Annotated in this window: 200 protein-coding genes, 5 tRNA genes and 1 pseudogene (2 of these 206 cut by a window edge); 75 read left to right on the top strand and 131 right to left on the bottom strand. The window is 61.3% G+C overall.

Features of this window, described 5'->3' with window-relative positions:
* The 16 genes from CCOY_RS06080 to uvrA form a co-directional block, all read right to left on the bottom strand.
* On the bottom strand, nucleotides 1-1,001 hold the 5' portion of the coding sequence (locus CCOY_RS06080) for a hypothetical protein (protein WP_070569199.1). 187 nt of this gene lie to the left of the window's left edge; the window shows 1,001 of its 1,188 coding nt (coding positions 1-1,001); it begins with the start codon at nucleotides 999-1,001; the stop codon falls past the left edge of the window.
* Nucleotides 1,002-1,049: 48 nt separating this feature from the next.
* Nucleotides 1,050-2,486 carry an argininosuccinate lyase gene (argH, locus tag CCOY_RS06075; protein ID WP_070422905.1) on the bottom strand — a complete coding sequence of 479 codons (1,437 nt, stop codon included), beginning with the start codon at nucleotides 2,484-2,486 and terminating at the stop codon, nucleotides 1,050-1,052.
* Nucleotides 2,487-3,689: an argininosuccinate synthase gene (locus tag CCOY_RS06070; protein ID WP_070422906.1), complete on the bottom strand. Its 1,203-nt coding sequence runs from the start codon at nucleotides 3,687-3,689 to the stop codon at nucleotides 2,487-2,489.
* 65 nt (nucleotides 3,690-3,754) lie between these two features.
* Nucleotides 3,755-4,252, bottom strand: a complete 498-nt coding sequence (locus tag CCOY_RS06065) for an arginine repressor (RefSeq protein WP_070449951.1) — start codon at nucleotides 4,250-4,252, stop codon at nucleotides 3,755-3,757.
* Nucleotides 4,252-5,190: an ornithine carbamoyltransferase gene (gene argF / locus CCOY_RS06060; protein ID WP_070422908.1), complete on the bottom strand. Its 939-nt coding sequence runs from the start codon at nucleotides 5,188-5,190 to the stop codon at nucleotides 4,252-4,254. The genes CCOY_RS06065 and argF overlap by 1 nt, the downstream gene beginning before the upstream one ends.
* 4 nt (nucleotides 5,191-5,194) lie before the next feature.
* On the bottom strand, nucleotides 5,195-6,373 hold the full coding sequence (locus tag CCOY_RS06055) for an acetylornithine transaminase (RefSeq protein WP_092102470.1): 1,179 nt from the start codon (nucleotides 6,371-6,373) through the stop codon (nucleotides 5,195-5,197).
* Nucleotides 6,370-7,302: an acetylglutamate kinase gene (gene argB, locus CCOY_RS06050; RefSeq protein ID WP_371326033.1), complete on the bottom strand. Its 933-nt coding sequence runs from the start codon at nucleotides 7,300-7,302 to the stop codon at nucleotides 6,370-6,372. The genes CCOY_RS06055 and argB overlap by 4 nt, the downstream gene beginning before the upstream one ends.
* Nucleotides 7,303-7,317: 15 nt before the next feature.
* The gene (argJ, locus tag CCOY_RS06045; protein ID WP_092102467.1) at nucleotides 7,318-8,478 is read right to left on the bottom strand and encodes a bifunctional glutamate N-acetyltransferase/amino-acid acetyltransferase ArgJ; all 1,161 of its coding nucleotides are present in this window, start codon (nucleotides 8,476-8,478) and stop codon (nucleotides 7,318-7,320) included.
* Between the two features lie 52 nt (nucleotides 8,479-8,530).
* On the bottom strand, nucleotides 8,531-9,583 hold the full coding sequence (gene argC / locus CCOY_RS06040) for an N-acetyl-gamma-glutamyl-phosphate reductase (protein ID WP_092102464.1): 1,053 nt from the start codon (nucleotides 9,581-9,583) through the stop codon (nucleotides 8,531-8,533).
* A 54-nt stretch (nucleotides 9,584-9,637) separates the two neighbouring features.
* Nucleotides 9,638-12,160 (bottom strand): phenylalanine--tRNA ligase subunit beta, encoded by a 2,523-nt coding sequence (gene pheT, locus CCOY_RS06035; protein ID WP_092102461.1) that lies wholly within the window; start codon nucleotides 12,158-12,160, stop codon nucleotides 9,638-9,640.
* A 14-nt stretch (nucleotides 12,161-12,174) separates the two neighbouring features.
* Nucleotides 12,175-13,245 (bottom strand): phenylalanine--tRNA ligase subunit alpha, encoded by a 1,071-nt coding sequence (gene pheS, locus CCOY_RS06030; protein WP_244268721.1) that lies wholly within the window; start codon nucleotides 13,243-13,245, stop codon nucleotides 12,175-12,177.
* Between the two features lie 133 nt (nucleotides 13,246-13,378).
* Nucleotides 13,379-14,197, bottom strand: a complete 819-nt coding sequence (locus tag CCOY_RS06025; RefSeq protein ID WP_070422915.1) for a TrmH family RNA methyltransferase — start codon at nucleotides 14,195-14,197, stop codon at nucleotides 13,379-13,381.
* An 86-nt stretch (nucleotides 14,198-14,283) separates the two neighbouring features.
* Nucleotides 14,284-14,670: a 50S ribosomal protein L20 gene (rplT, locus tag CCOY_RS06020; RefSeq protein WP_070422916.1), complete on the bottom strand. Its 387-nt coding sequence runs from the start codon at nucleotides 14,668-14,670 to the stop codon at nucleotides 14,284-14,286.
* Nucleotides 14,671-14,722: 52 nt separating this feature from the next.
* Nucleotides 14,723-14,917: a 50S ribosomal protein L35 gene (rpmI, locus tag CCOY_RS06015; protein ID WP_070422917.1), complete on the bottom strand. Its 195-nt coding sequence runs from the start codon at nucleotides 14,915-14,917 to the stop codon at nucleotides 14,723-14,725.
* A 36-nt stretch (nucleotides 14,918-14,953) separates the two neighbouring features.
* On the bottom strand, nucleotides 14,954-15,475 hold the full coding sequence (gene infC, locus CCOY_RS06010; protein ID WP_083279489.1) for a translation initiation factor IF-3: 522 nt from the start codon (nucleotides 15,473-15,475) through the stop codon (nucleotides 14,954-14,956).
* Between the two features lie 281 nt (nucleotides 15,476-15,756).
* A complete protein-coding gene (gene uvrA, locus CCOY_RS06005) occupies nucleotides 15,757-18,615 on the bottom strand; it encodes an excinuclease ABC subunit UvrA (RefSeq protein WP_092103086.1) in 2,859 nt (952 codons plus the stop codon).
* Nucleotides 18,616-18,698: 83 nt separating this feature from the next.
* On the opposite strand from uvrA, the gene CCOY_RS06000 reads away from it, so the two are divergent.
* The 3 genes from CCOY_RS06000 (at nucleotide 18,699) to CCOY_RS05990 (ending at nucleotide 22,692) form a co-directional block, all read left to right on the top strand.
* Entirely contained in the window at nucleotides 18,699-19,301 is a 603-nt protein-coding gene (locus tag CCOY_RS06000; protein WP_070828610.1) for an MBL fold metallo-hydrolase, read from the top strand.
* A 97-nt stretch (nucleotides 19,302-19,398) separates the two neighbouring features.
* Nucleotides 19,399-20,427, top strand: coding sequence for a DoxX family protein (locus CCOY_RS05995; protein ID WP_070422920.1), 1,029 nt, complete (start codon nucleotides 19,399-19,401; stop codon nucleotides 20,425-20,427).
* Between the two features lie 75 nt (nucleotides 20,428-20,502).
* A complete protein-coding gene (locus CCOY_RS05990) occupies nucleotides 20,503-22,692 on the top strand; it encodes a HelD family protein (RefSeq protein WP_070422921.1) in 2,190 nt (729 codons plus the stop codon).
* A gap of 12 nt (nucleotides 22,693-22,704) precedes the next feature.
* Here the strand turns inward: CCOY_RS05990 and CCOY_RS05985 are convergent, their stop codons facing one another.
* The 3 genes from CCOY_RS05985 to uvrB are packed head-to-tail and all read right to left on the bottom strand — an operon-like array spanning nucleotide 22,705 to nucleotide 25,788.
* A complete protein-coding gene (locus CCOY_RS05985) occupies nucleotides 22,705-23,151 on the bottom strand; it encodes a universal stress protein (RefSeq protein ID WP_070422922.1) in 447 nt (148 codons plus the stop codon).
* A 60-nt stretch (nucleotides 23,152-23,211) separates the two neighbouring features.
* Nucleotides 23,212-23,670 carry a universal stress protein gene (locus CCOY_RS05980; RefSeq protein ID WP_070422923.1) on the bottom strand — a complete coding sequence of 153 codons (459 nt, stop codon included), beginning with the start codon at nucleotides 23,668-23,670 and terminating at the stop codon, nucleotides 23,212-23,214.
* A gap of 18 nt (nucleotides 23,671-23,688) precedes the next feature.
* Complete coding sequence (gene uvrB / locus CCOY_RS05975) at nucleotides 23,689-25,788, bottom strand: excinuclease ABC subunit UvrB (RefSeq protein ID WP_070422924.1); 2,100 nt, start codon at nucleotides 25,786-25,788, stop codon at nucleotides 23,689-23,691.
* A gap of 148 nt (nucleotides 25,789-25,936) precedes the next feature.
* On the opposite strand from uvrB, the gene CCOY_RS05970 reads away from it, so the two are divergent.
* From CCOY_RS05970 to CCOY_RS05950, 5 genes are read left to right on the top strand one after another with little or no spacing between them, the layout of a single operon-like run.
* Entirely contained in the window at nucleotides 25,937-27,481 is a 1,545-nt protein-coding gene (locus CCOY_RS05970; protein WP_244268720.1) for an ABC transporter substrate-binding protein, read from the top strand.
* A gap of 6 nt (nucleotides 27,482-27,487) precedes the next feature.
* On the top strand, nucleotides 27,488-28,435 hold the full coding sequence (locus CCOY_RS05965) for an ABC transporter permease (RefSeq protein WP_070422926.1): 948 nt from the start codon (nucleotides 27,488-27,490) through the stop codon (nucleotides 28,433-28,435).
* A complete protein-coding gene (locus CCOY_RS05960) occupies nucleotides 28,435-29,424 on the top strand; it encodes an ABC transporter permease (protein WP_092102455.1) in 990 nt (329 codons plus the stop codon). The genes CCOY_RS05965 and CCOY_RS05960 overlap by 1 nt, the downstream gene beginning before the upstream one ends.
* A gap of 19 nt (nucleotides 29,425-29,443) precedes the next feature.
* Nucleotides 29,444-31,093 carry an ABC transporter ATP-binding protein gene (locus CCOY_RS05955; RefSeq protein WP_070422928.1) on the top strand — a complete coding sequence of 550 codons (1,650 nt, stop codon included), beginning with the start codon at nucleotides 29,444-29,446 and terminating at the stop codon, nucleotides 31,091-31,093.
* 24 nt (nucleotides 31,094-31,117) lie between these two features.
* Complete coding sequence (locus CCOY_RS05950) at nucleotides 31,118-32,854, top strand: choline/carnitine O-acyltransferase (protein WP_092102452.1); 1,737 nt, start codon at nucleotides 31,118-31,120, stop codon at nucleotides 32,852-32,854.
* Nucleotides 32,855-32,860: 6 nt separating this feature from the next.
* Here CCOY_RS05950 and CCOY_RS05945 read toward each other — a convergent pair whose 3' ends face one another.
* The 3 genes from CCOY_RS05945 to rpsA form a co-directional block, all read right to left on the bottom strand.
* Nucleotides 32,861-33,214, bottom strand: coding sequence for a DUF4259 domain-containing protein (locus tag CCOY_RS05945; protein ID WP_070483611.1), 354 nt, complete (start codon nucleotides 33,212-33,214; stop codon nucleotides 32,861-32,863).
* Between the two features lie 77 nt (nucleotides 33,215-33,291).
* Nucleotides 33,292-33,885 (bottom strand): dephospho-CoA kinase, encoded by a 594-nt coding sequence (gene coaE, locus CCOY_RS05940; RefSeq protein WP_070771736.1) that lies wholly within the window; start codon nucleotides 33,883-33,885, stop codon nucleotides 33,292-33,294.
* Between the two features lie 100 nt (nucleotides 33,886-33,985).
* Nucleotides 33,986-35,449: a 30S ribosomal protein S1 gene (gene rpsA, locus CCOY_RS05935; protein WP_070422931.1), complete on the bottom strand. Its 1,464-nt coding sequence runs from the start codon at nucleotides 35,447-35,449 to the stop codon at nucleotides 33,986-33,988.
* A gap of 290 nt (nucleotides 35,450-35,739) precedes the next feature.
* On the opposite strand from rpsA, the gene CCOY_RS05930 reads away from it, so the two are divergent.
* Nucleotides 35,740-36,972, top strand: a complete 1,233-nt coding sequence (locus CCOY_RS05930; protein WP_070449996.1) for a YkvI family membrane protein — start codon at nucleotides 35,740-35,742, stop codon at nucleotides 36,970-36,972.
* Nucleotides 36,973-37,407: 435 nt separating this feature from the next.
* On the opposite strand, the gene polA is transcribed toward CCOY_RS05930, so the two are convergent.
* Complete coding sequence (gene polA / locus CCOY_RS05925; protein WP_244268774.1) at nucleotides 37,408-40,011, bottom strand: DNA polymerase I; 2,604 nt, start codon at nucleotides 40,009-40,011, stop codon at nucleotides 37,408-37,410.
* Between the two features lie 152 nt (nucleotides 40,012-40,163).
* Between polA and CCOY_RS05920 the strand changes: the two genes are divergently transcribed.
* Nucleotides 40,164-40,240 (top strand) — tRNA-Leu (locus CCOY_RS05920).
* A 559-nt stretch (nucleotides 40,241-40,799) separates the two neighbouring features.
* On the opposite strand, the gene CCOY_RS05915 is transcribed toward CCOY_RS05920, so the two are convergent.
* The gene (locus CCOY_RS05915) at nucleotides 40,800-41,231 is read right to left on the bottom strand and encodes a hypothetical protein (protein ID WP_092102449.1); all 432 of its coding nucleotides are present in this window, start codon (nucleotides 41,229-41,231) and stop codon (nucleotides 40,800-40,802) included.
* A 91-nt stretch (nucleotides 41,232-41,322) separates the two neighbouring features.
* Complete coding sequence (locus tag CCOY_RS05910) at nucleotides 41,323-42,945, bottom strand: SWIM zinc finger family protein (RefSeq protein ID WP_143028477.1); 1,623 nt, start codon at nucleotides 42,943-42,945, stop codon at nucleotides 41,323-41,325.
* A gap of 70 nt (nucleotides 42,946-43,015) precedes the next feature.
* Between CCOY_RS05910 and CCOY_RS05905 the strand changes: the two genes are divergently transcribed.
* The 4 genes from CCOY_RS05905 to CCOY_RS05890 all read left to right on the top strand — a co-directional run bounded on the left by CCOY_RS05905 (nucleotide 43,016) and on the right by CCOY_RS05890 (nucleotide 46,379).
* Nucleotides 43,016-43,639 carry a hypothetical protein gene (locus tag CCOY_RS05905; RefSeq protein ID WP_070422942.1) on the top strand — a complete coding sequence of 208 codons (624 nt, stop codon included), beginning with the start codon at nucleotides 43,016-43,018 and terminating at the stop codon, nucleotides 43,637-43,639.
* A gap of 90 nt (nucleotides 43,640-43,729) precedes the next feature.
* Entirely contained in the window at nucleotides 43,730-44,638 is a 909-nt protein-coding gene (locus CCOY_RS05900; protein WP_092102442.1) for an ABC transporter substrate-binding protein, read from the top strand.
* Between the two features lie 2 nt (nucleotides 44,639-44,640).
* Entirely contained in the window at nucleotides 44,641-45,606 is a 966-nt protein-coding gene (locus tag CCOY_RS05895) for an amino acid ABC transporter permease (RefSeq protein WP_070422944.1), read from the top strand.
* Between the two features lie 20 nt (nucleotides 45,607-45,626).
* A complete protein-coding gene (locus CCOY_RS05890) occupies nucleotides 45,627-46,379 on the top strand; it encodes an amino acid ABC transporter ATP-binding protein (RefSeq protein WP_092103080.1) in 753 nt (250 codons plus the stop codon).
* Nucleotides 46,380-46,429: 50 nt separating this feature from the next.
* Here the strand turns inward: CCOY_RS05890 and CCOY_RS05885 are convergent, their stop codons facing one another.
* The 7 genes from CCOY_RS05885 to CCOY_RS05855 are packed head-to-tail and all read right to left on the bottom strand — an operon-like array spanning nucleotide 46,430 to nucleotide 53,629.
* Nucleotides 46,430-47,173, bottom strand: a complete 744-nt coding sequence (locus CCOY_RS05885) for a sulfite exporter TauE/SafE family protein (RefSeq protein WP_321195424.1) — start codon at nucleotides 47,171-47,173, stop codon at nucleotides 46,430-46,432.
* A 2-nt stretch (nucleotides 47,174-47,175) separates the two neighbouring features.
* A complete protein-coding gene (gene coaD, locus CCOY_RS05880; protein WP_070484190.1) occupies nucleotides 47,176-47,655 on the bottom strand; it encodes a pantetheine-phosphate adenylyltransferase in 480 nt (159 codons plus the stop codon).
* 1 nt (nucleotide 47,656) lies between these two features.
* Nucleotides 47,657-48,238 (bottom strand): 16S rRNA (guanine(966)-N(2))-methyltransferase RsmD, encoded by a 582-nt coding sequence (gene rsmD, locus CCOY_RS05875; protein WP_180949979.1) that lies wholly within the window; start codon nucleotides 48,236-48,238, stop codon nucleotides 47,657-47,659.
* A gap of 18 nt (nucleotides 48,239-48,256) precedes the next feature.
* Nucleotides 48,257-50,359, bottom strand: a complete 2,103-nt coding sequence (locus CCOY_RS05870) for an ATP-dependent DNA helicase RecG (protein WP_070816772.1) — start codon at nucleotides 50,357-50,359, stop codon at nucleotides 48,257-48,259.
* Nucleotides 50,360-52,000 carry a DAK2 domain-containing protein gene (locus CCOY_RS05865; protein ID WP_092102439.1) on the bottom strand — a complete coding sequence of 547 codons (1,641 nt, stop codon included), beginning with the start codon at nucleotides 51,998-52,000 and terminating at the stop codon, nucleotides 50,360-50,362. It lies immediately after the preceding gene.
* Nucleotides 52,001-52,024: 24 nt separating this feature from the next.
* Complete coding sequence (locus CCOY_RS05860) at nucleotides 52,025-52,666, bottom strand: uracil-DNA glycosylase (RefSeq protein WP_092102436.1); 642 nt, start codon at nucleotides 52,664-52,666, stop codon at nucleotides 52,025-52,027.
* Nucleotides 52,667-53,629, bottom strand: a complete 963-nt coding sequence (locus CCOY_RS05855) for a thiamine-phosphate kinase (protein ID WP_092102433.1) — start codon at nucleotides 53,627-53,629, stop codon at nucleotides 52,667-52,669.
* A 34-nt stretch (nucleotides 53,630-53,663) separates the two neighbouring features.
* On the opposite strand from CCOY_RS05855, the gene CCOY_RS05850 reads away from it, so the two are divergent.
* Entirely contained in the window at nucleotides 53,664-54,590 is a 927-nt protein-coding gene (locus tag CCOY_RS05850) for a DUF3515 domain-containing protein (RefSeq protein ID WP_070829374.1), read from the top strand.
* Between the two features lie 61 nt (nucleotides 54,591-54,651).
* Here the strand turns inward: CCOY_RS05850 and CCOY_RS05845 are convergent, their stop codons facing one another.
* Both CCOY_RS05845 and CCOY_RS05840 read right to left on the bottom strand, forming a co-directional pair.
* Nucleotides 54,652-55,701: a D-alanine--D-alanine ligase family protein gene (locus CCOY_RS05845; RefSeq protein WP_167594520.1), complete on the bottom strand. Its 1,050-nt coding sequence runs from the start codon at nucleotides 55,699-55,701 to the stop codon at nucleotides 54,652-54,654.
* Between the two features lie 25 nt (nucleotides 55,702-55,726).
* Entirely contained in the window at nucleotides 55,727-56,725 is a 999-nt protein-coding gene (locus CCOY_RS05840; protein ID WP_070450038.1) for an NAD(P)H-dependent glycerol-3-phosphate dehydrogenase, read from the bottom strand.
* Nucleotides 56,726-56,829: 104 nt separating this feature from the next.
* Between CCOY_RS05840 and CCOY_RS05835 the strand changes: the two genes are divergently transcribed.
* The 3 genes from CCOY_RS05835 to CCOY_RS05825 are packed head-to-tail and all read left to right on the top strand — an operon-like array spanning nucleotide 56,830 to nucleotide 58,832.
* A complete protein-coding gene (locus tag CCOY_RS05835) occupies nucleotides 56,830-57,861 on the top strand; it encodes an NUDIX hydrolase (protein WP_092102430.1) in 1,032 nt (343 codons plus the stop codon).
* Nucleotides 57,862-57,887: 26 nt separating this feature from the next.
* Nucleotides 57,888-58,382, top strand: coding sequence for a YbjN domain-containing protein (locus CCOY_RS05830; protein WP_070450041.1), 495 nt, complete (start codon nucleotides 57,888-57,890; stop codon nucleotides 58,380-58,382).
* 3 nt (nucleotides 58,383-58,385) lie between these two features.
* Complete coding sequence (locus CCOY_RS05825) at nucleotides 58,386-58,832, top strand: hypothetical protein (RefSeq protein WP_070450044.1); 447 nt, start codon at nucleotides 58,386-58,388, stop codon at nucleotides 58,830-58,832.
* Between the two features lie 31 nt (nucleotides 58,833-58,863).
* Here CCOY_RS05825 and leuD read toward each other — a convergent pair whose 3' ends face one another.
* The gene (leuD, locus tag CCOY_RS05820; protein ID WP_070820901.1) at nucleotides 58,864-59,457 is read right to left on the bottom strand and encodes a 3-isopropylmalate dehydratase small subunit; all 594 of its coding nucleotides are present in this window, start codon (nucleotides 59,455-59,457) and stop codon (nucleotides 58,864-58,866) included.
* A gap of 12 nt (nucleotides 59,458-59,469) precedes the next feature.
* Nucleotides 59,470-60,891 carry a 3-isopropylmalate dehydratase large subunit gene (gene leuC, locus CCOY_RS05815; RefSeq protein WP_092102428.1) on the bottom strand — a complete coding sequence of 474 codons (1,422 nt, stop codon included), beginning with the start codon at nucleotides 60,889-60,891 and terminating at the stop codon, nucleotides 59,470-59,472.
* Nucleotides 60,892-60,951: 60 nt separating this feature from the next.
* Here leuC and CCOY_RS05810 point away from each other — a divergent pair, with 60 nt between their 5' ends.
* A complete protein-coding gene (locus CCOY_RS05810) occupies nucleotides 60,952-61,638 on the top strand; it encodes an IclR family transcriptional regulator (RefSeq protein ID WP_083279497.1) in 687 nt (228 codons plus the stop codon).
* Between the two features lie 85 nt (nucleotides 61,639-61,723).
* Here the strand turns inward: CCOY_RS05810 and CCOY_RS05805 are convergent.
* Nucleotides 61,724-62,080: pseudogene (locus CCOY_RS05805) on the bottom strand (hypothetical protein); the annotation flags it as partial.
* Between CCOY_RS05805 and CCOY_RS12200 the strand changes: the two are divergent.
* Genes CCOY_RS12200 through CCOY_RS05790 form a run of 3 tightly spaced genes read left to right on the top strand, consistent with a single transcriptional unit; the run spans nucleotide 62,049 to nucleotide 67,009 of the window.
* On the top strand, nucleotides 62,049-62,204 hold the full coding sequence (locus CCOY_RS12200; RefSeq protein WP_167594519.1) for a hypothetical protein: 156 nt from the start codon (nucleotides 62,049-62,051) through the stop codon (nucleotides 62,202-62,204). The pseudogene CCOY_RS05805 and the gene CCOY_RS12200 sit on opposite strands and share 32 nt — an antisense overlap.
* A 27-nt stretch (nucleotides 62,205-62,231) precedes the next feature.
* Complete coding sequence (locus tag CCOY_RS05795; protein WP_092102422.1) at nucleotides 62,232-64,823, top strand: YhgE/Pip domain-containing protein; 2,592 nt, start codon at nucleotides 62,232-62,234, stop codon at nucleotides 64,821-64,823.
* On the top strand, nucleotides 64,820-67,009 hold the full coding sequence (locus CCOY_RS05790; protein WP_092102419.1) for a YhgE/Pip domain-containing protein: 2,190 nt from the start codon (nucleotides 64,820-64,822) through the stop codon (nucleotides 67,007-67,009). Before CCOY_RS05795 ends, CCOY_RS05790 begins: the two co-directional genes overlap by 4 nt.
* Nucleotides 67,010-67,072: 63 nt before the next feature.
* On the opposite strand, the gene CCOY_RS05785 is transcribed toward CCOY_RS05790, so the two are convergent.
* Nucleotides 67,073-68,767: an alkaline phosphatase D family protein gene (locus tag CCOY_RS05785; RefSeq protein ID WP_070840687.1), complete on the bottom strand. Its 1,695-nt coding sequence runs from the start codon at nucleotides 68,765-68,767 to the stop codon at nucleotides 67,073-67,075.
* A gap of 136 nt (nucleotides 68,768-68,903) precedes the next feature.
* Between CCOY_RS05785 and CCOY_RS05780 the strand changes: the two genes are divergently transcribed.
* Nucleotides 68,904-70,682: a fibronectin type III domain-containing protein gene (locus tag CCOY_RS05780; protein ID WP_143028475.1), complete on the top strand. Its 1,779-nt coding sequence runs from the start codon at nucleotides 68,904-68,906 to the stop codon at nucleotides 70,680-70,682.
* 3 nt (nucleotides 70,683-70,685) lie between these two features.
* On the opposite strand, the gene CCOY_RS05775 is transcribed toward CCOY_RS05780, so the two are convergent.
* The 10 genes from CCOY_RS05775 to CCOY_RS05730 form a co-directional block, all read right to left on the bottom strand.
* Nucleotides 70,686-72,110: an FAD/NAD(P)-binding protein gene (locus tag CCOY_RS05775; protein ID WP_092102413.1), complete on the bottom strand. Its 1,425-nt coding sequence runs from the start codon at nucleotides 72,108-72,110 to the stop codon at nucleotides 70,686-70,688.
* A 120-nt stretch (nucleotides 72,111-72,230) separates the two neighbouring features.
* Nucleotides 72,231-72,809 carry an HD domain-containing protein gene (locus tag CCOY_RS05770; protein WP_070450069.1) on the bottom strand — a complete coding sequence of 193 codons (579 nt, stop codon included), beginning with the start codon at nucleotides 72,807-72,809 and terminating at the stop codon, nucleotides 72,231-72,233.
* Between the two features lie 81 nt (nucleotides 72,810-72,890).
* Complete coding sequence (locus tag CCOY_RS05765) at nucleotides 72,891-73,712, bottom strand: PhzF family phenazine biosynthesis protein (protein ID WP_070450072.1); 822 nt, start codon at nucleotides 73,710-73,712, stop codon at nucleotides 72,891-72,893.
* Nucleotides 73,713-73,775: 63 nt separating this feature from the next.
* Nucleotides 73,776-73,848: transfer RNA gene (locus CCOY_RS05760), tRNA-Glu, on the bottom strand.
* A 77-nt stretch (nucleotides 73,849-73,925) separates the two neighbouring features.
* Nucleotides 73,926-75,143, bottom strand: a complete 1,218-nt coding sequence (locus tag CCOY_RS05755; RefSeq protein ID WP_244268773.1) for an alpha/beta hydrolase — start codon at nucleotides 75,141-75,143, stop codon at nucleotides 73,926-73,928.
* Nucleotides 75,144-75,177: 34 nt separating this feature from the next.
* Nucleotides 75,178-76,377 carry an alpha/beta hydrolase gene (locus CCOY_RS05750; protein WP_244268719.1) on the bottom strand — a complete coding sequence of 400 codons (1,200 nt, stop codon included), beginning with the start codon at nucleotides 76,375-76,377 and terminating at the stop codon, nucleotides 75,178-75,180.
* Nucleotides 76,378-76,512: 135 nt separating this feature from the next.
* Nucleotides 76,513-76,585 (bottom strand) — tRNA-Glu (locus CCOY_RS05745).
* Between the two features lie 30 nt (nucleotides 76,586-76,615).
* A tRNA-Gln gene (locus CCOY_RS05740) sits at nucleotides 76,616-76,687 on the bottom strand.
* Between the two features lie 177 nt (nucleotides 76,688-76,864).
* Nucleotides 76,865-78,361 carry a glutamate--tRNA ligase gene (gltX, locus tag CCOY_RS05735; RefSeq protein WP_070484224.1) on the bottom strand — a complete coding sequence of 499 codons (1,497 nt, stop codon included), beginning with the start codon at nucleotides 78,359-78,361 and terminating at the stop codon, nucleotides 76,865-76,867.
* Between the two features lie 89 nt (nucleotides 78,362-78,450).
* Nucleotides 78,451-79,455, bottom strand: a complete 1,005-nt coding sequence (locus tag CCOY_RS05730; protein ID WP_167594518.1) for a CE1 family esterase — start codon at nucleotides 79,453-79,455, stop codon at nucleotides 78,451-78,453.
* A gap of 156 nt (nucleotides 79,456-79,611) precedes the next feature.
* Here CCOY_RS05730 and CCOY_RS05725 point away from each other — a divergent pair, with 156 nt between their 5' ends.
* A complete protein-coding gene (locus tag CCOY_RS05725) occupies nucleotides 79,612-80,751 on the top strand; it encodes an isochorismate synthase (protein WP_070484227.1) in 1,140 nt (379 codons plus the stop codon).
* 26 nt (nucleotides 80,752-80,777) lie between these two features.
* Here the strand turns inward: CCOY_RS05725 and CCOY_RS05720 are convergent, their stop codons facing one another.
* From CCOY_RS05720 to CCOY_RS05685, 8 genes are all read right to left on the bottom strand, one after another.
* Nucleotides 80,778-81,569: a fumarylacetoacetate hydrolase family protein gene (locus CCOY_RS05720; protein ID WP_083279509.1), complete on the bottom strand. Its 792-nt coding sequence runs from the start codon at nucleotides 81,567-81,569 to the stop codon at nucleotides 80,778-80,780.
* Nucleotides 81,570-81,624: 55 nt separating this feature from the next.
* Complete coding sequence (locus CCOY_RS05715; RefSeq protein WP_070820891.1) at nucleotides 81,625-82,188, bottom strand: exonuclease domain-containing protein; 564 nt, start codon at nucleotides 82,186-82,188, stop codon at nucleotides 81,625-81,627.
* 1 nt (nucleotide 82,189) lies between these two features.
* Nucleotides 82,190-84,052, bottom strand: a complete 1,863-nt coding sequence (locus CCOY_RS05710; RefSeq protein WP_092102404.1) for a DUF294 nucleotidyltransferase-like domain-containing protein — start codon at nucleotides 84,050-84,052, stop codon at nucleotides 82,190-82,192.
* Between the two features lie 50 nt (nucleotides 84,053-84,102).
* Nucleotides 84,103-85,596 (bottom strand): cell wall-binding repeat 2 family protein, encoded by a 1,494-nt coding sequence (locus tag CCOY_RS05705; RefSeq protein WP_092102401.1) that lies wholly within the window; start codon nucleotides 85,594-85,596, stop codon nucleotides 84,103-84,105.
* A gap of 10 nt (nucleotides 85,597-85,606) precedes the next feature.
* Nucleotides 85,607-86,623, bottom strand: coding sequence for a 3-isopropylmalate dehydrogenase (locus CCOY_RS05700; protein ID WP_092102398.1), 1,017 nt, complete (start codon nucleotides 86,621-86,623; stop codon nucleotides 85,607-85,609).
* 66 nt (nucleotides 86,624-86,689) lie between these two features.
* On the bottom strand, nucleotides 86,690-87,541 hold the full coding sequence (locus CCOY_RS05695) for a hypothetical protein (protein ID WP_070422972.1): 852 nt from the start codon (nucleotides 87,539-87,541) through the stop codon (nucleotides 86,690-86,692).
* A 34-nt stretch (nucleotides 87,542-87,575) separates the two neighbouring features.
* On the bottom strand, nucleotides 87,576-89,342 hold the full coding sequence (locus CCOY_RS05690; RefSeq protein ID WP_092102395.1) for a DUF262 domain-containing protein: 1,767 nt from the start codon (nucleotides 89,340-89,342) through the stop codon (nucleotides 87,576-87,578).
* A 21-nt stretch (nucleotides 89,343-89,363) separates the two neighbouring features.
* A complete protein-coding gene (locus tag CCOY_RS05685; protein WP_070423026.1) occupies nucleotides 89,364-90,275 on the bottom strand; it encodes a cation diffusion facilitator family transporter in 912 nt (303 codons plus the stop codon).
* 246 nt (nucleotides 90,276-90,521) lie between these two features.
* Here CCOY_RS05685 and CCOY_RS05680 point away from each other — a divergent pair, with 246 nt between their 5' ends.
* On the top strand, nucleotides 90,522-91,007 hold the full coding sequence (locus CCOY_RS05680) for a hypothetical protein (RefSeq protein ID WP_092102392.1): 486 nt from the start codon (nucleotides 90,522-90,524) through the stop codon (nucleotides 91,005-91,007).
* 134 nt (nucleotides 91,008-91,141) lie between these two features.
* Here the strand turns inward: CCOY_RS05680 and ilvC are convergent, their stop codons facing one another.
* The 3 genes from ilvC to CCOY_RS05665 are packed head-to-tail and all read right to left on the bottom strand — an operon-like array spanning nucleotide 91,142 to nucleotide 94,555.
* Entirely contained in the window at nucleotides 91,142-92,179 is a 1,038-nt protein-coding gene (gene ilvC / locus CCOY_RS05675) for a ketol-acid reductoisomerase (RefSeq protein WP_092102389.1), read from the bottom strand.
* Between the two features lie 55 nt (nucleotides 92,180-92,234).
* Nucleotides 92,235-92,753 carry an acetolactate synthase small subunit gene (gene ilvN / locus CCOY_RS05670; protein WP_070422976.1) on the bottom strand — a complete coding sequence of 173 codons (519 nt, stop codon included), beginning with the start codon at nucleotides 92,751-92,753 and terminating at the stop codon, nucleotides 92,235-92,237.
* Nucleotides 92,754-92,755: 2 nt separating this feature from the next.
* On the bottom strand, nucleotides 92,756-94,555 hold the full coding sequence (locus CCOY_RS05665) for an acetolactate synthase large subunit (RefSeq protein WP_070422977.1): 1,800 nt from the start codon (nucleotides 94,553-94,555) through the stop codon (nucleotides 92,756-92,758).
* A gap of 325 nt (nucleotides 94,556-94,880) precedes the next feature.
* Between CCOY_RS05665 and CCOY_RS05660 the strand changes: the two genes are divergently transcribed.
* Together CCOY_RS05660 and ilvD are read left to right on the top strand one after the other, a co-directional pair.
* Nucleotides 94,881-95,426: a PH domain-containing protein gene (locus CCOY_RS05660; RefSeq protein WP_092102386.1), complete on the top strand. Its 546-nt coding sequence runs from the start codon at nucleotides 94,881-94,883 to the stop codon at nucleotides 95,424-95,426.
* Nucleotides 95,427-95,429: 3 nt separating this feature from the next.
* Nucleotides 95,430-97,268, top strand: coding sequence for a dihydroxy-acid dehydratase (gene ilvD / locus CCOY_RS05655; protein ID WP_092102383.1), 1,839 nt, complete (start codon nucleotides 95,430-95,432; stop codon nucleotides 97,266-97,268).
* 18 nt (nucleotides 97,269-97,286) lie between these two features.
* Here ilvD and CCOY_RS05650 read toward each other — a convergent pair whose 3' ends face one another.
* Nucleotides 97,287-98,156, bottom strand: coding sequence for a DoxX family protein (locus CCOY_RS05650; protein ID WP_070452316.1), 870 nt, complete (start codon nucleotides 98,154-98,156; stop codon nucleotides 97,287-97,289).
* Between the two features lie 158 nt (nucleotides 98,157-98,314).
* Between CCOY_RS05650 and CCOY_RS05645 the strand changes: the two genes are divergently transcribed.
* Nucleotides 98,315-99,718 (top strand): YkvI family membrane protein, encoded by a 1,404-nt coding sequence (locus tag CCOY_RS05645; RefSeq protein WP_092102380.1) that lies wholly within the window; start codon nucleotides 98,315-98,317, stop codon nucleotides 99,716-99,718.
* A 68-nt stretch (nucleotides 99,719-99,786) separates the two neighbouring features.
* Here CCOY_RS05645 and CCOY_RS05640 read toward each other — a convergent pair whose 3' ends face one another.
* The 3 genes from CCOY_RS05640 to gatB all read right to left on the bottom strand — a co-directional run bounded on the left by CCOY_RS05640 (nucleotide 99,787) and on the right by gatB (nucleotide 102,074).
* Complete coding sequence (locus CCOY_RS05640) at nucleotides 99,787-100,206, bottom strand: type II toxin-antitoxin system VapC family toxin (RefSeq protein ID WP_092102377.1); 420 nt, start codon at nucleotides 100,204-100,206, stop codon at nucleotides 99,787-99,789.
* Complete coding sequence (locus CCOY_RS05635; RefSeq protein WP_070422983.1) at nucleotides 100,203-100,445, bottom strand: type II toxin-antitoxin system Phd/YefM family antitoxin; 243 nt, start codon at nucleotides 100,443-100,445, stop codon at nucleotides 100,203-100,205. Before CCOY_RS05635 ends, CCOY_RS05640 begins: the two co-directional genes overlap by 4 nt.
* 126 nt (nucleotides 100,446-100,571) lie before the next feature.
* The gene (gene gatB / locus CCOY_RS05630; protein WP_070484358.1) at nucleotides 100,572-102,074 is read right to left on the bottom strand and encodes an Asp-tRNA(Asn)/Glu-tRNA(Gln) amidotransferase subunit GatB; all 1,503 of its coding nucleotides are present in this window, start codon (nucleotides 102,072-102,074) and stop codon (nucleotides 100,572-100,574) included.
* Nucleotides 102,075-102,175: 101 nt separating this feature from the next.
* Between gatB and CCOY_RS05625 the strand changes: the two genes are divergently transcribed.
* Nucleotides 102,176-103,129: a GNAT family N-acetyltransferase gene (locus CCOY_RS05625; protein WP_092102374.1), complete on the top strand. Its 954-nt coding sequence runs from the start codon at nucleotides 102,176-102,178 to the stop codon at nucleotides 103,127-103,129.
* Nucleotides 103,130-103,138: 9 nt separating this feature from the next.
* Here CCOY_RS05625 and CCOY_RS05620 read toward each other — a convergent pair whose 3' ends face one another.
* The 5 genes from CCOY_RS05620 to gatC all read right to left on the bottom strand — a co-directional run bounded on the left by CCOY_RS05620 (nucleotide 103,139) and on the right by gatC (nucleotide 108,354).
* On the bottom strand, nucleotides 103,139-104,143 hold the full coding sequence (locus tag CCOY_RS05620) for a bile acid:sodium symporter family protein (protein ID WP_092102371.1): 1,005 nt from the start codon (nucleotides 104,141-104,143) through the stop codon (nucleotides 103,139-103,141).
* Between the two features lie 75 nt (nucleotides 104,144-104,218).
* Nucleotides 104,219-105,250: an ATP-dependent 6-phosphofructokinase gene (locus CCOY_RS05615; RefSeq protein ID WP_070484362.1), complete on the bottom strand. Its 1,032-nt coding sequence runs from the start codon at nucleotides 105,248-105,250 to the stop codon at nucleotides 104,219-104,221.
* Nucleotides 105,251-105,260: 10 nt separating this feature from the next.
* Nucleotides 105,261-106,547, bottom strand: a complete 1,287-nt coding sequence (locus CCOY_RS05610; protein WP_244268717.1) for an MFS transporter — start codon at nucleotides 106,545-106,547, stop codon at nucleotides 105,261-105,263.
* Between the two features lie 22 nt (nucleotides 106,548-106,569).
* Complete coding sequence (gatA, locus tag CCOY_RS05605) at nucleotides 106,570-108,051, bottom strand: Asp-tRNA(Asn)/Glu-tRNA(Gln) amidotransferase subunit GatA (protein WP_092102365.1); 1,482 nt, start codon at nucleotides 108,049-108,051, stop codon at nucleotides 106,570-106,572.
* A gap of 3 nt (nucleotides 108,052-108,054) precedes the next feature.
* On the bottom strand, nucleotides 108,055-108,354 hold the full coding sequence (gene gatC / locus CCOY_RS05600; protein ID WP_070422994.1) for an Asp-tRNA(Asn)/Glu-tRNA(Gln) amidotransferase subunit GatC: 300 nt from the start codon (nucleotides 108,352-108,354) through the stop codon (nucleotides 108,055-108,057).
* Nucleotides 108,355-108,455: 101 nt separating this feature from the next.
* Here gatC and CCOY_RS05595 point away from each other — a divergent pair, with 101 nt between their 5' ends.
* The 4 genes from CCOY_RS05595 to CCOY_RS05580 are packed head-to-tail and all read left to right on the top strand — an operon-like array spanning nucleotide 108,456 to nucleotide 110,925.
* Nucleotides 108,456-109,121 (top strand): ACT domain-containing protein, encoded by a 666-nt coding sequence (locus tag CCOY_RS05595; RefSeq protein WP_070452292.1) that lies wholly within the window; start codon nucleotides 108,456-108,458, stop codon nucleotides 109,119-109,121.
* Nucleotides 109,122-109,172: 51 nt separating this feature from the next.
* Nucleotides 109,173-109,637: an ArsR/SmtB family transcription factor gene (locus tag CCOY_RS05590; protein WP_092102362.1), complete on the top strand. Its 465-nt coding sequence runs from the start codon at nucleotides 109,173-109,175 to the stop codon at nucleotides 109,635-109,637.
* Nucleotides 109,637-110,650: a serine hydrolase domain-containing protein gene (locus tag CCOY_RS05585; RefSeq protein WP_070829344.1), complete on the top strand. Its 1,014-nt coding sequence runs from the start codon at nucleotides 109,637-109,639 to the stop codon at nucleotides 110,648-110,650. The genes CCOY_RS05590 and CCOY_RS05585 overlap by 1 nt, the downstream gene beginning before the upstream one ends.
* Nucleotides 110,647-110,925, top strand: coding sequence for a hypothetical protein (locus CCOY_RS05580; protein ID WP_070829343.1), 279 nt, complete (start codon nucleotides 110,647-110,649; stop codon nucleotides 110,923-110,925). The genes CCOY_RS05585 and CCOY_RS05580 overlap by 4 nt, the downstream gene beginning before the upstream one ends.
* Here CCOY_RS05580 and ligA read toward each other — a convergent pair.
* Nucleotides 110,870-112,897: an NAD-dependent DNA ligase LigA gene (gene ligA / locus CCOY_RS05575; RefSeq protein WP_092102358.1), complete on the bottom strand. Its 2,028-nt coding sequence runs from the start codon at nucleotides 112,895-112,897 to the stop codon at nucleotides 110,870-110,872. The genes CCOY_RS05580 and ligA overlap by 56 nt on opposite strands.
* Nucleotides 112,898-113,024: 127 nt before the next feature.
* Between ligA and CCOY_RS05570 the strand changes: the two genes are divergently transcribed.
* The 3 genes from CCOY_RS05570 to CCOY_RS05560 are packed head-to-tail and all read left to right on the top strand — an operon-like array spanning nucleotide 113,025 to nucleotide 114,520.
* Nucleotides 113,025-113,189 (top strand): hypothetical protein, encoded by a 165-nt coding sequence (locus CCOY_RS05570; RefSeq protein ID WP_167594517.1) that lies wholly within the window; start codon nucleotides 113,025-113,027, stop codon nucleotides 113,187-113,189.
* Nucleotides 113,180-113,800, top strand: coding sequence for a Fic family protein (locus tag CCOY_RS05565; protein ID WP_070422997.1), 621 nt, complete (start codon nucleotides 113,180-113,182; stop codon nucleotides 113,798-113,800). The genes CCOY_RS05570 and CCOY_RS05565 overlap by 10 nt, the downstream gene beginning before the upstream one ends.
* Nucleotides 113,801-113,845: 45 nt before the next feature.
* Nucleotides 113,846-114,520: a 3'-5' exonuclease gene (locus CCOY_RS05560; RefSeq protein ID WP_092103077.1), complete on the top strand. Its 675-nt coding sequence runs from the start codon at nucleotides 113,846-113,848 to the stop codon at nucleotides 114,518-114,520.
* A gap of 7 nt (nucleotides 114,521-114,527) precedes the next feature.
* Here CCOY_RS05560 and CCOY_RS05555 read toward each other — a convergent pair whose 3' ends face one another.
* Nucleotides 114,528-115,379 (bottom strand): uroporphyrinogen decarboxylase/cobalamine-independent methonine synthase family protein, encoded by an 852-nt coding sequence (locus CCOY_RS05555; RefSeq protein WP_092102355.1) that lies wholly within the window; start codon nucleotides 115,377-115,379, stop codon nucleotides 114,528-114,530.
* Complete coding sequence (gene mnmA / locus CCOY_RS05550) at nucleotides 115,376-116,461, bottom strand: tRNA 2-thiouridine(34) synthase MnmA (protein WP_092102352.1); 1,086 nt, start codon at nucleotides 116,459-116,461, stop codon at nucleotides 115,376-115,378. The genes CCOY_RS05555 and mnmA overlap by 4 nt, the downstream gene beginning before the upstream one ends.
* A gap of 174 nt (nucleotides 116,462-116,635) precedes the next feature.
* Between mnmA and CCOY_RS05545 the strand changes: the two genes are divergently transcribed.
* The 8 genes from CCOY_RS05545 (at nucleotide 116,636) to CCOY_RS05510 (ending at nucleotide 124,220) form a co-directional block, all read left to right on the top strand.
* Nucleotides 116,636-118,744 carry a heavy metal translocating P-type ATPase gene (locus CCOY_RS05545; RefSeq protein WP_092102349.1) on the top strand — a complete coding sequence of 703 codons (2,109 nt, stop codon included), beginning with the start codon at nucleotides 116,636-116,638 and terminating at the stop codon, nucleotides 118,742-118,744.
* 35 nt (nucleotides 118,745-118,779) lie between these two features.
* Nucleotides 118,780-119,064 carry a metal-sensitive transcriptional regulator gene (locus CCOY_RS05540; protein ID WP_070452265.1) on the top strand — a complete coding sequence of 95 codons (285 nt, stop codon included), beginning with the start codon at nucleotides 118,780-118,782 and terminating at the stop codon, nucleotides 119,062-119,064.
* Between the two features lie 55 nt (nucleotides 119,065-119,119).
* The gene (locus CCOY_RS05535; RefSeq protein WP_092102346.1) at nucleotides 119,120-120,232 is read left to right on the top strand and encodes a sensor histidine kinase; all 1,113 of its coding nucleotides are present in this window, start codon (nucleotides 119,120-119,122) and stop codon (nucleotides 120,230-120,232) included.
* The gene (locus CCOY_RS05530; protein WP_092102344.1) at nucleotides 120,229-120,909 is read left to right on the top strand and encodes a response regulator; all 681 of its coding nucleotides are present in this window, start codon (nucleotides 120,229-120,231) and stop codon (nucleotides 120,907-120,909) included. Before CCOY_RS05535 ends, CCOY_RS05530 begins: the two co-directional genes overlap by 4 nt.
* Nucleotides 120,910-120,992: 83 nt before the next feature.
* Entirely contained in the window at nucleotides 120,993-121,907 is a 915-nt protein-coding gene (locus CCOY_RS05525; RefSeq protein ID WP_092102341.1) for an ABC transporter ATP-binding protein, read from the top strand.
* Complete coding sequence (locus tag CCOY_RS05520; RefSeq protein ID WP_092102338.1) at nucleotides 121,904-122,650, top strand: ABC transporter permease; 747 nt, start codon at nucleotides 121,904-121,906, stop codon at nucleotides 122,648-122,650. Before CCOY_RS05525 ends, CCOY_RS05520 begins: the two co-directional genes overlap by 4 nt.
* Before the next feature lie 3 nt (nucleotides 122,651-122,653).
* Nucleotides 122,654-123,403, top strand: coding sequence for an ABC transporter permease (locus CCOY_RS05515; protein ID WP_092102335.1), 750 nt, complete (start codon nucleotides 122,654-122,656; stop codon nucleotides 123,401-123,403).
* A 22-nt stretch (nucleotides 123,404-123,425) separates the two neighbouring features.
* Nucleotides 123,426-124,220 carry a spermidine synthase gene (locus CCOY_RS05510; RefSeq protein WP_092102332.1) on the top strand — a complete coding sequence of 265 codons (795 nt, stop codon included), beginning with the start codon at nucleotides 123,426-123,428 and terminating at the stop codon, nucleotides 124,218-124,220.
* Here CCOY_RS05510 and CCOY_RS05505 read toward each other — a convergent pair.
* Nucleotides 124,162-126,546: a bifunctional lysylphosphatidylglycerol flippase/synthetase MprF gene (locus tag CCOY_RS05505; RefSeq protein WP_092102329.1), complete on the bottom strand. Its 2,385-nt coding sequence runs from the start codon at nucleotides 126,544-126,546 to the stop codon at nucleotides 124,162-124,164. The two genes, CCOY_RS05510 and CCOY_RS05505, sit on opposite strands and share 59 nt — an antisense overlap.
* Nucleotides 126,543-127,760, bottom strand: a complete 1,218-nt coding sequence (locus tag CCOY_RS05500) for an alpha/beta hydrolase (RefSeq protein ID WP_092102326.1) — start codon at nucleotides 127,758-127,760, stop codon at nucleotides 126,543-126,545. Before CCOY_RS05500 ends, CCOY_RS05505 begins: the two co-directional genes overlap by 4 nt.
* A 20-nt stretch (nucleotides 127,761-127,780) precedes the next feature.
* Here CCOY_RS05500 and CCOY_RS05495 point away from each other — a divergent pair, with 20 nt between their 5' ends.
* A complete protein-coding gene (locus CCOY_RS05495) occupies nucleotides 127,781-128,395 on the top strand; it encodes an esterase/lipase family protein (RefSeq protein WP_092102323.1) in 615 nt (204 codons plus the stop codon).
* Here CCOY_RS05495 and CCOY_RS05490 read toward each other — a convergent pair.
* From CCOY_RS05490 to CCOY_RS05470, 5 genes are read right to left on the bottom strand one after another with little or no spacing between them, the layout of a single operon-like run.
* The gene (locus CCOY_RS05490; protein ID WP_092102321.1) at nucleotides 128,392-129,438 is read right to left on the bottom strand and encodes a glycoside hydrolase family 25 protein; all 1,047 of its coding nucleotides are present in this window, start codon (nucleotides 129,436-129,438) and stop codon (nucleotides 128,392-128,394) included. The genes CCOY_RS05495 and CCOY_RS05490 overlap by 4 nt on opposite strands.
* Nucleotides 129,439-129,496: 58 nt before the next feature.
* Nucleotides 129,497-130,606: a cysteine desulfurase family protein gene (locus tag CCOY_RS05485; protein WP_092102318.1), complete on the bottom strand. Its 1,110-nt coding sequence runs from the start codon at nucleotides 130,604-130,606 to the stop codon at nucleotides 129,497-129,499.
* Nucleotides 130,607-130,616: 10 nt separating this feature from the next.
* Nucleotides 130,617-131,756 (bottom strand): THUMP-like domain-containing protein, encoded by a 1,140-nt coding sequence (locus CCOY_RS05480; RefSeq protein ID WP_092102316.1) that lies wholly within the window; start codon nucleotides 131,754-131,756, stop codon nucleotides 130,617-130,619.
* Nucleotides 131,746-132,621 (bottom strand): NUDIX hydrolase, encoded by an 876-nt coding sequence (locus CCOY_RS05475; RefSeq protein WP_092102313.1) that lies wholly within the window; start codon nucleotides 132,619-132,621, stop codon nucleotides 131,746-131,748. The genes CCOY_RS05480 and CCOY_RS05475 overlap by 11 nt, the downstream gene beginning before the upstream one ends.
* Nucleotides 132,622-132,639: 18 nt before the next feature.
* On the bottom strand, nucleotides 132,640-133,434 hold the full coding sequence (locus CCOY_RS05470) for an ABC transporter ATP-binding protein (RefSeq protein ID WP_371440414.1): 795 nt from the start codon (nucleotides 133,432-133,434) through the stop codon (nucleotides 132,640-132,642).
* A 139-nt stretch (nucleotides 133,435-133,573) separates the two neighbouring features.
* On the opposite strand from CCOY_RS05470, the gene CCOY_RS05465 reads away from it, so the two are divergent.
* Together CCOY_RS05465 and glgB are read left to right on the top strand one after the other, a co-directional pair.
* Nucleotides 133,574-135,595 (top strand): maltotransferase domain-containing protein, encoded by a 2,022-nt coding sequence (locus tag CCOY_RS05465; protein ID WP_092102310.1) that lies wholly within the window; start codon nucleotides 133,574-133,576, stop codon nucleotides 135,593-135,595.
* An 8-nt stretch (nucleotides 135,596-135,603) separates the two neighbouring features.
* Nucleotides 135,604-137,781 (top strand): 1,4-alpha-glucan branching protein GlgB, encoded by a 2,178-nt coding sequence (glgB, locus tag CCOY_RS05460; protein ID WP_208856593.1) that lies wholly within the window; start codon nucleotides 135,604-135,606, stop codon nucleotides 137,779-137,781.
* On the opposite strand, the gene CCOY_RS05455 is transcribed toward glgB, so the two are convergent.
* The 20 genes from CCOY_RS05455 to rho all read right to left on the bottom strand — a co-directional run bounded on the left by CCOY_RS05455 (nucleotide 137,778) and on the right by rho (nucleotide 155,347).
* Nucleotides 137,778-138,836, bottom strand: a complete 1,059-nt coding sequence (locus CCOY_RS05455) for an HNH endonuclease signature motif containing protein (protein ID WP_092102307.1) — start codon at nucleotides 138,834-138,836, stop codon at nucleotides 137,778-137,780. The two genes, glgB and CCOY_RS05455, sit on opposite strands and share 4 nt — an antisense overlap.
* Nucleotides 138,837-138,913: 77 nt before the next feature.
* Nucleotides 138,914-139,738: a tetratricopeptide repeat protein gene (locus CCOY_RS05450; RefSeq protein ID WP_092102305.1), complete on the bottom strand. Its 825-nt coding sequence runs from the start codon at nucleotides 139,736-139,738 to the stop codon at nucleotides 138,914-138,916.
* 1 nt (nucleotide 139,739) lies between these two features.
* Nucleotides 139,740-140,042: an MTH1187 family thiamine-binding protein gene (locus CCOY_RS05445; protein ID WP_092102302.1), complete on the bottom strand. Its 303-nt coding sequence runs from the start codon at nucleotides 140,040-140,042 to the stop codon at nucleotides 139,740-139,742.
* Nucleotides 140,043-140,063: 21 nt separating this feature from the next.
* Nucleotides 140,064-140,351 carry an Rv1322 family protein gene (locus CCOY_RS05440; RefSeq protein WP_092102299.1) on the bottom strand — a complete coding sequence of 96 codons (288 nt, stop codon included), beginning with the start codon at nucleotides 140,349-140,351 and terminating at the stop codon, nucleotides 140,064-140,066.
* Nucleotides 140,352-141,044, bottom strand: coding sequence for an endonuclease NucS (nucS, locus tag CCOY_RS05435; protein WP_092102297.1), 693 nt, complete (start codon nucleotides 141,042-141,044; stop codon nucleotides 140,352-140,354).
* A 31-nt stretch (nucleotides 141,045-141,075) separates the two neighbouring features.
* Complete coding sequence (locus CCOY_RS05430) at nucleotides 141,076-141,537, bottom strand: DUF2550 domain-containing protein (protein WP_070615298.1); 462 nt, start codon at nucleotides 141,535-141,537, stop codon at nucleotides 141,076-141,078.
* Nucleotides 141,538-141,701: 164 nt separating this feature from the next.
* Complete coding sequence (locus CCOY_RS05425) at nucleotides 141,702-142,070, bottom strand: F0F1 ATP synthase subunit epsilon (RefSeq protein ID WP_070569891.1); 369 nt, start codon at nucleotides 142,068-142,070, stop codon at nucleotides 141,702-141,704.
* 8 nt (nucleotides 142,071-142,078) lie between these two features.
* The gene (atpD, locus tag CCOY_RS05420; protein ID WP_224212800.1) at nucleotides 142,079-143,596 is read right to left on the bottom strand and encodes a F0F1 ATP synthase subunit beta; all 1,518 of its coding nucleotides are present in this window, start codon (nucleotides 143,594-143,596) and stop codon (nucleotides 142,079-142,081) included.
* A gap of 3 nt (nucleotides 143,597-143,599) precedes the next feature.
* Nucleotides 143,600-144,568, bottom strand: a complete 969-nt coding sequence (locus tag CCOY_RS05415) for a F0F1 ATP synthase subunit gamma (protein ID WP_070421847.1) — start codon at nucleotides 144,566-144,568, stop codon at nucleotides 143,600-143,602.
* A 47-nt stretch (nucleotides 144,569-144,615) separates the two neighbouring features.
* Entirely contained in the window at nucleotides 144,616-146,280 is a 1,665-nt protein-coding gene (gene atpA, locus CCOY_RS05410) for a F0F1 ATP synthase subunit alpha (protein WP_070421846.1), read from the bottom strand.
* 8 nt (nucleotides 146,281-146,288) lie between these two features.
* The gene (locus tag CCOY_RS05405) at nucleotides 146,289-147,122 is read right to left on the bottom strand and encodes a F0F1 ATP synthase subunit delta (RefSeq protein ID WP_070816815.1); all 834 of its coding nucleotides are present in this window, start codon (nucleotides 147,120-147,122) and stop codon (nucleotides 146,289-146,291) included.
* A 5-nt stretch (nucleotides 147,123-147,127) separates the two neighbouring features.
* Nucleotides 147,128-147,700, bottom strand: a complete 573-nt coding sequence (locus CCOY_RS05400) for a F0F1 ATP synthase subunit B (RefSeq protein ID WP_070816816.1) — start codon at nucleotides 147,698-147,700, stop codon at nucleotides 147,128-147,130.
* Nucleotides 147,701-147,746: 46 nt separating this feature from the next.
* A complete protein-coding gene (locus CCOY_RS05395; RefSeq protein WP_042406503.1) occupies nucleotides 147,747-147,992 on the bottom strand; it encodes an ATP synthase F0 subunit C in 246 nt (81 codons plus the stop codon).
* Between the two features lie 100 nt (nucleotides 147,993-148,092).
* A complete protein-coding gene (gene atpB / locus CCOY_RS05390) occupies nucleotides 148,093-148,887 on the bottom strand; it encodes a F0F1 ATP synthase subunit A (protein ID WP_070421843.1) in 795 nt (264 codons plus the stop codon).
* A 356-nt stretch (nucleotides 148,888-149,243) separates the two neighbouring features.
* On the bottom strand, nucleotides 149,244-149,675 hold the full coding sequence (locus CCOY_RS05385; protein WP_070820855.1) for a Cg1360 family ATP-synthase-associated protein: 432 nt from the start codon (nucleotides 149,673-149,675) through the stop codon (nucleotides 149,244-149,246).
* 6 nt (nucleotides 149,676-149,681) lie between these two features.
* Nucleotides 149,682-150,875 carry an MraY family glycosyltransferase gene (locus tag CCOY_RS05380; RefSeq protein ID WP_070615292.1) on the bottom strand — a complete coding sequence of 398 codons (1,194 nt, stop codon included), beginning with the start codon at nucleotides 150,873-150,875 and terminating at the stop codon, nucleotides 149,682-149,684.
* Nucleotides 150,876-150,893: 18 nt separating this feature from the next.
* Entirely contained in the window at nucleotides 150,894-151,550 is a 657-nt protein-coding gene (locus CCOY_RS05375) for an L-threonylcarbamoyladenylate synthase (protein ID WP_070421840.1), read from the bottom strand.
* 23 nt (nucleotides 151,551-151,573) lie between these two features.
* On the bottom strand, nucleotides 151,574-152,437 hold the full coding sequence (gene prmC, locus CCOY_RS05370; RefSeq protein ID WP_092102294.1) for a peptide chain release factor N(5)-glutamine methyltransferase: 864 nt from the start codon (nucleotides 152,435-152,437) through the stop codon (nucleotides 151,574-151,576).
* The gene (prfA, locus tag CCOY_RS05365) at nucleotides 152,424-153,503 is read right to left on the bottom strand and encodes a peptide chain release factor 1 (RefSeq protein WP_070569885.1); all 1,080 of its coding nucleotides are present in this window, start codon (nucleotides 153,501-153,503) and stop codon (nucleotides 152,424-152,426) included. The genes prmC and prfA overlap by 14 nt, the downstream gene beginning before the upstream one ends.
* A complete protein-coding gene (gene rho / locus CCOY_RS05360; protein WP_280137901.1) occupies nucleotides 153,503-155,347 on the bottom strand; it encodes a transcription termination factor Rho in 1,845 nt (614 codons plus the stop codon). The genes prfA and rho overlap by 1 nt, the downstream gene beginning before the upstream one ends.
* 284 nt (nucleotides 155,348-155,631) lie before the next feature.
* On the opposite strand from rho, the gene CCOY_RS05355 reads away from it, so the two are divergent.
* Entirely contained in the window at nucleotides 155,632-157,362 is a 1,731-nt protein-coding gene (locus CCOY_RS05355) for a long-chain fatty-acid--CoA ligase (protein ID WP_092103070.1), read from the top strand.
* 15 nt (nucleotides 157,363-157,377) lie between these two features.
* Here the strand turns inward: CCOY_RS05355 and CCOY_RS05350 are convergent, their stop codons facing one another.
* From CCOY_RS05350 to argS, 6 genes are all read right to left on the bottom strand, one after another.
* Nucleotides 157,378-158,460, bottom strand: coding sequence for a hypothetical protein (locus CCOY_RS05350; RefSeq protein WP_092102287.1), 1,083 nt, complete (start codon nucleotides 158,458-158,460; stop codon nucleotides 157,378-157,380).
* On the bottom strand, nucleotides 158,457-159,359 hold the full coding sequence (locus CCOY_RS05345; protein ID WP_092102284.1) for a vWA domain-containing protein: 903 nt from the start codon (nucleotides 159,357-159,359) through the stop codon (nucleotides 158,457-158,459). Before CCOY_RS05345 ends, CCOY_RS05350 begins: the two co-directional genes overlap by 4 nt.
* Nucleotides 159,360-159,562: 203 nt before the next feature.
* A complete protein-coding gene (thrB, locus tag CCOY_RS05340) occupies nucleotides 159,563-160,492 on the bottom strand; it encodes a homoserine kinase (RefSeq protein WP_092102281.1) in 930 nt (309 codons plus the stop codon).
* Nucleotides 160,493-160,506: 14 nt separating this feature from the next.
* Nucleotides 160,507-161,859 (bottom strand): homoserine dehydrogenase, encoded by a 1,353-nt coding sequence (locus tag CCOY_RS05335; protein ID WP_070482789.1) that lies wholly within the window; start codon nucleotides 161,857-161,859, stop codon nucleotides 160,507-160,509.
* An 83-nt stretch (nucleotides 161,860-161,942) separates the two neighbouring features.
* Complete coding sequence (lysA, locus tag CCOY_RS05330; RefSeq protein WP_092102278.1) at nucleotides 161,943-163,307, bottom strand: diaminopimelate decarboxylase; 1,365 nt, start codon at nucleotides 163,305-163,307, stop codon at nucleotides 161,943-161,945.
* A complete protein-coding gene (gene argS / locus CCOY_RS05325) occupies nucleotides 163,307-164,968 on the bottom strand; it encodes an arginine--tRNA ligase (RefSeq protein ID WP_092102275.1) in 1,662 nt (553 codons plus the stop codon). The genes lysA and argS overlap by 1 nt, the downstream gene beginning before the upstream one ends.
* Before the next feature lie 205 nt (nucleotides 164,969-165,173).
* Here argS and CCOY_RS05320 point away from each other — a divergent pair, with 205 nt between their 5' ends.
* From CCOY_RS05320 to CCOY_RS05300, 5 genes are all read left to right on the top strand, one after another.
* Nucleotides 165,174-166,856: an L-lactate permease gene (locus CCOY_RS05320; RefSeq protein ID WP_070615283.1), complete on the top strand. Its 1,683-nt coding sequence runs from the start codon at nucleotides 165,174-165,176 to the stop codon at nucleotides 166,854-166,856.
* An 88-nt stretch (nucleotides 166,857-166,944) separates the two neighbouring features.
* Nucleotides 166,945-167,730 carry a (Fe-S)-binding protein gene (locus CCOY_RS05315; protein ID WP_070771235.1) on the top strand — a complete coding sequence of 262 codons (786 nt, stop codon included), beginning with the start codon at nucleotides 166,945-166,947 and terminating at the stop codon, nucleotides 167,728-167,730.
* A gap of 23 nt (nucleotides 167,731-167,753) precedes the next feature.
* Nucleotides 167,754-169,277 carry a LutB/LldF family L-lactate oxidation iron-sulfur protein gene (locus tag CCOY_RS05310; protein ID WP_070421863.1) on the top strand — a complete coding sequence of 508 codons (1,524 nt, stop codon included), beginning with the start codon at nucleotides 167,754-167,756 and terminating at the stop codon, nucleotides 169,275-169,277.
* The gene (locus CCOY_RS05305; RefSeq protein ID WP_092102273.1) at nucleotides 169,278-169,958 is read left to right on the top strand and encodes a LutC/YkgG family protein; all 681 of its coding nucleotides are present in this window, start codon (nucleotides 169,278-169,280) and stop codon (nucleotides 169,956-169,958) included.
* A gap of 242 nt (nucleotides 169,959-170,200) precedes the next feature.
* Nucleotides 170,201-170,277: transfer RNA gene (locus CCOY_RS05300), tRNA-Arg, on the top strand.
* 249 nt (nucleotides 170,278-170,526) lie between these two features.
* On the opposite strand, the gene CCOY_RS05295 is transcribed toward CCOY_RS05300, so the two are convergent.
* From CCOY_RS05295 to CCOY_RS05285, 3 genes are all read right to left on the bottom strand, one after another.
* Nucleotides 170,527-172,383 carry a hypothetical protein gene (locus CCOY_RS05295; RefSeq protein ID WP_092102271.1) on the bottom strand — a complete coding sequence of 619 codons (1,857 nt, stop codon included), beginning with the start codon at nucleotides 172,381-172,383 and terminating at the stop codon, nucleotides 170,527-170,529.
* A gap of 102 nt (nucleotides 172,384-172,485) precedes the next feature.
* A complete protein-coding gene (locus CCOY_RS05290; RefSeq protein ID WP_092102268.1) occupies nucleotides 172,486-173,478 on the bottom strand; it encodes a tyrosine-type recombinase/integrase in 993 nt (330 codons plus the stop codon).
* 194 nt (nucleotides 173,479-173,672) lie between these two features.
* On the bottom strand, nucleotides 173,673-174,953 hold the full coding sequence (locus CCOY_RS05285) for a hypothetical protein (RefSeq protein ID WP_092102265.1): 1,281 nt from the start codon (nucleotides 174,951-174,953) through the stop codon (nucleotides 173,673-173,675).
* A gap of 158 nt (nucleotides 174,954-175,111) precedes the next feature.
* Between CCOY_RS05285 and CCOY_RS05280 the strand changes: the two genes are divergently transcribed.
* The 4 genes from CCOY_RS05280 to CCOY_RS05265 all read left to right on the top strand — a co-directional run bounded on the left by CCOY_RS05280 (nucleotide 175,112) and on the right by CCOY_RS05265 (nucleotide 178,639).
* Entirely contained in the window at nucleotides 175,112-175,453 is a 342-nt protein-coding gene (locus CCOY_RS05280; protein ID WP_092102262.1) for a helix-turn-helix domain-containing protein, read from the top strand.
* 225 nt (nucleotides 175,454-175,678) lie between these two features.
* Nucleotides 175,679-176,047 carry a transposase gene (locus CCOY_RS05275; protein ID WP_143028472.1) on the top strand — a complete coding sequence of 123 codons (369 nt, stop codon included), beginning with the start codon at nucleotides 175,679-175,681 and terminating at the stop codon, nucleotides 176,045-176,047.
* Between the two features lie 184 nt (nucleotides 176,048-176,231).
* Entirely contained in the window at nucleotides 176,232-177,866 is a 1,635-nt protein-coding gene (gene istA, locus CCOY_RS05270; protein WP_083308148.1) for an IS21 family transposase, read from the top strand.
* The gene (locus tag CCOY_RS05265) at nucleotides 177,863-178,639 is read left to right on the top strand and encodes an ATP-binding protein (RefSeq protein ID WP_070451844.1); all 777 of its coding nucleotides are present in this window, start codon (nucleotides 177,863-177,865) and stop codon (nucleotides 178,637-178,639) included. The genes istA and CCOY_RS05265 overlap by 4 nt, the downstream gene beginning before the upstream one ends.
* Nucleotides 178,640-178,886: 247 nt before the next feature.
* On the opposite strand, the gene CCOY_RS05260 is transcribed toward CCOY_RS05265, so the two are convergent.
* The 7 genes from CCOY_RS05260 to cmtR all read right to left on the bottom strand — a co-directional run bounded on the left by CCOY_RS05260 (nucleotide 178,887) and on the right by cmtR (nucleotide 183,779).
* Complete coding sequence (locus CCOY_RS05260) at nucleotides 178,887-179,204, bottom strand: hypothetical protein (RefSeq protein ID WP_143028471.1); 318 nt, start codon at nucleotides 179,202-179,204, stop codon at nucleotides 178,887-178,889.
* Between the two features lie 32 nt (nucleotides 179,205-179,236).
* On the bottom strand, nucleotides 179,237-179,800 hold the full coding sequence (locus CCOY_RS05255) for a hypothetical protein (protein ID WP_209273023.1): 564 nt from the start codon (nucleotides 179,798-179,800) through the stop codon (nucleotides 179,237-179,239).
* A 27-nt stretch (nucleotides 179,801-179,827) separates the two neighbouring features.
* On the bottom strand, nucleotides 179,828-180,049 hold the full coding sequence (locus CCOY_RS05250) for a hypothetical protein (RefSeq protein WP_092103064.1): 222 nt from the start codon (nucleotides 180,047-180,049) through the stop codon (nucleotides 179,828-179,830).
* Between the two features lie 11 nt (nucleotides 180,050-180,060).
* Complete coding sequence (locus CCOY_RS05245) at nucleotides 180,061-180,507, bottom strand: hypothetical protein (RefSeq protein ID WP_143028470.1); 447 nt, start codon at nucleotides 180,505-180,507, stop codon at nucleotides 180,061-180,063.
* A 565-nt stretch (nucleotides 180,508-181,072) separates the two neighbouring features.
* Nucleotides 181,073-182,302, bottom strand: coding sequence for an IS481 family transposase (locus tag CCOY_RS05240; RefSeq protein ID WP_070771103.1), 1,230 nt, complete (start codon nucleotides 182,300-182,302; stop codon nucleotides 181,073-181,075).
* Nucleotides 182,303-182,820: 518 nt separating this feature from the next.
* The gene (locus CCOY_RS05235) at nucleotides 182,821-183,423 is read right to left on the bottom strand and encodes a cadmium resistance transporter (RefSeq protein ID WP_092102253.1); all 603 of its coding nucleotides are present in this window, start codon (nucleotides 183,421-183,423) and stop codon (nucleotides 182,821-182,823) included.
* Entirely contained in the window at nucleotides 183,420-183,779 is a 360-nt protein-coding gene (gene cmtR, locus CCOY_RS05230) for a Cd(II)/Pb(II)-sensing metalloregulatory transcriptional regulator CmtR (protein ID WP_092102250.1), read from the bottom strand. The genes CCOY_RS05235 and cmtR overlap by 4 nt, the downstream gene beginning before the upstream one ends.
* A gap of 1,162 nt (nucleotides 183,780-184,941) precedes the next feature.
* Here cmtR and CCOY_RS05225 point away from each other — a divergent pair.
* From CCOY_RS05225 to CCOY_RS05210, 4 genes are all read left to right on the top strand, one after another.
* Nucleotides 184,942-185,862, top strand: a complete 921-nt coding sequence (locus tag CCOY_RS05225) for a CPBP family intramembrane glutamic endopeptidase (protein ID WP_143028469.1) — start codon at nucleotides 184,942-184,944, stop codon at nucleotides 185,860-185,862.
* A gap of 66 nt (nucleotides 185,863-185,928) precedes the next feature.
* On the top strand, nucleotides 185,929-186,462 hold the full coding sequence (locus CCOY_RS05220) for a YceI family protein (protein ID WP_070421828.1): 534 nt from the start codon (nucleotides 185,929-185,931) through the stop codon (nucleotides 186,460-186,462).
* Nucleotides 186,463-186,479: 17 nt separating this feature from the next.
* The gene (locus CCOY_RS05215; RefSeq protein ID WP_070450152.1) at nucleotides 186,480-186,938 is read left to right on the top strand and encodes a hypothetical protein; all 459 of its coding nucleotides are present in this window, start codon (nucleotides 186,480-186,482) and stop codon (nucleotides 186,936-186,938) included.
* Nucleotides 186,939-187,010: 72 nt separating this feature from the next.
* Entirely contained in the window at nucleotides 187,011-188,624 is a 1,614-nt protein-coding gene (locus CCOY_RS05210) for an alpha/beta fold hydrolase (protein ID WP_070421826.1), read from the top strand.
* Between the two features lie 84 nt (nucleotides 188,625-188,708).
* Here the strand turns inward: CCOY_RS05210 and CCOY_RS05205 are convergent, their stop codons facing one another.
* The 6 genes from CCOY_RS05205 to CCOY_RS05180 form a co-directional block, all read right to left on the bottom strand.
* Nucleotides 188,709-188,924 carry a PspC domain-containing protein gene (locus CCOY_RS05205; protein ID WP_070421825.1) on the bottom strand — a complete coding sequence of 72 codons (216 nt, stop codon included), beginning with the start codon at nucleotides 188,922-188,924 and terminating at the stop codon, nucleotides 188,709-188,711.
* Between the two features lie 71 nt (nucleotides 188,925-188,995).
* Nucleotides 188,996-189,469: a MarR family winged helix-turn-helix transcriptional regulator gene (locus CCOY_RS05200; protein WP_070569867.1), complete on the bottom strand. Its 474-nt coding sequence runs from the start codon at nucleotides 189,467-189,469 to the stop codon at nucleotides 188,996-188,998.
* An 11-nt stretch (nucleotides 189,470-189,480) separates the two neighbouring features.
* The gene (locus CCOY_RS05195; RefSeq protein WP_092102235.1) at nucleotides 189,481-192,150 is read right to left on the bottom strand and encodes an AAA family ATPase; all 2,670 of its coding nucleotides are present in this window, start codon (nucleotides 192,148-192,150) and stop codon (nucleotides 189,481-189,483) included.
* A 2-nt stretch (nucleotides 192,151-192,152) separates the two neighbouring features.
* Entirely contained in the window at nucleotides 192,153-193,301 is a 1,149-nt protein-coding gene (locus tag CCOY_RS05190) for a metallophosphoesterase family protein (RefSeq protein ID WP_070421822.1), read from the bottom strand.
* 58 nt (nucleotides 193,302-193,359) lie between these two features.
* Nucleotides 193,360-194,175 (bottom strand): SWIM zinc finger family protein, encoded by an 816-nt coding sequence (locus CCOY_RS05185; protein WP_092102232.1) that lies wholly within the window; start codon nucleotides 194,173-194,175, stop codon nucleotides 193,360-193,362.
* Complete coding sequence (locus CCOY_RS05180) at nucleotides 194,168-197,296, bottom strand: DEAD/DEAH box helicase (RefSeq protein ID WP_092102229.1); 3,129 nt, start codon at nucleotides 197,294-197,296, stop codon at nucleotides 194,168-194,170. The genes CCOY_RS05185 and CCOY_RS05180 overlap by 8 nt, the downstream gene beginning before the upstream one ends.
* A gap of 118 nt (nucleotides 197,297-197,414) precedes the next feature.
* On the opposite strand from CCOY_RS05180, the gene putP reads away from it, so the two are divergent.
* Genes putP through CCOY_RS05165 form a run of 3 tightly spaced genes read left to right on the top strand, consistent with a single transcriptional unit; the run spans nucleotide 197,415 to nucleotide 200,118 of the window.
* Entirely contained in the window at nucleotides 197,415-198,989 is a 1,575-nt protein-coding gene (gene putP, locus CCOY_RS05175) for a sodium/proline symporter PutP (RefSeq protein ID WP_092102226.1), read from the top strand.
* Nucleotides 198,990-198,995: 6 nt separating this feature from the next.
* On the top strand, nucleotides 198,996-199,616 hold the full coding sequence (locus tag CCOY_RS05170; protein WP_092102223.1) for an HNH endonuclease family protein: 621 nt from the start codon (nucleotides 198,996-198,998) through the stop codon (nucleotides 199,614-199,616).
* Between the two features lie 16 nt (nucleotides 199,617-199,632).
* Entirely contained in the window at nucleotides 199,633-200,118 is a 486-nt protein-coding gene (locus CCOY_RS05165) for a DUF2269 family protein (RefSeq protein ID WP_070450172.1), read from the top strand.
* 70 nt (nucleotides 200,119-200,188) lie between these two features.
* Here the strand turns inward: CCOY_RS05165 and CCOY_RS05160 are convergent, their stop codons facing one another.
* From CCOY_RS05160 to CCOY_RS05150, 3 genes are all read right to left on the bottom strand, one after another.
* The gene (locus tag CCOY_RS05160) at nucleotides 200,189-201,217 is read right to left on the bottom strand and encodes a chymotrypsin family serine protease (RefSeq protein ID WP_143028468.1); all 1,029 of its coding nucleotides are present in this window, start codon (nucleotides 201,215-201,217) and stop codon (nucleotides 200,189-200,191) included.
* A gap of 98 nt (nucleotides 201,218-201,315) precedes the next feature.
* Nucleotides 201,316-202,131: a chymotrypsin family serine protease gene (locus CCOY_RS05155; protein WP_092102216.1), complete on the bottom strand. Its 816-nt coding sequence runs from the start codon at nucleotides 202,129-202,131 to the stop codon at nucleotides 201,316-201,318.
* Between the two features lie 109 nt (nucleotides 202,132-202,240).
* Nucleotides 202,241-204,382, bottom strand: a complete 2,142-nt coding sequence (locus tag CCOY_RS05150; protein ID WP_092102213.1) for a DEAD/DEAH box helicase — start codon at nucleotides 204,380-204,382, stop codon at nucleotides 202,241-202,243.
* A 99-nt stretch (nucleotides 204,383-204,481) separates the two neighbouring features.
* Between CCOY_RS05150 and CCOY_RS05145 the strand changes: the two genes are divergently transcribed.
* The 3 genes from CCOY_RS05145 to CCOY_RS05135 all read left to right on the top strand — a co-directional run bounded on the left by CCOY_RS05145 (nucleotide 204,482) and on the right by CCOY_RS05135 (nucleotide 208,788).
* Nucleotides 204,482-205,831, top strand: coding sequence for a CitMHS family transporter (locus tag CCOY_RS05145; protein ID WP_092102210.1), 1,350 nt, complete (start codon nucleotides 204,482-204,484; stop codon nucleotides 205,829-205,831).
* Nucleotides 205,832-205,983: 152 nt separating this feature from the next.
* Nucleotides 205,984-206,979, top strand: a complete 996-nt coding sequence (locus CCOY_RS05140) for a hypothetical protein (RefSeq protein ID WP_092102207.1) — start codon at nucleotides 205,984-205,986, stop codon at nucleotides 206,977-206,979.
* Nucleotides 206,980-207,378: 399 nt separating this feature from the next.
* Entirely contained in the window at nucleotides 207,379-208,788 is a 1,410-nt protein-coding gene (locus tag CCOY_RS05135; RefSeq protein ID WP_373270935.1) for an amino acid permease, read from the top strand.
* 21 nt (nucleotides 208,789-208,809) lie between these two features.
* Here the strand turns inward: CCOY_RS05135 and hisD are convergent, their stop codons facing one another.
* Nucleotides 208,810-210,108, bottom strand: coding sequence for a histidinol dehydrogenase (hisD, locus tag CCOY_RS05130; RefSeq protein ID WP_092102204.1), 1,299 nt, complete (start codon nucleotides 210,106-210,108; stop codon nucleotides 208,810-208,812).
* A 134-nt stretch (nucleotides 210,109-210,242) separates the two neighbouring features.
* On the opposite strand from hisD, the gene CCOY_RS05125 reads away from it, so the two are divergent.
* From CCOY_RS05125 to CCOY_RS05110, 4 genes are read left to right on the top strand one after another with little or no spacing between them, the layout of a single operon-like run.
* Complete coding sequence (locus tag CCOY_RS05125; protein WP_092102201.1) at nucleotides 210,243-211,202, top strand: L-lactate dehydrogenase; 960 nt, start codon at nucleotides 210,243-210,245, stop codon at nucleotides 211,200-211,202.
* Between the two features lie 52 nt (nucleotides 211,203-211,254).
* On the top strand, nucleotides 211,255-211,650 hold the full coding sequence (locus tag CCOY_RS05120) for a (deoxy)nucleoside triphosphate pyrophosphohydrolase (protein WP_070820540.1): 396 nt from the start codon (nucleotides 211,255-211,257) through the stop codon (nucleotides 211,648-211,650).
* A 7-nt stretch (nucleotides 211,651-211,657) separates the two neighbouring features.
* Complete coding sequence (locus CCOY_RS05115) at nucleotides 211,658-214,786, top strand: DUF3427 domain-containing protein (protein ID WP_092102197.1); 3,129 nt, start codon at nucleotides 211,658-211,660, stop codon at nucleotides 214,784-214,786.
* A gap of 32 nt (nucleotides 214,787-214,818) precedes the next feature.
* Entirely contained in the window at nucleotides 214,819-215,721 is a 903-nt protein-coding gene (locus tag CCOY_RS05110; protein WP_092102194.1) for a hypothetical protein, read from the top strand.
* On the opposite strand, the gene CCOY_RS05105 is transcribed toward CCOY_RS05110, so the two are convergent.
* The 5 genes from CCOY_RS05105 to CCOY_RS05085 form a co-directional block, all read right to left on the bottom strand.
* Entirely contained in the window at nucleotides 215,699-216,862 is a 1,164-nt protein-coding gene (locus CCOY_RS05105) for an ATP-binding cassette domain-containing protein (protein WP_167594516.1), read from the bottom strand. The genes CCOY_RS05110 and CCOY_RS05105 overlap by 23 nt on opposite strands.
* Nucleotides 216,853-217,560, bottom strand: coding sequence for an energy-coupling factor transporter transmembrane component T family protein (locus CCOY_RS05100; protein ID WP_244268716.1), 708 nt, complete (start codon nucleotides 217,558-217,560; stop codon nucleotides 216,853-216,855). The genes CCOY_RS05105 and CCOY_RS05100 overlap by 10 nt, the downstream gene beginning before the upstream one ends.
* Before the next feature lie 9 nt (nucleotides 217,561-217,569).
* Nucleotides 217,570-218,376 carry a glycosyl transferase family 9 gene (locus CCOY_RS05095; protein ID WP_070421802.1) on the bottom strand — a complete coding sequence of 269 codons (807 nt, stop codon included), beginning with the start codon at nucleotides 218,374-218,376 and terminating at the stop codon, nucleotides 217,570-217,572.
* Between the two features lie 91 nt (nucleotides 218,377-218,467).
* Entirely contained in the window at nucleotides 218,468-219,463 is a 996-nt protein-coding gene (locus CCOY_RS05090; protein ID WP_092102188.1) for a nucleoside hydrolase, read from the bottom strand.
* Nucleotides 219,460-220,659, bottom strand: coding sequence for an MFS transporter (locus CCOY_RS05085; protein ID WP_092102185.1), 1,200 nt, complete (start codon nucleotides 220,657-220,659; stop codon nucleotides 219,460-219,462). Before CCOY_RS05085 ends, CCOY_RS05090 begins: the two co-directional genes overlap by 4 nt.
* 95 nt (nucleotides 220,660-220,754) lie before the next feature.
* On the opposite strand from CCOY_RS05085, the gene CCOY_RS05080 reads away from it, so the two are divergent.
* Nucleotides 220,755-221,282, top strand: coding sequence for a hypothetical protein (locus CCOY_RS05080; RefSeq protein WP_244268715.1), 528 nt, complete (start codon nucleotides 220,755-220,757; stop codon nucleotides 221,280-221,282).
* Here CCOY_RS05080 and CCOY_RS05075 read toward each other — a convergent pair.
* Together CCOY_RS05075 and CCOY_RS05070 are read right to left on the bottom strand one after the other, a co-directional pair.
* Nucleotides 221,279-222,097, bottom strand: coding sequence for a hypothetical protein (locus tag CCOY_RS05075; protein ID WP_070569825.1), 819 nt, complete (start codon nucleotides 222,095-222,097; stop codon nucleotides 221,279-221,281). The genes CCOY_RS05080 and CCOY_RS05075 overlap by 4 nt on opposite strands.
* A gap of 88 nt (nucleotides 222,098-222,185) precedes the next feature.
* Nucleotides 222,186-223,715, bottom strand: coding sequence for a carboxylesterase/lipase family protein (locus CCOY_RS05070; RefSeq protein WP_070421798.1), 1,530 nt, complete (start codon nucleotides 223,713-223,715; stop codon nucleotides 222,186-222,188).
* Nucleotides 223,716-223,815: 100 nt separating this feature from the next.
* On the opposite strand from CCOY_RS05070, the gene CCOY_RS05065 reads away from it, so the two are divergent.
* The 3 genes from CCOY_RS05065 to CCOY_RS05055 form a co-directional block, all read left to right on the top strand.
* Nucleotides 223,816-224,721 (top strand): hypothetical protein, encoded by a 906-nt coding sequence (locus tag CCOY_RS05065; RefSeq protein ID WP_070421797.1) that lies wholly within the window; start codon nucleotides 223,816-223,818, stop codon nucleotides 224,719-224,721.
* Entirely contained in the window at nucleotides 224,708-228,322 is a 3,615-nt protein-coding gene (locus tag CCOY_RS05060; RefSeq protein WP_092102182.1) for an ABC transporter ATP-binding protein, read from the top strand. The genes CCOY_RS05065 and CCOY_RS05060 overlap by 14 nt, the downstream gene beginning before the upstream one ends.
* A 123-nt stretch (nucleotides 228,323-228,445) precedes the next feature.
* A protein-coding gene (locus CCOY_RS05055) for a multifunctional oxoglutarate decarboxylase/oxoglutarate dehydrogenase thiamine pyrophosphate-binding subunit/dihydrolipoyllysine-residue succinyltransferase subunit (RefSeq protein WP_092102179.1) crosses the window boundary here: on the top strand, nucleotides 228,446-230,686 show its 5' portion. Its footprint extends 1,494 nt past the window's final position; only the first 2,241 of its 3,735 coding nucleotides appear in the window; its start codon is at nucleotides 228,446-228,448; its stop codon lies off the right edge, out of view.

Raw genomic sequence — 230,686 nt, 5'->3', positions numbered from 1 at the left:
GCGGCCAGCCTTTGTAGCTCGGGGTCGTTGGTGAGCAGACGACCGAGTTCTCTACCGCCCTCGCTCACCCCGACGATGCCGTGGTTAGCCAGCACTGTCGGACTGAGTTGCAGCAGCACCATATCGTCGCGGATTCGGGAATTATCTCGCATCTGCTCACCAATGAACTGTGCTTCGTACACCATCACCATCGGTACCGCTCCCATGCCTTGGCTGAGGTAGTCCGCAAAAGGGCCAGAGGATGAGGCTTCGCTGTATCCCTGAGCGGTGAAGAAGGGCGCGATCTCGTCGACAAGAAAACCAACGTCATTGGCGCGATCGGGTTCTCGCTGTGCTACCTCCCACGCCAACAGCGACAGATACATCGCGGCGGAGTTTGAGGTGCGGATATCTGTCGAGCGGACCTGTACATTGCGTGGCGACGGAAACGCGTCCCCGAGGTCGCGCCATCGTTTTCCGGAGCGGGCCAAGTCCATGTACTTGTTCACGTCCAGTGTGTAAGCGCCGTTCTGCTCAGCCACGACTCCCTCAGCTACCAGTAGATCCGCAATCGGCTTCCAGCTCGCTACCGCCATCGGGGAGAAAAACGGGAAATCCACCGAGTAGCCACTGCCCTGTTCGCGCACCTTTTGCGTGGCAGGCCCGGAAGACGGGAAAACGAAATCTTGTGCGGCAATATCCGTGGTGGTAGCTATCTGGCGGGACCCCGCTGTTGTCACGCTGACGCTGTAGCCCAACGCTGCAAGTCTGTCCTTGACCTGGGGGTCTTCAAAGAAAGCCCGCTTTTCAGAGCCGATCACTCCGTGGAGTTGCTGCACGTCTCCATGAGACTGGCGATTTGATTCAGCGCCACTGTCTTTTTCGTCGCCATCACTGCCAAAGGGAAGAAGCCCCCGGCCTAACGCAACTGCGGCGATGACCACTGCAATAAAAATGAGGCCAAGCACCACGGAGACTGACCGTCCCCGGGGCTTGGCTTCATAGGTATTTGGCGCATCCATATCCCAATGCTAAAGGGAAACTCTGAACTGCGCTCTGCGAACGTGTATTTACTTCTTCCGAACTGGCTGCTCTGCCCACTGACGCGCAGCCTTGTTCGCTTCGCGGACACGCTCCCGCTGCTCCACCACACGCGGTTTCGCAGTACCGCCGCGGGTATCGCGGGATGCGACCGCCCCATCGACAGTAAGTACCTCGCGCACTTCGGGGAGCAGACGCTTATCGACGCCCGCTAGCTCCTCATCCGTCAGATCCACGAGATCGACACCACGGGATTCTGCGATGCGAACGCAGGCTCCCGAAGCCTCGTGTGCTTCGCGGAATGGAACGCCCTGGCGCACCATCCATTCGGCAAGGTCGGTGGCCAATGTGAACCCTGCTGGAGCCAGTTCGCGCATGCGGTCTTCGTGGAACGTCAACGTGGAAACCAGTCCAGTGAACGCCGGCAGGAGGATGGAGAGCTGCGTGACCGAGTCGACCAACGGCTCCTTGTCTTCCTGAAGGTCACGGTTGTACGCCAGCGGCATAGCCTTCAGCGTGGCGAGCAAACCGGAAAGGTTACCGATCAAGCGACCAGCCTTGCCGCGGGCAAGTTCCGGAACGTCCGGGTTCTTCTTCTGCGGCATGATCGACGAGCCGGTCGACCACGCGTCATGCAGCGTGACGTAACCGAACTCTGGCGTGGACCACGCGATGATCTCTTCGGCGAAACGAGAGATATCAATCGCAATCTGTGCCAGGACGTACGCGGATTCTGCAGCAAAGTCGCGCGAGGAGGTGCCGTCGAGCGAGTTGTCGGTTGCCGAATCGAAACCAAGCTCCTCTGCGATCGCCTCTGGGTCGAGGTGCAGCGACGAACCAGCCAGCGCTCCGGAACCGTACGGCGAGACTGCCAGTCGCTTGTCGGCATCCTTGATCCGGTCCAGGTCTCGCAGCAGCGGCTGGGCATGCGCCAACAGCGAGTGCGCAAGCAGGATCGGCTGTGCTGCCTGGAAGTGGGTCTTGCCAGGCATGATCGCGTCTGGGTGGGCTTCCGCCTGTGCGACGATCGCGTCGATCAGATCGCTGACATCGAGTGCGACACCCCGCAGGGCATCGCGCAGCCACATCCGGAACATGGCCGCAACCTGGTCGTTGCGGGAACGTCCAGCACGCAGGCGACCACCGATCTCGGGCCCGACACGGTCGATGAGTCCACGCTCCATCGCACCATGGACATCCTCATCGGTCGGCAGCGGACCGAACGAGCCGTCGGCAACGTCGCGGCCGAGTTGGTCCAGGCCGTCGAGCATGACGGCAAGGTCGTCGTCGCTAAGCAAACCTGCCTTGTTCAGCACCTTCGCGTGTGCCTTGGATGCGAGCACATCGTATGGCGCAAGCACCCAGTCAAAATGGGTAGACACGGACAGGGCGAACATGGCTTCCGACGGGCCGCCGGAAAAACGACCGCCCCAGAGCGCACCTTCGTTTGTCTTGTGCTGCTCCATTTACTTGCCGGCCTCGCGGTCGCGCTTGTTCGCGATCTGGGAGGACAGACCGTGCAAACGCACGAAGCCCTTGGCCAGGGTCTGGTCGAAGGTATCGCCGGTGTCGTAGGTAGCCAGGTTGAAGTCGTACAGCGAGTGGTTGGAACGACGGCCGTTGACCGTGATCTGGCCAGCGTGCAGGACCATGCGGATATCGCCGGTGACGTGCTCCTGGGTGGACTCGATGAACGCATCCAGGGAGCGCTTCAGCGGGCCGAACCAGAGGCCGTCGTACACCTCCTCGGACCAGCGTGCATCGATAAGACGCTTGTAGCGAGCCAACTCGCGCTCAACGGTGACGTCCTCAAGAGCCTTGTGAGCGGTGATCAGCGCGACGGCGCCCGGCGCTTCGTAGACCTCGCGGGACTTGATGCCAACCAGACGGTCCTCAACCATGTCGAGACGGCCAACACCCTGGGCACCTGCGCGACGGTTCATCTCTTCGATTGCTTCGAGGACCGTGACCTTACGGCCGTCGATGGCCACCGGCTTGCCGGACTCGAAGGAGATGATGACCTCGTCCGGAGCGTTGCCGAGCGCCGGGTCCTCGGTGTAGGCGTAGAGGTCCTTTGTCGGCGGGTTCCACAGATCCTCAAGGAAGCCGGTCTCAACTGCGCGGCCCCACACGTTCTGGTCGATGGAGAACGGCGACGCGGCAGACTGCTCAATCGGCAAGTTCTTGCCCTCTGCGTACTCGATGGCCTTATCGCGGGTCCAGGCATAGTCACGAGCCGGAGCGATGATCTCCAGGTCCGGATCCTGGTTCAGGAATCCGACCTCGAAACGAACCTGGTCGTTGCCCTTGCCGGTGCAGCCGTGGGCGACGTGGGTGCCGCCGTACTTGTGACCAGCCTCAACGAGATGCTTGACAATCAGCGGGCGCGAAATCGCGGAAACCAGCGGGTACTCGCCCTGGTACATACCGTTTGCCTTGATGGTGGGCAGGCAATACTCCTCGGCGAACTCATCCTTGGCGTCCACAACAATGGACTCCACTGCACCGCAGTCCAATGCGCGCTGGCGCACTGATTCCATGTCCTCGCCGCCCTGTCCAAGGTCGAGGGAGACCGCGATCACTTCACCGCCGGTCATTTCAGCCAGGTACGGGATAGCAACGGACGTGTCCAAACCGCCTGAATATGCAAGAACAACGCGATTAGTCATGGTAGAACGATTCTCCTTCGAAAGATTTCATGAATAGTATGAGGTTACCTGCAGGGTAAAACTTTTTAGTCGCTGCCCCGGGCGTGTCCGCCGAAGAGTTCCACGGCAAGTTCTACGCCGGTGAGCGGTTCGCGTGCAAGAACAAAAATTGTGTCGTCGCCAGCAATGCAGCCGACAACCTGGTCGAGGCCTACGCGGTCAATGTAGCTGGCCAGGTACTGCGCCGCACCTGGGGGCGTGCGCAGCAGTGCAAGTTGACCCGAGCCATCCGCGGATACGACCAACTCGTCGATCATGCGGCGGAGCTTCTCACGGGGGCCAGTCTGCGCGTTTTCAAAACCATCGGCATCGCCGTTGATCGTGTAGTAGGCACGGCCGCCGCCAGATGGGCGGATCTTCTTCGCACCAAGTTCATCCAAGTCCCTCGACAGGGTCGCCTGCGTAATGTCGATGCCTTCTGCGAGCAGCAGCTCTGACAGCTGAATCTGCGAGGAAACACGAGTCTGCTCAAGCAACTCGAGGATCCGTGCTTGGCGTGCGGTACGGGATACAGGTTGGGACATTATTGGTGCTCCAGAAGCCAGGTCAGCAACGCTTTCTGCGCATGTAAACGGTTTTCAGCCTCGTCGAAGACGCGCGACTGCGGGCCATCAATGACCTCCGCGGCGACCTCGTTCCCGCGGTACGCGGGAAGGCAATGCAAGAATATTGCATCGTTTGCCGCGCGCGCCATCAGGTCCGCATCAACCTGGTAGGGCAAGAACGGTGTGCGACGATCCTTGCCATCTTCTTCCATGCCCATCGAGATCCAGGTGTCGGTGATCACGACGTTCGCGTCTTCAGCAGCTGCAACATCATCAGTCACGGTGACACGGGCGCCGGTTTCTGCGGCGCGCTTCTCGGCACGCTCGACAAACTCGGCACGCGGCTGGAATTCCTTGGGCGCGATAACAGTGATGTCCATCCCCGCTGTAGCGAAACCGATCAGGTACGAGTTAGCCATGTTGTTGTCACCGTCGCCGAGGTACACCGCTTTCAGCCCCTTCAGGCCAGCGGCGCCTTCCTCGGGGCAGAACTCCTCGATGATGGTTTGCAGGTCCGCCAGGATCTGGCATGGGTGCAGGTCATCGGTAAGTGCATTGACCACAGGAACGGTGGCTGCCTCAGCCATGTCCACGAGGTTCTGGTGATCGTAGGTGCGCCACACAATTGCCTGTACGTAGCGGGACAGTACGGCACCGGTGTCCTGGAAAGATTCGCCCTTACCCATCTGCGCGTGCCCAGTCTCAGTCACAATCGCCTGACCGCCAAGTTGCGCAATACCAGCGTCGAATGAGAACCGCGTACGTGTCGAGGTCTTGTCAAACAGTACTGCCACTGAAAGCGGCCCTTCCAACGGCCGGTGCGACAACGGTGCCTTTTTCAGCTCCGCTGCGAGTGCAAGGACTTCAGCCTGTTCTGCTGGGGTGAGATCGTCGTCTGCGAGAAAATGACGAGCCATTGATCTAGTTCCTTTCTGCGGCTTGTGCGATTGCGGCTGCGAGACGCTCAACCGCCTGCTGGATCTCGTTGTCGCTAATTACCAGGGGTGGGGTGAGTCGGATGACGGTGTCGGACGGCGCGTTCAGAATGACGCCGTGTTCGAGCCCATGCTTGACGACGAGCTTCGCAACCGGTTGCTCCAGCACAACGCCGAGCATCAGGCCCCGGCCGCGCACTTCCGCGACGCCGGGAACGTCCGTGGTTTCGTCGATAAGCACTGCTGCTTTGCGACGAACATTGGCCAGGAACCCATCGTCAATCGTGTCCAGCACCGCGTTGGCCGCAGCACATGCGACGGGGTTGCCACCGAAGGTTGTGCCGTGGCTGCCCGGAGTGAACAGTGTCGCGGCTTTACCGCGGGCTATCGTCGCGCCGATGGGCAGTCCCCCGCCGAGACCTTTGGCCATGGTGATGACATCCGGCACGACCTCTGCGTCTTCGAAGGCGAAGAAGGTGCCGGTGCGGCCGACTCCGGTTTGGACCTCGTCGGTGATGAAGAGAATGCCGTGCTCGTCGCAAAGCGAGCGCACCGCCTGCAAGAAGCCTTCGGGCGCCGGGATGACGCCGGTTTCGCCCTGAATCGGCTCCAAGATGATGGCGGCAGTATCGGTAGGGTTCTGCTCAACCAGAGCCGTCAGCGCATCAATGTCGCCATACGGGTAGAACTCCACGCCGGCGGGCAATGGCGCGAACGGGGCCTGCTTCTCTGGCTGTCCGGTCAGCGCGAGCGAGCCCATGGTGCGGCCGTGGAAACCATGCTCGGCTGCGAGGATGCGCCCCCGACCAGTGAGACGGGCAAGCTTAAACGCGGCCTCATTGGCCTCTGCGCCGGAGTTACTGAAAAACACACGGGCGGTCTCGTCGCCGACGCGTGCGCGCAGCTTCTCCGCTACTTCAACCACCGGATGGGAACCAAACAGGTTAGATACGTGACCGAGAGTGGCCACCTGCTGCGACACCGCCTGCACGATGGCTGGGTTGGCATGTCCCAACGCGTTCACGGCGATGCCTGCGAGCATGTCGATGTACGTTTTCCCGTCGGCATCGGTGACGGTAGCGCCATCGCCAGCGACGAGTTCAACCGGCGGGGCTGGGTACGTGTCTAGCAGTGACTCCGACCAGCGTGTAGCGAAGTTGCTCATGCCTCATCCTTCCTAAAGATTGTGCCGTCTGGGTAGTGGGTGCGGTCGTAATCGTCTGGAAGCACCATCGTGCCCACACCACCCATGGTCAGTAGTTCGAGAAGCACTGAGTGGGCCACACGACCATCAATAACGTGTGCCGCTTTCACCCCGCCCTGGACCGCGGTCAGGCAAGCTTCCATCTTCGGGATCATCCCGGTGTCTAGGCCCGGCAGCATCTTCTCAAGCTCGGCCGCCTCGATCTTGGACAAAAGCGAATCGCGGTTGGGCCAATCGGTGTAAAGGCCCTCCACGTTGGTGAGAACTACGAGGCGTTCCGCGCCGATCGCAGCTGCCAGCGCGCCTGCGGCTTCGTCAGCGTTGATGTTGTAGACCTCGCCGTTTTCGCCCGGAGCGATGCCAGAGACGACCGGGATACGGCCGGCGTCGATGATGTCCATCACCGCTGCCGGATTCACGTCGGTGATGGTGCCGACCAGCCCGATATCGACGAGCTCACCTTCCACTTCGACCTGGCGGCGCTTGGCCGTGAACAAGCCGGCATCCTCTCCTGAGGTGCCTACCGCGTACGGGCCGTGGGAATTGATCTTGCCCAGAAGATCTCGGCCCACCTGCCCGAACAGCACCATGCGCACGACATCCAGGATTTCCGGCGTGGTGACACGGAACCCGCCGACGAACTCGCCGCCGTCGAGGCCCAAACGCTTGAGCATCGCGCTGATCTGCGGCCCGCCGCCATGTACGACCACGGGCTTCGCGCCCACAGTGCGCAGAAACACCATGTCTGCGGCGAACGCCGCCTTGAGGTCTTCATCAATCATGGCGTTACCGCCGTACTTCACCACCACAATCTTGTCGCGGTAGTGCTGCAGCCACGGCAGGGCTTCAGCGAGGACGGTGGCGCGCTGTTCACTCGTTAGATTAGGCATCAACTCACCCACCTCCTAGCTCGAGTACGCGGAATTGATCTCGACGTAGGCGTGCGAGAGGTCGGTTGTGCGCACGGTTGCGCTGCCCGCTCCCCCGGTGCCCAGGTCCACAACAACGTCGATGTCGGCTCCGCTCAAGTCAACGTCGCGGGCGCCCGGTGCGCCGGTCGACTGTTCGCATACGGTCTGACCGTTGAAGGTCACGGAGATGTTCTCCGCATCCATCTCGGCATCGGCCATGCCTACGGCTGCCAGCACGCGGCCCCAGTTCGGATCGGAGCCGAACATCGCAGTCTTGACCAGGCTGTCACGGCCGATCGCGCGCGCTGCGTTGAGCGCTTGTGCATCGTCGAGCGCTCCTTGGACGGTGATCGCGACACGCTTGGTCACGCCTTCCGCATCCGACTGCATCATCGCCGCTAGCTTCGCGCACGCTTCGTGCACTGCGGCGTTGAGTTCTGCTTGCGTTGGGGTCACGCCACTGGCACCGCTTGCCATTGCGACGACCGTGTCGTTGGTGGAAGTCGAGCCATCAATATCCAACGTGTTAAACGTCATGGCACAGGCTTGCTCGAGCGCAGCCTGCAACGTGGCGCTGTCAGCCTTTGCGTCGGTGGTGATGCAGACAAGCATCGTCGCCAGCGACGGCGCCATCATGCCGGCACCCTTTCCCATCGCCCCCACAGTCCAGCCGTCGCCCTTGACGACGGCTTCTTTCGCCACCGTATCTGTCGTCCGAATCGCATCTGCAGCACCCGCTCCATCATCGCCGAGTTGCTTGACGACGACACCGATACCGGCTTCCACCTTGTCCATCGGAAGTGTGTCGCCGATCAGCCCCGTCGAGCAGACCGCAACGTGGGCTGGGTCGACCCCGATGCCTTCTGCGGTCAGGCGCTGCATGGCTTTTGCGTCTTCGTATCCTTGTGCGCCGGTACACGCGTTCGCGTTTCCCGAGTTCACAATCAGAGCCTTAATGGTGCCGCCAGCTGCAGTCTCACGGCTCACTTTCACTGGCGCTGCAAACACTTTGTTCCGAGTAAATACGGCTGCACCAGCAAACTCCGGGCCTTCGTTGACAACCAATGCGAGATCACGGTTGCCAGACGCCTTGATCCCGGCGCTGATACCTGCAGCGCTAAAGCCCTTCGGCGCGGTTACTCCGGTGGTGGTCATGAATTGTTCGTTTTCCTTTCAACAGGGGTGGAGAGTCGTTGTGAAGTGGCGGTTACGGAGCCACCGCAGCTCGCGATAGTCCTGCCCCTTCGTCCCACCCGAGTGCAAGGTTCATGCATTGCACAGCGGCACCACCAGTGCCCTTGGTCAGGTTGTCGATGGCACTCGTCGCCACCAACTTGCCGGCGTGCTCGTCCACTTCAACCTGCACGGCGCACATGTTCGTGCCCACGACATGCTGGGTTTGCGGCTGCGAGCCTGCCGGAAGCAGCCTGACAAACTGTTCTCCCTGGTACGCCTGTTCGTACGCGCTTTTTACCGCCTCTGCTGTAACGCCCTGCGCCAATGGTGCGGTCACTGTGGTGAGAATCCCGCGCGGCAGCGGTGCTAGTACCGGGGTAAAGCTCACGGCAACGCTGGTGCCAGCAACCGACTCAAGGCTTTGTTGGATCTCTGGTGTGTGCCGGTGCGTCCCGCCGACGCCATAGGCTTTCAAGGAGCCCATCGTTTCCGCGCCAAGCAGATCGACATTGGCCTTCTTGCCGGCACCGGATACACCGGTAATAGCAACGATGGTCAGATCAGGCTCCACGAGCCCCGCTTCGAGTGCCGGCCAGGCCGCAAGCGTTGCCCCAGTGGGGAAACACCCCGGGACAGCGACACGGTTTGCCCCCTGCAGGGCGGCCCGCTGACCCGGCAGTTCGGGAAGCCCGTAAGGCCAAGATCCTGCATGCTCAGAGCCGTAGAAACGCTTCCATTGCTCGGCATCGCGCAACCGAAAATCTGCAGCGCAGTCAATCACGACGACGTCCTCGCCGAGAGCCTGACCGATCTCGGCGGAGTGGCCGTGCGGCAAGCCGAGGAACACAACATCGTGGCCAGCAAGCACATCGATTGTTGTTGGCTCAATGACCCGATCTGCAAGTTCCGGCAGATGAGGCATTAGATTGCCGACCTGCTGGCCAGCGTTCGATGCTCCGGTAAGAGCACCGATCTGAAGCGAACCCGCAAGGTAGGCGGGGTGCCCGAGCAGCAGACGGAGAATCTCACCCCCTGCGTACCCGGTGGCTCCGGCGACCGCAACCTTGATCACACTTTCTGACATAGCGGACAGTGTATCAGTTATGCAGTGCGCCGTAAGTTATTCACGGATTAATATTTACCCGCGCATTTCTGCGCCGAAGCGCTCCTTAGCCAACTCGGCTGCCTTGAGGCGAGCCTCCGAGCCTTCCTCTTCCTTCAGCGTGCGATCGGGCGCACGGAAGGCCAGGCCGAATGCGAGAGACTTCTTGCCCTCGCCGAGGGATTCCGAACGGTAGACGTCGAAAAGCGTTACGTCCTCGACAAGCTCACCTGCGCCCTCAACGAGAGTGCGACGGACGTCTTCAGCCGGAACTTCCTCATCGACGACGAGCGCGATGTCCTGGTGCAACAGCGGGAACGACGACAGGCGCGGCGCCGGAAGACGCTCCTCCAGCGGGATCGCAGTCAGGTCGAGCTCCATCGCGCACGTGCGCGCTGGCAGGTTTAGCTTCTCCAGAATCTGCGGGTGCAGCTCGCCAGCATGGCCAACGACGATACGGTCGCCAGCAGCATCGCGGACAGAGAGTTCCGCACAGCGCCCCGGGTGCCACGGCAGAACCTCGGCAGCGACGATGTCGAGTTCAACACCGCATGCGCGGGCGACGATCTGCGCAGACTGGATCGCGTCCGACCACTCATAGGCGCGCCCATTGCCCCACGGCCCCTCGAGCTCGACGTTGCCGAGCGCCACCGTTGCGGCATGCAGATTCTGCTTTGGCAGCGACTGAATAAGTTCTGCGACAACGTCGTCTGCTGGACGCTGGGTAACGGCCGGCAACGGCGAAACATCCGCGCGCTTCTCAGAGGTCTGTGCAACCGAGTAGAGCGCAATATCGCCACGGCCGCGGGCAACATTGCGGCCTGCTGCCTCGAGCATCGACGGCAGAAGCGTCGTGCCCAAGATGCCGTAGTCAGCATCCAACGGGTTCTGCACCTTCACCGTGTTGCGGCGCGGATCGTCTGCGTCGAGCCCCCACACGTCGAACGTGTCGTTGGCAATAAACGGCGTCGGGATGATCTCCGCGTAGCCGGAGTACGCCAGCGCGTGCGTGACCGCGCGACGGCGACGCTGCAGCGGGCTCAAGCCGCGACCACCACGCGGTGTTGGCAGGATCGACGGGATATCGTCGAGTCCCTCAAGGCGCACGACCTCTTCGACAAGTTCCACCGGAACGGTGATATCGGTACGCCATGTCGGCGGCGTGACCTGAAGGTTCTCACCCTCGCCTGCGATAGTGCAGCCGACCTCCTCAAGACGGCGCACAACCGTATCGCGGGAGTAGTCCACACCGATGAGCTCAGACGGGCGCGAGGCACGCATGGCAATCGGCTCACGCGGTTTAACGTCACCGACAAGCGTACGGCCAGCCTCGATCGAGCCGCCAGCGATCTCGACGAGGAGCGCACAAGCGGCATCCAGAGCGACCTCGACGATGGCGGGGTCAACGCCGCGCTCAAATCGACGAGAGGCCTCCGAGCTCAGCTTCAGGCGACGTGCAGTACGAGCAACAGTCAGCGGATCCCAGGTTGCAGCCTCGAAGTGGACGTTCACGGTGTCGTCGGAAATCTCCGACGTCGTGCCACCCATAACGCCGGCGAGGGACTGGATGCCGTTGTCGTCGCTGATCACCACATCGTCTGCGGTCAGCGTCCGCTCAACGTGGTCGAGCGTTTCAAACTTCTGACCGACCTCAGCATTGTGCACCCGTAGGCCGCCGGAGATCTTGTCGGCGTCGAATGCGTGCATCGGCTGACCAAGCAACAGCATGACGTAGTTAGTCACGTCAGTCGCCGCGTTTACAGAGCGAACACCGCTGAGCATGAGTTCACGCTGCATCCAGAACGGCGCCTGTGCCTTCGGGTCGATGCCCTTCACAGTGCGCAGGCCGAAGCGCTGCGCCTTCGTCGAGGCCTCAACCTCGACGGGGATGCTCTCGCCTGCCGGCTCCGGAACAGCAGACATATTAACGCCTGCGATCGACGGATCCTGCGCGACATCCTTAAACGCCAGGTCGAAGGCGGATGCGATCTCACGGGTCAGGCCGCGTGCAGACAGCGCGTAGCCACGGTCCGGGGTGACGTTAACCTCGAACACGGTGTCGCCGGAGCCGAGGATCTCGCGAGCGTCATCGCCCGGGGTCGCTGCCCCCTCCTCCAGTGTGATGATGCCTTCGCTCTTTGTAGCCAGGCCAAGTTCTGCTGCGGACGCCATCATGCCGTTCGAAATGTGGTCGTAGGTTTTGCGCGCGGAGATAGCAAAGCCACCTGGCAATACCGCACCCGGAAGCGACACGATGACTAGGTCGCCTTCCTTGAAGTTTCGCGCGCCACAGATGATGCCCTGCAGTTCACCTGTGCCGTTGGCCTGTCCGACATCAACCTGGCAGTAGCGGATGGGCTTCTTAAACCCGGTCAGTTCCTCGATCTCGGCTACTCGGCCAATGACGAGCGGGCCGGTCACCTCAGGCAGCGGCTCGTAGCCCTCGGTCTCAAAACCGACGCGGACAAAACCGGCGTCCAATTCCTCGTCGGAGGGATTGAAGCCCTGGTTGCCTGCCTGATTAAGCAGGCGGGTGATCCAATTCTTGGAAATAAGCATTCTTGGTTCTCCTTTTACGCCTGCACGCCGAACGGAATAGTGAAACGGACATCGCCTTCGACCATGTCGCGCATATCCGACAGGCCATTGCGGAACTGCAGCGTGCGCTCAAGGCCCATGCCGAACGCAAAACCGGTGTACTCCTCCGGGTCGATGCCAACAGCACGCAGCACGTTCGGGTTGACCATGCCGCAGCCGCCCCACTCAATCCAGCCAGCGCCGCCCTTCTTGTTCGGGAACCAAACGTCCACCTCGGCAGACGGTTCGGTAAACGGGAAGTAGTTCGTACGCATACGGGTCTTGGTTTCCGGGCCGAACAGCACCTTAGCCAGGTGGTCGAGCGTGCCGCGCAGGTGCGCCATCGTCAGTCCCTTGTCCACAGCGAGACCCTCCACCTGGTGGAACACAGGGGTGTGGGTGGCATCGAGTTCGTCCGTACGGAACACACGGCCCGGGCACGCAATGTAGATCGGCACATCGCGCTCAAGCATCGTTCGCACCTGCACCGGCGAGGTGTGTGTACGCATGACCTGCTTGGAGCCTTCTTCGCCAGTGTAGAAGGTGTCCTGCAGTGTGCGGGCCGGATGGTCCGGAATGAAGTTCAGCGCGTCGAAGTTGAAGTACTCCGCTTCAACCTCGGGGCCTTCGGCCACTTCCCAACCCATGCCGATGAAGATGTCGGCGATGTGCTCCGACAGTGTGGTGATCGGGTGCATCGCGCCGGCGTGAGCGCGTGCGGTAGGCAACGTAACGTCAACCTTTTCCTCACGCAGCTGCTTCTCGCGGTGCTCTGCTTCGCGGACCTGGCGCAGCTGGGCATAGACCTTTTCGGCGCGGCCACGCGCCATGTTCACAAAGCGACCAGCGTTCTTACGCTGATCCTTCGGAATGGACCCCAGCGACTTACGCGCCTGCATGATCGGGGACTTCTCCCCCAGGTGCGCGCGATGCGCATCTTCAAGTGCCGCGAGGTCCGCAGCAGCCTCGAACGCAGCAATCGCATCGTCTGCTGCCTGGTTCAGGGCTTCCTCGGTCAGTTCAATATCCGGAAGTTGTGTTGCGTTGTCGGCCACGCTTACGCTCACCCGCGCCTTTCCACAAGTGCTCTGCAGCTCAGGGCGTCTGCAGCGATGTCGGTTCAAAAGCGTCCACCACTTTACCCGTGGAGCCGACACATGAATGCGCGAGGGGGACATGCGATAGGTGTCGGTATCGCGATTACCTTTCGTCTGCGTCGAGCGCCTTGGAGGATTCCCAGAGGCACATGGATGCAGCGGTAGCGAGATTCAGCGATTCCGCGCTGCCCTTAATCGGGATGGAGATCCGGTGATCAGCATTGGTGAGAAGCTCATCGCTAAGCCCGTGGGCCTCGTTGCCAAACAGCCACGCTGTTGGGCGTGCAAGCACCTCGTCCGCTTGCGCGAGGGATGTCTCCCCCGACGCCGAGGTTGCCACCGTAGCTAATCCTGCAGAATGCAGCTGCCCAATTACCCGGTGGACATCACGGTCACGTGCCACTGGTACGTGGAACAACGATCCTGCGGTGGAACGCACCACTTTCGGCGACTCTGGATCGACGGTGTCCCCAGCGAAGATGACTGCATCCGCACCCAGCGCATCTACTAGGCGGATGATCGTGCCTGCGTTGCCCGGGTCGTTGGTCTCCACACACACTGCGACTAGACGGGGCCGGCCCTTGAGGATCGACGGCACCGTCCACAGCACCGGCCTACACACCGCGAAAATACCCGTGTTGGTCACCGCGTCGGCGAGGTGCTGAGCAGCTTTGTCGTTGATGGCATGCGTGTAGACATCCATGTAGCCAGCGGCGCGAACGATTTCCTCGAAACGCTCAGCCGCTGCTTCGGTGACAAACAAGTCTGTTGCTGCACCCGTAGCCACCGCCGCTTCCACGGCGTTCTCCCCTTCCGCGAGAAAAGCTTTTGCTTTGCGACGACCCGCCGCGCGTTTCAGCTTCGCAGCGTTGACCACACGCGGGGTGCGCTCAGTAAACGGCTGCTCAAAATCCAATGCCATGGCCGATACCTTACCGCGAACAAAAACCGCCCCGTCCCACCTGGTGTGGTGGGACGGGGCGGTGTGTCGTCGAAAAGCGAAAGCGCTTATGCGGCGTTCTTCGGAGCGTTGACGTCCTCCGGCAGAGCGTTCTTTGCAACCTCGCACAGGGCGGAGAATGCAGCGAAGTCGCTGACAGCGAGCTCGGCGAGGATCTTGCGGTCGACCTCAACCTCAGCCAGCTTCAGGCCGTGGATGAGGCGGTTGTAGGTGATGCCGTTCATGCGTGCACCAGCATTGATGCGCTGGATCCACAGCTTGCGGAACTCACCCTTGCGCTTACGACGGTCGCGGTAAGCGTAGGTCTGGGAGTGCAGCCACTGTTCCTTAGCCTTGCGGTAGAGGCGGGAACGCTGGCCACGGTAGCCCTTCGCGGACTTGAGGATTGCGCGGCGCTTCTTCTTAGCATTGACTGAACGCTTCACACGTGCCATGAGTCAAACTTCCTTTTCTTATCTCGTAATCGGTTGATTGATCGGGCAGTGCTTAGGACATGCCGAGGAGGCGCTTTGCGCGCTTGACGTCAGCCTTAGCGACGTCGGTGGTGCCGGAGAGCTTGCGGCGACGCTTCGAGGAGAGCTTCTCGTTCAGGTGGCGCTTACCAGCCTGCTCGCGGCGCAGCTTGCCCTTGCCGTTGACCTTGATGCGCTTTGCGGTGCCCTTGTGGGTCTTCTGCTTCATGGTGAAAGCCCTTCAGAGTGTCGGTTATTTCAAAACTTACTTTTTGCCCTTGCGAGCCGGTCCGAAGACCATCGTCATGTTGCGGCCGTCCTGCTTCGGGCGGGACTCGACCACACCCAACTCGCCGATATCCTCAGCGAGACGCTCCAGCAGGCGGTAGCCCAGCTCAGGGCGGGACTGCTCGCGGCCGCGGAACATGATGGTGACCTTGACCTTGTTGCCCTTCTCCAGGAAGCGCTCAACATTGCCCTTCTTGGTCTGGTAGTCGTGCTCATCGATCTTGGGACGGAACTTCTGTTCCTTGACCACGGTCTGCTGCTGGTTCTTACGGGCCTCGCGGGCCTTCTGATCCTGCTCGTACTTGAACTTGCCGTAGTCCATGATCTTGGCCACAGGCGGCTTAGCGTTCGGCGCCACCTCAACCAAGTCGAGATCCGCTTCGTACGCCAGCTTGCGGGCATCATCCGTACGGACAATGCCGACCTGCTCGCCGGACGGGCCGACAAGGCGAACTTCGGGGACGCGGATTCGATCGTTAATCCGAGCTTCAGCGCTGATGAGAACTCCTAGAGACTTCGAGAAACAATGTCGTTGCCGCTCTGGGTCACATTCGGGGTGATCTCACGCGAAAAACCCGCTCACCGAAAAACGGTGGCGGGAGATCGTCCAGGCATGCCAACATCTGGCACACCGTTTGACCCGTATCCAACTCGGCTCAACGCCAGCGGCTTGGGGTGGGATTCACTCCTCTTGTGGCCCGCGCATCCGTGAAATGGACACGCTGGGCGGTGCGAAGTGAATAGTACACGCATTACACGCGTGCACCAAATCGAGCTCTCCTACCCTTTTATCAACACATCCTGGAGGAACTCGCCGGTGAAGGACCCTTCGACCTTGGCCACGTCCTCCGGGGTGCCCTGCGCAACCACGGTGCCGCCGCCTGAGCCACCTTCCGGACCCATGTCAATGATCCAGTCAGCGGACTTGATCACATCCAGGTTGTGCTCAATGACCAGCACGGTATTGCCCTTCTCCACCAGCCCGTTGAGCACCAGCATGAGTTTGCGGATGTCTTCGAAGTGCAGGCCGGTGGTCGGCTCGTCGAGAATGTAGATCGTGCGACCGTTAGAACGCTTCTGCAGCTCCGCGGCGAGCTTCACGCGCTGTGCCTCACCGCCGGACAGCGTGGTTGCGCTCTGCCCGAGTCGGACGTAGCCGAGACCGACATCTACCAGCGTTTGCAGGTAGCGGTGGATCGAGGTGATCGGCTCGAAGAACTCGGTTGCCTCGGAGATCGGCATGTCGAGCACCTCGGCGATGTTCTTGCCCTTGTAGCGCACTTCGAGCGTCTCGCGGTTGTAACGTGCACCCTGGCACACTTCGCACGGGACGTACACGTCCGGCAGGAAGTTCATCTCGATCTTGATCGTGCCGTCGCCACGACACGCCTCACAGCGGCCGCCCTTGACGTTGAAGGAGAATCGCCCGGCCTTGTAGCCGCGAACCTTCGCCTCCTGAGTCTCGGCGAACAGGTTACGAATTTTGTCAAACACGCCCGTGTATGTCGCGGGGTTCGACCGCGGCGTGCGCCCAATCGGGCTCTGGTCCACCTGCACGAGTCTGTCCAGGTGCTCCAGGCCTTCGACCTTCTTCACACGCCCGGGCACTTGGCGCGCACCGTTCAGTTGGTTTTGCAGGGTTTTCGCCAGAATCTGGTTCACCAGCGTCGACTTGCCCGAGCCCGATACACCCGTGACAGCCACAAGTACGCTCAGCGGGATACTCACATCGACGTTGTCTAGGTTGTTCTCGCGGGCACCAACAACCTTGAGCATGCGCTGCTTATCGACGACACGTCGCTGCTCCGGAACCTCAATCTTCTTACGTCCCGCCAGGTAATCACCAGTGAGCGAGTCCTTCGCCTTCAGGATGCCCGCCGGATCTCCCTGGTAGACCACCTCACCGCCATACTCGCCAGCCTTGGGTCCGATATCGACGAGCCAGTCGGCCTCACGGATCGTGTCCTCGTCGTGCTCGACTACAACGAGCGTGTTGCCGAGGTCGCGCAGCTTCTTCAGCGTTGCGATCAGGCGCTGGTTGTCACGCTGGTGCAGTCCAATGGACGGCTCGTCAAGCACGTACAGGACGCCGGCCAAACCGGAACCGATTTGCGTCGCCAAGCGAATGCGCTGTGCTTCACCACCGGACAGCGTGCCGGCAGAGCGCGCGAGCGTCAGATAGTTCAGGCCGACGTCGAGCAGGAAATGCAAGCGCGCCTGGATCTCTCGCAACACTGCACCAGCAATCATCTCCTCGCGGTAGCCCAGCACGAGGTTGTCCAGGTACTCGGAGGCGTCCTCGATGGAAAGCTCCGTCAGGCCCGCGATGGACTTCTCGCCGTGCGTCGTTGATGCGAGACGCACTGCGAGGATCTCAGGCTTCAGGCGGGCACCCTTACAGGTCGGGCACGGCACCTCGCGGGTGAATGCGAGAAGCCGTTCCTTCTGCGTATCCGATTCGGCCTGTTCAAGCTTGCGCTCGATGTAGCCCACAATGCCCTCGTAGGCGGCGGTGTAGGAACGTTGACGGCCGAAGCGGTTCTTGTACCGGACGTTGATCTTGGTCGACGAGCCGTGAATCAGGTGTTTTTGCTGCGTCTTGGTCAGCGAGCTCAGCGGTGCGTTCGCATCAAAACCTTCTTCCTTCGCCAGCGCTTCGATGAGTTTGGTGAAGTACTTCTTGTTCGGGCTCGAGTTCCACGGCTGGAACGCATCAACCGCAGGCGCATCCGGATCGGGAATAATCAGGTCAACGTCGATCTCCTTGCGCATACCGAGACCGTCGCAGGCCGGGCAAGCGCCGAAAGGCGAGTTGAACGAGAAGGCACGTGGCTCATACTCCTCCACGTTGAGCTTGTGCCCGTTCGGGCAGGCCATCTTCTCGGAGAAGATCTGCACGCGCTCCGGATCGTCGGCGTCAAGATCGACAAAGTCGAACCCTACAAGGCCGTCCGCCAGCTTCAGCGCTGTCTCCACGGAGTCAGTGAGACGCTGCTTTTGGCTCGCCTTGACCATCAAGCGGTCCACCACAACGTCGATGTTGTGCTTGATCTGCTTTTCCAACTTCGGCGGGTCGGTGAGTTGGTAGGTCTCCCCGTCCACGTTCACACGCGCATAACCCTGGGCGGCGAGGTCTGCAAACAGGTCCTGGAACTCACCCTTACGCTTGCGCACGATCGGCGCAAGCACCTGGAATTTCGTGCGCTCTTCGTACTCCAGGATCCGGTCAACGATCTGCTGTGGGGTCTGTCGCTCAATCACAGCGTCACATTCCGGACAGTGGGCGGTACCCGCACGCGAGTACAGCAAACGCAGGTAGTCGTAGATCTCAGTAATCGTGCCTACCGTCGAGCGCGGGTTGCGGTTGGTTGACTTCTGGTCAATGGACACCGCTGGGCTTAACCCATCGATGTAGTCGACGTCGGGCTTGTCCATCTGCCCCAGGAACATGCGGGCATAGGACGACAGCGACTCAACATAGCGGCGCTGGCCTTCGGCGAAGATGGTGTCGAAGGCCAGCGAGGACTTGCCCGAGCCCGACAGTCCGGTGAACACCGCCATTTTGTCGCGGGGCAACTCGACATCTACGCCCTTGAGGTTGTGTTCCCGAGCACCACGCACAATAAGTTTGTCGGCCACGTCTTCGCCTTTCGTCGATTCGTACTCCCAAGAAACTACCAACGTCGCGCGCTATACAAACATTCCTTACTACTGTGGCGGGCATGAGTACTTCGCTGAAGCTGCACCAGGTTTCCGTATCCGCCATGGACAACAACTGCTACCTTCTCTCTTCCGGGGAGCAAGGTTTGCTTATCGACGCCGCCGATGAGCCCGACACCCTCCACGCCATGGCCCGCGACGCCAGCGTGGAAATTACCGCGGTTCTCACAACACACCGCCACCACGACCACACCCGCGCTCTGGAAGCAGTGCTGGAGGCAACCGGCGCCACACACTACGCACCGTTTTTGGATGCCCCGGCACTTCCCGTCGCCCCCGATGTGGAACTGCGCGACGGTGACACCATCGAGTTCGCCGGCCATCGCATTCCTGTGGGTATCTTGCGCGGGCACACTCCCGGCGGCGCGTTTATCGCGGTAGACATCGACGGCACCCCGAACCTTTTCGTGGGCGACTCCCTATTCCCGGGGGGCTTGGGCAAAACCCAGTCCGAGGGTGATTTCGTGCGACTCTTCAACGATGTGAAACAGAAGCTTTTCGACGCCTTCCCCGACGACGCAATCGTTCGCCCTGGCCACGGAAAACCCACCACGCTGGGCGCAGAACGGCCGCACCTTGACGAGTGGTGGGAGCGTCGCTGGTAAGTGGCGTTGTGCAATAGGACACAGCTGGCCTGGCGCAAAATCGCTACACTCGGTGGGAGCACAATCAGCTACAAAACGTAAGGATTTGGGTACATATATGATTCGCAAAATCGCACGCCCAATGCTGGCATCGGTCTACGTGATCGACGGCGTTGAGACGTTGTTGAACCCGGCAGCCCACAAGGACTCCGCAAATACTGTCCTGAAGAAGCTGCGCACCGCTGTTCCAGCCGAGTACCGCGGCTTCGTTCCGGAGGATCCGGAATCCGCCGCAAAGATTGTCGGCGGCGTTAAGGCTGGCGCTGGCTCCCTGTTCGCAATCGGCAAGTTCCCGCGCCTGTCCGCCACCCTGCTGGCTGCAACCGCGATCCCGACGGTGATTGGCCGCCACGCATTCTGGGAGGCCGACAGCGAGGAAGAGAAGGCTCGTCGTCGCAGTGGCGCCCTGACCGACCTCGGTCTTGCTGGTGGCGTGCTGCTGGCAACTGTTGATACGGCTGGCAAGCCGAACATGAAGTGGCGTGCACAGAACGCCGCTTCCGTTGCGCAGAAGAACATCAAGCAGGCGCTGCCGACCAAGTCTGAGACCGAGAAGGCCTTTGACAAGGCTGGTGACTGGTTCTCTGACCGCACCGACCAGGTTGCCGATTACATCGACGACAACAAGGGCGACTGGAAGAAGGCCGCTTCCAAGGCCGGCGATACCGCTAGCGACTGGTTCGACGACGCTAAGAAGCAGGCTTCGAGCTTCCTTTCCGACGCTGGTGACTGGCTCGATGACGCTGCAGACAAGGCAGAGGGCAAGGTCGATGACCTGAAGCCGTCGAAGATCCAGCAGTTCAAGGCGAAGCGCAAGGTCAACAGCGTTGTTGGTGACCTGCAGGATCAGCTCAACGATCTGCAGCCGTCTACTCTGGACAAGTTCAAGGCGAAGCGCAAGGTCAACAAAGCAACCGCGAAGGCTCAGGACAAGGCGCAGGGTGCCATCGACAAGCTGGAGAAGGCTTGGGACAAGCTCGATGCTGATCCGTCCTGGATCACCAAGCTGAAGTGGAAGCGTAAGGCCAAGAAGGCTGAGAAGCGCGCGAAGAAGCTGGTGAAGAAGGCTCAGAAGAAGCTCAGCTAAGCACTGAACTTAGTTGAACGTTACGGCCCCGAGACGTTGGGAATATTTCCCGCCTCGGGGTTGTTTGTTTTGGGGATGCAGGATTTACAGCACAATCTTTCACCTGACCCCGTCGCCGACGAGCAGTCTCACGCGGATACGTTGTTCGCACACCTCGACGCCGAGGTGGCTCGTGCCCGTGCGAGGCTCGAAGAGGTTCAGCGTGATGTTGACCCGGACAACCCGGATTCGGACGCTCTTGTGCGGCGAGAAACTGAGTACCACGGCCTCAATGCCAAATTGGACACGCTTGGCGTTGCTGAAGCCGGGCTTGTCTTTGGGCGCATTGACGTTGCAGACGATGAGCCCGAAAATCCAGTGCCGGGGCGTGAGGATTTGGACCGGCGCTACATTGGTCGACTCGGCATTGACGACCGCGAGGATAACTACCGCACGTTGTTGCTCGATTGGCGTGCCCCGCTCGCACGCCCCTTCTACCTTGCGACGACCGCCCACCCAGAGGGCGTGGAGACGCGCCGAAATATCCGCATGCGGGGGCGCAAGGTTACTGCGGTAGATGACGAGGTGCTGTCCGGCGACAACGCAGACACATCGGTGGCCGGGGTTGGCTCTGAGGCTGCGCTTCGCCGTGCGATGAATGAAGCGCGCACGGGTCATATGCGCTCAATCGTGGAGACGATCCAGCGCGAGCAGGACGAGATCATCCGCGATCCAACCCGCGGCGTGATGGTTGTACAGGGCGGTCCGGGTACGGGCAAGACTGCGGTTGCCCTGCACCGTATTGCCTATTTGATGTACACGTGGCGCGAGCAGCTCAGCCGCACCGGCGTGCTTATCGTGGGTCCGAACCCGGCGTTTTTGGAGTACATCTCCCGTGTGTTGCCGGAGCTCGGCGAGACTGGCGTAGTGCTTTCCACTGCTGATCAACTCGTCCCCGGGTTTACGCCTACGGGCAGCGATTCGATCGCGGCTCGGGAGGTGAAGGGGTCGGAGGAGATGGTGACGATTCTCAAGCGCGCCGTGCAAGCCTACGAAACTGTTCCCGACAAGCCGGTCGTGCTGACGATTGATTCAGTAGCCATTGAGGCCACGCCCGCCATGATCAAGGCCGCGCGCACTCGCGCACGTCGCTCCCGCCGGCCGCACAATCAGGCGCGTCCGTTCTTTGCAGAACACCTCACCCAATCGCTGGCGGAGGCTCTGGCCCAAAAGATTGGTGAAGATCCCCTCGGTGGTGCCAACCTGCTGTCTGCTGCAGACGTAGATCAGCTCCACGATGACCTCGCCGATGAGCCACAGGTGCTAGCGCTTATCGACGAGCACTTCCCCGAGCTCGACCCCACCGACCTACTCGGTGAGTTCCTCACCGATGAGGATGCGATTGCGCACGCTGCTTACGACTACGACGACTACACACGTGCGGCGCTGCTGCGCTCCCCGGAGGAGGACTTCTCCCCCGCCGATACTGCACTTGTGGACGAACTGGCGGTGCTGATCGGCACCGTCGATCCGGAAGAAGCCCGCCGCAAGGAAGAAGCCGAGTGGCGCGAACTCGTGGAGGAGGCCGAAGACGCGCTGGATATCCTTGCCTCGTCCGAGTCCACCGATAACGATGACGACCAGTTTGAGGCGGAGATTCTTTCTGCGGCTGACGTGATCGACGCAGAGACGCTCGCTGCTCGTCAGCGGGTCACTGATAATCGTTCTACCGCGCAGCGCGCCAGTGCGGATCAAACATGGGCCTATGGACACATCATCGTCGACGAGGCGCAGGAGTTATCCCCAATGGAATGGCGCATGGTGTTTCGCCGGTGCCCGGCAAGGTGGATGACCCTTGTCGGAGATACCGCGCAGACTTCCTCGCCAGCAGGCGTGGACGATTGGACCGCAGCACTCGAACGCTTTGTGGGTCAGCGCTTCCGTCTCCACGAGCTGACGGTGAACTACCGCACGCCGAAGGAAATCTCAGATTATGCGGCGGAAGTTCTGACACAAATTGATCCGGAGGCGACTGCACCGACGGCAATCCGATCCACCGGCATTCCGGTTGATTTTCTGCCGGCAGGTGCGGAGGTCGTCGACAAGCGGGATGGGTTGCATGCGGTGATCGATGTGCACAACGTCGACGAGATGAAAGGCCTCGAATTCGACCACGTCACCGTGGTGGAGCCACAAAAAATCGTAGAGGCCTCGCCACAAGGGTGGCAAGACCTCTACGTCGCTGTCACCCGCGCCACGCAGACGCTGACGGTGATCGGGAACTAAGCGGGAAACCGCTTAGTTCACGGTGTGGACGATCATGACGTCGCAGTTGGACTGACGCGCGACATCAGCCGGCACCGAACCGAGCAGACGGCCGGTCAGCGAGTTGATGCCACGGTTACCGACGATGAGCAGGTCAGCGTTGTTGTCGTTGACGATCGCCATGAGCGCCTCAACCGGGGTACCCGGACGGGTCGCGGTCTGGACGTCGGGTGCACCGAAGGAACGTGCGTGCTCAGCGGCACCCTCAAGGTTCTCTAGAGCCTTCTGGTCACCGAGGATGGTCACGGAGTCCTGGCGCAGGGCCTTGGCAGCCTCATCCTCGTTCTCGTAGTAGGCGGTGCCGATAACGAGGGTGGAGCCGAATGCAGCAGCCAACTTAGCGGCACGCTCTACGGCCAGGAGGGACGACTTGGACCCGTCGGAGCCAACAACAATGGTCTTGTACGGGGAATCGGCCATGTGGAAATCACCTTTCAAGATTACGGCGCGGATATCGGGGACATTCTACCCACGAAGGATTTAATTGTGTCCCTCAGACCGGGTATCGACGAGCATGACATCCACCGGCGCCTTCTTCGCCACGTTGCCCGGGATATTGCCGAAGATCCGGCCCGCCATGGAACGCATGCCCTTGTTACCTACAACGAGCAGATCAACGTCATATTCCTGCACCGATTCCACCAGCACGGTCGCGGGTTGGCCGCCTGAGGAGACCAGGTTGATTTCCTTCGCCTGCTCCTCTTCAGCAATCTTCTTTGCCTCAGCCAAAATGTTGCGCGCGTTCGTCTCCGTCACGATGTCGACACGGCTGAGCTCCGCGTTGGTGGAGTTCAGCATCGACCCAGACGCCGTGTAGTGCGCGCAGATAATCGTGAGTTTCGCGTCGTACACGCGTGCAAGGCTTGCGGCGGCACGCACGGCGACCATGGAAGTCGGTGAACCGTCAGTACCGACGGCGATAGAAGTGTAGGTGTGCATGAGGATTCTGTCCTTTCGCTAATTTCCTGTGTCTTTAATACCACGCAGTTCGCGTTTGAGGTCAGCGATCTCATCCCTGAGGCGTCCCGCCAGCTCAAACTTCAGTTCCCGAGCGGCGTCGCGCATCTGGACGGTGAGGTCGTCGATAAGCTTTTGCACCTCGTCAGAGGCCATGTTCGCCACATCTGGCTTCTCCGCGACAGCGGTGTCTGAACTCAGCGACGCTGGCGCGTCCGCATCCGCGTTCTCGTAGACCTGATCCAAAATGTCGGCGATAGCCTTGCGCAGTGGCTGCGGGTCGATGCCGTGTTCCTTGTTATATGCGATTTGTTTTTCGCGGCGACGCTCGGTCTCGTCGATTGCTTCCTGCATCGATTCGGTGATCTGGTCCGCGTACATGATGACCTCGCCGGAGACGTTTCGGGCTGCACGACCGATCGTCTGGATGAGCGACTTCGTCGACCGCAGGAAACCTTCCTTATCGGCGTCGAGGATGGCGACGAGCGAAACTTCAGGCAGGTCGAGGCCCTCACGCAGGAGGTTAATGCCGACCAAGACGTCGAACTCGCCAAGGCGCAGCTGGCGTAGCAGTTCGACACGCTGCAGGGTATCAATGTCCGAGTGCAGGTAGCGGACCTTGATGCCGTTATCCAGCAGGTAATCGGTGAGATCCTCGGCCATGCGCTTTGTCAGTGTGGTCACAAGCACGCGTTCGTTTTTGTCCGTGCGGCCGCGGATTTCGTCGATAAGGTCATCGATCTGTCCCTTCGTCGGCTTCACGGTGACCTTCGGGTCTACCAGGCCAGTCGGGCGGATGACCTGCTCGACGAACTCGCCTTGCGCTGCCTCAAGCTCGTAGTCGCCCGGGGTCGCGGACATGTAGACCGTCTGGCCGACGCGCGCTTCGAACTCATCAAACGTCAGCGGGCGGTTATCCACCGCGGACGGCAAACGGAACCCGAACTCCACCAGGTTGCGCTTTCGCGACATATCACCCTCGAACATGCCACCGATCTGTGGGACGGTGACGTGCGACTCGTCGATAATGGTGAGGAAGTCTTCCGGGAAGTAGTCGATCAGTGTCGCCGGCGCAGAGCCCGCGGGGCGACCATCCATGTGGCGCGAGTAGTTCTCAATGCCGGAGCAGAACCCGACCTGCTGGATCATCTCCAGGTCATACTCAGTGCGCATACGCAGGCGCTGAGCCTCCAACAACTTTCCTTTGTTCTCCAACTCCTCGAGGCGGTCTGCAAGCTCTTCTTTAATCGCCTCGATCGCCTTTTCCATGCGCTCGTCAGTGGCCACATAGTGCGTTGCCGGGAAGATCCGGACCTCGTCTTCCTGGCTGAGCACATCGCCCGTCAACGGGTGGATGTAGTAAAGCGAATCCACTTCGTCGCCAAAGAACTCCACACGCACCGCGACTTCTTCGTAGGCCGGAATAATGTCCACGGTGTCGCCTTTGACGCGGAAGGTACCGCGCTTGAAGTCGATGTCGTTGCGTTCATATTGGACGTCGACAAGCAGGCGGAGGAAGCGATCACGTTCCACCTCTTCCCCGACGCGCAGGACAACGGAGCGATCCAGGTACGACTGCGGGGTACCCAAGCCATAGATGCAGGACACCGAGGACACCACGACGACGTCGCGGCGCGACAACAATGCGGAGGTTGCGGAGTGACGGAGGCGCTCGACGTCGTCGTTAATGGACGAATCCTTTTCAATGTAGGTATCCGTCTGCGCGATGTAGGCCTCCGGTTGGTAGTAGTCGTAGTACGACACGAAGTACTCCACCGCATTGTTCGGCAGCAGTTGGCGAAGCTCGTTGGCCAACTGCGCAGCCAACGTCTTGTTCGGCGCCATCACAAGGGTGGGGCGCTGTTGCTTTTCGATCAGCCATGCCGCAGTTGCGGACTTACCGGTACCGGTCGCACCCAGTAGCACGACATCGCGCTCGCCGCGGTTGAGGCGTTCATCCAACTCGGCAATGGCGCGCGGCTGGTCGCCAGAGGGTTGGAACTCTGACACCACCTCGAATGGTTTTTCGCGCCGCTCAATCTCACCGACAGGGCGAAACTCGGACTGCGCGAGGACTGGATGTTCAGCAGCAAAAGCCATGCTCGCCAGTGTATCGACGAAACCAAAAACTGGATCTATAAGTAAATCTGCTTGCAGGCAATCACTAAAGACAATACCTTTGTACTTATAGATTTAACAGCGCACTACCAGCGCACGTCGGAAAGTACAGGTGAAGCGTTCTATGCAGATGACTCGAAGACAGATGCTGCGGGCGACCGTGCTGGGTGGAGCGACCCTTGCCTTGGCGTCGTGTACCACCGCCCCCGTCGAGGAGATAAACACCTCTGGTCCACCTCGTCGCGGCGGCAGGCTCCGGGTGGGGCTCGTCGGAGGTTCTTCCACCGACACCGTAGATGCGCACATTCCAACGAGTGCTTCTGACGGCACGCGTTTGATCAACATGTACGACTCGCTCGTACGCTACGACTCCAACTACGACCTGCAGTACCGCCTCGCCACGGCTATTGAGCCAAACGACGACGCGACGGTGTGGACCATCACGCTGCGCGATGGTGTGCAGTTCTCAGACGGTCGACCGGTGCGCCCTGAGGACGTCATATTCTCCTACGACCGTATTCGCGATCCCGACAACCCGAAGTCCGGTGCTGCATCGATCAACCACATCGAATCGATGGAGGTCACCGGACCGAATGAGTTGCGCATCTACCTCAATGCCCCGGACGCGACGCTCATTGACAGTCTTGCCGAGTATCAAATGGGCATCGTGCCGGAGGACTACGATCCCAAGAACCCGATCGGCAGCGGCCCTTTCAAGCTTGAGCACTTCTCCCCCGGCCAGTCGACGAAGATGGTGCGCAACGAGAACTTCTGGGGAGAGACTCCCTACCTAGACAGCGTTGTCATCATCGACTTCCAGGAGGAGGACGCCATGCTCAACGCATTGCTGTCTTCCCAGGTTGACGCAATCGGCAGCCTGAACCACTCGCTTGCACGTGTGATCGATGCAGACCCGCGCTTGGACACCCTCATTTCGCAGACCGGCATGTGGTTGCCGCTGACGATGCGCGTGGACGTTGCACCGTTTGATGATGTCCGCGTGCGCCGCGCCATGCGCCTTGCCGCGGACCGCCCGCAATTGGTGGACCAGGTCTACTCCGGCGAAGGTCAAGTGGGCAACGACATGTTCAGCCCGTACGACCCCGCCTACCCGGAGGACATTCCCCAGCGTGGGCAGAATATCGAGGAGGCCAAGCGTCTTCTCGCGGAGGCGGGCTACCCGGACGGTATCGATGTCACCCTCAACGCCGCTGAAATCCAGACCGGCGCGTTACGTAGCGCCCAGGTATACGCAGAGCAGGTCCGTCCTGCTGGCATCAACGTAACTATTAACCAGGTTGATTCCTCGACATTCTTCGCCGACGGCAACTACCTGGAGTACCCGTTCGCGTTGTCGTTCTACTACACGCGAAACTTCCTCCAGCAGGTCAACCAGTGTGCAACGGCGGATTCACCGTTTAACGAGACCCACTGGGTGGACCCGGAGTTCACTGCGTTGGCCAACGAGGCCCGAACGATTGTCGACGACGAAAAACGCAGCGAAATGATCCACGAGCTGCAGCAGCGTCTCTACGACGACGGCGGCTACATCATCTGGGGCTTTGCCAACCAGATTGACGCGTACCACAAATACGTGGTGGGGCTTCAAACCCACCCCGGCGGTATGCCGCTGGGCCAGGCCATGTTCGAGCGAGTTTGGATTGCGGAGGCATAAGCACACATGGGCAAGTTCATTCTTCGCAGGCTCGGGGTGAGTGTCTTCATCCTGTTCGCTGTATCCGTCATCATTTTCTGCGCGACGTTGCTTCTGCCTGGCTCGCCGGCTACGGCAATTTTGGGCCAGCAGGCAACGCCGGAACGTATCGCGGCGCTCGAGGCAGAAATGAATCTCGACCAGCCTCCGGTCACCCGCTACTTGCTGTGGCTGGGAGGCATTTTCACCGGTGACTTGGGCACATCGACGTCCACCGGTGGCCCAGTTTCTGAACTGCTTGGCGAGCCACTGGTGAATTCGCTGGTACTCATGCTGCTCGCCGCGGCAATTTCGATCCCTGTCGGCGTGCTCCTGGGTGTGTATGCGGCGTGGTGGCGCGGTTACAAGCGCGATTCGGCGATCACCTGGGTGACGTTGATTCTCGCTGCGCTGCCGGAGTTCGTCATCGGTATCGCACTGGTCACGTTGTTCGCTACCTCGGTGTTCCAAATTTTGCCGGCAGTGACCATGTCACCTCCGGGCAGTCGTGTGTGGGAGTTCCCAATGCAGCTGGTGTTGCCAACCTTGACTCTCGCGTTCGTCGTCACGCCTTATGTGGCGCGTATGACTCGCGCAACGATGATCGAGGCACTGGAATCGGGCTACGTCGAGATGGCGCGACTGAAAGGCGTGCCCGAGCGTCGCGTGGTGTTCCGTCATGCGCTGCCCCACGCGGTCGGGCCCATTGCACAGGTCGTCGCAATCCAGCTCGCGTGGCTGGCTGGCGGCATTGTGGTCGTCGAGTATCTGTTCCGCTACCCCGGCCTCGGCGTCGCGCTCATCGATGCGGTGAACTACCGCGACGTACAAGTTGTTCAGGCTGTCTCACTGCTGATCGCCGCGGTATATGTCGTGGTCAACCTACTGGCGGATCTTGTCAGCATTGCGGCTAACCCGAAGTTGAGGAGTAACTGATGTCTGCACCAGTACACCCCCAAGAACCAGGGAAAACCCAGAAACCCGTGGTCGACGATTCTGAACTGAAAACGTCGGTGTCCAAGCCGGAACCATTGCTGTCCCGAATTTGGGCACAGTCCGAAGGCAAGGTCGGACTCGTCTTGACGGGGCTTGTCATCGCGTTGGCGGTCGTCGGGTATTTCTTCGCCGAGCAGATCACCGGTCGCAGCACAACGGAGTTCATCGGCCTGCCATTTACGGACATCGGAGTGTTTGGCACCGATAACCTTGGCCGTTCGGTGCTGTCTCGCTTCGTTGCCGGTGGCCTCATCCTGTTGGTGACCGCGTTTTTGGCCACGGTCCTCGGCATGGTTGTCGGCACCATCATCGGCATGATTGCGGGATACGCAGGTGGCAAAGTCGATTCGGTGCTGATGCGGCTCAACGACGTGATTTTGGCGTTCCCACAGCTAATTTTTGCCATGTTGGCCATCGTTATTTTTGGCCCCTCAGCAACCGTGCTCGTCCTGGTCATTGGTTTGACGCACGCGCCTCGCATTGCCCGTGTGGCACGTGCTGCGACGATGTCCGTGACAAACGAGGACTACATCCGCGCCGCCCAGATGTATTCGGTGCCGCACTGGAGAATTCTCATCCAGGAGATCGCGCCCAACATCACCGGCCCGCTGGCTGTGGAGGCGGGTCTGCGTCTGACCTACTCCATTGGTTCGATTGCCTCGCTGTCCTTCCTTGGCCTTGGCATCCAGCCGCCGGCTGCGGACTGGGGTTTGATGATCAACGAGAACCGCATCGCACTATCGCTGCAGCCGTGGGGCGTGCTTCTGCCGGTGGCTGCGGTTGCTGTGCTGACTATCGGCACCAACATGTTGGCCGACGCCACAGCGCGCGCCACCGCAACCACTGCTACACCGCCAAAGCGCGGCCGCAACCAGACCATCGACCCGGAACGGGTGCCGAAGCACGAGCCCATCCGCCACAACGGATAGCAGCAAAGGGGAATGACGAATGACTACCGCGATATCCGCGAACCAAGACGGCAACACCAAGTCGTCAGATGATTTTGTGCTCAGCGTGAGCGACCTTCGCCTGGGCACGTTGGAAGGCGCTGAGATCCTCCACGGTGTGGACTACACGCTGAAACGGGGCGAGATTGTCTGTCTAGTCGGCGAGTCCGGCTCGGGCAAAACTACTGCCGGTTTGGCTGCTATGGGTCATCTTCGCCCGGGACTGATGCTTTTCGACGGCACCGTGACCCTCCATTCCGCAAACGGAACCGACTATGACGTCCTCAACCTCAGCGAAGCTGATCTGCGGGAACTTCGCGGCAGCCGCATCGCGTATGTGCCGCAGGATCCGGCACTGAGTTTGAACCCGACGATGCGTATCGGTGAACAGATCCGTGAAGTGCTCGACGTGCACTCCTTCGATGGCGATGCTGGTGCTCGTGTCCGCGAAGTCATGCGCGACGTGGATTTGCCGGACACCGACGAATACTTGGCCCGTTGGCCGCACCAGCTCTCTGGTGGCCAACAGCAGCGCGTCGGTATCGCAATGGCGTTCGCCATGTACCCGGACGTGCTGATTCTCGACGAGCCTACGACCGGCCTCGACGTATCCACCCAAGCCCACGTGCTGGACACCGTGCGCGAGATGACGCACAAGAACGACATCGCTTCGTTGTACATCACGCACGATCTTGCAGTGGTGGCTGAGTTGGCGGACCGTGTCGTGGTTATGCTGCGCGGTGACATCGTCGAAGAAGGCCCTGCGCAGGCGGTGCTGTACAACCCACAGCACCCGTATACTCAAAAGCTTCTCGCCGCGATTCCAGATTTGCCGGGTCGAAAGAACATCACCGGCCACGGCATCGCCTCTGCCGTCCAGGTTGAGGAGCGCGATAGCGCTGCCCCGCTGCTGCAGGTGAACAATCTGGAGATGGCCTACGGCGACAACAAGGTCCTCCACGGCATTGATCTCACGCTCGAGGAGGGTGAGTCGATTCTTCTGCTCGGCGAGTCTGGCTCCGGCAAGACAACGTTGGCTCGATCAATCGCAGGTCTCAACCCTGGCTACACCGGAGAGGTGCGCCTGCGGGGCGAACTGCTTGAGCACGGCAGCCGCGAGCGCACCGTGGATCAGCGTCAGTACGTTCAGTACATCTTCCAGTCGCCGTTTTCCTCGTTGAACCCGCGGCGCACGATCGGTGAGTCGCTGAGCGTGCCACTTGTCATGTCGGGCAAGTTGTCGCGGAAGGAGCACCGCAGGGTCGTCGAGGACGTCTTGGAAGCTGTCCAGCTCGACCGGAGTTTCTACGACCGTCGCCCGGGTGATCTGTCCGGTGGTGAGCGCCAACGCGCTGCGATTGGGCGTGCGCTCGTGAATGCTCCTGACGTGTTGGTGTGCGACGAGATCACGTCGGCTCTCGATGTGTCGGTCCAGGCATCGATCCTCGAGCTTCTTGCAGACCTTCGCGCAGAGCGCGGTCTATCGATGCTGTTTGTCACCCACAACATTGCGCTGGCACGTCACACCGCCACGCGTATTGCGGTGCTGAACAAGGGCGTTATCGTGGACGAAGGGCCAGTCGATGATGTTCTTGAGCGGCCAACGCACGAGTACACCAAGTCCTTGTTAGCAAATATCCCGGAACTTTAACTCTCTTTGAAGAAAGGCTTTTAAGTGCCCATTACTCCGCACCCGTTGACGCGCGATCTGAAAGCTTTGCCAGTTCCGGATCTTTCGTCCACGCTCGAGGCTTACATTCATGCGCTTGAGGCGGTTCTCGACGAGACCGAGCTTGCAGAAGCGAAGGCGATCGTCGCTGACTTCGCGCAGTCGCAAGCCCCGCGTCTCGACGAGGCACTGCGGCAGCGCGCAGCAACCCGTGAGGCCGAAGGCACGAACTGGCTTTCCGACGAGTGGTATTCGAGCTACCTGGCAACCCGTGGGCCACTGACACTGACGACGAACGTGGGTTTTCAGCTGGCGCTGCCATCTGAGGAGACTGGCTTGGACCGTGTGGTTGACGGCATCCGGCGAGCGCTGGTTGTTCACTTCCAAGCTGCGGGAGATGACTTGCCGGACTACGTGGACGCGCGCGGCAACCGCATTACCCAAGACCAGTGGTTTGTCTTTGGCGGAGGGCTGCGCCACCCGAGTGCCGGTGTGGATGAGATCATCGTCGCCACCGCAGGCACTGCCAACCGCGAGATCGGCGTGTTTGTCGATGGGCACCTTTACGCAGTACCCGTGACCGACGAGGCTGGCGAGCCGATTGCAGCTCCGAACCTGCGAAACGCGCTTGAGACGGTTCTGGACGCCCCGCGCAAGCAGAGCGTGGACTTAAACGCGGCATCGCTGCTCGGCTCCGAAACGCTTGCAGAAGTACTGCCGGACATGTTGGCACAGGGCGACAACGGCGATGTGTACAAACGTCTGCAGGAGTTCCTCTTCACCGTCGACCTGATCGACTACGGAGTAACCACACACGCTTCCGACGAGGAGCGGATCAACGAACTGACCTTCCTCCCCCGTGGTGCATGGACGTACAAGCCGCTGAGCTACCAGTTCAGCCTGACAGATCCCTGGAGTGCAGTGCACGTTGAGCACTCGTGCCAGGACGGCGGAACCCTCGTTACCGCGATCACGCGCATGCAAGAAGCGGAGATCGGTGTCGGCGCAGATTTCGTCGCAAAGCCGCAGGAACTGCGCTGGGATCTCGATAACGCGCTCACCACGCGCATCGAGAAGAGCGTTGCCGAGGTTGCGGGCGCGGCGGAGAAATTGCGTACCCGCATCGTGCACGTGCCGTTTGACCAGCCTGCGGACCTGCCGTTGAAGTTCAGCCGCGATGCTTCAGCGCAGTTAATGATGACTATCGCGCAGCAACTGACCTACGGCCGAGTACGCGCGGCATATGAGGCCGTTGACATGCGTGAGTTCCGTGCCGGACGCACGGAGTGCTTGCGCGCCGCCACACCCGAGGCTGCTGCTTTTGCGCGAGCGCTTGTGGAGGGTACGGCTGAACAGGCTGGCCTCGAGGCCGCTATTAACGCGCATCGGGCATGGGTGAAGCGGTGCAAGTCTGGCAACGGCTTCGACCGACATATCCAGATGATGGCGACTATCGACGACACTCACGCATTCTTCAACGACACGCGTGTAACCGCTGCTCGTCGCGATTTCTTATCCACGACCTCGATCGGCGGCGCTGCTCAGATCGTTCGCTACTGCTTCGCACCGGCGTTGCCAGAAGGGTTCGGCATCGCGTATACCCCGCTGCACGACGATACGGAGTATTGCGTCTCCTGGAACGCAGCGACTGCCGAACAGCCGGAAGAGTTCCTGGCCAACCTGACAAAGGCCGGCGAGTTGCTCTGGCAGTTCTGCGCTACGTTGAGCACAAACGCTGAGTAGGGACAGTCAGACGGCGTACTTTCGCACTTCGGCAAGCCACTGGTCAAGTTCGCCTGCGTCCTCCCACATGGAGTAGAGCTCCGAGCCACCTGGTCGAAGAATCGAACGGGCGCGCCGTCTGATCCACTGCCGATCGTCGAATGTGAACGGCGAATCGACGCCGGCACCACTATGTCGCTCGGGGAGATGTCCGTTAAGCATGGCAGCAAGCGCGATGACGGATGCAGCCTCATCAGTTCCCAGCGACCCAAGCCCACAATCGAAACGGAATTGGGCAATGTCGAATGTGCCGTTGACCACTGCGTCAACCGCTTCGATTGCGGGGTCGTTATCAAACGGCCCTGTATCCCAAGTTCCCATACCGCGTCACGCTAAAAGGCGTAGGTAAATCAATGATTGCCATAGAGTGAATTTCCGCGGTATTTCCAGTGAGAAACTCACGCGTCAATCATCCGTACGACCTTTTCTACCTGTGCTGCAAGTGCCTCGAGCGGCCCGTTGTTATCCACAACGATGTCGGCTGCCGCCCGTCGGGTGTCGTCGTCAACCTGCTGCGCGATGCGCGCCCGCGCGTCCGCTTCAGTGAGCCCCCGCTTGTCGACGAGCCTGCGTACCCGCTCGTCCACATCAACATCGACGACGACCGTCATGTCCATGTCGTGGTGTAGGCCGAGATCCACAAGCAACGGCATGTCGTAAATCACCGCGCGAGCGCCTGCCTTCTCTGCCTCATCGAATCGCCGGTTGGATTCAGCGCGGATGGCCGGGTGCGTTAAAGCGTTCAATTTCTCCGTTTGCTCCGTCGAAGAGAAAGCGCGTTTCGCCAGCTCTGCGCGGTTTAAGGCGCCGGTGTCGTCGATAAGGTCCTCGCCAAAAACCTCCGCGACCTGTGCGAGCACCGGTGAGCCTGGTTCCATGATCTCTCGTGCGATCTGGTCGGCGTCCACTACTGGGAAGCCTTCGTCTGCCAGCATTCGTGCGACTGTGGATTTGCCGCTGCCGATTCCGCCCGTGAGTCCAACTTTCTTCATGCATGTGAAGATAGCAAAGCGCCCCGCCCACCATGACGGTGATGCGGGGCGCTGACGCTGATTGCTTAAAGGCAATCCCTAAGCACGAACTCGTCGTGGCTTAGTTGCCAGCAAGCTTGTCGCGCAGAGCAGCGAGCTGCTCGTCGGAAGCCAGCGAGCCGATGTTCTCCTCAGCCTGGTCAGCTGCCGGAGCTGCAGCTGCAGACTCAGAGGAGTAATTGGCCTGATCGCCAGCCTGCTCTGCAGCCTCGGCTGCAGCGGCGCGGTGACGCTCGATCTGGGCAGCGTGTGCCTGGTGGCGACGCTCTGCCTCGGCGTAACGAGCCTCCCACTGCTGGCGAGCCTCGTCGTAGCCTTCCATCCACTCGTTGGTCTCCGGGTCGAAGCCCTCCGGGAAGATGTAGTTGCCCTGCTCGTCGTAGGAGTCGGCCATGCCGTAGCGGGACGGATCGAACTCTTCGACGAAGTCCTCGTCAGCCTGCTTGAGCGACAGGGAGATACGACGACGGTCCAGGTCGATGTCGATGACCTTGACCATGACCTCTTCGTTGACGTTGACAACCTGGTCCGGAACCTCGACGTGGCGCTGAGCCAGCTCGGAGATGTGGACGAGGCCCTCGATGCCCTCTTCGACGCGGACAAACGCACCGAACGGAACCAGCTTGGTGACCTTGCCCGGGACGATCTGGCCCACAGCGTGGGTGCGGGCGAAGACACGCCACGGATCCTCCTGTGTCGCCTTCAGCGACAGGGAGACGCGCTCGCGGTCGAGATCGACGTCGAGCACCTCGACAGTGACCTCGTCGCCAACAGCGACAACCTCAGACGGGTGGTCGATGTGCTTCCAGGACAGCTCGGAGACGTGGACGAGGCCGTCAACGCCGCCGAGGTCAACGAATGCACCGAAGTTGACGATGGAGGACACGACGCCCTTGCGGACCTGGCCCTTCTGCAGCTGGTGCAGGAAGTCGGAGCGGACCGCAGACTGGGTCTCCTCCAGGTAAGCGCGACGGGACAGGACCACGTTGTTGCGGTGCTTGTCCAGCTCGATGATCTTTGCCTCGAGCTCCTGGCCGATGTACGGATCCAGGTCGCGAACACGACGCATCTCGACCAGCGATGCCGGCAGGAAGCCGCGCAGGCCGATGTCGAGGATGAGGCCACCCTTGACGACCTCGATGACCGTACCGGTAACCGGCTGGTCGTTGGCCTGCAGCTCCTCGATGGTGCCCCAAGCACGCTCGTACTGAGCACGCTTCTTGGACAGCATCAGGCGGCCTTCCTTGTCCTCCTTGGTCAGGACAAGCGCGTCGATCTCATCGCCGACCTCGACCACGTCCTCCGGGTCAACGTCGTGCTTGATGGAGAGCTCGCGGGTGAGGATGATGCCCTCGGTCTTGTAGCCGATGTCGAGCAGGACCTCGTCGTGGTCAACCTTGACCACGGTGCCGGTGACGATGTCACCGTCGTTGAAGTACTTGATGGTCTCGTCGACTGCGGCGAGGAATTCCTCAGGGCCACCGATGTCGTTGATGGCAACCTGGGGTGCGTTGGTAGTGCGCATAAGTAGTATGTGCTCCGAAAAAATAGGAGATCGTGATTGGACAGAAGCGTCTCTCTCAGCAGCGTAAGCGCCGAAACGCTCGCGGTTGCTGATCTCGCAGCGGGCTGGTCGCCACACCCTCCTATTACGATGGACGCCAAGCTCGCGCGTAGACACGCCCGCACGAGTGTAGACACTTTCCGCAGCTAGAGCAAATGATCTGGACCCCGGGCACTGCAACGCAGTTTATAAGCAAGGGACTACCATGACGTAAGTCCATAACTCTACAACTCAGAAAGTGTGTTCACCCTATGTGGAAACGCAGCCTTGCCGTCGCAGCATCGTTCGTCGGCATCGTCGTCGGAGCGGGTTTTGCCTCCGGCATGGAAGCACTCCAATACTTCGTCGCCTACGGCACCCAGGGCTTTTGGGGTGTAATCGTTGCTGGCGTGACCATGCTGCTAGCCGCCACCGCGTTTGTCACATTCGGGTCGTATTTCCTCGCCGACGAACACAATGAAGTCTTCTACAAGGTGGCATCGAAGCCTGCCGCGTTCCTCATGGACTGGTCTGCGGTTATCTGCATGTTCTCCGTTGGCTTCGTCATGTTTGCTGGCGCAGGCTCGAACCTGAACCAAGCATTCGACTGGCAGATTTGGGTGGGCGCGGTACTCATGCTTGCACTGATGCTTATCGTCGGCCGATTCGACGTTGACCGCGTCGCCTCTGTCATCGCTTGGGCAACTCCCCTGCTGGTGATCTTTGTGCTCATCGGCGCGATCTATTCGTTCACCCAGATCAGCGTCGACTGGTCTGAGGTGGATAACTTTGCGCGCAACGAAGTAAACCGCGCTGACGGCACCCCGTACTGGTTCTTGGGTGCACTCAACCACACGGGACTAAACGCCCTATGCGGTGTCTCGATGGCGATCGTGATGGCCGGTGATGAGTTTGACACTAAGAGCACGCGGATTGGCGGAGTCCTTGGTGGACTCATTTACGTGGCACTTCTTGCCCTTCTTGTAGCCGCGCTGCTCATGCAGGTCGAGGCAGTAAACGGCCACGACATGCCACTTTTGACCGTGCTGGATAACGTCCACCCAGTCCTGGGCTTCATCATGACCTGGGTGATCTTCCTCATGGTGTTCAACACCTGTTTGGGCATGTTCTACGCGCTGGCAAAGCGACTCACCAGAAAGAACCCAGAGCGCTTCTACCCGGTCTATGCCATCGCCTGCATTGTCGGTTTTGGCCTTTCCTTCGCCGGCTTCCAGCCGCTCGTTTCCAACCTGTACCCGATCCTGGGCTACCTCGGCCTGTTCGTGATGACAGTGATGACCGTCGTCTACTTCCGCCACCGCACCCGCCTGAAAGAAGAAGGCGAGCGCCGCGCTCAAGCTGTTGAGGCCGCGCTTGACGACGACACCTCGGACGAGATTGAAGATCTCGCTGAAGACTCCAATCTCGAGGAGGATGAATTTAAAGAAGCAGTTGAAGACGCAGTCGAGGATGCCTCCGACGAGAAAACCGTCAGTGACGTGTAGGCCAATCAGGCCTCGCTAACACCCCAGCGGGGGTAGGTGTCGGGGGTAGGATTTTGGCACTTACCCCCACGTAACTAAAGGATCCAAAAAGCCGTTCACCTGTCCACATAAGCTGCGACTTATTAGACATTCCGTCACATGCTTAACAGTTACTGTGTATTGCCTGTGCGCCCGCTCAGTAGCAATTAAGGTTTTACCTGGTTCTTGAGGAATAGCCCCAGAACAGAGTGAAATCTAAGCACTGCCTGAGGCTCGGTACCTAATCGAGAACCCCGCCGCTAGGTGGTAACAAAATAGAAAGAGGAAATGGCCTGGGGGGTTGGGCCACGTCGGGGGATACGGTAACTGGGGACGCCGTACTCGAGGCGGGCATCAGATGAAGTCTGCGTGCTTCACGTGATGCCCGCCTCGTGCTTTCCCGAAACGTACTCGCGGCTAGTGCGCCGCTTCTTCCCAGTTTGCGCCAGTACCTGCAGACACCTCTAGCGGGACGAGGAGTTCGATTGCCTTGTCCATTTCGCGCTCCACGATCGCTTGGACGGCGTCTAGCTCGCCCGGGGCAACCTCGAGCACCAACTCATCGTGCACCTGCAGGAGGACACGTGATGCGTAGTCGCGCAAGGCGTCGTCGACACGAAGCATCGCAACCTTGATGATGTCCGCAGCAGTGCCCTGGATCGGGGCGTTCAGCGCCGCACGCTCGGCGTTCTCCCGCGCGATTCGGTTGTCACTTGTGAGTTCCGGCAAGTAGCGGCGGCGACCGAACACCGTCGAGGTGTAGCCGTCGCGACGCGCCTGCTCGACGACCTCATCAAGGTAGCGCTTTACCCCGCCGAATCGTTCGAAGTAGTTCTCCATAATGCCCTTCGCCTCACCGGCAGAGATCGACAACTGTTGCGACAGGCCGTAGGCAGACAAGCCGTAGACGAGGCCGTAGGACATTGCCTTGACCCGGCGACGTAGCTCTGGCGTGACCTGATCGATCGGAACATCAAACACGCGGGAGCCAACGAAGTTGTGCAGGTCCTCCCCCGCCCGGTACGCCTCGATCAGGCCCTCGTCTTGGCTGAGGTGCGCCATCACACGCATCTCAATCTGCGAGTAGTCGGCGGTAAGCAGGCATTCGTAGCCCTCGCCAACTACAAATGCAGAGCGGATCTTGCGCCCGGCCTCAGTACGCACCGGAATGTTCTGCAGGTTCGGCTCCGCCGAGCTGAGACGCCCCGTCGAGGCCACAGTCTGATTAAACGTGGTGTGGATCCGGCCATCCGGCTGCACCGTCTTAATCAAGCCTTCCACCGTGGACTTCATCTTCTGGTGCTCACGGTGCGCGAGCAGATAATCGAGGAACGGGTGCGGATTCTTCTCTGCGAGTGCTTCGATCTCAGCCGCAGCAGTCGAGTAGCCCGTTTTCGTCTTCTTCGTCTTCGGCAGCGCAAGCTTGTCAAAGAGCACGACAGAGAGCTGCTTCGGGCTAGATAGGTTCAGGTCCGGCTCGTCGACCAGCTGACGCGCCTGCTCTTCGACCTGCTCAACCTTGTGCGTCAGGTCCTTGCGCAGCCCCTCCAGAACGTCCAGATCAACGGCGATGCCAATGTGCTCCATTTCCGCGAGCACCGTGACCAGTGGCAGTTCGAGGTTCGCGTACAACTCGTAGGAGTTGATCTCGCGCAGGTCCTTGGACAACTCTGCGGCAAGCTCCAGAATCGCCGCAGCCGCATCCACGTCGCCCGAATCATCCAGCAAGCTCAGCTGATCAGAGCTGGTGCTGAGCTGGCGCTGCAGGTGACGCTGGTACACATCCTCGAGCGCATACGTGCGCTGGCCGGGACGCAGCAGATACGCCGCGATCGCAGTGTCGTGTGCGATACCGCGCAACTCGATGCCACGGCCACGCAGCATGTGATAGGCAGCCTTGGCTTCGTGCAGGAACTTCGGGTCATCCGACTCGAGCCAGGTCTTCAGCGCCTTGTCCTCATCAGCCGACAGATCGGCGGCAAGTTTCGCAATGCCGTGGCGCTGCTTATCGACGATAGCCAGCGCCGTCAGATCACCCGATCCAGGCGTCGCCGTACCGGAAAGGTACAGGGCAAGGCCTTGACCTTCATGAGACTTCAGCCAGGTGTCCAGAGACTCGTTATCAACCGTCACGTCAGCCAGCTCCACCGTCTCAGGTTCGGGTGCGCTGCCATCGGTCGGTACCGCGGCGAGCACGCGTTCGCGCAGATTCACGCCGAACTCGAGGTCGTCGAAACGCGCCGCAACCTGGGCGACATCGGCTGGCTTGAGTTCGAGATCACCCGGCGCCACGGGCAGTTCCACATCGGTGACCATTGCGGTGAGTTCGCGGTTCAATCGCACCTGGTCAATGCGTTCGCGGAAGTTGTTGGCTGCTTGCCCCTTCAACTCATCCGCATGCTCGATAAGCCCCTCGAGCGTGCCGTACTGCGTAATCCACTTGGTGGCGGTCTTCTCCCCCACTTTCGGCACATTCGGCAGGTTGTCTGACGGGTCGCCACGCAGGGCCGCGAAGTCCGGGTACTGCTCAGCCGTCAGGCCATATTTCTTCTCCACCTCCGCCGGGTTAAAGCGCGTCATCGTAGACACGCCACGCATTGGGTACAGGAGGGTCGTAGTGTCGTCGACAAGCTGGATGTAGTCGCGATCACCACTGACCAGAACAATCTCGTAGTCACCATCTGCACGAGCCTGGGTCACAAGCGTGGCGACGATATCGTCCGCCTCAAAGTTCTCCTTGCTCAACGTCACAATGCCGAGATCCCCCAGCACGTCCTCAATCAGCGGAACCTGGCCTTTAAACTCAGGTGGAGTAGCCTCACGCTGCGCCTTGTACTCCGGGAAACGCTCCGTACGGAACGTCTTTCGGCCCACGTCGAACGCGACGGCAGCGTGCGTCGGCTTTTCGTCGGAAAGAATATTGGCAAACATGGACAAGAATCCGTACACCGCATTCGTGTGCTGCCCACCCGACGTGGAGAAGTTCTCCGCAGGCAACGCATAGAACGCGCGGAAGGCCATCGAGTGGCCGTCGATCAACAGCAAACGCTTGGATTTTTCCGATGTTGTAGTCACGGTCAGCCAGTCTAGCGGGCGCCACGACACGACCTTCCGCACCTAATCAACCTGCGATTTCACACATCGGGGTGAACTGCGATACACTTTCGCGCGTCGCCCCAGTAGCCCAATTGGCAGAGGCAACGGATTCAAAACCCGTCCAGTGTGAGTTCGAGTCTCACCTGGGGCACCATCTCGGGAGAGGGTTTTCGGAAAGTTTTCCGGAACCCCCTCCCCTTTCGTTTTCAGCAAGAAGTGACACGGCTTGCTGGTAAACATCGCTTTCCTAAACCTCAAAACCCGGAAATTCACCACCAGGCCGAGTCGGAAGCAAGCAACGACACGTTGACAGCAGCACAGGAGATCGCGGTCGCCAATGGTGGTCCGGCCCCGCCCCGCATGAGGCGAACCAAGAGCGCTATAGAGAATTAGCGGAGGTAATCGAGTACCAGCTCACTGAGACGAAAACGGCATAAGCGAAAGGAAGAACGAGCGGAACGAAGGCACCTATAGCAATACAGACCGCAAGCAAGCCGACGGACTTAAGTCCACCTTTGAGCTCTGTAGATGACGCAACGAGAAGCACTGTCGGTATGGCAACGACGAAAAGAAGAGCGATGAGCAGAAGAGCAGGCGCCCCGTGTAAATACCCCGCAAGAAGAGTCCCGATGCCCGCGCAAATCCACAAGAGCTTTTGCAAACTCACAACTCGTACCTCCGGCTACTTGTTAGGCGTATTTGCACGAGTCTAATTAACCCTTCTTTTCCTTCCTGCGGGCTTCTCTGCGTTCGCGGCGTCGAGCGCGTTTGGCTTTGCGGATATCGACGACCCAACGCGGTAGGAACGGCCACGGAAGTGGAATCCCGAACGCGCCCGTAAAACCAATGATTCCGATGCCCCCGGCAGCCATGCATAAAACAAGCAACACCGTTTCAACAGGCTCGGGAAGGTTCATAATTCCGAACAAAACGAAGGCACTGGCAGTACCAATAACCAGCGATCCGTAGGGATAGACGAAGAGCGCGCCATCGCTCTCTGAACCGTTTACATCGCCCTCGTCGTACCATTCCTCCGTTTTGGGCGCCCTTCGCACGCCCTGGATGTAGAAGGTCCAGCAAGCGATCATCAACAGGACTCCACCGATACAGACCAGCAGCACAGTAATATCAAGATCCCTGCTCATAGAGTATGACCTCCAAAGCTTGAGTGTCAGGTACCAAACAAGCTACCAGCGTCTGATCAAGCAAGCTCGGGAGCAATTTGAAGGTTCGCGGCTAGTTGATCAGGCCGTAGCTGCGCCAAATCTTGAGCATCTTAGGCCGGTTTTTGTAACGGATGGCTAGCTCTTCCATCTTTTCCAGCACTGCCTTACGCGCGACTGGATCGGCCGGGAAGCAGTTGATGATTTGCGTCGCCGATGCGGCAGCCTGCTTGTACGCCCTGTCGCCACTTGCCCGAGCAATGTGCTCAGGTTCCCTGAGCATGATTTCAAGTGCACGTTCCGGGTCGTGACTGGATAGCACTGAACGGGCGAATTCAAATGCAGAGTGAACGTCGGCCTCGTCGCCATCTACCACCGACAGGCCCAATTCCGGATCGTTGAATCTCATTGCCGCTTGCAGGAGCATCACGTCTCTGCCCGGGATGCCCTCTGGGATGAGGTCGATCACGTCTTCGGTCACTCCCGGTCCATGGATCACGCGGTCAAATGTCACTGTTCCCGGGTTTTCTTTGAACTTTTCAATGCGGTAGTCCAACAACGCTTTGTCTCCCAGGTAGGCGCGCAATCGGTTTTCAAAGAAATCGATTTCGTTCCACTGGATCGGTGTATCCCACTTCGAAAGGACTGCTTTGACCTCATCTTTCCTGCCCCGTGACTCATAGAACTCGATGAGGTCCTTCACGGAGTTACCGTCGAGCAGTATTGATTCGATCTGGTCGTCGTCGCCACGCAAGAATGCAACATCGAGGAAGAGCGCCTTGGCACCGTACTTCGGTGGATTCGCCTCAAAGGCTGCGGCGATTGATTCGACCGCATCAGCGCCGAGAAGTCCCGCGTAGGCCCTCAGATCAGGCTCAACAAACGGCGCTTCCAGTGTCTCCTTCACCAACCACTTGGCAAGTTTTTGTTGGTCCTCAACGCCGTCAGCGCATGCTCGCGCGTGCAGGTCGAAGCATCGATGCAGCTCGTCGCCGAGCATCCCGGAAGAATCATCCGCACGTCCCAAAACCGCATTCAACCTCGTGATCGCGCGCTCAATTTGGGGGCGTACTGCGACGCCACGGTGCTCATCAACGTACGCCTCCACCACGTCAAGGGCATCGCTCCAGTGCCGTGCGAGTTCCATACTTTGCCAATAATCCCGAAATCCACTGCTCTTCCGCGATGCAGCGGTGATCGCCGATTTCACGTGTTCACGGACTTGTTTGTCATCGCCCGAACTCTTCAAGGCGTTAAACTCCAGCATCTCTTCGACCTCTGGAATCTGCCGCAGATGGTGAATGAGTCGCCGCAGTTCATCTGGGCTGGCAGAATCCACGTAGGTGTCCACCGCGTCTGGAGCCGACTCGTTGGAGGTAGCAGAGGAATCGGTAACCGCGGAATCGTCGAACGAGAGCTCGTTCGGGATGAGCAGCGCAAGTGCGACTGCCACCGCGTGTTTACACCATTGCGTGCCCACCGGGCAGTCGCACGTAGTGCCAACCCGATCCCCTTGCACAAACAATGTCGTTCGGTATGTCCACGTCCCTTGGACTGCGGCCTGAACTTCAGATTCAGTATCGCTAAGGATGGTGACATCTGCGGAGGAGATTTTTTTCCCTCGGTTAAATGCTCCTGAACCTGCGGCGTCTTCGATGGTTTCTTCTGTCAGCCAGCCCAAAATGGTGGTAGTCATTTCGCCAGTCTAACGCAGGTAGAGAAGAGCAACATGGGCATTAGGCGATGGCTTGGTTAGACTACGGCGCATGCGCCAGACCTATATCGCCGGCTTTGTCGCCGGAGCACTCATGTTGACCACGCTGACGGTTCCCGCACATGCACAGGAAGGGGCAGCGCAAGAGGACGCTCCAGTCTCCCCGAGCAACGCGCTGAAGGACACCATCGATTCGTTTGCTGCGCTGTCTGACGCGACCAGCTCGGCAAAGAAGGACGCTGAGAGCAACAAGGACAGCACAGACGGCAAGGACTCCAAGGACAAGCCGAAGGGGCTCATCGAGGCTCTTGAGCCGAACCCGGAGAAGGATCCGATGTACATCGATCCGGAGAAAAACCCGCTGAAGAAGGTGTCTAGCTCCGAGATGTTTACCGAGTGGACCGACGACATGGAAGAAGGCGAAGGCAAGGAGGTCGTCCAAGCTTGGGCAAGGGGCTCTTCCATCCCGGATACTGCTAACCCGGTTGAGCTGTGGAAGATGGAAGCCCAGGGCTCCGCAAAGATGGGCAAAGGGCTTTTCACCGGCGATTTCGCCCTGAGCTCAGAAGGATCCAGCCAGCGTACTTCCGTGTGGATCCCGGTCGTCCTCGGCATGATGGTCATTGGCCAGATCATTGAGCTGGCTATGCGTGGTATTCGTATGGCAACACAGTAGTTTCTACTGCTCGGGCGGTGCGTTTTATCATCCCGCATTCGGCGCGTAATATACGGGACTACGCAAGTATTCATCGTATGCGGGAGACCAATGCATTACCCACCCCACGCAAAGCGGCGTCTTTTCGCCGCTGTGCTCGCCGCGGCCCTGCCGCTCGCGGGCTGCGTTACTAACACAGAGGGCGGCAACCCGGACGGCTGGGAGCCGATCGTTCCGGACGCCGTACCTGAGATTGCGGCGATGGTGCCGCCAGAAATTGCCGCAGACGGCGTGCTCAACGTCGGCGCGAACCCACCGTTCGCCCCGTTCGAGTTCAAAGACTCCACCGGGCAGGTCATCGGTGTGGAGATGGACATTGCCCGTGCACTCGCTGGTGTCATGGGGATGGACTTCGATGTTGCAGACATGGACTTCTCGATGATCCTGCCCGCTGTCTCCAGTGGCAGCCTCGACGCCGGTGCTTCAGGTTTTACCGATAACGAGGAACGCCGCCAGACCTTCGACTTCATCAATTTCCTCTACGCGGGTATTCAGTGGGCTGCCGCTCCTGGCGCCGACGTGGATCCGAATGATGCGTGCGGTTTGACGGTCTCGGTGCAGCGTACGACGGTTTCGGAGACCGACGACGTTCGTCCGAAGTCAGAAGCCTGCGAAGCAGCGGGCAAGGAGCCGATTACTGTGCTTGCCTTCGACACAGCAGACAACGCAGCGCTTGCAACGCTTGTCGGGCGCGCCGATGCTTACAGCGCCGACTCCCCTGTTACCGCGTGGGCTGTGGAGCGCTCCGACGGCAAGATGGAAATGATCGGCGACATGTTTGACGCCGCGCCGTACGGCATTGCTGTGCCGAAGGGTTCTGCGCTTGCGCCGGCGATGGCTGCCGCGATGCAGCACCTCATCGATACCGGCGATTACCAGCGCATCCTTGCGCAATGGAATATCTCGACAGGTCTGCTCGACCAGGCTTTGATTAACGAACAACCAGTGGGAGAACACTAAGCATGAGCACCCCATATTCCCAGTACGTCGCCTCTCAGGGCGAACGCAAGCGTCCTGAGCGTATCGAGGCGAAACCGTTGCGCCACCCTGGACGGTGGACGCTCGCAGTGATTCTTGTGCTGCTTGTGGTCTGGTTTGTCATCGGCGCGGCCCGAAACGAGGCTTACGGCTGGGACATCTACTTCCAGTACCTGCTGGATACCCGCATCGCTATGGCGGCCCTGCACACCATTGCAATCACGGTGCTGGCGATGCTGCTCGGCGTTGTCGGCGGTGTGCTGTTGGCCGTCATGCGCATGAGCCCGAACCCGGTGTTCAAGACGGTGGCGTGGGTGTTCCTGTGGATCTTCCGTGGTACCCCGGTCTACGTCCAGTTGATGTTCTGGGGCTTGATTGGCGCGATCTACGACTCGATCAACGTCGGCTTCGCCCAGATTCCGCTTGAGCCGTTTACCTCTTCAGCGTTTACCCTGGCCGTTGTTGGCCTCGGTTTGAATGAGGCCGCCTACATGGCAGAGATCGTCCGCTCTGGTGTCTCCGCTGTGCCGGAAGGCCAGGTTGAGGCCTCCAAGGCGTTGGGTATGAGCTGGGGTCAGACAATGACCCGAACCGTGTTGCCACAGGCAATGCGCATCATCATCCCGCCGACCGGCAACGAGTTCATCTCCTTGCTCAAGACCTCCTCGCTCGTCGTTGCTGTGCCGTACTCGCTTGAGCTTTACGGCCGCTCTATGGATATCGCCGCCGCCCTGTTCCAGCCAGTGCCGCTCCTGCTGGTGGCTGCGACCTGGTACCTGGTGATCACGTCGTTGCTCATGGTCGCCCAGCACTACCTGGAGCGCTACTTCGACCGCGGTGCTACCCGCCAGCTCACTGCTCGCCAGCTCGCCAGCTTGGCTGATGCAGAGGGCACCATTCCGAACAACGTTGAAATTGTCGAAGAACCGCAGAAGAAGGGACAGCGCTAATGACCGTCAAGGAAACTCCTATGATCCAGGCGGTAGATGTCTGGAAGTCCTTCGGTAGCCTCGACGTGCTCAAGGGCATCGACCTTGAGGTCGCCCCCGGCGAGGTGACGTGCCTGATCGGCCCGTCCGGCTCTGGTAAGTCCACGCTGCTGCGTTGTGTGAACCACTTGGAAAAGGTCAACGCGGGTCGCCTGTACGTCGACGGCGAGTTGATCGGCTACAAGGAGCGCGACGGCGCGCTCTACGAGATGAGTGAGAAGGACGCCGCCAAGCAGCGCCGCGAAATCGGCATGGTGTTCCAAAACTTCAACCTGTTCGGCCACCGCACGGTGCTGGACAACATCATCGAAGCCCCGGTGCACGTCAAGGGCCAGCCGGTTGCAGAGGCCACTGCGCGCGCGAAGGAGCTGCTTGCGATGGTCGGTCTTGAGTCGAAGGCTGACGCGTATCCGATCCAGCTCTCCGGTGGCCAGCAGCAGCGTGTGGCGATTGCTCGTGCGGTTGCGATGGATCCGAAGCTGATGCTTTTCGACGAGCCCACCTCCGCCCTCGACCCCGAACTCGTTGGCGAAGTGCTGCGTGTGATGCGCAAGCTCGCCGATGATGGCATGACCATGCTGGTGGTCACTCACGAACTGTCGTTTGCCCGCGAGGTCGCAGACAAGGTCGCGTTCATGGATGGTGGCCAGATCATCGAGTACGGCACACCGGAACAGGTGCTGGATAACCCGCAACACGAGCGTACGAAGTCGTTCGTCTCCACGCTGTTCTAGCCGGACACTCCCTTACACGAAACGGCCGCCCACATCCGGGCGGCCGTTTTTCATCCATACAACAAGCCTGCGAGGCCGCGGACTAGTGTGGTGGCGCCTCCGAAGAACGCAAGCCCGAGCGCGATGCGGTAGGCCTTCGCGGACGGTACGTGCGGGGCCAGCCGCTTTCCCGCGGTGATTCCGAGAAGCATGCCGCCAAAGGAGGCGACCCACAGCCAGGGGTTGATCGAGGAAATATCCGCCGCACCAGAGAGTTCCTTTGCCCCGAACGACAGTGCGCCGGCGACGAAGAACAACGGCTGCAAGGTGGCGGCATAGATGCGCTGTGGCCAACGTGCCGCGTGCGCGTAAACGGTAAATGCCGGCCCGGCAACGCCTGCGAGGGTGTTCATGAACCCGCCGACGGCGCCAGCGGCAGCTGCAGGAACCACACCTTCGATCTGAGGCACGTAGCGCTTGCCCAACGTCACCACTGACAGGGCGATGAGTAACAGGGCACCGACGATGATGAGCAGGGCGCTCGTCGATACGTGAGAGACCACCCACACCCCGGGAAGCACGCCGATGATGAGCGCGCCTGCGATCGGCCAGAACTTAGACCAATCGATGTCGCGGCGCATCCCCCAGGTGTTAAACACCGCATTGACCGTGGCGATGACGTTGATCATGAGCACGCCAACCACAGGTCCCAACAGCAATGAGAGCACAGGCCCGGTGATCAGACCCAGTCCCATGCCGGAAATGCGCTGCAGCCCAGCGCCCATCGCAACTGCGAGCGCGACGGCGATCAACACGATCAATTGCTGAATTTCTCCCGAATCGCGTCGTGGACGCTCTCCGGCACGAGTCCGGAAATGTCACCGCCGTACTTCGCAACCTCTTTGGTTAGCGAGGACGAGATGTAACCGTACTTCTCATCCGTCAGCAGGAAGTAGGTATCCACGCCGGTCAGGCGTCGGTTCATCTGTGCCATCGGCAGTTCGTACTCGTAATCGAGCGAGGAGCGCAAGCCCTTAATCAGCGCGCTGATGTCGTGCTGAGTGGTGTAATCGACCAATAGGCCCGCCCAGCTATCCACGCGAACGCCCTCAAGGTGTGAGGTGGCTTCGCGGATGAGGTCGACGCGCTCGTCGATAGTAAACAGCCCCGACGTCTTCGTAGGGTTGCCTGTGACCAGCACGATCACTTCGTCGAAATGACGAAGGGCACGGGTGACAATGTCGAGGTGCCCGTTCGTGATCGGGTCGAACGAGCCAGGGCAGACTGCGATGGTCAATTTAGTTGTCCTCTGCTTCCGGGTCGGCGTAGACCGCCATATCCATACGTGCAATACCGTAGATGCGACGCTTGAGCTTCTGGCCGGTCGGGGTGAACTCCGCAGGCCATGCAGTCTCCGGGCTTTCGCGGTGGCGTTCAACGACAACCACTGCCCCATCCGCCAGCGCAGGTTTGAGGGCCTCGACCATCTCTGCGACCGCCTCGTCGGCTAGTTCGTATGGAGGGTCTGCCAGCACCATGTCGAAGTGTTTCTTCGGCGCCGATGCAACGTAGGTCGACGCCTTCATCTGGTGGATGTGCACGTTGGGGTGCTTGACCACGCCTGCGTTGTATTCGATGATTTTCGCTGCCTCAGGGTCGCTCTCCACCAGCACGACCTCTGCCGCACCACGCGACGCGGCCTCGAGCCCGAGCGCACCCGAGCCTGCAAACAGGTCGAGCACATGCTTATCGACGAACCCGAAACGCACCTGCAACGACGAAAACAGCCCCTCGCGGGCCCGGTCGGATGTAGGTCGCGTTCCTGCCGGCGGCACTTTGATCTTCCGGCCGCGGGCTTCTCCCGAAATGATGCGGTTCATTCCCATAACTTTAACCAGCTAACTCTTGTCCAAATATTCGAAGTCTTCTGCCACAAACCCGGCGGTGGCTGCCCTGGCGAACTCGGGTTGGTTTGCTACCAAGGTGGCGGCGTCGTCGTAGGCACGTTTAACGATGTCGTAGTCCTCAACCAAGTTAATCAACCGCAGCGTGCGTTTGATGCCGGACTGGCCTGTGCCAAGCACGTCACCTTCGCCACGGTTAAGCAGGTCAAGCTCCGCGAGCGCGAACCCGTCCGCTGTCGCCGCTACCTGGGATACGCGGGTGAAGCCGGGGCTGCCTTCCTCCGCGAGCGTGTGGAACAGACACAGCGACTGGTTGCCGCCACGCCCAACTCGGCCGCGCAGCTGGTGCAACTGGGAGACACCGAAATGCTCCGACTCGCGCACGACCATCACCGTGGCGTTCGGCACATCCACGCCGACCTCGATCACCGTCGTGGACACCAGCACGTCGATGCCGCCTTTGGCGAAGTCCGCCATGACGTTGTCTTTCTCGTCGCCTTTGAGGCGTCCGTGCAGGATGCCGACGGTCAGGTCCGCAAACTCCGTTGCGGCGAGATGCTCGGCAACCTCAAGTACGCCGCCTTCGCCGTCGATACGCGGACACACAATGTAGGCCTGGTGCCCGGCTGCAACTTCTTCGCGGATCTTCTCCCAAGCGCGCTCCACCCAGCGCGGTTTGAATTCCGGGACCACCGCAGACTGGATCGGCTTGCGCCCACCAGGAAGTTCGCGCAGCGTGGATACTTCCAAATCGCCGAACACCGTGATCGCAATGGTGCGTGGGATCGGCGTTGCCGTCATCACCAGCAAATGCGGTGTGGTCTCCCCCGCTTTGGCACGCAGGGCGTCGCGTTGCTCTACGCCGAAGCGGTGTTGTTCGTCGACAACGACAAGCCCCAGGTTGAAAAAGTCCACGCCCTCTTGGAGCAGGGCGTGCGTACCGACGACAATGTCGGCCTCCCCGGAAACAATCTTCAGCAGTGCCTCTTGGCGCTGCGCGACCGTCATCGATCCTGTCAGCGCAACCACTCGGGTGGGGAGACCCGCACGCATGAGAGTGAACGTTAGCGAACGCGCGTGTTGCAGCACGAGAACTTCCGTCGGAGCAAGCAATGCCGCCTGCGCGCCGTTATCGACGGCCTGGAGCATCGCCATCAGCGACACCACCGTCTTTCCGGAGCCAACCTCGCCTTGGAGCAGGCGACTCATCGGCACCGTCTTGGACATATCAGCCGTGATGTCCGTGATCACTTCCTTCTGGCCGCGGGTCAGCGGGAACGGCAGACCGTCCAGCAGCTTGTCTTCATCGCCCCCCTTCACATAGGGCATCTCGGGCGCCCTGTGAGCGGAGGTGTCGATGCGTCGCACACCCATCGCCAACGCCACAGACAGGGCCTCGTCATACTTCAGGCGCTCCTTTGCGCGCGCAGGTCCCTCTGCACCGGGCTCGTGGATCTGACGCACAGCAGCATTCAACGGCAGCAGGCCGATGGGGGTGAAGCCAAGCGGCTCGTCGATACGAGGCAGCGATTTCAACACCGCATGCACAGCCCCCATAATCGTCCACGTGCTGACCTGCTTCGACGCCGGATACAGGGGAAGCCACTGGCGGCCACGCAGCATTTCTTCCAGATCACCGAAGTGAGACAGCTGACGCATGGAACCGGTCGCCTCAGTAGGACCGTCCATGAGCACGAAGTCAGGGTGCTGCAGCTGAGGCTGATTACGGTAGAAATCCAACTTGCCCGTCAGCATCGCGCGCCGACCCGGCTTCAGCACCCGTTGGGCATACTGGGAGCCGAAGAAGGTGGCTTGGAACTCCGTACGCCCATCGTGGATCATCACCTTGGTAATCGGCCGCTTGGGCGTCTTTTTGGTGTAAAACGTGTTGGCGTCGACGACCTCGCCGATCACGGTGACCGTATCGCCTGCTTCGACCCCGGTCAGGTCAGCACCGGTGCCGTAGTGCAGGTAGCGTCGCGGATAGTGCCGAAGCAGCTCGCCGCACGTGGAAATGTTGAGGTGTTTCTCAATCGCCCGCGCCTGCTTCGCAGGAATAACCTCAGTCAGTGGCCGATTGTCCTCAAACCCCAGCATTTACTCCACCCCGATCTCCGCACATGCTTGCAATCCGTCTGCAGGATAAACCATGACCTGGACGCCGAGCTCAGTGTTCAGCCTGCGAAGCTCCTCCTCCGACAGCTCAGCTGGGTCAAACAGCACCGTGACTTGCTCCCCGCCGTGTTCGAGCAGGCGTTTGCATGCCCGCTTCACAGCATCGAGCGGGTCTTCGGCGATAAGCAGCGTCTCCCCCCGTGCAGTAACCACCACATCACCCTTGGCAACCGCGCCGCTGAGTGTCAGCGCGCCCTTCTTTGCGCGGTGAGCCACTGCCGTACGCATCTCGCCAGCCGCCTCAGACATGGAAAACGCGGCGGTAGCCAGCGGCTGGTTCGGATCGTGCACAGACAGCGCTGCAATACCGGAGACTAACCGGACTGTAGGAAGCAGTGTGATCGTCTGTTCCAGCGCTCGGGTTGCTTTCTCCACGGCAGCGAGATTCCGGTTACTGAGCAGCCCATTCGGCAGCACGATGATCTCGTTGCTGCCCGAACGCCGAATCACGGAGAGCATGTCCGAGATCACCTCGTCGCCCGGGGCAACAGTGACCACACCTGCTTCCTTATACAGCTCTGTCAGGGAGCCGGGAGGCGTCACGGCCACAATCAAGCGATCGGGGTTTCGTACCACTGGGGCACCCGGGAGCACTTCAAGGCGCAGGTTTTGGACCTTGCCGAGGCGATAGGCCGTCTCAATCACAGCACCTGCATCGAGCGTGTGAATGTGCACAGTGGCTTCCGTATCAGATAGCCGAGCGATGACCAGGCTGTCGCCCAAGGGGCGCAGCTCGGTTTCCAACTCCGCAATATCGCCCTGAAACCCAAAGAGCACCTCAAGGGAGTGCTCCCGACCCGACGGCCCCGCATGCGCCATGTCAACGTGCACGTCGCGGTCTGCCCTTTCAGCAGGTGCCGGGGTGCTTTCTGCACTGGCTTCTGCGCTGCGTACGGCGCTCTCTTGGACATCACCATCGGGTGCAGTTGCGGGACTATCCTCTACCTCTTCCAACAGCGCCTCGAGCAGAATCACCACACCGGTGCCGCCGGCATCGACCACGCCTGCCTCGCGTAGCACTGGCAGCTGCGACGGCGTGTTGGCCAAGGCCACCCTGGCTGCGGATGTCGCAGGTGCTGCGACATCGAGCAAGCTCAACGGACGCCCAATGTCCTCTACCGCTTGTTGGGCAGCCACAGACGCCGCTCGGAGCACCGTAATCACGGTGCCTTCCACCGGATCCGCAATGGCTTGGTCCACAAACTTCACTGCATGCGTCAATGCGTCCGCGACCATTTCCCCGTCCGAAGCATCGTCTTTGACAGACTGCGCGATTCCGCGCATCACCTGGGACAACACCACACCTGAGTTGCCGCGTGCTCCACGTACAGCGCCGACGGCCAGGGCTTCGGCGACATCGACGGCGCTGGCGTCGTCGCCAAGCAAAGCTGCTTGCTCGCAGGCTGAACGCATCGTGTGCGCCATGTTGGAACCTGTATCGGAGTCCGGCACGGGAAAGACGTTGAGGCTGTTGATCTCCACTCGGCGCCGCTCCAGCTCGGCGGAGGCGCGTTGGGCCCACGCACGCAACCCTGCGGCGTCGATAAGCGGAGTGACAGACATGAAGCGAAAGCTTACAGGGAGCTGTTACAGACTCCAGTCGATGGGATTCGCACCCTGTGCTTGAAGCGCTTCATTTGCACGCGAGAACGGGCGCGAACCGAAGAAACCGCGCGATGCTGATAACGGCGACGGATGCGGCGACTCAATCCGGGGAGTATCCCCCAAAAATCTCGCAGCTGTCTGTGCGTCACGGCCCCACAAGATAGCTACGAGTGGCGCATCTCGGCGGACAAGCGCCTCAATTGCGGCCTGGGTAACCTCTTCCCAGCCTTTGCCACGGTGTGACGCGGGCTTTCCCGGACGCACGGTAAGCACCCTGTTGAGCAGCAAAATGCCTTGCGACGACCACGACGACAGGTCCCCATCCGCCCGGGGCGGGATACCCAGATCAGCCTGCAGCTCTTTGTAGATATTCACCAACGACCGCGGCGCCGCCACCCCAGGCTGGGTGGAAAACGCCAGCCCCATCGGGTGTCCTGGGGTCGGATACGGGTCTTGACCCAGGATGAGGACCCGGACATCGTCGAACGGATCCGCAAAAGCCCGCAAAATATCGTGGCCACGCGGCAGGTAGTCGTCCTCTGTGCGCAAAAACTGCCCCATTGCGTGGATGCGGTCTTCTACCGGAGCGAGCGGTTCCTGCCAAGATTCGTGCACGGGCAACATTTAGAAACTCTCCCATCCAGCGGTCAATTCTGGGGCCTCGCCGTCGATGCGCACCCCGGGCTTGCGAGTGACTGCGCCAATCGAGCGGAACCCAACCGGTGCGGACCCATCGATCGTGCCGATGAGGGTGTGGTCCTCCCCACCTGTGAGCACCCACTCCCACGGGTCGACGCCAAGGAGTACGCCCGCAGCCTGCAAGGTCGCATCCGGGCGCAGCGCCACCTTTGACAGTTCGATGCCTACCGAAGATGCCTTTGCCAGCGTCGTCACATCCCGGATGAGCCCATCCGAGTTGTCCGTCATCGCGGTCGCGCCTGCCGCGCGCGCCACCACGCCACGCCCCGGGGTAAGCACCGGGGCCTGATGCGCCTTCACAAGCACCTCGAGCTCCTCCGGCACATCAATCCCGGCCTGCAGCAGCGCGAACCCTGCGGCTGAATAACCGATATTGCCGTGCGCGACCACTCGCTGACCGGGGCGTGCCGCGTCTAGCGTCAGCGGCGGACGATTACCACCAAGCGAGCCGATTGCGGTTACGGAGACCACAAGTTCTTGCCCGTCGGTCAGATCCCCGCCGACGAGTTCACAGCCATACTCCCCTGCCATATCCCCAATGCCGCGGGCGATCTCTTCGACCCATGCTGCCGGCGCATCGCGGGAGACAGACACCCCCATCAGTGCTGCAATCGGGCGCGCGCCCATTGCCTCGATATCCGCGAAGTTCTGCACCGTCGCCTTGCGGCCCAAAAGGTACGGGGTTGTGGTCGCACGAGTGAAGTGATGGCCTTCCACCAACATGTCGGTGCCGGCGACGACTCTCGAGTTTGGCACTGAGGGGGTAAGTACCGCTGCGTCGTCGCCGTTGAGGGCAGACGGTGCGGCAGCGCGAATCGCGGCGATAACCGCTCGCTCGCCGACCTGCGCAAGCGTCGGACCATCAGTGGGAAATCCGGTGGTGATCACGGGTTGGGCAGCCCTTTCGTTAGACTATTTCGCCATGGCAACCACGGCGCACGAACCACAGGTTAATCGCACAACAATTTTGGTCAGTCTTGGCCTCGCAGTCCTTCTCGTCCTCGGAGCCGTTATTGGCGCTCGTGTGTTCTTCCAACGTGTGGCGCTGCAGCCGGTCGCGATGGCTGATCTTCCTGCCCCGATGGCCGATAGCCCGGAGTGCGCATCGCTTATCGACGCCCTCCCCGACCGGTTCGCCGGCCTTCCCCGTGCCGAACTCGCAGAACCGGCACCACAAGGCGCCGCCGCCTGGCGCAAGTCCACCGATGACCGCGTCACCCTGCGCTGCGGTGTAGACATGCCGGCGCAGTACACGGACTACGCCGTTACTGAAACCATCGGCAATGCAACGTGGATGCGTATCGACGACCTCACGCCCCAGTCCAACCTGGCCACCTGGTACACCGTGGACCGCTCCCCTGTGATCGCCGTGACCGGTGATGCGCAGGTACTCCACGACTCAAAGAAGTCCCTCGGACGGCTGGGCGCCGATGGGCTGCCATCGAAGGATCAGCCCCACAACCCCGCGCCTTTGTCCGCGTTGGAAGGCGCAGATGCATCGAAGTGCGACGCGCTGCTCCAGGCCGCACCGGATGCTATCGCCGAGGGCTACACCCGGACAGAGCCTGCGTCCGAAAACACCGTCGCATGGCGTGCCGAGGGACGTGATCCGATCGTTCTGCGCTGCGGTGTCGCCCCATCGCCGAATTACGCACCGGGTGCACAACTTGCCCAGGTCAATGACATTCCGTGGTTCGAGGATGTGCTGTTGGCAAACGGCACCACGGCATCGACGTGGTACGCATTGGGGCGCGACAGCGGTATCGCAGTCTCTTTGCCGCAGGCGGAGAGCAACGAGGCGATTACGAACCTGACTGAACTGATCGCCGAGCACACCGCTGCGCTTTAACGCTGCGCCTTAACGCTGTGCTTTAACGCTGCGCCTTAACGCTGTGCTTTAACGCTGTGCTTTAACGCAGCGCGGTCCGCACCAGCGTGTCCAGCAGTTCCGGGTAGTCCACTCCGGTGGCTGCCCACACCTGCGGGTACATCGAAATCGCGGTGAATCCAGGCATGGTGTTGACCTCGTTGAGCACCGGGCCGTCCTTGGTGACGAAGAAGTCCACACGTGCGAGCGACTTACAGTTCAGCGCCTTGAAACACGTCACCGCCATGTCTTGAAGTTGCGCGGTTGTTGCCTCGTCGAACGGTGCCGGAATCGTTGCCGTAACGCCCTCTTCGAGGTATTTCGTTTCAAACCCGTAGAAGCCTTCTTCGGAGTCTTCGGTGCCGTTGAGCTTCGCTGGCAGGGATGCCGCAATGGTCCCGTCGGGTCGTTCGAGGACTCCCACCTCAACCTCGTCGCCGACAAGTTCCGCTTCCACAATCACCTTGGAATCGGATTCGTGCGCAAGGTCGTACGCCGCCGGGAAGTCGTCCCAGGAGCTCACTTTGGACACACCGATCGATGACCCACCGTTGGCGGGTTTTACGAACACTGGTAGACCGAGGTAGTCACGCTCGTCGTCGTCAAGCACTGCCCGACCGTCGAGGATCACTTCCCTGGTGATCGCAATGTTTTCAGCCGCGACGAGCTTCTTCGTGTACTCCTTGTCCATGCCACAGGCGGATGCAAGCACCCCTGGGCCAACGTACGGGACACCAGCGAGTTCGAGCAGTCCTTGCACTGTGCCGTCTTCGCCGTATTTGCCGTGCAGCACCGGGAAGACAACATCGACGCAAGCGATACTTTCGCCGGTTGCTACATCGAAGATCTGCCCCTTGCGCGTCGGGTTGATGGAGAGTGCAACTTCGCGGCCTGCGGGCACCTCAGGCAGCGCGACGCCGTTTACTGGGTCTGTTGTGCCTTCGACCCATACGCCGTCACGGGTGATACCGATGGGAAACACCTCGTAGTCAGCCGGCATGTGTTGCATCACCGACGCTGCGGAAATGCAGGAAATGGAGTGCTCGGTGGACATGCCACCATAAAGAACTGCTACGCGAATCACGCTGACCAATCTACCGCGTAGCCATGGCGCAGTTTTACTCTGCCTTCTTGCTGCGCCCCATCAGTGTCGCGATCGTGTCCGCAACTTTGAAGTTGTCGTGGCAAATGGCAAACACTGCCTGGGTAATCGGCATCTCCACGCCATGCTTTTCGGCGAGCTGGAAAATGCTTCTCGACGACACCACGCCCTCCGCAACCTGGCCCTTCGTCGCAGCCTTCGCCTCTTCCATCGTCGCACCTTGCCCCAAAGCGGAGCCAAATGTGCGGTTACGCGACAGCGGCGAAGCACACGTGGCCACGAGGTCTCCCATACCGGCAAGACCTGCAAACGTGCGGGGATCCGCGCCGAGCGCGTTGCCCAGACGGGTGGTCTCTGCAAGGCCACGGGTGATCAGGGATGCCAGGGTATTGTCGCCAAGCCCCTGGCCGGAAGCCATACCGCAGGCAAGCGCAATGACATTTTTCGTCGCGCCGCCGATTTCGCAGCCCACAACATCGGTGTTGGTGTACGGCCGCAAATAGTTAGTCGCACACGCGGCTTGGACGAGTTTTGCGCGGTTCTCGTCAGCGCATGCAATCACGGTGGCGGCAGGTTGTTCGAGCGCAATCTCGCGCGACAGGTTGGGCCCGCTGAGCACTGCAATCCGGTTCGGGTCCGCTCCGGTGACCTCTGCAATAACTTCACTCATACGCAGATGTGTTCCTGTTTCCACACCCTTTGAGATGGACAGCATCGTCGCATCAGCCGGGATCATGGGTGCCCAACGCGCGACGTTTTCCCGCATGGTCTGGCTGGGTACGCCAAAGACGACGATGGTCGCGTCTTGCAGCGCGTATTGCTCGTCCGAGGTGGCTTCGATCGCATCCGGGAGTGTGATGCCGGGAAGGTACTCCGGGTTTTCCCGCGTGGTCTGAATGGTGCGGGCAAGGTTGTCCCGACGCGCCCACAGCGTGACCCTGTTGCCGGCGTCCGCGAACACCTTCGCCAGGGTTGTACCCCAGGAGCCTGCCCCCAGTACCGCAACGTTGACCATATTTTTCTGAATCCTCCCAGCCGATTGTTCCGGTTTAACCTACCACCGGCCGTGGCGCGTGGCGTGTCCGGCGTGAGTGGGTTACTTGGGACACAATGGAGGACATGCCTACTCACGCATCCAAGACACCAGGAAACAGCGGGAAGCTCTCCGAGCAAGATAAGGACGCCTTGGGTGAGAAGTTTCTCACTGGCAGGCTTCAGGCTATTCCGTTAAAACCGCAGAAGGAGTTCGAGCGCACCACGCTTGCTGCGGGTGCGGTGCTGTGGCGCGGTGACGTTACGCAACCCGACACCATTGAGGTTGCGTGCATTCACCGTCCTCATTACGACGACTGGTCGCTGGCCAAGGGCAAGGTCGACCCTGATGAGTCGCTTGTACAAACCGCAGTACGTGAAATCAAGGAGGAAACGGGCTACGACGTTCGCCTGGGCAAGTTGCTGGGCAAGACGGTCTACCCGGTAAAGAAGACCACCAAGGTGGTCTATTACTGGACCGGCGAGGTCGTCGGTGGCGAGTTCGTACCCAACAACGAGGTCGACGAGATCCGCTGGCTGCCACTCAATGAAGCGCTTGAGTTGATGACGTACGACCTCGACCGCGAGGTGCTCCAGAAGGCCCAGAAGCGCTTTAACACGCCCGCAGATGCACGCATCCTCTATGTCCGACATGCCCGCGCCCACGACCGCAACAAATGGTCCGGCGACGACAACTTGCGTCCTCTGGATAAGAAGGGCCGCCGCCAATCCGAGATGCTCGTTCCCCTGCTCAGTGCGTTCGCGCCGGAACGTATTTACTCGGCGGTTCCGGAGCGCTGCCAGCACACGGTTGCGCCGCTGGCGGATGAGATGGGGTGTGAGGTTGTCGTCGATAAGCAGTTTGGCGACGATGCCTGGATCGCCGACATGGTTGGCGCCAAGCACGCATTCAAGGACGTGATTGAGGCCGGCGGAACCAGCGTGGTGTGCGCGCAAGGTGGGATCATCCCCGGCATAATCGCGTGGCTCTCGGCGCAAGGGACACTGCCTATCGACGAAGAAATCCGCGCGAAGAAAGCCTCCGTATGGGTGCTGACGTTCCACGACGGCAAGCTCATCGGCGCGGACTACATCCCCTCCCCACTTCCAGTTCTGTAACCCCACCACGACGAAAGGCCCAGACCATGGCAGCTCCTACCGCCATTTCCCAAGACCGCATCGCGGCCACCCTGAAATCAATGGGGGTGCAGTACTTCCGAGAAGACAGCGGCGAGGTTCGCACCGCATTTCCCAGCCTGATGGTGTTCTTCGAGGTAGCCGAGGGTGGTTTCAAGGCCACCGCACGCTGGCTCGGCATCATTGAGGGCGACGATATTGAGACGCTGCGTCTGCGCTGCAACGAGATCAACCGGACGATGCCCCTCGTGCGCGTACACCCGGTACGTCGTGAGGACGATGCCGTCGTGCTGATCGACGCGCCGTTCTTCTCCAACGAAGGCTTCACCGACGAGCAGGTGCGTGCAATGTTGGACTACTACTTCTCCGCAATCCATCACGTGGTGAACCTGCTGCGCGAGGCCTTGCCAGATACCAGCGAGCTCTTGTCGACGAGCGGCCCGAAAACCTTCACCACCGAAGCAAACACCGAAGCCAACGCCGAAGCTAACCAGGAGGACTAGGACATGACTTCTGCAACCAGCAACCTCAGCATCGACCGTGTCATCGCCTTGTTTGACAAGGAAGGCTGGAAGTACGAAAAGGCACCGCTTGGCCCTGCGCTGCGCACCGGTTTTTCCGGTATCGGTCTGGAAATCAACATGATCGAGCCGAATCTCAACGTGCTGACCACCGTCGCTGTGGATTCGGTGAAGGCCGCGCAGTTTAATGAGGTGCTCGAGTGGGTGGAGCGATACAACATTGAGAAGGCTTACCCCACCGTGACCGCAGTGAAGGACGAACAGCGCGGCATCACCGCGCTTGCCGTGACTTACTCTCTGCCGGGTTACTGGGAGCGCAGCGACCAGCAGTTTTCCGACGAGATCAAGACCGGTATCCAAGGCGTCGTTGTCGCTGCGCGTGAGTTCCTGGAGGCGTTCGCCCCGGGCGTCGTCGACCAGTTGGGCAAATAACCAGCCCGAGGGCGCTATCGCCGTCCGGGGTCTAACCCGCGACGGACGGCTTGAACGCTGGACGCGTTGCTTCGAATCGTTCGATGGCGGGCTCGTCGCGAAGCGTCAGCCCAATATCGTCGAGGCCTTCCATGAGCCGCCAGCGGGTGTAATCGTCGATCTCGAAGGTAAAGGTGTTGCCGCCGACGGTGACGGTGCAGTCTTCGAGCGAGACGATCGCCTCATCACTTGGGTGCTGCTCAAGGTGCTTCCAGATCAGCTCGATATCGGAGTGGCTCATGATGCCCGCGAGCAGGCCAGCTTTGCCGGCGTTTCCTCGGAAGATATCCGCGAATCGAGGGCTGAACACGGCGCGGAAGCCGTAGTCCATGAGCGCCCAGACAGCGTGTTCACGCGAGGAGCCTGTGCCAAAGTCCTCGCCGGCGAACAGCACGGAGCCGTCTTTGAACGCGTCCTGATTGAGGACGAATGTGGCTTCGTTTTCACGCCAATTAGAAAATAGGCCGTCCTCGAAACCGGTGCGGGTCACACGCTTGAGGTAGCGCGCGGGGATGATCTGGTCGGTATCAACGTTGGTGCGGGTCAGCGGAACGCCGACGCCGGTGTGAGTGGTGAACTTTTCCATGATCGGGCTCCTTTACAGATCTGCCGGGCTTGCGAGGTGGCCGGTCACCGCAGTTGCTGCTGCAACCAGCGGGGATACGAGGTGGGTACGGCCACCCGGGCCTTGGCGGCCTTCGAAATTGCGGTTGCTTGTGGAGGCACTGCGCTCCCCCGGTCGCAACTGGTCTGGGTTCATGCCGAGGCACATGGAGCAGCCCGCGGTCCGCCATTCTGCGCCGAACTCTGTGAAGATCGCGTCGAGGCCTTCTTCTTCGGCCTGCTGCTTCACAAGTGTGGAGCTCGGTACGACGAGCATGCGTGTACCTTCGGCGATGCGGCGGCCCTTGACAACGTCGGCGGCTGCACGCAGATCCTCGATGCGCGCGTTGGTGCAGGAGCCGAGGAAGACCGTATCGATGGTGATGTCCCGCAGCGGCATGCCCGGGGTCAAGCCCATGTATTCGATGGCCTTCGCAGCAGATGCCTTCGTGTTGTCGTCGGTGAAGTCCTCCGGGTCGGGAACGTTTTCGCCGAGCGGCAGACCTTGGCCTGGGTTGGTACCCCAGGTGACAAACGGTGTCAGTGCTGCACCGTCGATTTCCACGACGGTATCGAACTTTGCGCCTTCATCGGTCGGCAGCGTCTTCCAATACTCCACGGCTGCATCCCAGTCCTCGCCCTTCGGCGCGTACTCGCGGCCCTCGACGTAGTCGAACGTGGTCTGGTCCGGCGCGACCATACCGGCTCGCGCGCCTGCCTCGATAGACATGTTGCACAACGTCATGCGTGCTTCCATGGACATTTTCTCGATGGCCTCGCCGCGGTACTCGATAATGTGGCCCTGGCCGCCGCCGGTGCCGATCTTGGCGATGATCGCCAAGATCAGGTCCTTGGCCGTCACGCCGTCCTGCAGCTCGCCGGTGACCTCGATGGCCATGGTCTTGAAGGGTTTCAGCGGCAGGGTCTGGGTGGCCATGACGTGCTCCACCTCAGAGGTGCCGATGCCCATGGCAATCGAGCCGAACGCGCCGTGCGTCGAGGTGTGCGAGTCGCCGCAGACAATGGTCATTCCGGGCTGTGTAATGCCCAGCTGCGGGCCGACGGTGTGCACGATGCCCTGCTGGATATCGCCCATCGGGTGCAGCTTCACACCAAACTCGGCGCAGTTGTCGCGCAGGGTGGCTACCTGGGTGCGCGAGGTAGGCTCGGTGATCTCGACGAGGTCACCGCTGGTAATACCCGTGGTGGGCACGTTGTGGTCCTCCGTTGCCAAATGCAACTCGGGGTGGCGCATGGTGCGTCCGTTCATCCGCAGGCCGTCAAACGCCTGCGGCGAGGTCACTTCGTGCAGGAGCTGGAAATCGATGAAGATGAGGTCAGGCTCGCCGTTTTCCCCCTTCATTACCACGTGGTCGCGCCACACTTTCTCCGCTAATGTCAACGGTGGCTGAGTCATCCGGTCCTCCTTCATACGGGCTCCCAACATCCCACACTATGAGATGCTAGGATTCGAACTGTGAGACAGTATAACGAAGGTTCCGGGATTAAAGTCCTCGACCGCGCAGTTGCCATCACACGCTCGGTTGGTGCGGGTGATAAAACACTCGCAGAACTTAGCGACGACACCGGCCTGCCACGCGCAACCGCCCACCGCATTGCCACTGCGCTGGAACTGCACCATGTGCTTTCCCGCAACGAACACGGCGAATGGACACTCGGCCCAGCACTGACCGGTCTTGCCACGGGGCTTCCCTCCGCGCTGCTTCCGGCAGCCGCGCCGGTTATGCGAGACCTGGTTGCACAGACCGGGGAATCCGCACAGCTTTACCAACTGACGGGATCGACCCGCACCTGCATCGCTGCCGAAGAACCGGAAAGCGGACTCCACAACGTAGTGCCGGTTGGCTCCAGGCTCACACTATCGGCCGGTTCTGCCGCCCGCGTGTTTGCCGCCCACTGCCCGATCGACTCCCCGTTTGATGCAGCGGACCTCGAACAGGTACGCAAGGTCGGGTACGCCGAGTCTGTCTCCGAGCGCGAGGTTGGCCTGGCGAGCGTGTCCACCCCGGTGTTCCAGCCCGACGGCACCTTAGTCGCGGTCCTGTCTGTGTCGGGTCCCGCCGAGCGCTTGAAGCCCTCCCCCGGCGCAACATGCGGCGAGGCGCTCAAGGACGCCACCGCTCGGCTGAGCGCCGAGCTCTAGCCGAGCTCTAGCCGAGCTCCGGCCCGGCACTGGGGGCGCCAACGGGCGTCAGCGAACTTCGATGTCGTCCAAGCGCCTCGCGGGCCACACCGCGGGGGAAGCGGATCTTCCGCCGCAGGATCAGTTCGTCCTCGATGCAGTAGGCGCCGACCAAGAACGCCTCGATCTCCTCACTCGGCGGGGTCCGCTTGACCAGGTAGGGGTCGATGAGGAAGTTATCCGAGGTCGTGCGGCACCGGGTGCGGTTCATGGCTAGGCCCACCAGGGGCACGGCGTCGGAACGGGTCTTGGTGAAGGCGACTTCGGCAAGGGTTAGCCCTCAGCCGTCGACAAGCGAGCGCCCCGGCTCAAGATACAGACGCAACCCGCGCTCGCGCAGCGCCTCTGCGACGCCGACGGAGAGTACCTCGGTGAGCCACGCACCGCGCGTCGGCTCCTGCCAGTCCCGGGCCGAGCACGCCGCGCTCGAGGGCGTCGGCGACGAGGGCGCGGGCTGTGCGGTCCTTGACGCTACCGCCGGGGTTGAAGGACTCGAGTTTGGCCCAGACCCGGAGCTTTTCCCCTAACGCTCTATTCGAGGGTACGCTCGCCACGTGAGAAAGAGCGGGCAGATTCTCGGACGGGACATTCGTCGCCTGCTGCGCGTTCCCCGGGCCTTCATCATCATCGTCGGCGTGCTCATCACCCCCGCGCTCTACGCGTGGTTCAACATCAACGCCTTCTGGGACCCCTACGCCCACACCCAGAACATCCGCATCGCGGTGGTCAACAACGACCGCGGCGCCTCCGCCGAGCGCGTCGGCGAGGTCGACGTCGGCGAGCAGATCACCGAGCAGCTCAAGGCCAACGACAAGATCGGGTGGGTGTTTCTCCCCGAGGACGAGGCCCGCGACGGGCTCATGCGCGGCGACTACTACGCCATGTTCCTTATCCCGCCCGAGTTCAGCGAGGACCTGCTGAGCCTGGTCAGCGGCACCTACACGCAGCCGGTGCTGGAGTACTACGTCAATGAGAAAAGCAACGGCGTCGCCCCCTCGATCACCGACGCCGGCGCCTCCGCCGTCGACACGGCCGTGTCCGAGGCCTTCAAGAAGAAGGTCGGCGAGGCCGCGGCGACCGAGCTGCGCAACAAGGGGTTCGCGGCGCGCGATGACGCCGAGGAGGTCCGAGGCAAGGCCTCCGGGAGCTTCGGCCAGATCGCCGCCGACCTCGACGCCGCCCAGGGGCGGGTGGCCACGATGAAGCAGAGCATCAGCGGTGCGCGCCCGGTTGTCGCCGAGCTGAACACCCTCGTCGGCTCCGTCGACGACACCCTCCGGTCCGTGGACTCCTCTCTCGGCGAGGCCGAGGGGATCATCGCCGAGCTGCAGAAGTCCTCCGCCGGTTTCAGCGCCGACACATCGACCGCGCTCGTCGAGTCCACCAACGCGCTCAGTCTCGGCGCCGCCTCCGCCAACGCCTCCATCGCGGAGGCGACGGGCCAGCTCGGCACCGCCCAGGGGCGGGTGCGCTCGGCCGTCGGCGAGGTCGACGGCGTGGTCAAGCAGGGCGAATCCGCCGCCGCGCAGCTGCGCGCCATGTCGGCCGGGGCGGCCCTATCGCCTGAGGTCCGCGCTCAGCTCGACGCCGCGGCTAGCGCGCTGGAGGAGCGTACCGCCGCCTCCCACGCCGTCCTCGACGGCCTGAACAACGTGGACCGCAGCGCGAGCGCCGCGCTGGCGTCGATAGGCGAGCTCGGCGACTCCCTCGAGGCCACGGCCGCCGACTCCAACGACGCAGCGCGCGACGCGAGCACGCAGCTCGGCGAGTCCGTGCCCGCGATCAACGCCTCGCTCGCGCAGGCCTCCGGCAGCGTCGCCTCCGTGCGCGGCGCGCTGAGCAGCCAGCGTGCCCTGCGCGAGGAAACGACCTCCCTGCTCGCCGGGGTGGACAACCAGCTCGCGGCCAGTCTCGGCATCCTCGACGAGGTCTCGGGCAACCTCGGCACGCTTGCCGACGGCGCCCGCGCCGCCCAGTCCGACATCAACGCCCTCCTGGCCACCTCCAACTCGGAGGCCCTCAACACTGTCACGAACCTCAACTCCGCGAAGATCGGCGAGTACATCTCCTCGCCCGTCACCGTCGAGCAGCAGGCCGTCTTCCCCTCGGAGAACTACGGCAGCTCCATGGCCTCCTTCTTCACCAACCTGGCCCTGTGGATCGGCGCGTTCGTGCTGACGATCATCTTCCGCGTCGAGGTCGACACCGAGGGCTTCCGCCGCCTCACCGTCGGCCAGGCCTACCTCGGTCGCTTCCTCCTCTTCGCCACGCTCTCGGTGCTCCAGGCCGTCGTGGTGACGCTCGGCAACGTGGCCTTCGGGGTGCAGATGCAGTCCGTCACGGCCTTTCTCGCCACCGCAATCGCCATCGGGGTTGCCTACACGGGGATCATCTACTCCATCGTCTCCGCGCTCGGCCACATTGGCCGCGGCATCGCCGTCTTCCTCGTCGTCATCCAGATCCCGGGCGCGTCGGGCCTCTACCCCATCGAGCTCATGCCCGACTTCTTCCGCCGCATCTACCCCTTCCTCCCCTTCCGCTACGGCATCGACGCGATGCGCGAGACCGTCGCCGGGTTCTACGGCCACCACTACCTCCGCTTCATGACGGCGCTTCTCGCCATGTCCGCCGCGGCCTTCGCCCTGGGGTGGCTGTTCCGACTCACCTCCTCGCACGCCAACCTCCTGTTCAACCGCCAGCTCGCGCGCACGAACCTGATCACCAACGAGAAGGTGGAGGTCATGGGCTCGCCCTACCGCGCGTCCGACATCATGGCCGCCCTGTCGGACCGGGATGAGTTCCGCGGTGGCGTCGAGAAGCGGGCGCGGATGCTGCGGGAGAACTACCGCACCCTCATCTTCGGCGGGATCGTCGCGGGCGTTGTCGGCATCGCCATCATCACCCTGCTCACCATGCTCCTGCCCACCGACAAGACGATCATGCTGGCCATCGTCGTCGCCTGGTCGCTGCTGGTCGTCCTCTACCTCGGCGCGGTGGAGTATTTCACGCAGAGCCTCGTCGACGCCGAACAGGTCTCGCGCCTCGGCGAGGCCGAGCTGCGCGACGCCGTAATCCACCGCCACGACTCCGCCGGCACCAGCGTCACCATCGGGCCCGCGGATGCCGAAAGCGAGGACACCAAGTGAGAACCGTCTTCTCCATCGCCTACAATGACCTGCGCCGTCTCTACACCAACGTCATGGCGGGCATCGTCATGGTCGGCCTCATCGCCATTCCCTGCCTCTTCGCCTGGTTCAACGTGCTGGCCACGTGGAACCCCTTCGCCAACACAGAGCGCCTCGAGGTGGCGGTGGCCAACACCGACCGCGGCCACACGAGCGACCTCACCCCGCTGGCCGTCAACGTCGGCGACATGGTCCTCTCCCAGCTCTACCGCGACGAGTCGATGGACTGGGTCATCACCGACGCCGACGATGCCATCGAGGGCGCGAAATCCGGCGAGTACTACGCCGCCATCGTCCTGCCGCCCACGCTGAGCGACGACATGTTCACCTTCTACGCCAGCGACGCCGAACCCAGCCGGATCGACCTCTACATCAACGAGAAGAAGAACCCCATCTCCCCGCTGCTCATCTCCAACGGCACGCAGGGCGTCAGCGCCCAGATCAGCGCGTCGTTCACCAGGGCCCTCTCCGAGGTGTCATTCGGGCTGATCGAGACGGCCTCGGACTTCTTCAACGAGGCGGAGACCAAGCAGGCACTCGACTCCATCGAGACGCGCACTGCCAGCGCCCGCGACCAGCTGCTCTCCAGCGCCAGCACCGTCGACGCGCTCGCCTCGCTCACAGAGTCGAGCGTGCCGCTCGTCGACAGCGCCGAGCGGATCTCCGGGGCGCTGGGCGACTCTCTCGGGCAGGTCCACCCCGTCGACCTCGGAGCCACCGGGGCGGGCCTCGGCGGAGACGGCGCGGCGCTTGCGGCGGCGCTGGGGGCGACGTCGGAAAGCTTCGCCGCAGTGAGCGACCGCGTCGACCAGCTGATGGCGGACTCCTCCGCCACCTCCCAGGCCACCGCCGCGAACCTGACGGACATCGCCGCGCGCATCGATGTCCAGGTGAAGCAGTACACGGCCCTGCGCGACACCATCAACGACCAAGTCGCCCCGGCGCTTCCCCCCGACGCTCAACCGGCGGTGCGCGCGGTGGTCGGCGACCTCAACGACGCTATCGCCCGCCAGACGGCCGTGCGCGACCGACTCAACGACGCCGCCGCGCGCCTCACCGCCGGGCAGGGCAGCCGGGACGGGAAGAACGCGGACCGGCAGGAGATCAAGGACTCGATCGCCCGGGCCCGCGAGGCGATGGACTCGGCCAAGAATTCCTACGACACCGGGATCCGCCCGCGCCTCGAGGCGCTGTCGGGCTCGCTGGACAACGTCCGGGCGAACGTCGACAAGGCCCGCTCGGACATGGACGGCGTCTCCTCTGCCCTGGCCAATCGGCCCGGCTCGCTGCGCGACACCCTCGCAGCCTCCGGTGCGGACCTGCGCGACACGGCGGAATCCCTGCGCGCCAACGCGGCGAGGATGCAGGAGGCGCAGCAGTCGATCGCGCAGGCGCGCTCGAGCGGGGACCTGACGAAGCTGGCCGACCTCGTCTCCAGCCACCCGGAGGAGCTCGCCGACGCCCTCGTCGACCCAGTCAAGGTGGAGCGCAAGGAGGTCTTCCCCCGCGTCAGCTTCGGCGCCGGCATGGCCCCGCTTTACACGGTGCTCGCCCTGTGGGTGGGCGCCCTGTTGACGTCGGTGGCCGTGCGCACGGACGATCGCTCCATCGAACAGAACGTGGTCGATCCCGACCGCCTCACCGCGGGCCAGAAGTACTTTGGCCGCTACCTGACGTTCGTGACCACCGGTCTGGCCCAATCCACGCTCCTCATGGCGGGGCTCATCGTCTACGTGGGCATCGAGCCCGCGCACCCCTTCCTCCTCTTCATGGCGGGGTGGGTCTCGAGCCTGGTCTTCCACCTGATCTGCTACACGCTGGTGCTCTCCCTGAGCAACGCCGGCAAGGCCGTGGGCGTGCTCATCCTGGTGCTCCAGGTCTCGGCGGCGGGCGGCGCCTACCCGCTGCAGCTGCTGCCGGGCTGGGCGCAGGCGATCAGCCCCTGGCTGCCCGCGACCTACTCGATCCGCGCTATGCGCGCCGCGGTCTTCGGCACCTACGGCTGGGACTTCTGGCGAGCCCTCGGCAGCCTCGTCCTCTTCGTGCTGCCTTTCCTCTTCCTCGGCCTCTGGCTGCGCCACCGGCTGCACCACGCGATCAGCCGCATGGACGAGGCGGTTGCTCAGACCAAGGTGATGATGTCCTAGTCGCGCACGCGCGCGGTCACCAGCCCGCCCACCCAGATGTCGCGGCCGTCGTCGATAAGCAGATTATGCTTCGACGAACCCCTCGCCGATGCGCCACTGGCGCTTCTCGCCCAAGCTGACGGAAGCGTCCGGGTCCTCCACGTCCGAGACCCGGTAGTAGAGCATGTCCACATAGTCATAGTGGATGCTTGCGATGCCGTAGCCATGGGCATCGAAATCGATGTGGTTGACCCAGGGATTGGCATCGCGGATGGTCTTCTCCACCAGCAGCGACGTCGAGTTGTCTTCCGGGTGGTACGTCCCAAACACTGTGGTGAGGATTTCATCCACATTTGGTGCAGAAATTGAGGTTGTCACCATCTCGCAGCCGATCTCACCAAAGCCCGACGGGGAGGCAATCGAGTTCGCCCACTCTGAGTGGATGTCGCCGGTCAGGAACAAGGCGTTCGACTCCTGCTCGTCCAGCATGGTGAGCAGGCGGTCACGCTCGGCCGCATAGCCATCCCACTGATCCGAGTTCACCGCAATACCGGTAGCGCGCTCCCTCATGTAGCCCGTTGCAATATTGGCCTTCTCGTTGTCCTTGATGGTGACAAAGCGCATGGGCGACACCATCACGGAGTTACCCAGCACATCCCAGCGTGCGGTGGACTGTTGGAGTTGTTCTGCCACCCAGGCAAACTGCTCGTCGCCAAGCATTGTGCGCTCATCGTTGGCAAAGTAGTCGCTGGTGGTTTCCTCGTCGCGGAATGTTCGCAGATCCATCATCGTCAGCTGCGCGAGGTTGCCAAACTGGAAGCTGCGGTAGATGCCTGGAGCCTCAATGAGCGCACTGCGACGTACCGGGAGCCATTCGAAGTACGCCTGCATCGCCGCTGCTTCGCGTTGCTTCCACTGCCCTTCAACCCGGCCGTCCGTGTGGTTTTCGGCTCCTTCGCGCCAGCTGTTGTTGGCTGACTCGTGGTCGTCCCACACCACAATCCAAGGGCACGCCGCATGGGCCGCCTGCAGGTTCAAGTCGGTGCGGTAGCGGCCGTAACGTTGGCGGTAATCCTCCAACGTGGTGATTTCCCACTCCGGATGGTGCATCCTGGCCACACCACTTTTGCCTACGTACTCGCCGGTTGGATACTCATAGATGTAATCGCCGAGGAACACCACGTGGTCGATTTCGCCCGCACGCGCGCGCTGAGCCATGTCAGCGTAGGCGCTAAAGAATCCGGACTCCCAGTTCGCACATGATGCGATTGCGAGATTGAGCGTATCCAGGTCAGCGTCTACGGCTGGCGCAGTCAACGTACGCCCCACCGGGGAGAAAGAACCTGCGTGCTCACCCGATTTCACGATGAAACGGTAGAAGTACTCCGTATCTGGATCGAGCCCGTCCGGATCGACGTGCACCGTGTGGTCGGATTCCGCACGCGCAATCGCGCTTCCTGTCTTTGGGTGAGTGAAGTCTTCAGTGGTGTCGATCTGCCATTCCAGCTCGACATCGTCGCCAAGACCTGAGCCTGGCAACGCCTCGCGCGAGGGTGTCACACGGGTCCACAACACCACGCGATCCGGCAACGGGTCTCCCGACGCAACCCCGTGCAAAAATGGCAAGTCCCACTGATCCGCTGGCGTTGGCACCTCAGGAGTTGAGACAGTGCTGCGGCGCGCAGCAACAGCACCGCCAGTACCCAGTGCTACGGCTGCGACAGACGCGGCAACGGTTTGGAGAAATATACGACGATTGACACGGGGTTTCGAGCTCATGACGCCCACTTTCAACCAGCTCACAGGCGCGCGCAACGAGGAAACCGCCAAGTTTCCAAAAATTCACCCACACTTCACTGAGGTGACGATCCGCTAGTAACCCACTGTTAAAACAACGTGACTTGTGTGGGTGGACATGACTGTTTCGCTTTCCCGTGCCCCTCGTTCCATTCGTCGCACCGCAATTTCTACGGCTGTCGTCGTGTCCCTGTTCGGCTCTGCCACGACGGCCGTCGCTGCGGATGCCCCTGCAGGTGCAATCAACACCCGCATCAGCCGCATCGTCCTCGGCATCGGATCCGACGCGACGGAAGCGAACTTGGCCTGGCAGTCGAAGACCAACGAGACACAGTTCCTGGAGTACTGGCCGACTGCTGATCCAGCCAACATCACGCGCGTGGAATCGCCCCACGGCCCGTACAACTCGGCTGTCTTCTACCCGCACGAAGCGACGATGACCGGCCTCGAGCCTGACACGGAGTACGCCTACCGGGTTGGAAGCGATCGTCGTGGCTATAGCGAGCAGCGCACCTTTACCACCGGCACCGACGGAGATTCCTGGAGCTTCCTCGCCATGGCCGATGCGCAAATCGGTGTAGATACGAAAATCGCCGAGCAGTCCGCCGCATGGAACAAAGCGGTCAATACCGCAACCGGTGAACACCCCGACTCCGCGTTCATCATGCACCTGGGCGACCAGGTTGAGGGCTGGGGTGCCCCGGTCAAGCAGCTTGAGGAGTTCACCGCGCCAGAAAAACTCCAGGAGTACCGCCTTGCCGTACTGAAGGGCAATCACGAGACATACACGCTCGACCGTCACTTCCAGGACACGTACTTCCTGCCCAACGAAGTTGATGACACCGCGAACTACTTCTTCAACTACAACAACGTCTTGTTCATCGGGTTGGACGGCAACCGCGCATCCAAGGCCGACATCGACGTCCACGCGAAGTTTGTCAACGAAACGATCGCCGCACATGGTGCCGACGCTGACTGGGTGATCGTCGGTATCCACCACGCACCGTTCTCCCAGGGCACGCACTACACCGACAAGGATGTCGTCGAACTACGCAACTCCTTGACCCCAAAGTTGTCCGAAGCCGGTGTGGACCTGGTGCTTAGCGGCCACGACCACATTTACACTCGCACGCATCTGATGAACGGTGTCGACCCTGTCATTCCCGCTGGCGCATCGAAGTCCGGCGACATTCTTATTCCGGAAGACAACGAGGTCCTCTACGTCACCTCCACCACGGCAACAGGTGGCAAGTACTACGACTTCCAGGACGAAAACGGCACAACCCACCCGAATGTCCGCGAAGAAAACGTTACTGACCTGGCACACAAGTCCACCGCACGTTGGCGCCAAGACTACAACCCGGACTACACCAGCATTGACGTCTCGTCTGAGTCGCTAAAACTGACGACGTACAACATCAACACCCCGTACGTGGTGGATCAGGTCACCCTGCTGAAGAAGGACGCCACACAGGAGGAACCGCCGCAGGAGGAAGCACCGACGACGACTGAAAAACCAAGCGCGACCACGACGAGCGCCGCGAAGCCGACCACGCTCACTTCGGTGTCCACGGTGACGTTGACGGAAACCTCGACGATTACGTCCCCATCTCCCACCGTTGTGGAAACCACCAAGGTTGTCCCCACGACGGTGAAGCAAACCGTCACGCCCACCACAGAGAAATCCGGCGCCGACACCGGGAACACTCCGTCTGAGAACGACGCCAACAACGGCTCTCACGAGACCACTGAAACCGACGCATCCGGCTCCAGCACGACCGGCATCGTCCTGACGGTGTTGGGCATCCTGTTCGGCCTCATCGCTGCCATTGTTGCGGTGCTGGTCAACCTGAACCCTCAGTTCGTCCAAGACATCCGCCACAAGTACGGGATCTAAGGGCTACTCCGCTGCACGGGCACTGACACGCTCAGCCCACCGATAGATAATGTTCTGTTTATCTCGGCGCAGCGTGTCGTGGCCGAGGACCAACCCCTCGTTCATCCGCCCTGCAGCAGCAAGGTGCTTCTGCCCCACCAATGTGCCGTCTGGGTGGATGTGCAGGGCGCTAGTGTCTGCATAACGCATCCCGACACCACGCTCGACGAGATCCCCAATGAGAGTTCCGTCGACGACTCCGGCAGGTGCGTTCACGGCGTCAATCACGACTGTTGCGCCGACCTCCTTGGCCACTTCGGTCAAATCGTCTTCGCCACGGTTGAAGACGTCGGTGCGGATCCGGTTGTCGTCGATAAGCGCGAGCATCTCCACCGCCGATTCAACAGGTGGGCCGGTAGCAACGCGCCCGAGTGTGCTCATGAAATCGTCGAACTCGGAGCCGCCAAGCGATTCTCGGCCGCCGAAGGACGCGCGCTGGATGAGCGCATCCTCGGTGTCGCGAAACGCCAGCGCCACAGCAAGCGCCGACGTCCATGGTCTCTCCCCTTTTGCAGCAGCGACCGATGTGCGAAGTTCCGTCACTGGATCCCCTGTGAAGTCCTCACCGTTGATCACCGCTTGAATATCCTCACGCGCACCTTCGCCACCGACGATCGCGAGGATGGCTTCTGCTGACTCCGTCAGAATTTCCTTGAGCTCTTCAAGCGACTGGCACTGCAGAATCGCCCGGTCAGCTTCCGCAATAACGGGTTGGGCCTGGCGCGATTGCTCCTCGTCGAGGTAGGCCTTGACCTCCATAAAACGGCCCGATCGGGTCACTGGGTAAAACACTTTCGCCTTTGCGTAGCGCACGACATCGATAAAGGTCAGCGCTGCTCCGCGCACGAGCGCGATGTCATCGGATGTGACCGAATCCAGATTGCTTGCCGGATACGCCGGGGCGATTACACGAAGATCCCCGAGATCCTGATGAGCAAGCGAGCCTGGCCAATCATGCGCGTGCCCTGTCACCATGAGTACTTCGTCGAACTGCTCGCCGTCCACTTCAACGCCATTTCCCACAGGGGTTACGTCCTGTACTCGAGTGATGCGGAAATCAAGCGTGCACTTTGCTGGCAAGTTCGTCCGCAACGCTTCCCACGAAGCATCCAAGTGCTCGCCTACGCGTCGTCGTGGAGGGAACTGCCCTTCTAACTCGTCGTTTGGATCTAAGGGCCCCAGGTGGGTCTCCACAATGGATTTTGGGGCGTTGAGGATCCACTGCTCCGGAACCGAGGCACCAAACGCTCCTGGTGCTGAAATTTCTTCCATCGGTGTCTCGTTAAACACCGTAAGTTCGATGGCTGCTCCACGCTGCCCCGCACGATCAATGAGCTCTTCTGCAGCCCACAGCCCACGGGGGCCTGCTCCGATGATGGCAACTTTCATTTCCTACGCCCCTTTGCGGAGTACTCGTCGAGCGTTGCTGCTGCCCACTCGAAATCGGCACGGCGTATGCCGCGACGCGCGTCGCATTCGCCAAAAGGTACGCCGGACATGTGCCCCACCTTAGGCGGTGCGGGCTTCCAATCGCTCGACTTGGCGACGAAGCTCCGCACCTAACTGATTGCCCGGCAAGCGTTCCTGAACCACATCGCACACTGAGCGGTACCACCACACCTGCCGCTCTACAGGCGAATTGAAGCGTCCCCAGAGGTCATCCCCGATTGTGTCGAGGTCGGCATGAATGGAGAGCAGGTTGTGCAGTTTGTCTGCCGCTGCGATGAAAACACTGCCTTCCTCGGCTTCGCGAAGATGCGCAAGGTATGCGTCGGCGCGCCCCTGCCAGCTGCCGATGCTGTCCTCTTTGGTCACGCCTCGGACGAGCTCGACGACGCGTTCGCCGAAATCCGCAGCCATCTGCTCTGCGCTGTATTCCTCGGGGACATCTTCGAAAATGTCGTGGAATAGTGCACCGATGAGAACGTCCTCGTCGTCGGTGACTTGAGAAACGAAGTGCATCACGCCAAACACGTGCGATACGTAGGGAATGTCGGTGCCTTTGCGCACGTCATTGCGGTGCGCAAATGCGGCGACGTTGATAGCCCGAATGATTCGCGGTGATACAACCGGAATGTGTTCTGCCATGTACGGCTCCTTTCTGTCGGGAAACACGTCCCACTGTAAAGATGCCGCCGACACGAAAGACGGAACATTCGAACACTGCTGCTAATCGACGACAATCTGTCCCCGCACCCGTACCGTCACCGCTCCACCAACCCAGATGTCAGAGCCGTCGTCACTGATGGTCACACGGCCGTCCCGGCCGAGCGCAGTACCTTGGGAGACCGAGTAAGTTGCCGGCACGTCCCCGCGCGATCGCAGCCACTGCGCCATCGCACCGTTCGCGCTACCCGTCACCGGGTCTTCAAACGTCGGAGTAAAAGCGCGTAACACATACGCCGGATCCGTCCCACCCGTGAGTGCGGCAAATGCAACCTTGAGATCGCTCGATGCCGGTCGTTGTAACGCGAGAAGGGTTTCTACGCTATCCAGCAGTGCCAACCGCCAGCCCGGCCCGTTGTCGCCCCACGCGGCGTCAACGAGCGAACTCTCCCCCACCCCGAACACGTCGCAGATCTCTGCACGTTCGCATGCCGTAAGAGGTGCAGAATTCTTCAGCGGTGGGGTTGCGAACGCGAGCATCGAGTCGCTGATACGCACCTGCACATTGCCAACACCGCACTCTTGGACGACGCCGTCTGAGGCCTTCGGCGTGTTACCCAACTCCAGCCACGCACGCGCCGTGCCCAAGGTCGGGTGCCCTGCGAAGGCGTATTCCTCGGTTGGGGTGAAGATTCGGACCCGGTAGTCGGCCTCGTCGTTAGTGGGTTCGAGCAGAAACGTCGTCTCCGAGAAGTTCGTCCAAGCTGCGATCCGCTGCATCTGCTCAGTGGTCAGATGGTCCGCCCCGCAGATCACCGCGAGAGGGTTTCCCGTGTAGGCACCGGTTGAGAACACGTCGAGTTCGAAGAAACTAAGGGAAGTCACTGAACCTACGCTACCAATGCGAAAACCTCCGACCCGGAATCCGGATCGGAGGTTTTCTCCTTGTACCCCGTACGGGATTTGAACCCGTGTTACCGCCGTGAGAGGGCGACGTCCTAGGCCGCTAGACGAACGGGGCGCGCTCGCTTTTTGCGACTTGCTAACAATAAAGGAAACTTCCCAATATCAACAAATCAGCACGTCAGACGCTAAAAACTACTCCACACCAAGCGCTGGTCCGAGCGTGTCCCAACTTGCCACTAACTCACGTCGGAACAAGCCGAAGTTGTGCGTCCCTTCCTTGAACTCGTACCAATCCGGGTCGATGCCATTGCGTCGTGCCTCTGCGATGAAGTGCAGCGAACACGCATACGCGAGTTGCTCATCAGGCACAAGAAGTGGCTCGGGCGAATCGACGACCTCAACGTCAAGCTCCGACGGCAAACCACGTGAGGCCGACAGAAAAATCTTCTTCCCCTTGAGCCCCTGAACATTGCGCACGGGCGAGTGGGCGGCCCACGCCGGATCCCAGGAGCTGCCCCACATCTGTGCTGGGTCGCCCTTATTAATGCGCACGGTGCCGCTGGCGAAGGCCTGTCCGACAAGCCCAGTTGTCGACGGGCAGGAGGAATATGTTCCCGCAGCGACAAACCTGTCTTCCAAGGTGGCGATGTGCAGGGCTGGCCCACCGGACATCGAAAGGCCTGCGATGGCGTCGCGGCCGGTGCCGTGGAAGTGCTCGTCGATAAGCGGCGGCAGCTCCTTGGTCAGATACGTCGTCCACTTGTAACTGCCGTGCTTGTCGTGCGTTCCAGCCCAGTCGGCCTGCTGCGAGCCGATAGAGCCGCGCGGAGTGACCACATTGATGTGCTTGTCTGCGAAGAACTCAGAAGCGCGACCATCTTTCCACCACGGGGTCACCATTCCACCACCTGCGCCGCCCAGAAGGTAGAACGTCGGGCGCGGATCGGTGTTCTCAGGACCGCCTTCCGGCAAGATGAGTTCGTTTTCAATCTCCCGGCGCATCGATGGCGAGTAGACAGTGAGCACCCACACGTTGTCCTGCAAGTGCTCCAGTTTGCGGAACTGCGCAGGCGGCGCGTCCGAATCCGGGAACGTTTGGTCCACCACCGTGCTCGAGCCAAGTGACTGTGCCGCCCGGGAGCTGCCCTCGAACACAAAGCGTCCGAACAGCAGGTGGCCGAAAATACCGCTCATCATCGCGCCGATCAGGATGATCGGTATTGCTAGCGGCGGAGTATCCGGCCCAATCTGACGGAAGCCGTTGATCAGCGATGATCCCGTCCATCCAGGTGCTTCTTGCTTTTCGACGAGCCCAAGGCTCTCACGTGATTCCACCGCCGGTGCTGGCGTGGCGACGAGCAAGCTCACTGACGTAGTGGCTGCACACAGGGCCACACCGCGACGAATCATTGGTTTCACACGCCAAACTGTAGCCCAACAGCTGTCACGAACTCGACCCTGACGATTCTGACGAGCCTGACGAGCCGCGCTGCCCCAAAGGTTGTGGCGCTTCGCTTGGCAGCGGCGACTTTGTCACCGGTGTTTCGCGCTCAAACGGCTCCACATTCAACGCCGGACCGATAACGCGCCAGCTCTCACGCATGGACTTTTCAAAAAGCCCCCAACTATGTGTGCCCTCCACCTGTGGGTACCACTCCACATCCAAGCCTGCCCGCTTGGCTTTGTCGGCGAAATAGGCAGAGCACGCATAGGATGCCGCCTCAATGGTCACAGGCGGGCCAATGCGCTCCGATGATGTCTTCGACGCATCGATCGCGCCAGGTACCCCCTGGGCAGCGGCGATAAACAGCGCAGTGTCCCGCAATGCATCCAGGTTCAACACCGGCGAATGCGCCCGCCAGGCCGGGTCGCTCGACATGCCCCACATCTTCTTCGGATCAGCGCCATTCATCTTCAGCGCTTCACGCACGTAGGTGTCCCCCAGCATCCCGGTTGTGGCCGGGCACCCCGAGTAGGAGGCCGCGGCGGCAAAGCGCTCCGGCGCGATGGACGCGATGTTCAGCGCGGGCCCTCCGGACATGGAAATGCCGGCGATGGCGTCGTGGCCGGTGCCGTGGAAGTGCTCGTCGATAAGCGGCGGCAGCTCTTTGGTCAGGTATGTCAGCCACTTGTTTCGCCCTGTTGCTTTATCTTCGCGATACCAGTCAGCCTGCATCGAGGACACCGACCCAATCGGTGTAACCACGTTGACCAACTTGTCCTGGAAAAACTCCTGGTAGTCCGAAGAATTACGCCACGACCATCCGTTCGCGGCACCGTCGGCCCCCATAAGAAGGTAAAAGGTCGGGCGCGGGGTGTCGTTGTCAGGACCGCCGGGAAGAATCACCTCGTTTTTCACTTCTTTGCCCATGGCGTGCGAATAGACGACGACCTCGTAGACGTCGTTTTCGATGTGCGTTAGGGACTTCAACTCGGCCGGACGCGCGTCCGGGTCTGGGAACGTATCGCTCAGCTGGTACGAACTGGACCCTCCGGATGAGCCGCCGACGCTGGAGCCTTCGTACATGGACGAGCCGAATACTCCCCCGCCGAGCGTCGTGAGAAACAGTGCCGGCACCGCAAGCAACGGAATCGTGGAAAACAAGCTAGACGCCGCTACTGGAACGCTGAGCGCGTCGATCACGCTTGAGCCAGTTTGACGCGCTCTGCCACTTAAAAACGACGGCAACAACCACAACATAGACACAAGGTACCTGCCGGGAAGACTCGAACGCGAAAACCTCCGACCTGGCGAACCAGATCGGAGGTTTTCTTCTTGTACCCCGTACGGGATTTGAACCCGTGTTACCGCCGTGAGAGGGCGACGTCCTAGGCCGCTAGACGAACGGGGCATTAGGACACAGAACGCAATTGCTCTGCAGCTGGCCTACCAGGACTCGAACCTAGAATGACGGTACCAGAAACCGTAGTGTTGCCAATTACACCATAGGCCATTGTTTTTCAGTCCTGACCTGCGCTTTCCGTTTCCGTTCCGCGCTGTCTGCCTGAACAACATGGAGTACTATAACCATGAATCGCTATGTGTACCAAATCCGCAGGCCACCGCATAGAAACGCGGTGGCCTAAACGTACGAAAACAACAGCGTTGTAGTTCCTACTCCGTAGCGCTCCTACTCTGCAGCCTGGTACGGCGTAACGGCGCGGGCAGCCTTGAGACGCTTCAGCGTGGACTCACGGCCAAGCAGGTCCATGGACTCGAACAGCGGCGGGGACACCGCGGCACCAGTGGTGCCCACGCGCAGGGCACCGAATGCGACACGCGGCTTGAGCTCGAGGTCCTCGATCAGCGCCTTGTTCAGCGCTGCTTCGATGTTCTCGGTGGTCCACTCCCCCTCACCGATCGCCTCAAGCGCTGCAATACCGGCATCCAAAGGCTCGACGGCGGTGTCTTTGAGGTTCTTCTTTGCACTCTTCTCGTCCAGCACCAAGTCATCGTCCGCGATGACAAGGAACTTCAGCAGGTCGTACGCATCGGAGAGCACCTTGATACGGGTCTGCACGAGATCCGCCGCAATGGTGAACTTGTCTTCCGGGTAATCCGCTGGGAAGTCGGTGTACTCGGTGAAGTACTCGCGCAGGCGGTTTCGGAAGTCTTCCGGCTCAAGCAGGCGAATGTGGTCGGCGTTGATTGCTTCAAGCTTCTTCTGGTCGAAGCGGGCCGGGTTACCCAGCACGTCCGAGACGTCGAAGGCCTTGACAAACTCGTCGACAGAGAAGATGTCCTGATCCGCAGAAAGCGACCAGCCCAGCAGCGCGAGGTAGTTGATCATGCCTTCTGGGATGATGCCGTTGTCGCGGTGGTTAAACAGGTTGGATTCCGGGTCACGCTTGGAAAGCTTCTTGTTGCCCTGGCCCATCACGAACGGCAGGTGGCCGAACTCGGGGGTGAAATCCGTAATACCGATACGCTTCAGCGCCTCGTAAAGCGCGAGCTGACGTGGCGTGGAGGACAGCAGGTCCTCACCGCGCAGGACGTGGGTAATACCCATGAGTGCGTCGTCAACAGGGTTGACCAGCGTGTACAGCGGTGCGCCGTTCGAGCGGGCGACAACGTAGTCTGGCTGGGTTTCGGACTTGAAGGTGACCTCACCGCGCACAAGGTCGTTCCAGGTCCAATCCTGGTCCGGCATGCGAAGGCGCCAGACCGGCTTGCGGCCTTCGGCCTCAAAGGCGTCAATCTGTTCCTGGGTGAGGTCACGGTCAAAGTTGTCGTAGCCCAGCTGCGGGTCGCGGCCTGCGGCCTTGTGACGCTCCTGGACCTCTTCGTTGGTGGAGTACGCCGGGTAGACCTCGCCGGCCTCGATGAGCTTGTTCAGCACATCGGCGTAGATGTCAGAGCGCTGCGACTGACGGTACGGCTCGTGCGGGCCACCGACGTTGATACCTTCATCCCAGCCAAGGCCGAGCCACTCGAGCGACTCAATAATCGCCTGGTAGCTCTCCTCGGAGTCACGGGCGGCATCCGTGTCCTCGATACGGAACACGAACTTGCCTCCGGAGTGCTTGGCTTGCGCCCAGTTGAACAGGGCGGTGCGGACCATGCCCACGTGTGGGGTTCCGGTCGGCGACGGGCAAAAGCGAACGCGCATATTGGGGTTTTCAGTCATGGGGCAATCGTAGCGCGCCATATGCATTGCGCTTGTCGACGCCCAACCACCCCCGGCGCTCACCGCCCAGGATCCAGCAACATATCGCGTTACTTCGGGTTGCGCATGAGGAAGCGCCACATTTCGTCTGCTGCAGACGGCGAGTACCACCAGAAGTGGTTCAAGCCATGCACCTTGATCACTTCCACGCCCTTGCGGCAGTTTCGCGACGACACCCGAGTCGCATTGTTGCCTGCCGGGCGCGAATCGACTCCCCCGAAGCACCCGTTGCGGCGCTCGTAGGATTTAAACAGCTCCGGCACCGGCAGCACTTGCTGGCCTCGTCGAGTAGTGCCGTGGTACGGGGTGAGTGTGTCGTTGGTGCCGTGAATGGCCATGAACGCGACCGGCAGGTTCTGGCAGCCACGGTTCACCGGGGCGTAGTACGCGCCGGACACGCCAGCAACGCCAGCAAACAAGTCCGCCATGTGGCAGGCGGAGACTGCGGCCATGCCGCCACCGGTGGACATGCCGGTGGCGTAGATCCGGCGTCGATCGATGTTGTAGTAGCGCTGGACGTCGTTGATCATTGCGCGGACAAAGGCGATGTCTTGGCCTGGACGTGTCGCTGCGGTTGCGGATCCCTCCCACGATGCTCCGATCGCGCGCGGGTAAACGATGATCGCGTCGCGGCCGACAGATGATTCACGCAGGCGTGAATAGTTACGAAAATTCTCCGTGGAATCCTGATATGCGGAGTACCCCACCATCACCGGGGTGGGACGTGCAGGGTTGTACCCTCGCGGCACCCAGACGAGGTAGCTTCGTCCCGCTACACGGACCTCGCCGTTGGCCCCGTTCGCCACCGGCGCCGGCGCTTGGGGCGCCCACGCACCGGGGAGATTCGGCGCGGGAATTTGCGGGGCGGGAACTGGGTTGATCGGCAACGATGAGCCTTGCGGCAGGGAGTCGTTGGCCATCTGGACAAACTTGTTCCACTCAGCATTTGCCTGGTTGACCGCGTTTGTAACTGCCTGATTCGCCTGCGAAGACAAGTCTTGCGCCTGTGCAGGGACAGGAGTGACCACCCCAGCGGCGATCATGAGCGTTGCCACGCTTCCTGCCAGTGCTTTACGGATCCGCCCAACCCGTTTCGCACCAACTGCCACATTGTTACCATTTTTCACACAGGCAACAATAAATCTGGGGTATATCCGAAGCAACTGATCCGACCGCACCTTTTTGCACGCCGCCGGTTAGAGTGTTTGCCCATGTCCGTCAACCCGCTTGCCGGCCCTCCATCCGGCCGCCCCGACACTGCGCCCGATTTTCTCCTTTCGCGCGCAGAAGGATCGGTCCGCACTCAAGGCGCCACCCGCACGTTTAGCGACGCCTGGGAAGCGAACAACGCGCTAGAGCGCGGCGAGGTGGAAATGGTTGTAGGTGCGCTCCCCTTTGACCAGGACTGCCCAGCGGCGCTCACTGTGCCAGAGCACATCATTCGGGAGCCAGGCCCGCTAGAGCCGCACCCGTATTACCGGATTGGCGCAGGTTCTCGCCTTCACGCAACGCTTATCGACGTCGACCCTTCCCCCGAGGAACATCTTCGACGCGTTGAGGCCGCAGTGGGTACTATCCGCAACTCCCTGTTGGACAAGGTTGTGCTTGCCCGTGCGGTAGACATCGCCTTCGACCCGCCCGTTGATCCACGCCTCGTCGCGGCCAGGCTGATCGATCTGTCCTACACGCACGACGGTTTCATCGCGGACCTCACCCCATCTGGCCGCACGGGACATTTCCTAGTCGGCTCCTCCCCCGAAGTCCTGGTGCGCCGCCGTGGCAACAAGGTGACCTCCTATCCCCTTGCAGGTTCGGCAGCACGTGTACCGCACGATCCGGCGGCGGACCGCGCCGCAGCGGAGGCACTGGCGTCGTCGCAAAAGGATTTCGACGAACACCGCTTCGTTGTCGAGCACATCCGCGAGGTCCTCGAGCCACTTTGCTCTGACCTGCAGATTTCAGAGCGCCCAATCCTAGAAAAGACCAGCGAGATGTGGCACCTTGCCACACCGATTAGCGGCACGTTGAAGGAACCGGCACCAACAGCGCTGGATCTGGCAATGCGTCTCTACCCCACCCCTGCTGTGTGCGGCACCCCACCCGCCGCCGCAGAAGCCCTGATTACCACCGCCGAATCGGATCGCGGTTTCTACGCCGGCGCGGTCGGATATACCGATGCCGCAGGTGATGGCGAATACATGGTTGCCATCCGTTGTGCGGAGGTCAACGGCGACGGCACACACGCCCGCGCCTGGGCCGGTGGCGGGCTCACCGCAGACTCCGACCCACAGGCCGAACTCGACGAGACTTCAGCCAAACTGCGCACGATCATGCGCGCGCTGGGCCTGTAAACACGGCCCAAAAGCGAGCCTGCGTTCTAGGCGCGCTCGACGGGGTTGCCCAGTTTGCCGATACCTGGGATCTCAACCTCGATGTAGTCGCCCGGAACCATCTCTGCGGTACCCGCCGGCGAACCGGTTGCAATGACATCGCCCGGCAGCAGAGTAAAGGACTGGGAGACCCACTCCACCATCTCTCCAACCGACTTGATCATCTGGTTCGAGTTGGAGTCCTGCTTGGTCTCCGTTTTACCGTCGTGGGTGTGGTGCGCCTTGATCGGCAGGTTGGCAAAGTCGAACTTATCCAGGTCCGTCTCAATCCAAGGACCGAGCGGACCGAAGGTGTCCATGCCCTTGGCGCGCGCCCACTGACCGTCCGCGAACTGGAGGTCACGCGAGGAGACATCGTTGATGATGGTCACGCCACGGATCACAGACTTCCAGTCCTCAGCCTTGACGTTTTTGCATGGAACGCCAACGACGAGCGCCAGCTCGCCCTCAAACTCGACGCCTGTGGCGAACTCCGGGATCTTAATAGCGGCACCAGGGCCAATCACGGCGGTCGACGGCTTGATAAAGATTGTCGGCGGCAGGTGCTCGGCGGATTGCTTGAACACCTCAGCTACGTGGTCCGCGTAGTTGCGTCCCACAGCGACGATCTTCGACGGTAGCGTCGGTGCAAGCAACCTCACCTGGTCAAGGTCGTATTCTTTGCCGGTGTACTCCGGCGCACTAAACGGCGTGCCCTTGATCGCCTTCGCGGTCGTTCCCGCATCGTCGATAACGGCGAACGTCATTCCTTCAGGTGTTGCAATTCGTCCAAAACGCATGTGATCGAGCATACAACCCCACTGCCATTGTGGCGCATTTGGGATTCACTGACGTCTACTGCGCGCTCAGCGCCAGGTACAACTCCGCGCACGCAATCGCGTCGGTAAGCGCGTTGTGGTTCGCGTAGTCGGGCAAATTGTAGCGCTGTCGCACGCGCGCAAGCCTGAGGTCCTCGCCACGTGGATACGTACCCATGCGCTCCATGTGTCGCCGCTCCATCGCGAAGGTATCCACTACCTCGCTCTCGCGCAGGCCCCATCGCTTGCCCCTGACATCTTTTTGCAGCTTTGCGACAAAACCTAGCTCCATCTGCGCAAAGTGGGCCAACAACTTGCGTCCTTCAAGGGCACGATCAAACGCGTCGAGTACTTCGGCAGCGGCGACGCCTTTGTTCGCAATATCGTCGTCAGTCACCCCGTGAAGCGTCACAGTATCGCCAACTTGGGCGCCTGCTAGCACAAAGTACTGTGCCTGTGATAGATCGATCACACGCCCGTCGACGGGAACCCAACCGATGGAGACCATCTCATGCTTCTCCGGCTTGAGTCCGGTGGTTTCGACGTCGACGGCCAGCAGGGCGTCGTCGTTAAGCACCCGCGCTTTCGGTCGAAAGAACATCTCACACCGCCCGCGTCGGGTACTTCGACGCCAGCGCGTTCTGCAGCGACTTGATCACACCGAACGCATCGCGCAACGCGGCCCGATCCAGGGATTGCAACTGCTTCGGATCAATGCGGTAGTTCGGCTCCTCCCCGGCGCGCACCTGCTGCGACTGGTGTTTCATGACAAGGTCCGAAAGGTACTCGTAAGCGTCTGCCAGATCCGACGCTCCCTTCGTCGATACCGCCTCGCCGGCAGAGGCACGCAGGCGTGTAGGCGTATCCACCGCACTGACACCGGCCACGATGGAGTACAACCGAGCCATCTGCACCACAGCGGCAGTACCACCGCGTTTGATGTCTAGCGTGTTCGCATACTCGCCGTCGCGCTCAAGCACGAAGCCACGGAAAAAGCCCACTGGAGGCTCTCGGAACGTAGCCAGAGCTGCCAAGTGTGTATGTAGACGGCGCGACCCGCGCGCCGACGACAACGCCGCCTCATGCACCTCATCAGCCAGCGAGCGCCACCCCTCGCCTGAGCCGAAGATCGCGCGGAAATCGAAAAATACCTGCGCGTGCAGCAACGCGTTCGGATCAGGTGCAGTGACCCAAGTGTGGAACATGCGCGACCACTGCGACTGCGTCATGCGCCACTTTGGGTTCGACGCCATCATCTCCCCCGGGCATAACGCCTGACCGGCATGCGCGAGACCCTCGCAGACAAACTGTGTCAGCGCGGCGAAGTACTCCCCATGGGGTTCTTCGTCGTAACTGTCCGCGAGGACCAACGCGTTGTCTTGGTCGGAGGCTGGCCCCATCTCCGCGCGAGCCTGACTGCCTACCGCGACAAAGGCGTACGGCACCGGTGCTGGCCCCAGCTTCTCCTCCGCTAGCTCTCCCAGGCGGCGAGCGATGGAATCCGCAATCGATGTCAGCAGGCGCTGTGTCTCAGCAGCGGACGCGCCTCGCTCAAAGAACCGCACAGCCACGTTTGCCGCCGCGTCATAGGCTCCCTCAAGTTCCTCATACGTACTCTGCTGCACATCTGCTGCCAAGTAGATCGGGTCTGCTTGCAGCAGGCGCATGATGTCGAATGAGGTCAGCACACCGCACACACCTCCGGCGCCTTCAACCGGCAGGTGGTGGATCCCCAACTCGCTCATCGCGAGCATCGCCTCGAACACCAACGCTGTTTCCGGGATGGTGCGCACTGGTGAGGACATCACATGTGCAATAGGCCGTGACGGGTCCACTTGCGCTGCGACAACGCGAGAACGCATGTCCTTGTCTGTGAGGATGCCGATCTGCTCACCTCCGACGACGACGAGGCAACTCGCATCGTGCTCGTTCATCACAGCGGCAGCGTGCGCGATTGATGCAGTTGCGTCACAGGTGACGGCAGGGCGGCCGTCGACAATATGCGCAATGGGCGTACGCAGCACACTCGCCGTCCCCCCATCACGCACCTCCTCCGCTGCTACTTTGAGACGACGAGACGCCAACTCAAAGAACCTGTGCAGCTCAGGATGCGCATCAAGCAGGCCTGTGAACACCTCGCGCGGCAGCATGAGCAACACGCTGTCTTCCACCGCTTCCATCACATACTGCGATTCCCGCGGACCTACCAGCGTGGAGTAGCCGAAGTTCAGGCCTGTATCTCGACGGTCCAGCAGCAAGTTGTCATCGCTGACGATGTCAATCGCACCCGAGCGAATGATGTACAGCGTGTCGTTGGGCTGGCCGAGATCCACAACGACTTGACCGCGGCGCACATAGGTGATCCCCATCTGTGCGGGCAGGGCCCGGATCTTCTCTTCAGGGAGGCTTGAAAACGGCTCGTGCTGGGCCAGGAAGCCGTAGACCTCGTCCAATTCCACGCTCATGCCCGAAGCCTAGCGTGAGCACGACCCCCACACGGCGAATTTTTGGAAAACTACTGGTAGCTCACAAACCACGGGCGAGGATTCACGTCGGCATAGGTCTGCTCCGGAGTAAACATGGGAGAATCCTCGTCGATAAAGTTCTTCCACGCCATGAAGTAATTCGGGTCCAACCCCTGACGCAGGATGTTCCACGTGTCGAACTTCTGCTCCGGCAGCCCATGACCGTCCGCGTGAAGGATCCATGCCAGTTCCGGCTGCCCGGTGACAATGTTTTCGCGGTCCGGGTACATTCCAACCTGGAACTGGTGCAGAATCAATGCCTTCTGTGGCAGGTTGTTGTCGCGGACAAGCGCTGCAAGCCAGTCGGCGACCTCATTGATTTCGGCTGCGGTTGCGCTACCGATACGCGAAAGCGGCTGCTCACCAGGGTTTAGCTTCCATTCCGCATCAAGTGCCAAGCCAACGTTCGGCTGCTTGAGCAGCTCCTCGTAGATTTTCGCCTGCTCCAAGAAGTTGCCTTGGCCCGGCTGCAGGTCGATTACGGCGTAACCACCTGCGTCCACGATGGCATCCACATACGGGGCGATATCTTCCATCGGCGTCTCGTTGGAGTAGTTACCGTCATCGCCCGGGAATTCCGATGCCACCGATGCAATGACCTCGAAGGCAGGAATGATCGGCTGATTCTCCAGCGGCTCGTACCAGGAGGCGTATTGCTTCGCCAGTTCAACTGCTGCGGCAGGGTCCTGCTCCCCCATCACTCCGAGCTCTGGGCCGTACGGATGGCCGTAGAGCGCAATCATGCGCCGGCCTGGGAACACCAGTCCGCCGCCACCAGGCAGTTCACCATTGGCGGCGAGTGCTGCACGCGCACGGAAGTTCTCGTTCGAGCCCCACTGGCGGCCAAGCGCGAGCACGTCCTGTTCCATAACATCGCGCATGCTTTGCGACGACGCCCGCGGGTCCGCAGCCGCCAACACCTGCACATCCGCACCTGCTGCGCGAGCTGTGGCCACCGACGCACGCGAGGAAACCGCCGTGGCAAACACTGGCGGCATCTGCAAGTCACGCGGGTTCTTTGCCTCGAGTGCCGTAATCGCCGCCACATCTTCTTCGGCACGCTCGGCTACGACCGGTTCAGTCGCTGCTACCGCGTCGTCATCGCCCGGAACCTCAATTACCCGGGACGCGCCAAGGCGTTCAACCTCAGCATCAATCGCGGCGTCGGTGCCATCGAGGCGCACCAGAAGCGGCGCACCTAGTTCCACTGCAATCGCGGCAGCCCGAAGCTGCTGATCGCGATCCTTCGCGGAGACCACCACCGTGTCCGACGACTCGAAGAAGCGCTGCGAGACTTCCACACCCGTGCCGTCGGCGTCCTGAACCACCTCGTCACCATCGGTGGCAAGGGCGTTCTTGGCGCCAGCATCGGACTGAGAGCCCCCACCGAGTCCTCCGTCGCCTGCGCCGCAGCCAGTCAGGGCAAGCGCAGAAGCACAGAAAATGGCAAGGGACGCACGTGTGATCTTCCGGGAAGAAACCATGCGCTCGACCCTACGCGAGGGCGTCGACGATGCGCTCACCTACCTCGGTGGTACGCACCGGCGTGTCTCCACGTTGGGTCACGTCGCGCTCGACTGCTTCTTCGATGCGGGCGGCGTTGGTGTCGTCGCCAAGGAAGCGCAGCATCATCGCCACAGACAGAATCATTGCCGTGGGATCAGCAATCCCCTGGCCCGCGATATCCGGTGCAGAGCCGTGCACCGGTTCGAACATGGATGGGAACTCACGAGCAGCATTGATGTTGCCGGAGCACGCCAGCCCCACACCGCCCGCAACCGCACCTGCCAGGTCAGTCAGGATGTCGCCGAAAAGGTTGTCGGTGACAATCACGTCGTAGCGCGACGGGTCCTGCACCATGTAAATCGTTGCAGCATCGATGTGGTTGTAGTCCACCTCGACCTCCGGGAACTCCTGCGACAACTCGTCGACCACGCGCTGCCACAAGCCACCTGCGTTGACCAGCACGTTGGTCTTGTGCCCGAGCGTGACCTTCTTGCGGCGCGTCATTGCCAACTCAAACGCGTACCGAGCAACACGCTCAGCGCCGAAATACGTGTTCTGAGAAACCTCGGAAGCAACTTCGTGCGGAGTGCCCTGACGCAAGGTACCGCCGTTACCAGCATAGAGCCCCTCGGTACCTTCACGGACCACAACAAAGTCGATCTCACCAGGGTTTGCGAGCGGGCTCGTCGACGATGGGTAGAGCTTCGACGGCCGCAGATTAACGTAATGGTCCAACTTGAAACGCAGCGGCAGCAGCAGGCCGCGCTCGAGCACACCCGCAGGCACGCGCGCCGGGTCGCCGATCGCGCCGAGCAGAATCGCATCGTGTTCGGCGAGGCTTTCCAAGTCCTCGTCCGTCAGCAGCTCGCCGTTGCGCAGGTAGCGGCGCGCTCCGAGGTCATATTCGGTGGTCTCGACGTCATCGCGCACAGCATTGAGGACCTTGAGCCCCTCCGCCATAACTTCTTGGCCGATACCGTCGCCAGCAATCACCGCGATTTTCATATTCTGGGACACCTTTCTCACTGTGTAGACTCTGGCGCCCACATTAGCACTCCTTAGCGCTTGGGTTTAACGATTCCGCTCCGACTGACGGATACGAAACGCCAACTCCTCACTCGAGCCGAATTGCGCCCCCAGCGCAATAAGCGACTTATCAGAAAGCCCCGCCATGGCGAACAACGTCGCTTCCGCTTTCCGCGGGTCCGGCAGCGGCACGATCTCCACCGCGGCACCGTAACTCCTCGCATTCGCAATCGCGGGTATCGACGACTGCCACGTGGCCACCACCTTCGGCGACATATGCGCATCCCGGCGCGATTGGACGGGAAACGGTTGCGCTTGGGCGCCGGGTTTAGCCACGGGATCTGCCCAGGTAGCACGTAGCCAAGTGGGATCGCTACCGTTGAGTTCGGCGACTGCGCGGGCACTGTCAGCAGGGTCATCGATAGTGCGTTCAACGAAGCGCAGCGAAGTCATCTCGCCGAGCGCGCGCATCCCACCGGGGTCGCGTCGGATACGTACTGCACCAGATGCGGGAGCCATAGCGACATCACCGACAGTTAAGACGGTCACCGTGTGCATGTCGGCGATCATGGAGACGTATTCGGCGTGGCGTGCTCCGTCGTAGACCATCATCGGGGCATGTGCGGTCACTGCGATGGAGGCTGCGCGAAGTTGCGCCTCCGGGGTGTCGTCGGAAAGCACGAGCGTTTCGGAGCGCGGGAAGAACAACTTCGCGGTTTCCATGCCAAGTGGGTCGTCGAGCACCACCGGGTGAGGCTCAAACGTTTTGGAGACATGCCCTGCGACGTTGACGCTACGGGCGCGATCGTAAGGGCCAAGTTGGACATCCGGAGTGCATGCGGCGAGCAGTACGCCCGCCGATAGCACGGCAAGCGATGCGTACCCGGAATGCTTCACCGGTCCTCCTTCGTGTCTCTCCCCTGTGCTGTTCCTATTCTGCGTCGTCGCACAATCCTTCGTCGCTGAGAACGTTGCGGTCCATCGCGTATTCAATCATGCCGATGAACCGTTCACGACGATCAGCGATAAATCGCTCCCAGTTAGATGTCAGCAGTGCTTCTGGGTCGACTTCGTGGCTTTCGAGCAGGGCGTCAAAGTCATCGTCGTCAAGCAGCGACTTGGACTGCAGCCTGGGCAGGTAGCGTTTCGGCTCGTTTTGCTCAATGACGACCTCGGTACGACGGCCCATCGGCGTGCGGTTGAGCACGCTGTCGGCCAGCTGCTCGTCGACACCGAATTCGCGCAGGTACTCCCACGGGAAGATCTGGCCGAAGCGAGGTTTCAGTTCGGCCACTGTGGATTTGTCGAAGTGCTCTCCAGTGCGCCAGTCACGCGCGCCGCGTGCCATCAGTAACGAATACAGCCCACGGTAGATCCCACTGTCCGCGGTTGCGGTATAGAGACGGGATTCGTGGAAACGTGCATCGGCGACCGTACGTGGCTCGGCGTCGGTCTCTCCGCAGACCCACGGGATGACTTCAGAGACGTCTACGCCGATGCGGATTGTCGGCGCGTGCGCGGCATAAAGCTCACCGAACACGCCGCACCAGAACCAACGGTTGAGCCTGTCACCGACTTCCTTCTTTCCTGCAAGTTCGGGACGTTCGGCCAGGCGCGCAAGCATAACCGCGAGCGGGATGAGTTGCGCAGGGTAAGGGACTTGATCCGCAGCGACGATACGTCGCTCCTGCAGGAACTGGGCGACCGCAACGAACCCGCGGGCCATCTCATCGGCATGTGCACGGTAATCCTCGATCGTGATGTTGAGGATGTCACCACGGTGGCCCAAAGCAGGCCCCTGCCGACTGGTCAGCAACAGTGACAGTGCACGCAGGAATTCCACACGGCCGATGCCCTTGAGCACGTCATAGCAATCAAACTGGGCTGCGAGTTCTTCCCAGTGGCTAGCCAAGTCGAACGTCGGGTCTTGGGTTGCATATGTCGCGGTAAGGAGCTCGAACACATCCATCTGCACACCTGCCGAGTTAGCAAACGCAAAGATCTGCCCCACTCCCTCTTGTGCAGTATCGCGGTCCAGGCGGATCATTGGAATGTCGTACGCAGGCAGCTCACGCATCACCGCATTGATAAATCGCTTCACGGCAATACGCACCTCGTCGTGTTGTGCATGTGCCGCCATATCGACGAGGAGATCGTTGCCCTCTTTCCAGAGCAACATCGAAACCGGCATCACAGCGTGCTCGATCATGTCATCGCGATTTCGGATGCCACCTGGAATGTCCGGCCCAAAGTGGGATCGGACATTCCCTTCCCCATCGACAGCAAACACGGCTTCCACCGGCATCGGCGTGTGTGCCACCGCCGCTCGTACGTCCACCATGAACTTCCGGGAAATCGGTCGCCCAAGATAGTCCACCGTGCTCACCTCCCCATCACCCTTAAATGCGTGAAAGAGCGACGTGAGGCGCTGTTGGCCGTCGAGAAGCAACAGGCCCGGTTCCACTCCAGCAACATTCACCCCCTCAAGCGGGCGTGGTTTAAAACGCTGCTCCGCGTTGCGAGTATCGAGCGCGAGGAAAGAACCGACCGGGTAGCCACGCAGCACGGAGGTGACCAACGTGCGCACCCGATCCACGTCCCACAGGTATGAGCGCTGAAAATCAGGCAGCTGCAGCTCGCCGCGCTCAGCGCGGGAAAATAGATCCTTGAGCGAATAGCTCGGCGTAGTAAAGCCCATATGCCTTAGCGTAGGACAGAATCAGCACACCGTCTCGTGCTCGATGTGCTCTGGCAGCTCAATTTGCACTGTCGCATGCTCCACACCCAGCCGGTGCAACTCCGCCTGAACCCGATCCAGCAACTGATCGCGGTCTTCTCCTTCCGCCGCCACAATGTGAACCGTTGCAATCACCGACACCCCGTCAAGCGACCACAAGTGCAGGTCATGCAAATCCCTCACCCCAGGCAGTGCACGTAACTCAGCCTCGACTTCCTCGGCGTCAAACCCTTCGGGCACACGCTCCAGCATCACACCCACCGACTCCGCCATGAGTTTCCACGCACGAGGAACAATCAGGCCCGCGATCAGCAACGACGCAATGGGGTCAGCCGCAGTAAAGCCGGTCAACGCGACAATTGCGCCGGCCCCCAGCACGGCGATAGACCCGAACATATCCACCAACACGTGGAGGTATGCACCGCGTACGTTGATCGACTCCTTTTGCTGGGAGTACAAAATCCACGCCGACAACGCGTTCGCCGCAAGGCCGATCGCGGCGATGATCATCATCGGACCCGTATCAATCGGGGCTGGATCACGCAGCCTGCGCAGGGCCTCGATTGCAATCCAGACGGAGACTGCCAGCACTGTCGCGGCATTAATCATCGCCGCGAGCACCTCGACACGGCGGTAGCCGTAGGTCGCGTATGACGTGGCTGCACGCTTACCGACGAGCACCGCCGCCATCGCAATGATCAGCCCGGCCGCGTCCGACAACATGTGCATCGCATCCGCAAGCAGCGCGACCGATCCCGAAATCACACCTCCGACCAACTCCGCGACGAAGACCGTTGCGGTAACGGCAAGTGCGGCGCCGATCGCTTTCGTCGGCGCGTCAACACGTGCGCCATGAGCATGATCATGATGAGCGTGATCTGAATGGTTGTGCATAACGACAACCATAGGAACACCAACACGTTAATGACAATTTATTGAAAATCGCTGCCGGGATGCTTTCCGCAGCGCTCACGAGGAGAAACGAATCCTTCGCGCCTCCCCGGGGCGAAATCCTGCCGAGCCAAATCGTCATACTTTGTTACAGTGGGCGACCGTTCGCATATCCGAGCACGTCACGGGCGGTTCACCATGAATCCGCCCCGAGCGGCGCGGATAAGTAATAACGAAAGGAATTAGCAAATGACTACCCCGAACCCGAATCAAAACCCGAACGACCCGACCGAGGATGTTCGCGTCGAGCGCACTACCCCTGAGGCTTCGACCACCGCACCGGCGCGTCCGGCTGCTGGCTCCACTGCAGTGACTGACGACGATAACGGTGGCGGCGGATGGTGGAAGTGGCTCCTGGGCATTCTGGCAGCACTCCTGCTTTTGGCCTTGCTGTGGAACCTGTTTACCGGCGACGACACCGAGGGCGACGCCACCGTAGACACCTCCACCACGACTGCAGCCACCGAGGTTGTTAACGAGACCACCACGGTCGAAGACGGCACCGTTACCGAAACCGCACCGGCCGAGGACGCCGCTGAGGACGCCAACACTGACGCCAACGAGGCCGACGCTACCGCGTCCGAAACGACAAACGTCGTCGAGGAGGTCATCGACTCCATCGCACCGGAAGGCGCCCAGGAGGAGGCTCCGGCTGACGCACCGGCCACCAACTAATTATTCGGCGCGATCCGACTACCCCGCACCCACTCTCCGGGCGCGGGGTTTGCTCTGCCGTGCGGGCTTGTGCGGGAGCAACACGACAAAGCCCTCGAATCACATTGATCCGAGGGCTACGTTTACCTACCGAATTAGCGGGCAGTGTCGGTAAGCGGGTTCTTCACCCAGCTCATCATGTCGCGAAGCTCTGCACCGGTCTTCTCAATCGGGTGCTGTGCAACCTTGTCGCGCAGACCCTCGAGCTCCTTGTTGCCACCCTCAACGTTGGCGACGAGGCGCTTGGTAAAGGTGCCGTCCTGGATATCCTTCAGGATGTCGCGCATACGATTCTTCGCCGAGGCGTCGATGACACGCGGACCAGAGAGGTAACCGCCAAACTCTGCCGTGTCAGACACGGAGTAGTTCATGTTGGCAATGCCGCCTTCATAGATCAGGTCGACGATCAGCTTCATCTCGTGGAGGCACTCGAAATACGCCATCTCCGGCTCGTAGCCAGCCTCGACCAAGACGTCGAAGCCGGTCATGATCAGGTCCTCGAGGCCACCACAGAGCACTGCCTGCTCACCGAACAGGTCGGTGACAGTCTCGGCCTCGAAGGTGGTCGGGATAACGCCAGCGCGTGCGCCACCGATTGCGGCAGCGTAGGACAGCGCAAGCTCACGGCCGTTGCCCTGCGGATCCTGCTCCACGGCGATCAGGCAAGGCACACCCTTGCCGTCGGCGAAGGTGCGACGCACCAGGTGGCCCGGACCCTTCGGGGCAACCATGCCGACGGTGATGTTGTCTGCCGGCTTGATCAGGCCGAAATGGATGTTCAGACCATGGCCGAAGAACAGGGCGTCGCCGTCCTTCAGGTTCGGCTCGATGTCCTCTTCGAAGATCTTGGCCTGGGAGGTATCCGGGGCGAGCAGCATGATCACGTCAGCCCATGCAGCTGCCTCAGCATTCGTCTTCACATCAAAGCCGGCCTCGCGGGCCTTTTCTGCGGACTTGGAGCCGTCGCGAAGGCCAACAACCACCTCGACGCCGGACTCGCGCAGGTTCTGAGCGTGCGCGTGACCCTGGGAGCCGTAGCCGATGATTGCAACCTTCTTGCCCTGGATCAGGGACAGGTCTGCGTCTTGGTCGTAAAGCACTTCAATAGCCATAGTTCTCGCTTCTTTCTTCATTCTGTGAGACGGGCGTTTCACATTATGACACAGCCGCCTCAGTTTGTGGGTGTTTTTAGTCCAATGGAGCCAAAGTTTTAGCGCCACGCGTCAGCGCTACCGTGCCTGATCGGGCAAGCTCGCGGATACCGAACGTATCCATGACGTCCAAAAACGCCTTCAACTTCGGTGACTCACCGGTGGCCTCAATAACAACAGAGTCCACCGCAACATCGATCACGCGCGCTCGGAACAGGTTGGCAGCGTCCACCACCTGCGGACGTGTTTGATTGTCCGCGTTGACCTTGACCAGCAGCAGCTGGCGGCCGACCGTGGTGTCGTCGTCAAGCTGCTGCACCTTAAGCACCTGGATCAGCTTGTAGAGCTGTTTGACGATCTGCTCGACAGAACGCTCCGTTGCATCGACCACCACCGTCAACCGGTTCACGCCCTCTTTCGACGTCTTCGCCGAAACGAGCGAGACCAGGTTGTACCCGCGACGGGTAAACAGGGCGGTAACACGGGTGATAATTCCGTCAACGTCCTCAACCAGCACTGAAAGCGTGTGGCGAGTGATTGCATCTGGTTGTGTCATTGTTAGTTCCCTTCCTGCTCCGCCGCAGCGGTCTCGATGGCCTCGCTGATTGCCTGCGGCGACTCCGCAGCCGACTCCTCATCATCGAAGAACGGGCGCATTCCGCGCGCATACTCAATGTCACTATTCGACGAGCCCGCAGAGATCATCGGCCACACCTGCGCGTCCTCGCCCACGATGAACTCAATGACCACCGGGCGATCGTTGATCTCACGCGCACGTTGGATCGTCGGCAGCACGTCTTCTTCCTTCGACACCCGGAACGCAACCGCGCCGAGCGCCTCCGACAACTGCACAAAGTCCGGAACGTATGTTTCCCCACCCAACTTCGTGTGAGAGTAATTGCCGTCGTAGAACAACGTCTGCCACTGACGCACCATGCCCAGGTTGCCGTTATTAATCAGTGCAACCTTGATCGGAAAGCCTTCGAGCGCAGCGGTGGTGATCTCCTGGTTGGTCATCTGGAAACAACCATCGCCGTCGATCGCCCACACCTCTGCATCCGGGTGCGCTGCCTTCGCACCGAGCGCAGCCGGAATGGAAAAGCCCATCGTGCCAGCACCACCAGAGTTGATCCAGTGGCGCGGCGTTTCAAAGTCCACAAACTGCGCAGACCACATCTGGTGCTGACCCACACCAGAGCAGTAAATCGCGTCCGGCCCAGCGGCCTTGGACAGCGTCTCGATCACAAACTGCGGAGCGAGCGTGCCGTCCTCGTTCTTGTCATAACCGCGCGGGAAACGACGCTTCAGATCCTGCAGACGCTCAATCCACGGCTCGATTGACGGCGCCTTGGTCTTTCCGGATTCCTCAAAGTAATCGGTCAGTTCCGACAGCACACGCTTAGCATCGCCAACGATTGGGACGTCCACCGCGCGGATCTTGCCCACCTCTGCAGGGTCGATGTCAGCGTGAATGACCTTGGCGTGCGGCGCAAACGTATCGGTATCGCCGGTCACGCGGTCGTCGAAACGCGTGCCAACAGCGATGAGCAAGTCGGATTCCTGGAAGGAACCCACTGCCGGTACCGAACCGTGCATACCCGGCATACCCAGGTACAGCGGGTGCGACTGCGGGAACGCTCCGAGCGCCATCAAAGTCGTAGCCACAGGGATCCCGGTCGCCTCAACAAACTCGAGCAGCTGCTTGTTCGCATTCGCCTTCACAACACCGCCACCGATGTAAAGCACCGGACGCTTCGCCTGAGAAATCAGCTTCGCTGCCTGGGCAATCTGACGGTTGTGCGGCTTCGTGTTCGGCTTGTAGCCAGCCAAATCGATCTTCGGCGGCCACTTAAACTCAATCTCCGCGTTCTGCACATCCTTCGGGATGTCCACGAGCACTGGGCCTGGACGGCCGGTCGAGGCAATATGAAACGCCGCCGCAAGCGCGAACGGGATCTGCTCCGGGTCGGTCACCATGAAGTTGTGCTTTGTAATCGGCATCGTGATGCCGCGGATGTCCGCCTCCTGGAACGCATCGGTACCCAAAAGCGACGAGCCAACCTGGCCCGTGATCGCCACCATCGGCACCGAGTCCAGGTAAGCGTCCGCGATCGGTGTTACCAAGTTCGTCGCACCGGGACCAGACGTAGCAATGCAAACGCCGACCCTTCCCGAGGCCACCGCGTATCCCTCTGCTGCATGGCCCGCACCTTGCTCGTGGCGCACCAACACGTGGCGTAGTTTCGTTGCCCGATACAGGGCGTCGTAAAGCGGAAGCACCGCGCCACCCGGAAGGCCGAACACAATTTCCGTGCCAAGCTCCTCCAGGCTGCGAACGACCGCGTCCGCGCCTTTCATCCGCTCCGGTCCATTGCTCTCCGTCGACGGGGATGGTTGTGAACCTGCCACCGTTGCACTCCTTGTGTTCGAATTACCTAAAAATAAAAGCCCCCGGTGAGCGTTTGCTCTCGAGGGCGCTTGTGTCTGCGGCGTGTAAAACGAACCCGCTACGGCAAGCGCCGCGTGGGTACAATAATTACAAGTCGCTGATTGATCACGTACATGACAATAGTGAGCCAGCCCACCCCTCGCGCATTTTTATTCACAGAAATCACGCGTATCGACGACACCCCGGCGCATCCCGTTACTTCCCCCGGCATCAACATGACTAGCATGCCGGGGTATGACAGCCACACAGGGAACGCCCCCGACCACCCAAAAAGTGTTTAAACCAACCCGTGAGCACATCCTCGCCATCGTGCTCGCAACCGGCATCGCACTCATGGGCATCATGTGGGCGCCGAAATATCTCATTTGGCTCCTTCTTATCCCCATTGTGTGGCTCGCATGGGTACTCTGCTCCTCCACCACAGTGGATAACAAAGGAATTAAAACCCGTTACCTCGTTCGCAAAAATACCTTTCTTCCTTGGGAAGACCTGGCCGGCATCGCTTTCAAGGGAACTTCCGCACGCGTCGCTGCAAAAAACGGCACCGAGTATCCCCTGCCTGGCGTAACGTTCAACTCATTGCCCGCGCTCGCCGAGGCATCCGGAGGACGAATTACAGACGTCATTGCATCCGCCGAGCAAGCAGCAGACGGCAAGTACGAAATCATTGATAAAGACGGCGACCGCATCCTGCTTACCCGCGAGGAATACGATGCCTACCTCGCAGAACACCCCGATCTGCCGGGACCTCGCCCGTCCGCGAACGAACCTAAGGAGTAAACCGTGATCCCCCTTCGCTCACGTGTCACCACCGTTGGCCGCCAAGCAGCCGGAGCCCGCGCCCTGTGGCGCGCTACAGGCACCGGCGAGCACGAGTTTGGCAAACCCATCGTTGCCATCGTGAACTCCTACACGCAGTTCGTGCCTGGCCACGTTCACCTGAAACTTGTTGGTGACATCGTGGCCGACGCTGTCCGCGCCGCAGGCGGCGTACCCAAGGAGTTCAACACCATCGCGGTCGACGACGGCATCGCCATGGGCCACTCCGGCATGCTGTATTCGTTGCCCTCGCGCGAGATCATCACCGACTCGGTGGAGTACATGGTCAACGCCCACACCGTGGATGCCATGGTGTGTATCTCCAACTGCGACAAGATCACACCAGGCATGCTCAACGCCGCAATGCGTCTGAACATCCCCGCCGTCTTTGTCTCCGGTGGCCCGATGGAGGCCGGCAAGGCGTTTTCTGTCGGCGGTGTGACTAAGCCGAAGTCCGACCTCATCGACGCCATCGCGCTTTCCGCTAACAACGACGTCAGCGACGACGAGCTCGACAGTATCGCCAACAACGCCTGCCCCACCTGTGGTTCCTGCTCCGGCATGTTCACCGCTAATTCCATGAACTGCCTCACCGAAGCACTTGGCTTGTCACTGCCGGGCAACGGCACCACCCTGGCAACCCACACCGCACGCCGCGAACTCTTCGAGCGCGCTGGCCAGACCATCATGGACCTTTGCGAGCGCTACTACGGCCAGGGCGACGAATCCGTCCTGCCCCGCAACGTGGCCAACGTCCATGCATTCCGCAACGCCATGGCGCTCGACATGGCAATGGGTGGTTCCACCAACACCATCCTGCACATCCTGGCCGCAGCCCAAGAAGGTGAAATCGACTTCGACCTGGCAGATATCGACGATCTGTCACACAAGATCCCCTGCCTGTCCAAGGTTGCCCCGAACGGTGAGGCACACGTCGAGGATGTCCATCGCGCAGGTGGCATCCCAGCCATCCTGGGTGAGCTCCACCGCGCTGGATTGCTGCATGATGATGTGCATTCGATCACGTACTCGTCGCTAAGCCAATGGCTCGCAGACTGGGACATCCGCGGCGGAAGCGCTACCGAGGAAGCGCTCGAGCTCTTCCACGCCGCACCGGGCGGTGAGCGCACCACGAAGGCATTCTCACAAAGCGCGCGCTGGGAAAGCCTGGATACGGATGCGAAAAATGGCGTCATCCACGACGTCGAGCACCCGTTTACCTCCGACGGCGGCCTTGTCGTCTTGCGCGGCAACCTAGCCCCGGACGGCGCCATCCTGAAAACCGCAGGCGTCGAAGAAGGCTTGTGGGAGTTCACCGGTCCAGCACGCGTCGTCGATTCGCAAGAGCAAGCTGTGTCCATGATCCTCAACCGCGAGGTGCTCGAAGGCGAGGTTGTGGTCATCCGCTACGAGGGTCCAGCAGGTGGACCGGGCATGCAGGAAATGCTCCACCCGACGTCATTCCTCAAAGGCGCTGGCCTGGGCAAGAAGTGCGCACTGATCACCGACGGTCGCTTCTCCGGAGGCACCTCCGGTCTGTCCATTGGCCACATCTCCCCCGAAGCTGCCGCAGGCGGCCTGATCGGCCTCATCGAAAACGGCGACACCATCGCCATCTCCGTGTCCAACCGCGAACTGAAGCTGGATGTGCCGGAAGCAGAGTTGGAAAAGCGCCGTGAAGCTATGGAAGCCTCCGACAACCCCTGGACACCGAACCGTGTCCGTGAGGTTTCGAAGGCTTTGCGTGCATACGCCAAGATGGCAACCAGCGCCGACAAGGGCGCCGTCCGCCAAGTGGACTAAACGCAGCGTGCGTGTGGTTTAGGCAAACGGGTTAATCCCGGTGCCGAACCACCACGCCGCACCTGCTGCGGCAAGACCCACAATGGCGCAGATCCAGGACGATGCCAGCGGACGCTTCGCCCAACCGCGCGAGGCGTCGATACCGTAGCGGCCCGGACCGGTGAACTGCACTGCGAGCGACACTGCCAGCAGCATGACCGGCACCCACGTTTCCGGCGTCCAGGCGAAGACGTTGAAGCCGTCCGTCTGACCGTTGAATGCGTGCAGCGCCAAAAAACCGGTGACGGCGATCGCCACAGCTGCCGCAATCGGTCCGAGCAGACCAAGGACCAAGAACACGCCGGCCGTGAGTTCGAGGGTGGGAACAACAACAGCCAGGCCGTTGCCGTACGGGTAGTTGGCGAATGCATTTTCTAGGCCGGCGATACCGTCGTTGCCGCCGAGTCGGAAGAACACTGCGACGGAATCAATAATCAGGTACGCGCCGAGGAACAGACGCAGCAGCAGCAAGCCGAAATCAGTCGTGCCACGGCGGGCGTCTTCCTCCTCTACTGCAACCGGTGCCGGATCCACCGCAACCGGCTCGACCGGCTCCTCCGCATAGGTTGCGGGGGCTGCCGGTGCGATGGTTTCAGATTCACGGATGAACGCGGATGTCACCGGTGCCGGGTCGGATGAGTATGCAGACGCCGAGGGGACCGCAGTAGAGCCTGCGGACGGCGCAGAGGCTTGTGCTGCCTTATCGGCACTCAGGCGCACCTCGTCGCCCGTCTGGGAAGTCTGCGGAAAAATCTCCGTCGCAGCATCCCCCTTGTATTCGGGCACGTCAGCGACGTTTTCCAGGTTGTTCAGATCGTCGGGTGTGAGATCGCGTGGATTTTTAGCCATGGCCTACAACTTAGGCGAAAACTTCGCTGTGATTTGTCAACTCGCCGGGGTGCGCTGCACCGATGTCAACAAACCTAGTTAGCCAAGCCCGTGTAATGGTGTTACCCTACAACCCGTTCTAAACTTTTTACGCAGATTTATATAAGGAATGTTTATTGATGTGTAAGACGCTCAAAGTCGCCCTCGCGCTCGTGGGCCTGACTGTCGGCGCCGGTTTTGCCTCCGGGCAGGAAGTCATCCAGTACTTCCTCGCCTTCGGCTACAAGGGCATCATCGGCGCCGCCATCGCAGGTGCCGCGATCGCAATCTTCAGTGGCTGGGTCTACCAGCTCGGCTCCTACTACATGGCCGATGACCACAGTGCCGTGTTCAAGAGTGTCTCGCGTCCGTGGATTGCTAAATACATGGACATCACCACCGTGTTCACGCTGTTCTGCATCGGCTTCGTCATGGTCGCCGGTGCTGGCGCGAACCTCGAGCAACAATTCGGCCTGCCAACTTGGGCCGGATCGACCATCATGGTTGTGCTGCTGCTCCTGTCCGGTCTTCTTGACATCGACAGGCTCACGAACGTTTTCTCCTTCATCACGCCGCTGCTGATCATCTGCCTGCTCGCCGCGTTTGTGATCACACTGACGAACATCCCGTCCGACTTCGGATACATCAACGAGATTGCACAGCAGAACCAAAGCGCATCAGGCACGTTTGGTAACTGGCTGATCACCGCGTTGAACTACGCAACCCTGGTCATGATCATGGACGTTTCCATGATGCTCGTCTTTGCTGGCTCCCACATGAACCCTGCACAGGCCGGTAAGGGTGGCCTGCTGGGCGGCATTATGTTCGCTGTTTTGCTGCTGATCCTCACGTTCATTCTGTTCTGCAACATGGCAGACGTGATGGACGCAGACATGCCGCTGCTGATGGTCTTCGACAACATGCACCCGGCAGTGGGCGTGTTCGTCTCCATTGTCATCTACCTGATGATTTACAACACCGCCGTCGGCATGTTCTACGCCAGCGGTCGTCGCCTCAGCCACGACAAGCCGGGCAAGTTCCGCCCGTACTACTTCGCGGCGGTTCTCGTCGGCTACGCCCTGTCCTTCATTGGCTTCGCTGACCTGCTCGGTTGGGTTTACCCAGTTCTGGGCTACCTCGGTCTTGCCCTTGGCATTGCTATGGGTGTGGCTTGGTTCCGCGACCGCAAGAACATCCAGGAGGAGACGGGACGCCGCGAGCGTCTTGCAGAGCTTGCCGAGACCGCGCTCGATCCGGAAGGCGAGCCGCTGACCCGCGCCGAGCGCAACGAAGTCGACGAGCTCACCGGCGATTCCCACATGGGCGGCCAAGACCTGTGGCAGTCCGTCCAGGAAGAGGTTGCTGCGGATCTGCACGCGGACTCTTCCAGCGAATTCGATATCGCGGACGTGCCTGCGCTCGATCCGGAGTCTGAGTCCTACGAGGGCGCACCCGATACCCCGGGCGACGAAATCCACTGGAAGTCCTACGAGGAGATGTACAAGACTGGCGAGTTCCCGGCCGTCAAGCCTCAAAACAAGTAGCACTGCTTGACGACGACTCCCCCGCCCCGGCCATCCACCACACTGGCCGGGGCTTTCGCGTTTCGTGGTTACATCTCCCAGGGATTAACTAGCTCAACGCCCATCGACTCAAAGCCAGGGGTATTCCGTGTCGCAACGATAAGGCTATGTACTTGAGCGGTAGCAGCGATAAAAGAATCCGCAGTCACTTTCGGGTCTGGGACGTGCATCGCAGCCGCCACAGAGGCTACGTCCTCATCAAAAGGAAGAATGCGCCCTTTGAATTGAACTTTAACTTGACCATTGAACCAGTCGCGCAACCTTTCAGCCTGCACTGGATCCGTACGTTGCTTGAGCAGAATTCCTCTTTCGATCTCAAAAACTGAGATGGAAGAGATGTATACGTTTCCCTCTGCCAGGTTGTCGGCCCAACTCGCCACTCGAGGATTCACTCGGCCGGGCGGCTTCCGCAGCTCACTAATAACGTTGGTATCGAATAAATACCTCACAGGTCGAGACTCCGCACTTTAAATTCAGCTCGTGGAGGGTCGAATTCTATATCTTCATCCTTCATTTGAACTGCTTTTACCCACCCAGTTTCTGACGATGAGAGCCGACGATAGTCGTCGATCGACAGCAGAACGTGTGACGGCTCCCCACGATCAGTAATGATCACAGGGTGATCGAGCGCGGCGCGCTTCGCGGCACTGACATCCCGATTGAATTCTCTGGCGGAAATAGCGGTCATAACACACCTCCCTGCAGGTACGTACCTACAGGATATGCATTGTTACCATTACCTACAACTCACCAAAGAAGAACCAGCCGGCCCCGTACATCAGTCGGGGCCGGCTGTGTGGTGCTTCGCTGAAGGTTACTCCGCGAGTTTCTTCGCGATGAGCTGGTTGACCTGGCCCGGGTCTGCCTTACCCTGGGTGGCCTTCATTACGGCGCCGACGATTGCGCCGGTGACCTTCTTGTTGCCTGCGCGGTACTTCTCCACGATGTCTGGGTTGGCGGCAAGTGCGTCGTCGACAGCCTTCTCGATAGCGCCGTCGTCGCGCACGACCTCAAGCCCACGCTTTGCGACGACCTCATCAACGTTGCCGTCCCCCTCAATCACACCGTCGATCGCCTGGCGGCCGAGCTTGGTGGTCAGCTTGCCCTCCTTGACCAACGCAACCACGCGTGCGACGTCGTTCGGGGTAACGCCAAGCGCGTCCAGGTCTTTGCCTGCTTCATTGGCCTTGCCCGCGATGTAGGACACCCACCAGGAACGAGCCTCGTCCGGGGTCGTGCCAGCTTCCACTGTGTCCACGATGAGATCCAGCGCACCAGCGTTGACCAGGTCACGGAACTCCTTCTCCGGCAGCTGCCACTCCTCCTGGATGCGAGCGCGGCGCACCCACGGCAACTCGGGCAGGGTCGCACGGATTTCCTCAACCCACTCCGGCTTCGCGATCACCGGCGGCAGGTCCGGGTCGTTGAAGTAGCGGTAGTCGGATGCCTCTTCCTTCGGACGTCCCTTCGAGGTGGAGCCGTCCTTCTCCTGGTAGTGGCGGGTCTCCTGGACGATCTCCTCGCCGTTTTCCAACGCGGCAGCCTGGCGCTGCATCTCAAAGCGCACGGCCTGCTCGACCGACTTCAGGGAGTTGATGTTCTTGGTCTCGGTGCGGGTACCGAACTCTTCCTGGCCGACTGGGCGAAGCGACACGTTGGCGTCACAACGCATGCTGCCCTGGTCCATACGAGCGTCGGAAACACCGAGCGCCTTGACCAGTTCGCGCAGAGCACCGACGTATGCCTTCGCCACCTCCGGGGCGCGCTCGCCAGCGCCGATGATCGGCTTGGTCACGATCTCAATCAGGGGCACGCCGGCACGGTTGCAGTCCACGAGCGAAGCGGTCGCGCCAGTAATACGACCGGACGCGGAGCCCAGGTGGGTGAGCTTGCCGGTGTCCTCCTCCATGTGTGCGCGTTCGATTTCCACACGCCACTCGGTGCCGTCCTCGAGCACGACGTCCAGGTAGCCGTCGTACGCAATCGGCTCGTCATACTGGGAGATCTGGTAGTTCTTCGGCTGGTCCGGGTAGAAGTAGTTCTTACGCGCGAAGCGGGATGACTCCGCAATCTTGCAATTCAGCGCCAGGCCGATCTTGATTGCCCACTCCACACCCTTGGCGTTGACCACCGGCAGTGCGCCCGGCAGGCCGAGCGAAACCGGGTCAACGTTGGAGTTCGGCTCCGCACCGAAGTGGGCAGAGGCCGTGGAGAACATCTTCGTCTCAGTAGCGAGCTCGACGTGCACCTCAAGCCCCATAACCGGGTCGTACTTTTCCAGTACCTCGTCGTAATCCATCAGATCGTAGGCAGTCATGCCGGCCATTCTACTGCCCTACCCGATTCGCTCGCGCTACAGCTCGCCGTGGCGACACGTACCTAAAATAAAAACTTCCCTCAGACGGAAAGGCACTAACGATGACGAACGCATTGCTTGCCCAAATGGCGAGTGCTTATGCGGCCTGGATGCCCAGCCAGCTGCGCGACTGGTACTCGGAGGAAGAACGTTTCTACCTCGCGACGGAGGAGATGCGCCCGCAAGCAGAGCATGTGGCTAACGACGAGTTCGGCGCCGGATTCCGCGATCACCTCAACAGCATCGGCGGGCCGACCGTAGAGGACCCGCTTGCGTGGGCGAACCGGCACGTTGAGTTCACTGATGGTCACTGGTGCGTCGCCGGCATCCGCTTTTTGGGGCTGGATCCCAAGAAGCCGTTTGTGCATGTCGTCGCTACGTCCGTATCACCGCAGTACGACGGGTTAGCACCGTATGCAGCACAGTTGCACCGCGAGTTCGCTGATTTTGTGCCGGTTGCAATCCGGTTCGAATTGCCCAACCCGCCGGAGAGCGCCGATGTGGATCAGTGGATCGTTGCTGGCCTCGTCTCCGAACTGCGCGCTGCACCACGCCGCCCGCAGAGCCACCGGGTGCGTCTCGTTCCAGCAGCCCCCGAGGAGATGACGGGGTACGCAGATGAGGTGCTCGGCAACGTCGTGAAGCAAACGCCCGACGTGGCGACCTGGACCGAAGCAGCGACATTGCCGCAGTTGCAAAGTTGCGCAGAAACAGGCGCACTGTACGCAGTGGAAGTTGGAGGCCAACGCGCCGGCGTTATCGCCGCAGCGCGCGACGACGCCAACGGGATGCGCGGGTTTCAGGTCTACGAGTTTCTTCTCGACGACCACGCGCGCGGCCGCGGCCTCGCCCCCGCCGCCATGCAGCACCTGTGCGACGTTCTTCCCGCGCACCCCGGCGACACGTTGTGGGGAACGATTCATGCGGGCAATGGGCCGTCGCTAGGCAATGCGCTCGCTGTCGGGCGTAAAAAGATCGCCGCGTTCGTGTGGGTGGCACGTCGCGGCGACTTGTAGTGGATGGCCCTAGACCACCATGGGTTCTGCGGCAGGCGCTGCTGGGTTCTCGGCACGCTTCGCGCGGTCATCGCGAAGACGCATGACCATGGCGAAGATCCCGCCGGACAGGGTGTGCCAGACCGAGAAGATGACACCCGGCAGCGCGGCAAGCGGGGTCATGTACTGCACAGCGAGCGTGGCGGCGAGGCCAGAATTTTGCATGCCGACTTCCACCGCGATGGTGCGCGAGGCCGATTCGGTTTGCTTCGTCCCCTTGCCGGTGAAGTAGCCAAGCGCGTAGCCGAGCAGGTTGTGGATCATCACAGCTACCAAGACAAGCAGACCCGCTTCGACGATCTTGTCCCGTGAACCCGAGACGATGATCGCGACGATCGCCCCAATGGCGACGACAGAAATCCACGGAAGCGCTGGCAAGATCGCTTGGGCGATCTTCGGTAGAAAGAACGTAATCGCGAGGCCGAGCAGGACCGGAAGCAGCACCATCTTGACCGTGGAGATCGCCATCGAACCAGCACTTACTGGCAGGTACTGCCCCGCCAACCACAGGGTGAGCAGTGGCGTGAAGATCGGCGCGAGCAGCGTGGACACCGTGGTCATCGCCACCGACAGCGCCACATCACCGCGTGACAAGTAGGTCACCACGTTGGAGGTCGTGCCGCCCGGGGCGCAGCCGACGAGGATGACACCAGCTGCGATTTCCGGTGGCAGATTCAGCATCCACGTAATGAGCACCGCCAGTACCGGCATGATGACAAACTGCGCGATCACTCCGATCAGCACAGGCGTCGGACGCTTCGCGATGATCGCAAAGTCGGCGACTTTCAACGTCAGGCCCATGCCAAACATGACCACGCCCAGAAGCCAGGTTGTCCCCCCGGTAATCGGCGCGACGACAGACGGGGTGAAGTATCCGATGCAGCCGCCGACAACGACGAGGATCGGGAAGACAACAGAGGCGATCAGGGCCGAACGATCTTCGGCGGTGGTCGCCCCACGACGCGATTGACTCATAGCGTGAGATTCTACTCTCACAATATGGACTCGCGGGCCGTTTTGGAGATTCTGTTAGGAAACCCCTGCGCTGTCCTAGGTGAACATCGCCTTCGCGGTGGCGTAGCGGCGCTCCGGGACGGTCTTGAGTTGCGCCACTGCATCCTCGAGCGCAACAAGTTCGATGTCCTCGCCGTGCAAGGCCACACAGCTGCCAAAGTTGCCGTCGTGTGCCGCGCGGGTGGCGTGCACACCGTAGCGGGTGGCCAACACGCGGTCGTAGGCGGTCGGCGTGCCTCCGCGTTGAATATGTCCAAGAACGGTGGTGCGCACGTCGTAGCCGAGGCGCTTCTTCACTTCGTCGCCAATGATCTGGCCCATGCCATTGAAGGTCTTGTGGCCAAACTCGTCTTCTTCGCCGAGGCCAGCATCCATCGTGCCCTCCTTGGGCACCGCGCCTTCGGCAACGACGATGATGCCGTACTTCTCCCCCATCTGGAAGCGGCGTTCCATGGCTTTGCAGATCTCCGCAATATCGAACGGCTCCTCGGGGATCACGGTGTAGTGCGCACCACCCGCCATGCCGGCATGCAGGGCGATCCAGCCGACGTGGCGGCCCATGACCTCCACGATCAGGATGCGGTTGTGGGATTCTGCTGTGGTGTGCAGGCGGTCGATCGCGTCGGTGGCCACGGACACTGCGGTGTCGAACCCGAAGGTGTAGTCGGTCGCGGCAACGTCGTTGTCAATCGTCTTCGGCACGCCCACAACCGGGATGCCATTGTCGGAGAGCCACTTCGCACCCTTGAGCGTGCCCTCACCACCGATGGCGATCAGTGCGTCGATGCCAGCATCGTCCAAGTTGGCCTTAATCGTGTCGATTCCAGCCTTGAACTTGTCCGGGTGCAGTCGCCCCGTGCCCAGAATCGTGCCGCCGCGTAGAAGCAGGGAGTCCATGTAGGCGTCGTCGTAAAGATCGACCCTGCGGTCCTCCATCAAACCGACCCAACCGTCGCGGTATCCAACGACGGTGGAGCCGTATTCGGTGTTCGCGGTACGGACCACGCCGCGGATAACGGCGTTTAGTCCGGGGCAATCTCCTCCAGAGGTCAACGTGGCAAGTCGCATGCACGCCAGCCTAGCGCGCTGCGCCTGCCCCTGCCCGCGGCGCAATGCGTATCGACGACACCACGCCCACCACCATCGCCACAACCGGCAACACCAGCGCCTTCGACGCCGTCACATCGATCTCTCCGGAGGCGAGCACTGCCCCCACGAGTGCCACGCCGAGCACGCTGCCAACCTGGCGCGCGGTGTTGTACAACCCGGACGCAGCGCCGGTCTGTCCCTCGGTGATGCCGCGCATGGTGACTGCCGCGTTCGGCGCCCACACAAACGCGCCACCGATACCGAGCAGCGCCGTGACTGCGGTGAACCACCACAGGTTAGCGCCGGCGTTGATGAGCGCGATCGCCAGCACCAGCGCCACAGCGCTGAGCGTGAACCCGATCGCGCAGAGCTTGCCGGGGTTGCGCCGATCCGTCAGGTAGCCGGCCACCGGCGTGAGCACCAGCGCGAGCACCGACATCGGTGCTGTGATCAGGCCCGCCGCCGAGGGCGAGGCCCCTGCGACCGTCTGCAGCCAGTACATCAGCGGGATAAACATCGAGGCGACGGTGAACCCCATGGAGGCCACGCCGAGTGTGCCTAGTGCAAAAGCGCGGTCCGAAAGGAGCTCGATTGGTAGGAACCCGTCATCGGTGCCGTTGCGTGCTGACAGAACGAGCACGCCCAGCAGCAACACACCGAACAGGATCGAGGGCCAATAGCCGAACTGGATGCCGTAGACCAACAGCCCAAGCCCGCCGAAGGACAGCACGATCGGTAATAAGGTGACCCGCTCCCCTGTCGTCGTTAATCGCGGCAGCGCAATGACACCGGCGACCAGCGCAACCGCCCCGAGCCCCGCCTGGGCGTAGAACGCCGCACGCCAACCCTGGGACTGCGCGATCGCGCCGCCGGCGACAGGCCCGATGAGCGAGGCCACCGAGCCGATCACGCCCCACACGGCGAACGCGCGGCCCTGCTTGTCGGCGGCAAACACGCGCGGGATCAGACCGAAGGCTTGCGGCAGGAACACCGCCGCGCCGAAGCCCTGGAGCGCACGCGCGACGATCAGGGAACCGAACGACCACGACGCGCCCGCTAGTGCCAGCGCCGCCACGTAGACGGTCAGGCCGGTGAGGAACATGCGGCGCTGCCCGAAGGCGTCGCCAAGCCGTCCCGTGGCCGGCATGGGCGCGACCGTGCACAGCAAGTACACACTGGTCAGCCACACCGCGCCGCCGACCTCGTACGGCAGAAGCGGGGTGATCACGGGCATGAAGCCCTGGTCGATCAGGACAAGAAAATACCCCGCAGCCAAGGCTGCGAGGGTATTCCAGGGATTAACGGCCGGCTTCAAATGCGGCACCCACGCGGTAGAGGCGTGCGTCCTCGAACGCCGGGGCGATCAACTGCAGACCAACCGGAAGGTCGGTATCGGAGGCGTTGCCCGCCGGAACCGACATGCCCGGCAAACCAGCCAGGTTCAGCGGCAGCGTGAACAGGTCGAAGTTGTACATCGCCAACGGGTCGTCGACCTTTTCACCCAACTTGAAGGCGGTCGACGGCACAGACGGTGCTGCAATGACATCGCAGCCCTCGAACGCCTTGGCAAAGTCCTGGGCGATCAGGGTGCGCACACGCTGCGCCTGCAGGTAGTAGGCGTCGTAATAACCCACCGACAGCGCGTAAGTGCCCAAGATGATGCGGCGCTTGACCTCAGCACCGAAGCCCTCACCACGAGTTGCGGCCATCACCTCTTCTGCGGAGCGGGAGCCGTCGTCGCCGACGCGCAGGCCGTAACGCATGCCGTCGAAACGCGCGAGGTTCGAGCTCACCTCGGACATCTGGATGATGTAGTACGCACCCATGACGTCGTCGAAGCTCGGGCAGTCGACCTCGACAATCTCAGCCCCCTGGCGCTCGAGCTGAGCGTAGGCGGCGTCGATGGCCTCCTTGACACCTTCCTGGGTGCCGGGGCGCTCGAACTGCTTGACGCGTCCGATCTTGACGCCCTTGAGGTCACCCGAAACGCCCTCACGAGCTGCGTCGGCACACGCCGGAACCTCGCGGTCCACGGAGGTAGCGTCGAACTCGTCGTGGCCAGCGATGATCTCGTGCAGCAGCGCAGTATCAAGCACATTGTTCGCGCACGGGCCAACCTGGTCGAGCGAGGACGCACAGGCGATCACGCCATAGCGCGACACGCCACCGTAGGTCGGCTTCACGCCAACGGTGCCGGTGAGCGATGCCGGCTGGCGGATCGAGCCGCCCGTGTCGGTACCGATGCCCAGCGGGGCCTCACCAGATGCAAGCGCCGCAGCGGTGCCGCCACCGGAACCACCCGGGACGCGCTCCAAATCGTGCGGGTTCTTCGTCTGCTTGTACGCGGAGTTCTCCGTGGAAGAGCCCATGGCAAACTCATCCAGGTTGGTCTTGCCCAGAATCGGGATGCCAGCGGCGCGCAGCTTCTTGACCACAGTAGCGTCGTACGGGCTCATGTAGCCCTCAAGCATCTTCGACGCAGCCGTCGTCGGCGCGTCCGTGGTGACCAGCAAGTCCTTCAGTGCCAGCGGCACACCAGCGAGCGCAGACGCTGGCTCCTCGCCGTTCTTTACCTGCTCGTCGACCTTGTCAGCCGCAGCCAGGGCCTCTTCGGCACCAACGTGCAGGAAGGCCCCCAATTCGTCGTCAATCTCCGCGATGCGGTCCAAAAACGCCTGGGTAACTTCGCGCGAGGTGACCTCGCCAGCCTGAATCATCGCCGCAAGTTCGTGCGCTGGCTTTGCGACGAGCCCCTCTGCCGGAATCGTGTACTGCGTCATCGTTTAGTCTCCCTCTCCGAGAATCTGCGGCACCATAAAGCGGTCGTCCTCCACAGCCGGCGCCTGATCCAGCGCCTGCTCCTGCGTCAGCACCTTCTTTTCCACATCGGCGCGCATACCGGCGTCGATGGAGTGCGGGTGGCTCATCGGGGTCACGCCCTCGGTGTCCACGCTTTGCACCTTCGACACTGCTTCCACAATCGTGTCCAGCTGCTGGGCAATCGTGTCCAGCTCCTCGTCTTTCAGCGCAATTCGCGCCAGGCGTGCGATGCGCGACACCTCGTCGCGTGAAATCTCAGCCACAGTCCCATCCCTTCGGCATAACGTGGGTTGCGATTAACGCGCCTTATCTTACGTCACGTCGCGCCACCGCTTCTTCTCCCCCAGTTGCTATAAATAAGGCCATGTCGTACCTCATCCGCGTTTCACTCCCCGATGTGCCGGGCAGCCTCGGCCAGCTCGCTGAGGCGTTCGGCATCGTGGAGGCCGACATCAACTCCGTGGACATCGTCGAGTCCTCACTCGACGGCACCGTGACCGACGACATCGTGGTCACCCTGCCCACCGGAGTCATGGTGGACACCCTGATCACCGCCGTCGCATCCGTCGACGGCGCCGAAGTGGACTCGATCCGCCCCTTCACCGGGCGCGTCGACCGCCGCGGACAGATCCAAATGCTCGCCCAGATCGCGGCACATTCGGGCAAACAGGCCGACACGCTCGAAGAGTTGGTCAACGTCATGCCGAAGGCCGTCACCTCCTCCTGGGCGGTGGTGCTGAGCAACACCGACGCCGGTTTGGAGCGCGTCGCTGCCTCCTCCGCCGCGCCCGAGGATGACGGTTCCACCCCGCAGATGCCCGCAATCGAGGGCGCGCGCATCTTGCAGCCCGATTTCGACGAATGGGTGCCAGAGTCTTGGTTCCAGTTGGACACCGCCCTGACCGTGGCACCCCTGCACGGCACCGACCTCGTGCTCGTCGTCGGCCGTGTGGGCGGTCCCGATTTCTTGGCCTCCGAGGTGCGCGAGGTCGGCGATTTGGGCTACATCATCGGCGCGATCCTGCGCTAGCGCAGACCTCAGCCGTTGCATGCTTTCTAGAATTCTGTAATTCTAGAAAGCATGCAACCGATTGAAGCACGCCTCTCTGACCTCGAAGCACGCGTCGCCGCGCTCGAACACGCATCACCACCCGAGCCCTCCCCACTCCCCGGTTCCAGCAAAGAAACAGAGCAAGGCAGAGTGTCCTTCGCCGGCGACATCACACTGCCGACCGGCACCTACTCCTACGAATGGATCCGCCCAACAGCGTGGATCACGGACCAACCGTGGGACGACGCAATGGACCGCATCGCCGCGCTCGCGCACCCCGTCCGCGGCGCCATCTTGCGCCACCTTTTAGCTGCACCGGCGAGCGTGACGGAGCTGGTCGAATCTGAGCTGGTTTCCTCCACCGGCACCGCGTACCACCACCTGAAGGAACTGCAGGCCGCCGGCTGGGTGCGCAAGCAGGGCGGGATGTTCGAGATTCCCCCGGCCCGCGTTATCCCGCTCATGGCGATCGTGATCGCCGGAGAGGACCACTGATGCGCGCTACCAACATTGCTGCCGGCGTAATCGCCGCCGCCATCGCCGCCGCGTTGATGCTCTCCACCGGCCCCCGCGACATTTCCGTGGCCTCTGAGCACACTGGCGATGCCGAGATCTCCTCCGCCCTCGAACACCTCGCGGAAGACGGCCACCGCAACCTCGCCGCCTTCACCTACGACGACGGCGAAGTCCGCTTCGGCGGCCTCGGCGCCGACGAGCACAATGACTTCGAAATCGGCTCGATCACCAAAACATTCAACGCGGAGCTTGTCCGCCAGTTCATCGACGCCGGCGAGCTCAGCCTGGATACTCAGGTGCAGGAGCTTATCGACGTCCCCTCCGCCCCCGTCGCCGATGTGACCATCGAGGAGCTGCTCAACCACACCTCCGGGCTCGCCCCCACCGAAAGTCTGAGCCTCGCGGACATGTTCGTGGCGAACATCCGCGACGGCGGCAATCCCTACCGGCGCGACACACCGCAGGACATACTCGACGCCGCCGGTTCCGCCGAGCTGAACAACCGCGGCGAGGAACAATACTCAAACTACGGCCACGCGCTGCTCGGCCAGCTGCTGGCCATACACGCCGGCGTGCCCTACGACGAACTGCTGTGCACCCGAATCTTCGAGCCCGCTGGCATGACGTCGACCTACGTGGCGCTACCTGGCACCGTCGACGAAGCACCGACAGGCCTGGCCGCCAACGGGCACCCCGCCGGCCCGTGGGACATGGACGGCTGGGCCCCGGCTGGCGCGATCCGCTCCACTGCTGCCGACATGGCCAAATACGTGGAATGGGTGTCCTCGCACGGTGTGCCCGACTATGGCTGGGCAAGCCTCGACGGAGGCGGTGAAGAAATCACGTTCCACAACGGCGGCACCGGCGGTTTCCGCACCATGCTGGTCTGGGACCCGGAACGCGCCGACCACAGTCGCGCCGCGTTCGTCGCGGGCGACACCGAAGCCTGGGTAGACGCGCTCGGCATCGACCTGATGGAGGAAACCCGATGATCGCACTCGTCATGATTCTGCTGCTCCTTGCGTCCTCGACCTTCGGCGCCGTGCGGAATGCCAAGGGCCCCATCTACGCCCTCGTCAACGCGGTCATCACCGCAGTGGTGATGTGGTTGCTCTCATTCGGCGTGAACTGGAACGGCCAGTTCCCCATCTGGCTGTGGTGGGCCCTCGCCGTCTGGGCGGCAGCGCTGGTCGGCCTCAGCGCCGCGCGCCTTACGCAAGCGCGTCGGGGCCGCCCTCGAGCAGCTGCACAAACTGCGCCTCGGTGAGGATCGGCCGGCCCAGCTCTTCGGCTTTCGCTGCCTTGGAGCCGGCGTTTTCACCGACGACCACATAGTCGGTTTTCTTCGACACCGAACCCGCCGCCTTGCCTCCGCGGGACAGGATGGCTTCCTTAATTTCATCTCGGGTGAAGCCCTCCAGCGTGCCGGTGGCGACGATGGTCAGCCCCTCCAGCGTCTGCGGGGCGCGGTCCTGATCGTCCGACTCCATAGTCACGCCGGCTGCGGCCCAGCTGTCCACGATGTTTTGGTGCCAGTCCACGGTGAACCACTCTTTGAAGCTCTCGGCGATCACGTCGCCCACGCCGTCGGTTTCGGCGAGGTCGGCCACGGGGGCGTCGATAAGCGATTGCATCGAGTGGAAGCGCGACGCGAGCGCGCGAGCCGCGGTGGGGCCGACATGGCGGATGGATAGCGCCACGATCACGCGCCACAGGTCGGCGTGCCGCGCGGTTTCCAGGTTGGCCAGGAGCTTCTTGCCGGAGGCGTTGACCTCGCCGTCCTTGCGGGTGTACACGCTGGACTTTTTCAGGTCCTCCTCGGTGAGGTCGAACAGCTTCGCTTCGTCCTCCAGCACCCCGGAGGCAATGAGGTCGACCGCGCCCTTCTCGCCGAGTGCCTCGATATCGAATACGCCGCGTGATGCGATGTACTCCAGGCGGGTGGCGAGCTGTGCGGGGCACGAGCGGGTATTCGGGCAGCGCCAGTCCGCGTCGCCCTCCTTCGCGGGAGCAAGTTTCGTGCCGCACGAGGGGCAGTTCTCGGGGTAGACGAATTCGCGCTCGGTGCCGTCGCGAAGATCTGCAACGGGGCCCAGCACCTCGGGGATAATCTCGCCGGCCTTGCGCACCACCACGGTGTCGCCGATCATCACGCCCTTGCGCTTGACTTCATGCTGGTTGTGCAGGGTTGCCATAGACACCGTCGAGCCTGAGACGAACACCGGCTCCAGCACCGCATACGGCGTCGCGCGGCCCGTACGACCGACAGAGACCTCAATGTCGAGCAGTTTCGTGGTCACCTCCTGCGGCGGATACTTGTAGGCAATCGCCCAACGCGGCGCGCGCGACGTCGCGCCAAGCCCGCGCTGTTCAGCGACGGAATCCACCTTGACCACAAGCCCGTCCATCTCGTGGATCGCATCATTGCGGTGCTCACCCCAGTACTTCACGGCCTTGAGCACATCGTCCGCAGTCTCAGCCCGGCGCGTGTACTCAGAGACCGGCAGGCCCCACTCGGCGAGTTTCTCGTACGCCTCATGCTGGGTCTCGGGGGTAAAGCCCTCGCGTGCGCCGATGCCGTGGCAGATCATGCGCAGTTTGCGCTTCTTCACGTCCTCCGGATTCTTCTGGCGTAGGCCGCCGGCTGCCGTGTTGCGGGGGTTGGCGAACGGTTTGCCGCCTTCCTTTTGGCGCAACTCATTGAGTTCCGGGAAGTCCTCAGGGCGGATGAATACCTCGCCGCGGACCTCGAGGAACGCGGGTGCGTCGCCAGTGAGTTTGTGCGGGATGTCCTCGATGACGCGCGCGTTGGCGGTGATGTCCTCGCCGGTAGTGCCGTCGCCACGCGTTGCTGCGCGGGTCAGTTCCCCGTTTTCGTAGATCAGGTCGATGGACAGCCCGTCGATCTTCAACTCCGCCAGGTACGGCCCCGGGGTCTTGTCCAGCCACTCGCGCATCTCCTCTTCGGAGAACACGTTATCCAGGCTCATCATGCGCTCGGGGTGTGTTACGTCCGCGAACGCGGAATCGGCCGTCGGCGCGCCGACCTGCTTCGTTGGCGAATCCGGCACCGCCAACTCCGGGTGATCCTCCTCCATCTTCTGGAGGCGGCGGAACATCTCGTCGAACTCAGCGTCGGTAATTACCGGCTGGCCGTTGTAATACAGGTCGCGGTGCTTACGGACCTCGGCGGCTAGTTCGTCCCATTCACGGTGCAGATCAGCGGAAATTTCACTCACGAGGAGCCAGTGTAGGTGTTAAAACAATCATCCTGTCGCTTGCAGCAGGCCTCCCAAGTTCACCAGGTTGTATTCCGCAAGGCACTCGATCTGCTACTACAATGCGCTAGAAGAAGGGAGGCACAACATGACAGCAACACACGCGCAATGCTTTGAAGCATCCGGGGCATCGATCCGCGCTGCACGTGCCTCGATGGCTCTTGAGAGCCGTGCCGTTCCTGAGACCTACGAACCGTCCGAGCTTGAACAGCAAATCCTCTCACGGCTTTTCGAGGAACGCGGATGGGGTTAGACCCCGGCTACGGCGAAACCCCGCTCGACGGAGATGAGATGAGTGCGCTCGAACCGGCGCTGCTCGAACATTTTGACCGTATCCCTGACAAGCTCACAATTCATAGCCTCGAACAGCAGACCCTTGCAGTTACTCGTGCGAGGGTTCTCGAGGACATCGACAATTCGGAACTTCATCTCGACGAGATACTGACAACATCGTTCCTTGTCGAGCTTCACCGGTGGTTATTCGACGGCATCTGGACCTGGTCTGGAGCGTTCCGTCGCACTGGGCTCAATATCGGTGTGGATCCGCAATTCATTTCCACTGAGTTACATGCTTCCTTTGGCAATCTTGGTTATCAAGCAGAGGCTTCGTTACTCACCGCCAGACAGTTGGGTATTGCTACCCACGCTGAGCTAGTTCGTATCCATCCGTTCACCGACGGTAACGGCCGAGTCACCCGTCTCATGGCTGATCTCGTATTTGCTGCGTCACAGGGTCTTCCCCATACTTATGAATACGACTGGGACCTGGATAAGAGCGTGTACATCGACCTGTTGCGCACTTATGACCTCAATCGAGATCCAACTCCGCTCTCCAGCTTTATCGGAGTCCGGAAGCTCGGTTAACGACTTTGGATCACTCGTGTCGGCGCGCTCGTTACAATGACCGGCATGGCCACATTCGATGCCTCCCGCATGCTCTCCTTCGACCTGGAGACCACCTCCGCTAACCCGCGCGAGGCTCGCGTGGTCACGTCTGCGCTTGTGCGTATCGACGACGGCGTGGTCGACGCCAACGAAACCCTCGCCGATCCCGGGATTGAAATCCCCGAAGAAGCCGCCAAGGTGCACGGTATTACGACGGAGAAGGCGCGCGCGGAGGGGCGCGACCACGACGAGGTGGTGCGCGAGACCGTCGAGGCGATCAAGAAGGGCTGGGAAGACGGCCTGACGCTCGTGGTGTTTAACGCCCCCTACGACTTAACGGTGCTGCGCAACCTCACCGGTGATTTCACCGTCACCGGCCCCGTGTTCGACCCGCTGGTGGTCGACCGCGCGAAGGACCGCTACCGCAAGGGCCCACGCAACCTGACCGCGATGTGCGAGCACTACGGGGTGCGCATCGACAACGCACACGAGGCAACCGCCGACGCGTTCGCTGCCGCCCGTGTCGCCTGGATGCAGGTGCGCAAGGCCTACCCAGACCTCGCCCAGATGGAGTCTGGCGACCTCATGGAGTGGCAGGCCGTGGAGTACTTCCGCATGCAGACCGATCGCAAGAAGTACTTTGAGGCCAACGGGCGCGACGCCTCAGGTGTGCTCACCGCCTGGCCAATGCAGGGCTAACTCACTTTTACTGGCTTGCCAGTTCTTCGTGCATTTCGCGAGCGGCAGCGTAACTGCGCGCGCTTGCAAGCAGCGTGTCTGCCGGCTCGGCGTACACATCGATCTGGGTCTGTGCCGGGTCGATCTGTAACTCGTCGAACACGCGATACAGTTCGCGCGGCTGCATGGTCGGGATCGCGATGCGCGTCCCCGTATCGAGCAGACGCGCCAGCGCGTCGCGGTTGCAGGTGCGGGGGTCGGTGGTCTGCCACGGGGTGTCGTCGATAAGCACAGGCGTGTGCAACAGATGCTCGCCGAAGCGTTGCAGGGTCTCCTGTGGCTCCGGGATCGCCGCGATGGTTTCGTAGTCAGTCGCGCCTTTGAGCGTGCCGGCCATGACGTCGCCGAGGCGTGGCTCGTCGAGTTGGAGCACCGTGGCGCCGAAGCGGCCGGCGACATCGCTGCGGTGCTGGTTGCAGGCTTCGAGCAGCGCGTCGGTGAGGTCGCGCAGCGCGCCGGGGTCGGTGATCATGCGGTGGCCGTTGGCCATCTCTACCTCGGCGGCGAGCGTGAACGGGCCAGCAAGCTGCACCTTGACCGTGTCTACTTTGCCGTGCCAGAGCTCCTCGAGGTGGTCGAGGTCACGCACCATGCGGTCGGCGTCTGCGCGCTTACGGGCGGCAACGCGCCACCCGCGCGGGCCCGGCGCGATTGGGATCTCGAGCAGCGCTGCGGTGCGCCCAATGAGATCGGAGCCGACGCCGCGGTCCGGCAGTTGCGGGACGTGCGGCAGCGGTGACTCGGAGAGCACGACATCGGCAGCCTTTGCCAGATCTGTCCCGGGCAGGGGCCCGATGCCGAACGCGGTTGGTGCGATCATGCTGTCGCGCAGATCGTGCCTGAGCCGAGCACGATGTCGCCCAGGCCATCCGGGTCAGGCAGGTACAACACCGCTGCCTGGCCGCGGGCCACGCCCTCGAGTGGCTGGTGGAGGGTAAGCGTCATCTGGTCGCCCGCGATACGCGCAGTGCACGGCACAACGCCACCGTGGGCGCGGATCTGCACGTTTGCCTCGAACTCGGCTGCGTCGGCCATCGCCGGGTGCAGCACTTTCAGGCGGTCGGCGGTGATCTCCGTGACGCGCAGCGCGTCGCGCGGGCCGACGGTCACGGTGCCGGTGGCCGTGTCCACATCGGTGACGTAGCGCGGCTTGCCGTCAGCGGCAGGCACGCGGAGGTTCAAGCCCTTGCGCTGGCCGATCGTGTACTGGAACGCGCCGTCGTGCTCGGCGAGTTCGTTGCCTTCGGTGTCCCGAATCATGCCGGGGCGCATGCCGATGGAGCGCCCCAGAAACGCCTGGGTGTTGCCATCGGGGATGAAGCAGATGTCGTAAGAATCCGGTTTGGAGGCAGTAGCAAACCCGTGGCGGGCGGCCTCCTCGCGGATCTGGGGTTTTTCCGTATCACCGACCGGGAAGATGCAGCGGTCCAACTCGTCGCGGGTCAGCACGCCGAGCACATACGACTGGTCTTTGTTCGGGTCGGTCGAGCGACGCAGGTTGCCGGTGTCGTCGATAATTGCGTAGTGCCCTGTGGCAATCGCATCGAAGCCGAGCGTGACCGCACGGTCCAGCAGAGCCGCGAACTTGATCTTCTCGTTGCAACGCAGGCACGGGTTTGGGGTCTCGCCGTTCTCATACGACCACACGAAGTTGTCAATGACCTCTTCTTTAAACCGGTCAGAGAAATCCCACACGTAAAACGGGATGCCCAGCTTGTCGCACACGCGACGCGCATCGGCAGAGTCCTCGAGCGAGCAGCACCCGCGGGCAGACTCTCGCGTCTGCTGCGCATCTTTGCTCAATGCAAGGTGCACGCCGACAACATCGTGGCCGGCCTCCACAAGACGCGCCGCCGCAACTGAAGAGTCGACTCCCCCGCTCATCGCCGCTAATACTCGCATGTCGGCGCAGTGTAGTCCCGCGCCCACGAAAGGTGAAACGTCCGGCTGCATGCATCGAGACCACCCCCTGGACTTATACCCCCATGGGGTATTAACGTGGGAGACGGTCGCCGCACTAGCCCCCGGCGCGGCCGAACCGATCACAACCACGAATAGCAACGAAAGGACAGAACCATGAACGACAGGCACGCCCACTCCGGCACCGAACCCGGTGGGCACGCCAGCCATCATGAGCATGACGCTCACGAGGCCCATGCAGGACACGGTGGTCACGACCACGCAGGACACGCAGGACACGGTGATCACGTTGCCCAGTTCCGCAGACTCTTCTGGATCATGCTGGTTCTCGCGATCCCGGTCGTCGGGTTCAACAGCACTTTCGCCCATCTCATCAGCTATCAGCTGCCAGACACGGAATGGGCCCGGTGGATCTCACCACTTTTGGGCACAGTCATTTACCTCTGGGGAGGCCGGCCGTTCTTGACCGGGGCGGTCTCAGAGATCCGCTCCCGCAAACCCGGCATGATGCTGCTGATCGCGCTCGCGATCACGGTCGCCTTCGTCTCGTCTTGGGGTGCGAGCCTGAACTTGCTGGACCGTGGGCTGAATTTCTGGTGGGAACTGGCGCTGCTGGTGGTCATCATGCTGCTGGGGCACTGGATCGAGATGCGCTCCCTCGCCCAAACCACCTCGGCCCTGGATTCGCTCGCCGCTCTTCTGCCCGACGAGGCCGAAAAGATCGACGGCGACGAAGTGGTGAAGGTCACTCCGGCGGATCTTGAGGTCGGCGATGTCGTGATCGTGCGGCCCGGCGCGTCCGTGCCTGCCGACGGCACAATTGTCGACGGCAGCGCCAGCATGGACGAGTCGATGGTCACCGGTGAATCGAAAACGGTGCGCCGCGGTGAAGGCGAGCACGTGGTCGCTGGCACCATCGCGACAGACTCGGGCCTGCGCATCGAAGTAACGGCCACGGGTGGCGACACCGCGCTGGCCGGCATTCAAAAGCTCGTCACCGATGCGCAGGAATCGTCGTCACGCGCGCAACGTCTCGCGGACAAGGCTGCTGCCTTGCTGTTCTGGTTCACCCTCGGCGCCGCCATTCTGACCGCTGTGGTCTGGACCGTCGTCGGTGTGCCAAATGACGCGGTAGTGCGCACTATCACGGTGCTCGTCATCGCCTGCCCCCACGCCCTCGGCCTTGCCATCCCGCTGGTCGTCTCAATCGCGACTGAGCGCGCGGCACGCGGCGGGGTATTGATCAAGGATCGGCTCGCGCTCGAATCGATGCGCTCAGTCGACGCTGTGTTGTTCGACAAGACCGGCACGTTGACCAAGGGTGAGCCCACCGTCACCGCGATCGAACCCGTGCGCGGGTACGAGGAAACGAACGTGCTGGCCCTGGCAGCGGCCGCTGAAGCAGACAGCGAGCACCCGCTCGCCCGTGCCATCACTGGGGCCGCTCAAGCTCGCGATGTGGCCGTGCCGCAGGCCACCGACTTCTCTTCATCGCCAGCCGTGGGTGTGAAAGCAACTGTCGACGGTGAGGTAATCGAGGTCGGTGGCCCCTACCTGCTTGAGCAGCATTCCGCCGCGGAGCTTCCGGTCGCCGACGAGTGGCGAAAGGAGGGCGCGATCATTCTCCACGTTCTCGCCGACGGCGAGGTGATCGGAGCACTCCGGCTTGCCGACGAGATCCGCCCCGAATCCCGCGACGCCGTCGACGCACTGCACGCATCGGGTGCTCAAGTCGTCATGATCACCGGCGACGCGCAGGCCGTGGCGAACACCGTAGCGGGCGAATTGGGCATCGATCGGGTCTTCGCCGGTGTGCGGCCGGAGGACAAGGCCGCAAAGGTCAAGGAACTGCAAGCCGAGGGCCACAAGGTCGCCATGGTCGGCGACGGTGTCAACGACGCACCGGCGCTGGCCCAGGCCGATGTCGGTATCGCGATCGGTGCGGGCACCGACGTGGCCATCGGCTCGGCGGAGGTCATCCTGGCAAGCTCTGATCCGCGATCTGTGCTCTCGGTCATTGAGCTCTCGCGAGAGACCTACCGGAAGATGAAGCAGAACCTGTGGTGGGCGGCCGGCTACAACTTGCTGTCCGTGCCGCTGGCCGCCGGTATCCTCGCTCCAATCGGCTTCGTGATGCCGATGAGCGTCGGTGCGATCCTGATGTCTGCCTCGACCGTCGTCGTCGCCCTCAACGCGCAACTGCTCCGCCGACTCGACCTCACCCCACAGAGCAGCACCGACCGGATACTTAACCGGTCCAAGTAGCCCGGTACCGTCCACACCAAACAAGGAGACCCATAATGAACGACCACGGCTACATCAGCGATAAAGACCGCTACCTCGCTCGGCTCAAACGTATCGAGGGGCAGACCCGCGGTATTCACCGCATGATCGACGAAAACGCCTACTGCATCGACATCCTCACCCAGATCAGCGCCGTCAACGCAGCGCTGAAGGGCGTAGCACTGGGCTTGCTGGACGATCACTTGGAGCACTGCGTCGCCAATGCCATCAAAGGCGGGCAAGAAGCCGAGGACAAGATCAAAGAGGCGTCTGCCGCTATCGCGCGGCTGGTGAAGTCCTAAACGTCATACTGCGGTACGACGCGACAGCCCGCGGCGCTAAGTAGCGTGGACGGCCATGAACTTTTCCACTACCCGCGCAGTGCGGATCCGCAATGCGAACATGGCAGCATTCATGCTGGTCCCCTGCCTAGTTGGGCTGCTGCCGGATTCGCGGCAGTTGGTCGTCGGGCTCGCACTGCTGGCCTGCGCCGTTGCGGCCCCGTTTACCCGCTGGCGCTGGCCACTGGAAACGTTCGCTGCGATCCTTACGGTGCTCATTCCCGCGGCGTTCTGCGCATCGCTCCCCGTCGGCACAATCGCCGTGGCGCCGCTCGCCGCCTACATCGCCAGGCGCCACCTGCCCGCCCCGCACCGCGACTTCGCCACGGGTGCACTGCTGCTTGGCGACGCCGCAGCCACCGCGTTCGTCATCCCCGCGCTCACCGCGCTCGAGCCTGCCGAGCGACTCCCCTACGTCTTCTGGAGCATCATTCTGCTGACCGTGGCGCTGCTGTTCGGCGAGCTGCGCCGCCGTGCCGAGGAGACCGCGGAGAAGGATCTGGCCCGACAGCGTGAGCAGTTCGAGCGCGATGCCCAGGAGCAGCGCGCCCACCTCGCGCGAGAGATCCATGACATTGTCACCCACTCGCTGACCGTCATCGTCGCACAGGCCGACGGCGCGCGCTTTGCCGCCACCCCGGAGGCGAAGGACGAGGCGCTGCGCACCATCGGCAACGTCGGCCGCGACTCGCTGCGCCAGATGCGCGGCGTGGTGGAGCTGCTCCGCGCCCCTGAACAGCGCCCCGTTGAACCAACAACGCAACTGGACATCGACGGCCTGGTCGCCACCAGCCGCGCGGGCGGGCTTAACGTCGCATACACCGCCGAGGGCACCCCTCCCGAGCACCTGGCCCCGGCCACCGCGCTTACCGTCCAGCGCATCGTGCAGGAGTCCCTGACCAACGCCATGAAGCACGGCACCGGCCACGCCGAGCTCGCGGTGCGCTGGGGCGCAGATAACGTCGTGGTTGAAATGACGAACCCGGTCGCTCCCGGCGCGACCACTCGTCCGGGCCACGGAGTGGAGGGCATGCGGCAGCGCGCGGCGCTTTCCGGTGGCACGGTGACCGCGTCCGCCACCCCCGCCGGCACCTGTACCACAATGGCAAGGATCCCGCTGAACTCATGATCACTCTCGGACTCGCAGACGACCAAGCGTTGTTTCTCCACGGCATCCGCAACGTGCTGGACTCCCAGCCGGACATGGAGGTCCGCTGGCTTGCCGCGAACGGCGAGGAGGCAGTGCAGGCGTGCGACAGCGATCCGGTGGGCATTGTGCTTATGGACGTGCAAATGCCCGTCCTCGACGGCATCGCGGCCACCCGGCGTATCACCCAGCACCATCCGGACACCAAGGTGATCGTGCTGACCACGTTCGACGACGAGGCCTACGTGCTCGGCGGGATTGGCGCGGGCGCGAGCGGGTTCCTGCTCAAGGACGCGGAACCGGAGGCGCTGCTGGACGCGATCCGCACGGTTGCAGGCGGTGACGCGGTGATTTCGCCGCGGGCGACGAACCGGATCGTCGCAACGCTTGCTGCTCCGACAGAGAAGGCTGTGGCCCTGTCCGCCGCCGACCGCCTCGCGCTGGGTGAGCTCACCGAACGCGAGCGCGAAGTACTCATCGCGATTGCCCGGGGCTGGAGCAACGGCGAGATCGCGGAGCGGATGTTCATCTCCATGCCCACGGTGAAAACGCACGTGGGCCGGGTGCTGGCGAAGACGCAGTCGCGCGACCGGGTGCACGCGGCCCTTTTCGCGTACCGGACCGGGTTGGTCTCGCGCGCGGATCTGTTGGATTCCTAAGCCGCGTCATACCTGGGTATCACGCCCAAAATCGTGCCCTGTGCCGACGCGGAAGGCCCGTGTCATGCGCGAGCCTTGAGGACATGGAAACACCGATTATTCAGACCCACGGTCTGACCAAAACCTATGGACACACAGACGTCGTCCACAACCTCGACCTCAAGGTCGCCCCCGGCGTGGTGCACGGCCTGCTCGGCCCGAACGGCTCCGGCAAATCCACCACGATGAAGATGCTGCTCGGCCTCATCACCCCCACGCACGGCGACATCAGCGTGCTCGGACACCCCATGACGCGAGCGAACCGCGCGCATGTCCTTGCCGGTGTCGGCTCGCTCATCGAAGCCCCCGCCGCTTACCCACACCTCACAGGTGGTGAAAACATGCGTATTGTCGCGCGTCTGCTCGGCGCCGATCCCGAAGCGGTGCGCCGCGCCGTGTCGCTAGTGCGCCTCGAGGGTCAGATGGACAAACTGGTGAAAAACTATTCGCTGGGCATGAAGCAGCGCCTCGGCATCGCGATGGCACTCGCACGCGACCCACAATTACTTATTCTCGACGAGCCCACCAACGGCCTCGACCCCGCCGGCATTGAGGAGATCCGCGAACTCATCATCAGCCTCGCCCGCGACCAGGGCCGCACCGTGCTGGTGTCGAGCCACCTGTTGTCAGAGATCGAGAAGATGGCGACCGATCTGACCATCATCAATCACGGCAAGCTCGTGTTCCAGGGCTCCCAAGACGAGCTGTACAGCGCGCAGTTGCCGGATGTGTTCATCCAGACGCCGGATGCTGCGACTGCGGTCTCGGTCCTTCGCGCATTGCAACCGAAACGGGTCGAGGGTGGTGTGGAGCTTTCCGGGCTTGACGACGACCACCTCGCCGATACCATCGCCCTTTTGGTTGCACACGGCGTGCCACTCCACCAGGTCCTGCGCAAGCGCCGCAGCCTCGAGGACATCTTCATCGGCTTGACCAACGACGAGGTGGCAGGCGCATGATGGTGGAATTCGCCAAACTGAAACGCACCAAAATCGTGTGGCTGAGCCTGCTCATGACGGTGGGGATCGTCCTATTCGCCAACATGAGTCTCTTCGCAGGCGACAACGCCGCCGCATTCCAGGCCAACCCAGATACCGCATGGGCGGGACATCTCATCGGAATCGCCATGGCGCTGGCGTTTCTGACCCCGTTGCAGTTGGCGCTGGTGGCCAGCCGCATCGTGGATACGGAGCACGTCAACGGCGGGTGGCGGCTCAACGCCATCGCAGGAACTCGGCCTGGGGCGCTGCTCCTTCGAAAGTTTGGTGTTGCGACGGTGGTAGTTGTCGTCGCAAAGTGTATTGAGTTCGCTGGGGCCATAGCGCTGCCTGTCGCGATGGGCGCGCCTGCACCGCGCGGAGCGATGCTGGAGACATGGCTGCGCTTCGGTCTCGGTGTCGCGGGCACCACGCTTGCGCTCCTCGCTGTGATGCTGCTGCTCGCCGCGCTTGTCGAGTCGCAACTTGTCGTGCTCGCCGTCGGGGTCGTCGGCGGGTTCTTTGGCATCGCATCACTGCTGTCCCCACCGTGGCTGGCTGCAGTCAATCCTTTCGGGTACGTCGCAGTGATCCTCCCGTTCGGATTCACTGAAGCAGGGGTCACCCCGTCGCAGCCCGGCTGGGTGCTGTGGAGCGGCTACCTCGTCCTCGCCGTAGCGGTCTTGGTCGCCGGTACCAAAGCCCTGGATCGAAAGGAGATCTAGACCATGGACCTAATCCTTAACGACCTGCTCAAGTTTCGACGCTCCCACGTCTGGGCGGTCGCGTTCCTCGTCCCCGTAGTTGCCGTCGCGATCGGCGCCGGCAACTACGCCGCGAACACCGGCACCCTGACCGCCGGTTGGGGCAGCTACTTCTCGCAAGTCATGCTGTTTTATGGGTTGCTGTTCTGCACTGCTGGCATCGCGATCCTCGCCGCAGCCGCCTGGCGTGTCGAGCACCGCGGGCACAACTGGCTCACCATGCTCACCTCGACGCGTTCGGTGAGCAACCTGGTGGCGTCGAAAATCGCCGCGATCGCGGTTACTGTCGCAGCGATGCACGCTGTTCTCATCGCCCTCACGTTGTTCGTCGGTTGGGCGTTGGGGATTCCCGGTGCAGTGCCAGGCGAGCTCCTCGTCGCAGCATTATTGGCCCTGGCACCAGCCGTTGCGGTGGCGTCATGGCAGTCACTGCTGTCTATGGTCATCCGTAGTTTTGCAGCACCCATCGGCATTGCGGTGGTGGTAAGTCTCGTATCGTTTGGCGCACTCGCGGCTGGGGTGCCTGGCGTGCGGTTCATCGTGGCGCCTGCGTTGTTGTCGCACACGCTGTGGCTGGGCAGTTCCGCCGTCGCTGCTGCTGGAGCGCTCGGCACTGGCACCGTTACAGGCGTTCTCGCCGCCTCCACGGCGTTGACCGTGGCTGGCTGGGCGGCTGCTGTGGCCTACCTACGGCGCACCGACGCGCGGATCTAGGCACCGGGTACGCTCACCAGCCATGGCCGCCAAAAGTGAGTTTTATGAAATCGATACCGGTGTCGCAGAGGTGCTCCACGAGCCCGACGGGTCGATGGTGTTGCTGGTCAACGGGGTGCCCAGTTCCCATATCGTGCCGGGTGATCCGCAGCGCCTCGACTTTGAGTACATGCGCTGGATGGCGGACTTTTTGGATACCCACTACCCCGACGAGGCGAAGCCGAAGTCGCGGCTGACGCACCTGGGCGGCGGCGCTTGCACGCTGGCGCGCTACTTTGCCAGCGCGTGGAAGGGCTCGCGCAACACGGTGGTGGAGATCGATTCCGAGTTGGCGGTGCTCGCCCGCGAGCTTTTCGACATCCCGCGCGCCCCAGCCGTGAAGATCCGCGTCGGAGACGCCCGCGACGTCACCGACTCGTTCAAGCCTGCCACCCGCGACGTGATCATCCGAGACGTGTTCTCGTCGGCCACCACGCCGCGGAATCTGACGACGGTGGAGTTCTATGCGGCGGTGCAGTCGTCGATAAGTGATCGCGGCTTCTACCTCGCCAACTGCGGCTCCCACGCCGACCTGAAGGAGGCGAAAGAGGAACTCGCCGGCATGCTGGAAGTATTCCCGCACGTTGCGGCGATCGCCGACCCGCCGATGTTCAAGGGGCGCCGCTACGGCAACATCGTGCTCATCGGCGCCAACCACCCGATCGAAGCCGGCGACGTGCTCACCCGCGAGCTGCTCAAAGGCGGGGTGCCAGCGCAGTTCAAAGGGCTTGGGTGGGCGCGCCGCTTTGCGACGACCCCACGCCACGACGAGCCATAAACTCCTTCACCACCGCCACCATGTCGGTCGCCTTCATATCGGGCAGATAGCAGTCCACCACGGCCAAACCAATCGACGCGAGCGCCATCTCGTCGTCGTACGCCAAATTCCAACTGGTGTGCGTCGGGTGGAACTTGTGCTTCGACGCAGCCAGCGAGCGAAACCCGTACAGCGGCTCGATCTGCGCTCCGGTCTTATCCAGCACGATCTCCAAGAACGAGGTTGGCGCATCCGTGCGTGCAAGCGGCGCCCCCGAAAGCGACACCCACTCGAGCCCCTCGCTCCCGGCGATGACGGCCGCCTCGGCAAGCAGGAATTCGATCACCGGCCTGAATCCCTCGGCGTCGCGGCGCATGAAGTCGAGCGTATAGCCCGCAAGCTTGCCGTGCTCGTACACCGGCAGCCAGCTCGTCACACCGTGGAGGCGACCTTCTTCATCAACGGCGAGGAGCAGTTTGGTGGCGTCGTCGTCAAGTTCATCGAGCCCGCCGAGCGTAAACCCCATCTCCGGCAACGCCTTGTCTGCCACCCACTGCTCCGACAGCGCGGCAATGCGCTCGCGCATCTCAAGCGTGCACTCGCGCCAGGTCGTCCATACCGGGCGAACGCCTTCCTTAGCCGCCCTGTTGCGCGCGGTGCGGATGTTTTGAAACTTCTTGCCCTTGAACTCGAGATTATCGGTGTGCAACAACGATTCTTCTGCGACGTGGACCGTCCGGAAGCCAGGCCGGTGGAACGTCTCCGGCACCGAATACCACGCCACGCGCCACCCTTGATCCGCAGCGAAATGCTCAAATGCGTCGGCGACTGTCGTCTCGTCCGCCCCCTCAGCCACGACAGGCGAACCCACCGTCACGGCAACATTGTGCGACACACGGTACGCGACGTATCCGCTGTCGCCTGCGAAAAAGTAACGGTTGCCATCCCACAGCCCCATCCACGCAAGATGATCACCTGTCCCGGATTCGAGCATGCGCCGTGCCCTCTCGCGCTCCTCCTGCATCGGTGCAGACGGCGCTGAAGAAAGCACACGAAACAGCATCCACAGCAACGCACCCCAGAACACCACGCCAACCCATTCGGAGAGCACCCACGCCGCCGGAGCATTCGGCACAATCTGATGTCCCAACTGCACGGCCACTGCAGGGGGCATAAAACGTGCAGGAAGCTCCGCAACGACACTGCTTAGGGTGACATCCCCGATGAATCCGTCGCGCAAGATAAGGGCGCCGGTCACCCACGCGGTTGTCGTCGATAAGAGCACTGCGATACCTGGAACAAGCATCGGACGCAGGTTCGACCCAACGCGGAACTTCGCCCGCTGAGCAATCAACACCGCCAGCATGAGCACCCACGGCAACACCACCAAACCGGCGTTCACGGTGGTCAGCGCGTCGCTGCGCACGTCGAGCACCTGCGCCACCACAACCACCAACGACGCCGCACACAACACCGTCGCACCCCACCACGCCAGCCGCCGGCCGCGACGCAGCCCAAGCGCAAGCACCACCGCAAGCACCACCGGCACCAAATTGAGCAACAGCGGCCCCAACCCACTTTGCTGGTTAATGGCCATCGCCTCCCGGCAGGCAAGCGAGGAAGAATCCACACAACGCTCCTGAACCTCGCGCGCGGCCACCGCAGGCTCCCACATCAAGAGGCTTTCCGCCGCAAAAGGACCCTGCGCCGCAGGGTTGAGCGCAGTCAGCACGGGCCCGACCGATACAGCAAGGAGTAACACTGCGACGAGGACACGCGACTCCCGCAGCGTCGGTCGCGCCGCCGTGAACTGACGCGCTCCGGCGAGCACGCCACAGACAAGGCCCACCACAACTGCTGTAAACGCAGCAACAGAGGTCAGCGTTCCCGAATACAACACAAGCGTGCCGGTCAGCGCCACAAGCACGAGACGGACCCTGCGACGCCACAACACACCCATCGACGCAGAGGCGAACGCAAGCGGCCCAATCATCCACGGCAACGGGGTGAGGTAAGTCTCGTTAACCAAGTCGGCGCCCCACCTGTTAAACCCTGCCTGCTCAACCATCGCGCCGAGCACACACGCCAACGGAAACACCAGCGCATGCGATGCGGCTGCGGCGACAACGAACCTGCGTGAACCCAAGGCACGCTCTGCGGGAACGGCGAAGCACACCGCGGCGAGCGTGGCATAGATTGCCTGGGCGACATTTGGCGTTGACAAGCCCGCCGTGATCAGGTGCCACAAATGCACATCGGCGGGAAGGTCGTAACCCAGATGCGCCCGCCACGGAAACAGCGCCCATATGAAGGCGACAAGGATCAGCGTCACTGGGACGTGTTTCATTTCAGTCCTCCCCGGTGGGCGACGAATTCGAAGTTTTCGCGCAGCGCTACCCGCCACACTTGGTAACTATGCGCTCCGGGTAGTTCGGTGTAGGTGGTGTCCATCCCCGCCGCGCGGGCAAGATCGTTCAGGTGAGGCAGCGCGGTGCTTGCCATCTTGTCACTCTCTCCTGCGACGAACCGTCCCGCAATGCCGCGGTAAGTATCGGTCCCCTTCGCGTTTGCGAGCAGGTCGGCGGGGTTGATCGCTTTGAAGGCGTCTTCATCGCCGCCGAAGAGCTCGTTCACCGTCTTGTCGTGGTTGCCAAGGGATGGTTCGGGCTCCCCGGAGAAATCCAGAAACGACCCGTACGCCTCAGGGCTGTTAGTCACGACTTGTAGCGAGCAGGTCCCGCCGTAACTCAGTCCCCCGATCGTCCACGTCGACTGGTCAGGATTGACGCGGAACGTGTCTTTCAATAGCGCAGGAATATCGCTGGAAAGGTAGGTGTGCATGGCAACGTCCGGCCCGTCGACGCATGCGGGGTTGCCCGTCGCGGAGCCTGTCGCATCAACACTGACGACGATCGGAGAAACCCCTCCGTGCTCCTGCTGGTACGCATCGGCGGTTTCTGCCGCCTGCCCGTCCGTGAACCACCCCATTGGGGATCCTGGACTTCCCGACATCAGCACCAGCACCGGTAGTGTGGCGCCGTGCCAATACGCGGGCGGCACGTAGACGACTGCATCCCGTTCAGGTGGGGCGGGCACCGTGACAAGGGCTCCTACTTCCCGGCCGTGCAGTTGTGGGGCGGTGTCTGTGCGTTCGAACTGCTCTAGGCTCATCGCTACGGTCACGCGCACGGGGTGGAACGATCCAAGCGTTGGGTACTGCTGGTACTGCAAGTTGGTGCCCAAGAATGCGAAAACTACCGCTGGCACCGCAACAACGGCCAAGAGCAGCCGCCGCCGACCGACTATCGCCGCAACTACTGCGAAGACGCCCACCGCCCACGACGCGTAGACGCGCAGCGGAATGCTATCGGGGAACGGTTTCGGCCACACGGTCAGCGCAAATACCACAACGCCCATGAGCGCAGCAGCCCCGAGCACTGCCCACCTCAAGCGGCGACGGCCAACGAGCACGGCGACAAAAATTACGCATACCGCCAGCGCGACGTAGATGACGACAGCAGCTGTGCCGCCAACCACCGGGATCGATCGAAGTGTTTCCACGGTGAGTATGTTTACTCCCTATGGCGCTTGCGTCCTATATCCCGAGGTTCCTTCCGGATCCATCCACAGTATCTTCCCAGCCACACGTCGTTGTCGCGTTGCACGGCACGCTCGGAGAACCTTTTGCGTTCCGCAAACTTGCACGTGAGTTGGAGCGCAGAGGGGTTGGTCTCCTCGCGCCTGCTTTTGGCCGAAGGGGCACATTGCTTCTCGACGACTGCGCCGCCGAAATCGCCCACACCATCACATCGTTGCCCGAAACGGCCAGACGCGTCGATATCGTCGGGCACTCCTACGGCGGGCTCGTCGGCCTTCGGGCGCTGGCTGTGCCGGAGGTTCGTAAGCGCGTCCACACGTTGGTCGGTCTCGGCGCGTGTTGGCGCGGCACTGACAGCGGATGGTGGCCCAGGTGGCTGGTGCGCCGGGTGATCGGGGAATCTTTCGTCGGGCTCGAGGAGCACGACACGCAGCCGGTAGTTCCCCCGAACGTTGAGGTCGTCTCGATTGTCTCGGATGCGGACCGGGTGGTGCCGGCGTCGTCGTCAAGCTTGGGGCGCGTGGTGCACCTCCACGGGGTTGCGCACAACAGGCTTCCGGCCCAAATAGGGCCGATCATGCGCGCCCTGGGCTGTTAGTGCTTCAGCGCGTTATCCAGCAAGATCAGCAGATCGCCGATCTGGTAGTTGCCGACCATCATGGTGCGCAGGTCGTCGATAGGCAGCTCGCCCTGGCCCGCGAGCTGCTGGACCAGACGTGCGATGTTGTTCGCATCCGTCAGGTCGAAGCCCGCCAGACGTGCGGCGTCGATGAACTGCTGCACACCAAGACCACCGGCAGCCAGCGCAAGAACCGCGATAACCAGCTTGGTGCTGTCCTGCTCAAGCACCTTCAACTCGCCGGAATCAGGCGCCTGGAAACGCTCCAACACGCCACCAGCAGCGTTCAAGTTGCCCGCGGCGAACTGGTTCAACTGACCCGACGTGCCGTTAAACAGGTTCATGTCCACCGGGGTGTTGATGCCGACGACACGGCCGGAGTCGCTGCGCTGCCAAAACGACAACTTGTCCCAACCACCAACCGGCGCCGGGGGCTGATTCTGGTACGCGGCAAGCCACAGCGGGTAGGACGTGAACGCAGAGGTGTCGTTCATGTGCTCGTACCAGAAGTAGCGGTACGTGTAGATCATCGGCTTTTTGCCCGTCTGCGCCTGCACCTCAGACAGGAAGCGCTGCGTCCACGCCGCAAGCTGGACCGGGCCGAGGCCCTCGTCGACCTCAAGGTCGAGCACCGGCGGCAACTGCGTTGCCGGGCCCTGGTTGATCACGGAGGCGAAGTAACGCGCCTGCGTAACAGGGTCCTCGGCGGGGCGCGCGTAGTGGTAGGCGCCGACCTTCAGGCCGGCGTCGGCGGCCGCTTTGGCGTCTTCGTCGTAAAACTCGTTCTTCCAGCCCTCCCCCTCAGATGCCTTGACAAAGGCGAAGTCCTGGCCGCCGATCGTGCCCACCGAGCGCCAGTCGATGGCAGCACCGCCCGGACGCTGATGGCCCGCGACGTCGACGCCAGAGACCACGCCCGGGATCGACTGAGCGTCGGCCTGACCAAGCGGGGTGACGGTCGTAGCAAGAAGCAGGGCGGCTGCTGCGGCCGCTGCGGAACGGATTCGGCGAGACATCTGCATGCGGGCAACACTAGTGCACCCAAATCACACACATCACACGCGACACGCGCGTTGCCGGTTAGAGCGCGCCAGCTGCCCGCGCCCTTTCCACCACGTCCGGGATCGCGTTGAGGAACGCCTCCACGTCCTGCGCAGTGTTCGTACGTCCGACCGTCACACGCAACGCCCCCATCGCCTCACGCTCGCTGTACCCCATCGCCTCAAGCACGTGGCTCATGCGCAGCACGCCACTGGCGCACGCCGAGCCCGCCGACACCGAAATACCCTGCACGTCCAGCAACATGATCAACGCGTCCGCGTTCGCGCCGGGGAACATGAAGTGCGCGTGCCCCGGCAGCGCGGGCTCTTGCGTTGCGACGACCACCCCATCCACACGTTGCCTCACCCCCTCAATGAGCGCATCCCGCAGGCGCTCAATCTCGGTATGTTCTGCGATCGCCTCCTCGAGCGCCACCGCCGTGGCGGCGGCCGATGCGACGTCGACCGTGCCGGAGCGGATCCCGCGCTCCTGACCCCCGCCCAGAATCACCGGCTTCGGCGCGGGCGAGCGTTTCGCTAGCAGAATGCCGGTGCCGCGCGGGCCGCCAAACTTGTGAGCGCTGGCCGCAAGCGTGGTCGCGCCAAGCGCGTGAAAATCCACCGGCACGTGGCCGACCGCTTGCACCGCATCGACGTGCACCGGCGTGCCGACGGCGGTGGCGCGCTCGATCGCCTCACCCACCGGCTGGATCGCGCCAGTTTCGTTGTTCGCCCACATCATCGTCGCAACCGCCGCCGGCGTATCCAGCGCGCTCAAGTCCTTAGCGTGCCCGTCGCGACCAACCGGCAGCCACTCCACATCCGCCCCAGTCTGGCCGAGAGACTTGACTACTTCGAGGACGGCGGGGTGCTCGATAGGCGTAGCAACCACCCGATCCAGCTCGGATGCATCAAACAGCCCGCGTACCCCAATGTTGTTAGCTTCCGTGCCTGAGCCGGTAAACACCACCTCGACAGGGTCGGCGCCGAGGGCGCCCGCGATGCGCTCGCGGGCGTCGGCAAGCACGGCATTCGCCTTGCGCCCCGCAGCGTGTTGGCTTCCCGCGTTGAGGGCGCCTGCGTGTTCCACCCACGCGTCGATCGCACTTTGGCGCATCGGAGTTGTAGCAGCGTGATCGAAATAGACCATGCGCCCAAGGTTAGGCGTGCACGCGCGACCCGCACACATGCGCCACCGCCTGATCCCCAATCCGCGCGATCACCACCGCCATCTGCGCCTTGCCGCGCAGCTTGAGTTTCTTGCGCAACTGGTCCGGATCGACATCCACACCACGCACAAGGATCTCCACGCTGCCCGCACCGTGCGAGGCGAGCACCTTCTTCAGGCTGCGCAGCGGCACCGCCTCCACAAACGGAAAACCACTGTAGCCCGCCGGGATCTGCTCGCCAGTCAGATACGCGATGTGCTCATCGAGCATGCTCAGCCCGTGACGCGCTGCCCACCCGCGCACCAGCCCCGCGCGCACCACTGCCCCGTCCGGGTCGATGATGTAGCGCTGTGGTGCGGTGGTCTCCACGGTGTCGTCGTCAAGATCTGTGACACGCTCCTCCACCTCGCGCAACACCACTGCCTCTCGACGAACCCCTCCCGCCAACCCCGGCGTATACAAACACGCCTCCTTGACGCCGCCGTCGACAGACACCACACTGACCAGCCCGTCCCACCCGGAATAGTCAATGCCCGGCGCGCACTTCACCGCCATCTCGCGGCCAGCATGCGCGTCGAGCAGATCCGGCAGCGGCGGAAGCAACTGCGCCGGGTCGGTAATGCGACGTCCTCCGGCGCGGCGCGCGGGATCAGCGACGACCACCCCGTCAGACGTCACCGGCCTGAGCGCATCCGCCTGCGCCAGCCACGCCTCCTGCCCCAGGTTGTGCCGCGCCATGATCAGCCGAGACATATCCAGGTCGCTGCCCATCCACGCGATGCCACGTTGACGAAACGCAGGCGCCTCCGAGCCGACAGAGCACGTCACATCGTGCACCATCTGCGCCCCCGCCTCGGCGAGTCGCGTGGCACGTACCCCCGCCACGCGCGCCGGGGTGGCCTGCTGCGCGGCATCGGCATCAGTGAGCCAGTCAGCGGGAAACTTGCCTGCCGCGGCGCGCCGGGCGGCGATGAGTGCACTGACGGCTCGGGCGTAGTCGCCAAAGTGCTTATCCAATACGGCACGGTCGGCAAACACACTCGACTTGGTCAGGGTGATCTCGGGTTCGACTGCAGCAATGGCCTCAGTGTTCGCTGCGAGGAACCGTGCCTCTGCGACGCTAAATGTCATAGCGTTTTCCGATCCTGTCGACTGGTTGGAACGTAAAGAATTCCTCATAACGCTCGTCGTCGACCGGGTCGCCGATCACGGGTGCCAGGCTTGCGCCTTCGGCGGTGTGCAGGACGTCGTCGACAGTGTCGAAGCGGCGCAATTCGTTCAACTGGGCCCACGTCGAAGGGGCAAGGCGCACCAATCCATGCCGCCAGCCGTCGAGGATCAACTGTGGCGGGAACCAGTTCGCGTCGTCTGCCTCCCACGTATCCGAATCCGGCTCTTGGCCCTCCGGATTAGCGGCGACAAAGGTAAACGTGTCAAACCAATTGCCGCTTTCGGACACCCCCACCCAGCGCGCCACCGGCTTGAGCAGGTCCGCACACACGTTGAGGTTGCTCTCCTGCAACACGTCGGTCAGGGACAACTCGTGCGATTCCAGCAGGAGGCGGTGGTTGTGGAAGGGGCGGGCGTCGTCGAGAAGCGTGCCGTCGTCGTCAACCGCAAGCAGTGTGCCAGTCTCCTCGAACAGCTCGCGCACCGCAGCAAACAGCACCGCGTGGGCCTTGTACTTGGTCACCCCAAGCTGGCGAGCCAGCGAAATCGCCGAACGCCCCAGCCACAACTCGCCATCATCCCAAGCACGCGGCGGGAAATCGCGCGAATCCACCCCGCCGCCCGGAAACACCGTCAACCCCGGGTAATTCGGCATGGACAGGACACGCTCCTGCACCCACACCTCAATCCCCTCGGCGCTGTTACGCAGCAGAATTACCGTCGCAGACAAACGCGCACCGAAAAACCCGCTCTTCTCGCTCGGGTCAATCGAATCGGCCTCGTCGTGCGACAACACGGCCTCGTTGCGCTTCTTCTCCGTCGGCATTGCTCCCACCCCGGCGGTCTATGCCCGGTGTGCACCCCTACGGGCTGAACGGGCGCGGCGTGCGAAGAAACGCCCGTCAGCGCGCGTCACTTCGATCGGCTGGTGGTAGGCGCGCGAGACGTTCTCGGACGTCAGCACGTCATCGATGAGGCCTTGGGCGACAATCTCGCCTTCGTCCAGCAGCATCGCGTGGGTAAACCCGTCCGGGATCTCCTCCAGGTGGTGGGTGATCATGACGATCGCCGGCGCATCCGGGTCCATCGCCAGATCCCCCAGGTAGGCCAGGAGGTCCTCGCGGCCGCCCAAGTCCATGCCGGCGGCGGGCTCGTCGAGAATGAGCAGCTCCGGGTTGGTCATCACGGCACGCGCAACGAGCACGCGCTTCTTCTCACCGTCAGACAGAGTGCCCCAACGACGGTCGATCAGGTGCATCGCGCCAACCTGCTCAAGCACTTCGAGGGCCTGGTCGTAATCCATCTCGTCGTAGTCCTCGCGCCAGCGCCCCAAAATGGCGTAACCAGCGGAGACCACGAGGTCGCCGACCTTCTCGTCCTCCGGCACACGGTTCGCCACCGCGGAGGACGTCACGCCGATCGCGGCACGCAGGTCGCGCATATCGGTCGCGCCGACGCGCTCGCCGAGAATGAACACGTGGCCTGCCGATGGGAATTCCTGCGCCGACGCCATCCGGATCAAGGTGGTCTTACCGGCGCCGTTCGGCCCGATGACCACCCACCTCTCGTCGAGCTCGACCTGCCAATCGACAGGGCCGACGAGCGTGTGCCCGCCACGAATGAAGGACACGTCGCGCATGTCGATGAGCAGGTCCGGATCTGTCACCAATTCCTCTGTCTGATTCACGTCCCCCATCTTGGCCTATTTCGGCCCGCGTGTGTGGTTGCCCCGCGCTACCCTGGCGGGTGAATCAATGGTCGCTCGGAAGGTTTTGATGATGGTTGCTCGCTTCGGCATCGACGACGTCCGCCCCCAGGTCTCTGGGCGCACGTTGCCGTCGAAGGCGGTTGTTGGTGAGGTCGTGCCGGTTTCCGCGTTGGTGTGGCGCGAGGGCCACGATGCGATTGCTGCGACGCTGGTACTTGTCGCGCCGTCGGGTGCGCAGTACGAGGTGCCGATGCACGCCGAGTTTTATCGGCCGGATTATTGCCATGCGGTGTTTGTGCCGGACGAGCAAGGTCTGTGGCTCTATCGGGTGGATGCGTGGAGCGACGTCATGGCCACGTGGCGCAACGCGGTGGAAAAGAAGCTCGCCGCCGGCCAGTCGTTAGCGGAGTTGTCCAACGATATTGCGCATGGCGTGGAATTGTTCGACGCCGCGATTGCTCAGCATTCCTCCCCGGTGCTTGCCTCCGCGCGCGCATCGCTTATCGACGACACCCTGCCCCTTTCCCAACGCATCACCCCCGGGTGTTCCCAGGAGGTGCAAGACGTGCTCGCCGAACACCCCCTGCGTGAATTGGTCACCCGCGGGCCCGTCGCCGATATCCTTGTGGAGCGTCGCGAGGCACTTGTGAACTCCTGGTACGAACTGTTTCCCCGTTCCACCGGCGGTGTGGATAAAAAGGGCAACCCGATCCACGGCACCTGGGCCACCACCGCGGCGCAATTGGACCGAGTGGCGGCGATGGGGTTCGACACCGTCTACTTCCCGCCCATCCACCCGATTGGCGAGGTCAACCGCAAAGGCCGCAACAACACCTTGACCTCCGAAGACGGCGACGTCGGCTCCCCGTGGGCCATCGGGTCTAAATACGGCGGCCACGACGCCTTCGACCCAAACCTGGGCGGCGAGGACGAATTTTTGGACATGATGGACCACGCCAACGAGTTGGGTCTGGAGATCGCCCTCGACTTCGCCCTACAGGCAGCACCAGATCATCCGTGGGCGAAGGAACACCCCGAGTTTTTCACCGTGCTCGCCGACGGCACCATCGCTTACGCCGAAAACCCGCCAAAGAAGTACCAGGACATCTACCCGCTGAACTTCGACAACGCGCCCGAGGCCCTCTACGCCGAGATCTACCGAGTGCTCATGTACTGGGTCAACCTCGGCGTGACCACCTTCCGCGTAGACAATCCCCACACGAAGCCGGTGAACTTCTGGCACTGGCTCATTTCCAAGGTCCACGAAACCGACCCGGACGTCATCTTCCTCGCCGAGGCGTTTACCCGCCCGCCGCGCATGTACGGGCTGTCCAAGGCTGGGTTTAGCCAGTCGTACACCCACTTCACCTGGAAAGTGACCAAGGCGGAGTTGACCGACTTCGCCCAACTGCTTGTCGACGTCGCCGACGTCTCCCGCCCCAACCTCTTCGTCAACACCCCCGACATCCTGCACGCCACCCTGCAGACCGGTGGCCCGGCAGCGTTTGCCCTGCGCGCCACACTCGCTGCCACCATGAGCCCTTTGTGGGGCGTGTACTCCGGCTACGAACTCTACGAAAACCGCCCCGTCGCCGCCGGCAGCGAGGAATACCACGACAGCGAAAAATACCAACTGCGCCATCGCGACTTCGACGCTGCTCTCAAGCAAGGCAAATCCCTCGAGCCGTACCTGACGCTGCTCAACCAGATCCGTCGCGACAACCCCGCCCTGCAACAACTGCGCCAAATCCGCTTCCACCGCATCGACAACGACAACCTCATCGCCTACTCCAAGGTCGATGCGATTTCCGGCAACGCGGTGTTGGTCGTCGTCAATCTGGACCCCACCGGCACCCAAGAAGGCCTGCTGCACATCGACGCCGACGCCATCGGACTGAGCCCCGGCACCTTCGACGTCCACGACCAGATCACCAACGAGCGCTACACGTGGACAACCGCCGAAACCGGCAACTACATCAAACTCTCGCCCGAGAAGAACGTCGCCCACGTGGTGCGTTTGCCCGAGGTGTCTCCGGATCGTCGAGAAGCACTCGCGTACCGTCAGATCTCAGACCACGACTACCGCCCCTAAGGACCACCATGAACACCAACCTGCTCATCCCGGACGGGGACCGCCAACGCCTCCTCGCCTGCACCCACAACGCACCCCACGACATCTACGGCTGGCACCCCCACGGCGACGGCTCCATCATCCGCACCCGCTTCATCGGTGCCGAACGCGTCGAACTGCTCATCCACAACGCGTCCCAACCCATGCAGCCGCTTGGCGACGACATCTGGGCCACCACCCTCGACGACACCCACACCCCCGACTACCGCTACCGCATCACCTACCCCGGCGCCGACCCCATCATCGTCGCCGACGCCTACAACTTCCTACCCACCCTCGGCTCCCTTGACATCCACCTCATCAACGAAGGCCGCCACGAACGTCTCTGGGACGTCCTCGGCGCGAACGTCCGCACCTACGAAACCACCCTCGGCGTCGTCACCGGCACCTCATTTGCCGTCTGGGCACCCAACGCCACCGGCGTAGCCGTCATCGGCGACTTCTGCTCCTGGAACCCCAGCCAGTACCCCATGCGCAGCCTCGGCGTCTCCGGCGTCTGGGAAATCTTCATCCCCGGCATCGGCGACGGCGACGCTTACAAATTCGCCATCCACACCGCCGAAGGCACACGCATCGACAAAGCCGACCCGCTCGCCAAACGCACGTTGACACCACCCGAGACGGTGTCAGTCGTCGCAAAGCAAAGCGAATTCGAATGGAGCGACCACGACTGGATCACCGCCCGTGCCGGACGCGATGCCACCAACTCCGCCATGAGCATCTACGAATGCCACATCGGCTCCTGGAAACAAGGCTCCACCTACGCCACACTTACCGACGAACTCGTGCCCTACCTCGTCGACAACGGCTACACCCACGTCGAATTCCTCCCAGTCGCCGAACATCCCTACGGCGGCTCCTGGGGATACCAAGTCACCGGCTACTACGCCCCCACCGCACGCTGGGGAAGCCCCGACGACTTCCGCCGCCTCGTCGACACACTGCACGCCAACGGCATCGGCGTCATCGTCGACTGGGTCCCCGCTCACTTCCCCAAAGACGACTTCGCCCTCGCACGCTTCGACGGCACACCCCTCTACGAACACCCTGACTGGCGACGCGGCGAACAACGCGACTGGGGCACCTACGTGTTCAACTTCGGCCGCCGCGAAGTCCGCAACTTCCTCGTCGCCAACGCCCTGTACTGGTTCGAAGAATTCCACCTCGACGGCATCCGCGTCGACGCCGTCGCCTCCATGCTCTACCTCGACTACTCCCGCGAACCCGGCGAATGGCTCCCCAACCAACACGGCGGCCGCGAACACTGGGAAGCCGTCCAATTCCTCCAAGAAATGAACGCCACCGTCCACCGCGAACACCCCGGCGTGCTCACCATCGCCGAAGAATCCACCGCATGGCCAGGCGTGACCGCCCAAACCGACGCCGACGGCCTCGGATTCTCCATGAAGTGGAACATGGGTTGGATGAACGACACCCTCGAATACTTCTCACTCGACCCCGTCCACCGCTCCCACCACCACAACGAAATCACCTTCTCGCTCGTCTACGCCTTCTCCGAACGCTACGTCCTACCGTTCAGCCACGACGAAGTCGTCCACGGCAAAGGCTCCCTGTGGCAGCGCATGCCTGGCGACGACTGGAACAAAGCCGCGGGCTTACGCGCCCTTTACGGCTACATGTACTCCCACCCCGGCAAACCGCTCATGTTCATGGGCTGCGAATGGGGCCAAACCACCGAATGGGACGAAGCCCACTCCATCAACTGGGACGACCTGCACCGCGACTACCACGCCGGCATCAAACGCCTCGTACGCGACCTCAACCTGGTCTACCGCGACACCCCAGCGTTGTACTCCCAGGACAACACCCCAATGGGCTTCCAATGGATCAAAGGCGACGACGCCTCCAACAACGTGCTGGCCTACGTCCGCTGGGGCGTCGACGCCACGCCGGTCCTCGCCGTGATCAACCTCTCCGGCGTCTCCTTGCCCAACTACCGCCTCGGAATACCCGAAGCAGGCACATGGGACATGCTGATCAACACCGACGACGCCGTCTACGGTGGTGCCGGCAACGACCTGCCACGCAGCGTGCACACCGACGCCACCGAATGGGACCGGTTCGACCAGTCCATCGAACTGCACCTGCCCGCAATGAGCGTGCAGTACTACACCCTCAGGCGCTAAGTGCCGAAGAGTTGGTCCATTGCCCCGCGGTTGGTGTTTTTCACCGGGTAGCCGCGGGGCGAAATCCATACCGGGGCACCCCGCACCATCACGATCCGGCCCCGTTTCTTACGCCACGGGTCATCATCATTGACCCGGTTGTGATAGCGACACAACGGCGCCAGGTTGCCAATATTGGTCTCCCCGCCATGCCGCCACGCCTCCACGTGGTGTAACTCGCAGTTGTCAGCCCCGTGACGACACCCAGGGAATGCACACACCGGCGAGACCAACTTGGCCAGATCGCGCTGCTTCTGATTCGCCAAACGCTGCGTGCGGTACAGATTCACCGCACCGGCCTGCGGGTGAAACGCCGCTACTTCCAACGCATCACCGAACTGGGCGGCGAGAAACTCCGCACCGGTCATGGTGGTGCCATCGGTCATGGCCAAGAGCACATCATCACCATTGCCATCCAGGATGCGTAGGTAATCCGGCAGCGGCACTAACACCGTCGGACGAGGCGCTGCAGTAGCCACCTTGCCGTCGCCGAAGAAGATCCCAATCAAATTCTCGGCAATCTGCGCCGCAGCCGGACGATCCTGATCAATCCCTAACCGCCCGGCGTGCTCCATGTCGGAGATCTCCCGCTCGTCGTAGGTCAGATGCAGGGTGCGTTTGCCGTTTCGCGACGGGCCGAACTTCGCCGCATCCACCGCCGGTGTCTTATCCGCCGGCACCAACGTACGGGCTGCAGCCTCAATCGCCCGGTAACCACCTTCGACCTCAAGTAAGGCCAGGCGCAGCGCCCACCGCTGGGACGCATCCTTCACCGCTGCGATGCGGCGCTCGATCAGCGCCAGCTCGTCGAGGGAGAAACCACGCGCCAAAGAACTTGCTGTCTTTTGTTTGCGGGTGAACTTGGTGCGCCCGAAGTACACATCCCGCAGCCGCGCCCAGGCACGAGCACGATCCGGAGCGAAGCCCGAGGCGAGTGCAACATCAAGGTCGAAGTCAGCCAGCGTCTCTAACGCTGCGGCCGACATCGCCTGCACTAACACCTCGAACGAATTCATGCCCAAGACGCTAGACCAAACCCGCAACCCACCTCTGCGAGCCTGTGAAATTTGCGAATTCGCCCCTGTGGATAACTCTAAAACAGCGAGCTAGCGAGCCTAGTGCGCGCCGAAATCACGCGCGGGTCGTCGGGAGCAAGCAACGTCAACAGTTCGAGCAGACGCTCCTTCGCACGCGGCTCCGTTTTCACCATGCCGAGCAACTGATCGAAGGCGCCTTCTGGGTCCCCGCCTACAAACTGCGCATCCGCGGCGAGCAGCTGCTGCTCCACCTCGTCTACCAGCTCACCTTCGCTGCCCTGTTCGTTGAGACGCTTCAACACAGCGACGGTATTTTTGGCTTGTTTGACATCGGTGTTGGTGGGGTCGTCGGCAAGGATGGCGTCGTAAAGCGCAGTTGCGCGATCGAAGTCGCCGGCGTTGAGGGCGGCGGTGGCGTCGTCGAGACGCGGATCCTGCGCAGGCTCCTCGCCACCAAGCCCCTGGAGTTGGCCGCCAAGCTGGGCAACGATCTGGCCGATCCACTGCTCCAACTGGTCGGCCGGCTGATTGCCCTCAAAGTTGGCCACTGGGCGTCCTGCGGCAAGCGCAACCACGGTCGGCAGCACGCGCACGCCGAGCATCTGTGCCACCTGCGGGGTGGCATCCGCGTCGATGTAGGCGACCATAAACTGCTGCTGCCCCGCCGCGAGCCGCTCGAACGTGGCCTTGAGCGCGACAGAATCTTCAGAACGGTCCGTGCCCACCATGAGGATCACAGGGATCTGCTTGGACCGCTCAAACGCAACCGCCTCAACGTTGGTGGCGTTGACGGTGACAAACGGCTGAAAGTCGCCAGGCTCAGGCTGCTGCGACAGCGCGCCTAAGTCAATAGCGCCGCCGGTGAACTGCGGGTTGGTCATGCTAATCCTCCAGGTGCTTGTTCAGCGACTCGATCTTCTGGTGCAACATGTCCGTGTGGCCGGGCCGAATATCAGCCTTGACCACGAGCGACACGCGTGGAGAAACCTCCTCCACCGCCTGGGTGGCACGCTTAATCACGTCCATGACCTCGTCCCACTCGCCCTCGATGGTGGTGAACATGGCGGTGGTCTCGTGCGGCAGCCCGGACTCCCGGACGACCTTCACGGCGCGTGCCACGATGTCGGACATTTCGGCGTTGGAATTTTCCGTCAAGGTCGGTGCGACCGAAAACGCTGCAATCATGCGGCCCAGTCTAACGCCCGCTTATCGACGACCCCAGCAATGCTTATGCCAATGCCTCCGATCATCGACTCCCCTGCCGGAATCCCGCGGCCATACCACGACATGCGACACCCCGGGCGGAATGTTTTGGTTACAACCCGGGCAGATGTAAAACTTCGTCGCGGCTGCAGACCCAATCTGGCGGACCTTGAATATCTCGCCATTCGTCCACTTCGGCCCCTCCATCTCCTGGGTGCCGATAAAGGTCGACCCGTCCCGCGGCAGGACGTAGCGTGGCGACTGGTATTGGCGGCGGTTTCTGCGTGGCATTTAGAACAGGCGCAGTTCGTTCGACTCGATACCGCGCAGCTCGTCGTAGTCGAGGGTTACGCAGTCAAAGCCACGATCGGAAGCCAGTGTGCGCGCCTGCGGCTTGATTTCTTGAGCTGCGAACACACCTCGGACAGGTCGCAGCAATTCGTCACGGTTGAGCAACTCGACGTAGCGGGTGAGCTGCTCGACGCCGTCGATGCCACCGCGACGCTTCACTTCCACCGCAACGGTCCCGCCACGCGGATCGCGGGCCAGAATATCGACCGGACCAATTGCTGTGGGGTACTCGCGGCGCACAAGTTCAATGCCCTCACCAAGCGTGGAGATGTGCTCAGCCAGCAATTCTTGCAAGTGAGCCTCCACGCCATCTTTGACCAGGCCAGGGTCGACACCGAGGTCGCGGGATTCGTCGAGAAGCACCTCTGCGATGGTGATACGCAGTTGCTCGCCCTTCGAATTCTCGACGATCCACAGCTCTTCGCCCGTATCCTCGCCATCCATATCAACAACGTTTTCCACCCGCAGCGTGCACGGCGGCATCATCCAATTCAACGGCTTATACGCGCGGTCATCGGCGTGGACGGACACAGAGCCGTCCGCTTTCACCAGGATGAGACGCAGCGCTTCAGGCAGGTGGGCATCGAGGCGACCCACATAATCAACAGAACAACGGGCGATGACTAGACGCATGCGCCCAAGGGTACCGTTGCGACGAACGCCGCTAACGCTCGGTCTCTCGCTGGGCGCGCTCCTCAAGTGAGCGCATATCGGTGCGCTCGGCGCGTACGTCCGGGGCCGATTCAATCCACGAGATAAAACCCATCTGCGTGCGACGATCAGCAGCAAATTCGATACCGCCATCGGGCGAATCGACCTGCAGAATCTTCGCAATATCGGGCATAAACTGGCGCTCATCTGCCGTCACGTCCCGCAAGCCTGTGAATTGCAGGAGGCGTCGGTCCGCGACCATATCGTGCGTAAACGACAAAGAGCGCAGCTTGTAAAACAGCATGCGCTCCCCGTCGTACCTCAAGACACCATGGCGCCAGCCATGGATGCCTTCAGCCGGCATCTGGCGGATCATCGCACGGGAACCGCTACCGCGGACCATGCTGAACCGCCAAATGGCAGACGCCGCAAACGTGGCCACCACAAGCACAGCCACGACAACGACGAACACCATTGTTTCAACCTCCAGACAGCGGGTAATGCGCAATATCTTAACGCCCTTTGTGTCTTTTATGCGCACGCTGCGCGAGTGGGGGCATAGAAAAACGCCCCCATCCGGATGTGTATCCGGATGGGGGCGCTGGTCAGGCCGGCGTTACGCCTTCCTCGGCGCAGCGACTAGTGCGCGTTGCGACGAACGGCCGCCAGCTCCGCCTCCGAGCGAGCCTGTACGACCCTGTCCTCGTTGTCGAGGTTGGACTCTGCGACGGCGGAGTCAACCTCGTCGGCGAAGATGGCGTAGTCCGCGAGGACTGTCACCTTGTCGCCGACAACGGAGAGGAACCCACCCTGTACGGCCGCGACGATACGCTCGCCGCCGATCGGGCGGATGGTTACCACACCGTTGTCCTTGAGCTGCCCCAAGAGCGGCTCGTGCCCAGGAAGGATACCGATCTCACCCTCCGTAGTCTGAGCGGTGACGATGCTTGCCGGACCTTTCCAGAGCAGGCGGTCAACCGAGACCAGTTGAGCGGTAAGTTCAGCCATGGTTCCTCCTACGCCTGCAGCTTCTTGTATGCAGCCTCGACGTCGTCCAAGCCACCCAGGCCGTTGAATGCCTGCTCTGGGTAGTGGTCGAACTCGCCCTCGCAGAGCTTGTCGAATGCGTCGATCGTCTCTTCGAGCGGGACGTAGGAACCCTCGTCGCCAGTGAACTTCTTTGCGACGAAGAAGTTCTGGCCCAGGAAGCGCTGGATCTTACGTGCGCGCTGCACGGTGATCTTGTCTTCCTCAGAGAGCTCGTCCATACCGAGGATGGCGATGATGTCCTGCAGTTCCTTGTTCTTCTGCAGAATGCCGATCACCTTCTGAGCGACGTTGTAGTGACGCTCGCCAACGATGCCCGGCTCAAGGATGCGCGACGTGGAGGTCAGCGGATCCACTGCCGGGTAGATGCCCTTCGAAGCGATCGAACGGGAAAGTTCGGTGGTCGCATCGAGGTGGGCGAAGGTTGTTGCCGGAGCCGGGTCGGTGTAGTCGTCAGCCGGCACGTAAACAGCCTGCAGCGACGTAATCGAACGGCCCTTGGTCGAGGTAATGCGCTCCTGGAGCACACCCATCTCGTCGGCAAGAGTCGGCTGGTAACCCACGGCGGAAGGCATACGGCCCAGAAGGGTCGATACCTCGGAACCTGCCTGGGTGAAGCGGAAGATGTTGTCGATGAACAGCAGCACGTCCTGGTTCTGCACATCGCGGAAGTACTCCGCCATGGTCAGGCCGGACAGGGCCACGCGCATACGGACCCCTGGCGGCTCATCCATCTGGCCGAAGACAAGCGCGGTATCCGGAAGCACGCCCATGTCCTCCATCTCGAGGAACAGGTCGGTGCCCTCACGGGTGCGCTCGCCGACGCCGGCGAAGACCGAAGTACCGGAGAACTCGCGTGCAATACGCGTAATCATCTCCTGGATCAGAACGGTCTTACCAACACCTGCACCACCGAACAGGCCGATCTTGCCACCCTTAACGTACGGGGTGAGCAGGTCGATGACCTTAATACCGGTTTCGAGGATCTCGGTCTTACCTTCGAGGTCCTTGAAGGCCGGCGGCTCGCGGTGGATGCCCCAGCGCTCACCGGTCTGACCGACCGACGGGTCGTCCAGGCACTGGCCGAGTGCGTTGAACACGTGGCCCTTGACCTGGTCGCCGACCGGGACAGAAATCGGGTTGCCGGAGTCCGACACCTTGGCGCCACGGACGAGGCCGTCCGTCGGGGCCATGGCGATCGTGCGGACGAGGTTGTCACCCAGGAACTGGGCGACCTCGAGCACGATGGTGCGGGACATCTCGCCGAGGTCAATGTCGACCTCGAGAGCGTTGTACAGAGCGGGCAGCTCGCCACGCGGGAACTCCACGTCGACGACTGCACCAATGACGCGCACGACACGGCCGTTCTCAGAACCGCGCGGGTTCTGAGTGTTCTCGACCCGATCTGCGGTCTGGGTGTCGGCCTCAGGAAGCGCCGCACCCGCCAGATCGTCGTTGCGCTCATCAAAAGAGTGAGCAGTAGTCATGATTTAGTCACTTTCTCCACTACCGGACAGCGCACCAGCGCCGCCGATAATCTCGGTGATTTCCTGGGTGATCTTCGCCTGACGGACCTGGTTTGCCTCGCGAGACAAATCGTTGGCCAGTTCGGTGGCGTTATCGGTCGCATTCTTCATTGCCGTGCGGCGCGATGCCGACTCGGCGGCCGCTGCTTCCAGGAAGATCGAGTAGAGCAACCTGGAAACGTAGACCGGCAGCAGCTCATCCATGAGCGTGTCCGGGTCCGGCTCGAAGTTCATGTCCGGGCTGACTTCACCAGAGTTAGTCAGCATGTCTTCCTGTTCGTATTTGAACTCTTCCAGGACCGGCTCGATCGGCAGAAGCTGATCGACGCGTGCCTCCTGGGAAAGCATAGATACGAACTCGGTGTAGACAACGTGGACAACATCGAACCCGCGGACAGACTCGCCCGTTTCGCCGTTCTGGCGAAGCGGGACGGTGGCTTCGGAGCCAGCCATGTAGCCGTCGATGATCTGGTGGCGCACGTCGTGCGTGTCCTCCCAAGACGGCTGCTGCGAGAATCCGGTCCATGATCCCGCGACATCCATGTCACGGAACTTGAAGTGCGTCACGCCCTTATTACCGGTGACGTAACGAACCACCTCGTAACCTGCCTCGGTCAGCATGCGCTCAAGCTGCGCAGCCTTCTTCAGCACGTTGTGGTTGTAGCCGCCGGCCATACCGCGGTCAGAGGTGACCACGAGGATTGCCGCGACCCGGCCGTTCTCACGCTCGTGGAGCATGGGGTGGGCCAGGGAGCTCGCGGACGCGAGGCGTTCCATGACGTCTTTGAGCTCGTCGGCGTACGGCTTAGCCGCCTCGACGCGCTGCTGGGCCTTGGTGATCTGCGCGGTGGCGATCAGTTCCTGGGCCTTTGTAATTTTCTTCGTGGAGTTGACGGACCTGATGCGGTCACGCAATTCGCGAAGCGTTGCCATGGTGTTTCCTCCCTTCCTTTATGTAGTAGTCCTAGAACCGACTGGCACTAGGAGCGGCTGACGTTGAGCTGGTTCTTCGCAACCTGGCCGGAGTCGAGCGGCTCGTGCTCGGCCTCGCGGACAATGCGCTCGCCGGAGGATGCCTGGAAGTTACGTGCCAGGTCCTCGTTGACGCGGCGGATTGCGGCCTGCGAGTCGTCGTCAAGCTGCTTGCCACCAGCGATCTGGTCATAGACCTGCGGTGCATTGGCCTTGATGGCCTCGTGCAGCTCGGTCTCGTAGCGGCGGACGTCCTCAACGGGAACGACGTCGAAGACGCCTTCGTTGGCAGCCCAGATCGAGATGATCTGGAACTCCACCGGCTGCGGCGCGTGCTCGGACTGCTTGAGCAGCTCGACCAGGCGCTGGCCGCGCTCGAGCTGCTTCTTGGAAGCGGCGTCGAGGTCGGAAGCGAACGCAGCGAAGGCCTCGAGGTCACGGTATGCCGCGAGGTCCAGACGCAGGTTACCGGCAACCTTCTTCATGCCCTTGGTCTGTGCGGCGCCACCGACACGGGACACGGAGATACCCACGTCAATAGCCGGGCGCACGCCCTGGTTGAAGAGATCGGACTGGAGGAAGACCTGGCCGTCGGTAATCGAGATGACGTTGGTCGGAATGAAGGCACCGACGTCGTTCGCCTTGGTCTCGATGATCGGCAGTGCGGTCAGGGAGCCTGCGCCGAGCTCGTCGTTAAGCTTTGCGGCACGCTCCAGCAGGCGGGAGTGCAGGTAGAACACATCGCCCGGGTATGCCTCGCGGCCCGGCGGGCGGCGAAGCAGCAGCGAAATGGCACGGTATGCCTCTGCCTGCTTGGTCAGGTCATCGTAGATCACCAGGACGTGCTTGCCCTGGTACATCCAGTGCTGGCCCAGTGCTGCACCGGAGAACGGTGCGAGCCACTTAAAGCCTGCGGAGTCGGATGCCGGAGCAGCCACGATCGTGGTGTACTCCAGCGCACCGGCCTCCTCCAGCGTCTGGCGAACGCCAGCGATGGTGGAGCCCTTCTGGCCGACGGCGACGTAGATGCAGCGCACCTGCTTCGACGGGTCGCCGGTCTCCCAGAACTCCTTCTGGTTCAAAATGGTGTCGATGCAGACCGCGGTCTTACCGGTCTTGCGGTCACCAATGACGAGCTGGCGCTGGCCGCGGCCGATCGGGGTCATGGCGTCAATCGCCTTCATGCCCGTCTGCAGCGGCTCTTCGACCGGCTGGCGGTCGAGAACGCCTGCGGCCTGGAGTTCCAGTGCACGCTCTTCGTCGGATTCGATTGGGCCAAGGCCGTCAATCGGCTGACCCAGGGGGTTAATCACGCGGCCGAGGAAGTTCTCGCCGACCGGGATGGAGAGGACCTCGCCGGTCCGCTTGACTTCGTCGCCCTCGGAAAGGGTCTCGAAGTTACCCAGCACCACGACACCGATGGAATCGGTCTCAAGGTTCTGGGCGACGCCGATGACGCCGTTGGGGAACTCGAGCAGCTCGTTCGTCATGCAGCCCGGCAGCCCAGAAACCTGGGCAATACCGTCTGCGGCCGAAGTCACCACGCCGACCTCCTCACGGGAGGCCTCCGCAGAGTAGCTCGAGGTGTAGTTCGCTATCGCGCTACGGATCTCATCGGAGGAGATCGTCAGCTCCGCCATGTTCTTCCTGCTCTCGGTAGTTTTATCCAGCATATTGTTAATTATTTAGCCGCCTGGGCTGCCATATCGGTACGGAGACGCTCGATCTTGCCGCGCGTCGAACCGTCGATGACCTCATCGCCCACACGAACCACCATTCCGCCGAGGAGGCTGGGGTCAACCTCAGAGTGGATGGCGATCTCGCGGCCGTAAATCTGCTCCAGCTTGCGGGCCAGTGCGTCACGCTGAGTGTCGTTCAACGCCTCAGCGGTCTTCACACGTGCAACCGACTTGCCGCGCATCTCTGCAACGTTTTCTGCCAGTGCGGCGAGATCGTCGACAGGATTGTGGTGCGGCCGGCCGATGACCTGCAGGGCCAGGGCCTCGGTGAACATTGTCACCTTGCCGTAAATCACGCTAGCTAGCAGTCCGCGCTTCTGCGCAGCGGTTGCGGTGCGGTCGGACAGGAGCTGGGTGAGCTCCTTTTCGTCCTCGAGGAGGACGGACAGTTGGTAGAGCTCGTTTTCGACCTGCTCCAACTGGCCCTGTTCCTGTGCGCCCTTCTGCAGTGCGATGCGACCCAGGTTGATCAGACCTGCGCGGAATTCGCGCGGGGTCGACCACTCCTGCTCCGCTGCTGCGGTGAGGATGTTCAGGGTGGGCTCCGCCACCTTGCCGCCGAAAACGTCCTTGACAATGCCGGCGCGCTGGCCTGCTTCAAGCGACGTGTCGGCGATTGCCACGCGCAGGGCACGTTCGGTGTCGAGCTGGTCCACGATGAGGAACAGTTCGGTACCGATCTGTGCTGCGGTGGCGACTGCGTTGTCGGCGCTGCCGATCAGCGATTCGAGCTGACCGGTGACGTGCGACTGTGCTTCGCGACTAGCTGCCTTCATCTCGCCTACTTTCTCGTCGAGACGTGATCGAGCTCGGAGAGGAACTCATCGATCGTGTTCGAGCGACGGGTCGTGTCCGACAGCTCGATGCCCAGCAGACGCTCTGCCAGCGAGATGGAGTTCTGGCCCATCTCGTTGCGCAGTTCTGCGACAACCTGGTCGCGAGCTGCTTGCAGTTGCTTTTCGCCTGCCTCGATGATGCGGCGGGCTTCTTCCTCGGCACGGGCACGGGCTTCAGCCTCGATTTCCTTGCCGCGGGCACGCGCTGCCTCACGGATTTCAGCGGCCTCGTGGCGCGCCTCCGCAAGCTCAGCGTTGTTCTTCTCCAGGGCAGCCTTGGCTTCCTTTTGGGCGACTTCAGCACGCTCGATGCCGCCCTTGATTCGGTCTTCGCGCTCTGCCAGCACTTCCTGGAACTTCGGAATAACGTACTTCCAGAAAAGCAGGCCGATAATGATGAAAACGACAAGAGACCAAACCACGTCGTACGCGGCCGGGAAGAGAATGGATGGTTCATTCTCGAGCGGCAGCGTCTCGGAGCCTTCTGCGGCTACGAGGAATGCAGTGACGTTAGTCATTGGTTGCTCCTGATCTAAAAATGGACGGGGTTATTCGTTCTTGTTTTTAGAACAGGAAGCCGGCAACGAGGCCGATCAGGGCAAGTGCCTCAACGAAGGCGATACCCAGGAACATGGTGGTACGGAGCTGGCCAGCCATCTCCGGCTGACGTGCCATGCCCTCGACGGTCTTGCCGACGAGGATGCCGATGCCGAGGCCCGGGCCGATGGTTGCAAGGCCGTAGCCGATGGTGCCGAGACCCTCGTAGCGGTTCACGGTCTCCGCTGCCTGAGCAAGAATGATGTCGTTCATGTGAAAGTCGTTCCCTTTCTAGGTGCCTCCCCGCAGGCCGCGGGAAAGCGTGTGACAGATGTTGGGGGTTATTCAGTTGGCCGTGTGTGGTCGCGCTTTGTTAGTGCGCATCCGCGTGCAGCGACAGCTCGATGTACACCGCAGTCAGCAGGGCGAAGATGTACGCCTGCAGGAAGATGATGATCAACTCGTATGCGGTGAACAGCAGCGCTGCAATCAGGGTCAGGCCACTCACTGTCGTCCATGCGTTCAACTGCCAGAAGAAGAAGTTCGTGGCGGAGTACAGCAGGACAAGAATGATGTGGCCAGCCAGGAAGTTCGCCATAAGACGAAGCGCCAGGGTGACCGGACGCAGAATGAACGTCGAGAAGAACTCGATCGGCACCACGAGAATGTGGAGCGCCGGCGGAAGGCCGGGGATGACGGTCGAGTGCTTGAAGTACGCAGCGCCGTAACGCTTGACGCCGGCGTAAATCATTGCAATGTAGGCCGCAACTGCCAGCACGACCGGCATGCCGATACGCGCGTTAGGCGAGATGTTGAGACCTGGGATGATCGTCGCCGCGTTCATGAACAGAATGGAGAAGAAGATGGTGCACAGCAGCGGCAGGAACCGCTTGCCGTCCTTCTTGCCCAAGGTGTCTTCCGCGATGTGGATGCGGACGAAGTCGACGCCGATCTCGGCGAAATTCTGCAGGCCTTTCGGAACCAGCTTCGGGTTCCTAAAGGCGATAACAAAGAGGAGCACCAGGATCGCCGCAATCAAGAGGCGGACGAGCATGATGCGGTCCAGTGCGAACCACCCATTGGCAAATTCCTCACCAATGATATGGCCGTACGTTTGCCCCGGGAAAAATTCTGGACCAAGCGCAGGTGCGTGAAACTCACCCTTCATGGCCAAAGTTGTAACGCTCAGCGTTCTCTCCCGTTCTCGGGCCGCTCCCCGGTTCCCCGGAGGGCGGTGCGATGGACGTCTTCATCAGGCTGCCTCCGCGGCGGACTCCGTCGCACATCTGCTTCCGCGGGGCAGGGGATGTCGTTCCCCGGCCGGTTTCGCCTGCACATCAGGGGTAACGCCAGCCTGGAACAAACCCAGCGGATATCCTAACAGGACATCCTGAGAATGTGGGTTTTACCTGTGCCATTGACCCCCCACCAAGGTGACTTTTAAGGGTTTTTACCCCTAATCACCCAGCTTGCACGGCTTTCTAGCGGATTGTTAGGTCTGTCACAGGGTCCCCACACCCTGTGTTAGCTGAGGTAGGTGGTGCGTGTGGTGAGTACACCCCAGGCTTCGGCGGCGAGTGCAACGACGAGTGCTGCGATCGTCGTCACGCCAAATGCTCGATGGTCGTAAAAGTCGAATCCACGGATCCACAGCAGGAAGATTGCGAGCAGCCCCATCTTCAGCAGCCAGCCGCCGAGGACAACTGCCATGGTGGTGTTTGGGGATGAGTTTGAGGTTGCGAGCACGGACACCGTGGTGGCGAGCACGAACGCACCGCCGACGGCGACTCCCATCAGCGCGGCCCAGATGCCGGGCAATTCGCGGGTCGCGCCCCACGCCATGAGCGAGACGACGGTAAGCACGACGAGTGCCCATCCCGCGACCTTCAGTGCGCGGATGAGCGGCTGACGATGATCACTGACCTGGGACGTGTCATTGACTTCGAGCGGTTCCATGCTGGGTCATCCTACAGACTGAGCAGGGTTGCTTTTCGACGACGCCACCGCACCGTCCCCACCACGCCGCGGGCCAATCTTGCCTTCCGCAAGCGGAACCAGAGTGAGCACGAAAGCAAAGACAAGCGCGACAACGGTGAAGATCACGGCAATGCGCACCGGCACGACGGAAAAACTGACCGCGCCGAAGGCGACTGCGGAGACCCACAGGTACAGCACCAGAACAGTACGGCGGTGCGTATGCCCAAGGCGGAGCAAACGGTGATGGATATGGCCTGCGTCTGCCTGGAACGGGCTTTGGCCGCGGGCTGTTCGTCGCACAACGGCCCAAATCAGGTCGAGGACCGGCAGGGCAATCGCGGCGAGCACGACGATGATCGGGCTAATGAGTGCTACTAGGTCCGCGGCCCCGTAGAGCGACATGTTGATCTTGCCCGATGCGGAGATCGACGCTGCGGCAAGCAGCAGCCCAATGAGCATGGCACCGGAGTCCCCCATGAAGATGCGCGCCGGTTCGAAGTTGTGGGGCAAAAAGCCCGCGCAGATACCGACGAGCAACGTGCAGATAATCGCCGGCGGGTACGCGGAGACCGCCCCGCCCTGGTCATGGAGAACTGACAGCGAATAGACGAGGATCGCCATCCCGGCGATCATGCCCAGCCCCGCGGCGAGGCCGTCGATGCCGTCAACGAAATTCACTGCGTTGATCAACAGCACAGTAAACAGCGCACTCAAGACCATGCCCTGGACTTCGTCCAAAATCAGGGTGGTGCCCTCCCCGATTGGTACGTAAAACACCGTAAAGGCAATCCCCAAGATGGACATGATGATCGCAGCAGCGAATTGCCCGATGAGTTTGGGTAACGCGCCGAGCTCGTAGAGGTCGTCAACAATTCCGACAGCAACGACGGCGGCACCGCCGACGAGCACTGCAGTCATCTCTGGGGTGACTGGAGCGAACCCGCGGGTCAGTGCGGGCAGTTGCTGCGCGAGAACAAACGCGCCAGCGAACCCTGTAAACATGGCCAGTCCACCGAGCGACGGTGTTGGCTGGGTGTGAACGTCGCGCTGGCGGATCTCCGCGACGCGTCCTGTGCGCACGAGAGCTGAACGCACCACACCTGTGGCCAGGTACGTGATCGCAGCCGCGACGAGTAGCACGAGTGCGAGCTCGCGAAGCGGCACACCAGCTCCGGACATCCCCTGAAAACTCCCCCGCTACTTTCGACGCAACGACTCTGGGTCAAGCCCTAAGACTTCACCAATGCGCTCGACCGGGATCGCGCCTTCGCGCAAAATCACCGGCTGAGGCTTCGAAATATCAATGATGGTCGAAGGAGTGCCAACCTCGGCCTCTCCCCCGTCGAGGTACACACCAATCGCATCGCCAAACTGCGCCTTGGCCTCTGCTGCGGTCTGTGCCGGCGGGTTGCCGGAGATGTTGGCAGACGACACCGCCATCGGTCCGGTTTCTTGCAACAGTTCAAGTGCGAGCGGCTGGTTCGGCATGCGTAGCAGCACGGTGCCACGTGTATCGCCAAGATTCCACGGCAGGCTCGGCGCTTCAGGCACGACGATGGAAAGCCCACCCGGCCAGAACGCCTCCACGAGTGTCTTCGCGGTGTCGGAAAACTCCCGCACGAGCCCCTGGATCGTCGACCAGCTGCCCACGAGCACCGGCACAGGCATGTCGGGGCCACGGCGCTTGGTAGCCAACAGCGTGGCTACGGCGTCGTTGTTGAAAGCGTCGCAACCGATTCCGTAGACGGTGTCTGTCGGCAGGACGACGCAACGGCCGGCTCGCACAGCGTCCGCGGCCGCGCGCACCGCGTCGTCGCGAACCTGCGGATCAAGGCAGTTATAAATCGCGGACATAGTGCTCCTTCATGTTCTGAAAGTTACCGGGCTAGCTTACTCGCCATGACAAACCGGGCTCGGCCGGTCAGGTCCTCGACCACACTCGGCGGGCCGAATGCGCCGTGGTCGCGCACCACATCTTGTACGGCCTCCGACGTGGAATCATCATGCTCAATGCCGAGGTGCCCTCCCGGACGCAGCAGCCGTGCGGCGACCGGAACGAGCCCCCGAATTGCATGCATCCCGTCCGCGCCGGAGAACACCGCCTCATGAGGGTCGGCGTAGACCTCCACATCTAAGTCACCGGTTTCTGGCACGTACGGCGGGTTGGTGACGACGAGGTCAACGGCACCGTCGAGTTCCCGAAGCAACTCCGGATCGGTCATATCCCCTGGGACAATGCGTATCGACGACGCGTAGTCCCCCACATTTCGCTCCAAGTACTTCCGCGCCTGAGGCGAACGCTCGACCGCGATCACCTGTGCGCGCGGGCACGCCCGGGCGATCGTGATGGCCAACGCACCCGAGCCGGAGCCTAAGTCCACGACGGTTGGGGATTCGGGCGAGGTGGTGTCGTCGCTAAGCAAATGTACCGCCCACTGAGCGAGCACTTCCGTTTCTGGCCGTGGGATGAATACCCCGGGCCCGACGGCGAGGTCGATGTCAACAAACGGTGCTGTACCGATGATGTGCTGCAACGGCTCGCGAGCCGCGCGTCGGGCAATGAGTTTGGCATAGGCCTCGTCGAAGTCCGTAGGCGCGTCGGCGAACATGAGCTGCATCGGCGGCACCCCGATCAAGTGCGCGGCGAGCAGGCGTGCGTCGACTTCAGGCGACGCAACGCCCGCGCCAGCAAGGGTCTGCGTGGCGCGGGCGATGGTGTCGCAGAGGCTACTCGGCTTCAAGGCGCTCCTGGCGCTCGTGCGTCTGCAGCGCCGTGATCAGATCGTCCATGTTGCCGTCGAGCACCGAGTCAAGGTTGTTGGCCTTGTAGTTAATGCGGTGATCCGAAATGCGGTTCTCCGGCCAGTTGTAGGTGCGGATGCGCTCCGAGCGGTCCATCGTGCGCACCTGCGATGCGCGGCCCTCGGCCTCTTCGGCTTCCTGCTTCTCGCGCTCAATCTGGTCGAGGCGAGCCTGCAGCACCTGCATCGCGCGGGCACGGTTCTGGATCTGAGAACGCTCGTTCTGGCAGGTCACCACAATGCCGGTGGGCAGGTGCGTGATACGCACGGCTGAGTCGGTGGTGTTCACGCCCTGGCCACCCTTACCGGAAGAACGGTAGACGTCGACGCGCAAATCCTTCTCATCGATATTGACGCTTTCAACCTCGTCTGGCTCTGGGAAGACGTATACGCCTGCGGCAGAAGTCTGGATGCGGCCCTGCGATTCCGTCACCGGAACGCGCTGCACACGGTGCACGCCACCTTCAAACTTCAGCATCGACCACGCACCGTCACGCGACGGGGTCTTCGCCTTCACCGCGACGGTCATGTCCTTCACACCACCCAGGTCAGACTCGGCAACGTCGAGGACCTCCCAGGTCAGGCCGTGCTTTTCGCAGTACTTCTGATACATGCGAGCCAAATCGCCAGCGAACAGCGCGGCCTCTTCACCGCCTGCGCCTGCTTTGAGCTCCATGATGATGTCATCACCATCGTGCTCGTCGCGCGGCGCCAGCAGGTCAGCCAACTCCTCCTCGAGGCGCACAATCTCGTCCTCTAAGCGCTTGGCCTCCTCCGCGAACTCCTTGTCCTCGGAGGCCATTTCGGATGCCGCCTCGTGGTCATCGCGCGCCTGGTTCAGGGCGTTATTGACGTTGATGATCGGCTGCAGCTCCGCGTAGCGCTTGGAGAGCTTACGGAAGCGGTCCTGGTCACCAGCGACCTCCGGATCGCCCATTTGGGCCTGGATGCCCTCGTATTCGGCGACGTAGTCGTCGACAAGCGAAACATGCGATTTTTCTGCCATTAGGAGTAGTCCTCCTCAGTTTCGGCCTGCGCCATTGGTGCCGAGTTCGCCACACCAATGAGGAACTCGCCGTTCGTCTTGGTCTTCTTCAACTGCTTAATCAGCATGTCGATGGACTGCTGCGGATCAAGCGCAGACAGGATGCGGCGCAGCTTGTGCATGACGCGCGCCTCCTCCGGGCTCATCAGCAGCTCGTCCTTGCGGGTGCCGGACGGGTTGACGTCCACAGCCGGGAACACGCGACGCTCCGCGATCTTGCGGTCGAGCTTGAGCTCGGCGTTACCGGTGCCCTTGAACTCCTCGAAGATAACGGTATCGCCAGCGGAACCGGTTTCCACCATGGCCGTTGCGATAATCGTCAGCGAGCCACCCTCCTCGATGTTTCGGGCAGCACCCAGGAAACGCTTCGGCGGGTAGAGCGCGTTGGAGTCCACACCACCGGAGAGGATGCGACCCGACGCCGGCGAGGAGTTGTTGTACGCACGGCCAAGACGAGTAATCGAGTCGAGCAGCACCACAACGTCTTGGCCCATCTCCACCAGACGCTTCGCACGCTCGATAGCAAGCTCGGCGACAGCAGTGTGCTCTGACGGCGGACGGTCGAACGTCGAGGCAATGACCTCGCCGTTGACGCTGCGCTGCATGTCGGTAACTTCCTCCGGGCGCTCATCGACAAGCACAACCATGAGGTAGCACTCCGGGTTATTCGTGGCGATCGCGTTGGCAATGTTCTGCAGGATCGTCGTCTTACCAGCCTTCGGCGGCGACACGATCAGTGCGCGCTGACCCTTACCGATCGGCATGACCAGGTCGATCACACGCGTGGTCAGGATCTTCGGCTCAGTTTCCAGACGCAGACGACGGTTCGGGTACAGCGGGGTGAGCTTGTGGAACTCCTTGCGTCCCTTCGCATCCTCCGGAGTCTGGCCGTTGATCGTGTCGACGCGAACAACCTGGTTGTAGCTACGACGGTTACGGCCATTGCCCTGCTGGTGCGACTGCCCGTTAGCACGAACCTGACCGGTTACCGCGTCGCCGGAGCGCAGACCCGCCTGACGGACCAGGCGCTGCGGCACGTACACGTCCGAATTGGACTGACGGTAGCCAGTGGTGCGGATGAACGCGGAGCCGTTGTCCTGCACATCCGCGATACCCGCAACCTCCTGCAGGTCCTCCGGGTCGAAGTGCTGTTCGTTGCCGCCACCTTGGTTGTTGTTGCCGCCGTGATTGTCACGGTTGCGATTACGATTACGACGACCGCGACGCCCACGACGACCGCCACCCTGGTGGTCGTCATCGTTATCGTCGCGGTGGTTGTTGCGGCCGCCACGGTTGTTGCCGTTGTTGCCATTGTTACGGCCACCGCGGTCGTTATTGTCACGGTTGTCGCGGTTATCGCGATTGTCGCGGTTCTCGTCGCGGTTGTCCGTGGTCTCGGATTTCTCGGACTTCTCGTCCTTGCCGTCCTTGGCGTCGCCACCCTGCGTATTGTCCTCATGCTGGTGACGCGCACGGTTTCGGCGAGCACGGCGCGCTGCGGAACGCGAAGCTCCCCGCGAATCGTCGTCATGAGAATTGTCGGTCGCCTTGTCAGCGTTTTCTGCAGGCTTGTCGGTCTTGTCGGCCTTGCGCTCTGCACGCTCGGAAGCAGCTGGCGCCTCCGCGTTATCGGCCTCCACCTTTTGCGGTGCAGCCTTCTTGGGAACCTGGCCGGTAGTAATTGCCTGGATCAACTCCCCCTTACGCAGCCCCGAAACGCCCTTCAGGCCTTTCTCGGCGGCAATTTTGCGCAGCTCCGGAATCTTCATAGCGGCCAAGTCTGCCGCGGTACCGGTGTCGGTCACGTGTGTCCTTTCGTCGCTCAACCAGCAGGTTCTCGCGTAGTTAACACGCGACGGTGCATGCTGGAAGCGGTGCGTTTCATCGGGATTGGACTGAAGTAAAACTTTGTAGCCCTGCCGGATCTCACGGGGTGCGGGAGCAAAAATCGCCGCTGTGCCCGCCATCGCATCCCCACCTGGGACAACCCCTGCCGGGTGCGGTTCGCACGATCCTGCGCAAAGTGTAGCGCATTTGCGTCCGCGGTTTAATCCGGGGCGTGTCGCATTGCTTCGCTAACATTGCCAACATGCTTTCAACGATGCAGGAAGTGCCCTTTTCCGTCGCACGCATTCTCGAATACGGCAGGACTGCGCACGCGACAACGAAGTGCACCACATGGCGCACTGATGGCGCGGAAGAAACGACGTTCGCCGAAATCGGCGCCCGCGCTTCGGCCTTCGCCCACGCCCTGCATGATGACCTCGGCATTGATAGCGATCAACGCGTCGCCACCATGCTGTACAACTGCTCTGAGCACCTCGAGGTGATGTTTGCCGTCGCTGCCAAGGGCGCTGTGTTTACGCCGCTAAATATCCAGTTGATGACGGACCAGATCGCCTACGTTGCCAACCACTCCGAGGCTGAACTGATCGTTGCCGATCCGCGGCTTGCGGAGAAGTTAGGCAACGTTGTGGAGCTTTGCCCCAAGGTTCGCGCGGTGGCATTTACAGGTGCCGAACCGATTACAGACGCCGCGGCGTATCTGCCAGAGCATGTCGCTGTGTACAGCTACGAGGAGCTTCTCGACGGCCGCTCGACAAAGTACGACTGGCCCGAACTCCCGGAGAACACCGCCGCTGCCTTGGTCTATTCAACAGCAACGACCGGCGCACCGAAGGGCGTCGCCTACTCCCACCGCGCGTTGTGGCTAGAAGCGACCGGTCTTCGCGCAACGGACTCACTAGCGGTCACTCACGGTGAGACGTTTTTGTGCTGCATCCCGATCTACCACGTGCTCAGTTGGGGCGTACCGTTCGCAGCTTTTCTCGCGGGCACTCCCCTGGTTCTGCCCGATTCGGACGTGTCTGCCCCGACACTGGCAAGACTTATCGCAAGCACGCACCCGCGCGTGGCACACGGCGTGCCCACCTTGTGGATCCAGCTGATGGTGCATTACCTGCACAATCGCCCGGAACGAATGAGTCTGCAGGAGATCTTCGTCGGCGGTTCTCCTGCCCCACCGGCGCTGATCAAGGTGTGGGAGGAACGCTACGGCGTGGATATCGTCCACTGCTGGGGCATGACGGAAACCACCACGGTCGGCACAGTGGCGCGTCCGCCATCGGGCGCTTCTGGTGAGGCGCGCTGGTCCTACCGCATTTCCCAGGGACGCTTTGCCCCGTCGCTGGAATACCGAGTGGTCAACGATGGCCAAGTCATGGCGTTTAACGACTTGACCCAGGGTGAGATTCAGGTCCGCGGCAATATGGTCGCTGCAGGCTACTACCACTCACCCACGCAAGAACCGGGCGAGATCGCTTCCACCTTCCGTGGCGAAGAAGTCGACGACGTGCGCGCACACTTCACTGCCGACGGCTGGCTGCGTACCGGCGACGTAGGCACAGTCACCAACGCCGGGTTTATGACGCTCTACGACCGTGCCCGCGATGTCATTCGCTCCGGCGGCGAGTGGATCTACTCCGCACAGGTGGAAAACCTCATTATGGAGTCCGAGGAAGTCGTCGAATGCGCAGTCATCGGCATCCCGGACCCCAAGTGGGGTGAGCGACCGCTGGCGGTGACCAAGCTTCTCTCGGGCATTGAGCCCACAAAGGAGACTGCGGCACGACTCCGCGAGTCGCTCGCAGACACGTTGCCGAAGTGGATGGCGCCTGAGTATTGGACGTTTGTGGATTCCATCGACAAAACGTCCGTAGGCAAGTTTGACAAGAAGGACCTGCGCAAGCACCTGCAGCGCGAGGAGTTCGACATCATCGCCTTGCCCGGACCAGGCAGCCGGCCGAAGGCGTCGTCGTAAAGCAATATGCTCCTACTACCGGGTCTCTTGCGCCCGGTTGCGGCTGAACATAAAGAACACCGCACCGATGACCGCGAGCAACAGCACTCCGAGGCCGCCGAGTAGCGGCAGGGAGAGCCCGCCCGATTCCTCCTCTACGAGGACTTGCTCGGTCTCCTCGGCTGCCTCGGTAGTCTCCTCCACCGTCTGCTGCTCATCCGTGCTTACGGCACCGTCGAACTTGATCGGCTCATCAGACGGCTCCGGGCCGTCCTCGTAGGTGGGGGTCCAATCCGGACCACCATTGAACGGTTCACCATCCACTATCACCGCGAACTCGTACGGCTGCTCCACACCGGCGATGCCATCTTCAAGCTTGGAATTCATCGCAAAATTTAAGTAGTAGTAGCCCTGGTAAGACTTACCTATGTCGTTTGCAACCTGTGCGTAATACTTCGGCGCAATTGGATCACTCTCTTTCGCGTCGTCGTAGACATTGAGGCTCCCTTCTCCCGAAAGCTTGCGCCGCGAGTCATAGATGCCCACCTTGATTACATCTGAATCCTCCGTCACAGATTCTGGTGCCTTCATCTTCACCACCGGGCGCTGCCCCCACTTCACTGGAATCTTGTAGAAGCGGTATTCGCCGGGAACGATCTTGTCGGAATACGTACCTTCGGTGATCTCAACAGCGTCGTTAAAGCCGGTGCCTCCCTTGTTCTCCTGCGGGGTGCCAAACGGGACGTCGCCGTCATAGAAGGAGGGAGCAATAGGACCATTGGACCACTCAGTTTTCTGCTCCTGATCAGGGTTCGGTACGTAGAACACGTTCACCTCGAGGTCCAAGGCATCGTCAATCGGCTGCCCTTCTTGGTAGACCTGGGTGGCAATGAGCCAAGAGCTCATATCGCAATCGTTGTCGCTTCCGCCACGTTCCAGCGAGAACCGGTAAGGATTCATTAACAAGCTGGCCTCGCCGAGGATTCTGCTGTCGCCAATTGCGTTGCTCGCCGTGCCACAATCAGGGTCGTTTTCGTTGGTTGCCTCCGGAACTTCGAGGAAGATCTCGGTTTCCTGGATGTTGCCTTCCGTCTGCCAGATTGGGGTCATCGTGATCAACGCGTTGTGCCCTCCGGCACGGACACACGGAAGTAACGGTTCTTCTTCGCATTCGTATCCGGGGTGACCTTCGTCCGGTACTGCCCCTCACCAAACCACTTGGCGTCCTCGGGCGTATCCGCAAACTCAAACGGTGTGCCCTTCACCTTGTATTTGCCGATGTCGCGCTGCGCCAAAAACTTCAACGACTGCGCCAAACTACCGGCATCCCCAGCCTCCAGGAACTGGCCATTGCCTGCGTCCGCGATGCACTGCAACTCCTTGCGTGCTTCCTCATCAACCTGGAACCCCACCGTGTGAATCGCAAGATCAACACCATCTTGCGCCAATTCCTTAGCTACCTCACACACCGGCGGCGGCGCACACGAGTCAATGCCGTCAGATACCAAAATGATCGAACGCTGCCCCTCGCTCCCGAGCTCCTCCGCCGCCTTACGCAACGAATGACCCATCGGGGTATACCCCTTCGGCTCGAGCCCGTTGATCGCCGAAGCAAACCTCCCCCGATCAATCCGTCCCACCGTGGCTAGAGTCTCCACATCCTTGCACCCGCGCTCGCGGTTGTCCGGAGCATCCGACTCATTCGCCCCATAGACCATCAACCCCATATTCGCCGTATCCGGCAGCGAATCCACCAACTCATTGGCCGCCTTCTTTGCCGAATCCATACGCGTACCCCCAGCGTCAGCCGCAAGCATCGACGACGACGCATCCAAAATCAGCATCGCCCTGCCATCAGCCGACCCGTCATCGGCCTTCGCAGACGTTGCCTGCGACGATGTCGACGTCGTTGACGACGACTGCCCCCACGCCACCGGCGCCCACGCAAGACAACAACACACTGCAATCATCAGCGCGAGAACAACCCTCACGCCCTTCTGCGAAACTGACCACCTCATTCGAACACGCCCTTCGTTTGATGTGTGCAGAATCACGTTCGACAATAAAAGAAACCCACCACACTCGCACGGGCTGATCCGTGCTCCCCGGGACTTACACGGTTTCTACCTGATGCACGAGGCGTTTCGCTCCCGTCATAATGCCGCACAAAAACGATGCCCCGGGGTACGCATGTGCACCCCGGGGCATCAAAGCATTTGCGCTAGTCGCGCAGCAGTTCTGCGGTCACCGGCCCTGCGACTTCGAGTTCGATGACGCGGAGGCCGGCGGCGCGGGCGTCGTCGAGAAGCGCAGGCTCAATGGGCTCGGTGATGAGCACGAGCGCGGTCGGACCTGCGCCAGACAGGTATGCCGCGTAGCCGCGGTTGCGCAGGCGGTTGACCCACTCCGCAGTCACCGGAAGGACGTCGGCGCGGTACGGCTGGTGCAGACGGTCGCGGGTGCCCTCGAACAACAGGTTCGGGTGGTGTTGCAACGCAGCAACCATCACCGCCGTACGCGAGACGTTGAAACGCGCGTCTGTGTGGGTGACGTGGCTCGGCAGGACCTTGCGCACCGCATTGGTGGATGCGTGGAAGTCCGGGACGAGGGCTACGGCCTTGATGGACTCGTCGACAGGAATGCGCACGGCACGGTAGGACGGCTTCGAGCGCCCATCGACCGGAATGTCGGTCCAGGACACCACTGCCCCGCCGAGCACGGATGCACCCGCGTTATCCGGGTGGCCCTCAAACTCGGACGAGAGCTGCACGACGGTGTCCTCATCCAGCGGCGAGCCTGCGAGCGTATTCGCAGCGACGACACCTGCGGCTGCCGCGGCAGCAGACGAGCCCAGACCGCGCGACTGCGGGATCTGGTTGTGGCACACCACGCGCAGACCCGGCGCCCGCACATCTGCGGCAATCAGACCAGAGTTGATCGCCTTGACGATCAGGTTCGAGCTATCGCGCGGCAGATCGTCGGCTCCCTCGCCGAAGATCTCCACTTCGAGGCCAGACTCGATGACTTCTACCTCGAGCGTGTCGTAGATGCTCAGCGCCAGGCCGAGGGTGTCGAAGCCGGGGCCAAGGTTCGCCGAGGAGCCCGGAACCTTCACTCGTGCTTTCAGGCCTACTTCAAGATCGGTTGCCATGAGGGAGTGCTCCTTTAAGCGTCGAGGCGGATGACGGAGTTGACGGCCTTCACATCATCGTGGCCGGTGAGCTCTTCGACGATGCCGTTCAGGGCAGCTTCACGTGCGCCGTGCGTGACGACGATCAGGTGTGCCTCGTCGCCAGATTCCTCCTGACGGACCGCGGAAAGCGACACCCCTGCCTTAGCAAAGCGAGCCGTGAGGTCTGCGAGCACGCCGACGCGGTCGTTGACGGTCATGTTGATGTGGTAACGCGTGGTCACATCGTCAAACGCCACAATCGGGTAGTCCGCGTACGGGTTCTCCGCCGGCGCACGGCCACCGTGGACCTTGTTACGGGCTGCACCGACCAGGTCGCCCAACACGGCGGAAGCGGTTGGGGCACCGCCGGCGCCGTTGCCGTAGAACATCAGGCGGCCGGCTGCTTCTGCCTCGACGAAGATGGCGTTGTAGCTCTTGTCCACCGTTGCCAGAGGGTGCTCGTTCGGCACCAGCGTCGGGTGCACACGTGCGTTAATGCCGGTGGTGTTGCCGTTTTCGTCCAAGAGACGCTCACAGATGGCCAGCAGCTTAATCGTCTGGTTGGACTTCTTCGCTGCCGCGATGTCGTCTGCGGTGATCTTGGTGATGCCCTCGCAGTGGACGTCGTCGAACGTCACACGGGTGTGGAAGCCCATGGACGCAAGGATCGCTGCCTTGGAGGCCGCGTCGTGGCCTTCGACGTCCGCAGTCGGGTCAGCCTCGGCGTAGCCCAAACGGGTTGCCTCAGCCAGCGCCTCCTCGTAGCTCGCGCCGGTGGAAGCCATCGCGTCCAGGATGAAGTTCGTGGTGCCGTTAACAATGCCGGAGATGCGCTGCACCTGGTCGCCCGCGAGCGAACGGCGCAGCATGCCGACCACGGGGATCGCGGCAGCGACGGCTGCTTCGTAGTACAGGTCGACGCCGGCTGCGTTCGCAGCATCAGCCAACTCGGAACCGTGCGCTGCGACGAGCGCCTTGTTTGCCGTCACCACCGACTTTCCAGCGTTGAGTGCTTCGAGGACCAGCTGGCGCGGGTAGTCAATGCCACCGATAAGTTCGACGACAATGTCTACGTCGTCGCGTGTGACCAGTTCGCTCGCATCCGCAGTCAAGTAAAGTCCCTGGACTTCAGGCGCGTCCTTGTGCTTGTCCACGTCGGAGACAGCCACGCCGCGAACCTCGATCGGGCCACCGATGCGATTCTCCAAGTTCGAGGAGAATTCGCTGAGCAGTCGCAGCACTTCCGTGCCCACGGTGCCCTTGCCCAACACGGCAATACCCACCGGGGTGCCGATGCCCTTGCCGGGGTAATTTCCGTTGATGCCTTCAGCGCTGGCAACTGTCATGGTCAGGATGCTCCTTTTCGTTGCTGCAAAGTACAGGTTTGAACCGCTTGGTCTACTATCGCTTAAGCAAGCACTCAGGTCAATTAATATTCGCGGGCCAACAGGTCTTCCACGGTCTCGCGGCGCACCATCGGGGTGATCTGTCCGCCGCGCACGGACACGACAGCCGGACGTCCAAACGCGTTGTAATTCGAGGCCATGGAGTAGCAGTACGCGCCAGTCGCAGCCAACGCAATGAGATCGCCGGAGGAAATATCATTCGGCCACTTCGCATTCTCTACGAGAATGTCGCCGGATTCACAGTGCGAACCAACCAGGCGGGTATCGGTGTTGTCACCGTCGACGAAGCGGTTGACCACGCGGGCGTCGTAAAGCGCCCCGTAGAGCGCAGGGCGAATGTTGTCGCTCATGCCACCATCGACCGCGATGTAGCGACGAGATGTGGTGAACGAGGTATCGACTTCCTTAATCACACCCGCGGTGTACACCGTCACCGCAGAAGGACCAGCAATCGCACGTCCCGGCTCCACAACCACAGTCGGCGCGGCGATGCCGAGCTCGTCGGCGACATCCTGCACGGACGCAAGCAGGTCGCGCGCAACAGCCGCGACGTCGAGCGGCTGCTCCCCTGACATGTAGGCAATACCGTAGCCGCCGCCAAGATCGAGGTAGCCAAGCGCGACACCGCAGGTCTTCCACACTTCTGCGTACAGGCCGAGCACGCGCTCTGCAGCCAGTTTGAAGCCTTCAGCGTCGAAGACCTGGGAGCCGACGTGGCAGTGCAGGCCGGTCAACTGCAGCGAATCTGAGTCAATTGCTGCCACGGCCGCAGCAAGTGCATCGCCAGTGGCCAGGGAAATGCCGAACTTCTGGTCTTCGTGGCTCGTCGCAATGAACTCGTGCGTGTGCGCATCCACGCCGGGCTTCACTCGGATGAACACATCTTGGATGACACCGGCCTCGCGGGCGACAGCTTCCAGTTGCGCTAACTCCTGGTGAGAGTCGATGACCACATGCCCCACGCGCGAATCCACGCATAGGCGCAGAAACTCGTCGGACTTGTTGTTGCCGTGAACAGTGATGCGTTCCGGCGGGAAATCGGCTGCAAGTGCGATGCGGAGCTCGTTTTCACTCGCCACATCGAGGGCAAGACCTTCCTCATCCACCCAATGTGCAATGTGTCGGGTCAAAAAGGCCTTCGACGCGTAGTGCACATTTTCCGGCGCACGGAATGCTTCCGCCATGTCGCGGCAGCGAGAGCGGAAATCGTCCTCATCCACGACGACAACCGGGCTGCCGTATTCGGCGACGATCTCAGGCAGTGGCACACCAGCGATGGTCACTACCCCGTCTTCTTCACGCTTGGCGTTTCGCGGCCAAACGTGTGTGGGCAGTTCGTTGAAGTCGCCCTCGTCGGTGCTGTACGGGGTGGATACGAAAACAGTCATTACATCCGCTCCGGGGCGCTCACGCCGATCAGGCCCAGCGCGTTTGCAATCACCTGGCGTGTCGCCATCGCAAGTGCGAGACGTGCCGTGTGGATCGGCTCCGGCGCCTCGCCGGCCTTCGGCAGGATCTGGCAGGAGTCGTAGAACTTGTGGAAGGCGCTGGCCAACTCTTCGGTGTAGCGGGCAATGCGGTGCGGCTCGCGCAGCTCCGCGGCGGCGCGCACGACTGCAGGGAACTCACCGATCGTGCGGATCAGGTCGCCTTCCTTCTCGTGGGTCAGCAGGCCCAAGTCGATGTCCGCGACGTCGGGCAGCGTCACGCCGGCTTCCTTCGCCTTGCGCTCAATCGAGCACAGGCGCGCGTGGCCGTACTGGACGTAGTAGACGGGGTTGTCGGAGGACTGCTTCGTCCACAGATCTAGGTCGATATCCAGCGAGGAGTCCACAGAGGAGCGCACCAGCGAGTAGCGCGCGCCATCCACGCCAATGGCGTCGACAAGATCCTCAAGCGTGATCACGGTGCCTGCACGCTTGGACATCTTCACCGCCTGGCCGTCGCGCACTAGGTTGACCATCTGGCCGATGAGCACTTCGACGGCGTCCGCGTTGTAGCCCAGCGCCTGCGCCGCAGCCTTCAGACGTGCGATGTAGCCGTGGTGGTCCGCACCCAACATATAAATGGCAAGTGTGTGGTCGCGGTCGAACTTGTCCGCAACGTAGGCGATGTCGCCGGCGATGTATGCCGCGTCGCCGTCGGACTTGATCACCACACGATCCTTGTCGTCGCCAAAGTCAGAGGAGCGCAGCCACCACGCGTTGTCAGCCTCATACAGGTTGCCGTTTTCCTTCAGGGTGGCAATCGCCTTATCCACCGCACCCGATTCGAACAGCGAGTTCTCGTGGAAGTACACGTCGAAGTCCACGCCGAAATCGTGCAGCGACTGCTTAATCTGCGCGAACATCATCTCCACGCCAGCAGCGCGGAAGGTCTCCTGCACTTCAGCATCAGTGCCTTCGAGAGCATTGGGCTGCTTTTCGACGACCGCCTGAGCGATCTCGCGAATATAATCGCCCCCGTAACCATCCTCCGGGGTTGGCTCCCCCTTGGCAGCAGCAACCAACGAACGCGCGAAGCGGTCAATCTGGCCGCCATGGTCGTTGAAGTAGTACTCACGGGTCACCTTCGCACCAGAGGCTTCGAGCACGCGGCCCAGCGAGTCACCCACCGCAGCCCAGCGGGTACCGCCGAGGTGAATCGGGCCGGTCGGGTTCGCCGAGACGAATTCCAGGTTCACCTTCTCGCCGGCGTAGATGTCGGAGTTGCCAAACGCGGCACCCTCCTCGAGCACCTTGGCTACCAGCTGGCCCTGGGCGTCTGCGGCGAGGCGCAGGTTAATAAAGCCGGGCCCTGCGATCTCAGCGGCGGCGATGGCCGGGTCCTCTGCCAAGACCTCTGCAAGCCAGCCTGCGAGTTCGCGCGGGTTCGTGCCCGCCTTCTTCGCCACTTGCAGTGCAATGTTGGTGGCGTAGTCGCCGTGCTCCGGATTTCGCGGGCGCTCCACAGTCACGGTGTCGGGGACAACAGAGGCGTCGAGATCATGGTCTGCAAGCACGCGCTCTGCGGCGGCTTTTACGGTGATGGCAAGTTCTGCTGGCGTCATGGGCATGCAGTGTAATTGAGGGCTTTGACACGGGCGCATACGGATGGTCGTCGATACGCAAAGTGCGCTAATTCACATCCCCCTTGAGGGGCAAATCTTTTCACTTCGCTGCCTTGTTTGGCATATTTAGCCCATCGGGTCTCGCACGCCGAGGCCACGGTCACCCGTTTCTTTTTCCGTTCCTGTCTCGAAAGAGCCCTGTTTTATGGACCAATTCCAAATCTTCACCGACGCAGTCGGTGGCAGCACTGGTCTGTCGGCATTGGTGTCTACCCTGCCGCTGTTAACCTTCTTCATCATGCTGCTCGGCGTGAAAGCTCGCGCTCACACCTCGGGTTTTGTTGCACTTATCGTTGCAATTCTCGTGGCCATCTTCGGCTTCCATATGCCGACCGCGTTTGCCATCTCTTCCGCGTTCCGCGGTGGCCTGTTCGGCCTGTTCCCCATCGTATTCGTCATCCTGACGGCCATCTGGTTCTACCAGATCACGGTCGCCTCTGGTCGTTTCGAGGACCTTCGTCTTGTGTTCGACAAGATGGGCAACGGTGACGTTCGCATCCAGGCGATGCTCATCGCTTTCTGCTTCGGTGGCCTGCTTGAAGCCCTCGCCGGCTTCGGTGCCCCGGTTGCTATTACCGCGACGATGATTCTCGCGCTCGGCATCCCGCCACTGAAGGCCGCCACCGTGGTGCTTATTGCGAACACCGCTCCGGTGGCATTCGGCGCGGTCGCCATTCCGATTACCACCGCAGGTGACGTGGGTGGTCGTACGCTGGAGCAGACCGAGAACATCGCCGCCATCGTCGGCCACCAGACCCCGGTTCTGGCGTTCTTCGTGCCGTTCATCATTGCGCTGCTTATCGACGGCTTCCGTGGCGTCAAGGAGACCGCCCCGGCCGCAGGTGTCATCGGTCTGGCTTTCGCGATCGCCCAGTGGTGGACCTCCAACCACTTCGCCTACCAGCTCACTGACGTTATCGCCTGCATCGTCGCACTTGGCGCCGCGTTTGTGCTGCTGCGTTTTTGGCAGCCGCGCGGTGTGGAAGCCATGCGTGAGCGCCTCGGCCTCGAGCCGTACGCCGACGAAGATGGCGACACTGAAGCGCTCACCGGCAGCCGCGTCTGGATGGCACTCATGCCGTACGCAATCGTCGTTGTCGTGTTCGGCCTGGCAAACCTGGGCACCACGATTCCGACCTGGCTCAAGCAGTTCAAGATCTCGTTCCCGTGGCCAGTCATCGATGGCCAGCTGCTCAACGCTGCGGGCGAGCCGGTCAACACCGACTACTCATTCGCCTACATCAACAACCCGGGCTCGCTGATGGTCATTTCCGCCATCATCGTCTCCATCGCCTACATGGTGTTCAACGACAACGGTCGCTACAGCCTCACCTGGGGCCAAGTTGGTAAGGAGTTCGTGGACACCGCATGGAAGATGCGCTGGTCTGCCGTCACCATCATGCTGGTGCTCGCACTGGCATACGTGATGAACTACTCGGGTCAGACCGTGACCATTGGTGAGTTCTTTGCCAACCTCGGCCCGGCATTCGCGTTCTTCGCTCCGATGCTTGGCTGGGTCGGCGTGGCTGTGACTGGTTCCGACACCTCGGCCAACGCCCTGTTCGCCAACCTTCAGGTCACCGCCGCGAACAACCTTGGCCTCAACCCGGACCTCATGCTGGCTGCTAACACCACCGGTGGTGTTGTGGGCAAGATGATCTCCCCGCAGTCCCTCGCAATTGCCGCTACCGCGGTGAGCATGGAGGGCAAGGAGTCCGAGATTTTCAAGAAGGTCGTGGGCTGGTCCTTCGGCTTCTTGCTCGCAGTGTGCGTGATAGTCTTTCTGCAGTCGAACGTTCTAGAGGTCCTTGCTCCGGTCGTTCCGTAACTGCCATCCTTTTACGGTGCTCCCGAGGTCCAAGTGACCTCGGGAGTTTCGTCGTTTTCCCTGAGATTTCCCACGATAGGAGCCCGAAATGCGAGTAGCTCTGTTTTCTACTTGTATCGGCGACGCCCTCTTCCCTGACGCGCATAAGGCCTCGGCCATTGTGCTTTCCCGTCTCGGCTATGAGGTTGTCTTCCCCGAGCAACAAACCTGCTGCGGCCAGATGCACGTCAACACTGGCTACAAAGAACAAGCCGTCCCAATCATTGAGACGTACGTCGATGCCTTTGCAGACTCGTCGATTGACTACGTTGTGGCTCCTTCGGGCTCCTGCGCGGGAGCTGTCCGCGAGCAGCACGTCGAGCTTGCGGAGCGTTTCGGCTCCAAGGCGCTTGTCGACGGCGCAAAGATCGCCTCGAAGAAGACCTACGATCTCTCCGAATTCATCGTTGATGTCGCCGGCACCTACGACGTGGGCGCATTCTTCCCGCACCGCGTGACCTACCACTCCTCTTGCCACTCCCTGCGCTTCCTCAAGGTCGGCGACCGTCCGACCGAGCTGCTGCGCCACGTTGAGGGCCTTGAGCTTGTGGATCTGCCGAACTCCGAGGAGTGCTGCGGTTTCGGCGGCACATTCTCTGTGAAGATGCCTGAGGTGTCTTCCGCGATGGTGTCCGACAAGGTCCGCCACATCAAGGAGACCCAGGCGGAGTTTGTCACCGCTGGTGACTCCTCTTGCTTGATGAACATTGGTGGTGCACTGTCTCGCCAGCACCAAGGCATTCGTGCCGTGCACATGGCTGAGATCCTCGCCTCCACCAAGGAGCACCCGTTGACTCCGACGTCTGCGGCGTACACGAAGGAGAAGATGCTGTGAAGGTTGCACTCGGCCAACCCACGATGCCGCCGTTTGCCAACGGCCCGGCTCACCTGCGCGGCAAGGAGAAGTTCCAGAAGGCTGCGCACCACGAACTGAACGACGTCACCAAGCGCCGTAACTACCAGTACGCCACCACAACCATTCGTGTGAAGCGTCAGAATGTTGTCGACGAGCTTGATGACTGGCAGCAGCTGCGCGAGGCAGGCTCCACCATTAAGCGCGACGTTGCGGCACGTATGCCTGAGCTGCTTGAGCAGTTTGAGGAGAACGTGACTAAGCGCGGTGGCCATGTCCACTGGGCTCGCGATTCCAAGGAAGCCAACGAGATCATCCAGGGCCTGATCAAGGAGACTGGTGAGGACAAGGTCGTCAAGATCAAGTCCATGGCGACCCAGGAAATCGCCCTGAACGACGAGCTGGAAAAGGCCGGCATCTTCGCTCAGGAAACTGACCTTGCAGAGCTGATTGTGCAGCTCGGCGAGGACTTCCCGTCCCACATTCTCGTCCCGGCGATCCACCGCAACCGCGCGGAGATCCGCGACATCTTCGCCGCGAAGATGCCGAACACGGACGAGACGCTGACCCAGGAACCTGCCGAACTCGCAGAGGCTGCACGTCAGTACCTGCGTCAGCAGTTCATGGAGGCAAAGGTTGCCATTTCCGGCGCCAACTTCGGTTGCGCTGATACCGGCACCGTCTCCATCGTCGAGTCTGAGGGCAACGGCCGTATGTGCCTGACCCTGCCGGAGACCCTTATCACCGTGATGGGCATTGAGAAGCTCCTGCCGAGCTTCGATGACCTCGGTGTGTTCCTGCAGCTGCTGCCGCGCTCCTCTACCGGTGAGCGCATGAACCCGTACACCTCCCTGTGGTCCGGTGTGACCGAGGGCGACGGCCCGCAGAACTTCCACATTGTTCTGCTGGACAACGGTCGTACCGCCGCAATGTCTAACGAGATCGGCCGCGAGGCACTCAAGTGCATCCGCTGCTCGGCTTGTTTGAACGTTTGCCCGGTCTACGAGCGTGCCGGCGGCCACTCCTACGGCTCCACCTACCCGGGCCCGATTGGTGCAATCCTGACCCCGCAGCTCACGGGTATCGATTCGTCCGACGACCCGAACGGTTCCCTGCCGTACGCGTCGTCGCTGTGCGGTCGCTGCAACGAGGTGTGCCCGGTGAAGATTCCGATCACCGACATTCTGTTGGAGCTGCGCTACCAGAAGGCGAAGAACGAGCCGAACCGCATGGAGCAGGCCGCGTTCGCGTCGCTGGCTCAGGTGTGGGGCCGCAGCAACGTGTGGAACCGTCTGGTCCGCATGGTTGCGCTTGGTCGTGTGCTCGGCGGCTTTAACGGCAAGATCGAGACCATGCCGCCTCCAATCTCCGGCTGGACTGGCTACCGCGATGTTGCGGTGCCGCCGAAGAAGTCCTTCCGCCAGTGGTGGGAGACGGACGAGGCGAAGCGTCTGCTGTCCGAGGCACGTGAGCAGGGCATTCCGAACGGCCAGAAGGTCAACACCAAGCCGATCGAGGAGGAGAAGTAAATGACTACCACTACTGGTAATGCTGCAGGCTCCCCCGCCCGCGACTCCCGTAACGAGGCTGCGAAGCGCGAGATTCTCAAGCGCATCCGCGACGCTCACAAGCTCTCTAATGTTCCGGAGCATGTCGAGGTCGTCCGCGAGTACCGCACCACGTCCGACATCAAGGGCGACGAGCTGCGCGAAATCCTCATCGACCGTCTTGTGGACTACAAGGCTGACGTTGTGGAGACGACCGAGGAAACGCTTCGCGACGATCTGCTGAAGGTGCTTGCCGACCGCAAGTGCAACGAGGTTGTCTATGCCCCGGGCTTGGATGCGTCGCTGTTTGACGGTTTTTCCGGCACTGCCCGTCCTGATGATGTGACGTCGGATCCGCGCGCGCTGGGCGATGTCGATGCTGTGGTGACGGATTCTCACGTCACCTCTGCACAGACCGGCTCGATCGTGCTGGAGGCTGGCGACGTGTGCGGCCGCCGTGCACTGTCTCTGGTTCCGGACCGCCACATCTGCATCGTGCGTGCAGACTCCGTGGTCTACGGCGTGCCGGAGATGATCGCCCGTATCAACCCGGAGCACCCGGCCACGATGATTTCTGGCCCGTCCGCTACCTCCGACATCGAGCTCGTGCGTGTCGAGGGTGTGCACGGCCCGCGTGACCTCATCGTCATGGTCGTGAAGTAACACTCTCCAACTTCCCGGCGTCTCCGCCGGGGTGAGATACACGAAATGGCCGGTCCCATTTGGGGCCGGCCATTTCGCTGTCATTGTTTCCCGTGTCACGCCGTTCCCGCGGCGCACAATCATTATGAAACACCGGTGTTGAGAAACCATGGCGTGTGGCTGAGAGTGTCCTGAGGGTTTCGTCGTGAAGCGCTGCACCAATTTCTTCTGCCCACACACGGGGTGCTAGTGTGATCGGCATTGTCTCCGTAGCTCAGTGGATTAGAGCATTGGTTTCCGGTACCAAAGGTCGCAGGTTCGAATCCTGTCGGGGACACCATGTTGTCTGGGGGTTTCGGCTAACTTTTCCGTTCAATTCAGGAAACTCCTTCCAGGTTAAACCCGGTTTTCGAAATTGGGTAACTTTTGGAGAAACTATCTCCGGGAAGACGAAAACCGGCCGGTTTTAAGCCTGAAAAAGGCTTTGCCGGCCGGTTTTTTGTGTTGAAACTGGTGTTGCTGCACGACCTGTAGGCCACTCGGCATGAAGTCCTTGAAACTCAAGATTCAGCCGGTGGCCTGTGGAGGCTTATGCCGCCTTCGGCGGTGCGTTGTCGCCCAACTTCCATTGCTCAATGTCGTCCGCGTCAGGCTTGCGGCCGCCCCGCGGCGGTGGCGGAGTCGGCTTCTGACCCGTGTGCGGGCGAGACCAGGCAGCAGCGTCGAGCATGGCGAGGTTCACCCCCACCGCGGCCATGGCCATGCACAGCATTTGTGCTGCCCAACCGCGCATAAGGCGCGTGGTGACGTCGCCTGCACCCTGGTAGGAGCCGTTCTTGAGCATGGCGTTGCGCGACTCAATGGTGTTGCGGCGGCCGTACTCCTTGCGCCACTCGGCGGTCATAAATGCCGGACCGTGCTGTAGGAACTTCGCGCCGTCCTCGGCGGTGTTCTTCAGCGTCACCGTGCGCTGTTGACACACCTTGGGGCAGGACGCCTTGGAGGGCACCTCGGAGTCGGTCAGCTCGTCTTTTTGGAAGCCGGCCTTCTTCTTGCCTTCCTCGGCAGGCGGCACGAGCGGACAGGTAATTTCCGCGCCCTCTGCGCGGGCAGGACAACCCAGTCGCACGTCGCCCTTCTTGTTCGGCCTCGTGCCATAACGGGCGAGCGCGAGACGCTTGCGGGCCTGAAGCAGGTTTGAGAACTGCTGGTCGGTCAGTTGCCCCTTTTCCCACGCGGTGTAGGGGTCGAGCAGGCGCGGCATGTTGAGAATTGCAGGACAGTACGCAGTACCGTCCACAATGGGCGCGCCAGACGTCGTAATAGTCTGCACACCACGGGTGTCACGGCGCATGTCAGCGACGAACCCGTAGCCCAGTTTGCGCATAGGCATTTGGAACTTCACCGGGTTCTGACCCGGCGAGTACAGGCGGTCGGCAATGAAGTGCCGGCGCGGGAGTTCTGGGCGGTCGATGAGGTTTTTCAGCGACTCAAACACGCGCTTCGACGGTGCCACAGCAGGTACTCCGCCAGTCACCCCGAGAATGAGCCCCGGAGCGCCACCCGGTTCGGCAAAACCCTCACCGCACATGGCGACGACGGTGGCCTCAAGACCCCAAGTGTGCGTCGCGGTCTTCTTCGTGTTCTCGCCGTCGTGGTCGCCTTCCTTGGCGTGCCAGCCGAGCGTCGGAGTCGAAGCGACAAGACGGTGCTTATTCGCCTTACCGGCGAGCATCTCCTTCTTGCTCGGGTTGCCGTTTTTCGACACCGGAATAATGGTGCCGTCAACGGCAATGTCGCCGTTCCACTTGGCGAAGGCCTCGGGGTCCATGAGTTCCACAGTCGCCCACACAAGGCGGTTGGTGAGCTCGACGCCGCGGGCCTTTCGCTCCTCGACGCGGGCGAGAACTTCCTTCTTGCCCTTCTCTTCGTCGTAGTACGCAATGAAGGGCACCCACTCCTCGACGGTGTAGCGCTTCTTCTTGCTCACTTCCGGGAAGGGCTCAATGGTCGCGCGAACGCGGTCGAGGCAGGCAGCAATGCGCTTGTACCAGGTCATGTAGGTGTCGAAATGCGCCTTCGGGTCCGACTCGTCCCAGTCGAATGGGGTGAGCCCCAGAAGTTCCCAGCCCTTGCCCTCTAAGCCGAAGGCAACCGACCTTGCCATGTGCGAAATGAGCTGCGGGGACTGCGTAACTGCCTGGTAGGTCCAAAGTGTGAGCGCCGCGCGGGTGTCCACCTCGGGCGGGCGGCCGCCCTTGTCGGTTTTCAGCCCGTCAGCGACCCGCCAGGAGTCCACGAGGCCAACCGCTCCGGAGGCGTCAACAATGCGCTGGGCCAACTGCAAGTTGGCGTAGGACACGCGGCGCTCCTCAACGAGGCGGACGCTGTGGCGGTGGCCTTTCTTCGCGGGTGCGTATTTGCGTGTGCGAAGTCCCTTCGACATTGTTGTCACCTCCTTTTCAAGTGGTCTGTTTTTGGCAATAGAAAACTCACCCTGGGTCGCGACCAGGTGTTTTATGGGGTTAGAAGTTTGTGTGGAAAGCGCCTACGCGCTGCCGTGAATAAGCGTCAGCCCTCGCTTCGGCGTCTCGTGCAACGTCCCGGACAGCAGGCTTCTCGCCTCGCGCGCCGAAACGTGTGTCGGTTCGACCAAGAACTGCCGGTAGTGCTGCAAGTCGGAAAGCCCCGCGGCCTCGACGACGGCGGTCTCCGGCACGCCCTTTTTGATCTGGTTGACAAGCCAGGTTGTCCGTGCCCGTGCCATGTCGAGCACGGTGCCCCGGTGCGGAGAGCGTTTCGTAAACGTCGCAACGGTGCCCGAGTCGGCGGTTGTCCGCATTGGCCGAAACAGCCACTCTGTACGGCTTGCTGCGTTCTCGACGGCCTGAGCAACAACGCCTGCCCACTCGCGCTCGACAGGCACGAACCGTTTGTCCGCCCCTCGGTAGCCCCACGGGTAGACCACGGTGCCTTGCGCGTCGGTCTCAACGTCGCCGGCCGTGAGGTTTGCGACCTCGCCGGAGCGAAGCCCTGCGCCAAGTGCAAGTGCAAGCAGCAGGTTCGCCTGCTGGCGACGAGACTCGGTGTGCTCAGCGTCAGCCCAGGTCTTTACGCCAAGCACTTCTGCTTCGGTGTACGGTGCGGCCTTCGTTTCGTTGCCGTACTCGGGGCGCTGACGCGGTCCGTCGAAGTTCAGGTTGACTTGCTTGGCGATCCGGCGCAGCGTCGCCCGTGACGTGCCACGGACGTGCGTTGCCGCGGTGTCGAGCTCCTGGTGGCAAAATGCGTTGATAGCACCCTCGCTAAACACGGCTGCAACGCTGACGTCTCGCCCAGCGTTGAAGACATGCACCGCGAGTCGGGTCACGAGTCGAAGTGCGTTTCGGCACTGGTCAGCCGACCAGTCGGCACTGGCGACAGCGGCGACGTGCTCGCGCACAAACGGTGCGACAACGTCCCATTCGTGGGGTTCGACAACTTTCGGGGTGTAGGCCGCAATGACCTGGTGGACGTCCTTGCGGGTGGTTGTGGTGGTCATATTCGTTTGTCCTTGTCCGCCCACACACAAGGTGGTGGTGGCGTGGGCTACTCCTATGGTGGAAAGAGTTAGCCCCAGTGTGTGCAAATTTGCACACGACGTCAAGGTCCACAGCGTGCAAACATGCACACGAATACGACGTGCTCCCGAATGTTCTGCCTGGACAAACACTGCAATTTCGCAGGTCAACATGCCTACCACCCACGACTTTCCGTACCGGGGTTCGGTCCGCGGGCAAAGTCGGTAAGACGACCCTCTTCGGGGGCAGGCAGTTCGCTCGAAATTGAGCGGGGTGCCCGCTGTGGGCGGTGCGCGTCGAGGTCGGCGACGGTGGCCTGCTGGCCTGGTTCCGGTGCCGCAGCCCTGGTCCCGTCGCCGCGCGTGGCGCTGTCTGCTTCCGGCTTCGGCAACGACACGACCACCGCGTCGGACACCGGGACGGAACCTGTACCTTCCCCTACGTCAGCCACAGGTGCGGCCTCGGACAACCGCAGCGCCGGCCAGTCTCGAAGCGGGTCTGCCAACACGTCGAGCCTGTCGGCAAGCGAGTCGGGTGTGGCCGGGTCAAGACGCGCGGTTTTCTCAAGGCGACGAAAGCTGAGGAGGTCAGTGCCCACCGCGGCCGCCGCAGTTTCGCGCGGCAAATTTCGCACCACCTCACGCACCCACGTCGCACGCAACCTGTCGAGTTCGACCCTGAACGAACGGTTCAGGTTCAACCGTTTCGTAATTTCGCGAACGTCGCTCTCTGCGCCACCGAGCAGCAACTCGTCGGGTTCACGCTTTTGCGCCACCTCCCACACATTTCGAGCCAGTGCCGCCGCCACAGGAACAGCGGGCGCCGCGCCTTCGGCGACACGGTGCGGCACCGCAACCCACACCACCCCGTCCGGGTCAAGGGTGACGTCACGGGCTTTGACCCGTGCAACCTCTGGCCCAATGCCGGCACCAAGGCCCAAGCCGACAATGACGGCCGCACGCTCGCGGCGAAGCTCTGTGGACTGTGAAACAACCCAGTGGTGCAGGCGCTGCCAGTCGTTCGGCTTGTACGGCTGTGCCGGCGGCTTTTCGATGTCCCGTCGGTGGTACAACGACAACTCCTGGCCGTCGAGCGCCTCGCGCACGAGCCGGTAGAGGTAGGCTTCTTGAGAAACCGAGTTCCTCGACTTCAAGGTTGCGAGTATCGCTGAGACGTTCGCGTCGCTGAGCACCGTGTCAACGGTGAGCGCACGCCCGGAGTTGAACGCTCTCGCGGAGGCTCGGGTCAGCACACGCAGTACACCACGAACGTCGACGCTCGACTTCTGGTCCGCAACGAACACCTTCGACCCGGTTTCCGACCCGACAGTCGCCTTCTTCGCGGTCTCACGAACGAAGTGAGCAATGTGTTCCCAGGTGCCGGCGTCGGTGCCTAGAGGGGCGTAGTTTTCAATACGGCCCAAGACTTCTTCGCGTTGGTGGTTGGTCAGTGTCATTTCGCACCGCCTCGGGTAACTGAGCGGATCTCGACGCGAGTAGACGAAACGGGGCTCGGGTCCTGTCGCTCGGCGAAAACAGTCGCAATGACGAAGCCAGTACCCCCGTTGCATGTTTGCACTACGGTTCGCTGCATTTGGGCTGTAGCGTTGCAGGCATGGCCCAGTTCCCTCCACCGCGACGCGCATACGAGACGTGGCCCGACGTGGACGTCGAGACGGTGCCCGAGGTCTACCGCAAGGCTTGGGCACTGCGGGACAATCTCGTGAAAACGGTCGAGTACTACGTTGCCGAGGGCTGGGCGAAGAACAGGTCGGACTTCGCACGCAGGTGCGGGTTGCACCCCTCGGTGCTCTCGCGTTGGGTCACAGGTGACGTGTGGCCGTCTGCCGACACCGTTGCCGCCGTCGAGGCCGCGGTCCACATGCCGATGTGGCCGTACCAGAAGGCTCCGTCGCGAAAAGGTCTGAAGTCCAAGGGCGGGTATGACTACCCGTAAGTCTTGCGGGTGTGTGATGGTGAAAGTTTCGTTGTTTCGCATGGCTAAAACGCTCGCACACTCACAAAAGTACACCTCCTGGCAGGCGCAAGTCGTTCCGATTCGATGTGTCGACACGGGTGGCCGGAACGACGTCGACAGGAGTGGTGGAAGTGTGTGCATGTTTGCACGCACGGATGACCCTGTCCGGGGGTATTTGAGTGACCTATTTCGGGGGTGTTATGCGTGTTCGCTTATGTGGCGGCAGCGCGAACTTTTTGGTGTCGAAAACGTCCAAACACCCTGAAAACCAGGACGTACTATCCGAAAACCTTCACCACGCTGGGCGAAGCCAACGCCTGGGTCAGCCCTTGGGTGCCGGTCTACAACGCCACCCCGCACAGCGGAATCAACTACTACCCACCACAAGCAGTACTCGACGGCACCTGGACCAAACTGCAACGCAAACGAGAAGAAGGGATGCGAAACGCACTAAGCGAAGTCACCATCACACAACTACCGGACACCAAAGCTGGCACAGGCCTTCCAGCAGAAGTCAGCATCATACGCACCACCACCCAAACCGCCCCAACCCCACAACCCATCACGATCTAACACCCAAATCCGTTCACAACCACTTGACACAAAGCGGTTCGTAAGCAACTGTTGCGCGGGGGTATCCAGTAACACCGTGGTGAGTATCGGGTAACGCAATGGTGAGTATCGGGTAACGCTTTGGGAGAAGATTCTTCTGACCGCGTGGCAAAAGGACACGCGGCATCATCAGAGGAGTCCGATCGTGACTGATTACCGGGCTGTGATGGACCTTGTCTTACAAGGCTGGTCCGTCCGCCAAATCTGCTCGACTGTGCGATGCTCACACACCACAGTTCAAAAAGCCCGCCACACAATGGCGGCACACCAGATCACAACCGGTGAACAACTCGCCGGTATCACCGACGAAGAAATGGCCACATGGTTTGTCGATGGCCGAAGTGGTGCCCAAGGCGACTTCGTACCCATCGACTTTGACGCAGTGGCCAAAGCACGTACCGGCCGCAACAAAGTCACTCTCCAAGTCTTGTGGGGCCGCTACACCACCCAACCAGCCCACCCGTCCCAGCGTTACTACAGCTACGAGCGTTTCCGCCAGCTTGTTGCTGAACACGTCGATGCCACAGGACTTACCGCACGCATTACCCATGCCCCGGGACACACCATGCAAGTCGACTGGGCTGGCACCGCAATGCGCCTGTTCGACCCAACTGATGCTCGGGGTGCAAAAGTCAGCATTTTCGTGGCGTCACTGCCGTATTCCGGCATGTTGTTTGCCTGTGCTTGCCCGAACCAGCGGCAACAAGCGTGGCTGTGGGCGCATATCCAAGCATTTGAATACTTCGGCGGGGTTGCTGAAGTCATCGTGCCGGACAATGCTTCGACAGCATCCCACGCAATTAGTGCTGCTGACCGCAACCGGCAGGTCAATTCCACCTACGAGGAATTCCTTGAGCACTACAACACTGCCGCGCTGCCTGCTCGTGCTCGGCGTCCAAAGGATAAGGCGAATGTAGAAGCAGCAGTCAAGATCATCACCCAAAAAGTCATCCACACCCTCCACGGACATCAATGTATTGGGCTCGATGAACTCAATGCGCGCATCCGCAGCCTGGTTGACAGCATCAATGACGCGGTACCGTTTCGCGGCATCAACACCAGCAGAAGGATGCTCTTTGACGAGTTTGAACGCGATGTACTCGGCGAACTTCCCACAACACCGTGGCAGCATACCGAATGGAAACGTGCGAAAGTCGCCCCCAACTTCCACATCACCGTCAACACAGCACGTTATTCGGTGCCTTACCAGCTCGTCGGCCGGACTGTCGATGTACGTATCACTGGCAATGAAGTAACCGTCTTTGATGCCGGGCAGCGTGTTGCAACCCACCGGCTTGCCCAAGCCCGGGGAATCTATGTCACCGATGTGGATCATATTCCTGCCAACATGGCTGATACCACAGGGTTGTGGACCAGTGACTACTTCTACCGTGAAGCAGCCAAGATCGGGCCAGCAACCCGGACAGTCATCGAAGAACTCATCAGCGCAAAGGCAATCCCTGCCCAGGCATTTCAGTCGTGCCGAAACGTACTGAATATGGGCAAACACGCCAACAAAGTGATTTTAGAACAAGCCTGTGCACGCCTGATCGCACCTGATGGCACCAGGAGAGCAGTGTCGTATACCGCGGTGAAAAACATGATGGCCGCGGTACGCAAAGACCAATCAACCCGCCCGACAGGCCATGATTTGCCAGCCACAACAGCGCCTGAAACACCACCGGTGGAACACGCACGCGATACCCGCGGCGCATATCTGGGTGGGTCTGCCCAGTTCAGTATGGAAAACCTCACGAAGAAAGGACCCCTACAGTCATGACACAGCCACAACCAGCATCAGCATCAGCGCGCTTTCTTGATGAATCGATCCTGCCTGTCTTTACCGATCTACGTATGACGGCTTTTGGCCGAACCGTGATTGATATTGCAGCAGATCCTGTCTTCGACTCGTGGAGCTTTTCTGACAAAGTGCTCTACGCGCTCGATAAAGAAGTCGCGGCCAAGCGTGAACGACGAGTCAACAAATTACTCAAAGCATCCCGATCGCCAAATCTCGATGCGTGTATCGAAGACATCACCTACGCACCCGGCCGCAACCTCAACAAAGAGCAAATCACCAGACTCGCTCACTGCCAATGGTGTCAAAAAGCGCAAAGCATTGTCATCCTCGGCAAATCATCCGTCGGCAAAACATACCTGGCCCAAGCACTCCTTACCGCTGCGTGCAGAAACGACTACTCTGCCCGTTTCTTCCGCACAGACACCCTGGCCAACCAGCTAATGGTGCTACGCCATGATGACACAGCACGCATGGAGTTTCTTCAAGACTTACACCTGGCAGACGTACTCGTGCTTGATGACTTCTTAACAACGCCGATTGATGCTGCCACAGCACACCAGCTGCTCAACATTCTTGCTGAGCGTGAACACCGGGGATCAACCATTGTCACCTCCCAGTTCACGCCCGATGAGTGGTACAAGTCCATCCCGGATGCTGTCATCGCCGAGTCGATACTGAATCGGCTTGTCGTTGGCGCTGAGATCATCACGCTGGAAGGCCCGAACATGCGCCTCGAAGCCAATACGCAGTAGCGGCTCATAGTCAACGCCCGGGTGTTACCCGATACTCACCCGGGCGTTACTGGATACTCACCACAGCGTTACTAAATCCGTGGTCCTAACAAGCAACTGTGAAACTTTGACGCACAGTGCCACCTATTGGATCATACAAGGCATAAAATTACCCCTACATTGCTACATGCAGGGGCAATAAACCGGCTAAGACCCGTCGGGGACCTAGGTATATCTACGGCAATGGGCGCCGGAGAGAGCACAGCTGTTACAGTACAGCGATCATAATGATCAGCAGTGCAATCACAATCGCTGAAATTGTGGCAAATGCAATGACCCTTGACTCCGTAACAATTACATAGTCGCCGGAGTCATTGCCCTTGGCAGAATTACGAGAGATCCGATAAACGATAGGGAAAAGGATCAATGCCTCTACAATCCACACCCACCATGGGTAGCTTAGTTTGTACATTGAAGCGGCCGATCCAGCAGCAATTAGAGTCGCGATCGATGCTGCATAGAGAAGTAGGGGAACCGGCAGTCCCATAGGTGTCTTTACAACAGTGCTACCGTTTGCTTTTGTCATTTCTTAAACCCTTTTGCTTCTACATCAATGCACTAGCAGCTGGCGGCAGTGACGCCAGCGCCTACAGCTGCACCGCAGAAAACAGCGCCAGCACCACCGGTACCGGCAGCGAGCGGAGCACAGACGAGTGCATCGCCAGCGTAATTGATGCCCAAAGCTACCCACTTATTATCGATGCAACGTGAGGCTTGGCCACTCTCGCTGCCAGCGTAAATCACTCCATCGGTATACTTCAGAGCAACTCCCTCAGGAAGGTCTGCCTTGAGGCTTGCAACAACCTCTCCCTGGGCATCATAAGCGTTGATGACGTCTCCTTCGATCTCAACCTTGTCGCCATCAAGAAGTTCAGGAACCAGCACGTTGCCATCGACGTTAAAGCTGCGAATTCCGTCTTCTGACTCGAACCAAAAATCACCCTTACCATTCTGGCCAGAAGCTTCGGAAGCTGCGGCAGAAACTGACTCAGCGGCAAAAGCCGAAGCACTTACAGAGGCAACTCCAACAAGAGCAGCTGCCGTAATAGCTGCGACTGGTACGAATCGAGAAACAATAGTTTTCAACGGATTACTCCAATCCTTGCTGTAGAAGAAGGCCAAATAAAAGCAGGGTAGCCTCACACGGTTTTATGCGTCAGATTTATTTTTGGCAAACAGGAACCATACGGTCCCTACAAGAAGCGCCACAATCGTAAATCCAATGCCGATATCTTTTGATTTCTCTAGGGCCACATTGGCGTAACTGGCTTCAGAGAATAGTGGAGCTACGATCAGACAGTAGACCCATATCCCAGCGATGAGGTAGGCGAATGATGTAGCGATTTTTTTCGGGTTGCGAAAATTGGACATCTTTCCCCTCACTAACATACAGAATCAAAGTTGATATTATCTTCTGCCCATGCTGCACCGAGACCGCAAGCTCCCGCTGCAACACCTCCAGTCCCTGCACCAAGCGCTCCGCATACTCCAGTAGCCCCTACACGGTATGTCCACTTGCCTACCGCAGCTTTGGTGCAAGCATCACGGGATGAAAGACCTGTTTCAGCAAGAATAAGCATATCTTCGTATTGAACAAAACTTGCAGATAGCTCGTTGCCGTCAGCGTCATAGATCTGTGGTGCAGTAAATGAACCTACGACATCGCCGTCTTTATTGACCAGGTCAGCGATTTGTCCATCACCGCTGATCTCAATTCTGTCGCCAGGTTGCAGCTCTATGTGTCGGCCTTGGACACCCGGCTGATCAACAGGCAAGGTTGATCGAGTCAGCCCATCAGCGCCTTGTAGGACGAAAGAATTATCGCCCACCTGACTTACTGCATAGTCCCCCTCTTGTGCGTCCGCTGACGCAGCTGGCGCAAACGCTAGCCCCACTCCCATCAGAGCTGCCCCTGCAACCTTTCCGAAAGTTCTCTTACAGATCATCGTTTCCTCCAATCTTTGGGTGAACCTTCGCCTTTCTATTATTGTGCGCACCGACTACATCTCAACCTCAATAGTGCAGTGTCACTCGATAGTTATCCAATTTAAATAGGACTGTTATCGGACCCGGACAACAATCCCAGTGATATCACCATTAATTTTGTTAGCTTCTCGGCTGTCTTACGAAGCATAAGTAAATGCTCCCGTGCTAGCGCACGGGGAACCGTATATTGCTTACAGCCTGTCCAGTTTCTTGGCCCGCCCGCGTGGCAGAATGATTCCCGCGCGAAGGTCGGTAGGGGTTTCGCTTCGAGACTCGCGGCGGTTTCCGGGACGGGATCGTTGCGGGGTGTGTAAGGAAGCGGCGGAAAACGTGTAAGCCGCCGTGTAAGCGGCGGCGGAGCTAAAGGTTGGGGAGTTTGCTGAATGTCCCTGTCTCGAGACATCGTTCCTACGGTGTCTCGAGATTTTTGTTTTTGGAGTTGCCCCGTTTGGGGTTTAGTTCGTTGTCTGATTGGTTGTAGTAGATCTTTTCGTCGGTGAGTGTGTAGGCAGCGATTTGTGCCCCGGTGGCGTTTATTTTGATGTCGACGTGGTTGTCGACGCAGACCATGGTGATGGGTTCGCCGCCCCAGCGTCGGCCGATGTAGAGGCGGCGTAATTTCCCGCCCCATCGCAGAGTGGTCTTGCCGTTGATGCTGACTTTGTCGGTGCGTAGCCGGTAGTGGTGGTCGAAGTTTGCTGCTGCCGGTTTGGCTTTGGGCAGTGCGCTGTAGGCCTCGGCTGGGGTGATGCGGGCGAGTGCTCTGTGTGGGCGTTTGTAGTTGTAGTAGTCGATGATCTCGTTGATATCTTCGTTGAGCTCCTCGATGGTTTGTGCTGGTGGCTTGTTGTTTAGCGCGAGTTTGAGTGTGTGGTGGAAGCGTTCGACTTTGCCTTGGGTTTGCGGGTGGTAGGGCTTGCCGTTTTTCTGGGTAATGCCCAAGTCGATGAGCAGTTGCTCGAAGCCGTTTCGTGACGGGTTTTTCCGGTCGGTGTTGGTGGTAAATGCTCGGCCGTTATCGGTGAGCGTTGATTGTGGGCAGCCATGTACCTGAACTGCTGCGATAAAGCTTGTGATGACGTTTGTGACGGTGGCTGTGTGGTAGGCGCGGCAGGAGATGATGAATCGGGAGTGGTCATCGAGGATGGTCAGGATGGCTACGCGTTTGTGTCCGGCGATGGTCCAGTCGCTGTAGTCCATTTGCCATGTTTCGTTGGGCTGGTCTGCCTGGAAGCGACGCCAAGAGCTGCGTGGGCGTTTTTGGGGCTGTGGTGTGATGCGTCCGTTGTTGGCAAGCACTCGGTGGATGGTTGATACTGCTGGTGGAGGGTCTATTCCGTCTTGTTGTAGGTGCCAACGGATGGTGTGAGCGCCGGCGTCGGTGCCGCGGTGGGTGAGTTCGTCGCGCAGTTGAAGAATGCGGTCGACAACTGTTTTGTCGAGCGCCCTTGGGTTTGTTCTTGGCCGTTTTGATCGAGGTGTAAGCGCGTCCATGCCGCCTTCTCGGTAGCGCTTTTGCAGTGTTCTAATCCACCGGGTCGAAACGCCGAAGTGCTCAGCCGCCTCGGCTTGGCTCATGCCTGTGGCGAGCATGGTCTGGATGATGATTTTCGGTGTGGGCTTGCCTGGTTTCTCCATCCGATAAGCATGGGCGGAACGATGACTCGAGACATCGGTTTTCGGCCCGGTGGGGCATTTTCAGTGGACTCGTTTTCCACCGGAACGATGTGGCGAGACATACCCGCAGGACAAACCGGAACAATCTCATGAGACATGCGGAACGATGTCACCGAACCAGACACTGTCGGGGACACCAATTAAGCAGGGGGTTTCACGAAACTGTTCCAATCTTTTCACGAAACCTCCTGTCGGCCGAAGGAAAACGGCCGCGAACACAAAAGTGACCCGCTCCGTTCGTTCGGAGGGGTCATTTTTCTTTGTCTGAACGCCGTTCCTGCTCGGGTTATAGCGCGGATTGTTTATGAGCGCGGACCGAGCCGCGGAAGAGTTTCCGTACTCATCTGGTGGCGCGGTTTTTGCAGTGCTCCATGGCGGTCTTGTTGCTGCGATCACGCAGGACTGGCTGCGGGTAGTTGTTGGGGTCTGAACCGCGAGGGGTGCGCCCGGTCGGGGCCGTTTGGAACACTGCCGCTACGTCAGAGCCCGAAGGCTCCGCCGCTGACGAGGATCACGATGCCGAGGCCGATGAGAACGATGGGAAAGAGGATGTCGTCCCAGCGTTCGAGCACTTCCGCGATCGGGGGGCGGGTGGCGACGAACTTTGCCAGGGCCACCAGGACCGCAACGAGCGCGAGGAAGATAACACAGTAGGCAACTACTGCGAGAGGTTCCACGCTGAGGAATACAGGGGTGTAGACACCGATGTTGTCGCCGCCATTGGCAAACGTGACGCCTGCGACTGTCCAAACGCCGACCTTCTTGCCGGAAACCTTGGCCTCGTCGTCATCGTCGTCATCGTCTCCGCGCCAGGCCTCCCATGCGGCCCAGAGGCCGAGGCCTAGAGGGATGAGACCAAAGTATGGAATAGCTGCCGGGGGCAGAAATGCTCCGGCGCCGACGGTCACAAGGATCGCGGCGACGAGGATGCCGGCAAATCCGAGGTACTGGCCGGCCAAAATACGGGCGGTGGTGCCGCTCTGGCCTGCCCCTCGCGCGAAGAAGAGGGAGAGCACGATGATGTCGTCGATGTTGGTAGCTGCGAACAGGCCTATCGCCTGCAAGACCGTGGTGAGGATCATGCGTCCTCCCCAGCTGCGTAGCACCCGGCAACCGAGCAGGCGGGATCGATGCACGGGGCATCTTCATCTACTGCCAAGGTGGCATCGACCAATGTAGTCAGCGCCTGCGTCAGGTGCGGATCGGCGATCTCATATCGCGTCCGACGCCCCTCGGGCTCGGAGACGACAATCCCACAATCGCGCAAGCATGCCAGGTGATTGGACACGCTCGAGCGTGTCAGGTCCAGATCTCGGGACAGTTCCACCGGGTAAGCGGGATGGTCGAGCAGGGTCAAGATGATCCGGGATCGAGTGGGGTCGGCCAGTGCACGACCCAGGCGGTTCATCACGTCGAGACGTGAAGCAATAGTCAGCATGCACTGAACTATACAGCGAGCACTGAACATTTCAAGTCCGATGTAGCGGCGTAGCAGCGTGTGCCGCTCAAGAGACAGTGGAAGGAGCAGAGATGGCAGTGATTCCGGCAAAGTTGCGAAAACAGCGTCGCCAGCTCGAGATTCAAGTTGCGCACGAGCCGGGCGTAGTTCGAGAGATCGGTTTTCAGGCCCCAAGCAATGATCTGAACGGGACAAAACCCGATGGCCCCATCATCTTGAACCGGGAAGGCTCGAACGAACTTATCTACCTCATCAGCAGCCTCGACTCGATTCCCGTTTGCAGCGGGGACACCTCGGGGTTCGACAACGGTTCACGCCGCCAAGGAGAGCCTTGCCGGATGGATTGCCGAGAGGGACAACAAGGGAAACACTGGCGACGGTGCATACTTGGTTGAACCACGCTCGTTTCTGACGATCGGCCCATGTGCGATTTGTGCCGCGCCCAAGGCAACCGAATTGGCTCGAAGTTCCGTAGCTTTGAAAGTTTCCGCTCGAACCGCAAGTCACCGGAGGTGCTCACCTTTGACGAACTTGTCGAGCGTTCACGGTGGAGCGTGGAGCTTGCCGAGAGGCAGGAAGAGGCGGAAGCGGAATTTCCTGACTTCCCGTTCCAAGGAGCGCTCCTGTTCACATCATATAATTGACTCCTGTCGTGTAACCGAGGTGTAACCGTGGACCCGATATAACAGGTCAGGAGGTTTCGTGAAAGTCCCGTTGTCTCGAGACATCGTTCCTACGGTGTCTCGAGATTTTTGTTTTCGGGGTCGTTCCGGGAGTGCAATTCACAGCCCCCTCTTTGTCGCACCCGTTGTCACGCGGGCGGTATTAAGCTTTTTGTAGTAAGGAGGCTTTGGAATGGGCTCTCGGTTCGAAATTGGTTTTGGCGGAGCACTTACCGCAAGAGAAGAGGATGGAGCCCCATAGGTTCCGCCATGGTGGCAGAGTTTCATAGTCGTCCCTTTGGCCGTCCTGGCCATGTATATCGTGTTTCCTGTTGACAGGGACAATTTCAACCTAAGCAACTTACTCAAACCGGCCGCGTGGACACCGGGGGTCTACTACATCGCCATTCTGCCAATCTTTGACTTCCACATGTATCGCTGGGATAAGAAACACGGCGAGTAGCGAGAAAGGTCACATCTTGAAAGTCTCTACATCCCCCGCCTACCACCTCCTCGGACGCGCGTATCGACGACCCGCCACACCGCCCAACACTGACAACCCCACTCCACCCCGGCCGGCATGGTGGCGTCCGTTGATTGAACTCGTCATCGCTCTGGTGCTTTTGGTCACGCTAACGAGCGCGGCGATCGGCCTGTTCTACCTGTACGAGAAGATCGCCCATCCTGAGGTCAGCGCGTTCGCGGAATACTCGTTTTTGGAGCATCCGTATCTCGCAGCTGCAACATTTATTGGGTGGGTGGCGATGATCCCCGCGGGGTTCATCGCTGCCCGAGTGACAGGCCGCGACCCCCGTGCGCTGTGGTCCAGGGAACTGCGCTTTAGGTGGCGCAACTTCGGGCTCGCCTTGCTACCCGCCCTGCTGTTCCTCGGCGCCGAGGGCATCTACGCGGTGGTTATCTCGGACCGGTCCCAGGCGACTTTTACTTTTATGAATGTCGCCGCACTGGCCGTCATCGTCGCGATGGCACCGCTCCAGTCGCTGTCCGAGGAGCTCTTCTTCCGCGGCTCGCTTGTGCAGATCACCGGCCAGTGGTTCTCCTCCGCCGTGATTGCGTATCTGCTGCCGCTGCTGTTTTTCCTGTCAGGCCACCACTACGGATGGCAAGGCATGGTCAGCGTCACAGTGTTCGCGCTGTGCGCCATCTTCCTCACCCACACAACCGGTGGGATTGAAGCGGCGGCTGCGGTGCACACAGTCGGCAACACGTTCGCCTACGCGCCGGACGCATTCGGCGTGGACGGGGTGGACTTGGCGGCGTTGTCGTCAAGCGATCTTGCGATCTCGTTGGTGGCCACCGTGGCGGCGACCGCCGGAGCGTATCTGCTCATTAAGCGAGCTACTTCTCAACCAGCAAATTGCCGGTCAAACAATTGTTGACGTGTCACCATTACTCCGTTACAGTCGGCGCCACACGTTCAAACGACATCAAATAAAGGAGACGCAATGACTAACCTGACCGGTACTTACAACCTCGACCCTGCCCACTCCACCATCGGCTTCACCGTGCGCCACGCGATGGTGACCAAAGTCCGCGGCGAGTTCACCGACTTCGATGCAACACTAACCATCGCCGAGAACCCGGCCGAGAGCACCGCGACGGGCACTGTGCGCACCGCGAGCGTCGATACGAACAACGCTGATCGTGATGAGCATGTGCGTGGCGACGACTTCTTCGCCGTCGACAAGCACCCGGAAATGACGTTCACCGCCACCGAGTTCAACATCGATGAGTCGGGAAACGGCTCCGTCACTGGCGACCTCACCATCAAGGGCACCACCAAGCCGATCACGTTTGACGTCGAGACGTTTGGCGTCGAAGAGGATCCGTTCGGCAACACACGCATCGGCTTCGAAGCTCGCACCACCATTAACCGCACGGACTTCGGCATCGACTTCCAGGCACCGCTGAACTCCGGCGGCATGCTGGTCAGCGAGAAGGTCGGCATCGAGATCGAAGGCTCCGGCATCAAGCAGTAGGCCTTATACTCGCCGCCATGGAGCGGAAAGTGTTTACCCGCCATCCAGGCGGTCTACCCGCGGCATTCGTCGCGGGTTTCGTCATTGTGGCAGTCGTCGTTGCAGCGTTGAGCGGCGAACTCTACGGTGCGCTGTTGTTTGGATTCGTGGTGGTGCTTTGGGGGCTCTGGATTTTCTCCCGCAAAGTGGCGCTGGTTCTTGACCACGACTCCCTCACCACCACCCTTGGCAGCCGATCCAGAACCATCTCATATTCGGACATCAAGGACGTGCGCCCCGGAGAAGAACCCAGCCTGATCCACTTCACCGGTATTGCCATGCTGACCGACCAGCCGGACCGCTACGCCGATGCGGACGCGTTCACCCTCGGCGGGCCCACGGTGCGCATCTGTGTCCGCAATGCAGATGACTGCCTCGTTGCCGTGGCGGATCAAGACCACGTGCAGCGTGCAATTCGCGAAAGAATCGGCGCGTAGCGTGGCGATAGCTGACAACTCCGGTAGATTCGGTTAAGCGAAACCTTAGGTATGGAGAAAAGGAGCCTGGCTATGTTGAAGTCGGTCACGAGACGCGTCGTCAAGCGAAGTGCTGCAGCACTCGGCGCGCTGGCACTCACCTTGTCACCACTGACCGCAACCCCTGCTCACGCGCAGCCGACTTCCCCTGTCATTACGTGGGAGTCGTGCCCGTTCTACGTTGATGCCAAGGGCGCACAGTGCGGCCGCATTTTGGTGCCCATGCACTACGACAACCCCACGGCTGGCGACATCTCCGTTGGCTTTATCAAGATCCCGGCTCAAAATCCGGGTGCACGTCGTGGCGCGATCTTCGGCAACCCAGGCGGGCCTGGTGGCGATGCTTACAGCTTCTTCGGCATGAACGAAGGCATGAAGTGGCCGCAGGAGATGCGCAACGAGTGGGATCTCGTAGCGGTACAACCGCGTGGCCTGATTGGTTCTACTCAGTTGAAGTGCGCTGACCCTGCAATGAACGGCCCTGCCGACATAGCGAAGCTGACATGGGACGCCACGGTCACCCAAGGCGGACTCACCCGCGAACTGTGCGAGAAGCCTCGTCCGGGCTACACCAAGACGATCACCACCTACAACAACGCCCGTGACTGGGACATGGTCCGCTGGGCGCTTGGATACGACACCATCTCAATCATGGGCTTGTCGTACGGCACGTACTTGGGCTCGGCGTACGCGTCGATGTTCCCCAACCGCACCGACAAGGTCGTCCTCGACTCCGCGATGAACCCGAACGACCAGTGGTCGAAGATCCTGCTGGACCAAAAGGGCGGCTACGAACGTGCACTAAACGAGTACTTCGCGTGGGTCGCCGCAAACGACGCAAAGTACCGCATGGGCAATACCCCACTGAAGGCGTACCAGTACTGGTCGAACGTGGTCGTCGCACAGTCCGGCACTAACCCGACCGTGACCCCACCGCCAGCCCGTGTGGGCGACCTTCCGCCTGCACTCGCGTTTGCCGGCCAAGCGGGCGCAGACGCTATGTCGGCTGCCGGCAAGGCCCGTGTAGAGGGCGAAGGCATTATCTCCCGCATGCTCAACCCGGGTGCGAACCAGGTGTCATCACCGCTGCTGCTGGCCACTCGCAATGTGCTGCCCTCGCCTGCGGACTGGGACTCGCTTGCACGGCTCACCAATGGCTCGCTAAAGCAAGACCAGGCCAAGCCGGCGCCTGAGTTGATGAAGTTCCTCCAAGACGAGTCCATCGCCCGCAACGAGTTGCTCGCCGTGCAGACCTGCAACGAGAACATCGCTGCGCCGGACTACGGCCTTATTCCGGAAGCGTTTTGGGCCAACCAGACCGGCGAGGTCATCACCGCCCCTGCTCTGCAGTTCGGCTCTGGTGTGACCTGCAACGGCGCAGCGCCAGTCACGGGCAAGGTGGCGCTCAACGGTTCGAAGCTGAAGACTCGTCCACTGCAGATCAACGCCACGCGTGATCCGCAAACCATGTATGCGGGACGCTTCGGCATCGCCCAGCCGATGGGCTCGCACGTGGTGACGGTTCACGGCCCGGGCCACGGTCACGTCGGGCGCGGCAACCAGGCTGTCGACCGTCAGGTTGTCGAATACCTGCGCACCGGCAACCTTGGACCGGTTGATCAGCCGGGGTACTTCAACCAGGGATAGCCCCGCGCATAGGCGTCAGCCCGTGATGGAGTTCGTAGCGACGAACCACATCACGGGCTGCATTATTTTCTAAAACTCTGTGTTTTAGAACTCTGCCGGCATGATCATCCAAGCAACGATGTATGCCAACAGGCCCGGCATTACCCCGGCGAGTACCAGCAGGATGAAGACCACGCGAACGAGGGTGGAGTCCACCCCGAAGTATTTCGCTATGCCACCGCATACGCCCGCGATGTACTTATCAGTCATTGACCGTTCAAGTCGCTTCGGAGTGTTACTAAAGTTCTGGGAGCTATTCATATAAGACATGCCTCCATCAAACTCCGCTTCCCTCGCTCCGGCAATGGTTCTGGAAACATGTTGCGATATTTTTACGAACCGTCAGGGGTTCGTGGGTCGGCCGCAATGACATCGTTCAGCCAGGTTTGAAGCACGTCCCTTTGCTCGTCTGTCAGTTGATCAAAGATCAGACGGCGGACGGTTTCGACGTGATCCGGCACTGCAGATTCCAGGCGTGTGAAGCCTTCATCGGTGATAGTCACCAATACGCCGCGCGCATCGCCCGGACACACCTTCTTCGACACCAATCCGCGCTTTTCCATGCGTGTGACCTGGTGCGACGCACGCGAGCGGTCCCATTGCAGCTCGGCACACAGTTCGCGCAGTCGCATTGTCCGTTCTGGGGCTTCGGAAAGCACCACCAGGATTGAGAACTCGGGAGCAGACATGGCTGCGGTTTCCTGCAGCCGCTCATCGATGGCGTTATTTACCTTCTTCGAGGCAGCCAGGATCAGTCGCCAGAGGTGTTGCTCGTCCTCAGTAAGCCAGCGCGGTTGAGTAGCCATAACCGATGATGTTATCCAATCCCCTTATGAATCCCCTTTAAGTCATCCACTGCGTAGGTCCGTGCAGCCGACACGCGGTCGAATCGTTGCGGGAAACACGTGAGTACGAGCACCTGTGAGTGCTTGCCCACCTGGCTAAATAGCGAGTTCATGCGAGCAAGGCGCTCCGGGTCGGTCGCACCCAACGCGTCATCAACAACTACCGGCACAGGAGCACCTGTCTCCTCTCCGGACACCAGGTCTGCGATGGCAAAGCGGGTCAGGATTGCTAACTGCTCCTTGGTGCCTCCCGAGAGTTGATCGAGTGGCACCGTGACGCCATCGATGGTGCGGTCCGTAATCGTCAGGTCATCGCCATAGTTGAAATCTACGCTCGGGCCGAACAGGATTCGGGCACGCTCGCGCACTGCGGCATTAAACGGTGCTGCGTAGCGCGAACGGGCAACGTCGCGGTGGCGGTGCATAGTCTCGCGTAGGAGTTTCACCGCCTCTGCCCGTCGCGTTGCACGGTCAAGGGCGGCTTGGGCGATCTCGAGCTCCGCAGCAGCATGGTCGGCTTGCTCGGCAGTACCGGTGGCCATGTCGATGTATCCGGTGAGCTCGCGGATTCGGTTCTGTGCATCGTTCTTGCGCTTCTCCAGATTGCTCAGACGTGTGGTGGCTCCCTCCAGCAGGGATGCGGCGAATTCGGGATCCGCTTCCGCCAATTCCGCCTTTAGCGCGTCAACAACCTGTTGGGATTCGGTTTCGTCTTCACGCGCTTGCTGGAGAGTTTTGTCCAAATCTTCGGCACGTGTTGTTTCCTCCGCACGGGACAGTTCCGCGGCTGCTGCAGAGGCTTCTGCTGTTTTTGCCTCCAGACGGGTCTCCAGGACGGTCAGCGTGTGTGCTGCGGTTTTGTCTGCGTAGGGTTTCAGTGCGGCTTCGGCAGCGTCCACGTCACGTTCTGCGCTAGCGAGCGCCTTTTGCGCCTCGCGCAACGCTTCCTCTGCGTCTGCTTCGTCCACCTCCGCTACGGCATCGGATGCAGCAGTGTCTTTCAGCGCTGCCGCAAGCTCTTCAGCCTGTGCCGACAGTTTGGTCCGCTCGGCACGCAGTTCGTCGGCGGATGCACCGGCGAGGGTGTCGTCGAGACGCTGGCGCGCCACCTTGAGTTCGGAGGCGTACTCCTGCGTGGCGTCGCGGGCGGCACGGGCCTCATCAACACTGTCGCAACCGGTGGCGGCAAGTGCATCAGCAAATGCGCGTTCTGCCTTCTCTACGGCGCTTTGGGGATCTGCAGAGCCTTGGGCTGCGCGGAACACCACGCCGAATTCACCCAACTGCAACGTGGAGCCCTCGAAGACCGCGACGGTTTCCGTACCGTTGATGGGGCGATCATCGCCATCGACAGTGATCGTCGCATGATCTGCGGTGATCTCTAGTTTTGCCGAGGATGCGTCGCGCAGACGGCGCTGGAGTGTGACCTCGTTTTCTGCCTGTTCAAGGTCCCGAATGTGTTTGTCAGTGACGTCGCGCTCTGGCGCGTTGGAGAGCAGTTCTTTATACGCCTGCTCTACCGTGCCAATGCGTTCGAGCTGCTCGTCGATGGTCTTGAGGCGACGCTTCGCCCGTGCAAGATCCCGCAAGGTCTCTGCATGTTTGGATGCAGTGCGTGCGTCTGTAAGTCGTGTCTTCGCGCCCTCGACATCCGCAAGAAGGGTTGCTATCTTCTCCCCTTCCTCGTTACGGGCTTTTCGTGCAGGCTCAATCTCTTCACGGAGCTGAGCTTCCTCATGTTTGACCAACTCCACGCGCTTCTTCAGGGCGTTGCGGTCTGCTACATCCTGCTCAGCACGTTTGCGAGTGATCGTCGCTCGCTCGAGGCGCTCCTGGGCGGTAGCTGCCTTATCGCGGACCTGGTTCGCCGCAGCGCTTGCCTGCTCGCGCTCACGCAACTCTTGCTCGGCATCAGGCAGTTCCTTGTCGATGCTGTCGATCTCACTCTTGCGTCGCTCAACCTCATCGACGTACTGCGACAGCTGCTGCACTTCCGCTTCGTGTGTTCGCAGCTTCTCGCGGGCATCCTCTACGGCGGTAAACAACGCCGCATAGGGTGCTTTCTTCTTCGGTGGTTGCGCGTTGGTCCAGTATTTTTCGTATTCGGCATCAATGGCGCGGGCGAGGTCTGAATCTTCCTCACCGGTTTCGCCTTCTCCGGCTTCCGCGTCAAGGGCACGAGAGATCGTCGGGATACCGGCAGCAGCGATCGCTGGATCGAGGTCCCCCTGGCGGAGAAACAGCGTCTGAGTAAGCGCTGTATCCAGGTGCTCGTCCAGGATCCGCAAAAGCTCATCGTCGGCTTCGCGGCCGGTGAAGTTAGCGCGGACCGGCGTGTGCACCGTCAGCTCTGATTTCTTTCCCTTGAGCCATCGCTTGCGCACGGTAAACGTGGTGCCGCCAATCGTGGCGTTGAGTTCTACCTCTGGTGATTCGTCACGTCCTGCGGGTGCAAGAGCGCGAATCTTCTTGCCGCCGCCAGTGTGACGCTCGTTGAGTACTGCATCAAGCGCGTCCAAGATGGTCGACTTGCCGGCCTCGTTGCGTCCGTGGACAACGATGACGCCTGTATCCGGCAGGTCACGCAGCTCCAGGTGCTCAATCGCACGAACATTGTCGAGGGTCAGCGAATGGATACGCATGATTAGTGGACCTCCTTAGACAGACGGAACAACAAGTTCACGGCATCGCGCGCTGTAGCCTCATCGCCAGCAACACCTATAAGCTCGCGCATCGCCTCCTTGGCGTAACCCGTCAGCGGCAAATTCTCTAGCTCTTCCTCGTCTGGCTCGAGGTGCAGGCTCATCAACCGCTCCCGCTCGTAGAGAGCGGCAAAGACCGGCTCTAACTCGTCTAACTCTCGTTGCAACGTACGGGTTGCTTCCAGGCCAAGCGTGCCGGAGAGCGCATACTTGATCACGGTCCGATCCTTCGCAGGATAGGCCTTCAGATCGTCGATAACCGCGGCAACATCGTCGGCATCGTTGACCTCCCAGAAGCGTGCTTCGAACGTCCAGGTGCCAACCGGAACCTTCTCAACCTCGACTGTGGATGTCAGACTGTCCTTCTCCACGGTCACGACTAGCGCGTTGCCGGAATCCACTTCCCCGCCCTTCGCGCCAGGTGAACGGTCGAAGTAGTCGGTGGTTTCCGGGGAGCCGGAGAACCACACTCGACCTGAGTCCGACAGTGATTGCGTGGAGTGGGTATCTCCCAACGCCACGTAATCGATCACGCCGCGATCGATTGCCGCATCTAGTTTGGCAATGTCGATAAGCGCCGCCGTCTCCTCGGTGCCATAGCCTTCTGCCTGGCCGTGGCCGACCAAGATGCGCACGTTTTCTGTCGGCTCCAGATTCCGAATCCCCTTCGCGCACAAATCCTCGGAGGCATGCTTGGCCAGCAGTGGCGCACCGACAATCTCCACGCCTTCGCGGACCTCCACGGGCGTGGAGTCTCCCAAGACCGTCACCCCATCAATGTCAGAGGTGAAATTAAAGATGGAATCCGCCACCAACGGGTCGTGGTTTCCCGGCAACAGATACACCGGCACCGGGAGATGCCGCAATGCTTCGAGTGCGCGCCCCCGCGTTTCGCGCTTGAGCGAATTGTGTTCGAACACGTCGCCTGCAACCACGATAAATTCAGCTCCGCGCTCTTCGGCGATCTCGCCGAGGCGCGTTACCGCGCGGAGCCGGGCTTCGTTGAAACGCGATTGGGCGTCGGCGGACAGGAACTTCCTTGTCATGCCCAACTGCAGGTCGGACGTGTGAATGAATGTCGTGCGCGTCATACCCACAACAACTACCACCCCATCACGACACAGCACACAATATATTCGAACATATGAACTATGAACGCGTGAGGTCGTCGTAAAGATCCTCGATATCTGCTACCGCGCGCAATTGGTCGATGTTGGTAAACGACACAGATTGCATCGCACGGTGCAGCAAGTGGATGTCCGAATCTTCGATCATCGGCGCGATCTTCGGGTGTGGCAGATCGGGCAGGTCGTGCCCATCCCAGAAGTACGGCGAACCCGGCGCGGAGTTCTCGAGCGCCATGTTGTGTGATTCGCGCCGTTTGCGGTCTTCGAGCGCGTTAAGCGTGATGCCGCGCATGGAGAGGATGAGGCTCGGGTCGTCGTCGATAAGTTCGGCAGCGCACTGTGCGAACGCGACCGCGTGCTTGCAAACTTGGGCGTTGTCCGGGCAGTCGCAGTAAAACCGCACCTCGTCGGGTGAGGAGCAGAGCAGGATGTCAAGGACGTCGTCATTGAGTTCCCCGGCACGGAGGCGCTCGAGGGAACCTGCTTCGCGCACAAGCGAGCCGATGGCTGTTTCGATGTCTTCGCGGCTGCGGTGCGGCAGGACGAGTGTGGTGCGGAAGGGCTCGTTTTGGCTGCCTGCAACGTCTGCGTGCATTCCATTAGTTACGGCGGTCAGCCCAAGGACATGCCCGCCGTCGGCGTAGGTGCGGCCGCGTTTGGCGCGCGCGACGTCGGTTTGGCGCACTGCAGCGTTGAATATGCGCATCGCTGGTGCGGATAGCCTGTTGACGCGCGAGGGTTCGCTGGTCTGCGCCCCGGTTTCGGCTGGGCTGGAGACGCGTGTGCGTGCGCCGAAGTTGGCGTAGATGACGTTGTCTTCGCGTGGGCGTTTAGTCATTTTGCCCCCTGTAGCTGATCAGTTGTGCCAGATCATCGGTGTCCAGTTCGGTGATCCAGCCTTCGCCTTGGCCGACGACGGTGCCTGCGAGTTGGGTTTTGCCGTCGAGGATGTCTTGGATGGATTCTTCCATGGTGCCGCGGGTGATGATTTTGTACACGGTAACGTTTTTGTCTTGTCCGATGCGGAATGCGCGGTCGGTCGCCTGGTTTTCTACGGCTGGGTTCCACCAGCGGTCGAGGTGAATGACCATAGAGGCCGCGGTGAGGTTGAGTCCTGTGCCGCCGGCCTTCAGGCTCAGGATCATGGCGCGCGGGCCGTTTTCAGTTTGGAAATCTTCCACCATCTTGTCGCGCGCGGTTTTGCCCACGCCGCCGTGGAGGAATGGGATCTTCCCGCCGAGGCGCTCCGAAAGGTAGGGCTGGAGGATGTCGCCGAAGGCCTTGTACTGGGTGAAGATCAGGACGCGCTGGTCGGTTTCGATAGCGTTGTCCAGCAGTTCCATGAGTTTTTGTACTTTGCCGGAGCGGTGGACGCCTTTGATGGTGACTGGGGAGCCATCGCCAAGAAAGTGCGCCGGGTGGTTACAAATCTGCTTGATGCGCGTGATGGTGGACAGCACCAGGCCTTTGCGCGCAATGCCTTTTCGGTTCTGCAGTTCTTCCTGCATCGTGTCCACGAGCGCCTTGTACAGTGCGGCTTGCTCGGCTGTCATGTCTACGGCGATGACATGTTCGGCCTTTTCGGGCAGGTCGCTGATAATCGCCGTGTCAGTTTTCAGCCGGCGCATGATAAACGGCGCGGTGAGACGCTGAAGCCGCTCGCTCATCTCGAGCGCGACAGGATCTTCGCTGTGGGCCTCGATGACCTTGGCAAAGTGGTTGCGGAAAAACGACTGGGAGCCAAGCATGCCGGGGTTAACAAAGTCGAGGATGCTACGCAGCTCCGACAGTTTGTTTTCAATCGGCGTGCCGGTCAGCGCGATGCGGTGGCGGGCTGGCAGGGCGCGCACGCTGTTCGACGCCTGCGTGCCCGAATTCTTAATCGCCTGCGCCTCATCCAGCACCACGTGATCCCAACGCACCTTGGCTAGGTCTTTCACGTCGCGGGCGACCGTGCCGTAGGAGGAAATGACAATGTCCGCTTCTTCGGCCGCAGCGAACAGCTCGTCGCCTTTGAGCCGTCCCGTACCGTGGTGGACCCGCACCTTCATACCCGGCACGAAGCGGGCCGCTTCGCGCGCCCAGTTACCCACCACAGAGGTCGGTGCAACCACAAGCGTCGGCCCGGTTTTCCTGCCGTTCGCCTCTTCCACCGCAAGCAGGGTCAGCAGTTGGAGGGTTTTGCCGAGCCCCATATCGTCTGCAAGCACAGCCCCTAGGTTGTTGCGGGACATGTAGTACAGCCAGTCCACACCGCGGCGCTGGTACTCGCGCAGTTCGGCGTTGACAGTCTCAGGGACCTCTACGCGCTCAGGCGCTGGGCGGTCGGTGCCGCCGACAAGCGAGGTAAACCAGGGTGAGCCGGTGAACGCGATCGGGCTATCGTCGCCAGTTTCCAAGGCCAGCTGACGCAGCTCCGCAGCAGAGACCACGCCCTCGCCCTGCGCTTCTTTTAACCGTTCGTACTCCACGCGAGCCGCACGAGCGATCTCTGCAAGTTGTTCGGCATCTTCGCTGCCACCGGCTTCTGCAAGACGCGCGTGGATCTCGGCGGCTTCCGCCTCGGCGAGCGCGTTCTTCAGCGTGCTTTCCTTGAGCTTGTTCAGATACTTCGCGGACTTAGACAGATGCTTGGTATCGGCCAGCACCCACTCCCCGCGCAGTTTGATCAGCCCGGTTTTGGAGCGCGCAAGTTCCGCCATCTCATCGTCAGTCAATTCCACTCCGCCGATGGAAAGGCGCCAGTCGTACTTGACCAGCGTGTCAAAGCCCATGCGAGTGACCGTGGCGGAATCGTGCGGGTCCTCGTGTCGGGCAAGTTTCAGTTGCGACGATGTCTCCGCCGTCGCCCACGTTCGCGGCAGCATGACGACGAAGCCTTCCGCACGCAACGCGGGCGCAACGTTTTGGACGAACTCGACGATCTGATCAGCCGTGAGCAGCACATCCCAATCACCGTCAGTACGCCCTTGGGCACCATGCAGTGAGGGATCGAGCAGCTCCGACACTGCGATCGCGGAGCGCAACTGGCCACGAAGGTGATCCGCCGACGCGCTATCAAAATCCGCCATGCGAACCGGGCGGGGTGAATCCGCCTGCGAGCGGACCTGGATCCGCACCGGCCACAACGGCTCCGCTGCAGCGGCGTCACTGTTGCTACTGCCGTCGCCGTCGCGGTTGGCGTCAAGATCTGTCAACGGCTCTTGCGGGTCTTCCGCAATGAAGACCAGCTGCAGATTCGCCGCGGTGATCGTGCCGTTCCAATCACCGATCTGCTGCGCCAGGCTCGGTCCGCCGCGACGAAGCGGGGTGTCGAACATCAGCGACAGCACAAAGTCGTGGCGCGGAAACGGACGGCCAGCTTCTGACGTCGCCGTATCACGCAGACGAGTCGAGGCAATCCAGTGCGTAAACGTCGTCGCACAATCCTCGCTTAACTTGTGGTTATTGGCCGTGAGCACGCCGGGGGCCGCGGCGATCATCTCCGCGAGCCAGCCACGCTCCTCAAGACCTGTGCCCAACTGCCACTGTGCAAACCACTGGTTCTGCCGGTACGGCACATGGATCGACACCCGCCCGGCGCGGATGAACTTGGTCAACCCCGCGTACATACGAATGAGCCAATACAGGTCAGGTGCGATCGATTGGCGCTGCGACGGGGTTGCTGCCGGTGATGGCCCGTCGAGATGTGCGATGCTCTCCAAGAACCTGATCGCATCCTCGGGCGCGAACTTTGCCACCGGAGCACGCAGTGTTACTTGGCGGCCTTTCGGAGTTTGCAGGAGCAGGATTTCTCGATGACGGAACCGGGAATCGTCGAGAAGCGAATGCACAATTGGCGGAAAAGTCCCCTCCGGAATTTGGCCAATCGTCACAATTTTGTGGCCTTCTACCTGCTCAGCCCAAATGACAAGTCCAGCGTCGGACGTCCAGAGCCCGTGCAAAACGTATTTAGGCATACCCACCCTTATACCACCCACCCCGAAATTGACCCCTAAAAGTTTTTAAGGATTATGTGCAACGTAGAGCACCCTTGCGTTAAAGTGTGGCGAACGTTACAAGAAGATTGGAGAAACTATGTCAGAGAGTTTCTGGCTTGTCCTCGCGATCGTCCTCTACTTCGGTGTCATGGTAGCCATCGGATTCTACTCATGGCTACAGACCGAGAAGTACGACGACTACGTACTAGGCGACCGTGGCCTCAATCCGTTCGTCGCGGCGCTTTCTGCCGGTGCTTCGGACATGTCCGGCTGGCTGCTGATGGGCCTGCCCGGCGCGCTGTTCGTCTCCGGCCTCAGTGAGCTCTGGATCGCCATCGGCCTCTTCCTTGGCACGTGGGCGAACTGGAAGTGGGTCGCACCCCGCATGCGCGCCTACACGGAAGTGTCCAACGACTCGATCACGCTGCCGAGCTTCTTTGAAAACCGCACGCACGACCAGTCTCGCGCGCTGCGTTTCACCTCCGCAGTGATCATCATCGTTTTCTTCACGTTCTACGTCTCCTCCGGCATGGTCGCCGGTGGCCGTTACTACGAGTCCACCTTCGACGGTGACTACCTGACCGGTGTGTTGATCGTCGGTTCTGTCACCGTGCTGTACACCTTCATCGGTGGCTTCCTGGCTGTGAGCTACACCGATGCCGTGCAGGGCACCTTGATGTTCCTGGCTCTGCTGATCGTGCCGGTGCTCGCGCTGTTTGCACTCAATAGCCCGTCCGACGTCCTCACGTGGCCGACCTCCCAGCCGTACGGCCCGTGGGAGAACGGCAACCCGGAGTACTTCAACATGATCGCCGGCGTGTCCGCAGCAACGATTATCGGCAACTTGGCGTGGGGCCTTGGCTACTTCGGCCAGCCGCACATTGTCACCCGCTTCATGGCGCTGCGCTCCCCTGCACAGGCAAAGACCGCTCGCCGTACGGGCAGCATCTGGGTCTTCATTTGCTTCGCCGGCGCAACACTCACCGCCCTAGTGGGCACCGCCTACTTCGGCCAAAAGTCCGCATCGGTGACCGACCAGTCCGGCTTTGAAACGGTCTTCCTCGACCTGGCTCGCATCATGTTCCACCCGCTGATCGCAGGTATCGTGCTCACCGCCGTGCTGGCGGCGATTATGTCCACGATGTCCTCGCAGCTGCTGGTCACCTCCTCGGCGCTGATCGAGGACCTCTACCGCATCTTTAAGAAGAACCCGAACCACACCACCCTGCTCGTGCTCTCGCGCACGATGGTGGTTGTCGTTGCCGCAATTGGCATGGTCATGGCGCTCAACCCGTCCGACACGATCCTGGGTCTCGTCGGCTTCGCATGGGCAGGCTTCGGCGCCTCCTTCGGCCCGGTAATCCTGGCGTCGCTGTACTGGCGCAAGCTCACCGCGCCGGGTGCACTGGCCGGAATGATCGTCGGCGCAGTCACGGTCTTCGTCTGGGGCACGTACCTCAGCGACATCATCTACGAGATCGTCCCGGGCGTCGCCTTTGCCACCATCGCCATGGTCGGTGTGTCCCTTGCTACTCGCCCGAAGGAAGGCGTGGAGGAAGAGTTCAACCAGGCTATCGCTGCTACCGACTACGCCCTTGCACACCCAGACGCGACCTTCCAGGAGGCCCTCGAGGCAACCCGTGGGAACCAGGCAGGCTCAACCGCCGTCTAAGGAGGTATGCGTACCTACCTGACAATCCTGGTGATTCTCACCCTCGCGATCGTGCCGTTTCCCACGGCACGATCGCGTTTTTCTATCCCGACTCTCCCTCAGCGCGCGACCGTGCTGGGCTACGACCGCACCGCGTTTGGCCCCGGCTGGGCCATTGATGGCACCGGGTGCACGACACGCGAGCGCATCGTGGTCCGCGACCTCGACGGCGCGCAATGCGCACCGGACATGCTGCCCGTCGCCCAAGCGCGTGCCGGAGCCACCGCTACCGGTGTCGACCCTTTTACCGGGGACGTGATGCGTCGCGAAGACATCGAGGTCGACCACATCCTCCCTGTTTCCGCCGCCTGGGACCTCGGTGCGCACCGTTGGGACGACGCCACGCGTATCGCGTTCTACAACGATCCGCTCAACCTCATCGCCGTATCTTCCGCAGCGAACCAGGCCAAGTCCGACAAACTGCCCTCCGAGTGGATGCCGCCGAATCGCCGAGCCCGCTGCGCGTACGGCACCCGTATCGTGGAGGTGGCCACCCAATACCGCCTTCCGCTACCGGCAGAAGATGTGAAAGTGATCAAACGTGCATGTTCTGGCGTTATGGGACTCGTCGCCAATCAACAACTGTGAGGTAGAGTAGCGCCACATGAATACATTGCTTGTCTTCCTGCACGTGGCCTCTGCCATTTTGCTGCTCGGCCCAGTTGTCGTTTCCGCCTCCATGTTCCCCCGCCAGGCTGAAGAAGCCCGTAACGGTGGCGAAGAAGCGATGGGTCGCGCGTCGGTGCTGTACCGCATCACGAAGACCTACGGCTTGCTTTCCGCGCTTGTTCCGCTGCTCGGCGGTGTTGTCATGTTCGCTGATTGGGCGAGCTACAGCACCAACTACTGGCTGCACTCGGCCATTATCCTGTCCGTGATCGCATGGGCGATCCTGCTGGCTATGGTGATCCCGCAGCAGCGCAAGATGCTGGGCACGATCGGTGCGCTCGCCCCTGATGAGGCTGATCCGACTGATGTCACCGAGGACTTTGAGAAGTCCAAGGCAAAGGCGAACGCTGGTGCCGGCGTGTTCAACGTGCTGTGGGTTCTGGTGCTTGTCCTGATGTTCCTGCCGACGGACCTGTTCTAAACCTCCTCGACACAAGCAATCGCCCCGCATCCGTACTGCGCGGATCCGGGGCGATTTTCATGTGCGCAGGTTAGAGAAACTGCATCGCAACAGGGACGGCGGCGATCAAGATCGAGACGATGATGCCGATGATCTCGCCGGTAGACAGCGAACTACTGCTTGTCGACGACCCCTTCTCCCCCTGGACATCCTGCTGCGCACCCGGCGGGGTGCCTGCCTGGTTGTCCTGTTGGGCGCCTGGATGCCCAGGCACTGGGGCCGGGGCTGGCTTCGTTGGCAGATTCGGCACAGCAATCGGCGGGCGTGTAGTGCCTGGTGTTCCGGGGGTGCCCTCAAACATACTGGTGTCCAGCCCGCCTGCCTTGGCAAAATCAATCTGGAACTGACGATCCGACAGCGTCTCGCCGTCGTGGATTGACGCGGCCCAGCCCACCGGTTTGCCCGTTTGCCTCTTCCCGCCAATCACGATCGAAGGTGCTTTGGCCTCTCCTAGTGCCGCAGCCGACATCACACCGAGGAAGCCCCGTCCCGGTACCCACACTGGTCCGCCGGAATCGCCCTGCTGCCAGCCTTCGAGCTGCACGCCAAAGGATTCCGCAGACCATCCGGCAAACGTGCCGCATAAGATGTTGCGTGTGCCCATGTGGCTGGTTTCGCCGTGTGAGCAGACCTCGTCGCCGATCTTCACGTCGTCCTTGGTCAGCACCTTGTCGCCGGAATACGAGTTACCGGCAATTGCCGCACCGGCGTCCCATTCGATCCAGCCCCAGTCGTTGTAAGGCAGGCGGGTGAAGTTCTTCGATGGGTGGAACGTGCCCATCTCTTCGCTAAATTCCATTGTCGCGCGGTCCATGAGGGACACACGCGCGCCCTCGCTGCCGCAGTGTGCAGCGGTGTAGCTCTTTCGGTTCGCCACATCGTTATAGCCGATGGTGCAGGCCCCGTGGCCCTCGATGTAGATGGCCTTGCCTTGCTCGACAACGGACGGCGTTGCCGCGGTTGCAACCGCTGGGCTCAGCACCAGCGCAGCAGCCCCAGCTGCGGCTACGAGGCTACGGATCTCGGTGTTCGCAGTGGCGGCGAATCCCAATTTTCTCATTTGTATGACTTTCCTATGGCATGGGTGACGCGCATTAGACTACCTGCGCACACCGCATCACGCAGGCAAATTCCACGTTCAATCGCGCGGCGAAACACCTAGCCGTAGTGCAGCGACGCAGGACCATGAAAGCCAAGCCCGGTGAACAGGCGCAAGATGCCGTCGATAACTGCCCGGATCCCCTCAGCGACAGGACCAGTCAGCCCCGGTAGGAACGTGTTCTGCGCCCACAGTCCGACAAGGCGCGCATCTGGTACCGGCGGACCGTCCTGCGGCACGACCCCGACGACGAAGTTCTTGCCTTGCACGAGCGGCAACTGGCGCGAGGTCCACATGCTGGAGATCACTCCAACGAAACCACGACCGGGCACCCACATCGGCCCGCCCGAATCACCGGGGCGAGTCAGAGGTGCGTTAAGGAGAAACGTGTTATCCGCCGACCCACCAAAAGAACCGCAGGTGCGTCCGCCACCCGCATGCGAGGTTCGACCGAAATAGCACACGGTCTCACCCATTCGAATGTCGTTGGGGTGCACCCAGGCATCGCCTGTGATGCGGTTGCCGTCAAGGCGCACACCTGGAGCCCACTGGATTGCAGCCCAGTCGTTGCCCAGGTGGCCGTCGTACGCCCGCGAACGGTACAAGGTGCCCACTGCCCCGCTGCGTGCATTGGTAGCGGGGTCGACGATTTCCACCCGAGCTCCGTTCCGTCCGCAGTGCGCCGCAACAAAACTACGGTGACGTGCCGGATCGTTGTAACCCACCGTGCACACACCGGTGCCATGCACCACGACAGATCCACCCTGCGTGACAGTGCGGGTTTGCGCTGACGCCTCCACTGGAAGCACCCCAACCCCAGCGACGAACGCAATCACAAATGCAGCGATGGTGGACAACAAGCGCGGTTGAAGCATGAAGGCGTGCTCTCTCTACAAAACAAAAACGGGGCCACCCCGGCCGGGCAAATGCTTTCCACACTGTACCCGGTACCAAGGTGGCCCCGTGCCGTTGACGCGCTAAGAACTAGTCGCGGTATCCACCGCGATCCCGGTCGCCACGGCCACGGCCGCCGTAACCGCGGTCATCACGGTCGCGCCCGCCACGGTATCCACCGCGGTCACGGTCACCGCGGCCACGGCCGCCGTACCCACGATCGTCTCGGTCGCGCCCACCGCGGTAGCCGCCACGGCCACGTCCGCCACGATCACGTGGCGGTGCACCATGGTCACGCTGAATGTTGATCAGCTGGCCGGAGATGCGGGTGTCCTCCAGACGGTCCAGTACAGCGCGGTCAAGGTTCTTCGGCAGTTCCACCAGGGTGAAGTCACCGCCGATGGTGATGCGTCCGAAGTCCTTGGAGCTCAGGCCACCCTCGTTGGCCAGGGCACCCACGATGGCACCCGGGCGCACGTGCTGGCGCTTACCCACGTCGAGACGGTAGGTATCAAAGTTCTCGCTGTCACCACGACGGCCACGACCACCACGGTCCCCACGATCGAAGCGGTCACGGCCACGACGGTCGTCGCGGTCAAAACGATCGCGGTCACGACGATCACGACGGTCACGCTTGTCGCGCGGCGGCTCCTTCATCAGGAACTCGTCGCCAGCCAACGCCTGGGTCGCAAGCGCTGCGGCAATGTCATCCATCGGCACGTTGTTGGCCGCGGAGTACTCGCGCACCATGGTCTTGAAGATCTGCAGCTCAGAAGCCTCAAGCGACTCGGTGATGGAGTCCATGAACTTGGTCTTGCGGCTCTCGTTGACCTCGTCGACAGTCGGCAGTTCCATCTCTTCGATGGTCGCGTTGGTCACGCGCTCAATCGAGCGCAGCATCCGGCGCTCACGCGGGGTAACAAAGAGGATTGCCTCGCCGGTACGGCCTGCACGGCCGGTGCGGCCGATGCGGTGGACGTACGACTCCGTGTCGTTCGGAATGTCGTAGTTAAGCACGTGCGAGATGCGCTCGACGTCCAGGCCGCGGGCTGCGACGTCGGTGGCCACGAGGATGTCCAGGCGGCCGTCGCGAAGCTGATCCACCGTGCGCTCGCGCTGCTGCTGCGGAATATCGCCGTTAATGGCAGCGGCGGAGAAACCGCGTGCGCGCAGCTTCTCTGCAACGTCCTCGGTCTCGTTCTTGGTGCGAACGAACACGATCATCGCTTCAAACTCGGTCACCTCAAGAATGCGGGTGATCGCGTCGAGCTTGTTGCGGTGCGCCGTAAACAGGTAGCGCTGGGTGATGTTCGTGTTGGTGCGGGTCTCCGACTTAACGGTGACCTCTTCCGGATTGTTCAGGTAGTCGCGCGAAATCTTACGGATCGCGTTCGGCATCGTCGCCGAGAACAGCGCAACCTGCTTCTCATCCGGGGTGTCCTCGAGGATGCGCTCGACATCCTCCTGGAAGCCCATGTTCAGCATCTCGTCTGCCTCGTCAAGCACGAGGAAGCGCAGGTTGGAGATGTCCAGGGAGCCCTTCTCCAGGTGGTCGATGACGCGACCCGGCGTACCGACGATCACCTGTGCGCCACGGCGCAGGCCTGAGAGCTGAATGCCGTAGGCCTGGCCGCCGTAGATCGGCAGCACGTTGATGCCGCCCAGGTGATCTGCAAACGATTGGAAGGAGTCCGACACCTGCAGTGCCAGCTCACGCGTCGGGGCGAGCACAAGTGCCTGCGGGTGACGCTTCTTGGGATCAATTTGGGACAGCACCGGCAGCGCGAATGCTGCGGTCTTACCCGTACCCGTCTGCGCGAGGCCGACGACGTCGCGGCCTTCCATCAGCAGCGGGATGGTCTGTGCCTGAATCGGCGAGGGCTGCTCGAAACCGACGCGCTTGACGGCCTCCACAACCTTGTCTGGCAGGCCGAGGGTTTCAAAGCCGTTCTCCGGCTTTACCTCTTCTGCCTTTTCCTCTGCGGTATCTGCAGCGTTATCGCTGTTATCGGACTCTTCGTCCGTATCCGCGATCTTTACCACGTTGTCTTCAATTTCAATGGCCGCTTCTTCTTGTGCGGCGCCGGTTACCTCAGAAATCTCCGCATCCCTGGTGTCCTCTACTACGGCCTCAACAATCTCGGCCGCGACATCCTGCGGGTTTTCCTGATTTTCCGACACATTCATATCCGGCTCGTTCTCGCCGCCGGTGGCGTTTTCGGAAATGCTCATCGCCTGCCAACACTACGGCATTACCCCCTCAATCTGCTATTTCAACGGTTTTTAAAGAATCATACCCGCTTTTTCTCAGCAATCATTTAGTATCCAGCCATGACTTCTCCCCTCGCACTGACAGTGCTTGGCCTTGCCATCATCGTGGTGACGGTCGGCCTGCTCCTCAAAGGCAAAACCCATCCGATCGTCGCAATGACGCTGATCCCGATCGTCGGTGCGATACTCACCGGCGCAGGCGTTGCGGAGATTTCGGACTTCTACCTCGACGGACTCGACAGAGTCATGAAGGTCGTGGTGATGTTCATCTTCGCCATCATCTACTTCGGCATTCTTTCGGACGTCGGCCTGTTCGAACCAGTGATTAAGGCGTTGATCCGCGCGACTCGCGGCAAGCCGATTTTGGTCACAATCGGCACTGCTGCCATCGCGATCGTCGCGCACTTGGACGGCTCTGGCTCCACAACATTCCTGCTCACCATCCCCGCGTTGCTGCCGCTCTACGAGGCGATGCGTATGTCGCGCTACGTCCTGCTCACGCTCGTCGCTCTGTCGGCGTCGGTGATGAACATGCTGCCGTGGGGTGGCCCGGTTGGCCGCGCAAGTTCCGTCATCGGCCCTTCCCCGAACGAGATCTGGGCCCACCTCCTGCCGGTCCAGGGTGTGGCCATTGTCCTCGTGTTCGTCGTTGCCGCGATCTTCGGCATCATCGAACAGCGCCGTACTGCCAAGCAGGATGGTGACCACCAGCTGGTGGATGTTCACGCGGTTGCAGAAGACTTTTCTCGTCGTCAAGCAGAAGAGCGCTCCAAGCTGGAGTTCACCCAGCGCGGCGGCACGTGGGTGACGTGGGCAAACACCCTGATCACACTCGCACTCATCGGCGTGCTGGTTGCTGGTTTGGCATCGCCGGCATCCGCGTTCCTCGTCGGTACGGCGCTGCTCATGGCGTTGAACTTCCCGTCGCTCGACGATCAGAGCGATGCTTTGCGACGACACGCCCCCACCGCCCTCTCCATGGCCGGCGTCATCCTCGCTGCCGCAATGTTCCTCGGCATTTTGGACGGCACCGGCATGCTGGAGCAGATCGCACTGTCGCTAATTGCCATCCTGCCGGCGTCTGTCGGCCCGTATATCCACGTGATCATCGGCTTGCTTGGCGTACCACTGGATCTGGCAACGTCGACGGACGCGTACTACTTCTCCGTGCTGCCGATCGTGCAGCAGACCGCCGAGGCCTTCGGCGTTTCTGGCATGGGTGCAGCGTCCGCCATGATCGTGGGCAATGTCATCGGCACATTCGTCAGCCCCTTCTCCCCCGCACTGTGGCTGGCGCTTGGCTTGGCTCGCGGTGAGATGGGCAAGTACCTGCGCATCGCCTTCCCGGTTTGCTGGGTGTTCTCCATAATTTTGGTGCTCGGATCCTGGGCGGTGGGCGTCTTCGTCTAGAAGAGGCATGCGCCAAGCAACCGAAGCCGTCTTGAGGTCTCCCCCGCCGACTTCTGGTTTGAGATCTCCCCCGATGGCCAGTTCTCCTCTGACCACTTCACACCAGCGCCGTAACCCGGACGCCCCTCAGCGGCTTTCCTAAACTGGGTGACATGCATATTTCCCGCGCACGCCACACCACATCTTTCGCTGCTGCAGCGCTTATTGTCGCCGCAACCTTGACCGGTTGCGGCGATAGCTCTGAGCAGGCCTTACCAGAGCCGACGGTTACAGGTTCAGCACAAAACTCAGACCCCTCTGAACCGACATCGGAAACTCCGGAATCCTCGACCGAGGAGACCACCGAGTCCAAGGCTGACAAGAAAAAGGACAAGAAAAAGGACGAATACACCGACGTTGACCCTTCACGGTTCGAGCACAACGTTGTTGGGCTGGAGTCTGGAGTATTCGGGTGTCGGATCGGCAGGAACCCTGACGACACCCCTGTTTTCTGCCAAGCCAAGTTTGTCGATCCGATCCCACCGGTAGAGCACACCGGTGGCGATCCGAACACCAAAATCCCCAATGTCATTTGGTACAAGCCGGACCGCGGTGGATTCATCACCGCAGTCTCTCCCGGCTCCCAGGGTTACGACATCCAGCCGAACCATCTCAACGAAGGCGAACGTGTCACGATCAATGACGTCGTGATCACCAACCTCAACGGTGGCGGTGTCCGCGTCGAGTATGGCAATGACACCTTCGAGGTCCACGACGGCGTGTACTCCCGCCCGGGCAAGACCCAGAGCATCACCGAAGAACACACGGTGGCAAAGGGCGAACAGTGCGGCACCTCCGACATTCTTGGCACTGAGATGGGCGTGTACGCCCTGGAGGACAACACCACGTGCGATGTCGCAATGATGACGCTTGAGGGATACAAGGAAGCCGCGAAGAACGGTGAGATCCAAGGCAGTGTGTCCGCATGGACGAATGAGAAGAACGGCTGGGGTTGCATTGGCCGTTACCGACTTGGCGACGACGAGGACCTTCCCGAAAACCGCAGAACCGCCTGCACAGATTCGCAGATGAACGGCGCTAAAGCGTTCGAGGGCTCAGGCGGCGTGATCCTGCTCGACCCGTCCGAAGCACACCGTCTGAAAAATTAATTTCGCATTTCCGCCCCAAACTCAAGACAGCCGTGTTATGGTTCTCTTCGTGATGAACCGCAACGCATTTTCCGCCACGGCCGACCAGGCCGTCGCTTTCGCGTTGCCGAATACCCAGCCGGCCCGCCTGCATCATCATCTGTAGCGCGGTGTCGGCCGACTTTTCGCCCCTGCGCTAACTGCCCTTCGCAGCAAAGCGCGGGGGATTTTTCGTTAGCGTCAAGGATTCGTCGGAACACGCCGCGCACCCGGAGACCCTCCCCCGCGGCGAGCCCCCTTCTACTGTGCACCCGCCGGATGGTCAAACCGGGAAGACGCAGCCCAGCCAGGGCATTGTCATCACCAATATTTTCCCGAAGCGATTCGATTCGCACATTGTCATTTGAAAGAGCACAGTTAATGTCCACCATGACTGCACCTACACAACAAGACACTCCCAAACCGAAACGGCCAGGTTTGACGGCCCGCCACATTCACTTCATCGCCTTGGGCTCCGCGATTGGTACCGGCCTGTTCTACGGTTCCGCCGGCGCAATCCAGGAGGCTGGCCCATCTGTGCTCCTCGTCTACCTCCTGGGTGGCGCGGTGATGTACTTCATTCTGCGTGCACTCGGTGAGATGAGTGTGCGTCACCCAGTGCGTGGCTCCTTCGCGGTGTACTGCCGCGAGTACCTGGGCGGCCTCGGCGGCTACATCACCGGCTGGATGTTCGCTTTCGAGATGATGATTGTGTGCCTGGCTGACCTGACAGCAATCACGATCTATATGAAGTTCTGGTTCCCCACAACACCAGCGTGGGTCTGGATTACCGTCACACTGCTGATCATCAGTGCAGCTAACCTTGCCGCTGTCCGCCTGTTTGGCGAGCTTGAGTTCATGCTCACGCTGATCAAGGTCGGCGCAGTGGTCGCCATGATCATCGGCGGCGCTGCAATCCTTATTTTCAACATTGGTGAGTCCCCAGAGGCAATGGGTATTGACAACCTCTGGAACGACGGTGGTTTCTTCGCTAACGGCTTCTCCGGCATGGCAGCCTCGTTCATCCTCGTCCTCTTCGCTTTCGGTGGCACCGAGATCATCGGTGTCGCGGGCGCTGAGGCTGAGGATCCGGACCGCTCTATCCCGAAGGCAGTCAACACTGTCCCGATGCGCATCCTGATCTTCTACGTACTGTCCATTCTGGTCATCTTGATGATCAACCCGTGGCGCACGATTAACGGTGATGATTCCCCGTTCGTCCAGATCTTTGACACCCTCGGCGTGAGCTGGGCCGCAGCTCTGCTGAACGTGGTTGTGCTCAGCGCTTCCCTGTCGGCGATTAACGCTGACTTGTTCTCCACCGGTCGTGTGCTTGCAGGTCTGGCCAAGGAAAACCTGGCGCCGAAGTCCATGGCAAAGACCTACCGCGATGTTCCGGTGATGACTGTGGCCATGCTTATCGTCGCCCTGATCGTCGGTGTGTACCTGAACCAGCGTTACCCGGACATCTTCGGCACCATTGCAGCACTTGCAACCTTTGCCACCATCTTCGTCTGGTTGATGATTCTGATCGCACACATCGCTTCCCGCCGCGAGATGACCGCCCAAGAGGTCAAGGCGTTGAAGTTCCCGGTTCCGTTCTGGCCTTATGGTCAGTGGTTCGCGGTGGCGTTCATCCTCTTCACCTTCGGCACGATGGTGTGGCTGCCTGAATACCATGTAGCACTCGCCGTCGGTGTGGGCTTCCTGATCGTGATGACCATCCTGTACTTCGTTACCGGTCGTCCACAGGCTGTCGCCGAGACTGAATATGAGTACGAGGCGAAGTAGTACGTACCTCGCCTCCGGCGGCTAGCCCCGCCTTGCCTTGATGGCCTCCCCGTGTGCGGGGAGGCCTTCTTCGTCTGCAAGGGTGATCACGGCATCCGCGACCTCTTCCAGTGCCTCAGCGGAGTACTCGACGATGTTCATCGGTTTGAGGAAGGTGTGCGTGCTCAACCCCGCGGCAAACCTTGCGGTACCTGACGTTGGCAGCACGTGGTTCGAACCTGCCGAGTAGTCCCCCAGTGGCACCGGCGAGTACGGGCCGACGAAGATGGCGCCGGCATTGTTGATCTCGCGCGCCACAGCCTGCGCATTCGCGGTGTGGATCTCCAGGTGCTCGGGCGCGTAGACGTTGGTCACGTGCACGGCAGTCTCGATGTCGTCCACAATCAAAATCCCGGACTGCGGGCCTTCCAGCGCGTCGCGCACGCGGTCAGCGTTGAGCGTGATGCCGTAGCGTTTCGCGATTTCCTTGTCGACGACCTCAGCCAGCTCCGGAGAATCCGTAATCAGAATCGATGCGGCCTGCTCGTCGTGCTCCGCCTGGGAGATCAGGTCGTAGGCGAGGTAGACGGGGTCGGCGGTGTCGTCGGCAATGATCGCGATCTCGCTCGGACCGGCTTCCGCGTCAATGCCAACTACGCCGTTGACCAGGCGCTTAGACGCTGCAACGAACACGTTGCCGGGGCCGGTGATCATGTCGACCGGCTCGAGGTCATCGTCACCGTAGGCCATCAGCGCCACCGCCTGTGCGCCGCCAACGGCCCAGACCTCGTCGATACCAAGCAGCGCACATGCGGCGAGGATCGTCGGGTGCGGCTGACCGTCAAAGTCTGCCTGCGGCGGGGTGCACACCACCATGGACTCCACGCCCGCCTCCTGGGCCGGAATCACATTCATCAGCACACTCGACGGATACACAGCCTTACCGCCCGGGACATAAAGCCCCACGCGATGTACCGGACGGAACACCTCAGTAACAACTGCTCCTGTCGCGAGTTCGGTCTTGCGCGTAGCTGGCTTTTGCTCAGCATGTACCTGTCGGATCCGCTGAATCGAGGTTTCCAGTGCAGCGCGAACATCAGCATCCAAACCATCCAACGCGGCCCGCATGGCATCCGAAGAAACTCGAACCGCTTCTGGGCGTACTCCGTCAAAACGTTCCCCGTATTCAAGTGCTGCCTCGGCACCGCGGCGACGGACGTCGTCGACAATCGGCGCGACCTGTTCTGCTGCGGAGCCGACATCGGTACCTGCACGAGGAAGAATTGCACGCAGTTCTCGTACCGAGGTCTCTCGCCCTCGCAGGTCTGTCACGTTTAGCATGATGCTCCTTTGATTGTCGTGGACATCAATAGATGTTATCCAGCATTCGCCCTTTAAAAAGCGGATTGACGAAGTAACCTCGAAGCCGCCAACCCATCCCGCTCCCCGTAATCAACACATGGAATAATGGTCATATGTTTGTCACTCAAGGTTCGAAAGTTGTCATTATCGGCGCCGGCGCTGTCGGCATCGCATACGCCTACGCAGTCTTGAACCAAGGGCTGGCAGACCACCTGGCCATCATCGACATCAACGAGGACCTCGCCTGGGCAGAGGTAGAAGACCTCAGCCACGCTATCCCGTTTTCTGGCCACCACATGGATGTCACGGTTGGCACCTACGAGGACTGCAAGGATGCTGCACTCGTGGTCAATTGCGCCGGCGTTGCCCAGCGCGCCGGCGAGACGCGTCTGGATCTTGTGGCGCGCAACGTGAAGATTTTCGAGTCCATCAACAAACAAGTCATGGCCGCCGGTTTCAACGGCATTTACGTTGTAGCCACCAACCCGGTGGATGTGCTGACCTACGTGTCCTGGAAGCAGACCGGCCTGCCGTCGAACCAGGTCATCGGCGCAGGCACCGTGCTGGATACGGCGCGTTGGCGCCACAACCTGGGCCAGTACTTCGACATCGCGCCCTCTGCGGTGCACACCCACATCATCGGCGAGCACGGCGACACCGAACTGCCGGTGTTGTCCTCCGGCTCCATCGGTGGCGTTCCCCTCCCCGCGCTGCTTAAGACGGAGGCCGCCCGCAACCCGGATATTTACAAACAGATCGACGAAATGTTTGTGCGAACCCGCGACGCCGCCTACGACATCATCAAACGCAAAGGCAACACGTCCTTCGGCGTCGGCAACGCGCTCGCCCGCATCACGCGCGCAATCCTGCGCAACGAGGACGTCGTCCTGCCGGTCTCCGCGCTTCTCGAGGGCGAGTACGGCCTCAACGACATCTACATCGGCACCCCAACCGTGCTCAACCGCAGCGGCGTGCGCAACGTCGTCGAGCTCCGTCTCGACGACACCGAGACCGCCAAATTCCACCACTCCGCCCAAACCCTGCGCGACGTCATCGACAAGGCAGAGATCTGAGAGCATTTGCGTATCGACGACCCCACGTCGACACTCTGTTTAAACTGACCCCATGGTGAAAACGATCGAGGTCGTCGGTGCGGTCATCGCCCAAGATGGCCGCATTTTCGCTGCCAAGCGCGGAAAAGGTAAATCCATGGCGGGTTTCTGGGAGTTTCCTGGCGGCAAGATTGAGCCCGGCGAGAGCCCTCAAGCAGCACTTGCACGCGAACTTAAGGAAGAGCTCCGGATCGAAGCGGAAGTCGGCGAGTTTGTTGTGACTACCAGGCATGACACTGGTGATGTTGTTGTGGAACTGTCTACCTACATCTGCGAGCTCGTCTCCGGAACACCCATACTCACCGAGCACGAAGAGGTCCGCTGGGTTGCGGCCAACAAGCTCTCAGACCTCACCTGGGCGCCTGCAGACATTCCAACTGTCGAGCTACTGGCAGAAAGGTTTGGGTAGAGCACCAATGCCTATCGACGACGCCTCGCTTCCCCTCGGCGCATATGAGACCCCCGTAACCAAGCGCATTCTTGAGCGGCTCGCTGCTACGGAAGCAGAACATGGTTTTCAGCGCCCCGCATTGGAGGACGCCACAGATCAGCACCGCGAACGCTATACCGACGCCATCACTCGGGTTCTCGCAGATCATCTGACACAGAAGCTTTTGAATACTCGCGAGCCGCTGCAACGCGTCGAACTGATTAACACGCTTGCGGAACTCATCGACCCCGATGATGCGATTGAGTCAGAGACACTGCTCCACGCGGTGTACGAGGCGTCGCTCGGTGAGCCTCCGCGCTTCCAACCAACATCACTGACAGGTGCTTCTCTGCTCACGAACGCCAGTAGTGATCTCAGCATGGCGGCAGAAATTAAACGCGAGATCCGAACCGCCGACAGCGTCGACCTACTCTGCGCGTTTATCAAAAACTCCGGCATCGCAGTCATCCGTGACCAGCTCGAGTACCTCCGCGACAACAACATTCCGTTGCGCGTGATCACATCGACCTACTGCGGCGCATCCGATATCGAGGCGATTAACCGGCTTGTCGAAGAGTTCGGTGCCGAAGTCAAGGTGGGCTATGAGTCACGCGATACGCGACTGCATGCCAAGGCCTGGTTGTTCAGTCGTAATTCAGGCTTCGACACCGCATATATCGGCAGCTCAAACCTGTCCAACTCTGCGCTCATCGATGGCGTGGAGTGGAACGTCCGCGCATCGCGAACCTCCACGCCTGAGATCCTGCGCAAGTTCGAGGCAGTCTTTGAGACGTATTGGAACGACAAGCACTACGCAACCTACGAGCCGAAGGCTGACCACGACCGGCTTTTCGAAGCCCTCAAGCGCGAACGTTTTGGCACTACCCCATCCGACCGCATTGAGCTCTCCGGCCTTGAGGTGCAGCCTTGGCCGTACCAACAGGCAATGCTTGAGGCACTGGAGGCAGAGCGCGACGTACATGACCGTCACCGAAACCTTCTCATCGCAGCAACTGGCACTGGAAAGACCGTTGTTGCGGCGTTGGATTACAAGGGGTTGGCTGCGGCGTCGAAAAGCAAGCCTTCGCTCCTTTTCGTCGCGCATCAGCGCGAATTGTTACGACAGGCGATGCGCACGTACCGGGAGGTACTTCGCGACAATAACTTTGGCGAACTGTTTGATGGAACGCACACGCCACGGCAGGGCACACACATCTTTGCCACTATCCAAACGCTGCATAAACACGTGGAAAGCTTCCCTCCTGAGAAGTTCGACGTGGTGGCTATCGACGAGTTCCACCACGCCGAAGCCTCCACATACAAAAAGGTGCTCGACTACCTCAAGCCGAAGGAACTCCTCGGTCTTACCGCCACACCCGAGCGCGGCGACGGCGTCAACGTCCAGCGTTTCTTCGACTATCGCGTCGCCTACGAACTGCGTCTCTGGGATGCACTGCAACTCGGCCTCGTGGCACCAATGCACTACTTCGGCATCAACGACGAGACGGACCTCCGAAGCGTGAAATGGTCGCGCTCAAGCCGCGCTTACGACACCGCTTCACTGAGCGAGTTTTACGTTCGGCTTGGAGATTCCCGCGTAAAACTCATCCTCAGCGAACTCCAAAAACGTGTGTTCGACCTCGCGGAGCTCAAGGCTCTCGGCTTCTGCGTCAGCATCGATCACGCACGATTCATGGCGGAACGGTTTAACCATTTTGGTATTCCGGCTGCAGCCGTTACTTCAAAGACACCACAAATTGACCGTGACCAGGCTATCCAACGCCTCCGCGACGGCGAGCTCAAAGTGCTGTTCACCGTCGACCTGTTTAACGAGGGTGTCGACATCCCCGAGCTCAACACCTTGTTGCTGCTGCGCCCGACTGAGAGCCCGATCATCTTCCTCCAACAGCTCGGCCGCGGCTTGCGCAAGATGCCAGGCAAGGTGTGTACCGTCCTGGACTTCATCGGCGAACAACACACAAACTTCGACTTTGAACGCAGGTATGCAGCGCTCACCGGTCGGCGTGGCAAACGCTTAAAGACGGAGATTGAGCAAGAGTTTCCCTCCCTTCCTGGTGGCACCCATATTCAACTCGACCGAGTCACACAAGAACGGGTACTTCAAAACGTCAAGCGTGTTGCAGGCAATTCAATCGTCAAGATCCGTGAGCTTGTACAGCAAGAAGCGACGACGGATCTTTCGTCATTCCTAGCTAACACTGGTCTTTCACTCGAAGATCTCTACCGCAACCGGGCCGACGGTGGATGGACACGGTTGTTGCGGAGCCAAGATCTTCTCCCTGTCCCCGAAACAGTTCCCGAGCGCGAAGAATTTTTCCTCACTCGGATTCGCTCAATGTTGCACGTCAACGACCCGCTTCGAGCAGAACGATACCTTGCCATTGTGGATGCGAACGGGCCGACGTACGACGCAATGTCGCCTGAGGACCAGACGTTTACCCGCATGTTGGTCACGATGATTTGGGCAAACCAATCGGGAGTCCAACCACCGGAGACTTTCGACGACGCACTGTCAGCTATCCGAAGCGTCCCTTCCTTTAGGAATGAACTTCAGCAGATTTTCGACTACCGCCTTGACCAATCACGCGTGACTCCAAAACCCGTTACTGGCCCCGGCGCACCTGTGCTGTTCACCCACGCGGACTACTCCACCGCTGAGCTGACTGCTGCTGTACGTACCGCTCCCCTGAAGAAGCTTCTCCATTTGCCGCGCGAAGGTGTGTACCACGCCACCGAATCCGATCTGGACCTGTTCTTCGTCACTCTTTCCAAGAACGAAGCGGACTTCTCCGAAACCACCCGCTACGCCGACTACCCAATATCTCCTGATCTGTTCCAGTGGGAATCACAGTCGACGACGAAGCTGGATTCAAAGGACGGCCAGCGATACATCCATCACTTGGAGAACAACCACTCGATCTACCTGTGCGTACGCAACACACGCCTCAACGCCGCTGGAGTTGCAAGCGCCTTCACGCTCCTTGGCAACGTGTCACACGTACGACACTCCGGCGAAAAACCGATTCGCTTCGAATGGCAGCTACACAGGCCGATGCCTGCAGAGCTGTATGAACAAGGACGCGCAGTGGTGTAAAAGGCACCCGCATTAGTGCCATAATCGAGATCATGTCTCTGCACTTGATGCGCACAGCCACGATTATCACTTCGCTAGGCCTGGCCCTAACCGCTTGTTCGAGCGAGCCGGAGGACCTTCCCGAGCCTTCCGTTTCTGCTTCAAATTCAGCGGTGGAAAATACCTCACCTGAGGCAGAAGCAGAACAGACCTACACGGATGTACCGGCTGAGACATTCAAGGTGGACCCCCTCGCGTATGCCTTCTTCGGTGCGGCCTCCTCCGAACGTGGATGTGTAGTTCCGACCCGCGAAGAAGCCCAAAACGGGCCAGTCTTCGAATGTAAGATTCGACTCGACGCATCTGAACCTGCATTAGCTGACCTCGGCAATCCCGAGGAAGGCAATATCGCCACCTCAGTGCGCTACGACCCGGTAATCGGCTTCTACACGTTTAGCTCGAAAACAGATCCGTTCGCGATGGACGCTCCCCAGCTCAACCCTGGTGAGCGCGTCACACTTACCGGGTTCACCTTCACTCGCGTGGATGAAGAAACGCTCATCGTGGAACGCGGTCTGAGCAAGATCACTATCAAAGACGGTGAGATCGTCCAGGCTAACCCCGACCCGGACCGCGAGAACTCCACTGATACTTCCGCTGCTGAAGGCACCCGGTGTGGAACCGTAACCGGTACCGAAGGTCCCGACCGTGCTGTCATCGCGCTAAAACAGGACACCGATTGCGTGGCGGCAATGGAAGTAGTCAACGACTACACATCGCCGAACCCAACAGGAGGCGGAGCAACAAGCACCAGTCTTGATTGGACCGCCCCAAACGGATGGGAGTGCGCCCGTGGACACCACCCGCCAGGGCAGCCGTGGAATAACATCAACACCCGTCCGGTGTGCAAGGGAGAAAGCGGCTCCGTTGTGATCATCGAAGAAGACTTGCTCTAACCACCGCATACTCCCCCACCTCCGCGGCGAAGCTGGTGTCGTGGCAGGTGAAGATCACTGCCTGGCCGCCTGCCAGCCCCGCTGCGATGAGGGCGTGGGCACGCTCGCGGGAGGGGATGTCGAGGCCGACGTCGGGCTCGTCGAGAAGCACAAGGTCGCGCCCCTGGGCGAACACCTGGGCGAGCTGTGCGAGCCGGAAGTGCGCTGACGGAAGATCCAACGGGTGGGTGTCTGGGTCGAGTCCTAAAGCGGCGACGGTGTCATCGTCGCCAATGAACCGTCCCACGGTGGATTCGGCGAGCTGGTCTGCGGCGCGCTGCAGTGCCAGCGACACGGTCAGACCGCGAGTCTGTTGCAGGCCCGGGTTGTCGTCCAGGCCGGCCATCGCGCGCAGCAGTGTTGTCTTGCCGGCGCCGTTGTCGCCACGCAGCCACATAGCCTCACCGGGGCGGATGGTCAGGTGCACTGGGCCGGCCGTGAACGATGGCTCTGACGAGGCGTGGAACTGCCACCACTTGCGAGGTGTTTCGCCGCGCACTGCGGAGACCTCGCCAAGGTCGATCGGTTCATCAGTTGCTGTGACGCGGTCAGGCAACTGCAGATTCGGGTTGGGTGGGACGTCCGGCTGGAGAACGCCACCGACAAGTCCGAGTGCGGCCGAGTCGATGTTGCGAAGCCGTGTGCCCAGGATGACCACCTTCGACGGCAGCGAAGCCAGCAGTTCGGTGATGCGGGTGCAGGAGGTTGGGTCGAGGCCGGCGAAGGGGTCGTCGAGAAGCAAGGTGCCCGGCTCGAGCACCGCAACGGCTGCGATGGCAAGGCGTCGCGTTTGTCCGCCAGAGAGTTGCGCTGGGTTGCGCTCTGCGAGATCGCTTAGCCCTGCGGCGTGGAGGATGCGCTCGCAACGCTGACGCATCTCGTCGGCGGGAATGCCGCGCTGCTCGAGACCGAGCGCAACTTCCTCGATGACGGTATCTCGAAGGTAGGACACGTGCGCGGTGGCGTCCTGTTGGACTACTGCGGCGTTCTCCCACTCGCGGTGCACCTGCGCTGCCAGGGTGGTTAGGCCTGCTCCGGAGTTGCCGATCACCTGCACCGCGCGGTGCTCGTTGAGCGCCTGGGTGAGCAATGTCAGATCCAAAGCACAACCCCCAAACACGCAAGTGGGATGAGGATGCGGGCGGCGCGCTGGATCGGACTGTCGTGGACAGGGCGCAGCACGGTGCGAGGGCCGGTGAGGTCGTAGCCTGCGGTTTCCAAGGCTTGTCCGCGGGCGCCCGCTTGGGTGAGCAACTCGGTAAGCACCGGCATGATCAGATTCGGGACCACGGTTTTTACGGTGATGTGCTCGCCTTTGAGCCGGTTGGCGTCGCGGACGATGCGTGCCCGGTGTGCGCCTTGGGGCCCGAGTTGCAGAGTCGTGCCGGCGATGTAGCCGACCCTGTTGCCACCCGGTGCCGCCTGCAGTGCCTTGGCCAGGTCCGGGGTGCGCGACCATGCGACGGCCGCGAGCAGGCTGGCAATCAGTGCGGTGAAACGTGCGGCTAACTCCCCTGCTGTGGCAAGGCCATCGCTGGTCAGCAGCGGCGCGATGCGATGCTCCCCGTAGGGCGCGTGGATGAGCACCATGGATGCGGCAACCGGGGCGGCAAGCAACGCGGTGGCCGCAATGAGCGCGACGTTGCGGGTGCGCCACGTCCCCAGCACCATTGCCGCGGCCAGCACTGCGAGTGAAACTTCTGGCCGGTTCAGCCCGAGCACCAGAATCCAGCCCGACGCCCCGATGGCCAAAGCGGTCAACGGGTTCACACGGGTTGAAGGGCTCAGACGGTCTGCCACGGAAGTGCTTTACGCCTCAGGTGTCGATGCTGGTGCGACAGGTTCTTGTGGCGCGAAGGCAGCCACGGTGCGCTTCGGCAGCGCCTTGACCGTGGCGTATGCGATGAACAGGACGATGAGCTTATCCACCGGGTCAGAGATGAACGCCTGGGTGGTTACCGACGCGATCAGGGACCCACCCATCTCGCGGAACAGGCTCACCAGCGCACCGGTGCCCACACCGGCGGTACCGCCGTAGACATATGCGGCAACCGGGGCTGCAACCATGCCGCCCACCACGCCGAGCACAAGGCCAAAGCCAACCACGGTGCCAGGGTTACGGAACGCGTTGAAGCGGTGAATGAACACACCCGCCAACCAGCCGACCAAGGCCGCACCGGCGGCGAACGGCAGGGCGGCTGGGTTGACCAGACCCCACACCACGTTGTTCAGCGCACCGGTGGCCATGCCCGCAACCGGGCCGGCCAGGGCTGCGACCAGTACGGTGCCCACGGAGTCGAGGTACAGCGGCAGACCAATCGAGCCGACGATCTCGCCGATGACGGAGTTGATGATGATCGCAATCGGAATCAGCCCGAGCGTGCGCGCCGGCAACACAGGGACGATGGCCACGAGTAGCAGCAGGGTGCCCACGCCGTAGCCCGCCAGCAGCGTAATGCCAGGACCGGAGCCTGTGACCTGATCCCAGTCAGCGGGGCGGACAAGAACGAAGTAGAGCCAGGTCGCGGCGATAATCAACGCGCCAAGGGCAACGAGAACGCGACGCAGCGGGGTCCACTGCGCCTTCTGCGAGTTTTGAGAAGTGGTGTGTGACATGGAACTTTCCGTAATTCTCACGGGCAAATGTGCAATTGCGCCCTTGCCTATGTCACCTCGGCAGGAACGTCCAGATCAGGCAGTGTAGCAGTTAGTCGTCCGCTTTGAGGTGGCGCAGTTCCATAAGACTCGCATCCCCCGCCGCCACGCGTGCATGGATGCCGCAGGCCCAGTCAAATGACTCCCACGCGGCATCGATGTCCGCAGCGGTGACCAGGCGCGCGTTGGGTTCGCGCTCCCAAATGTCACGCAGATCCGCCACAGAGGTGCCGCGGGTGAGGTTGGAATCGGCCTCGACGGCAATCGTCGTTAAGCAATGCTCAACGTCCACCGCACCAAGCGCGATGAGCACCGTGAGCAGGTCATGGATCTGCGCGCGATAGCCCTCCCCGACCTCCTCGTGGAACTCGAAGTAGAACCGCACAATGTCACCCAAGTGCTGGGCAATCGGGCTCGCGCCTAGCTTTGCGACGACCCCCTCCAACCGCTCAGGCTCAAGCAACATCTTCTCCGTCACACCAAGTGAGCACAACGTGATCGGGGTCGGTGTCATGTCGAAGACGTCGGCGGCGGCGTGCGGGTCGACCCAAAAGTTCCACTCCGCCGTCGGCGTGGTGTTGCCCGGATAGTTCACCGCACCCCCCATCACCGTGATGTGCTTCAGGCGCGCGAAGTGCTGCGGGTGGGCGTGGGCAAAAAATGCCAGGTTAGTCATGGGGCCGGTGACGATAAGGTGCAGATCGTCCGTACCGCGCTCAATCGCGTCGACCCACAGCGCCTCCCAATCGTGCTCAACGTGACGCTCGGGCGCGGTGGCGTACCCAAGTCCTGTCTCGCCGTGAGTTTCCGGCGTCGTGGTCAGTTCCACCTCAAGCGGCGCCGGCAGACCAGCAGCAAGGGAAATGATCGGCAACCCGCACAGCGACAGGATCCAAGCAGCGTTTCTCGCGCACTGGTCGGCGTCGACGTTGCCGGCAGTCGTGGTCACGCAGTCAAGCTCATGGATGCCTGCCTGCGTGGCCGCGGTGAGCCAGATGAGGGCTAAGGTGTCGTCGATACCCGGGTCGCAGTCCAGAATTACTCTCATCGTGGCTCCTTCACCATCGTTTCCTTACCGATGATCAGCCACACAACAGCCGCCACCGCACACATTGCACCGCATACGCCGAACGCGGCAGTAAAACCCGCGGTCTGCGCAATCGCACCGACAACCACAGGCGCGAAAATCTGGCCCGCATCCTGTGTCATCTGGAATGTGGACAACACCTTACCGCCGGAGCGTTCATTGCCAATGATGTCCGCCAACGCTGCCTGAATGGACGGGCTCATCGTGCCGGAAGCCACGCCGGCCAGCACCGACCAGATGACGAGCGGCCAAAAACTTGTCGCCGTGCCAAGCACCGCTGTAAACACCGCAGACATTGCCATGCCCGCGAAGATCATCGGGCGCCGACCGAAGTGATCCGACATGCGCCCAGAGAACTGCAACATGATTGCCATACCGAGCGCGAACGCCGTAAGCGCGAAACCAGCCGCTGCCCCGCCTTGCTCAAACACCGCGGCGGCAAAGAGCGGCAACACCGCCACGCGCGCGCCCATATTCACAAATCCATTGGTAAACGCCGCGACCAGCAATCCCCTGTAGGTAGGCACCTTCCAGGCGCTCCGCAGCCGCATCGCGGGCTTCGCCTTCGGCAACGCCTTCGCACCTGGACGCGGCTGTGTAAGCCACGCGACGAGGCCGGCCGCAACCGCGACCGCCACGCCATAAATGGCAAACGGGATACGGAATCCCAAATACGACAACGCTGCGCCCACGATCGGACCGAACACATTGCCCACAAGAAATGCCGAAGCGTACAACGCGTTCGCGCGGCCACGGATCGAAGGATGCGTCACCCGCACAATCAGTGCCTGTGCCGACAACGTGAACATCGTCGAGCCGAAACCCGCGATGAACCGCAACGCAAGAATCTGCCAATACGCCTGGGCAAACGCCACGCAGAACGTGGAGACAGCCACAATGCTCAAGCCTGTGAGGTAGATCGGGCGCGAGCCCAGTTTGTCCACCAGCACACCCGCGCCGGGCGCACCAAGCAACCTGGCGAGAGCAAACACAGACACGACCGCACCTGCTGCGGCCATGGATACGTTGAAACTTCTCGCAAACTGCGGGAGAACCGGAGCGATTAACCCGTACCCGAGCGCAACAATGAAGGCGGCGCCCGTGAGCACCCAAATGGTGCGGGGGATCGACGGTTTCACCACCTTATTCGCACTCATAAACAGCAAGGTTACACAACGCGTCAAATAACCGTATCGCTAATGTGTTCGAATGTGTGCCCGATGATGTCGGGGCCACTTTTAGTGTTTGAGCCATGAAGTTGAACGCAAAGAATGCCCTGTCCATGTTCCGCACCTCGCCCACTGTGGATGCCGATGCATACGCCAGTGCCGATTCCTTGGCTGCCGAAATCCGAGACCTCTTCCTCGAGAAGCTGCACGCCATCAACGCGATGATCCACCACCCGCGCTCGCTGTCGCGCCCGGCTGCGACCTGGCGGCCACCAGTGATATCGCTACCCCGGATAGACAACGGTCCGACGTTGTCGCTGGCGGTCACGCGGCGGCGCGTTGGCCCGCGCGCTCGCGCACGTATCCAGGGCTACGGGCAGCGCCACATCCCGGCATACCTGATCGAATTGCGCATTACGGATTCCGCTGGGGTTCCTGTGGACACGTTGCTTGCCGAGTCCTGGGTGCGCGCGGTCATCCCCGATGATGCTGCCCACACCGTCCACGAAATTCCGGGGGCGAAGGCAGCAAGTTACGTCTGGCTCGTCGACGGGGCGTTCACCCCGATCGAGTCGCCCTCCTCCATGTTCGAAGGACTCAGCGCGGCTTAGTCCTCGTCGTCCTCGTCGAAGTCTTCGTCGTCGAGATCCTCATCATCCTCATCATCGAGGTCCTCGTCGTAGTCTTCGTCGTCTTGGCCGAAGATGTCGTAGACGTCCGGCTCGTCAATCTCGTCGTCGACTGGAAGCAGCTGCGCCTCCCATTCCTCTGCCTGGTCGGCGGCGAGCGACAGCACGTCAAAGAGGCGGTCGAAGTCGGTGAAGCTGCCCAGCTCGAGCTTCTCAGCGTCGGCAACTGCCTCATCATGGATGACGTCAAACAGACGTGCGCGGTCCTCCTCAGACAGTTCCGCATCGCCGTCGGACTCCCACAACTCGCCCTCGGCGTCCTCGATGACATCGTCGTAGTCATCCGGGAGTGCAACGAAGGTCACTGTGGCGCTCGGCACGCCGTTGACGGCTTCGACGACGACCTGCAACTCGGCATTCGCGCCCACTTCGGCGCGCACCTGCTGCGGGTTGACGTGGTCCTGGAAGAACTCGAGATCCCCAATGCGCTCGTCCGTGCTTTCCAGCAGGTCGCGCAGCACTGTTACCACCTGGTCGGTCGCCATGTGCTCAGCAACAGCAGTCACCGCTGCCTCCACGGAGAACACCACAGCGACTAAGACGGCCTCAAACTCTTCGTCGTCCTCGTCCACGTCAGCCGCGGCGATGTATACGTTCGCTGCCGGCAGGTGCGGATCAATTTCCACAAACTGCAATTCCAACGCCGCAGACATGGGGACAAACATCGTGTCCCCGCCTACACGCGACTCAATACCGTCGCGGTCCAACGCGGCCGCGATGTCCTCGAAAAAGCTCATGACAGTGGGTTCCTTCCGCATTGACCTTCAGACTGGCTTCAGCCTAGCCACGTTCGCTGACGCGTGCCTGGAATTATCATCGCGGATGTCACAAATCCGTCCGGCTAATTCCCCACTCGCGCATGTCAAACGACTCCCACGCGGTGCGTTGCTCCGCTTTCGGGTCGTATTCCACACGTATGCCGTACTCAAACACCGCAGTCGCACGCCCCGGGTCGTCGCCACGCTTAAACCCATAGCTGGGCCACTCCGTACCAGGTGTGCCGGTGTGGAAGAACTCGCCCCAGTGGTACTGCATGAGCCGGCTGACCTCTTGGAACGTGTCCCGCGGCCCGAAGCGATCCAGTTTGGAGGTCACTGTGGCAAAGGGATCGCCATAGACCGCAACCAGGTCAGCTGCATGAATCGCGCCGAGGCCCAACTTGCGCATCGCGGCAGATGCGTAGGCGAACCGATACATATAGGTCGGCGCAACCATGCGGTGCGCGGTGGCCAGGATGACACTCGGGGCCCAGAACACGGCGTCTGCCATCAACTCCGCAAAGTCGCCGCGTGCGCCGACATCGTCGTACGCCTCGATGACATCCAGCGCATTGTCCGGGTCAAACACGTTCAACGCCCGGCGCGCAGCACGTTGGCGCTGGCGGGAGGTTTGGTAGATGGCTTTGGTGAAACTGGCTTCGTCGGAGTTGGTTCCCACGATCAGTGGCACGCGGGCTTGCTCGCCAGCGTTGAACGTGTCAATGGGGTGTTGGGGCAGGCTGGCACTGTCCAGGGTGGGCATGAAGCTGATGTTGAATTGCAGCGCTTCCTTGCTGTTAAACATCAGTGATTGCCCGGCGCGCACGAGGGTTTCTGCGGGGATGTCGCGCAGCTGGTCAAGGGTGGTGTCTGGTGCGAGCCCGAGTTTCCTGATGAGGGCTTGGACCCACCTGGCGGCTTGGCGCCTCGAGTGGACGCTGGCCGGTGGCGGGGACTGCGCGATTGCGCGGTGGAACAGGCCGCGGGCATCGGGTGCGCACATGAGATGCAGCACGGCAGCACCGCCTGCCGATTCGCCCATGATGGTCACAGCATCTGGGTCGCCGCCGAAGGCTGCGATGTTGTCCCGGATCCACCGCAGGGCGAGGATCTGGTCGCGGATAGCGGGGTTGGCCACGCAGTCGTCGCCAAGCGATCGCACATCGAGGTAGCCGAGCACGCCGAGGCGGAAGTTTAAGGAGACGTAGACAATGTTCGTCGCGGCGGTGAGGCGATGACCTTGGAGGACTTTTTCGTGGCTGGCGCCGGTGACAAAAGTGCCGCCGTGGAAACAGACAACGACAGGCAAGACCTCATCAGTGTCGGGCCTGACGATGTCTAAGTTGAGGCAGTCCTCCGAACCAAGCACCGTGCCACGGATGCCGAAGGTGCCTTGCATGGCGGGTGGGCCGAAGCGTGTGCAGTCGCGCACCCCAGGCCAGGGTTGGACGGGTTTCGGTTCGCGGAACCGGTGAGTACCAGCGGTGTTGGCGCCGAATGGCACGCCACGCCAGGTGCGCATTCCGGTGTGCGGGTCGACTTGACCGCGCACGGCTCCGGCCGTTGTCTGTACGACTGGTTGGCGGCGCGCATTCATGCGTTCAAGCCTAGAGCGTTTCCGCCCGGTCTTCCCGGGATATGAAGTCGTTCTATGCTGTACCAATTACCCATCGCCAGTTCACGGCAGGAGGATAAACGTGTTCGGTAAAAAGAAATCAGCACAGACCGACGAGACGGAGCTCCGCAAGGAAATCGAGGTCGCGCTGCAGGAAAATTCAGCGCAGCTGGAAAAGGACGCGGGCAAACTCGGTCGTGTTTTCATCGGCGCGGTGGACAAGGCCGTGCGACTGCAGACCTCTGTGATCCGCGGATATGTAGATTGGTTGCGCCGCGACAACCCGGATAAGTCGCCGGCACAGATCCAGGCGATTATGGATAAGCATCTAAAGAACACCGTCACGGGCACCGGTGCCGGTGTGGGTGCCGCTGCGGCAGTACCAGGCGTTGGCCTGTTCACAGGTGCTGCTGCTGTGGCCGGCGAGTCCGCCCTCTTTCTGGATCTCGCGGCGTTTTACGCCATGTCCTCGGCATATTTGCGTGGCGACGACATCTCCGACGCCGAGCACCGCCGCGCCATCGTGCTGACCACGCTGATGGGTACGAAGGGTCTAGCAATCGTGGATACGCTGCTCGGCGAAAACTCCCGCAAGCTGCCTGGCAAGGCCACCCTGTCGCGCTTTTCTGGCCCGACGCTCAATGAGACCAACAACGTGCTGCAGCGCATGGCTATGCGTTCGCTGCGTCGTTCCATGCGTCGCGCCTGGCTGGGCAAGATGCTGCCGCTCGGCCTGGGCGCAGTTGCCGGTACCACGGTGAACCGCAAGCTGGCCGGCAACATCATCGATAACATTCAGCAGGCCCTCGGCCCGGTGCCGCTGCAGTTTGCCACCCCGCTCGAGCCCGAAGACAAGGCCGACGAGACCGGTCGCATCAAGGGTGGCTTCAACCCGAAGGAATTCGCTGCGTGGATTTTGAAGATCTTCCGCGACGGCAAAGACAGTAGCGGGAAGGACAGCGACGACAAGGAACATGAGGACCACTAGCCCACTTCTTACTCAATCGCTCAAGGCGAACCGCGCGCCTGCCGCCGTCGCGTTCGCTGCTGCCATCTTGGCCGCGCTCACCCGCGTGGCCGAGCCCGCTCTTACTGGCCAAGCGATTGATATTGCCACCGGGAATGCAGACGGTTCCGTTGCCGGCGTGGCGTGGCTGATGGTGGCAGTCGCAGCGGCCACCTACGTCCTGAGCATCATCCGGCGCACCACCTCCGGTCGCCTTGCAACGACCTCGCAACACTGGTTGCGCACCAAGATCCTGCGCACGCTGCACCGCCTGGACGGGCCGGGACAGGACAAGATCGTGACCGGCCAGATTGTCTCGCGCTCGATCTCGGATCTGAACATGTACCAGACGGTGCTGGACACTCTGGCGATGATGCTCACGCGCATCGTGCAACTGGTAGCCACCTTGATCGTCATGCTGAGCATGGACGTCGCACTGACCGCGATGTCGCTGGCGCTGCTGCCCGTGCTCCTGTGGGAGGCCAACCGGTCGCGCAAAACGCTCTACGCAGCAACGTGGGTCAACCAGCACGCCACCGCAGAACTTGCAGAACACGTCGAACAAACCGTCTCCGGCGTGCGCGTGGTCAAGGCGTTCGGACAAGAACAGCGAGAGATCGACCAGCTCGACAACCTTGGTCGCCACCTCTACGCGGTAAAAATGCGGGCGGCGAAACTCACCGCACGCTTCCAGCCGATGCTCTCCCAACTGCCCAAGGTGGCGCTGGTGGTCACCATCATCGCCGGCGGCATGCTCGCCATCCACGGAAGGATCTCCATCGGCCAGTTCGTCGCATTCACCGCGTACCTGACCACGATGACGTCCGCCCTTTCCATGCTGACCAACCAGTACGTCCGCATGCAGATGGGCATGAGCTCCTTCGACAGGCTCGCGGATGTGCTGGCACTCGCACCTGAAGAGTCCACCGTGAATTCCACCGTGAATTCCACCGAAAACTTGCCTGCCGAACCCGGCCTGCACTTTAGCGACGTGCACTTTTCCACCGGCGGCCACAACGTCTTAAACGGCTTCACCCTTTCGGTCGCGCCGGGCGAGACCGTTGCAATGGTCGGCCCGCCCGGCGCGGGCAAAACCATGGCGGTGCAGCTAGCTGGCGGGTTCTACGCCCCGGATACGGGCACGGTCACCGGTGGCGATGTGGTCTGCGTTTTCGACGACGCCTTCCTTTTCTCTTCCTCCGTGCGCGACAACATCGCCATGGGGGCTGCCGATTACATGTCGCCGGACGAACTTGATGTCGCGGTGCGTGAGGCGGCACGTCTCGCCCTGGCAGACGAGTTCATCGAGCGCCTCCCCGACGGCTACGACACCCAGGTCGGTGAGCGTGGCCTCACACTTTCCGGCGGCCAGCGCCAGCGCATCGCACTCGCCCGCGCGCTCATGTCAAAACCAAAGGTGCTCGTGCTTGACGACGCCACCAGCGCCATCGACTCCATCAACGAAGCCAACATCTTGGCCAACCTGCGCGAGGCACTCAGCGACATCGCAGTGCTGACCGTGGCCCACCGCCAATCAACGGTGGATCATGCGGATCGGGTAGCGGTGGTGCGCGGTGGGGTCGTCGTCAAGCAAGGGCCCCGCGACGAGGTCATGGCAACCGACGAGTATCGCGCCTCCATGGACCCCGAGTCCGAAACGCTGTACGAGGAGGTTGGCGACCTGTGGCCCGAGGTGGACACCGAACCCCAGGAGCGCGTGATCGTGCCGACGAGCGGGCGCGCCTCCACCATCAACGCCACCCCGGAACTGCTCGCGCGTGTGGAGCGCCTCCCGGAAGCGCGCGAACTGCCAGATCTGGCCGAGCAGACACTGACCCGCCTGCGCACCCCGTCAAGCGAATTCCACATCCGCGACATGTTCAAGGCCGTGCGCTGGCTCATCGCAGGCACCGTCGCCCTACTCATTGTGGGCGTGCTGGCGGACTTGGCCTTCCCCACCATCGTGCGCGCCGCCGTGGACCGCGGCATTACCCCAAGTAACCAGGAGAACCTGATCAACGCGGGGCTCATTGCACTCGGTGTGATCGCGATCGCCTGGGCCTCGGATGCACTGATGACTGTCCTGTCGTCGCGCTCCGGCGAACGCCTCCTCTACGGGCTGCGGCTGCGCTCCTACGCACACCTGCAGCAACTGGGCTTGAATTACTTCGAATCGCGACTGTCCGGCAAGATCATGACGCGCATGACCACGGACATCGACACCTTGTCGAGCTTCCTACAAACCGGGCTTGCCCAGGCGATTGTCGCCGTCGGCTCGCTCGTGGGCGTGATCGTCATGCTGGTCGCCACCGACGGCGAACTCACCCTCATCGCGCTGACCGCCGTCCCAGTGATTGTCGCCGCTACCTGGGCGTTCAGAGTCCTCTCCAAGCGCTACTACCAAGCCTCACGCGAACACATCTCCACGGTCAACGGCGAGTTCGCGGAACTCATCGGCGGCATCCGCACCACCCAAACCCACCGCGCGCAGACCCACTTCGAAGCACACTTCACGGCCCTAAGCGACGAATACCGCCGCCTGCGCATGCGCTCCGTCACCCTGGTCGCGCTGTACTTCCCAGGCATGCACTTCATCTCCCAAACCATGACCGCCGTCATCGTCGGCTTTGGCGCGGGACGCATCGCCGACGGATCACTGTCCGTCGGTGTGCTCGTTGCATTCACCATGTACCTCGGCCAGCTCTACGGCCCTATCCAGCAGCTTGGCCAAATCTTCGACTCCTGGCAGCAAGCCACCGTCAGCTTCGACCGCATCCGCGCACTCCTTGCCCAGCGCACCACCGTCCCCGATACCGGCACCAACCCGGGTGCTCACAGCGCCGCAAGTGGGCCATTGCTTTTCGACGACACCACCTTCTCCTACTCCGCCTCCACCGATACAGACGCCTCCCCCGTGATCGACCACATGGACCTGACCATCGAGCCAGGTACCACCGTGGCACTCGTCGGCCCTACCGGCGCAGGCAAATCCACCGTGGTCAAACTGCTCGTCCGGTTCTACGACCCCACCTCCGGTGAGGTGCGCGCATCCGGCACAAACATCGCGGAGTTCCCGCTTGCAGACTGGCGCCGCGCACTCGCCCAGGTCCCACAGGAGTCCTACCTCTTCCCTGGCACCGTCGCAGACAACATCGCCTACGGCGCGCCGGGCGCGACCCCAGAGGAGATCGAGGCGGCGGTGAACCGCATTGGCGCGCTCGGTGTCGTCGATACGATCCCCGGCGGCTTCAACGCGCGCGTCGGTGAACGCGGCCGAGGCTTGAGTTCCGGGCAGCGCCAGATCATCGCACTCGCACGCGCGGAGATGCTCTCCCCTGCCGTGCTGCTTCTCGACGAAGCCACCGCCACCCTTGATCCCGCAACCGAACGCGCGGTACTCGACGCCGCCGACCGCGCAACCTCGGGCCGCACGTCAGTGGTCGTCGCACACCGCCTCGCAACCGCTGCGCGGGCCGACCGAATACTCGTCATCGACGAAGGACGTATCATTGAGGACGGTTGCCACGAGGACCTCCTCACCGCCGGCGGTAGGTATGCCCAAATGTGGGCTGCCAACCGCTAACGGGGGTGAAAGACGGAAACCCCGTGGACAGGAACAACCCAAGTTCGCGCCATATCAGCGCGGACGATTACAGTCAAAGAAACGTTCCGCGAAATCGAAACAGAAGGAAGGCGAGAACCTGCCGTGAGCAGCGAAAACACGTTCGGCCAGAACAGCTGGCTGGTTGACGAGATGTTCCAGCAGTACAAGGACGACCCGAACTCGGTCGACGCCGAATGGCGTGAACTGTTTGAGAAAAAGGGTGCACCGAAGACCGCTAATGGCACGTCCAACGTCACCCCTTCGCAGGCAGGTGCAAGCCAGGCGAAGACCGACCCGAAGGTTGCCCGTTCCACCGGCGCACCTTCGCAGGATGGTCGCGAGACCAAGGTCGACGAGGCCGCAGCAAAGGTCTCTAACCGCCCGCAGCGCACCCTGCCGAAGCCGAAGGCCTCCCCGCTGGACAAGATCGCACAGGTCGAGGTCGAGCCGGGCGAGTTCCAGCTCAAGGGCGCATTCCGTGCGATTGCGAAGAACATGAACGAGTCGCTCGAGGTGCCGACGGCGACGACCGTGCGAGACATGCCGGTCAAGCTCATGTTTGAGAACCGCGCGCTGATTAACGACCATCTCAAGCGCACCCGTGGCGGCAAGGTCTCCTTCACCCACATCCTGGGCTACGCCATCGTCCTGGCGACGAAGCTGCACCCGGACATGAACAAGAACTACAAGGAGGACGGCAACAAGTCCTTCGCCATCCAGCCAGAGAACGTCAACCTCGGCCTGGCTATCGACCTTCCGGGCAAGAACGGTTCCCGCTCCCTCGTCGTCGCTGCGATCAAGGAGTGCGAGAAGAAGTCCTTCTCCGAGTTCGTTGACGCATACGAGGACATCGTCGCTCGTGCACGCGACGGCAAGCTGACCATGGATGACTTCTCCGGTGTCACCATCCAGCTCACCAACCCGGGCGGCATCGGCACCCGCCACTCCATCCCGCGCCTGACCAAGGGCCAGGGCACCATCGTCGGCGTTGGCGCTATGGACTACCCGGCAGAGTTCGCCGGCGCTTCCGAGGACCGCCTCGCTGAGCTCGGCGTTGGCAAGCTGGTCACGCTGACCTCCACCTACGACCACCGCGTCATCCAGGGTGCAGAGTCCGGCGAGTTCCTGCGCGACATTTCGCAGCTGCTTATCGACGACAAGTTCTGGGACGAAATCTTCCAGTCCATGCAGATCCCGTACTCCCCGCTGCGCTGGGCACAGGATCTTCCGAACACGGGCATCAACAAGGACACCCGTGTCATGCAGCTCATCGAGGCATACCGCTCCCGCGGCCACCTCATCGCTGACACCAACCCGCTGCAGTGGCACCAGCCGGGCCTGCCGAAGCCGGATTCCCGTGACCTGCTCATGGAAACCCACGGCCTGACCCTGTGGGACCTGGACCGCACCTTCCACGTCGGTGGCTTCGGCGGCAAGGAGCAGATGACGCTGCGCGAGGTTATGGCGCGCCTGCGCTCCTCCTACACCCTCAAGGTCGGCTCCGAGTACTCCCACATCTTGGACCGCGACGAGCGCGAATGGCTGCGCGACCGCGTCGAAGCTGGCATGCCCAAGCCGACCGGTGCAGAGCAGAAGTACATCCTGCAGAAGCTCAACGCCGCTGAGGCCTTTGAGAACTTCCTGCAGACGAAGTACCTCGGCCAGAAGCGCTTCTCCCTCGAGGGCGCAGAGACCCTCATCCCGCTGATGGACGCCATCATCGACACCGCTGCAGGCCAGGGCCTGGAAGAGGTTGTCATCGGCATGCCGCACCGTGGCCGCCTGAACGTCCTGTTCAACATCGTGGGCAAGCCAGTTGCAACGATTTTCAACGAGTTCGAAGGCAACATGCGCGCAGCCCAGCAGGGTGGCTCCGGCGACGTGAAGTACCACCTCGGCTTCGAGGGCGAGCACATCCAGATGTTCGGCGACGGCGAGATCAAGGTCTCCCTGGCTGCGAACCCGTCCCACCTTGAGGCAGTCGACCCGGTGCTCGTCGGTATGGCGCGCGCCAAGGAAGACCAGATCAAGGCCACCAAGGGCCGCGAAGACCACCCGGTCGTTCCGCTTATGCTCCACGGCGACGCATCGTTCACCGGTCTGGGCATCGTCCAGGAGACCCTGAACCTGTCCCGCCTGCCGGGCTACACCGTCGGCGGCACCATCCACATCGTGGTGAACAACCAGATCGGCTTCACCACCACCCCGGATTCCGGCCGTTCCTCCTACTACGCCACCGACCTGGCCAAGGGCTTCGACTGCCCGGTGTTCCACGTCAACGGCGACGACCCGGAGGCAGCCGCATGGGTTGCGCAGCTCGCTACCGAGTACCGCCGCGAGTTT

Origin of the sequence: Corynebacterium coyleae (assembly GCF_030408635.1) — a bacterium.
In the GTDB taxonomy this organism is placed as follows: Bacteria; Actinomycetota; Actinomycetes; order Mycobacteriales; family Mycobacteriaceae; genus Corynebacterium; species Corynebacterium coyleae.
Note: the sequence above shows the minus strand (reverse complement) of the source record. Positions and strands in the feature narration are given on the sequence as shown.

Excerpts from the sequence above, each read along its gene's own strand:
- argH (WP_070422905.1), bottom strand. The coding sequence starts at position 2,486 with ATGGAGCAGCACAAGACAAACGAAGGTGCGCTCTGGGGCGGTCGTTTT.
- CCOY_RS06070 (WP_070422906.1), bottom strand. The coding sequence starts at position 3,689 with ATGACTAATCGCGTTGTTCTTGCATATTCAGGCGGTTTGGACACGTCC.
- CCOY_RS06065 (WP_070449951.1), bottom strand. The coding sequence starts at position 4,252 with ATGTCCCAACCTGTATCCCGTACCGCACGCCAAGCACGGATCCTCGAG.
- argF (WP_070422908.1), bottom strand. The coding sequence starts at position 5,190 with ATGGCTCGTCATTTTCTCGCAGACGACGATCTCACCCCAGCAGAACAG.
- CCOY_RS06055 (WP_092102470.1), bottom strand. The coding sequence starts at position 6,373 with ATGAGCAACTTCGCTACACGCTGGTCGGAGTCACTGCTAGACACGTAC.
- argB (WP_371326033.1), bottom strand. The coding sequence starts at position 7,302 with ATGCCTAATCTAACGAGTGAACAGCGCGCCACCGTCCTCGCTGAAGCC.
- argJ (WP_092102467.1), bottom strand. The coding sequence starts at position 8,478 with ATGACCACCACCGGAGTAACCGCGCCGAAGGGCTTTAGCGCTGCAGGT.
- argC (WP_092102464.1), bottom strand. The coding sequence starts at position 9,583 with ATGTCAGAAAGTGTGATCAAGGTTGCGGTCGCCGGAGCCACCGGGTAC.
- pheT (WP_092102461.1), bottom strand. The coding sequence starts at position 12,160 with ATGCTTATTTCCAAGAATTGGATCACCCGCCTGCTTAATCAGGCAGGC.
- CCOY_RS06025 (WP_070422915.1), bottom strand. The coding sequence starts at position 14,197 with ATGGCATTGGATTTTGAGCAGCCGTTTACTGAGCGCACCCCGCGTGTG.
- rplT (WP_070422916.1), bottom strand. The coding sequence starts at position 14,670 with ATGGCACGTGTGAAGCGTTCAGTCAATGCTAAGAAGAAGCGCCGCGCA.
- rpmI (WP_070422917.1), bottom strand. The coding sequence starts at position 14,917 with ATGAAGCAGAAGACCCACAAGGGCACCGCAAAGCGCATCAAGGTCAAC.
- CCOY_RS06000 (WP_070828610.1), top strand. The coding sequence starts at position 18,699 with ATGAGTACTTCGCTGAAGCTGCACCAGGTTTCCGTATCCGCCATGGAC.
- CCOY_RS05995 (WP_070422920.1), top strand. The coding sequence starts at position 19,399 with ATGATTCGCAAAATCGCACGCCCAATGCTGGCATCGGTCTACGTGATC.
- CCOY_RS05990 (WP_070422921.1), top strand. The coding sequence starts at position 20,503 with ATGCAGGATTTACAGCACAATCTTTCACCTGACCCCGTCGCCGACGAG.
- CCOY_RS05985 (WP_070422922.1), bottom strand. The coding sequence starts at position 23,151 with ATGGCCGATTCCCCGTACAAGACCATTGTTGTTGGCTCCGACGGGTCC.
- CCOY_RS05980 (WP_070422923.1), bottom strand. The coding sequence starts at position 23,670 with ATGCACACCTACACTTCTATCGCCGTCGGTACTGACGGTTCACCGACT.
- uvrB (WP_070422924.1), bottom strand. The coding sequence starts at position 25,788 with ATGGCTTTTGCTGCTGAACATCCAGTCCTCGCGCAGTCCGAGTTTCGC.
- CCOY_RS05970 (WP_244268720.1), top strand. The coding sequence starts at position 25,937 with ATGACTCGAAGACAGATGCTGCGGGCGACCGTGCTGGGTGGAGCGACC.
- CCOY_RS05965 (WP_070422926.1), top strand. The coding sequence starts at position 27,488 with ATGGGCAAGTTCATTCTTCGCAGGCTCGGGGTGAGTGTCTTCATCCTG.
- CCOY_RS05960 (WP_092102455.1), top strand. The coding sequence starts at position 28,435 with ATGTCTGCACCAGTACACCCCCAAGAACCAGGGAAAACCCAGAAACCC.
- CCOY_RS05955 (WP_070422928.1), top strand. The coding sequence starts at position 29,444 with ATGACTACCGCGATATCCGCGAACCAAGACGGCAACACCAAGTCGTCA.
- CCOY_RS05945 (WP_070483611.1), bottom strand. The coding sequence starts at position 33,214 with ATGGGAACTTGGGATACAGGGCCGTTTGATAACGACCCCGCAATCGAA.
- coaE (WP_070771736.1), bottom strand. The coding sequence starts at position 33,885 with ATGAAGAAAGTTGGACTCACGGGCGGAATCGGCAGCGGCAAATCCACA.
- rpsA (WP_070422931.1), bottom strand. The coding sequence starts at position 35,449 with ATGCGCACTACCAACGCACCCCAGGTTGCCATCAACGACATCGGTGGC.
- CCOY_RS05930 (WP_070449996.1), top strand. The coding sequence starts at position 35,740 with ATGTGGAAACGCAGCCTTGCCGTCGCAGCATCGTTCGTCGGCATCGTC.
- polA (WP_244268774.1), bottom strand. The coding sequence starts at position 40,011 with ATGGCCTTCCGCGCGTTCTATGCGTTGCCTGCGGAGAACTTCTCCACG.
- CCOY_RS05915 (WP_092102449.1), bottom strand. The coding sequence starts at position 41,231 with ATGAGCAGGGATCTTGATATTACTGTGCTGCTGGTCTGTATCGGTGGA.
- CCOY_RS05910 (WP_143028477.1), bottom strand. The coding sequence starts at position 42,945 with ATGACTACCACCATTTTGGGCTGGCTGACAGAAGAAACCATCGAAGAC.
- CCOY_RS05905 (WP_070422942.1), top strand. The coding sequence starts at position 43,016 with ATGCGCCAGACCTATATCGCCGGCTTTGTCGCCGGAGCACTCATGTTG.
- CCOY_RS05900 (WP_092102442.1), top strand. The coding sequence starts at position 43,730 with ATGCATTACCCACCCCACGCAAAGCGGCGTCTTTTCGCCGCTGTGCTC.
- CCOY_RS05895 (WP_070422944.1), top strand. The coding sequence starts at position 44,641 with ATGAGCACCCCATATTCCCAGTACGTCGCCTCTCAGGGCGAACGCAAG.
- CCOY_RS05890 (WP_092103080.1), top strand. The coding sequence starts at position 45,627 with ATGATCCAGGCGGTAGATGTCTGGAAGTCCTTCGGTAGCCTCGACGTG.
- rsmD (WP_180949979.1), bottom strand. The coding sequence starts at position 48,238 with ATGAACCGCATCATTTCGGGAGAAGCCCGCGGCCGGAAGATCAAAGTG.
- CCOY_RS05870 (WP_070816772.1), bottom strand. The coding sequence starts at position 50,359 with ATGCTGGGGTTTGAGGACAATCGGCCACTGACTGAGGTTATTCCTGCG.
- CCOY_RS05865 (WP_092102439.1), bottom strand. The coding sequence starts at position 52,000 with ATGTCTGTCACTCCGCTTATCGACGCCGCAGGGTTGCGTGCGTGGGCC.
- CCOY_RS05860 (WP_092102436.1), bottom strand. The coding sequence starts at position 52,666 with ATGTTGCCCGTGCACGAATCTTGGCAGGAACCGCTCGCTCCGGTAGAA.
- CCOY_RS05850 (WP_070829374.1), top strand. The coding sequence starts at position 53,664 with ATGGCAACCACGGCGCACGAACCACAGGTTAATCGCACAACAATTTTG.
- CCOY_RS05840 (WP_070450038.1), bottom strand. The coding sequence starts at position 56,725 with ATGGTCAACGTTGCGGTACTGGGGGCAGGCTCCTGGGGTACAACCCTG.
- CCOY_RS05835 (WP_092102430.1), top strand. The coding sequence starts at position 56,830 with ATGCCTACTCACGCATCCAAGACACCAGGAAACAGCGGGAAGCTCTCC.
- CCOY_RS05830 (WP_070450041.1), top strand. The coding sequence starts at position 57,888 with ATGGCAGCTCCTACCGCCATTTCCCAAGACCGCATCGCGGCCACCCTG.
- CCOY_RS05825 (WP_070450044.1), top strand. The coding sequence starts at position 58,386 with ATGACTTCTGCAACCAGCAACCTCAGCATCGACCGTGTCATCGCCTTG.
- leuD (WP_070820901.1), bottom strand. The coding sequence starts at position 59,457 with ATGGAAAAGTTCACCACTCACACCGGCGTCGGCGTTCCGCTGACCCGC.
- leuC (WP_092102428.1), bottom strand. The coding sequence starts at position 60,891 with ATGACTCAGCCACCGTTGACATTAGCGGAGAAAGTGTGGCGCGACCAC.
- CCOY_RS05785 (WP_070840687.1), bottom strand. The coding sequence starts at position 68,767 with ATGAGCTCGAAACCCCGTGTCAATCGTCGTATATTTCTCCAAACCGTT.
- CCOY_RS05780 (WP_143028475.1), top strand. The coding sequence starts at position 68,904 with ATGACTGTTTCGCTTTCCCGTGCCCCTCGTTCCATTCGTCGCACCGCA.
- CCOY_RS05775 (WP_092102413.1), bottom strand. The coding sequence starts at position 72,110 with ATGAAAGTTGCCATCATCGGAGCAGGCCCCCGTGGGCTGTGGGCTGCA.
- CCOY_RS05770 (WP_070450069.1), bottom strand. The coding sequence starts at position 72,809 with ATGGCAGAACACATTCCGGTTGTATCACCGCGAATCATTCGGGCTATC.
- CCOY_RS05755 (WP_244268773.1), bottom strand. The coding sequence starts at position 75,143 with ATGATTCGTCGCGGTGTGGCCCTGTGTGCAGCCACTACGTCAGTGAGC.
- gltX (WP_070484224.1), bottom strand. The coding sequence starts at position 78,361 with ATGACTGAAAACCCCAATATGCGCGTTCGCTTTTGCCCGTCGCCGACC.
- CCOY_RS05725 (WP_070484227.1), top strand. The coding sequence starts at position 79,612 with ATGTCCGTCAACCCGCTTGCCGGCCCTCCATCCGGCCGCCCCGACACT.
- CCOY_RS05720 (WP_083279509.1), bottom strand. The coding sequence starts at position 81,569 with ATGCGTTTTGGACGAATTGCAACACCTGAAGGAATGACGTTCGCCGTT.
- CCOY_RS05715 (WP_070820891.1), bottom strand. The coding sequence starts at position 82,188 with ATGTTCTTTCGACCGAAAGCGCGGGTGCTTAACGACGACGCCCTGCTG.
- CCOY_RS05710 (WP_092102404.1), bottom strand. The coding sequence starts at position 84,052 with ATGAGCGTGGAATTGGACGAGGTCTACGGCTTCCTGGCCCAGCACGAG.
- CCOY_RS05705 (WP_092102401.1), bottom strand. The coding sequence starts at position 85,596 with ATGGTTTCTTCCCGGAAGATCACACGTGCGTCCCTTGCCATTTTCTGT.
- CCOY_RS05700 (WP_092102398.1), bottom strand. The coding sequence starts at position 86,623 with ATGAAAATCGCGGTGATTGCTGGCGACGGTATCGGCCAAGAAGTTATG.
- CCOY_RS05690 (WP_092102395.1), bottom strand. The coding sequence starts at position 89,342 with ATGGGCTTTACTACGCCGAGCTATTCGCTCAAGGATCTATTTTCCCGC.
- CCOY_RS05685 (WP_070423026.1), bottom strand. The coding sequence starts at position 90,275 with ATGCACAACCATTCAGATCACGCTCATCATGATCATGCTCATGGCGCA.
- CCOY_RS05680 (WP_092102392.1), top strand. The coding sequence starts at position 90,522 with ATGACTACCCCGAACCCGAATCAAAACCCGAACGACCCGACCGAGGAT.
- ilvC (WP_092102389.1), bottom strand. The coding sequence starts at position 92,179 with ATGAAGAAAGAAGCGAGAACTATGGCTATTGAAGTGCTTTACGACCAA.
- ilvN (WP_070422976.1), bottom strand. The coding sequence starts at position 92,753 with ATGACACAACCAGATGCAATCACTCGCCACACGCTTTCAGTGCTGGTT.
- CCOY_RS05665 (WP_070422977.1), bottom strand. The coding sequence starts at position 94,555 with ATGAAAGGCGCGGACGCGGTCGTTCGCAGCCTGGAGGAGCTTGGCACG.
- CCOY_RS05660 (WP_092102386.1), top strand. The coding sequence starts at position 94,881 with ATGACAGCCACACAGGGAACGCCCCCGACCACCCAAAAAGTGTTTAAA.
- CCOY_RS05650 (WP_070452316.1), bottom strand. The coding sequence starts at position 98,156 with ATGGCTAAAAATCCACGCGATCTCACACCCGACGATCTGAACAACCTG.
- CCOY_RS05645 (WP_092102380.1), top strand. The coding sequence starts at position 98,315 with ATGTGTAAGACGCTCAAAGTCGCCCTCGCGCTCGTGGGCCTGACTGTC.
- CCOY_RS05635 (WP_070422983.1), bottom strand. The coding sequence starts at position 100,445 with ATGACCGCTATTTCCGCCAGAGAATTCAATCGGGATGTCAGTGCCGCG.
- gatB (WP_070484358.1), bottom strand. The coding sequence starts at position 102,074 with ATGACTGCCTACGATCTGATGGATTACGACGAGGTACTGGAAAAGTAC.
- CCOY_RS05625 (WP_092102374.1), top strand. The coding sequence starts at position 102,176 with ATGACGAACGCATTGCTTGCCCAAATGGCGAGTGCTTATGCGGCCTGG.
- CCOY_RS05620 (WP_092102371.1), bottom strand. The coding sequence starts at position 104,143 with ATGAGTCAATCGCGTCGTGGGGCGACCACCGCCGAAGATCGTTCGGCC.
- CCOY_RS05615 (WP_070484362.1), bottom strand. The coding sequence starts at position 105,250 with ATGCGACTTGCCACGTTGACCTCTGGAGGAGATTGCCCCGGACTAAAC.
- gatA (WP_092102365.1), bottom strand. The coding sequence starts at position 108,051 with ATGACGCAGTACACGATTCCGGCAGAGGGGCTCGTCGCAAAGCCAGCG.
- CCOY_RS05595 (WP_070452292.1), top strand. The coding sequence starts at position 108,456 with ATGTCGTACCTCATCCGCGTTTCACTCCCCGATGTGCCGGGCAGCCTC.
- CCOY_RS05590 (WP_092102362.1), top strand. The coding sequence starts at position 109,173 with ATGCAACCGATTGAAGCACGCCTCTCTGACCTCGAAGCACGCGTCGCC.
- CCOY_RS05585 (WP_070829344.1), top strand. The coding sequence starts at position 109,637 with ATGCGCGCTACCAACATTGCTGCCGGCGTAATCGCCGCCGCCATCGCC.
- CCOY_RS05580 (WP_070829343.1), top strand. The coding sequence starts at position 110,647 with ATGATCGCACTCGTCATGATTCTGCTGCTCCTTGCGTCCTCGACCTTC.
- CCOY_RS05570 (WP_167594517.1), top strand. The coding sequence starts at position 113,025 with ATGACAGCAACACACGCGCAATGCTTTGAAGCATCCGGGGCATCGATC.
- CCOY_RS05565 (WP_070422997.1), top strand. The coding sequence starts at position 113,180 with ATGGGGTTAGACCCCGGCTACGGCGAAACCCCGCTCGACGGAGATGAG.
- CCOY_RS05560 (WP_092103077.1), top strand. The coding sequence starts at position 113,846 with ATGGCCACATTCGATGCCTCCCGCATGCTCTCCTTCGACCTGGAGACC.
- CCOY_RS05555 (WP_092102355.1), bottom strand. The coding sequence starts at position 115,379 with ATGATCGCACCAACCGCGTTCGGCATCGGGCCCCTGCCCGGGACAGAT.
- mnmA (WP_092102352.1), bottom strand. The coding sequence starts at position 116,461 with ATGCGAGTATTAGCGGCGATGAGCGGGGGAGTCGACTCTTCAGTTGCG.
- CCOY_RS05545 (WP_092102349.1), top strand. The coding sequence starts at position 116,636 with ATGAACGACAGGCACGCCCACTCCGGCACCGAACCCGGTGGGCACGCC.
- CCOY_RS05540 (WP_070452265.1), top strand. The coding sequence starts at position 118,780 with ATGAACGACCACGGCTACATCAGCGATAAAGACCGCTACCTCGCTCGG.
- CCOY_RS05535 (WP_092102346.1), top strand. The coding sequence starts at position 119,120 with ATGAACTTTTCCACTACCCGCGCAGTGCGGATCCGCAATGCGAACATG.
- CCOY_RS05530 (WP_092102344.1), top strand. The coding sequence starts at position 120,229 with ATGATCACTCTCGGACTCGCAGACGACCAAGCGTTGTTTCTCCACGGC.
- CCOY_RS05525 (WP_092102341.1), top strand. The coding sequence starts at position 120,993 with ATGGAAACACCGATTATTCAGACCCACGGTCTGACCAAAACCTATGGA.
- CCOY_RS05520 (WP_092102338.1), top strand. The coding sequence starts at position 121,904 with ATGATGGTGGAATTCGCCAAACTGAAACGCACCAAAATCGTGTGGCTG.
- CCOY_RS05515 (WP_092102335.1), top strand. The coding sequence starts at position 122,654 with ATGGACCTAATCCTTAACGACCTGCTCAAGTTTCGACGCTCCCACGTC.
- CCOY_RS05510 (WP_092102332.1), top strand. The coding sequence starts at position 123,426 with ATGGCCGCCAAAAGTGAGTTTTATGAAATCGATACCGGTGTCGCAGAG.
- CCOY_RS05505 (WP_092102329.1), bottom strand. The coding sequence starts at position 126,546 with ATGAAACACGTCCCAGTGACGCTGATCCTTGTCGCCTTCATATGGGCG.
- CCOY_RS05495 (WP_092102323.1), top strand. The coding sequence starts at position 127,781 with ATGGCGCTTGCGTCCTATATCCCGAGGTTCCTTCCGGATCCATCCACA.
- CCOY_RS05490 (WP_092102321.1), bottom strand. The coding sequence starts at position 129,438 with ATGCAGATGTCTCGCCGAATCCGTTCCGCAGCGGCCGCAGCAGCCGCC.
- CCOY_RS05485 (WP_092102318.1), bottom strand. The coding sequence starts at position 130,606 with ATGGTCTATTTCGATCACGCTGCTACAACTCCGATGCGCCAAAGTGCG.
- CCOY_RS05480 (WP_092102316.1), bottom strand. The coding sequence starts at position 131,756 with ATGACATTTAGCGTCGCAGAGGCACGGTTCCTCGCAGCGAACACTGAG.
- CCOY_RS05475 (WP_092102313.1), bottom strand. The coding sequence starts at position 132,621 with ATGCCGACGGAGAAGAAGCGCAACGAGGCCGTGTTGTCGCACGACGAG.
- CCOY_RS05470 (WP_371440414.1), bottom strand. The coding sequence starts at position 133,434 with ATGCGCGACGTGTCCTTCATTCGTGGCGGGCACACGCTCGTCGGCCCT.
- CCOY_RS05465 (WP_092102310.1), top strand. The coding sequence starts at position 133,574 with ATGGTTGCTCGCTTCGGCATCGACGACGTCCGCCCCCAGGTCTCTGGG.
- glgB (WP_208856593.1), top strand. The coding sequence starts at position 135,604 with ATGAACACCAACCTGCTCATCCCGGACGGGGACCGCCAACGCCTCCTC.
- CCOY_RS05455 (WP_092102307.1), bottom strand. The coding sequence starts at position 138,836 with ATGAATTCGTTCGAGGTGTTAGTGCAGGCGATGTCGGCCGCAGCGTTA.
- CCOY_RS05450 (WP_092102305.1), bottom strand. The coding sequence starts at position 139,738 with ATGACCAACCCGCAGTTCACCGGCGGCGCTATTGACTTAGGCGCGCTG.
- CCOY_RS05445 (WP_092102302.1), bottom strand. The coding sequence starts at position 140,042 with ATGATTGCAGCGTTTTCGGTCGCACCGACCTTGACGGAAAATTCCAAC.
- CCOY_RS05440 (WP_092102299.1), bottom strand. The coding sequence starts at position 140,351 with ATGCCACGCAGAAACCGCCGCCAATACCAGTCGCCACGCTACGTCCTG.
- nucS (WP_092102297.1), bottom strand. The coding sequence starts at position 141,044 with ATGCGTCTAGTCATCGCCCGTTGTTCTGTTGATTATGTGGGTCGCCTC.
- CCOY_RS05430 (WP_070615298.1), bottom strand. The coding sequence starts at position 141,537 with ATGGTGTTCGTCGTTGTCGTGGCTGTGCTTGTGGTGGCCACGTTTGCG.
- CCOY_RS05425 (WP_070569891.1), bottom strand. The coding sequence starts at position 142,070 with ATGGCTGAACTTACCGCTCAACTGGTCTCGGTTGACCGCCTGCTCTGG.
- atpD (WP_224212800.1), bottom strand. The coding sequence starts at position 143,596 with ATGACTACTGCTCACTCTTTTGATGAGCGCAACGACGATCTGGCGGGT.
- CCOY_RS05415 (WP_070421847.1), bottom strand. The coding sequence starts at position 144,568 with ATGGCAACGCTTCGCGAATTGCGTGACCGCATCAGGTCCGTCAACTCC.
- atpA (WP_070421846.1), bottom strand. The coding sequence starts at position 146,280 with ATGCTGGATAAAACTACCGAGAGCAGGAAGAACATGGCGGAGCTGACG.
- CCOY_RS05405 (WP_070816815.1), bottom strand. The coding sequence starts at position 147,122 with ATGAAGGCAGCTAGTCGCGAAGCACAGTCGCACGTCACCGGTCAGCTC.
- CCOY_RS05400 (WP_070816816.1), bottom strand. The coding sequence starts at position 147,700 with ATGACTAACGTCACTGCATTCCTCGTAGCCGCAGAAGGCTCCGAGACG.
- CCOY_RS05395 (WP_042406503.1), bottom strand. The coding sequence starts at position 147,992 with ATGAACGACATCATTCTTGCTCAGGCAGCGGAGACCGTGAACCGCTAC.
- atpB (WP_070421843.1), bottom strand. The coding sequence starts at position 148,887 with ATGAAGGGTGAGTTTCACGCACCTGCGCTTGGTCCAGAATTTTTCCCG.
- CCOY_RS05385 (WP_070820855.1), bottom strand. The coding sequence starts at position 149,675 with ATGGAACCGCTCGAAGTCAATGACACGTCCCAGGTCAGTGATCATCGT.
- CCOY_RS05380 (WP_070615292.1), bottom strand. The coding sequence starts at position 150,875 with ATGTCCGGAGCTGGTGTGCCGCTTCGCGAGCTCGCACTCGTGCTACTC.
- CCOY_RS05375 (WP_070421840.1), bottom strand. The coding sequence starts at position 151,550 with ATGTCCGCGATTTATAACTGCCTTGATCCGCAGGTTCGCGACGACGCG.
- prfA (WP_070569885.1), bottom strand. The coding sequence starts at position 153,503 with ATGGCAGAAAAATCGCATGTTTCGCTTGTCGACGACTACGTCGCCGAA.
- CCOY_RS05355 (WP_092103070.1), top strand. The coding sequence starts at position 155,632 with ATGCTTTCAACGATGCAGGAAGTGCCCTTTTCCGTCGCACGCATTCTC.
- CCOY_RS05345 (WP_092102284.1), bottom strand. The coding sequence starts at position 159,359 with ATGAGGTGGTCAGTTTCGCAGAAGGGCGTGAGGGTTGTTCTCGCGCTG.
- thrB (WP_092102281.1), bottom strand. The coding sequence starts at position 160,492 with ATGGCAACCGATCTTGAAGTAGGCCTGAAAGCACGAGTGAAGGTTCCG.
- CCOY_RS05335 (WP_070482789.1), bottom strand. The coding sequence starts at position 161,859 with ATGACAGTTGCCAGCGCTGAAGGCATCAACGGAAATTACCCCGGCAAG.
- lysA (WP_092102278.1), bottom strand. The coding sequence starts at position 163,307 with ATGACTGTTTTCGTATCCACCCCGTACAGCACCGACGAGGGCGACTTC.
- argS (WP_092102275.1), bottom strand. The coding sequence starts at position 164,968 with ATGACGCCAGCAGAACTTGCCATCACCGTAAAAGCCGCCGCAGAGCGC.
- CCOY_RS05320 (WP_070615283.1), top strand. The coding sequence starts at position 165,174 with ATGGACCAATTCCAAATCTTCACCGACGCAGTCGGTGGCAGCACTGGT.
- CCOY_RS05315 (WP_070771235.1), top strand. The coding sequence starts at position 166,945 with ATGCGAGTAGCTCTGTTTTCTACTTGTATCGGCGACGCCCTCTTCCCT.
- CCOY_RS05310 (WP_070421863.1), top strand. The coding sequence starts at position 167,754 with ATGCCGCCGTTTGCCAACGGCCCGGCTCACCTGCGCGGCAAGGAGAAG.
- CCOY_RS05305 (WP_092102273.1), top strand. The coding sequence starts at position 169,278 with ATGACTACCACTACTGGTAATGCTGCAGGCTCCCCCGCCCGCGACTCC.
- CCOY_RS05295 (WP_092102271.1), bottom strand. The coding sequence starts at position 172,383 with ATGTCGAAGGGACTTCGCACACGCAAATACGCACCCGCGAAGAAAGGC.
- CCOY_RS05290 (WP_092102268.1), bottom strand. The coding sequence starts at position 173,478 with ATGACCACCACAACCACCCGCAAGGACGTCCACCAGGTCATTGCGGCC.
- CCOY_RS05285 (WP_092102265.1), bottom strand. The coding sequence starts at position 174,953 with ATGACACTGACCAACCACCAACGCGAAGAAGTCTTGGGCCGTATTGAA.
- CCOY_RS05280 (WP_092102262.1), top strand. The coding sequence starts at position 175,112 with ATGGCCCAGTTCCCTCCACCGCGACGCGCATACGAGACGTGGCCCGAC.
- CCOY_RS05265 (WP_070451844.1), top strand. The coding sequence starts at position 177,863 with ATGACACAGCCACAACCAGCATCAGCATCAGCGCGCTTTCTTGATGAA.
- CCOY_RS05260 (WP_143028471.1), bottom strand. The coding sequence starts at position 179,204 with ATGACAAAAGCAAACGGTAGCACTGTTGTAAAGACACCTATGGGACTG.
- CCOY_RS05250 (WP_092103064.1), bottom strand. The coding sequence starts at position 180,049 with ATGTCCAATTTTCGCAACCCGAAAAAAATCGCTACATCATTCGCCTAC.
- CCOY_RS05240 (WP_070771103.1), bottom strand. The coding sequence starts at position 182,302 with ATGGAGAAACCAGGCAAGCCCACACCGAAAATCATCATCCAGACCATG.
- CCOY_RS05235 (WP_092102253.1), bottom strand. The coding sequence starts at position 183,423 with ATGATCCTCACCACGGTCTTGCAGGCGATAGGCCTGTTCGCAGCTACC.
- cmtR (WP_092102250.1), bottom strand. The coding sequence starts at position 183,779 with ATGCTGACTATTGCTTCACGTCTCGACGTGATGAACCGCCTGGGTCGT.
- CCOY_RS05220 (WP_070421828.1), top strand. The coding sequence starts at position 185,929 with ATGACTAACCTGACCGGTACTTACAACCTCGACCCTGCCCACTCCACC.
- CCOY_RS05215 (WP_070450152.1), top strand. The coding sequence starts at position 186,480 with ATGGAGCGGAAAGTGTTTACCCGCCATCCAGGCGGTCTACCCGCGGCA.
- CCOY_RS05210 (WP_070421826.1), top strand. The coding sequence starts at position 187,011 with ATGTTGAAGTCGGTCACGAGACGCGTCGTCAAGCGAAGTGCTGCAGCA.
- CCOY_RS05205 (WP_070421825.1), bottom strand. The coding sequence starts at position 188,924 with ATGAATAGCTCCCAGAACTTTAGTAACACTCCGAAGCGACTTGAACGG.
- CCOY_RS05200 (WP_070569867.1), bottom strand. The coding sequence starts at position 189,469 with ATGGCTACTCAACCGCGCTGGCTTACTGAGGACGAGCAACACCTCTGG.
- CCOY_RS05195 (WP_092102235.1), bottom strand. The coding sequence starts at position 192,150 with ATGCGTATCCATTCGCTGACCCTCGACAATGTTCGTGCGATTGAGCAC.
- CCOY_RS05190 (WP_070421822.1), bottom strand. The coding sequence starts at position 193,301 with ATGACGCGCACGACATTCATTCACACGTCCGACCTGCAGTTGGGCATG.
- CCOY_RS05185 (WP_092102232.1), bottom strand. The coding sequence starts at position 194,175 with ATGACTAAACGCCCACGCGAAGACAACGTCATCTACGCCAACTTCGGC.
- CCOY_RS05180 (WP_092102229.1), bottom strand. The coding sequence starts at position 197,296 with ATGCCTAAATACGTTTTGCACGGGCTCTGGACGTCCGACGCTGGACTT.
- putP (WP_092102226.1), top strand. The coding sequence starts at position 197,415 with ATGTCAGAGAGTTTCTGGCTTGTCCTCGCGATCGTCCTCTACTTCGGT.
- CCOY_RS05170 (WP_092102223.1), top strand. The coding sequence starts at position 198,996 with ATGCGTACCTACCTGACAATCCTGGTGATTCTCACCCTCGCGATCGTG.
- CCOY_RS05165 (WP_070450172.1), top strand. The coding sequence starts at position 199,633 with ATGAATACATTGCTTGTCTTCCTGCACGTGGCCTCTGCCATTTTGCTG.
- CCOY_RS05160 (WP_143028468.1), bottom strand. The coding sequence starts at position 201,217 with ATGAGAAAATTGGGATTCGCCGCCACTGCGAACACCGAGATCCGTAGC.
- CCOY_RS05155 (WP_092102216.1), bottom strand. The coding sequence starts at position 202,131 with ATGCTTCAACCGCGCTTGTTGTCCACCATCGCTGCATTTGTGATTGCG.
- CCOY_RS05150 (WP_092102213.1), bottom strand. The coding sequence starts at position 204,382 with ATGAGCATTTCCGAAAACGCCACCGGCGGCGAGAACGAGCCGGATATG.
- CCOY_RS05145 (WP_092102210.1), top strand. The coding sequence starts at position 204,482 with ATGACTTCTCCCCTCGCACTGACAGTGCTTGGCCTTGCCATCATCGTG.
- CCOY_RS05140 (WP_092102207.1), top strand. The coding sequence starts at position 205,984 with ATGCATATTTCCCGCGCACGCCACACCACATCTTTCGCTGCTGCAGCG.
- CCOY_RS05135 (WP_373270935.1), top strand. The coding sequence starts at position 207,379 with ATGTCCACCATGACTGCACCTACACAACAAGACACTCCCAAACCGAAA.
- hisD (WP_092102204.1), bottom strand. The coding sequence starts at position 210,108 with ATGCTAAACGTGACAGACCTGCGAGGGCGAGAGACCTCGGTACGAGAA.
- CCOY_RS05125 (WP_092102201.1), top strand. The coding sequence starts at position 210,243 with ATGTTTGTCACTCAAGGTTCGAAAGTTGTCATTATCGGCGCCGGCGCT.
- CCOY_RS05120 (WP_070820540.1), top strand. The coding sequence starts at position 211,255 with ATGGTGAAAACGATCGAGGTCGTCGGTGCGGTCATCGCCCAAGATGGC.
- CCOY_RS05115 (WP_092102197.1), top strand. The coding sequence starts at position 211,658 with ATGCCTATCGACGACGCCTCGCTTCCCCTCGGCGCATATGAGACCCCC.
- CCOY_RS05110 (WP_092102194.1), top strand. The coding sequence starts at position 214,819 with ATGTCTCTGCACTTGATGCGCACAGCCACGATTATCACTTCGCTAGGC.
- CCOY_RS05095 (WP_070421802.1), bottom strand. The coding sequence starts at position 218,376 with ATGTCACACACCACTTCTCAAAACTCGCAGAAGGCGCAGTGGACCCCG.
- CCOY_RS05090 (WP_092102188.1), bottom strand. The coding sequence starts at position 219,463 with ATGAGAGTAATTCTGGACTGCGACCCGGGTATCGACGACACCTTAGCC.
- CCOY_RS05085 (WP_092102185.1), bottom strand. The coding sequence starts at position 220,659 with ATGAGTGCGAATAAGGTGGTGAAACCGTCGATCCCCCGCACCATTTGG.
- CCOY_RS05080 (WP_244268715.1), top strand. The coding sequence starts at position 220,755 with ATGAAGTTGAACGCAAAGAATGCCCTGTCCATGTTCCGCACCTCGCCC.
- CCOY_RS05075 (WP_070569825.1), bottom strand. The coding sequence starts at position 222,097 with ATGAGCTTTTTCGAGGACATCGCGGCCGCGTTGGACCGCGACGGTATT.
- CCOY_RS05070 (WP_070421798.1), bottom strand. The coding sequence starts at position 223,715 with ATGAATGCGCGCCGCCAACCAGTCGTACAGACAACGGCCGGAGCCGTG.
- CCOY_RS05060 (WP_092102182.1), top strand. The coding sequence starts at position 224,708 with ATGAGGACCACTAGCCCACTTCTTACTCAATCGCTCAAGGCGAACCGC.